Here is a 230,686-nt window from a genome sequence, read left to right as displayed (position 1 = left end):
AGAGCGGCCGTTACATGCAGAGCTATGGCTGGTGGTCCATCGCGACATGCGCACTGCCCCCGGAATACGGGCAATGATGGACTTCATCATCGATTGCTTTGCACAGCAACATCGCTAATGAGGTCTGGCTCTACTGGGAAATTTTTAACAGTCGCTGTTAAAAACAACCTGTTTACAACCTGTAGGATATTGCCCAGTATCGAACCACGTCAGGCAAACGCACTCTCGTTTGAACCATGACTCTGCAAACCGTTATTTTCTTATAATAATAATCCCCCTGCCCGTACGACACTTAACGCTGCCTTTGCTGGTAGATCGTTATACGTACCCGGCTGCGCAAGACATTGTGACTCCTGGTTAACTCTGCTTATTCGAAGTAAAGCGGCACACTTGCGTGCCTTCGAAACATGATAAAGGGACTGTATTCATGAGCCAGATAAAGATTATCGATGTCACGTTGCGAGATGGTGGGTACCGTAATGATTTCAACTTCACCGTTGATTACGCCCAGTCTGCAATTTCTCAAATGATCGAAGCCGGCATCCCTTACTGCGAAATCGGTTATCGCAACGGTTCGTTCGTGCGCAAGCATGAGCACGGGCTGACGAGTGCTGTCGATGCCCGGTACCTGAGCGCGGCCCATGCCGCCGCCGCGGGTCGGATCGACTTATGCGTCATGGTGCACCCGCACAACGTCGACGCCAGTGATTTTCAACTGCTTCAGGAACACGGCGTGTCGATGATCAGGGTGTGCCTGCGTCGCGACCGCCTTGAGGACGGGTTGGCCACCGTGCGGATGGCCAAGGCCTATGGCTTTCAGGTAAGCGCCAATATCACCCATGTCACGACGCTGGGGCCAGGAGAAATCTCCGACATGAGCTTGCGCGCGGAAAACGCCGGAGCGGACGTGCTGGTGTTCGCGGACTCCAATGGCAACATGATTCCGGCCGACGTCGACCGGCTGATCACGCGGATATCCAGCCGCGTCCTGATTCCTCTGGGCTTCCATGCACATAACAATCTGTCCCTGGCACTTTCCAACTCCATTGCCGCCATGGACGCCGGAGCCGAATACATCGATGCGTCCATTTGCGGCATGGGCAAGGGAGCCGGCAACCTGCACCTGGGGGTTTTTGTCGCCTATCTGCACCGCGCGGGCATTCGCAACGACTACGACCTGGTGAGTGCCCTGCACTTATCCCAGCACACCGCTGACACCGTGCCAGCCAGCAGTCTTCCGTTGTCGCTGACGGATGTCTTGATGGGCACTTACAACATGCCGTTCGATGTTCAGAATCGCTTGGATGAAGTGATAAAGGCACACCGCCCAGCTTCAACTTTCCACGCCTTGCAGATATTGCATGAACAAGGGAACCGCAAACCGCAAAAATCCATGCATCCATTACCGACCACGTTGTCGCCCACGCTCGCCAGCGGAGGTGTCCGCTCATGAGCCAGCGCCAAAAAGTTTGTGTATTGGCAGGCGACGGCATCGGCATCGAAGTCACCGAGGCAGTATTACCTTTATTTAAAGCCCTTGACTTACCCATTGATCTGACGTTTGGAGATATCGGTTGGAGCTGTTGGCAGAGGGAAGGAAATTGCATTCCGGAAAACACTTGGAACTTGATCAATGAAAGTAATGCAACGCTGCTGGGAGCGATTACCAGCAAACCGCTTCGTGAGGCAGAAGCTGAACTTCCTTCATCACTCAAGGGTACCGGCCACGTATATGTCTCACCGGTTATCCAACTTCGCCAGCAACTTCGGTTGTTTGCCAATGTGCGGCCTGTTACCGATGTACTGGGCGATAACCGCTATCGTTTTTCGGTGATTCGGGAGAACACCGAAGGCCTGTACGCGGGGCTTGATTTTGCCAGCATTCCGCAGGCATTCGAGCCGATACTGGCCGAGCGCGAGCGCAATGGAGCACCGTGGACCAGAGAGAGCTGCAGCGATGCCACGATGACGGTGCGCCTGCAAACACGCGCAGGGCTTTTACGACTGTTCCGCTTTGCCTTCGAGCACGCACGCCAACAAGGTTACGACCGCGTCACCCTGGCGGACAAACCCAACGTCCTGAGGTACAGCGGCGCGTTTGCCCGAGAGATCCTGGAATCAGTCGCCAAGGATTTCCCCGACATCCATTGCAGCATCGATAACGTCGACGCCGTTGCGTTGTGGATGGTTCGACGCCCGGAACGCTTCGGCGTGATCGTGGCGGAAAACATGTTCGGCGACATTCTTTCCGACCTCGGGGCCGGAGTCATGGGTGGCCTGGGCCTGGCACCCAGCGCAAACATCGGGGCCCAGGGTGCGTACTTCGAACCGGTGCACGGCAGCGCACCCGCCTATGCAGGGCAGCACAGGGCCAACCCGAGCGCGATGTTCCTGTCAGTCGCACTGATGCTCGAGCACCTCGGACACGCACACGCTGCCCAAGCGACGCGTAACGCCGTTGCCCAGGTGGCGCGCAGTGACTGCCGCACTTACGACCTCGGCGGAACGGCGAGCACCTTCGAAGTGGCGGCAGCCATTGTCAAGCACACCCTCGAATGGGCGACGTTGCTTGATGGGCAGACTTCCCCGCCGTTCAGAAACCAGGACAAACACGCCCTGAAAAAAGGAGCCCACGCATGAACGCGATCATCTCTCCCGCTGTACACAGCAACGATGCGCTGCTCAAAGCCTGCGAGGCCCTTGACACCGCCAGCCTGTCGGATGCACTCGACAGCCTGGGGCTGGCCGGGGGGTTGGCGGGTCTGAACCAGCAGGTACCGGGAACCCGCTGCGTGGGCTTCGCCTACACCGTGTTATACGAACCTGTACAGGAACGAGGCGGCTTCAGGACCGCCGCCAACTACATCGACGAGGTGCCGGCCGACGCGGTCATTGTTTCCAGCAACCCTGGGCGCACCGACTGCACAACCTGGGGCGACATCCTGACTCACGTCGCGATAGGCCGAGGTATTCGCGGCACGCTGATCGACGGCGCGGCGCGGGATATCGATACGGTCCAGCGCCTGAACTACCCGCTGTTCAGTCGCGCCCGTTTCATGCAATCAGCGAAAAACCGAGTGCAGCTCAAAGCGACCCAGGTACCCGTGCAGATATCCGGGGTCACGGTCAATCCCGGCGACCTGCTGTTCTGTGACAGCAGTGGTTGCCTGGCAATACCTGCGGACAAGGCCGAACAGGTCATCCAACGCGCCCAGGCCGTCGAGCGAACCGAGAAAGAAATCATCCAGAGCGTCAATGCGGGCTCCACCCTGGAGCAGGCGCGCGCCCTGCACCGCTACGACCAGCCATGGCTGTCATCCAAGGAAAAGCAAGCCGGCGTTTGAGTTGCGAATTATTCCATTCATTTGAACGAGTACTCACGACATGACCACTGCAAACGTGTCCATTCGCAAGCCTAACCCGGTGCGCGACAGCCGAAATAAAATCAAACTCGGCGTGTTCGGTTTCAACATTGAAGGGGGCTGCACGCTGACCATCGCCCCGGAACGCCACAGGGCCGCTGACTGGCAGAGCAATCTGGCAATCGCCACCCTGGCCGATCGCGCAGGCCTTGAGCTCTTGCTACCCGTAGGCCGCTGGCGCGGCTGGGAGGGGGCCAGCAATCCGATGGGCGTTTCCTACGAAACCTACACCTGGGCTGCCGGCCTCGCATCGGTCACCGAACAGATCGCGCTGTTCACCACTTCGCACCTGTCCACGGTCCACCCATTATTCGCTGCCAAGCAGGCGGCGACTATCGATCACATCAGCGGCGGCCGTTTCGGATTGAACATGATCTGCGGTTGGTTCGGCCAGGAAATGGGCATGTTCAATGGTCACCAGCGTGACCACGACAAACGCTACGACCATGCCGATGAATGGGTAGAGATCGCTAAAAAGGCATGGGAGGCCAACGGTTACTTTGACTATGAGGGCGAGTTCTTCAACGTCAAGCAAGGCTATTCCGAACCCAAGCCGATCAACCGTCCGTTCCTGATGAACGCCGGCGGCTCTGCGAGGGGGCGCCAATTCTGTGCCAAACATTGCGACGCTGCTTTCCTGATCCTCAAACACGAAGATGACGACGACACCATCCGTGCTCAGATCAAGGCCTATCGCGACCTGGCACGCCTGGAACATGGCCGGGAACTGCAAATCTGGGTGTACGCCTACGTAGTTCACGAAGACACTCTGGACCAAGCGCACCAGCAACTCGACTATTACGTGACCCAACATGGCGACGACGCCGCACTGGATAACGTGACCCGCGAGATAGGCGTACAAAGCGGCATGTTCAAAGACGCCGCGGATGCCGAGCGTTTCCGCTTCCATTTCAAAGCAGGTTTTGCCGGCGTGCCATTGGTGGGCACTTCGCAGATGATTGTCGACCAGATGCAGCGCTGGTCTGACCTGGGCGTGGACGGCATCAACCTGACCTGGCTGGACTACGAACGCGGGCTTGAGCGCTTCGTCAAGGACGTGCTGCCCTTGATGGAGCAAGCCGGCCAACGGGCGCCGCACAAAGCTGGCAGGATCATGGAGGCCGTGGCATGAGCGGATACTCCCAGGCCCGCAGTGCTTCGGGCAACGTTACGGCCTTGCCGATCGCCAGCGACGTCGAGTCTGTCGAATTGGCGGATCAGTTCAAGAACGCCATGCGCAGGTTGACATCAAGCGTGGCGATCATCGCCAGTCGCGACGGCGATGACCCGGTAGGCATGGTCGCGACGGCAGTGATCTCAGTCAGCACCACTCCCCCTGCACTGCTGATTTGCATCAACCGCGGCGCCAGCCTGCACACCCCGCTCATGCTGTCCGGGCGCTTTAGCGTCAACTTGCTGAGCGCGACCCATAGCGCACTGGTGCCGGTGTTCGCGGGCCAGGTCAAAGGTCCTGAACGTTTCGCCCACGGTCAGTGGGAAGACATTCAAGGCCTTCCCTGCCTGGCGGATGCGCAATCGAGCCTTATCTGCACCCTGGACAAACGCCTCAGCTACGGTACCCACGACGTAATCATCGGCCGCGTTGACGCAGTCCGGTTCGCCGAGCCTATCAATCCACTGCTTTGGGAAAACGGTAGCCCGGCGATATCCGCCCGGCTGACGCAATGACCCGCCCCCATCCCCAGGAGAATGACGCATGACTCAGATCGAACAATTCCAGGCACCAAAATCGGGCGAAGACCAGGCCATTTTTCTGGTGAACGTCGTCCATGTGAATCCGGGCCAGCAAGAGGCCGCCCTCGCCGTACTGCGCGATACCGTCCAGTACGTGGCGCAAACCTACCCGGACTTCCAATGGAGCCGGCTGTACAAGAGCCTCGATGGAAAGACGGTCATCAACCAGGCGCAATGGAGCAGCAAGGAAGCGTTCGACTCGTTGTTTCAGGACGAGTCATTCATGTCGCGTTATTCAGGGCTCAAGGACACCGGGACCTGGGAATTTCATCTTTATCAGGTGAGCGACTTCATTCCCCAGGCGCTGACCGCAGCGCTCATTGCCGAGTGAACCCAAAAGCCGAAAACCGGCAGGCCCGCAACGGCCTGCCCGTACGAGAACAGGAGTATCGATATGGCTGAGCTCAACACGCGCCTCACACATAGTTTCAACATCTCCCACCCTATCGTCCTCGCGCCCATGGGGGGTGCCTCGGGAGCAAAACTGGCCACTGCAGTCTCCAAGGCCGGAGGGTTGGGGCTGGTCGGCGCCAGCTATGGCGACGAGCAGTGGATGCGCGCGGAGCTGGCGCCCATGCGGGAATTGAGGCAACCATGGGGTGTTGGCCTGGTGATGTTTACCGTCGCTCGAAACATGGCGCTTCTGGACCTGGCGCTGGAGTACGGACCGAACGCCGTCGCACTATCATTTGGCGATCCTGCGGCATTCGTGCCGATCATCCATCGGGCTGGCGCGAAAGCCATCGTACAGATCCATGAGCTGGACCAGGCCAGTGCGGCCCTGGACGCTGGGGCTGATGCACTGATTGTCCAAGGCGCCGAGGCCGGCGGGCACAGCTTGCGCCGCGGCCTGATGCCATTGTTGCCCGCGGTGCAGGATCGGGTCGGGGACCACATCCCGCTGATCGCGGCCGGCGGCATCGCAGATGGGCGTGGCGTGGCAGCGGCGCTGATGCTAGGTGCCGACGGGGTCATGCTGGGCACACGCTTCCTCGCTTCAGAAGAGGCCCTGCCCTCGGCCGCGTTCAAGAAGCGCCTGATCGAATCCAGCACGTCGGACACGGTGCGCACTCGAATTTTCGACCTGGTGCGCGGCATCGAATGGCCTGAACACTACAGTGGCCGGGCTATTGCCAACCGCTTTTCGCAAGCGTGGCTGGGCCACGATGAGACGCTGCGAGAGGCGCCGGATTCGATCCGTCAGGACTACGCCAAAGCGGTCCTCGCTGACGATCTTGAACAACGAGCGATCTGGGCAGGTGAGGTTCTGGATCTGGTAAGCGATATCAAGCCGGCTCGCCAGATCGTCCATGACCTGCTGAGCGAAACGACGCGAATCTTGCGCAACAGTCAGCAACTGCTGGCGCTCGATAAAATCGCCTGATCACCCCGGAGAACGACTATGCAAACATCCAATGCAGTCAGCAGCCAATGGGGCGACGGCCATCAACTGGCGGTGGTCATGTCACCGGTCATGCCCCTATGGGATAAAGGCCAGTTTTTCCAACCCATGATCGCCCCATTGGTAGAAGCAGGTTACCGGGTGGTTGTATTCGACACGTTATCGCTGCTGGCCGACGAAAGTGAATCGCTTGAGGATTTTTCGCGACGTTGGATGCATGTCCTGTCGGATCTGGGCCACATCGATCTGCTGGTAGGCTCAGCTCTGGGTGGCGCGGTCGTTCAAGCGCTACTCGGCAGCCGTCTCGCACCGCATGTCAGTAATGTACTGTTGCTGTCCTCGCCCGCCCTGGCGGATGGAATTCTAGACGGTCGGCTGGGGAAGATGGCTGATCTGGCCCTGCTCGGCGATCTCGAACAAGCGCTCCAACTACTCGACCAACTCGTACAACCGGCTACCCGGATACACCCCTGCGGGCCGATCGACATTGACCAAGCCAGTGCAGCACTCCAGGCAAGGCGCCTGCATCTGGGTTTCCGGCTACTCAATCGCCTCGACCTGCGCCAAGCCAGCCACAACTTCCCTGGCGCGTTATTGACGGTCTACGGCGAACAGTCACAGCTGGTACGCAGTATCAATGTGCATATCAACGAACAGGCCCGCCATTACCGGTTACCCATACCCGATGGCGGCATGCGCCCATTGCTTGATGCGCCGGCATTGGTCATTCGCACCGTGCGCGACCACTTGGGCATCAACCTGGAGGTGGCCGCATGAGCCATCCGCGGCGTTTATCCGAGACTGACTTCATCGATGTGCATTATCACGCCGGCCCAGACGCCTATCTGCGGCGTCATGGCGTGATGGCGGCGGGTCGGCGCTACGGCCAGTTGAACGGCTGGGTGGTGTTGAAGAACCATCTGGGCTGCAGCGCTTCACAAGCCTGGGAGGCCCGACAGGAGGGGCTTCCCGTGTCCGGTTCGGTGGTGCTCAACGAAATCGCCGGTGGTATCGATTTCAGGGTGGTACAACGTTCGCTATGCCATCACGGAGAGAGCGAAGCGCGGCTGATCGTTCACCTCCCCACCGTGACAGGCCGCACTCACCAGTCCCGCCTCAAACGCAACAGCGGTCATTGGATCCTGGATAAATACCCCATTCGACCGCTGACCGTCAGCCATGAAGGGAAGTTGAGCGAACAAACCTTGGATGTGCTGCGGATGGCCCGAGACTACCCCATCGTCATTTCTACCGGTCATTCCGACGCTCAGGAAGTTCGTTTGCTGGTAGACGCAGCCGTACGGCTGGATGTCCCCAGATTGATGCTCAACCAACCAGCCAACCCCTTGACCGGGTTGGACGCCAATGCCCTGCTGGAATTGGCTCAGGCCCCCATGGTCTACACCGAACAAACTGCCCTGACCTACCTGCTCGGCTATCAGCCATGGGAAGACGTGAGCAGGGTCCTGTGCGAAGTTCCCAGGGCGCTGTACAGTTCCGACCTCGGCCAGACCTCTCAACCAGATATCGAACAATGGCAGGTAGACAGCTCGCTGTGGTTTGAAAAAATGGGCATCGGCAGTGAGCGAGCGCAGCAGATCAGCCAAGGGAACGCGCGCAAACTGCTGCAACAGGAGCCGTAGTGCGCAAGGAGTTCTTGCGCCCAAGCGCCTTGACCGACGACTTGGCGACGCGCTTGATGTTGAAGACGATTCGTCACGCGGCATCGAGCGCAGAGCTACCGAGAGTCTCGGCTGCCATTGAAAAATCCTTTTAGATCGGCCTTTACCGCTGGTGTGACACCAGCGGTAAAGGCCCACGCGCGTCTTCAGTGGCGCAAGCTAGCCCGCCTCCGTGCCCTGTTCCAGGGCCTGCGCGAATTGACGCATCAGGCGCACCAGGCAGTTGATGTCTTCGGCAGCCCAGTCCTGAAAGATGTCTCGTGCCAGGCGCTCGCGCGCCTGGTCGATCTTATCGGTGACGGCCTTACCCTTGGCAGACACCACCGCCTCGCGCATTCGGCGATCTTCCGAGTTCTCGTGTCGGATCACTAATTCCATGCGCTCAAGCTTGGAAACCTGGCGGCTGATGGTCGTATAGTCCCGGCCCAGGCGACCTGCCAGATCCACGACGCCTATCGGCCCTACCCGCTCAATGACCACCAGCAGACGAAAGAGCGCCTGATCCAGATGGACACCCGCTTGCGCGATCAATCGCTCATCGTTGCGAGGCCGGTTCATTACGCTCACGATCGAGATCAATGACCGGTGGAGATCCTTCATCTGCACCGACATATGTGTATCTTGCACTTTATTTTTCGTAGTCATAAGCTGCTCCCTGTTATGTGCATCTTACACATTCCTAGGAGAAGTGAAATGCGTGAGCCTGTAGACGTCCTGATTTGTGGTGCCGGTGCCGCGGGCCTGACCCTGGCAATCGACTTGGCGCGGCGCGGGGTGAACTTTGCCCTTATCGAAAAGCGTCCCGCTGCCTTTTTAGGCTCGCGCGGCAAGGGCATACAGCCTCGCACCCAGGAGGTCTTCGAAGATCTCGGAATCCTGGACCGGGTGATGGCCGCAGGTGGTAGCTACCCTAATATCCGCAAATACGCGCCCAATGGCAGTCACGTTGACCAGCCGGTATCCATCGCTGCCGAGCCCACACCAGCAGAGCCCTACTGCCTTGCGTTGATGATTCCCCAATTCAAGACCGAGGCGATCTTGCGCGAACGCTTGATCGAACTGGGGCATGCGCCAGCGTTTGGTGTCGAGCTGACGGCAATGGTGGTCGGGACCTACGGTATCAATGCCATACTCGCAACCGCGGATGGCGAGCACCCCCTACAGGCCCGGTACCTGGTGGGCGCCGATGGCGGGCGCAGCTTTGTGCGCAGTACCTTGGGGATTGATTTTGCGGGCAAGACCCTGGGCGTGCGAGCGATCGTGGCCGATGTGGAATTGGATGGACTGTCGCGCGATGTGTGGCACCAGTTTGAGGGCGGGGGCGCAGGCCCATTGGCTATCTGCCCGTTGGCCGGCACCGACCTGTTCCAGATCCAGGCGCCTGTTCCTTTAGAGGGCGAGATTGACCTCTGCGCGGCGGCGCTGACCGAACGCGTTGCCCTGCACACCGGGCGCACGGACATCACCGTTAATTCAGTCGTCTGGTCCTCCACCTACAGCATGAATGCCAGGCTCGCCGAGCGTTACCGGGATGGCCCGGTATTTCTGGTCGGCGATGCGGCGCATGTTCATCCGCCTACCGGCGGACAGGGCCTCAACACGAGCGTCCAGGACGCCTACAACCTGGGCTGGAAGTTGGCCGCAGTATTGGCCGGCGCACCAGAGGCCCTACTCGAAACCTACGAAACTGAGCGTCGGCCGGTGGCCGAAGACGTGCTCGGCCTGTCCACGCGCCTGCTTGCAGGCTTCAAGACTGGCGACAACAGGCGGCCCCGTGAAGCTCAGCAGCTGGATATCGGCTATCGGCACTCACCGTTATCGCTCCCGTCGCAGGCTGCCGACAGCAAGCTCGCGCCAGGCGATCGTGCACCCGATGCCATCGTGCGACGCGCAAGCGGCAGCCCAACGCGTTTATTCAACCTGTTCCAAGGCACCCATTGGACCTTGCTGGTCAATGGCCCCTCGAACTTCGCGCCACGCACGGGCCTGCACATCCACAGCATCGGGCCCGGGTCGGAGATCGAAGATCACCTGGGCCAATTCGCCCGGTGCTACAGCCTCGATGAAGGCTGCGCCGTGCTGGTCAGGCCGGATGGCTATCTGGCAGGTTTCTTCAGCAAAGATCAGCCGGCTGCGTTGGGTGCCTACCTGTCCCGCCATACGCATTCGACGCTGATTGGCGGGTAAAGGGGGGCCCGTTGCCCGCCACTGTGCCTTTTATTGTACGAACAAGCGTTCGGCCGTCAGCGCGACGGCCAGTACAATCATCACGACCCCGGATACCTGGTTGACGCGCCTGGCTGCAACAGGTCGACTGCGCAGTAGCACGCCGGCACCGAATCCGACAGCCAGATAAACGAGACTGCAGCCAGCAATGTGCAGCAGTCCCAGGCAGATGATTTGCACCGGCACCGGCCACGCTGCGCTCAAGCTTGTGAATTGCGGCAAGAGGGCCAGGAAAAACAGAAACAGCTTAGGGTTCAACCCGGCCAAGCAAGCGCCTTTCAATGCCCATTGAAATCGGCTGGTCGACGTTTGCGCTTCAGCCTGAACCAGCACACCGGGATGCCTGAGCATGCCGATACCCATCCAGGCGAGGTAGACCGTGCCGGCCACGGTCAGCAGAGATAGCGCGCCCGGTGTGCTCGTCACCAGACCACCGACGCCAGCCGCCACCGCCAATGTGGCGGCCAAGTGTGCAGACATTATGCCGACGACCGCCGGAATGACCACTCGGCGTCCCCGCATGCCAGCGGCAATGGCATAGGCCCAGTCAGCGCCCGGTGTTAGCACCAGCAGCAAAGAAACGGCCCAGAATGCGGCCATGACGTTAATACTCATCTGCCCTCCCCCTCATTCCACGAACCCGAATCTGGCAATGGCACTCCGAATAATATTCGGCATAAGTTTCGGTTCGCATAATATGGTTCTGTCATCGGCGGAGAAATACCATGCAGGAAGATACGAAGGCCGTTCGGCGCCCGCGCGGCGACCATGCAGAACTCGATGCAATCGACCGAAAGCTGTTAGGTCTTTTGGCACAAAACGCTGAACTCAGTTACAAGGAGCTCAGCGCGCACGTTCATTTATCTGCGCCGGCTATCCATGAGCGGGTCAAACGCTTGAAGCAAAGGGGTGTCATTCGAGCGACAGTTGCGTTACTGGATGGGCCGATGATCGGCAGAGACCTGCTTGCCTTCGTGCATCTGGAAACGAGCAACTGGGAAACCACCCGGCGTGTGCTGGAGATGTCTGCTTTCCCGCAGATTGAAGAGATTCATACCGTTGCGGGTGATACCGCCATGATTCTGAAGGTGCGCACGGAAAACTCGGCGGAACTGGAAAACATGCTAGGCGCGCTACATCGCCTGGAGGGTTTCAAAGCCGTGAAGACGTTTATTGCCTTGGGTACTTATCTTGAGCGCGGCCCGCTGCCGGCGTAGCGCGGCCCCCGTGGCGACGGGCACCTGGGTTGACCACCGAGGGAACATTGCGCTCCCTCGGTGGCTCGTTGTCAGGTAAACAGATCGACGCCCAACTGGAAAGCGACCCACAACGCGAGGCCTGTCGCAAAGAGCAGCGCGATATTTTCAAACAGGTTATTGCGGTATTGCTTGTCCAGCAGCGACTTCTGGTTGGACATGATCAGCAAGCCCAGGGAAATAACCGGCAAGCCAATAATGTTCAACGCGCTGACGCCAATGGTCAGGGTTACGAAATCCGGCATGCCTGGCAGCGACCAGATCAACGGCGTCACCAGGATGAACAGCATGAACCATTTGTGCATCGGGTCATGATGAAACTCCTTGCCGTACTTTTCGCGCCGTTCAGGACGAACGTGTTGGAAGGCATCGGTAATCAGCATCGGGAACGCGGTGGTCTTGCCGGAAATGCTGGCAAACAATGTGGCGAATACGCCGATGAAGAACACATACCAACCTACCGGGCCGAAGAATATTTCCAGCGCCTTGCCCAGATCGCCCAAGGTCTTCACCTCGATGCCGTTGGGCCGCAGGATTTCCGCGCCGACGATCCAGATGGCCAGGTTGATGACGATCCCGACGAACACTGCAAACAGCAAATCGTTGCGTTGAACCCGCTTGTGCTGCGGCCCGACCCAGCCTTTTTGACGCATGACATACGGATGCACGAAGTTGGCGATGGAGCCTGCAACCGCGCCGATAACCGATACCGCCACCAGCAGCGCGCCATGCACGCCTTCATCCGGCGGGATGCTGAAGCCGATGGTGCCTTTGACGATGCCGACGACATCGGGACCGGACATCACGGCCAAGGCAATGAAAGCCAGGGTCATGATCGCCAACAGCACTTTCATCACGCCTTCGATCATCGAATAAATATTACGCCCCACCAGCAGCCACACCGCGAGCACCACCGCCAATGAACACAGCAGTGGCTGGTCGCTTTTAAACAGCATCGCCAGCGACTCACCTGCCCCTTTGATCATGTAGGCGTTCATCAAGTGCCCCATCAACAGGGCGTAAACGAGCATGAACCAGGCGAAAAAGGGATTCAGTTGCGCATAGCCCTGCAGGATGGTCAGGCCCTGGTTATTGCACAACTGGAAGCGAGCGATGATGTTTACGATCAGGTATCTCAAGAGCAGCGAGACCGCCAGCACCCACATCATTGCGTAACCGTAATTGGCACCGGCCACGGAGGACGTGATCAAGTCGCCAGCGCCCAGCCACGACAGTACCGCAATGATTCCGGGGCCCAGCAGTTTAAGTATTCGGACAAATCGATTGTCCGTGGGCGCCGCAACCTGGCCTTCGACGGAACGAATGCTCGTCATAGAGGGTATCTCCGTTTATTTTTTTTGTGAGAACACGGGCAGTCGAACACGATAGATACGACGTCGTACAACAATTCTTAAATGAGTGTATTTAGAAATGTTTCAGCGCCGAAACGCGATGACGTCGGGTGCGTGGAATAGACACTAGCGAGGAAAAAGCCGGCATTAACAGCGCCTGATGCACGGTTTAGAGTGCCGAGCTGAGCAAAACAACGATTGATGTCGCCCGAGCATGGTCATAGGATGACTTACCACAATCATAAAAATAAGGAATCACCCGTGCGGACCCCTCTTCTTTTGGCCGCTGCCGTTGCCTACGGCCTCAGCCTGCAAGCCAACGCCGCAACGTTTGCCTATATCTCGAGCCCGGGAGACGGTCTGATTTCCCAGTATCGTCTTGATCAGGACACCGGCGCGCTGCGTCTGATTGAACAGGTCAACGCCGGTGATCAAGTCAACCCCATGGCCATCACCCCTGACGGTAAAGTGTTGTTTGCCGCCTTGCGGGTCAAGCCGTTTAAGGTACTGGGATACAGCATCGACCCCACAAGCGGGCATCTGACACTGCAATCCAAAGCGCCACTGGCAGAAAGCATGGCTTACCTGTCTACCGACAGAAAAGGCCACTATCTGCTCGGAGCATCCTACGGTGCCGACACCCTCAGCGTTCAGGCCATCGACAAGGCCTATAAGCCTTCTGCCAGCATCCAGAGCTATAAGACAGGCCTGCATGCGCATTCGGTGCGTACCGACCCGAGCAACCGTTTTGCCTACGCGGGCAATCTTGGCGTGGACCGGGTGCTGCAATATCGCCTTGATGCCAACACCGGCGCGCTGACCCCCATAGGCAGCGGCTACATCAAAGTCCAAGACAATACCGGGCCTCGGCACCTGGCCTTTTCCCCGGACGGCAAATACCTGTATGTGGTGGGTGAAATGAGTGGCACGGTCACCGCGTTTTCAATCAATGCGAGCACTGGCGCATTGGCTCAGATTGCCGTCTCCAACGGTATTCCTGAGCGTTTGAAACTGGCTCACGGTGAAGTGCGTGATGCACGTAACAACGACTTGAAGGACGACCCCACACCCCGTATCTGGGCGGCGGACCTGCGGATCTCGCCCAACGGCAAGCTACTGTTGATGACCGAACGTACCAGCAGTTCGGTGTCGGCCTTCGCGGTTGACCCTTCCACCGGCGGCTTGAGTTTTATTGCGAACTACCCCGTGCAAGAGCAGCAGCCACGCAATATCGCGTTTTCACCCAACGGTCGCTGGTTGCTGGTGACGGGTGAGAAAAGCGACAAAGTCGGCACCTACGCCATCAGCCATAACGGCGCCTTGAAACGTGTCGGCGAAGCGGCGTCGGGCAAAGGTGCGTTATGGATCGAGGTACTGCAAACGTTGGGAGACTAATTCACAACCTATGGATATCGGTCACCGCAGGCAATTCTTCGGGGTAGTAGATCATGAGTAGATGTTCTGGAGCGCTTTCCCGCTCAGGATCGATGGCCGCTCGGAAGGATTGGATAAAATATTTGGCAATCGAGGGCGGACGTCCAGAACCCTTGAGGCAGTACCCCATTGCCCTACCTGCATCATTGTAGGGCTGGAAGACGCTGCTCAACCTTGAGCAACTGCATCTGCTGGCGATAGTCATCGGTGACCTGGCGTGACTGGCTGCTGCTGGTGATGACACGCGGGGTAATCAGCACGATGAGTTCGGTGCGCGCCTTGGACTTGCTGGTAGTGCCAAACAACCAGCGCAGGCCGGGGATTTTGCCCAGGTAAGGTACCGAGGTAGCGCTTTCGGCGTTGTCCTGTTTGATCAGACCACCGAGCAATACCGTCTGGCCGCTTTGCACCGCGACTTGGGTCGACACCGAACGCGTCGAAATACGCGGGTTGGTTTGCGTGTCGGTGATCGAGCTGGTGTCCGCGTCACTGACCTGTTGCTTGATGTCCATATACACCAGGCCGCCCGGGTTGATGCGCGGCACTACGTCGAGAATGACCCCGGTCTGCACGTACTCGACGCTGCTCAGGGTGGTGTCAGAGGTGCTGGTGTTGACGGTGGTCTGGTTGATCGGGATGTTGTCGCCGACCTGGATCTGCGCCTGCTGGTTATTCATCACCACCAGCGACGGCGCCGACAGCACTTGGGTGCGGCCATTGGTTTCAAGCGCGCGCAAGGCAACCTGCAAATTATTGCTGACAAACGAGTAGAACAGCGAACTGCTGCCGACCGCTACCCCGCCGCCGCCCAGGGCGCCCTGGCTGCCGGTGGTATTGGCGACCGTGGTGCTGGAAGAATTACCCGCCAGTCGTCCCAGGTACCACTGCACGCCGAGGTCCAGTTCGCCGCTGAGCTTGACCTCAAGAATCCGCGTTTCGATCTGCACTTGCAGCGGTGCATTGTCCAGCCGCTTGATCGCCGATTCGATTTCCTTCCATTGCGCCGGCCGGGTGCGCACCAGCAATTGGTTGCTGCTCTTCTGCGCGGTGATACGCGTGCCGGCGTCGATGCTTTTGGCCGCATCGCCGGTGGTCTCGGCCTGCTCGCCACCGCTGTCGGCTTCGCTGTCGAGGTTCTCGCCGCCCTCCTCCGATTCATCGCTGGCGAGCGGCTGGTTATCGTTCATCCCGCTGCCCATGCTGGCGGTGCTGCTGATGCCGCTGGACGTACCGCCGCTGCTCAACGAGGACAAGCTACGCGTTCGCAGGCCCGGCGCGACCTTGGCCGCGGTGTCGTCCTTGATCGCACCGCCGCCGTAGATCTGGCGCAAATACTTGGCGAGGTCGGTGGCCTTCATGTTGCGCACGTCGTACACGTACATCTGCGGCTCGTTGCCACCGCCTTCGTCGATGGTACGGATCCAGTCGCCGACTTCACTGAGGTACTGCGGCTGCGACGAAATAGCTACCACCGAATTGGTGCGCTCAATCGGCAGAAAACGCACCATGCCCGCCAAAGGCATGCCGCTGTCGGGGCCGAACATCTTTTGCAATTCGGGCATCAGTTCGGCGACTGACGCGCGTTGCAGGCCGAACACGCCGACAGACATACCCTTGAGCCAATTCACGTCAAAGGTGTCGATAGTGTCCTGATAGTTGGCCAGCTCCTCCGGCGTGCCGGCCAGGCTCAGCACGTTGCGCGCCGGGTCGACCAGCAGGAACGCGTTTTCACGGGCGAACGGCTTTAGCAGCTTCTGCATCTCGGTGGCCGAGATATAGCGCAGCACGAACAGCCGCGCGGACAGCCCGGCCGACGGTTGCGCCACGCTCATCTCCGGCACCAGCTTGCCGGCCACCGCCTGGTTGGCCGGCAGAATTACATAGCGATCACCCTGTTTGATCAGCGCATTATCGGTCCACGACAGCAATGTCTCGAGGATCGACAGCGCCTGTTTTTTATTAACGGGCTTGGACGTGGAGAAACTCACCTCACCCTTCACACCCTGGGCGATGCTGTAGTTCTCGTGCAGCAGGTCGCCCATGATGCTGTTGACCACCGCCGCAATTGGCTGGTTGCTGAAATTGAACACAATATCGCCGCTGTCCTGTTCACGCGCAGTCGCCGCAGCGGCCGGTGGGCGGACGAACTGCTGATTGCCGCGAATCAGTTGGCGCCGTGGCGGCGTCGCCTGGGCAGTCGGTGTGTCGACCACCGGCTGCTCGCTGCGCGGGTCGACCGGCGGGCGTTGCGAGCCGGTGCCCTGCAGGGCTTCGCGCATCATGTCGCGGTCTTGCTCGAAGGTTTCGGGCGCGGTGGCACAACCCGCCAGCGCAACCGCGGCGACGAGGCAAAGCATAGGGGTGGCGACGGCGGGCGCGCCTTTGGAACTGGCCATTACGGGGTGGACTCATGTGGAAGGAAAGTCGGCGGTGTGGTCGAAGGCGGTGGCAGGCGCGGCGCATACAGCGCCAGGCGTTGGCTGCGCCCTTGGGATGAGAACTCAGCGTGTGTGGCAGTCAGGCTGTCGAGCTTCCAGCCATTGGGCAGCGACTGCCCCTGATGCAAGTTGAGCGGCGGCCCGTCACTGCGTTTGAGCATGGCAACGCGCAGCTCGCCATTGATCAGCACCCCGGTCAGGGTCAAGCCACTCAGGCTGGCGGCCTGCGCCTGAACCACGGCGTGATCCGGGCTGCGATCGGGGCTGAACAGCGGATTTTTCCAAGTCGCAGCCAGGCTGTCCAACGAGGCACTCGGCGCAGTGACTGGCTTGAACTGATCATGGGACTCGCTGCGGGCAGCCTGCTCGGGCAACCAGTTCGGGTCATCGGCGATACCACTGGTGATCGCGGCAATGGCCAGCCCCAAGGCCAGCGCCAGTCCGACCAGCCCGCGTTCGAGACGGCTCATGGCGCGGCCTGCGCTTGCAGATAACCACGCACCAGCAGGTGCACCGTCAACTGCCCGGCCGCGCCATTGGCGGGGGCATTTGGCCCACGCCGCACGCTCAGCTCATCCACAAACAGAAACGGCCGCTGATACTCCAGCGTCCGCAGAATCGCTTCCAGGGGTTCGATGGCGCAGCTAAGGGTCAGGCTGACTTTGACCTGGCGATAAGGCTCGGCTGCATCTTGCTCGGGGGTGATCGGCATCCGTTGACTCAGCGCGCAGCCGGCGCCACTGCCGGCCTGGCGGCTGATCAGGTCAGCCATGCGCTGCATCAAGTCAGCAGCCACCGCGCTGGGGTCGTCGCCGGGCAGCAAGCTGGTGCTGCTGGCGGGATCGCTGCGTGCCTGTTGCAATTGCGCTTGCAGTGTATCGGCCTGGCGCAGCACTCCGGCATAGCGTTGCTGCTGGGTGCGCAGCGCGTCGGCCTGGGCATTGAGATCGCGCAGCGGCGCGGCGAACCAGCTGTCAATCAATAGCCAATAGGCGGCGCCAAGCAGCAGCGCGAGGAGTATCAACGCGACGCCACGGCGCTCGCGGTCAGTCAGTGGACGGGCCATCAGCGACCTCCTGATGAATGTCGGTACGCAGGGAAAAATGGTCTTTAGCGGTTTGCGCATCCGGCTGGATCACGCCTACAAACCGCGCATTTTCCAGACTGCGGCAACCCTTGATTTGCGTGATGAGGCCGCTGGCCTTGGCGCTTTGCCCGGAAAAGGACAGATCGCCGTCGCGGTTGATTTCCAATTGCTCCACCCATGTGTCAGCCGGCAGGCACGTGGTCAGCTCGTTGAGCAGCGCCGCCACGGTCGGTTGCGCGGCCTTGCGCCGATTCAGGTAATCGGCCGCGCCACGGGTATTGGCCAGTTGCTGGCGCACCTGTTGCAACTGCGCCACCTGGGCTTTTTGCGCCTGCACCGTGGTCTGCATCTGCGCCACCAGCACTTGGCGGCTGTTGAGCCACAGCAGCATCGCCGCGAACAGCAAGGCGCCACACAGCCAAAGCAGCGCGTGGCGCAGACGGTGCGTATTGTGCGGTGACGACGGACGCAGTGCGGCGGGCAACAGGTTGATGCCCAGGCGAGAGTCGGCGCTGTCGCCCACATCCACGCGTTGCGGCTGCAGACCCTGCGCGGCGCAATCGGCGAGCAGGCTGTCGAGGCGTTCGCGCAGGATCGCCACCAGCGTGACCTGCAACCACGCGCCGCTGCGCCGCTCCTGGCGCGCGACAAAATACAACTGCGAGGCGTCGAACGGGGTAAGCCGGTCCAGCTCATAGCCGACCACGGCGTGCAGATTGCGCGCGGCTGCCACTGGCAATTGCAGGCGCTGCATCAGTACCGCCGAAGGTGGCAGCAACAGTACCGGTGTGGCCTGCACCGGCGATTCGGGCAACGGTGTGCGTAATGGCCAGGTATAGACCTGCTGCGGGATCGCCGGGCTGCACAGCCATGACGGCAGGCAGGCGCGCAGCTCGTTGAGCCACAACCGCCAGCCCTGTTGCAGCAAGCTGCCACGCCAGCGCTGGGCAAGCGGCGCGGCCAGTGGTTGAAACCAGGCAGTCAGGTATTCGTTCATTCTTGCCACCCGAGGACTCGATACGGTTGTGCGCTGCCGGGCGCGGGGCTTAATAACAACGTGGTTCGCACACGCGCGTGAGAGCCGGGGCGTTCGACGCGGCTGTCGATCAGCAGCACATCACCCGGGGTGGCGCCCACGGCACTCGGGCTGCCCAAGTGCAGGGCACGGCGCAGCAGCGGGCTGGCGAAGGCCGCGTCAGGCCGGTCGAGGCCACTCCACAAGGTCAAGTCGGGGAGCATCTGGCTGTACAGCGCCTGGCTCATGCCCGGTAGCTGGCGTATTTCTTCGATCACTCGCAGCGGCGCGGCATCGTCCCGTCGGCGTGCTTCCAGGCCCTGCGCCAGGGCCGCCGCTTGTGGCTGGCTGGCGCCACAGGCCTTGGCGAGCCGCGCCAGGTCACTGCCCGGGGCGCTGTTCAAGTCGAGCTTGCCGCGCTCGCTGTAAACGCGGATGTGCACGTGCACACCGTCGAACGGCAACACGGTTTCGCGCCCATCAGCGACCCAGTGCTGTCGTTGCAGCGGGTCGAGCAGCCCTTGCACGGCCAGGTTCAAACCGGCCTCGGCGGCGAATTCGGCGCTGGCGTGCTGGCGATACCACGCGGCCTGGCGACTTTGCAGCTGTACCCAGCCAGCCAGGGCGCCGAGCATCACACTGAGCAACGCCAGTACCCACAACGCCAGCAGCAGCGCAACCCCACGCTGATGCTTCATCGCTCGGGCACTCCGCCGGCCAGGTCCAGACGCAGCGCAACCACTTCGGTCAGCCACTGCACAGGGCCACTGACCTTGGCCCGGATGCGCACTGCACGCGGCAAGCGTTGCGGCCACGGCCACTGGTCGAGCCAATCGGTCAGTTGGCCCTCGGCGCTGAACCCTTGGTAACTGAAGTTCAACTGCTGGACGTCGCGCATCAGCACCTGCGGCTCGCCCCACGGCGAGTCAGAGGCGTCGTGGTTGATGTGGGCAAACGTAACCTGCAAGGTGTCGCCCTGCAGGGCCAGGGTGTACCGATTGATGCCGCCGCCCAACTGCCCCGGCAGGCCTGCGACGAACGCCAGGCGCTGTGCCGAGCCGAAGAACAGGCCCGGGGTATCACGGTCGAGCGGCTCAATAGGCAGCGGTAGCGCCTGGGCGAGTGATGTGCGCAGAAACTGCTGCGCGGCGCGCATTTCATCCAGGCTGACGGTGTAGCGCTGCGCCTTGAGCACCGCGCGATTGGCCCCCAACAGCGCGCCGCCGACCAGGGTCAGCAATACACCGAGCAGGCTCAGCACAATCATGATTTCGAGCAGGGTAAAACCCTGCTGACGGCGCTTCACAAACCGGCCCCTGCCGCACGCAGTTTCAAGGTGCTGAAGCTCGCCTGGCGCGGGCCTTCGCTGACCGTCAGGTCGAGGCGAAACAAATGCGGCAGGCCGATGCGTGTCGGCTGCTGGGCGATGCGCAGCTGCCAGGCAATCCCGTCCAAATCGCCTTGGCGCACGCCATTCGCCAAGGGGCCGGCCGCTTCCTGGTCCATCACGCTGACCGCGGCATGGCTCAGCCGATCGCTGTGGGCGACTTGCAACAGCGAGCGCGCGCTCTGGCCGAAGGCGACCAGCAGCACGGTGCTGCAGATGGCCATGAGCGTGAGCGCGGCGAGCATTTCCAACAGGGTAAAACCGGCTTGCCGCTTCATGGCAGCGCCTTGGACTGCACGCTGCCGGTCAGCCAGCCAATATCGATACGCCAGCGCCGGCTGCCATTGGCCAACAACAGGTTACCGCCGGTGGAACTGCCATCGGGGTAGAACTCCACCGCCGAGCCTGCGTGTTCGGCGGTGTGCAGGGTGACTTGCAGGTCGGCCGGCCAGTGCTTTTTCGGCCGGCCCGGGGCCTGGAAGCTGAGCGTGCGCAGGTCGAAGACGGTGGCTTCAGTGCTGCCGTTGACGATTGCTTTGGCCCGCGTGCTGCGAAGCGCCTCGACCATTTGCCCGACCACTTGACGCTCCTTGGCCGAACGCAAGCCTTGTTGCAGGCCAAAACCCACCAAGCCGGCCGCGATGCTGATCAGGACGATCACCACCAGCATTTCCAGCAAGGTAAAACCACGTTGGGCGTTGGCCATGGTCAGCAGTTATTCCCAGTTGCCCAGGTCGGCGCTGTAGCCTTCGCCGCCGGGTTGGCCGTCCTGGCCGTAGAAGATCAGGTCGAACGCGCCGTGCTCGCCGGGGAAGCGGTAGCCGAAGGCATGGCCGAACGGGTCCTTGAGGTCCGACGGCTTGGCATACGGCCCGGCCCAACCGGCGGTGTTGCCCGGCTTGTCGACCAGTTGCTGCAGGGACTTGGGCGGCGAGCCGACGTCCAGGCCGTAGCTTTCGATTTTCATGCTCAGGCTGGCCAGTTGCGCCTTGCCCGCACCGTACTTGCCTTTGTCGACATTGCCGCCGACCTGGCGCACCACGATGGTCGCGACGATGCCCAGCAGCACGATCACGGCGAGCATTTCCAGCAGGGTAAAACCACCCTGGCGGCGGGCGGGCTTGAAGCGGGTATGGCGCATGGGTAAGGGTCCTCGAGGGTTCATATATTGCTGGTCAGGCTCATCAGCGGCAGCATGATCGCGAGCATGATCACTGCCACCAGCACCGCCATGATCACGGTCAGCGACGGCACCAGCGCGGCGAGCAGGCGGTCGATGCCGCGCTTGGCCTCGACGTCGAACACGTCGGCGACCTTGAGCAGCATGCTGTCGAGTTCGCCGGCCTGTTCGCCGACTTCAATCATTTGCAGGGCCAGGTCCGGCAGCAACGGCTGCGCGCCGAAGGCACTGGCGAGGGTGCCGCCGCCCTTGACGGACTCGGCGGCCTGGGCGACCTGCGCTTGCAACGCGCGGTTGGTGCACACCTGCCGCGCGATCACCAAGGCTTGCAGCAGCGCCACACCGTTACTGAGCAAGGTACCGAGGGTGCGGGTCAACCGCGCCGCTTCGACCCGCTGCAGCAGCGGGCCGATCACCCGAATGCCTAGCACGCGTCGGTCATAACGTTCACGCCGCTGTGGATCACGCAGGCGTGCGGCCAGGGTCCAGATGATCACGATCAACCCGGCAAACACCGCCAGGCCGTATGACCCGAGAAACTGGCCGAGCCCAAGAATCACCTCGGTGATCAGCGGAATGGGCACGCCCAAGTCCTTGAAGATCGGCACGAACTGCGGCACCACATAGGCCAGCAGCAGCGCCAGCGAACCGAGCACGCCGACCACCAGAAACGCCGGGTAGATCAGCGCGTTGATCACTTCGCCCCTGAGTAACTGGCTGCGCTCCAGGTAGTCACTGAGCTGGCGCAGGGTGTTTTCCAGGGCGCCGCCCGCCTCGCCCGCACGCACCATGCTCAGGTACAGCGGCGAAAACTGGCTGCCGTCTTCTTCCAGCGCTTTGGATAACGGCTGGCCGGCTTTGACCTGTTCGCGAATGCGCTCGATCAGCGCGCGGGTCTGCGGCTGGCCGGGTTGCTTGAGCAGGATGCCCAGCGAGCGCTCCAGCGGCTGGCCGGCGCCCAAAAGGGTTGCCAGTTGTTGGGTGAAACTGACCAGCGCTGCGCCGCTCAACTGGCCACGGCCAAAGGCATTGCGCAGCCCTTGGGCACCGGCGACGTCAATCTGCAACACCAGCAACCCGCGCTTGTGCAACAGGGCGACGGCGGCGTCGTGGTCCTTGGCCTCGAACGTGCCGTTTTGCGCAGCGCCCTGGCTGTCGAGCGCGCGGTATTTGAACAGGCTCACGTGCCCTCGCCTCGGGTCACGCGCAGCACTTCTTCCAGCGACGTGACGCCGGCCACGGCCTGGCGCAAGCCCTCTTCATGCAAGGTGCGCAGGCCGCCACGGCGGGCGGCGGCTTCGAGAGTGGCGGCGTCGGCCTGGCGCATCAGCAGGCTGCGCAGTTCTTCATTCATCACCAGCAGTTCGGTGATCGCACTGCGGCCGTGGTAACCGCCGCCCGGCGCGTTGGCGCGCGGGCGATAAAGCATGATCGGGCGCGCATCGGTAAAGCGGTCCAGGCCATGTTCGGCGATCAGTTCGGACGGTGCTTCAAAAGCTTCGCGCGTGGCCGGGTCGAGACGGCGCACCAGGCGCTGGGCCAGGATGCCGTTGACGGTCGAGGCAATCAGGTAGCTTTCGACGCCCATGTCGAGCAGCCGCGTGATACTCGCCGCGGCACTGTTGGTGTGCAGGGTCGACAGCACCAGGTGACCGGTCAGCGACGATTGAATAGCAATGCGGCAGGTTTCCAGGTCACGGATCTCACCGATCATGATCACGTCCGGGTCCTGACGCACGATCGAGCGCAACGCACCGGCAAAGTCCAGGCCGATGGCCGGCTTGACCTGAATCTGGTTGATGCCTTCCAGCTGATATTCCACCGGGTCTTCCACCGTGATGATCTTGCGCTCGGCGGTATTGAGGCGTGACAGCGCGGTGTACAGCGTGGTGGTCTTGCCCGAGCCGGTAGGCCCGGTGACCAGCAGAATCCCGTGGGGCCGTTCCAGCACTTCGAGGAAGGTTTCCAGGCGCTGGCCATCAAAGCCCAGGCTCTGGAAATCGAACTGCACGGTCTGCCGATCGAGCAGACGCATGACCACCGACTCGCCAAAACTGGTGGGCACCGTGGACACGCGCAGGTCGAGTTCCTTGCCCTGGATGCGCAGCATGATCCGGCCGTCCTGGGGCAGGCGCCGCTCGGCAATGTCCAGGCGCGCCATGATCTTCACCCGCGAAATCACCGCCGCCGACGAGCTGGACGGCGGCGCTTCGGCCTCGTGCAGCACGCCATCGATGCGGTAGCGCACCTTGAGCTGGTTTTCGAAAGGTTCGATGTGGATGTCCGAGGCGCGATGTTCCACCGCGCGCTGCAGGATCAGGTTGACCAAGCGAATCACCGGCGCCTCGGAGGCCATGTCCTTGAGGTGTTCGATGTCTTCCAGCGCACCGCCCTGCTCATCGAGGTTCTCGATCAGCGTGCCCATGGCCGAGCGGCCCTGGCCGTAGTAGCGCTCGATCAAGGTTTCGACCTCGTTGCGCGGGCCGACCGCCAGCCACACCGGCACGCCGCAGGCATAGGCCATGGCCTGGAACGGGTAGACCAACGACGGGTTGGCCGCCAGCACGCGCAGGCCGCCCTGGCTCCAGCCCATGGGCACCACCTGGTAGTGGCGCATAAAGCGCTCGGTCAAGGCGGGCAAAGGGTCAAGCAAGGGTGGCGCGGCGTCGGCCAGCAGCAGCGGCGCGCCGAGCAGGTCAGCCCAGGCGCGGGCCAGTTCGACTTCGCAGACCAGCCCCAGGCGGGTCAGCAGGCCGAGTAACTCTGTTTCGCCGTCCTCTTGGGACAGGCGACGGGCACGCTCCAGATCCACGGTTTTCAACCCGGCCTGCTCCATCAGCCACGTGCAGACCTGTTCGGTGTGCGGGATCTGCATTTGGCAAGCATCAATAAGGGCTGACAACATGGGTTACTGCAATCGATAAAAATAAATAGGGACGCCCAACTAATTCGGGCTCAGGCGATATTAATTTTTTTGTGCGCACCCACTATTCACAGGTACAGCACTGTAAGCCCGCGATTTAACGGGCTTATTTAAACCAATATAAGAACAACAACTTAAACGCGGCTATGTCACCAACGGATGAATAATAAAAACCCATAGACCAGCAGGTAACAGAGCTTACCAGAGCGCTAAACCTAACAGCAATTAGGTTTTAAAGAACGCACGTAAATATGGTTTTTTTGGATTTATCAGCTACAAATGACCATTTATATACATTTTTTAACAAAATTTAACCGATATATCAACAAATCATCCATCAACGCCCTCCCAAAATCGCGCAAAAGCCCTGCAAAGGCAAAGAGCCATCATTTAATAAATCCCTGTTTAAGAATATTTTCTCAACCTCTGAACTTTTTACCCGCCCTCTAGGACTTACTGCTCTATCAAGCGACCAGTGTTCGCCCTGTCGCACGACTTTACTTGTTCACCCTCACTCGAGATTCATCGATGACCAGACCGCTGCTTTATGTTTTAAGCGCTGCACTTGTGTGCGCGTCAACCGGTTACGCCCTGGCGGCGGACTCCGCTTCCAGCGCAACGTCGGAACAACAGGTTCGCGCGCACGCAGAAGCGCAACGCGACCAGCTGAGCGGCGCCGCCCAACTCGGCACATCTGCCCAGGCCGGTGCTTGCGCGCTGCTCGATACGCCGGTGGACACCGACGACGCGCCCTCCCAGGCACAACGCCCATGACCCCTATTAGCGCCACCCAAAGGACGCCCGTCTTGTCATCCTTCAAACACACCCTGGGCCTGAGCCTGCTGGCCTTCGGCATCGCCCAGGCCAACCTGGCACTGGCTGCCGTGACACCCGCCACCGGTAACGCGGTTGAGGCGCGCGTCAGTTCGATCCTCGACAACATGAACCAGTCGGAAAAGATCAATTTCACCCGGGTCAACGACGGCCACATGATCCCTTCGTTGCTCAAGTGGGGCATCAAGGGCACCGTTGCCTATGACTCTTCCATGGGTGTGCACGTGAACAACGCCACCTTTGGCGCGCAATACCCGTCTCAGTCCGCATTGGCGGCGACTTGGAGTATCAATCGCGCCAAGGAATTCGGCCTGGCGATTGCCTACGAAACACGCATCTCGGGTGGACAACAGATGCTCTCCCCCGGCGTCAACCTGTACCGCACGCCGTACAACGGCCGTTCTGCGGAATACGTGAGCGGTGAAGACCCGTTCCTTGGCGCGGTGCTGGCTCCGGCTATCGTCAACGGCATCCAGGCCCAGGGCATCCAGGCCAGCGGCAAGCATTACCTGGCCAACGAACAGGAAGCCAACCGCCAAGCGCTAAACGTGGTGGTGGATGAGCGCACCCTGCGCGAGCTGTACCTGCCGGGTTTTGAGTCGATGGTAAAAAACGCCAACGTCGCTTCGATCATGTGCGGTTTCAACAAGATCAATGGCGACTACGCCTGTGAAAACCATCACCTGATCACTGACGTGCTGAAGGGCGAATGGGGCTTCCAGGGCATGGTGATCAGCGACTTCAATGCCATCCACAATGCGTTCAAGGGCGCGTGGGCTGGTACTGACATCGACATGCCGTCGGGCCTGCAATTTACCGAGGCCAACCTGCTGCCCTATGTGTGGAGCGGGCAACTGACCCAGAACGTCATCGACGACAAGGTCAAGCGCAACCTGCGTGGCATCGTCAGCTATGACTTCCAGGAAAACCTCAACACCGCCAAGCCCCTCGAGCATCCTGAATACGGGCAGCGCACGTCGTTGAATGCGGCCCGTGAAGCCATCGTGCTGTTGCGCAACGAAAACACCAGCGCCGGCAAACCGCTGCTGCCGCTGGCGCGAACTGCCAAGGTCGCGGTGATCGGCAATTGGGCACACGAGGCACCGGCCTCGCCGTTCGGTACCGCCAACTCGCCGCCCAACAGCTACGTGACCGAACTGAGCGGCCTGCAGCAACTGGCCTCGAGCAGCGCCAAGGTGACTTACCTGTCCGACCTGAGCCTTAACCCGCAAAGTTCGGTGTGGTACCAGCCCGCCGTGGATAAAAACGCTGTGAGCAACGCCGGGGTCAAGGCTGAATACTTCTCCAATACCAGCTTCTCCGGCGACCCCACCCTGACTCGCGTAGAGCCGGGTGTGAACCTCAATTGGACCACCGGCACCAACGTGACCAATGCCGGCACCACCGCCGTCTCCGGCTTCAGCCCGAATGCCGGTGCGTTCTCGGCCCGCTTCAGTTCGGTGATCAAGCCGACCATTGCTGGCCCGCACGTATTCAAAGTGCGCGCCGACGGCCCTTACAAGCTGTGGGTCAACGATGAACTGGTGCTGCAGAGCGATGGCGTGCCGTACTCCTCGGATGTGGTCAATGCCCTGACCACATCAGGCAAGACCGCGTCGCTCAAGGCTGGCAAGTCGTACACCGTGAAACTCGAATACCAACGTGTACAGGGTAACTTCATCCCGGCGCTGGGCGGTGTGACCGGCGTGCAGATGAGCTGGGCGTCGCTGCGTCCACCAGCGGACCTGGCTGATTATGATGCTGTAGTGGTGGCTGTCGGCACGACCTACGAAAACGAAGGCGAAGGCTCTGACCATGGCTATGAACTGCCCGACCAACAGGCCGAGCTGATCAAGCAAGTGGCCAAGGCCAACCCCAACACCATCGTGGTCATGCACGGCGGCGGTGTCGCGAACATGCAGCCGTGGGCGAAAAAGGTAGGTGCCACGTTGCAAGCCTGGTTCCCGGGCCAGCAAGGCGGCCAGGCCCTGGCCGAGATCCTGTACGGCAAGGTCAACCCATCGGGCAAGCTGCCGGTGACCATCGACCAGCATATCGAAGACAACCCGAGCTACGCCTCCTATCCGGACCCGGCGGCTTATCGTGGCGACAACGCGCTGACTGAAATGACCTACAGCGAGGGCCTGTACCTGGGCTATCGCGGTTATGACAAGAAGCACGCCAAGCCGCTGTATCCGTTCGGTTATGGTCTGTCCTACACCTCATTCGGCTACAGCGACCTGAAGTTGTCGAGCAACGTGATGGCGCCGGGTTCGACCGTGGATGTGACGTTCACGCTGACCAACACGGGCGACAAGGCCGGCTTCGAAGTTGCACAGCTGTACGTGCAGCCGGTTAAACCTGCCGTCGACCGTCCGGAGAAAGAACTCAAGGGCTTCACCAAGGTGTACTTGAAGCCTGGCGAGAGCAAGACCGTGAGCATCCCGATCGACTCACGCTCCCTGGCCTACTACGTCGACAAGACCGACAGCTGGGACGTGGACGCCGGTAAGTTCAAGATCCTGGTTGGCGCGGACTCGCAAAACCTGGCGCTCAATCGTACCTTGACCACCCTGTTTCCCGAACACCTCACCACTCGTGACAGCAACCCGCTGCCATTACCACTGCGCAAGGCAGTGCAGGTCAACGCTTCGCAGACCTACTAAGCTCGAACCTGCCGGCTCAGGGACGAGCCTGCAGGTCCCTCCCCAAGCGACGCACGTAGCCGTCGAACACTGCCATCACGTCCACGTCCTGTGGGCTTCGCAGCCACTGAATCTGCAAGCCATCCATCATCGAGAAAATCTCTTGGGCGATGGCCTTTACGTCCACGTCAGGACGAATCTCGCCGGCCTCGATCAACGCGTTCAGGTGCCCCCGCGCATGCTGATGGGTCAGGTCAAAGCGCTCCTTGTACCAGGACCATGCCGGGTGCGCCTGGGACAGGCTCTCGGTGTTCATCACCAGTGACGCCTGGCACTCGGCCGCATCCTGGATGCTGAAGCTCATGCTCTGGCGCAAGAACTTGAGAAACCCCTCCAGCGTCATTTCGATGGTCAGTTCATGAAACCTCGAGGTAACACGCTGATCCCTGCGTTCCAGCAGCGCCTTGAGCAGTACTTCCTTGTTAGCGAAGTGGTGCAGCAGGCCGACCGTGGTGATACCGGCAAGCGCCGCCACGTCGCGCATGGATGAACTGGTATAACCATCGCGGGCAAAGATAACGGTGGCCGCATCGAGCAAGGCCGCGCGGCGCATCTCGCCCTTGGGGGCTCGACGGCGCTTGGGCTCCAGGCCTTCAAGTGATTCGTTCCCTGATTCGTCAACTGACATAAAAATCCGATTACTGCTGCATTCAACTTATCCCAGCACTGCCTGGCTGGGCCCTTCCCGACAAAAACCTGCGTGCGACCACCGTGGCGGTGACCGTCGACATCACCGCGATCAGCGCGTTGCCCAGAAACATGCCGGGCATTGCTCCGCTGCTGCCAAACGAGTGTGTGCCTACATACACGAACGGCAGCGTGCCGAGGGTTGCGCGCAACCAGGCGAAGACCGCCACCAGCCAGGCACGCTGCATGGTCACAAACACGGCAATCGCGACGAAGTCCAGGCCGATGATCACCCAAAGGCCCGCGCCTACTCGGCAGAACACGAGGAACAGTTCACGCCCCTCGCCTTCCAGACCATAAAAGTCGGCAATCATAGCGCATGACGCCAGCAATACAGCCCAGACACCCAAACCATAGGCAATCACCAGGCGCCGCGTGAACACGATGGCCGCCTGCACGCGCAAAGGCTGCTGGGCACCGATGTTCTGGCCCAACACCGGCGCCAGGGCACTGGGCAGGGCAAAAAAGGCACAGAACGAAAACTGCATGACCCGGTCCAGCACCGCCATCGCCGCGAGGGCCGAAGTGCCGTAGACCGAGACAGTCGACACCAGATAAGCCACGCCGACCGGCGTCGCCATATTGGCAAGCGTTGCCGGTAAGGCCACCCGTGCGATGCGAAGCCCGTACAGCCGCAGCCGCTTGAGACTGACAGCCGTCGCCAGGCCGATGTGCTGCCGTACCCAATAGATGCCCAGCCCGGCCGACACCAGCGCCGACAACGCGTAGGCGATCCCCGCGCCATCCAGCCCCAGGCCGAGCTCGAAGATCAGCAGCGGGTCTGCCGCTGCCAATGTCGCCGCTCCCGAGAGCACCACCCAGAATGCCCTGCGGCTGTCGCCGGCGCTCCTGAGCATCTGCGCTGCCATTTGCATCGCCGCTTGCGCGACCGTGAACGGCAGCGTCAGCCAGATAAAACGGCGCGCCGCCTCGTACACCTCATCCTGTGCGCCCAGCCAGTGGGTGATCGGGGCCACCAGCGCCAACTGCACAGCCGCGCACAGCCCGGAAACCGCCACCACCATGAGCATCAGGCACGCAGTGAGGTGTGGCACCGTCTGCCTCGCCCGGTGGCCGATGCGCTCGGACAGCACCGACGCCGCCGCGATAATCAACCCATTGGCCAGCGCGCCGTTGAAAAAGATCAACACTTTGGCGATGCCGACCGCGGCCAGCAGGACCGGCTGGTGCAGCATGGACACGTACACCAGCGTGAAAATATCCACCAGGAACACCGCGAACAGGCTCACGGCACTGGAACCGGCCATCACCGTCACATGTCGCGGGATGCTGGCGCGGGTAAAACGCGCGTAGCTGCTTGGCATTGCGATCCCTGTAAGCGTCATCGGGTGGGCAGGTAGAGGTGGCACGGCACGTGAAGGCGGCAATTCTAACGAAGTGTACGGCACTAAGGAAAAAATAAACCCGTTTGCTCATGCCCTTGGCAAGAGCCCTGGACGCCATTTGTAGAAAGACCAATTTGCGTGACACCGATCTATTCCCGCCAAATCGCAGAAAAGGCAAACCCTTCTCTCCTTTAACTTACGCGCACACCGAGCTCAGCGTCTGTTAATCCGGTATGAGATGGCGCTGTGATTATCAGTATTGAAAATACTTCTGAACACCTCAAGTTTTGGGGTTACGGACAAAGCGCATCACAACGAAACAGGCGATCAGAATCAGCGGGGCAATGGAGAGCATGCCCATGTAGGTTGAGCCCGACAGATCGTTGATCTTGCCCACCATCACAGGCGCAACCATGCCGCTAAGTTGACCGATGGAGTTGATCGCCGCCGTTCCCGTCGCGACCGCCAATCCCGAAAAGGTCGATTGCGGAATCGTCCAGAAAATCGGGATCGCAATAAAGGTGCCGGCGGTAGCCAGTACGAGCGCTGCCATCATTGCCCAGGATGAGTCCGAGAACAGGCAGGCCAAGAGATAGCCGACTGCTGCTGCAATCAGGCACATGACCAGATAAGTTTTACGCTCGCCGGTTCGATCGGAGCGCCGGGTGAGCCAGATCATGCCGATGCACGCGACGATGTAGGGCAGCGCCGAGAACATCCCGACCCACAACAGGCTTTGGATGCCGGAAGATTTGATCAGGTGTGGCATCCAGAAATTAAGGCCATAGGAAGCGGACTTGATCACGAAGTAAATGAACGCCATGACCGCGACTTCCCACGTCAACAATACGCGCCACAGAGAGCCCAGCACCGGCTTCTGGTTGACTTTGTCATGCTCGAGATTGGCCGCCAGCAGGTCTTTCTCGCTGCGGCTGAGCCACTTGGCCGACTCGATGTCCCGGTCCAGTTTCCACAACACCAGCACGCCCAATACGACACACGGCAATCCGGACATCAGGAACAACCAGTGCCAGCCGGCCAGGCCGAACACGCCGTCCATCGTACCCAACAGGATTCCCGCAGCCGGCCCGCCGACTGCACCTGCCAGGGGCACCGACAGGAACCACAGGCCGTTCATCTTCGCCAAGTGTTTTTTCGGGAACCAGCACGCCAGATAGAACAGGATCGCCGGGCCGAAGCCGGCTTCCATTACGCCAATCAGGAAGCGCAAGAAGTAGAGCGTGTATTGGGTGTAGGCGAACATCATCGCTGCCGTGGCCAGGCCCCAGGAGACCATGATCCGGCAGATCCAGGCCGGCGCGCCGTAGCGTTTGAGGCCCAGGCTGCTGGGTACTTCGAACAGCACATAGCCAATGAAGAACATGCTCGCGGCCAGGCCATACGCCGCGTCGCTCAAGCCCAGTTCATGCTGCATCTGGGTCTTGGCGAAGCTGATGTTGATCCGGTCAAAATAGGAAAACAAAAAGCAGATAATGGCCAGCGGCATAATGCGCCAGGCCACGCGCCGATAGAGCAGCAGTTCGTTAATGGTTTCTTCGCTGCGCGCGAGCGCAATATCGCCAGTCATGGCAACCATGATGTTTCTCCATTGTTGTAATTATTGGAGAGAGGCAACGCCCGCCAGGGACGTTACTCAGCGGTTCTTTAACGGATACGAATCAATTTGTCCCTGTACCCCTGACCCTTGGTGACATAGTCCTCGGCGTTTCGATGCATGCCGGCGATCGCTTCAGGTGTCAGCTCTCGCACGACCTTGGCAGGTGCGCCCAGGATCAGCGAGTTGTCCGGGAACACCTTGCCTTCGGTGACAATCGAGCCGGCGCCCACCAGGCAGTTCTTGCCGATGACGGCACCATTGAGGACAACCGCCTGGATCCCGATCAGCGCACCATCGCCGATGGTGCAGCCATGCAACATGGCTTGGTGGCCGATGGTGACGCTCTCGCCCACTGTCAGCGCAAATCCCGGGTCGGCATGCAGCACCGCGCCTTCCTGCACATTGCTGTGCTGACCGATGCGAATCGGTGCGTTGTCGCCCCTCAGGACCGCCTGGGGCCAGACACTGACGCCCTGCTCCAGCGTGACATTGCCGATCACAGTGGCATCGTCAGCGACGAAGGTTTCGGCGTGGATGGCGGGGATCAGCGTGTCGTATTGATAGATAGCCATGGCAGCTTCTCCTCAGGCCTGCGCATCAGTTTTCAGAACACCCGCAGCACACAGCGCGGCAATGCGTTCATCGCTGTAGCCCAATTCGCGCATAACCGTATAGGTGTGCTCGCCGATGCGCGGAATCGATCGACGTGGTTGCAAACGCTCGCCATCCAGGGACAACGGCAGCAATGGCATGGCAGTGAACGATCCGTCTTCAAGCGCCAGATTCGCCAGCCCCCCGCTTTGCAGCAGGTGAGGATCGTCGAACAACTCTTGCGGGCGACGAATCGGTGCGAAGGGAATACTGTGGGCTTCGAGCTGCAGCGCCAGGGCCTGCGCGTCCATGGTCGCAAAGACTTCAGCCAGGTGCGCCAGCAGCCGTGGGCGTTGCAGCACCCGGTCGTTGTTGGTAGCGAGAGTCTGGTCGTCGAGCAGCGCGGTTTGGCCCAGCAACTGGCACAAGGCGTTCCACTGACCTTCGCCGGTGGCGGCGACGAACATCTGCTCACCGCCAGCGAACTCGAACACGTCATAGATCGCCCAGGCGCTGATGCGGTTCGGCATCGGCGCGGCCGCCTGCCCGGTCACCGCGTATTGCTGCATATGTTGGGCGGCGAGCAATACGCAGTTTTCATAGAGCGCGCTCTGCACCTCGCGTCCGACACCGGTGGCGTTGCGGTCGTTGAGCGCGGCAAGCACCCCGATGGCACCGAACATCCCGCCCATGATGTCGTTCACTGAACTGCCGGCACGCAGCGGTCTGCCGACGGGGCCGGTCATGTAGGCCAGTCCTGCCATCATCTGCACCACTTCGTCCAAGGCCAGGCGATTGTCGTAGGGGCCGTTGAGAAAGCCTTTGTGCGAGGCATAGATGATGCGCGGGTTACGCTCACGAATCGCGGCATAGCCAAAGCCAAGTGCCTGCATGCGGCCGGGTTTGAAGTTCTCAATGAACACGTCAGCGGTGTCGATGAGTTCCAGCACGGCGTCGCGTCCCTGGGGGGTGTTGACGTCGACGGCGATGCACTGTTTGTTGCGGTTGAAGGTGCGAAAGAACCCGGCACCAGCCCCCAACAGGCGGCGCGTGCCATCGCCCCGGGTCGGCTCGATCTTGATCACTTCGGCACCGAGGTCCCCCAGGATCATGCCGCAGGTCGGCCCCATCACCATATGCGAAATTTCGACGACACGAATGCCGTCCAATGGAAGTCTGGACATTAGCGTGTTCCTTGATCGGACAGGCTCAAGCGCGGTGGGCGACAGGCGTGTAGTTGAGTGGCAGTCCGGCCCGGGCAATGCAGCCGTAGAGGGATTCGTCCGGTAAGGCGCGGCGCAGCACATCCCGTGAAGCAATCAGTGCGGCCAGATCGATGCCGGTGTCGTAGCCCATGCTTTGCAGCATGAACACCAGGTCTTCGGTCACGGTATTGCCGGACGCGCCGGGCGCGAACGGGCAACCGCCCAACCCGGCCAGCGAAGCATCAAGCTCAGTGATGCCTAGCTGCACCGCCACCAGGCTGTTGGCCAGTGCCAAACCGCGGGTGTCATGGAAATGCGCGGCCCTGAGTGTGTCACCGGCAATGGTACGAACTGCCTGCAAGGTGGTCGCCACCTGGCCGGGATTGGCATAGCCGGTAGTGTCGCCGAGCGAAACCAGATCGCAGCCGGCTTCAAGCACGTGGCCGGTCAACTCGCACAGGTCGCTCAACGGCACGTCGCCCTGGCGGGTGCAGCCAAACGCAACGGACATTCCGGCAATGAGTTGAACATTGTGCAAACCCATTTCGGTGCGTAATTGGCACATGCGCGCCAACTCCTCCACCATTTCCAGCGGCGTGCGACGCACATTAGCCAGGCTGTGGGCCGCGCTTACGGAAACAGGCGCGATGATGCGGTGGGCACCAGACTCAAGTGCATCGCGACAACCACGCAGGTTCGGCGCCAGCACCGAGACAAGCAGGTCCGGGTAACTCAAGGCGTGGGCCACGACTTCCTTGGCATCGGCCATTTGCGGCAGCAGTTTGGCGGGTACGAACGACGCGACTTCCATATGGCGTACGCCAGCCGCATAAGCGGCATCGATCCATTGGCATTTGGCAGCGGTCGGCATGATGACTTGAAGGCTCTGCAAACCATCACGCATGCCAACTTCGTTGATCGTTATTATTGTCATGAAGCTCTCTCACAGGCTGAAGCACAGGCTCAGACTAAAGAGACACCTCGGCGGCGAAAAGACGTGATTCACGGCCTGATTCATCGTCAACCGCGATGGATAGGTCAGTCGGTCGACTGGCGTGGCAGTGCGCGTAACAGCAGATGGTCGAGCAGGCGACGCGCGGACAGCGACAGTGCGTCACGGTCGCGCACGCAGATCACAAATTCACCGAGCGCCCAATCGTCGGTCAAGGGGATGATGTGCAGGTCGAACAGTTGCCTGTAGCGCGCCACCGCTTCGAGTGGGAACACCGCCAGCCCCAAGCCGAACTGAACCAGCCGGAACGCAGCATCAAACGACGACACATAGGAGCGGAACCGCAGCTCCCGGCCGTGTTTTTCCGCCGTTTCGCGCATGAAGGTATTCAGCGTGGCGAAGGCCGACAACCCTAGCTGGTCAAACTCCAGCGTCTCTTCGAACGCAATACAGGTGCGACCGGCCAAGGGATGACTTGCGCTCACCACGACGGCGAGGTGGTCCTGACGGTAAGGCAGGAACTCCAGGTCGCCCACGGCCATCGAGCGCCGGCAAATCCCCAGGTCCGCATCGCCCTCAACCACCCCACGCACGACGTCGGGGCTGAAACGCTCTTCGATGTCAGCTTGTATCCGCGGGTTGGCCAACATGAAATCGGAGAGTTCTTCAGGCAGGAACTCCATGATCGACGACACGTTCGCCAATACCCGCACATGCCCGCGCGCGCCGTCGGCGTACTCACTGAGTTCGCTGTCGAGCCTTTCCATCGCACGGGTCAATGAGCATGCATGTCGAAGCAAGGCCTGCCCCGCCGGCGTCGGTTCGACTCCACGTTTACTGCGCTTGAGCAGCGGCGTACCGAAGCGCGCCTCGATATCGGAAAGCCGCTTGCTGACCGCCGAGGGTGCGATAAACGCCCGTGCACTGGCGCGGGCGATGGTGCCTTCCTCGCAGACCAGAATGAACAGGCGCAAGGAAAGATGATCCAGATACTGCATGTAAAGCTCCCTAAAGCCGCAGCGTTGCACGCATCACGCGGTGCTTTCGATCCCCTTGGGGGCGACGACGCTGCTCCGGATGTGTGCAGTAAACCCCCGTTTCAGCAAACGACCAATCAGAGGTTATAAAACCGCATGAATGCGCACGCTCCCAAGCCCAGCGCAACCCGGCAAACGGATAGCCAGCACCTGTTCCAACTGAACCTAACCTGAAGGCACTCAGGGTCGGGAATCAAACCATTTGATAAATTTCGTTGGGTATTCAAATCATAGCTTGCCTCATTCACCAGGCCCTGCCGACATTTTTGTGCCCGAACTCAAACACTCAGGAGATGCACTTGAAGCTCAGCACTTGCCTTGTGCGCTGCTTGTCCGCGTCCATACTCTGCGCGGTTCTGATACCCCCCCAGTGTGCACTCGCCGACGCTCATCCTGTGGGCTTTGCCGAGGGCGTCACCGGGGGCGGTAACGCCTTTATTGTGCGCCCCGCAACGCCCGATGAACTTAAAACGGCCCTGTGTGCGACCTACGATACCCGAGGGCAGTGCACAGATGACACGCCGCGCGTCATTGCCCTGGACCACATGTTCGATTTTCGCGGTTCGGTCATTACCGACGGCAGCGCCCAGGTCACAGAGGCCGGTTGCATGGCTAATGCCTGCCCCCACGGCGGTGGGCAATGGGCGATCAACGGCGCCAATCATTTTTGCCAGTCCAGGCCACCAGCCACCGTAACCTATGACAAGGCCGGATTGCAGCGCCTGAAGGTCGGGTCGAACAAGACGCTGATAGGCCTGGGCAGTCACGCCGGTATCCAGGGCATGGGCCTGTTCGTCGGCGGCGGCGCGCACAACGTGATTGTGCGTAACCTGACCCTGTCTGACATCAACCCGCGCGTGGTCTGGGGCGGCGACGCGCTCACGCTGGACGATGCCGATGGTGTCTGGATCGACCATGACACGTTCGTACGTATTGGCCGCCAGATGGTGGTGACCGGTTGGGGCAGCGCGACGCACGTGACGCTGTCCAACAACGAGTTCGATGGCCGCACGCCCTACTCCGCCACCTGTGACGGTCATCATTACTGGGTGTGGTTGTTTCTGGGGCATCACGACACCCTGACATTGGTCGGCAACTACGTGCATGACACCTCGGGACGCGCGCCTCATTCCGGCGGCATGGGCGATGCCGATGTTCGCGCGCAACTGGTCAACAACCTGTTCGCGCACCTGTCCTACCAGGGCGCGATCATGTCGCGCACCGCCACCTCGCACCTGCTGGTGGAGGGCAACGCTTTCGAGGATGTGTCGCATCCTCTGTTCAACGACACTCGGCAACCCGGTACGGCCTTCGCGCCCTTCGCACAAGCGGCTGGGGACGCCTGCCGCGTCGCGATCGGCAGGCCTTGTGTGGCCAATCAACAACACCTGAGCGGCGATGATTACCGGCCCCAGGACGTGCCGGCGCTGGCGGCGTTCAGTGCGTACCGTGAATACCTCATCACGCCACAGCCTGCTGAGATTGCGCTGGCCCAAGTGCCCGCAAACGCAGGAGCAGGCCACCTTAACGCGGGGAACATCTGATGCGACGTGCACTGCTGATTATGTTGTGTGGCATAGCGGTTGTCGCTCAAGCGCACGCCGCCAGTTTCGGGGCTACGCGCACGGGTACCCGGATCGTCGTCGACACCGGTGCCGATTTGATCTTCAGCGTGGACATCCGTAACGGCGACCTGGTGTCCATGCGCTTTCACGGCCACGAGTTGCAGACCACCGAGCCCAAAGCCTCGCAAATCGCTTCCGGCCTGGGCTCCGCACAAGTGGACGCCCGCACGGTGGGCGACGTTATCGTGATCAGCGCACGGGCAGGTGATTTGATCCAGTATTACCTCGCCGATAAAGGGCGCAACGCGATTTACATGGCGACCTATGCTCCGACCTTGCTGCCGGTGGGCGAATTGCGTTTTGTCGCGCGGCTCAACGTCAACACGTTGCCAAAAGCCGCCCGCGGTACCGATTCCAATGTCGGCACCGCGATCGAAGGCAAGGATGTATTCCTGCTGCCGGATGGGCGCACCAGTTCCAAGTTCTACTCGGCACAACCGATGATCGATGACCCCATGCACGGCGTTAAGGGCCCGGACGTCGCGGTGTACATGCTGATGGGCAATCGCGAACACAGTTCCGGCGGGCCGTTTTTCAAGGATATCGCCACCCAAAAGACCGCCGTCACCCATGAGCTGTACAACTACATGTTCTCCAACCACACCCAGACCGAGCCCTACCGAGGCGGCCTGCACGGGGTGTATGGGTTGCTGTTTACCGACGGTGAAGCCCCGTCCGAAGCCTTGACCAACCTGGCTTTCGTCAACAACACCCTGGGGCTCGCGGGCTTTTTGGACAGTGCCGGACGCGGCACGGTAACAGGTCACGTTTACGGGGTTGCCCCTAGCCTGCCCGCCGTGGTGGGCCTGAGCAATACCAGCGCCGAGTACTGGGCGCCTGTCGATGGCAACGGTCGGTTTCAACTGACGACTGTACGTCCAGGGCAATACCGAATGACGCTTTATCAGCGCGAGCTGGAAGTGGCGCAAAGCACTGTGCAGGTGAAGGCAGGCAGCACCGCGCAAACGACCCTGCAGGCACGGCCACCGACAGGCCAGATGAAATGGCAAATCGGCGTACCCGATGGCACCCCCACGGGTTTTCGTAACGCCGGGCTGCTGTCATCGGCCCATCCAAGCGACACACGAATGGCGCCATGGGCTCCTGCCACCTACATCGTCGGCAGCAGTCACCTCGACGCGTTTCCCGCTGCGCAATGGCGCGACATCAACAGCCCTACTCGGATCGAGTTCGTACTGGCCGCCAACGAGCTGCATGACTATCACCTGCGTGTGTTCATCTCGCTGGCTCAAGCCGGCGGCCGCCCACAAGTAAGCGTCAACCAGCACTGGACCGCACCCGTGCCCCCCGCCTCCAACCAACCCAACAGCCGCGGTATCACCCGAGGCACTTATCGGGGCAATAACACCGTGTTTGAGGTGAGCATTCCGGCCAGCGCGTTACGGCCGGGCACGAATACGCTGGAGATCGGCGTTGTATCGGGACAAGCCGGCAGCGGTTTCCTGAGCCCGGGTTTTGTGTTTGATAGTGTGCAGTTGATGTAGACCCTATCTGTATTCGGGCAGCAAGCCATGCAATCACAGCGGAAACTCAGCCCTGACCAGGGTCCCGCCTTGGGGGCAATTGCTTGCGGTAATTGTCCCACCATGGGCCTGACAGATGGCACGGGCGATGGACAGGCCCAAGCCACTGCCACCGGAATACCGGGCCCTGGAACGCTCTGCCCGCCAGAACCGGTCAAACACGCTGTCCAGGTGTTGCGCCTCGATGCCGGGGCCGCGGTCACCGATTTCAATCACGACCCGATCATGAATTTTGTGCGCCATGACGTTCAGTTCGCCACCGCCCCCCGCGTAACGCAGCAGGTTATCGAACAGGATGTTCAGCACCTGCCCCAGGCGATCACGATCGGCATGGATATGAAGCCCATCTGCAATGCTGACGTGCGTTTGAACATGAGCCTCATCCAGTTGCGGCTGGAACCAGGCCAGCCGTTCGGCGAGCAAGCCGGCCAATGAAAAGTCGCTGCGCTCCAGCACCAGCCGCCCCGCCCTGGCCATCGACAACAGGTGCAGGTCGTCCACCAGTTTTCTGAGTTGGTCAAGCTGGCGTTTGACCATGCTTAACTGCACGGTATCGCTTGGGAACACCTCATCAAGCATGCCCTGAACCCGGCCCATGGCCGCATTCAACGGCGTGCGCAGTTCGTGAGCGATGACCGCGCTGGACTCACGCACATCACGCTCGTAGCGCTCCAGTTGCGTGGTCATGCTGTTGAAGTCGCTGACCAACCGTTGCAGCTCGTCGGGTGCTTGCTTGTGAGGTGGCAGGCGGGTGAGGAAATCCCCCCCGGCAACGCGCCGTGCACCCTGAGCAATCGCCGAGAACTGGCTGGACAACGGTCGCGAAAACCACATGCCACAGACAATGATGATCGGGATAGCAGCCATCACCAGGCAGGCCAGAATCAGCCAGTCGCGGTTGGCTATGTCCGGCTGGAAGAACTCCACCGGATAGTATTCGGCAACCAGCTGGCGCAAGCGTGTCTCGTTGAGCTGCGGCTCGGCGCGCAGCTGCAGCAACTCCTCGCGCGCCGCCGGCGGCAAGTGCTGCAAAAAATTCCGGTCTGACAGCCTGAAGTTGATCCACATGCAGAGGGCGATCACCACCACGGCGCCGATCGCCAACAGGCTCATGCGCATGCCGACCCAGCGCCACAACGGTTTGTCGTTGCCTCGTGATGTCTCAAGCATGTTGCTCACCTGAACCGATAGCCAATGGAGCGCACCGTCACCAGCACACCCGCGATGCCCTGGCTTTCAAGCTTGCGCCGAAGATTATGCACATGTGCGTCCACCACGCGGGCCAACGCTTCGCTGTCCGGCAGGCAGATTTCGAGCAGTTCATCGCGGGTGAAGGCTTTCGAGGGTGTCTTGAGCAACGTGACCAGCAGTTTGAATTCCGTGGGTGTCAGGTCCAACAGCTGCGGTTGCCCATCACCGCGTTCAATGGCAGCGGTAAAGGCAATGAGGTCGACCCGCAGGTTTTCATAGCGCAGCAGTTGCTCCACCGGTTGGCTGCCCGCGGTACGCCGCAACACGGCGTGCACCCGCGCCACCACCTCGCGCGGACTGTAGGGCTTGACCACATAGTCGTCGGCGCCATAACGCAAGGCACCCAGTTTTTCCGGCTCGTCGCCCATGGCCGTGACCATGATCACCGGCGTGTCGCTGCTGCGACGTACGGCGGACAACACCTCGATGCCACTCAAGCGCGGCAGCATCACATCCAGCAGTATCAGGTCGGGCCGCCAGCTCTTGTGCAGGTCGAGACCGCGCTGGCCGTCTTCGGCCAACGCCACCTCAAAGCCGTCCCGCTGCAAATAGGCTTCCAGAATATTGGCACTGTCGGCATCGTCTTCGACGATAAGGATACGTTTCCCTGACACAAATACGCCTCTTGATGAAACCTTGATAATTCACGAACGGTTTATTGAAAGTCTGCTGCCAGTATTGCCTTACGCCTGACTTTCGCGAACCGATCCTATGCCGACCACTGCATCGCTGTCCAAGCCTATCAAGCTGCCTGAACGCCTAAGCGCGGTTTTGCTGCTGGTCGGCATGTTGGCTGGTTGCTCACTGGCTCCGGCGTACCAGGCGCCCGCGCTGCCGGTGCCGAACAACCTGCACGGCGGCCCCGAAACGGGCGCGCCATCGGCCATGACCAACGCGGTAGAGGCGCTTACCGAAGAAGAAAAACAGTTACTGATCGGGCTGGATTCATCGGCGCAGCTACCCCGGTTGGTTGATCAGGCCCTGCAATACAATCGGGACCTGCGCCTGGCGTTATTGCGTGTCGAGCAGGCTCGCGCCCAGTACGGCATTTCCCGCGCCGATCGCTGGCCAACCGTGGCACTGGGGCTGCAACGCAACCGCCAGCACTTGCACGACAAGGCTGCCGACGAGCGTTATGGCCAGGACATCGCGGTGGCCTCCGTGGGCGTGTCGGACTTCGAGCTGGATTTTTTCGGCAGGGTTCGCAGCCTGGCCGACGCGGCGCAGCATGACTACCTCGCGACGCACTACGGCGCCCTTGCCGCGCGCAAGGCGCTGATCGTGGAAGTGGCACGTTTGTATTTGCAGGAGCGCTTGCAAGCAGGCGTGCAGGCCGACACGCAGTCCATTTCCGACGACCAAAACCATCTGCTGAGCATGCTCATCGGCCAGCAAAAGGAAGGCCTGGTAGCCCAGGACACGGTCGATACCCAACGCTTGGAGGTTCATCGAGCTACCCAGCAATTGCAGGATGCAAGCGCCGACCATGAGCGCGCATTGCAGGCGCTGTCATGGGTCACCGGTTATCAGGTCGCCCCTACGACGCAGGCCACACAAATCCCCGCCGTCGACCTCGGCACTCCGCCATGGCTGGTCGAACTGCCGTCACAGCGACTGTTGCAGCGGTTCGATGTGCGCCAATCTGAAGAAGCGCTGCGCGCAGCGAATGCCAACATCGGTGCCGCGCGTGCGGCGTTCTTCCCCTCGATCACCTTGAGCACCGGTGCAGGCATAGCCAGCCCACGCTTGAGCAGCTTGTTCTCATCCGGCAGCGGCGCGTGGTTGTTCACACCGCAACTGAACCTGCCGCTGTTCGACGGTGGCCGTAACCAGGCCAACCTTGATTTGGCCACTGCGCGCCAACAGTCAGCTGTCGCCCAATACGAAAAGACCGTGCAGGACGCCTTCCGCGAAATCGCCGACCTGTTGAGCCAACGCCAACAAGCCTTGGCCAACGCCACCACGCAAATCGATCTGGCAGCGTTGACCGCATTAAAGGCCAAGCGTCTCGACCAGCAGATCGCCGCGGGTGCGGCGGCACGTTCGGAGCACCCGACGGCTGCCATTCGCCTGGCTGAATCGGCCACTGAATTACGCAAGGCCACCTACCAATTGCTGTTCAACCGCCTGGCGCTGTATCGCGCGCTGTCCGGCGCACCGTTGTTTTCCTCCGCAGAAAGGGTTTCACCATGAACTTGACCACCCCCCCTACCCGCGCCGTGCTATGGGGCGCCGCCCTGCTTACATGCTGCACGCTCATGACCAACGCACAGGCGGCCGATGCCAGCCCTGCGGCCGACGAGACCACGGCAACCCTGGGACTCGGCATGGGCGTCACGCCGCGCTACATGGGCGCCGACCGTTACCGCGCCCTCGTGCTGCCGATGTTCAGCATCCAGCGCGGCGTGCTGTTTGCCGACACCACCCGAGGCGTCGGCGTGCAGTTTCAATCCGACAGCGGCTTTGCCGCCAGCGCGGCAATCAACTACGACCTGGGCCGCAAGGAAAAGGACAGCACGACACGCCCAGGAGATCGAGAACTGAGCGGCATGGGCGATATCAACGGCGCCACCGTCGCCGACTTCACCCTCAGCCAGCAACTGCTTGACTGGCTGTCGGTCAGCGGCGAAGCCGAACTGCGCATGGCCGGCGAGCATCGCGGCAACCGCTACCGATTCGGCCTGGAAGGCATCCTGTATCACGCAGGCAGCGACACCCTGGTCCTGGACATCGACGCTCACGCCGGTGATGGCCGCTACAACCAGACCTTCTTCGGCGTCACCCAGGCACAGAGCCAACGTTCGCTCTACGGGCGATACGACGCCGACGCCGGGATCTACGCCTACTCTGCCGCCTTGAACTGGCAGCACAGCCTGGACGCGCACTGGTCGACGCTCGCCAGCCTGACGCTGACCCAGTACGCCGACCAGGCCCGCAACAGCCCTCTGGTCAGGCGTGAGAGCGCCGGCCTGGGCATGTTCGCCATCAACTACACCTTCTGATAACGAGGCGTCCGGCATGCAGGGTTTTGCTCAGTTGTTTCGTCCCTGGGGCCATCCCCTGATGCTAGGTGTTGTCTGCCTGATGGTGGCGGCCTGTTCGCGCGAGGAAGCTGTGCCGGAGCCGGCCGTAAGGTCGGTGAAAGTCGCCACCGTGCACGCCACAGGGGCCGACACCGCGCCGTTGACGGGTGTGGTTCGCCAACGCCAACGCGCTGCCCTGGCCTTTGAAGGTGCGGGCCGATTGATGGTGTTGAATGTCGACGTCGGCGATGCGGTGAAACAAGGCCAGGTGCTGGCGAGCCTGGACACGGCCGCCGTCCGGTTACGCTTGAAACAGGCGCAGGCCACTTTATTCGCTGGCGTGGCACAAGCCGGCGAGCGCAAGCGCAACAAGGTTCGCCAGCAACAGCTGTATGCCCAGGGCAGCGTCGCGGCCAGCGCTGTGGAACAAGCCGAAGCAGCCTGGCAGCAGGCCGTTGCGCAGCAGGCCGCCGATGAAGCGGCACTGGACCTGGTGCGGCGCGATCAACGCCAGGGCCAGTTGATTGCGCCATTTGACGGCCGTGTCGTGGCAAGACCCGCGCAGCTGTACAGCGAGTTGTCGGCAGGCCAAGTGGTGATGGAGCTGGAAGCCAGCGGCGCGTTGCAGGTCATCGTGCAAATCCCGGTGGAACAGGCCGCCGGCCTCAAACCTGGCGACCACGCCGTCGCAGCCGACCCGGCCGCGCCTGGTTCCACCCTGCCGCTGGTACTGGAAGGCTTGTCGACGCGTGCGCAGAACGGTCTGTTGCAAAGCGCACGCTTTCACCTGAACGCCCACGACCTCGCGCTCCCCAGCGGCATAAGCCTCAACGTGCGATTGGCGGACCCCGCTCCGCTCGCGCTGACCATTCCGATCCAGGCCCTGCGCATGGGCGGTGATGCCGGTCAGGTGCAGGTATTCGTCTATGACCCAACCCTGGGCAAGGTCGCCCAACGTGATATCACGATCGGCCTGATCGACCAGGGCCGTGTCGCCATCGACAAAGGCCTCAAGGGCGGCGAACAAGTGGTCGTCACGGGCGTCGCGTTTCTCACTGACGGCCAGCCCGTCAACCTGCTCTCGCCCTCCAGCCGTTTGAGCACATCCGAATGATCAACCTGACCCGTCACGCCTTGGGTGCGAGCCGCCTGACGCTGTTCACCGCCCTGCTGATTCTGCTGGCAGGCGTGGCAACGTTCCTGAGCTTCCCGACCCAGGAGGAACCCTCGGTGACCATCCGCGACGCACTGGTGAGTATTCAGTACCCCGGGCTGCCCAGCGAACGTGCCGAAGAACTGCTGGCGCGTCCAACGGAAGAAAAACTGCGCGAGCTGTCGCAGATCAAAAACATCGTGACCACCATCCACCCCGGCAGCGTGGTGATCCAGGTAACGGCTCGCGATGAAATCAAGGACCTCGGGGTGCTGTGGCAACAGGTACGCAATAAAGTCGCCGAAGCGGGTGCCGGCTTTCCGCCGGGCGCCCAAGGCCCGTTTGTCGACGACAATTTCGGGCGCGTCGCTGTCGCCTCCATTGCCGTCACCGCGCCGGGCTACAGCATGAGCGAGATGCGCGGGCCGTTGAAGCGCCTGCGCGATCAATTGGGGGGAATACCCGGCATTGGCCAGGTCACCTTGCACGGTATCCAAGACCAGCAGCTTTCGATTGATTTCAACCCGCAGCGCCTGGCGGGCCTGGGTTTGTCTCCCCAACAACTGTTCCAGCAATTGCAGCAACAGAATGTCCTGGCGCCAGCTGGCGTCGCCAACATTGGCGGACAGATCACCACCCTCACCGTGACCGGCGAACTGCTCAGTGTGGATCAACTGCGCGAGTTGCCCATCCAACTGCCTGATTCGAGTGGCGGCGCGCAAAGCGTACCTCTAGGTGCCATAGCGCAGGTGTCGGTGATGGCCGCCGATCCACCCCAGACCGCCGCGGTTTACCAGGGCCAGGACGCGGTGGTGCTGGCGGTGTCCATGGCTGCCGGGCAGAACATTCATCAGTTCGGCGCAGCCTTGCGCGCCCGTTTGGCGCAGCTGGAACAGCAACTGCCGCTAGGCTTTTCGGCGCATATGGTGACGTTTCAAGCCGATGTGGTCGATCAGCAAATGGCCAAAATGAAGCATGTGATGATTGAGACAGTGGTCATTGTAATGGCCGTGGTCATGCTGTTCCTGGGGTGGCGCACCGGGCTGGTGGTGGGTGCCATCGTACCGCTGACCATTCTGGGTACATTGATCGCCATGCGCATGCTGGGGGTGGAGCTGCAAACCGTGTCGATCGCCGCGATCATCCTCGCACTCGGCTTGCTGGTGGACAACGGTATTGTGATTGCCGAGGACATCGAACGCCGGTTGCAGGCCGGTGAGGAACGGCGCCAGGCCTGCGAAGAAGCCGGACGCACCCTGGCAATACCGTTGTTGACCTCATCGCTGGTGATCGTGCTGGCCTTCTCGCCGTTCTTTCTTGGCCAGACCAGCACCAATGAATACCTGCGCTCATTGGCCATCGTGCTGGCACTTACCCTGCTCGGCTCGTGGTTACTGAGCATCACGGTTACGCCCCTGCTGTGCCTGTATTTCGCCAAGGCTGCGCCCAGCGAAGCGTCAGAGGGCAACTACAACAGCAGTTTTTACCGTGGTTATCGGGCCATCATCTGCCGGGTGCTTCAACACAAGACGCTGTTTCTGATGGCCATGCTGGTGCTACTGGCCGCCGCCCTCTTCGAACTGATGCGTGTGCCCTACGACTTTCTGCCCCAGTCGGACCGGTTGCAGTTTCAGGTGCCCATCGCCCTGGAGCCCGGCAGCGGCTCGCGCAGTACCTTGCAAAGCGTGCGCGAAATCAGCCTGTGGCTGAGCAAGGAACCGCAGGTGGTCGACAGCATCGGCTACGTGGGCGATGGCGGGCCGCGTATCGTGCTGGGCCTCAACCCGCCGTTGCCGGCACCGGAAACCGCTTACTTCACCGTCAGCGTCAAGGCGGGGACGGATATCGAAGCGGTCATGGGCAATATGCGTCGCTATCTGCTCAAACAACACCCTGAGCTGCGCGCCGAGCCCAAACGGTTTTCCCTGGGAACCACCGAGGCCGGTGTCGCCATTTATCGTGTGATTGGCCCGGACGAGAACCTACTGCGCTCGCTGGCCGGCCAGATTGAGAAGGCTCTGCGTAACGTGCCGGGCACGCTGGATGTGCGCGATGACTGGAGCACACGCCTGGCGCGCTATACCGTCGAGGTCGATCAGCACCGAGCGCGCCGTGCCGGGGTGGACACCCAGGCCATTGCCCAGGCCTTGCAACTGCACTTCGGCGGCATCCAGGTATCGTCGCTGCAGGATAACGAAACCCGCGTACCCCTGGTGGTGCGCGAACCCGCTGCGACCAACCACGACTCGCCGGATCTGCGCGGCATTCTGGTCTATCCGGCCGACGGCTCGACGCCTTTGCCGCTGATGGCCATTGCACACATCGTCGCGTCCAGTGAACCCTCCACACTGATCCGCCGCAATCAGGAACGCAGCATCACCGTGGTCGGGCACAACCCTTCGCTGACTGCGACCTCCATTGTCGAGCAACTGGCGCCACAGGTGGCTGCGCTGGCCTTACCGCCGGGCTACCGCATCGAGTTGGGCGGCGAAATCGAAGACTCGGCAGACGCCAACCAGGCGCTGTTGCAGTACCTGCCCCACGCATTGATCGCCATGCTGCTGTTGTTCGTCTGGCAATTCAATTCGTTCCGCAAGCTGCTGATCGTGGTCTCAGCAATCCCCTTTGTATTGATTGGCGTTGCGGTCGCGCTGTTGATCACCGGCTACCCGTTTGGCTTCATGGCCACGTTTGGCCTGTTATCCTTGGCGGGGATCATCGTCAACAACGCCGTGTTGCTGCTGGAACGAATCGAGGCGGAAATCCACGCTGGCCTGCCGGTGTATGAGGCGGTGGTGAACGCGGCCGTGAAACGCCTGCGCCCTATCGTCATGACCAAGTTGACCTGCATCATCGGGCTGATCCCGCTGATGCTGTTTGCCGGGCCACTGTGGGAAGGCATGGCGATCACGCTGATGGGCGGGCTCGCGCTGGGAACATTGGTGACTCTGGGGTTGATCCCTGTGCTTTACGTGTCGCTGTTCAATCCAGGCACCGAGCGCCTGGCGTCAGGTAAATCGGGTAGCGAGCGCACGCCATAATCACGCGAGACAAGGGAAAAAATCGCTCTATTTTCCTATTATTTCTAGGTAATACCTTCAAACACGCAGCGTTATCATGACCCGCTAGTACCTTTGCCCGTTCAACGACAACCACCATCGAAGTGAGGGTGCGCATATGAGTCTCAAGACTTGCTGGGTTATGTGTTTTTTGCGCAAGGCCGGGATCAAGGTCCGTGCAAAAGAAAGACAAGCGGCCGGCCTGAAGGCACAGCAAATGCCGGTCCGGGGCGCGTGCAGCGTAGGCAGCCCTCACGCGCAGCTGTGCACCAGATGATGTGAGCCAACTGACAGGGTATGCTCGGCCAGAGGGGGCTTTGTTGAGATGGCACCAACTTCAGGATGAGGCTGGCCAAAGACCGTTCCCACTGCCTAAAAATGAGAGGTAGAGCATGAAACTGACAGATTTCGAGGTCCTTAGCTTCGACTGCTACGGCACACTGATCGATTGGGAAAGTGGCATATTCAATGCACTGAAGCCGCTGGTACTACGCTCGGGAAAAACCCTTACTCGCGATCAAATTCTTGAGGTGTTCGGTCGGCACGAGTCCCCGCAGCAAAAAGCCACGCCGACGGCACTGTATTCAGATATTTTGCGCAAAGTGTACGACCGTATTGCGAAAGAATGGAAAGTCGAGATCAATGAACAAGAGCGCGAGGCGTTCGGAACGTCCGTCCAGCACTGGCCACCGTTTCCCGATTCGATCAAGGCGCTCAACTACTTCAAGCAGTACCATAAGCTTGCCATCTTATCCAACATTGACCGCGGTGAATTTGAGTTCAGTAAAGAGAAACTGGGCGTTGAATTCGACTGCGTCGTAACAGCTCAAGACGTCGGTTCCTATAAACCGGACCCTAAAAACTTTGCTTACTTGACGGACGCCCTGGGGAAAATGGGGTTTGAAAAAAAATCCATTCTTCACGTCGCCGAAAGCCTGTATCACGACCACGTACCGGCCAACGCGGCTGGACTTGCGAGCTCATGGATCCATCGTCGCCACGGCAAAGAAGGCTTTGGCGCGATTCATGTACCCGCCACTGAAGCCACCTATAATTTTCGTTTTATCAGCTTGGCAAAAATGGTTGAGAGCCATAAAAAACTGATCTCGGAAAAGACAGACAGCGTGATTGTCTGATCCCCTGTCATGCAGCGAGTAAAAGCGTCATGGCCAAGCGTCAAACGTCTCATAGGAAACGAGGCCCAGGGTGAATGACTGCCCTTTCTCGATACCGAACCGATGCGGTTTCTCACTCGTCATGCTCCAAGCGATACATTTCTGCAGCGACTTGAATTTGAAACCGCGACTCCGGATTTTCCAGCGAGATGTCCAACAGTTTCTCAATGCGGGCTAAACGGTATCGCAAGGTACTGATATGCACCTCCAGCACTTTGGCAGTGTTGGCCAGTTGAAAGCCTTCGCTGGATAATGCGCATACCGTCTCCAGAAGCATGGTGCCGTTCTTTCGGTTGGCCAGCGGTTCGATCAAACGCTGAAGCAGCATCCCCCTGGCTTTTTTATCGCCCATCAAGGCCCGGGGAAACAGAACCTCGTTGAAGACATGAAGACGTCCTGGTCGCAATAGGGGCACTAACGCCGCTACATCTTCAGCTCCTTGCGCCATGCCTGAAACGCCTCGATGCACCCGGCTGACAGCCATCGCCCCCCCTTCGTGACGTAACTGCCTCCAGATCGTCTCGGGTGCAAGCGTCGCCGGGATGATGAAGCTGATCTGGTTCAGCGACACTGAAATCAACGGAGAAACACTGCTTGAAATCATTAAGTTGAAAATGCGCGCGGTTTTTTCCTTGCGCCGCTTGAAGCCTTCCAGGCTGAGCGGGATAGGTTCGTCCAACAGCACCAGGCAGATCCTGTAATCGCGGGTTTCACTCCATCCCGATACCAGTGCTCTCTCGATAGCGCTCGGCGTTTCCGGGAATTTGCCCTCCAGCAGTCCCGCAACCAGTGCATGCCCCAGCCGCGTCTCCTGATCCAGCAACTCTCGCTGATGGGAAAGATGAAGCGCCGCAATCACCGCAGAGTGTTCAAGCGCTCGGGAATGCAGTTCTTCGAATTGGTCCTTGGCGCTTTCCAGCCAAACGATGCCAGCAACCTCTCCCTGCAGCCATATCGCGCAGCCAAGCCTGAACCGCGGCCGGGTATCCGACAGGTTGATCGACAACGTCTGCGATTCATCGAAGCGATGTTCCAGGGGACGTTCGGCGATGAATTTTGCAATCAGGTCGCGCTCGAACTGCTCGTTCGTATCGATATCATGCTCGCTCAAAATATCCCCCGACGCCGAGACCACCAGCGCGGACATCTCCAGGGCGCTGGCCAGCGCACTGCCCAGACTATCGAGGTTATCGGCTTCGATGGCGGCCCGGGTCAACTTGCGATGGATCAAATCCGAGCGCTGAATGATCTCGGTTTGCAGGTTGATGATCTTGGCCAGGATCTCTTGGGTGATTTCGCTGAAAGGCACCTCCCACGGCAACTCCAACAGGGGGAAATTGCACTGCTCCGCTTGCGCGATGGTGGCTTCGGAAAAATGTTCGCGAAAATGCGGCACCGCAAGCACTACACCAGCGAGCCCCAAATCATTGAGTGTTCGCACCAGCACCCGGCTCTCCTCATCATCCCGAGGCCAGTTGTAGCCCGTCGTGAGCAGCACGTCCCCGACTTTCAACCATTGGGTGATATCGGGGTGATCGATAATATGAACCCAGGCAATTTGCCGATCCAACCCATTGGCTCCGGCCACTACGGTGGCTTGCCGCAGGATGGTCTGCTCTAGTGCGGTAGATAGTTTCATTACGTGTCCACGAGTGGAGGGTCGACTGAGGTGCGGCAACAGCACGATTACTGGTGTATCGGGCATTTCACTTTAAACCGCCCAAAGCCGCAGTAACACCTACTCAGAATAGGACAGAACCAATAGAACATCCTACTTTTTCCGCCATTCAACCTGCTTCATCACCCCTGCGCGTGCCGATGACCGTTGCCTGACACTGCCTGCCGGCGACCTGAACGGCAGGCCAACAGACACTGAACCTGAAAACCCATCTTCTTCATGCATAAAGCAGGATAAACCTTCACTTACCTGCTGCCTTTTGTAGGTGGATTGGCCATTTGACAGTTCCTATGATTGTGAAACGTAACAAAGGCCAACAGCGGGGAGCCGGTGCGGTATGAAATCCGTGCAGACTCACAATTAACTGTCAGGAGTGATGTATGACGCCATACGAAGCATTTTCCAGTGTCGACATACGAATCGGCCAAGTGATCAGAGTTGAAGTAAACGATAAAGCAAAGAAACCGGCCTATAAGTTCTGGATCGACATGGGTGAATTAGGTGTAAAAACCACCAGTGCGCAATACACCCGACTTTATTCGGCGGCGGAACTCGTGGGTGAATATGTTGTTTGCGTGGTTAATCTGGGGACGCGAAACATCGCAGGCTTTGCCTCGGAAGTACTCATGCTCGGGGCAGAAACAGCGCCCGGCGACGTCGTATTTCTTAAACCGGAACGCGCCGTCACGCCGGGACAAAAAGTATTTTAACGGCACACCGACGCCGAATGGCATCGACCTATAAAACGCTACGTCATACCGATGGCTATATTGAGAGGAAATGCAATGAAACTTACTGATTTCACTACACTGTCGTTCGATTGCTACGGCACCCTGATCGACTGGGAGACCGGCATTGTAAACGGCCTTCAGCCTTTGGCCGATCGCAGCGGCAAAGGGCTCGATCGCGAGCAGATTCTGCAGGTATTTGGCCGTCATGAGTCACCACAGCAGACCCTGACACCTGGCGCTCTGTACCCCGTCATTCTCGCTGCGGTGTATGACCGCATTGCCACGGAGTGGGCGCTTGAGCCCATCGCCGCCGAACGCGAAGCGTTCGCAACGTCAGTCAAGGACTGGCCTACATTCCCTGACTCGGCAGAAGCCCTGCGTTACCTGAAACAGCATTACAAGCTGGTTATTCTTTCCAACATCGACCGCACTGAATTCAAGTTCAGCGAAGCGAAGCTAGGGGTTGAATTCGATCATATCGTGACGGCTCAGGATGTAGGTTCCTACAAACCAAACCCGAACAACTTCACTTACATGATCGACCTGTTAGCCAAGGCCGGCATCGCGAAAAGCGACGTTCTGCACACCGCTGAAAGCCTGTACCACGACCATGTTCCAGGCAAAGCTGCCGGATTGGCGGGGGCGTGGATTCATCGCCGCCATGGCAAGGAAGGTTTCGGTGCGACTCATGTACCGGCCACCGAAGCCAAGTATGACTTCCGCTTTATCAGCATGGCGGACATGGTCGAAGCCCATAAGAAACTGGTGGGCTGATAGTCGAGCGCACTCGGCGGATGCCACGTAAACGTGGCATCAACTAAATCGCCCACTACCGCCTCACTGGCCCCTACGCATTTTATTTATTTTTTCTTTTTTTTAGATCGCCGTACTGCGCGAACTAAAGGAGTGCCGTCGCTTATTACCCAGCGCCGGCTATTTGTATCAACGGCGCCACCTTATAACTAGCGGCAGGCGCTACCTGTGCGAGTTGAACAATTAACGGAGTTTTTGGAATGAGTGATATTAATTCGAGCCCTGTTCTGGCAGCACGAGAAACTAACGTCTCTCGCGGCGTAGCATCTGCCCATCCGATCATTATCAGCCGTGCAGCCGGCAGCTATGTCTGGGATACCGATGGCAAGAAATACCTGGATTTCGTGGGAGGGATTGGCGTTTTGAACGTCGGTCATAATCACCCCGCCGTCGTCGATGCCATCAAGAAGCAAATCGACAGCTTTACCCACGTCTGCTTTCAGGTGGGCGCTTATGAACCATATGTCGAGTTGGCAGGCAAGCTGAACGCATTGATAGGCGCTGGCGAGCCCTATAAGTCCGTGTTCCTGACGACGGGTGCTGAAGCCGTGGAAAACGCCATCAAAATCGCCCGCAGCCACACCCGGCGCTCCGGGGTTATTGCCTTTCGCGGTGGCTTCCACGGCCGTACGCTTCTGGGGATCTCGCTGACCGGGTTCAGCCAACCGTACAAACAGAATTTCGGCCCTTTCGCACCTGACATCCATCACGCGACTTACCCCAATGAGTACCGCGGCGTTACGACCGAACAGGCACTTGCCTCACTTCAGGACATTTTCGACACTCAGATTTTGCCTGAGCGCGTGGCAGCTATCATTATTGAACCGGTGCTCGGCGACGGCGGTTTCGTGGCGGCCCCACCGGCGTTCATGCAAGCGCTGCGGGAACTGACTACACGTCACGGCATTGTGCTCATCTGTGATGAAATTCAAACGGGTTTTGGCCGCACCGGCAAGATGTTCGGGTTTGAGCATTCAGGCATCCAGCCCGACCTGATCACGGTTGCAAAAAGCCTGGCGGGCGGTATTCCTTTGTCCGGGGTCGTGGGTAAAGCAGACATCATGGATGCCCCTGCACCTGGCGGCTTGGGCGGTACCTACGGCGGTAATCCGTTAGGATGTGCGGCTGGCCTTGCGGTCCTGTCCATTTTCGCCAGCGAGAATCTTCTGGAGCGCAGCCAAGGTATTGGCCGGCAGTTGATGACTGGCTTCGAACGTTTAAAGAATCGCCATCCGCAGATTGGCGATGTGCGCACCCTCGGCGCGATGGCCGCGGTTGAGTTTGTCGTTGACGAAGACACCAAAGCGCCCGATAGCGACATCGCACAGAAAGTGATCGAGCAGGCGCGGTCGCGTGGGCTGCTGCTGATCAAATGCGGCGTCCACCGAAACATTGTGCGCTTTCTATGCCCACTCAACACCTCCGAGAGTGATGTCGCGGACGCATTGACTATATTTGAGCTGGCGCTGGAAGCCAGTACTTGATTCATCGCTCTCTTCGAAGCAGTAGTGAATCAGCATAAGTCGCCTCGGTTGGCGACTTTTGCATTGCAGCATCGACACCCCGTCATGCGCCGAGTGTGGCGCTCACCAGAGAGGCGAATGGAGATGCATGACCTGACCAGGCTTGACCGCATAGATATTTGCATTCTTGCCCAGCTGCAAAAGGACAGTTCGCTGACCAACGCGGCCCTTGCGGAAAGAGTCAACCTTTCACCGAGCCCTTGCTACATCAGAGTCAAACGCCTTGAGAAAAGTGGCTACATCTTGAGATATTCCGCAACCTTGAACATCGCCAAGATCGCGGACTCACTGACTATCTATTCCGAGATCGAACTGGACCAGCATCGTAAAGAGAGCTTTCAGCGATTCGAAGCCGCCATTTGCAAGTATCCCGACGTGCAGGAATGTTACATGGTGACAGGGAAAATAGATTATGTGTTGAAGCTCATCTGCAAAAGCGTTGTTGAATATCAAGCCATCATGGATGAGCTATTACAAAGCGAATGCGGCGTTGCGCGATTCCACACGTTCTTTGTGACCAAGACAGTATTTCGAAGAGAGGGCGTCGATTTACAGGCACTTCTGTAACCCGTAAATGCCTTTTCACCCTACCGGGGCATGTGAGCGTCCATCGCCTTCAACGTGCGCTTCCACAGTTCGATGTAGGCCTCTTCGGTCATGTACGCGGCGTGCGGGGTCAACGTTACATTCTGCGCATCACACCACGGGTCATTCGCCTCAATCGGCTCCTGCCAGAACACGTCAAGCGCGGCGTGCCCGACCTGGCCTGACTGCAGCGCCTGGGCAAGATCATCCTGGTCGATCAACCCGGCGCGAGCGGTGTTGATTACCAGCGCTCCAGGGCTAAGCAGGCGCAGTCCCGAAGCATTGAGAAAGCCGGCGGTATCGTCATTAAGCGCCAAGTGCAGTGAAACCACCTCTGCCCCGGCAAGCACCCGCTCTATATCCGCCTCAAAATACGCCGTATCGACCGGCGTACGATTCCACGCTGAAACGCACATGCCCAGTGCTGAGGCCATTTCGGCATAGCAGCGACCGACCTCTCCGAAACCGATCACCGCAACCTTGCGACCTTTAAGTTGCATGCCGCCCCGTGGCAGCCATACGCCGCGAACGATGTCCTTGACCATTGGCCCCAACTTCCGGGCCGCGGCAAACGTCAGCGCCATGGCATGTTCCGCCACCGCCGTACTGCCATAACCGGGCGTGGTACTCACGGCAATATTGTTAGCCTTTGCCCATTCCAGAGGAAGGTATGCACCCGCTCCGGTGCCCATGAAAACGATGGCTTTCAGATGCGGGCATGCGGCCAGGGTCTGTGCCGTAATGGCCGTGTGTTCGACCAACATGACCTGGGCGGTTTGGCACAACGCAATGACATCCACGGCAGTCGGATCGCCGACATGTATATAAGTGTCTTGCGGGATGACCAGGCGGCCAGCCTCAAACAGGACGTTAAGCTCAGGCGTACAGTCAATAAATACAGCGCTCATGAAGTGACCTCCTTTAAAAGTCACTACAGACTAAGCCGGCCACGTCAAAAAAATAACTTTAATGCTGGGTTTAAAAGCGATTTTGCATCGTCGCGAATGATGTTTCGAATAAAAAATAATAAGCAGATGCGCATAATCAAAGGGCATTGAAGTGTGTGGTTTATACCCGGTAATGCGCGCAATAAGCCATGGCCTGTTCGTCACGGCCAAACGATAACGACGTAAACATTCAAAGGGTTTGATTATGAAAGTGTTGGTGCTGGGTGCAGGTCTTGCCGGGATTCCTTCAGCCTACTATTTGGCTCGGGATGGTCATGACGTCACGGTGATTGATCGCCAGTCCGCGCCGGCTATGGAAACAAGCTTTGCAAACGGAAGCCTGCTTTGCCAGGGCCACTCTTACCCGTGGGCAAGTCCTGCAGCGCCACGCATCATGATGAAATCATTTTTTCGAAATGACCAGGCATTGCGCATTGCACCCAAGATAGACCCAAGAATGTGGTCGTGGCTCATCAAGTTTCTCTGCGAATGCCCAAGAGCGCGAGCAGACAAACACGCAGCCACCCGCCTGAGATTGGCGTCCTATTCTCAGGAGGTCATGAAGGAGGTGGTGAACGATACCCAAATCCAGTTCCATCACGTCGACAAAGGCCTTCTTTATGTCTATCGGACGCAACATTCGATGGAAGAAGGTTTGCGCCAGATGCGCGTCCTGGAGCAAGCCGGATTGAACATTGAAGTGGTGTCCGGAGCACGTGTCGCAGAGCTTGAGCCCGCACTCAAACCTGTCGCCGATAAACTGGTGGGAGGCGTTTACGTACCGTCTGACGGAACGGGCGACGCTCGGCTGTTCACCGCCGAACTGGCGCGAGTGTGTGCCGAGCGCGGGGTCAAGTTCATGTTCAACACCCAAGTGCTGGGCCTGGATATCGACAACCGAAAAGTGCGCGCCGTCAGCACATCTAAAGGGTTGATCGCTGCAGACGCTATTGTCGTTGCCATGGGGTCTTACTCATCGATTCTACTGCGCAACCATGGGGTAAAAATCGATGTGTTTCCGGTCAAAGGCTACTCCATGACCGTCCCTATCGAACGGCCTGATGAAGCCCCGACGATGGGCGGGCTGGACGAGGACAATCTGTTGGCATATTCCGTGCTGGGAGATCGCTTGCGCCTGACCGCAACGGCGGAATTCACCGGCTATGACATGAGTATTTCACGCGACGACTTTCGCTACATGACCCAGGCCGCGAAAGACCTGTTCCCCACCATTGGCGATTACTCCAAGGCTGAACTGTGGTGCGGCCTGCGCCCCGCTACACCGGACGGCAACCCGCTATTTGGCGCAACCCAAATCACCAACCTGTTCCTCAATACCGGCCACGGTTCTCAAGGATGGACCATGTCCTGCGGCAGCGGGAAGGTGACGGCCGATCTGATCGCGGGCCGCACGCCAGACCTGGACATCAGCGCGATGCTCTATCAATAAACACCGACCCTACTGCCTGTCATAGGAGAGAACTGCCGGTTTTTCCTATGCCGTATTTGTAGTTCGAATTTACCGCGCTCTCTACTCTACAGATGAGTCGACCTGGAGGTTTACCATGCCATTAGCCTTGATCGAAACCTGTCGCAAACGAACCGATGATGAAATAGAGCAACTGCTGCAGGCGGTCTACGAGGCGCAGTTGAATGCATTCAATGTGCCCGCATCAGATCGGCAGCTGCGATATGTAGAGCACAATCCCAAGTGGTTTTTTACACCACCGGACAGTTCAGAAAACTTCATTCTTATTACGATCCAATTGTTTTCGGGGCGAACAGATGTCGCCAAACAAATGCTTTACCAAGAGATCATCAAACGCCTCGGTGCCTTAGGCATACACGAGATTGATATTTTTATCGGTTTAATTGAATCACCCCGTGAAAACTGGTGCATCCGCAATGGGCGGCCGGCGCCCTAGCGACACGTTCGCGCCCGTTCAAGCACGCGGTACAGCGCGCTTGAACAGTCATTATTATTATGGAGGTAGCATGTCTTTCGTCATTGAAAACACCGAACTATTGCGCCAGATGAACTTCATCGATGGCACATGGTGCGATGCCCGGAGCAAACGTATCCTGCCGGTGCTCAACCCGGCCACTGGCGAGGTCTATGCCACCGTCCCCGACAGTGATGAGGTGGATGCCAAGGCCGCGGTTGACGCTGCGGCGGCGGCTTTCACCCATTGGAAAAAGGTACCGGCAAAACAACGCGCCAACATTCTCAAGCGCTGGAACGACCTGATCCTGGCCAATGCCCAGGACCTGGGAAAAATCATTTCCTCGGAACAGGGCAAACCCCTGGCAGAAGGTGTAGGGGAAGTGGCTTATGCGGCCAGTTACGTTGAGTGGTTCGCTGAGGAAGCGACGCGTGCCAACGGAGAGATCATTCCGTCTCCAGCCACCGGACGGCGTATGGCTGCACATAAAGAAGCCGTGGGTGTCATCGCGGCGATTACCCCCTGGAATTTCCCGGCGGCGATGATTGCCCGTAAAATCGCGCCCGCCCTGGCGGCAGGCTGTACGGTGGTGTGCAAACCGGCGGCAGAAACGCCTCTGACGTCCCTGGCCCTGGTCAAGCTGGCCGAACTGGCCGGCGTTCCTCCCGGCGTCTTGAACATCGTTGTGACCTCCAGATCCAGGAGCGTCGCGGATGTATGGTTGAATGACCCCAGGGTTCGCAAGATTACCTTTACCGGATCCACCCCCGTCGGTAAGCACCTGGCGCGGGCGTCTGCCGATACGCTTAAAAAGCTGTCATTGGAATTGGGCGGTAATGCCCCTTTCATCGTCTTCGACGATGCCGCGATTGATGACGCGATCGAAGGCTTGATGGTCGCGAAGTTCCGAAACGGCGGCCAGACCTGTGTGTGCCCCAATCGCATTTATGTGCAGGACGGCGTTTACGATGAATTCGTAGACAAGCTGACTGCACGTGTTGCAGCGCTGGTTGTTGGCCCTGCGACCAACCCGGCCTCGCAGATTGGCCCGATGATCAATGCCAAGGCCATCGAAAAGATTGAAAGTCACGTGGCTGATGCCGTCAGTCGCGGCGCGCGCGTGGCGACCGGTGGTAAACGCATCCAGTCGAAAGAGTGCGTGAGTGACACCTACTACGCACCTACCGTTTTGGTCGATGTGGATAAGGCCTCAAGGTGCTTCCTGGAAGAAACATTCGGTCCGGTCGCGCCGGTCACGCGGTTCACCACCGAGGCTGAAGTGCTGTTGTGGGCCAACGACTCCCCTTTCGGCCTCGCCTCTTACTTCTACACGACTGACCTGCGCAGGGTCACCCGGGTGGCCGAAGCACTCGAGTGCGGCATCGTAGGGATCAACGAGGGCGCCCTGGCGGCCGAAGCGGCCCCCTTTGGTGGCGTGAAAGATTCAGGTTATGGCCGCGAAGGCTCCACCCACGGTCTGGAAGAGTACATGCATATCAAATACACCTGCCAAGGCGGGCTGGACTGATCCTTCGCCCCTAACGGGCGCATTATCGACCGCCTTGCCACGCGGTCGGTAATGGCAGGCCTCTGTCCGATAAAGCCGTCATTCGCGCCCTCCCCCTCCTTCAGCGGTTTCCTGCCCGTTACGCGGTGCGGGTTCAAGTCCCGCCTGAAACCCCGCGCACAGTTTGTTTGATGCCATCCATCCGTTAAACGACTCGATAGTCATTGGAGTTTATATGCACGACGTAGATCGCCTGCTGCGCCAGGATCGTCACTGGGTTCACCCTGTCACCGCCTTACTGGAACATGAAGCGATGGGGCCCCGTATCTGGAAGTCCGCCGAGGGTATCCATCTCACCGATATTCATGGCAAACGTGTTCAGGATGCCTTCTCCGGTCTGTGGTGTGTGAATGCCGGTTATGGGCAGCAATCCATTGTGCGGGCGGCCCAGCGTCAGTTGGAAACGCTGCCCTATGCCACCGGTTATTTTCACTTCGCCAGCGAGCCGGCGATACAGCTCGCAGCCCGGCTGGCAGCGATAGCGCCTAAAGGTCTGGATCGAGTGGTGTTCGGCCAAGGTGGATCGGATGCAGTCGACACCGCTATTCGCCTGGTTCGCTACTACTTCAACGCCACCGGGCGGCCGCAAAAGAAGCAGTTCATAGGGCTGCAGCGCGGCTACCACGGCACGTCGTCCAATGGCAGCGGATTAACCGCGTTACCCTTGTTTCACCGCTATTTCGATGTGCCCACCCGTGAACAGCACCACATTCCCTCCCCTTACACCTATCGGCATCCAGAGGGCCCTGATGAACACCAGGTGCTGCACAGCACGGTCAAGGCACTGGAAGACAAAGTCGCTGAAATCGGCGCGCAGAACGTTGCTGCATTCATCTGCGAACCCATTCAAGGCTCGGGTGGGGTAATCGTTCCACCGAACGGTTTTTTAAAGGCGATGCGTGACGCGTGTGATCGCTTGGGTATTTTACTGATCGTCGACGAGGTGATCACTGGGTTCGGGCGTACTGGTCCGATGTTCGCCTGTGAATCGGAAGGAGTGAGCCCGGATTTGATGACGCTTGCCAAAGGCCTGACCTCCGGTTACGCCCCTATGGGTGCAACCTTGATTTCCGAGGAAATCTACGCCGCCATCGCCGCAGCCGGCAGTGACGGAACAGCCTTGGGCCATGGGCAAACCTACGCAGGGCACCCGGTCAGTGCTGCGATCGCGAACGCAACACTTGACCTCTATCTGGAAGGTGGCCTCCTGCAGAATGGCCAGGAGGTAGGCGCTTACTTTCAACGCAAGCTCAAGCAACTGGAGTCACTGGCTTGCGTCGGTGAGGTGCGTGGCCGTGGCATGCTGGCCGCCTTGGAATTCGTGACTGACAAACAGACCCGATCAAAGCCGCAAGCCTCCTTGCAGTTCGGACAGCAAGTGCTCAAACATGCGTTTGCCGAGGGATTGGTGTTCAGAGCCTTTTCCGACGACATCCTCGGGTTTGCACCGTCGTTGAACTACACCACGGCCGATATCGATACCCTCATCGAGATCTTGAAACATGCCATCGAGAAGACGGCCGCTCGCGTACTGTAACTGAACAGCGCAGCGCGACAGCCACACACACAAAAAGCCCAGACCGCTCGCCGGCCTGGGCTTTTTCATGCAACCGCGACGTTAGCGACGTGCTTCCTGGACGACCAGGTCAGGCACCCAGGGTTGGGATGGACTGCGTCGTTTGACGACCAGACCGGTAATCACCACCAGGGCTGCCAACCCGGCGGTGGCAAGGACTTCGCCCTGATGCGCCGGCAACGAGAGCATCACACCCAACGCGCCGACGATGAACACGATGACTGCCCAGGTCAGCCCTGGGTACAGCCACATTCTGAAACTGATGCGGTGCCCATGAGCCATCAACTTCTTGCGCATGCGCAACTGGGAGATCGCAATGACCAGGTAAACCAGCAGCGCAACCGCGCCGGAGGTGGCCAGCAGGAATGAGAACAGGCGCTCCGGTGCGAAGTAATTGATGATCGTAGTGACGCAGCCAATGGCGGTGCTTGCCATGACGGCCTGACGCGGCACCTTGGCAAGTGTCGTCGCCTTCAGGAACGCCGGCGCCTCTCCCCGCTTGGCCAAGGAAAACAGCATCCGCGACGCGGTGTAGATAGCGGAGTTCAGACAGCTGGCAACAGCAACCAATACCACGATATCGACAATGAACTTCGCGTTCGGAATGGAGAGATACTCCAGCGCTCGCTGGTACGAGCCCACGACAGCGAGAGCTGGATCATTCCACGGGACAATCGACACAATCATGAAGATCGAGACGATGTAGAACAGACCGATACGCCAGATTACCGAGTTGGTGGCGCGCGCGATCTGCTTGCTGGGGTTATGGGATTCCGCTGCCGCGATGGTGACGATTTCGGTGCCCATGAAGCTGAACATCGTCGTGAGCAACGCTCCCAATACCGGGGCATATCCGTTTGGCGCGAAGCCGCCGTTGTTGTTGATCAGCGTACCGATTCCGCTGACCGTACGATCAGGGAAACCACCCACCAGTGCGATAGCGCAAACCACGATGAACGCGATGATCGCCAGCACTTTCGCCAGGGCGAACCAGAACTCGAACTCACCGTAACGAGCCACACTGTAAAAGTTGGTCAGGGTCAGCCCGCAGGTGATGGATAGCGCAAATACCCACGTATCGATGCCAGGGAACCAGCCGTGCAATATCGCTGCAGCAGCAATGGCTTCAAGGGGAATCACCAGCACCCAGAACCACCAGTAGAGCCAGCCGATGGTAAATCCCGCCCAGGGTCCGATGGCCCGGTTTGCATAAGTGGAAAAAGAACCTGTATCCGGCGATGCAACGGCCATCTCTCCGAGCATTCTCATCACCAGCACGACAAGGGTGCCAGCAGCCAGATAGGAGAGCAGCACCGCAGGCCCTGCAGCCGCAATGGCATGGCCCGACCCGACAAAAAGCCCCGCGCCGATGACGCCCGCGATAGATAACATCGTGACATGCCGCTGTTTCAATCCAGGGGCAAGCGACGAGCCGGCCTGTCCTCCGGTCTCAATGGTTGTTTGTATCTTTGTCATTCGATTCACCGTTTTTTTTTATTAGGCAGGCTGTGAAGTTCTGGATGCACAAAGGCATCGCATTATTGTTTTATAGTTCTCCAATTAATCGAGCCTGGTTTCACTCAGGCAATAATGCGCTCGCTTTCCATGACCGGCTCCTGCTCCTTTTTTGGCGCTTCAATAGTGGCTCGCAGTTTATCGGCGAGACACTCAGCAATGTCCCACTGCCTATCCTCGGACCGACCTGTTACCCATGTCAGCTCGTTATGAATAAGTAGAGGTATAACACCCAGGTCTGTCAGGGTTCTTATCGTGGCGAGTGTTTGCACAAGTTGGCGATCACTGCCTTCACGGCAACGCTCAACCACCAGTTGCGCACTCATGATGTTGTGGTCTTCGAGCATGGCGACCCAATGCGCAATCAGCCGGGTTTGCCCAATCAGTGCAGCGGGAGACGCCACCGTGCGATAGAGCGTCTCGCCCTGTTCAGCCTGTATGACGACTATGGGTTTCAACCCACGCGCCAACATATTCAATAAAGTTGCAATGCCGTGACGAACGTTGGTCAGTTGCAACTTATCGCGATTGACAACTTCACGCAGGTTTAATTTAAGGACTGCGAATTCGCTCACACGTCATTTCCTTTCAATCATCACGCGTTCTAATTCTTTAAACACTGCAGGTGAATAAGCGAAGGCATCGCCCTATCCCGGAAAAGATGCTTCTTCACATTGTGCAAGCCTGCTCTACGCCTCAGCGCAGAATCATCGCCAGGTATTCCGCCAGGTGCATCGGTTGTCGGCCACTGACGTTGCGTATTTGCCCACGGCAGCTGAACCCATCGGCCACGACCCGGGCGTTCTCGGGCAATTTATCCAGGTGCGGCTTGAACTCCTGCTCACCGATGATCTTGGCGATGGGTGCACTTTTTTGATGGTAGCCATAGGCCCCGGCGACCCCGCAACAGCCTGCAGGGATGATCCCGCCCTTATCACCCAACTGCTTGAGTACCGATTGCTCGGCGCCGAGCCCGCCACACGACTTTTGGTGGCAGTGCCCATGGATCCGAACGTCTTCCTCGATTTTCGGCAGTTCAATGCTGTGGTTTTGAATCAGCTCGCTCAGCGTCACCAACGATTTCGTCAGCTGCGTTGCCCTGGCGTCATTCGGAAAAAGCCCAGGCATTTCGTCCCTGAACACCGACAGGCAACTGGGCTCAAGGACGACAACCGGAATACCGGCGCTTAGGGGCTGCTCCAGCTGCGTCAAAATCGCCTCAAGATTGGCTTTGGCCTGGTCCAGCATGCCCACATCGTAGTAGGGCCGCCCACAGCAGATATGCCGCTGCATGAGCTTGACGTGAAAGCCGAGTTTTTCCAGCACCTGGACCCCGGCCTCCAGGATTGCCGGCGTGAACCCGTTGTTGAAACTGTCGACCCAGAGCAGGACATCCGTCGTCGAGACATCGTCCTTATGTTGACGCAAGCGCCTGGCGGTCTTGCTTGCCCTGAAGCTCTGTTTGGCAATCCGCGGAAACTTGACGCCCGGTGCCAGGCCAAACAGCGCCCCTGCGGTCCTGAACAAAGAGTTGCCCATGGCGTAGTTGAGGATGGGTGAAACCTTGGTGGCAACGGGCAGCCACTCGCCTATGCGCCCGATCATGGCGTCCATCAGCGATCGAGTGTTCTGCTGGTAGTGTCGATACAGGAATTCAGTCTTATAACGCGCGATGTCGACATTGGTCGGGCAGTCCGACTTGCAGCCCTTGCAGCTGAGGCACAGGTCAAGGGAGTCCTTAATGTCCTTGTTATTCCAGTCATCCTGGATCACATCGCCTTTGAGCAACTCGAAGAACAAACGCGCACGGCCCCGCGTGGAGTAACGCTCTTCCTTGGTTGCGCGGTAGCTGGGGCACATCGTCCCGCCTTCCGGTGATCGGCACTTGCCCATGCCGATGCAGCGCTCGGTCTCCCTGGCAAACCCTTTGTCACCCAGCCGCGCGTCATAGGTGAACAAACTGCTGACGTCCTTACGCGTGTAGTCCGGCCCCATGCGCAGATTGGCATCCACCGGCATGGCGTGGATCAGTTTGCCGGGGTTCATTTTATTCAGGGGGTCCCAGATCGCCTTGAAATCGGCGAGGGCCTGCATGATGGTTTCACCGTACATGATAGGCAGATATTCGCCTTTGGCCTGGCCATCACCATGCTCACCAGACAGCGATCCGCCATAGCGAACCACCAGATGCGCGGCCTCATCCAGAAAAGCCCGCCAGGTATCGACGCCATTTTGTGACTTCAGGTCGAAGGTAATACGCGAATGGATACAGCCGTCTCCGAAGTGGCCATACAAGTTGGTCTTGTAGCCATAGCCGGCAACCATCCGGGAAAATTCGCGCAGATACTGGCCCAGCAAATGGGGCTCAACGGCGGCGTCTTCCCAACCAACCGTGGGGTCGGGCTCGTTGGGGTCAAGCCCCAGAGAGGTAGCGGATGCGCCGGTTTCCCGAATGGTCCAGATGCGGTTCATCAACGCCGCATCCGTGACCAGTCGCACACTGGGATGACCCGGCAATGATGCAGCGATGTCCCGTGCCCGTGTCGCCGCAGCCAATACATCCGCATCGTTCATGGCACCGAACTCGACCATCAGCCAGGCATTGCCTGTCGGCAGTTCAGCAATATCATCGACCTTCATGCCGCGCTCAAGCAGCCCGCCGATGATGCCATCGTCCAACCCTTCCATGGCAATGGGTGCCAGCGGAAGTAACTGGGGAACGGAGTCGGCCGCCAGGAAAATATCCTCGTAGCCAAAGACCACCAGCAAGCGATGAGTCGGGTTTGTGACCAGCAGCGTCTCAGCCTGCAGTACTGTCACACAGGTGCCTTCCACACCAACCAATGCGCGCGCAATGTTGAAGCCATTTTCCGGCAACAGTTGGTCGACGTTATAACCGGACACCCTGCGCTTGAGTGTCGGGAAAATCCTGCGGATGTCGTCCCCGTACTGATCAGCCAGAGCCTTGAGCCCACGCACGATTTGCGCGCGCCTGCCGCCTGCCGCCAGATGCTCCTGGTACTGCGCCTCGTTTGTCGGGCCTACCCAGAAGCGCTCGCCGTCATAAGTGAGGATTTCCAGGCGCTCCACATTTTCGACCGTTTTGCCGGCCATGACCGAATGCGCACCACAGGAGTTATTGCCGATCATGCCACCTAAGGTGCAACGGCTGTGGGTGGCCGGGTCAGGCCCGAAGGTCAACCCATGTTTGGCCGCGGCCGTCTTGAGCTGGTCACAGATAACGCCTGGCTCTACGCGGGCAATCCGCCGCTGGGCATCAATGTCGATGATGCGGTTCAGGTATTTGGACGTGTCGATGATGACCGCCGCGTTTACCGATTGGCCACACATGGAAGTGCCCGCACCGCGCGGCAGCAGTGGCAGGTTTGCCTCCCGGCATAAGCGCATCGCAGTGACGACATCCTCAATGGATTTGGGTATTACCACGCCGATAGGCAATTGACGGTAGTTGGATGCCTCCGAAGCGTACACCGCGCGAGTGGCCGCATCGAAGCGAATCTGCGCGGTCGTTTGTGCCTCCAGTTGCGAGCGAAGCTTCATCAGCACGTTCAGATCAATGACGGATGCGGCGGTACTGGAGGTCATAAGGTTGCCTATTGTTATATCAGCGGCTACGCACTGGGTGACGACTGGTGTCGCGCCGGCGCCGGACGGCGTCTTCAGCGATGATTCATCCTATGCATTGCCGGGCGGCGGCTCCACGGTTGAAAAGTAGGAACGAAACGATCTTCTCTCCTGCTTCAGGTGTGAGCCCGACCAGTCGCGCAAAGCAACCCGCCCACCAGCGAACAGGCATTATTTGGGTTGGCGATACCCCAGCATGACGCCGAGGAAGCTGAAAGCAGCAGCGAACATTACATAAAAGGCAGGCGCGGTTGCGGTGCCCGTCGCTTGAATCAACCACGTCAAAATCAACGAAGCGAAGCCGCCAAACGTCATTACCGCCAGGTTGTAGGCCACCGACAGTCCCGTTGAAAGCACTTTGGTCGGGAACGTTTCGGACAGTGCCGCCAATATCGGCCCCGTGTAGGTCGCGATCAGCAGCCCGAACACCGCCTGGAAGATGCACAGTGTCTGCAATGACGGCTGCGAAACGATCATGGAAAACAGCGGCCAGGCCAACACCAGCATCACCGCAGACGCCCCGCCCAACAGCCACTTGCGCCCCACTTTGTCTGACAGCCAACCGGTAATCGGCGAACATATAGAGATCACCGCCCCACCGACGATCGCGGCCATGAAGGATGCCGATTGCGGCAGTTGCAACACCCTCACCGAGTAGGTCGGCATATAGAACAGGATCACGTAAATGCACACCGTCCACAGCACCACCATGGCGAAGCTGGCGAAGGCCTGTTTGGGATACTCTCGAATAACGTCCTTGAAGGGCGTCTCGGATTTATCCCCCTCTTCCAGGAACGCGGGCGACTCATCCAGATTACGGCGAATGAAATAACCAATGGGACCAATCAACAAACCGAACAGAAACGGAATACGCCAGCCCCAGCTCTCGACCTGTTCAGGGCTCAGGTTGAGGGTAATGCCCGTGCCGAAACAGGCCCCCACCAGCACGGCAAAACCGATGCTGGTCTGGATCCAGCTGGAGTAGTAGGCCTTTTTACCCGCCGGAGCATGTTCGGTCAGGTACGCCGTGGCGGTGCCCATTTCGCCGCCCGCCGATACCCCCTGCAGCAATCTGGCAAATACGATAATGCACGGTGCCGCCATGCCAATTTGCGAGTAAGTCGGTGCCAGCCCGATAAGGGCTGTGCCTATCCCCATCAGAATGATGGTCAGGGACAACGCCCCTTTTCTTCCGTAACGATCCGAATAGATACCGATGAGTACTCCACCCACGGGCCGCACCAAAAAGCCGACGCCGAAAGTGGCGGCAGAGAGCATCAGCGAAGTGACGTCGTTGCCGGTGGGGAAAAATAGCTTGCCGATGGTGATGGCAAAGAAGCCGTACACCATAAAGTCAAACCACTCAAAACCATTGCCCAATACGGTGGCCACAATGGCCTTGCGACGCATCGAGCCGTGTGCCTGGGAATGGACTGCTAGCGGTGCTGTAGTCATGACGCCTCCGAGCTTTCAGCTATTCGCGCAAATGAAAAAGCCGTGCCCATCTTGTTGTAGGGGTGCATACATTTGGCCCACTTCGGCGACACCTGCGTCACCTGAACCAAGTAGGAAAAAAAACTGCTGCAATAGCATCTGAAATAGGAGAACCCGCCAACGGCGCGAATCTATGCTGACAACACGTTTGATGACGTGCCTCAATAACTATCTGAGCGCGTGCCCCTCCCCATGCGCAGCGTGGGCTAAGGGCGAGGCGCCGGGAGGATTCAGTGAAAGATCGCGTACCCCCCGCCATCGAAGTCGGCGAAGAGATGGTCGCCGGCTTTGCAAAAAAAGGGCTTGGCCAAGTCGTACCTGCCACGACCAATGATCGGGGGCATGGCCCCTTCCAGCGCCTGGTGTTGCGTGGTGCCACCGTGATCGACGGTACAGGCGCCCCGCCCTGGGGGCCTGCCGACATAGTGATTGAAGGTGAGCGCATTGTTGAAATAGCAGCCGTCGGCGTACCCGGACTGCCCATCAACCCCCTGAGGCGACCCGCCCGTGGAGACCATGAGATCGATTGCACCGGCAAGTTCGTCACCCCGGGCTTTGTCGACTGCCATGCGCATGTCGGGACACCTTTCCATGGCGAAAATGGCCAAATGCTGCCTGCGGATTACGCCTACAAGCTGTGGCTGGCCCATGGCGTCACGTCGGTGCGCGAAGCGGGGTGCATGAACGGGCTGGCATGGACCTGTGAGCAAAAGCAGGCCTCTTCGCAAAACCATATTGCAGCACCGCATCTGTATCCCTATGTCTATTTCCCTGCGGTAAATGACTACCTCAAAGTCATCCATACACCCGAGCAAGGCCGAGAATGGCTACGCCGGGTGAAGGACAAAGGGGCTGACGGCGTGAAATTCTTCGGTGCGTCGCCCGCCGTCATGGAAGCGGCCCTCGACGAAGCGCAGAAACTGGGCCTGCGCACCTGCTGCCACCACGCCCAGCTCTCGGTCGGCCGCATGAACGCGTTGCGCACCGCCAAGTGGGGCCTGACCAGTACCGAGCACTCCTATGGGTTGCCGGAAGCGCTATTGGAGGGCCGCACACTTGCCCTGATCGACGACGACTACAACTACAACGACGAATACTTGCGCTTCGCCACCGCCGGGCAGACCTTTCTGCAGGCGGCCAAGCCGGGTAGCCCGAAATGGAACCAGGTGCTGGATGAGTTTCTTGAGGCCGGCCATACGTTCGTTCCGACCCTGAATGTCTACGACGCCAACCGTGACCTGATGCGCGCGCGGCGGGCGGAGTGGCATGACCAGTACACCGACAGCACCACCTGGAACTATTTCCAGCCGCAACGCGGCGGGCACGGCGCCTATTTCTATCGTTGGTCAGTCAGGAACGAGCTTGAGTGGAAGCAAAGCTTCAACATCTGGATGCAGTTTCTGAACGAGTTCAAAAACAAAGGTGGCCGTGTCTGCCCGGGCAGTGACTCCGGGTTTATGTTCCAGATATACGGGTTTGGATTCATCCGAGAGCTGGAGCTGTTCCAGGAGGCCGGCTTTACCCCACAGGAAGTCTTGCGCGCAGCGACTCTGCACGGCGCTGAACTGCTGGGAATCGACGCTGAGACCGGCACGTTGGAGCCTGGCAAGAGAGCGGACCTCTTGATCCTGAATCAAAATCCGATGACTGATTTCAAACTGCTTTATGGCACCGGCGCGTTGCGGCTGAATGACAGCACGCGCTCACTGGAACAGAATCGGGCACTTGAAACCACGGTAAAAGCCGGGGTCCTGTTTGAGGTAACCGATCTGTTGGCCGATGTGCGTGAGATGGTAGCTCGCACCTGGAAGAGAGAACACCGTGATGACCTCTGACGAGCACAGCACACCCTGGGAACTCACGCAGTTCATCATCCTTGCCGGCCCGCTGGGCAGCGGCAAGACAACCCTGCTTGAAGGGTTCATCAATGCCCAGCACATGGCGGCCTCGACGGCGGTGATCATCAATGAGGCGGGCGCGATCAACATTGACGGTGCCATTGTGTCCGACTCCGCCCAAGGCCTGGCGGTGGCAACGCTGAGCAACGGCTGTGTGTGTTGCTCGCTGACCAATGACCTGGTGTTTACGGTAGAAGAGCTGATCGCCAGCCAGGCCAGATCCGGCTTGCCCCCCTTGGCACGTATCATCCTGGAGTGCAGCGGGCTTTCAAAGCCGGGGCCCGTCATGCGCTCATTGGCTGGGCTTGCAGAACTGCGCATGCGCGTCAGTATTGTTTCAACCCTCGATTGCAGCCGGGACATAGGCTCCAGCATCGACGCGCAAGCAGAGTTGGCCCAGTTGGCAGCCGCACAGGTGATCGTACTGACCAAGGGCGATCTGGTTTCAAATACGGTGCGAGCCCATCGCGTTGAGTCCGTCAAGCGGCTGAATCCGTTCGCCGCCGTCATCGACGAAATCGAACCACTTGAAAGGATGAAATGGGCCAGTATTCGTGGGCCAACCGAGCGGTATATTCCATCCTTCATCCCCAGGCAAATACACGCGCAAAAGGTTCAGCATCCGCGCATCCAGGTGGTTCACGCGCTACTGGACAAGCCGGAATGGGAAGATGTTCAGGACTGGCTGGAAAACATTGCCAGCGTGCTGGGCGAGCGGCTTTTGAGGATAAAGGCCCTGGTGAATGACCCACAGGGTCTCCTGGTTTTACTGCAAAGCGTCGGCACTACCTTCTCGGCAGCGCGACGCCTGTCAGCGCCAGCGACGGACCGCACATCCGTCGTGTTCATAGTTTGCGATTGCGAGGCTGCGTTGCTTCGCGCGGTGAGCACTCATCTCGCCATAGAGTGGGCCTGATGAACAGCCAATGGCTCACCCTTGCCTACTCTAGTTATGTTCCTGCGGTCATTTCAGGCGCCAGCCTTCACCTTCCCGGGTTATCAAACCCCGCTGTTCGAGCGACACCAGATAGTTGCGGTGCCCCTTTTCACTCTTGCGCCGAAACAAGGGCAATACGTACGGTAAAACGCCCGGCACGAGCATGACTAAACGCGCAGTCCAGGATTCACTGGGACGCACGAACAGTTCAAGCCGAGGTTTTTCCAGCGCCCTGATGACCGTTTTAGCCACGTCTTCGGGCATTTGAGGCGGGTCCATAAACTGCATCTTGTTGCCGTCTTCAATGGCCTCACGCATCAGCATCGGCGTTTCCGTCGCCGAAGGGTTCACGATGGTGAATTTCACGCCCAAGCGTTTGCTATCCAACCCCAAGCACAGCATGGCGCCACGCAGGCCAAACTTGGTTGCCGAATAAATGCATGTTTCCGGCATGGGAAATAATCCCCCCAAGGAAACAATTGAAATAACCCGTCCGTCCCTGGCCTGCTGCAACAAGGGTAGAAACGCCTGACACAGCTCCAAGGGGACCACCATATTGAGCTGGACTTCACGCGCAATTGAGACGGCGGACCTGGCCTCGAAAGGAATGTTGCTTAGTATCCCGGCATTATTGACCAACAGATCAAGGCGGCCCATCTCAGTTTTCACATAACTCACCAGCCCCCCAAGCGCATCACGATCGGTAAGGTCTGCCTGATAGGTCAATGCCAGCGGCCCGAGAGCGCTAGCCGCCTGGCCCAGGCGCACAGCATCAATATCGACCAGCAGGCATTTGACGCCTCGGGCGATCAGTGCTGCTGCGATAGCACGCCCCAGCCCACCCGCGCCCCCCGTAATCAGCGCTAACCAGCCCGTAAACGACGTATTACTTGCCATGCAGACTCTCCCCCAGCACGTCATGAGTAACAGGCGCAGCGCTCTTTGGAAAAGGCTGATCGAGTTTGATTGCCGCATATACGTCTTCAGTCAATCGCGGCCAATGCATGCGGGTGCGCAGCGCCTCCAGGTAGGCGGTGAAGGTCCGAGCATCCAGATAAACCGCATGCCGATCCGATTGAACGAACTGAATACCTCCACTGAGGTCCGGATCGTCGCGCTGAATCAACTGATCGAATTGGCGTGCCGTGTCCAGCCCATCCAGTTGCGCACGAAAATACGCAGCCAGGGTGAGCGCCTGGGTATCGAACAACTTGAACGCGCTGGAATTCTGATCGAGGTAGCCGATGGCGCAGAGGTTGCGGTGAGTGCGGCTGAACATCGACAGATAAAGTAAAGGCCTGCCGTTCTTCCATTCAAAAAACTGCGCCGCGCATTCCGCTCCCCATTTGAAGCCTGTCGCACAGAGGACCAAATCGATTTTTTCCCGTGCACCCTCTTCAAAAATGACGAAATCCCCCTCCAAACGATCAATATTTTTCCTTACCGCAATATTGCCGTGCTGATGATGATGCAGCAGTTGTGAGTTCACAATCGGGTGAGTCTCGAACAAGCGATGATCAGGCTTCGGTAAGCCCCAGCGAGTCAGGTCTCCCACAAGCAGCTTCAATAGAAACTTGAAGACAGGCCTGGCCAACCACAATGGCAGGTGCGGCCCATTTTCACCGAACACGTCGGCAGGTACGCCAAACACATGCTTGGGAATGAAATAGTAGCCACGCCTCATGCTGATGAAGGCTTGTTTTGCGTGAATGGCGGCTTCGCAGGAAATGTCCGCGCCAGAATTGCCCGCGCCCACCACCAACACGTTTTTACCGTGGAATTCCGACCCGGATTGAAACGAGTTGGAATGGCGTATTTCCCCATTGAACTCACCACGGAACGAAGGCAGGTTAGGCTTCCAGTTTGTCCCGGTGGCCAACACGATCCAGCGATATCGCCGCGTAGAACCGTCACTGAGGCTGACGGACCAGTGCCCGTCAGGATCCTTTTCAATCAGGGTCACCGTGGTACTGAACTGTATGGACTCACGTAACCCGAATGCGGCAGCGAAGCTCCTCAGATAGTGAGCGATTTGACGGTGGGAGGGGTACTCCGGAAAGTCCCTGGGCATGGGAAACCCGACGAAGCCCGATAGGTCCCTGGACGAGATGAAATGCGCCGAATCGTACATCGGCGTGCCGGCATTGGTGATGTCCCAAATCCCCCCTACATCCGAATGTCGCTCGAATTGGTCATAGGCGATTTTCTTTGCTTTGAGGGCACGTGCGGCACTCAATCCACCCGGCCCGGCGCCAATAATGCAGGCGGTATTTCCTCGGTTGATAATCGCTGCGTCTTGTTCTGATTTCATCGCGCTTTCCCTGGATATTCCGTTCAGTGTTGAACCGAAATCTAAAGGGAAGCCGGTGCTTTCGATGAGCCTTTTGCGGCCATTCAGGGGACCATTGCGGACAGATACGCTTCGCGCTCAGAAAACTAATCCGACACGCCAACGAAAGGAGAGAGTGAGGTGCTAAATTACCGACGGAAGGGGTAACCTCTACCCCTTCCGATGCAGAGTGTTCTATCCATGTTAGAGCCCGCAGCCGCTGCCCAGCATTGGACGCAGCATCCCCAGCAAGATGAAGCCGTGGTGGTTCCCAACGTTGCGCGGGCCTTGTTCAGCCTGTTGATGGAGAGCGGGTTGTCGACGGAACGCATTTGTCGCGGTCTCGGCTTCGGCTATAACGAACTGCTTGATCTGGACATGCGCTTGTCCTATCGGCAGACCCGAAGGCTGATTATTCGAACACAGCGTGCAATCAAGGACCCCGCGTTGGGGCTCTCTGCCGGCACACGTCAGACCCCAGTGTCCTGGGGGCTGGCGGGCCTGGCCATGCTGACCTGTAAAACCCTGGGCGAGGCCATCACCTATGGCCTTGAGCATCAAGGGGATACCGGTGCGTTACTGGAGCACCGCGCCAGTGTTCATCCCAACGAGTTCATCATTGAGGTCAAACCCAAAGTGTTCGATCTTGAAATTGAGCCCTTCTTGATCGAAGAAGCCTTTTCGAGCGCCGTGTCCGTGGTAAGGCGGCTGATAGGGCCGGCCTTCAACCCGCTCAGGGTCGAGTTATCGTACGCCCGTCCGGAATATGCGCAGGCCTATCGGCGGGAATTTCGTTGCCCGATAACATTCACGGCCGGGAAAAATCGCTTGGTCTGCGAAGCCCATTGGTTGAATGCGCGCCTACCGGACTATGACGACATGGCGTGTGGCCCTTTGCGGGCCAAGTTGGATCAATTGATAAACCGACGCGGCTCTCGCCATGACCTGATTGAAACCCTGTCCAGTCATATCCGCCTCAACCTCGACGACCCTGAAGCCCTCCAGGCCTTTTCAAAGGAGCTCAACATGAGTGAGCGTACCTTGCGTCGCCGCCTGACGGATCGGGGTGTGACATACAGCGGGCTGCTGGATCGAATCAGGCACGAGCGCGCTTGTGACTTACTGCAAAACACCACTATGTCGATAGCCGACATTGCCCACACCATCGGTTTCAGCGATGCGCGGGGCTTGCGGCGCGCCTTCAAGCGCTGGACCGGGGCATTGCCGACCACACAACGACCGTCCGGCCAGGCAATTATGCCGAGGTGTTCTTGAAAGCGACCGCCGCGCCAGACGTACGGCCGTCACTCGCCAGCACCGGCAACTCCCGACGCAACACCCAGAGCGTGACCGCTTTGGGCAATATCCTCGCCAACCGGATCAACCAGCGCATAGGCCACGGGAACATGTAATCCCAGCGCTGGCTGCGCATGGCAAACAGCATATGCTCGACGGCCGCCGCCTCTGATATTTCCAGCGGCGCGGGCATGCCGTCATTTGCTGTCTGAGCGGTCGCGACAAAGCCTGGGTAAAGGGAAAGAAACCGGATCCCGCGGCCGCCGAACTCAATCCGGCAGGTGTCGATAAGCAAGCGCAGCGCACCTTTCGCGGCGCTGTAAGGGCCTTGAAGCGTCACGCCCAGGAACCCCGCCAGGGAGTTGGTGCACACAACCAGTCCCTGTCCCTGGCGGCTCATCTGCTCCAGGGCCGGGAACAGATAGTTGACCACCACATCGTAGTTCGAGCGCATATACCCGGTGACATCAGCGGCTTTCATCTCACGCATGTCCAGCGCAGGGGCTCCGCCGGCGTTGAGCACGACCACGTCGAGACGTCCGTACAACTCGATGATTTCATCCACGAGGCCGGCCGCTGCGTGTTCATCCAGGGCATCTACCGCCGAAACCAGGCATTTGCCCCCCTGGAGCGTGATTTCCAGTTGCAGGTCATTGAGCAGCTGTTTGCGCCGGGCCGTGGCCACAACCCAGGCGCCTTCCTGCGCCAGACGCACTGCCAGCATGCGCCCCATGCCGGAGGACGCGCCCACCACTAACACCACTTTGCGCGCAAAACTGACGCGCTCACCCGCAGGGCACTGGCGCAGCAAACCAACCAGGGTCAGTGCGATCAGTGAGAACACGGCGCTGACCAGCAACACGTACTCGGCGTTGTCCCCCGCCACCCATTGGGACGCCATCAAGGGCCCGAAGGCGCACCCCAAAAGTTGCATGCCCGGCACCAGTCCGGCTATGCGACCCGAGCGATCAAGCTGCAATGCGATACGCACCTGGAAAGGCGTCAGCATCAGCCACACCAAACCAAACGCACCGCACAACACCAGGAACACCCTGACCCCCATATCGGCCGAAAAATACATCCCCAACGCGATGCCGCCCAACAACAACGCGGCGACCGCCAGCAACGAAAAGTCCGAGACCCGGCGTACCAGAGCGATCCCCAGGCACCCGCCCAACACTTGCATCAGCAACGTACCGGAGATGAGCAATTGTGCTTTTTGTGCGTCAAGTCCCACGTATTTGCTCAATGGCTCAAGGTAAGCCCAAAGCCCACCAATGGCGCTGAGCTGCATAAAGACCAGCCCCAGCAATAACAAGTGGTTAAGGCCCCAGCCGAACCTTGCATCATCCGTTCGCTGTGCTTGCTGGTTTGCCAGCCGAATGGGCTGCCACCGGACTAACAACAAAGAAGCTGCCGTCAGTGCGCCTAGAAATACGAAGCCATAAGACGATGTGCTCTGAATAGGCAGTACCCAATACGCAAGTACCGCCGCCACCAACGCCTGGCCGATGGTTTGCACCACCATAAACGCACCCGCCACGCGATCGGGTGCAGGGCCTTGAACGATCAGGCTCACGGTCCCCCATAACAGCAAGCCCTCGGCCAAGCCGGCCAGGGCCCGCGTCAGTGCCAGTGCGCCATCCCCGGTAGTGTTGGCCGTGACCATGTCCAAACCCGATGCCGCCAGAATGGCCACGACCGTAATCAGGCGCAGGCTGAACACCGAGCGCAGCAAATCGCCCAGGACAACGCCCAACCCCAGTGAGAGAATTTCGCCCATGGCGACCAAACCGACGCCCTCAAGCGAAAGCCGGTTTTGCGCCAGCAACTCTCCCAGCAGCAAGGGTTGCAGCCCTACCATGAGCACAGCGATGGAGCCCAGCGCCAAGGCCGCGCTCAGGTGTTTACGGGAAACAGCGGACGACTTGTGCATGGCGTTACACCTCTTGAAGGGTTTTCAGTAACCACGGTTTTCCGGCGGAATCTCGCCTCGGGCAAAGCATTGAGTCGCGCGTTTTTCATCTTTCATCAGCCGGCCATTGGCAACCAGTACCACCCACCAGGGCAACAGCGTCATCTTGGCGCCAGACGCTTTGGCGAGAGTGAAGGCCTTGGCGCACTTTTCAAACAGCTGCGCGTTAAGCGCCATCCGGGTACCGGTGGTACCCAGGGTGACAGGCACGCCCTTGATCAACGCCGCATTACCACCGCGTTGCAAGGCAGCGGCAATGTCCTGGACAGAAGCAGCCGGTACGCCCATGTGGCCAATATGCCGAGCTTGCTCATCAAATAAAATCGGCATCACCCCGCCAAAGTCCACCAGGCTCCAGGCGAAATCGCCCCCGCCCACCAGTACGGCCCCCACATCGGCCCGCGTGCGATAGATCGCATGATGGGTCTGGCTGTCGCCCATGACATGCACCGGCCAGTCGATACAGGTGGGGGCCACGTCATCCAGCCGTCCCCACCACATGCACTCCTTGCCCGGTATGCGCAAGGAAACGCTGCTACCCGCGCCCACCAGGCCGACCAGTCGTTGCCGAAGCTCCAGCCATTGTTGCCGCAGTACATCGTGCATCGCACTCACCTCACACCAGTTGGAAAACGGCGTCGAATCGCTCGAGCGCATCGTCGATGACTTCGTCTGTATCAGCCAGGCTGGTATAGATCCGACTGCCCGCCAGCGTGATCAACCCGTGCGCCGTATACGCAGCGCCCATTTCTTCCATCATGTGTTTGCGCGACTTGGCTTCATTGCGTGCTCGCAGCAGCTTGAGCGGATTACTGGTGTCCAGCAACAGCACGCCCGACGTTTGCAGATGCACGATCGAGCCCATGTTGTAGGCCACGTAGGGCAAGCCACGGCGGTTGATGATTTCATCGAGCCCCTTGCGCATACGGTCGCCGGCGCGTCCCGCCAGGGCCGGTGCATTCAGTTTGCGCGCCTCGATCAAGGCGTAGTAGCCCGCTACGCAGGACAACGGGTTGGCCGACAGCGTACCGCCGACAAACGCCCGGCGTGCCGAGGTACCGATGCCGCCGGCCAGCAGTTGCATGACATCTCTGCGCCCACCGATCGCACCGGCCATGGGGTAGCCACCGGTCAAGCATTTACCCAGCACGGTAATATCGGGCATCACGTTGAAATAGCCTTGCGCGCCACCCAGGCCGGCACGGAAACCGGTGACCACCTCGTCGAAAATCAGCAGCGTGTCGAACTCGTCGCAGAGCTTGCGCAGTTGACGATTGAAGTCCGGATGCACCGGGCGCGTGCCGCTTTCGGGGCCAAAGGGTTCCACCATGATCGCCGCCGTGCCGCCGCGCAGACGGTTGATCTGCAAGCGTCGGCGCAACGCATCCAGATTATTCGGCGGGCTCTCCTGAGTGTGGGCCGTGGCGCCGCGTGGAATGCCGACAGCCTCCATACGCCCGGTGCCCGGCAAGCGCATGCCATACACCAACTGGTCACTCCAGCCATGATAGGCACCGCCGATCTTGATCACCCATTTCTTGCGGGTATAGGCACGCGCCAGGCGCACTGCTGCCATGACGGCCTCGGTGCCGGAACCCAGCAGGCGTACCATATCCACGCCAGGCATCACTTCGCAGACCAACTGCGCCAGCTTCACCTCATATTCATGCAGCAGGCCGGTAACTGGGCCGCAGTCGTCGAGAATCCGATTGACCTGCTCACGAATGGCCGGATGGTTGGAACCCAGCAAGGTCGGCCCCCCGGCTTGCAGGAAATCGATATAGCGATTGCCGTCCACATCGGTGAGGTACGCTCCCTTGGCCTGGGCGACGGCGAGTGGAAATGGATGGTTGAACGCAAGGTTATGCTGAACGCCCCCCGGTATGAATTTCTTGGCCTCCTCAGCGAGCCGTCTCGAACCCTGACAACGCTCGTCGAAGTAGCCCATGACCTTGCTCAGCGCCTCGCGCTTCAAGGGGCGAATCGGCTGCTTGACCAGCGCATCGAAACGTCGATACAGGGAGTCAACGTCAGGCCAGTGCGAAACCGCTGAATCGGCCGGGGCAGTTAATGTGACGGGATCAAGAGGCTTGTTCATGATGGGGTCTCGGTGGAAGAGTGAGTATCGCCGGCACTGGAGCGCACGAGGGCATCGACCAGGCGTGCCAAGGCGGCAGGTGACTGCGACTGGTTGCGAGACTGCTGGGTGATTTGGCGCAGCAGATAGTCACGGCAAAATGTTTCTAGGTCCTCAATGCGCGCGAGGGTCGTCTCGATATCCGGGCCGCAGCAGAGCACGCCGTGATTGCGCATCAGGTATGCGTTGTAATCCCAGCGAATGGCCCGTCCGAACTTGCCGGCCAGCCAATTGGAGCCGGACGGCGCGTACCCTACCAATGGAATATGTTTGCCCAACGAACCCCACAGCTGCGGGTCCGGTACATCCAGCGACTCACCGAGCAAGGTGCAGGCACTGGCGACGGGTTGATGCGTATGGATGCTGCACTGCACGTCCGGACGTGCACGCAGGACTGTCGCGTGCAGCTCGCTCTCGACCGAAGGCTCACGTTCACCCGAGAGCTGCGCCAGGTCCTTGAGGCGCAGCACACAGACATCCTGCGGGCGCATGCTGAAATAGTCGGTGGCCGACGGTGTGACAGCGATGTGCTGCGCGTCGATGCGCAACGCAAGGTTACCTCCCGTCGCCGCAAAAAAACCGCGCCGACACAGATGCTGCGATAGCTCGACGATTTGTTGTTGAACATGACTCATGAAGCAGTCTCCTGTGTGGGGTTCAGGCGTCGATAAAGCGGCGCGAGGCGCTTGCGCACCTCCTGGAATGTGGCGAATTGATCGTCGTACAAGGCACGACTGGCACGGGAGGGTTCAAACAGGCGATGCGGGCGCTTGAGGCTCGGCAGGTCGTGAAACTGCAGCTTGCCCAAACCCACTGCCGCAATGAACGCAGCCCCGCGGGCGTTAGTCTGGATTGCGTTCTGAGGCTGATGAATAACGCGTCCGCAGACGTCAGCCATGATCTGGCACCACACGTCCGACTGAGCACCGCCGCCGGTGGCTACGATCACGTCGCTGGGCTGGCCGAGAAAGCGCGAGAACGGTTCGAACATCCAGCGAGTGTTGAGCGCAACCCCTTCCATGAAGGCGCGGATGATGTCTTCTCGCGAGTGCTCCAGCTTGAGATTGAACAAACCTGCACGCAGGCTAGGATCGCTGACCGGCGAGCGTTCACCGCATAGCCACGGTGTGTAGATCAACCCTCGCGAACCTGGCGGCACCCGAGCGGCAATGCGGTCGAGCAAGGCGTAGACGTCCGGCTGCTGCTCATCGCTAAGCAGTTCATCCGGGTGGTACAACACCTTGTCGCGCAGGAAGGAAAGGTTTGCGCCCGCCGCCGACTGCGTGGCCATCGCCAGGTAGCGACCATTGACAGCACTGGGCACCGCCGCAATTTGGTGGCGCACGCTGGTTCGCTTGAACGGGACGTGTGCGCCCACCCAGGAGGAGGTACCCAGATAGAGGTGGGGGGCAAAGTCACTGACCGTGGCACCGACGGCCACTGCCGAGGTATCGACGGCACCCGCCACCACTTGCGTGGTATGCGCCAATCCAAGCGCCTCGGCGAGCTCCGGGCGCAACGTGCCGATAACATCGGTGGAGCGAACCAGCTCAGGCAGTTTGCCGGCGTCGATCCCCAGGGCCTTGACCAGGCCGTCATCGTAGCGGATGCGATGTGGGTCGCGGTTATCGGTGATCCAGGCCGTCAACATCGAGTCGCTGGTAGCGCAATAGCGACCTGAAAGGCGCAGGTTCATGTAGTCGAGCACGTTGAGGAACTTGTGGGTCTGCTCATAGCGCTGCGGCTCGTGATCAAGGATATAAGCCATGTGCCCGGCTGAATCCATGCCGGACAACGAAGCTACACCTCCGGTCAGACGCAGTGAACGCCATAGCTTGAGCGGCCCGTACCCTGCCAGGCTGAGCCGCCCTCCCCCCATGCGTTTTTTAACCGCGCCGGCTCCGCGCTTGTCCAACCACAACATTGCCCCTCCTATGGCCGCGCCGTCCCGGTCCACACACACCGTGCCTTCGCCCTGCGTCGAACAACACACGGCGATCACCTGGCGCCGCCGGACGGGATCGGCGCCGAGCAATTCGCTGGCGCCGCGCATAAAGGCATTCCACCAATCGTGCGGATCCTGCTCGACACTCAGGCCGTTCACATGCAGCGCAACACTGTGGAATGCCCAGGCCCGGATTTCGCCCTCCAATGTAACCAGGGCACACTTGCAACCCGAGGTGCCGAGGTCCACCGCGAGGACGAGTTGCTCCAGACCGGTGGCCGCCTGAGGCGTCCGGGATACGAAAAGCGAAGTCATAAAGGTCTACTCAGAAAGTGCGCGAAATCGATGCAACCCAACGGTTGTCGTCTGTGGAGCGCACATGACCGTCGTCCACGGCCATATACAACTCGCGTGCCCGCGTCTTGGCGGTCACCCAATCAAGCCCCCAGTCGAAACCCCATAGATGGTGGATCAAGCCAATGTCGTAGTCGGCCGCGTTCGCTTCTGAAAAGTTAACGATTTGCTGATACCCGGCATGCAGCTTGAGCGTGGTGTTCATCCCGAGCGGGTATTTGTAGTCCAGGTCATAGAGCATGCTGCCACGGGAGTTGCGATCGCCCTTGGCGTAGCATTCCAGACCCTTGGTGGGATCGTCGCGAAACTGCAACTGGGCCCCGCACACGCCGCCGGTGTTGGCGCCACGGTAGGTTTTGGACAAAACCCGGGCAATCCGACCTTCAAGCGCCCCGTAGCCGATTTCCAATACGGCAAACTGGCTGTTGTAGTTGGTCGTACGCTCATCGGTGGGGGTGAAGGTGTCGAAGTCGAATTTGTTCGGTGCCTTGAACTGCGCACTGGGAAACATCTCTGCCGCCAGCCCCACGCCGTAGTGCCAAGCCTCGGGATCGCCAAAGCGATAACCGCCCGCGAGCAAGACGCCAAGACCATCCCCTTCTAGAAATTGCTTCTTGTTGACGGTGGTGAACTCGGCCAGCGCCACCAAGCCTGATTCGTGGGCGACCTGAATGGTGACTCTGGCACCCGGCCGGTTCAACGAATCCGACACGCCCCGGGTCCTGACATCGGACACGGCCTTGGCCGTGATATCAACTGCATAACTGGCCATCTCGTCGGCGAATGCCAAGGATGGGCTGACGATGGGCCACAGCAAAGCGGCCATCAGATAATGGTGTGTCGTTGCACGCATGAGGCTCTCCCACAAGAAAGGTCGGATTTACAAAGTGCAAACCGGTGTAGGAGGCAGTGAGGCAACACGCTCGAATTGCTCTGTCTTGCCGAGGATTTCGGTACCGACAAAAGCCCGGACATTGAGGTAGCCCTCTTTGACCCGAACGACGCCTTTGTATTTTTTATGATCGCGGGGATCAAACACCCAACCATCGCGCCACGCTTCCTGGTCGAAACGATCCAGTTGCATGATCTGTACGCCGCAATCACTGGTGGTGGAGGCCGCGTCCTTGACCCAGACAACCTTTCCACACAGCGCGCCGGGCTTGTCGGCGCAATCGTCGACCTTGAGCACCGCATCCTTTTCCGATGTGAGCCACAGGCCCTTGGCCTCCTGTGGACCCGCCGCCGCATAACCGCTGGAAGAGCACACCAGTGCCAGTGAAAGGAAAAGCCAATGCCGCACGTTCATAGTCATCACCTGTATTTTTTGTTTTAAGAGACCGTCACACTAACGACGCATCGGTTATGATAGTCATCGCTACACGATAGTTATAACTACCATTATCAGGCTCAGCAACATTTTTTTTCATTTTGATAAGCTGACTCTTCCACCTTTTCTTGCTAGGTACCTATGGCCAAGCCCAACACTGCCAGCGCCCGCGCCGCTACCGCCGGGAAAACCCAGGAACACAAGAAACCGCCTGCACAGCAGCGCAGCACCGAGACCTACGAGCGGATACTGGTCGCAACCGCACAAACCCTGTGCGATGTAGGAATCGAGCGTCTGTCGACCAATCTGGTATGCGAATGTGCGGGGCTCACGCCGCCCGCGCTGTACCGCTACTTTCCGAACAAGTACGCGCTACTGACGGTGTTAGGCGAACGCCTGCTGGAAAAACAGAACGCCCTGATCGACCACTGGATCACCCCGCAACTATTGTCCGGCCCGCATGAGGCGTTGGAGTCGGCGCTCGCCGAACTGATCCTGGAAACCTACCGGGTCACCGACGCGACCTTGGGCGGCATGTGGATTCTCAAGGGGCTGCGCGCGGTACCGGCGCTGGAGCACGTGAGGATCGATTCCCACCGGCTGGTGTCCGGCGCACAGGCAGAAATTCTCGCCCAGGTGTTCCCGCAGGCAGATCCACAGCAACTCGCTACCGCCGCCAGGGTGGCGGTGGAGATGATCCACGCCACGATTGAACTGTTGTTCGATGAGTCCCTGGACCCCAAAAGCGTATGTGCCATGGTCGCCTCGATGATTATCAGTCATTTGGATCGGTTGGCCCCGCCTCCAACAGCGTAGAGAGAGGGGAGCGAACATGGCCGGCGCGGACCTGTTGCCCGGCCGGATCGCACCTTCAACGCCAGCCATGTGCCCTTTACCCTCTGGGCAGCGAGACCACGCGTCCCCTCACTTACCGCTGAACTCATTGGGTCCTTCATGCGCCGTGTCGAAAATCCCCCGCCGCCCCTTGTTCGCGATTACGCCTATTACCATCGGGTGCTGGCCGGGGTGCAGCTACCCGCAGCCTTTATCGACCTGGACGCACTGATCGAAAACCTACAGCGCTTGGGCAAGCGCGCCGGGGGCTTGCCCGTACGGCTGGTGACCAAATCCATACGCTCGGTGGAGATGATTCGCACGATCATGGCCGCGGGGCCATTTGTTCAGGGCCTGCTGTGCTACTCCGCCGCCGAGGCCGCCTGGCTGGCCGGCTTGGGGTTTGACGACATCGTCGTGGCTTACCCGACGGTCGATGAGCGCAGCCTGGTAAAAGTCGCCTGCCAATTGCGCCGAGGACGCTCGATTACGTTGATGGTCGACCACCCGGCCCAGGTGCAGGCGATCAACGAGATCGCCGTGACAGAAGGCGTGGTCATGCCGTTGGCGATCGATTTGGATATGTCATCGGTTTTTCCCGGGCTGTACTTTGGCGTGCACCGTTCGCCGATCAATGATGTGGCCAGCGCGCTTGGGCTGGCCGCCGATATTGCCTCCCGTCAGGGTGTGGTGCTACAAGGCCTGATGGGCTACGAAGGGCAAATTGCCGGGTTGATGGACGCCGTGCCAGGCCAAGCCTTCAAGAATGGGATTATCCGGTTTCTCAAGCGCCGCTCCATTGCCGAAGTCAATGAACGCCGTGAGCAGGTCGTACAGTCATTGCGTAAGGCCGGCCATACCCTGCGGTTCGTGAACGGCGGCGGCACGGGCAGTTTTGAAAGCACCCGACTCGACCCTTCGGTTACCGAGTTGGCGGCCGGTTCCGGCCTGTACGCACCGACCTTGTTCGACCACTACCACGCCTTTGAACTGACGCCCGCCGCCGGCTTTGCCTTGCCGGTGACACGCGCCCAAGCCCCCGGCGTGATGGTGTGTGCAGGCGGTGGTTACATCGCCTCCGGGCCGGCGGGCAAGGATCGATTGCCCCAGCCCTGGCTGCCCGGCGGCTGCCGCTTGATCGACAACGAAGCCGCCGGCGAAGTGCAGACCCCCCTGCTGCACACCCTGGAGCGAGCGTTGAACATCGGTGACCCGGTACTGTTTCGTCACGCCAAGGCGGGCGAACTGTGTGAGCGTTTCGATGAACTGCTGGTAATCAGCAAAGGACGCGTGGTGGACCGTGTGCCGACTTACCGCGGCGAGGGCAAAAACTTCTCCTGACGGCCGCGTTCTCACCGCCCCTCTTCCTGCACTATGCCCAAGGATACCTTCATGAATCAGCCTCTCAGTAACCTGCCCTCTTCGCTTGAGCCCGTGCCGTTACTCAATGAACTGTTCACGGCCCAACAAGCCGCCGTGCATGCCCAGGGAGCGCCCACGTACGAGCAGCGTATCGCTTCCCTGGACGCCGTATTACGCCTGGTCAGCGATCACCACGACCAACTACTGGAAGCGGTGTGTGCGGATTTCGGCAATCGTTCGTTTGCCGAGACCCAACTCAGTGAGTTGATGCCCATCGTCAATGGCATCAAGCATATTCGCTCGCACCTCAAAGCCTGGATGCGCCCCAGCAAACGCAAAGTGGGCGTGGCCTTCAAGCCCGCCACGGCAAGGGTGATCTATCAACCCCTTGGCGTAGTCGGCATTCTGGCGCCATGGAATTACCCGCTGACACTGACCCTTGCACCGCTGGTAGAAGCGTTGGCGGCGGGCAATCGAGTCATGATCAAGCCATCGGAACTGACGCCGCGTACCGCCATGTTGCTGCAAGACTTGCTGGCCCGAACCTTTCCCGCCGACCAGGTCTGCGTGGTCATCGGCGACGCGCAGGTCGCCGGCCGCTTCAGCGAACTACCCTTTGATCACTTATTGTTTACCGGCTCTACACAGGTCGGGCGTCTGGTAATGGCAGCTGCGGCGCGCAACCTGACCCCGGTAACCCTGGAACTGGGAGGCAAATCGCCGGTAGTACTCACTGTGGATTTCCCGCTGAAGAAAGCTGCCCGGATGATCGCCATCGGCAAACTATTCAACGCCGGTCAAACCTGCGTCGCTCCCGACTACGTGCTGGTGCCACGCCCTCTGGTCGAGCGCTTTGCCACCGAATGGGTGGCGGCGGCCAGGCAGTTGTATCCCAGCATTGACGGCAATAAAGACTACACCTCGATTATCTCGCGGCGGCACTACGAACGCCTGTTGAATCTGGTCGACCAGGCCATCGTGGCCGGGGCCAAGGTTTGGCAGGACAGGGCGTTCGACCAGAGCGCCGAGCGCAAAATCCCCCCTACCCTGTTGACCGACGTGCCGCTGAACACCGATATCATGCGTGAGGAAATTTTTGGCCCACTGTTACCGATAATCGCCTATGACACACTCGATGAGGCGCTCGCCTTTATCAATGCACGGCCCAAACCGTTGGCGCTGTATTGCTTCTCCAATGATCGAACCAGCGTCGAGCATGTGGTGCGGCAAACCCGTTCAGGTGGTGTGACCATCAATGGTACGATGCTGCATGCCACCCAGGACGATCTTCCCTTCGGCGGCGTCGGTGAAAGCGGCACAGGCGCCTACCACGGCTATGAAGGGTTCGTGCGCCTGTCTCATGCCCGTGGTGTCTTCAAACTAAGCCCCTTCAATATGTCTGACAAAGTGTCGGCACCCTATGGGCGACTGACACGTCTGGTGGTCCGCCTGATGCTCGGCAAGTAGGCGCACGGCATGCCTGGCCCCCTACGGCATACTGCGGATTTACCGGTCAACCTGCTGCGCAGCCTGGCGGAACTCATTGCACAATTGGGCCTCGACCCCAGCCGGCTGTGCATGGGGTTGGGGTTCAACGTCGCAGACCTGGCCAACCCGCAAAGTCGCGTCTCGATTCGTCAAGCGTGCCTGATGATCAAACGCGCCCTGGAGATGACTAACGGCCGCGACCGAGGACTGGGCCTGGACATGAGCGCGACCGAGTCCATCACCTCCATGGGCCTGGTAGGTTACGCCATGCTAACCAGCGCCACCCTCGGCAGTGCGATAGCGCTGGGCATCGACCTGCAGAAGCAGACCGGCGCGCTCTTGAGCTTTGAGCACCTTGAATCCCCCGGGCATATCACGCTCCAAGGCACTTGCCCGTTTCATGAGCCCGAGATTCTGACTTTTCTCGTTGAAGAAGCCTTCGGGATGCTTCTGAATATCGCCCGCGCGCTGGCGGGCCCGACGTTCAGCCCATCGTCGATCGAACTGAATTACCCAAGGCCCGCCTACGCCGATCACTATGGACACCTGTTCAGATGCCCAGTGCATTTCGATCGCAAGGACAATCTATTTGTCTGCGCCAACCACTGGGCGAACACCCCCATCGGCACCCACGATGCGCTGAGCAATCGACAAGTCGTCGAGCTACTGGAGATGAGTGCCGATCGAGGCGGTGAACTTGAGTTCATCGAGTCCGTCGAGCGCATTGTGCGTCGAGATTTGCGCACGCCTCTGAACTTGTCAGCGGTTGCCTCACAATTGTGCATGAGCGAGCGGACCCTGCGCCGCCGCCTTGCCCAGAGCGACATGTCCTATCAGGCCATACTGGATGACCTTCGCAAACACCGAGCCTTGTCGCTGCTGGGCAATGTACGACTGACCCTGGATGAGGTTGCCTACGAGGTGGGTTTCAGCGACGCGCAGAATTTCCGCAAGGCGTTCAAGCGCTGGACAGGACATGGCCCACGACGAACACGCGCTTGACCGTTGCAGTCAGTCACGCGGCTTCTGACTGAAGGCTTCAAGCCGGAGGCCATGCCAAGCGATTGCCAACAGGCGTAAACGGCGCGGCCCATACAACGCCTGGATGAAACGCTCGAACAGTTGGAATTTGCGCGGTGTGTAGGGGTACCAGTTGGCTTCGATCTTGCTCCCGGCCTTGTCGATCAGTATGGCTTTACTGCGAGTGAACCCCAGCAACCCTTCCGGCCCACGTAATTTGCCGAAGCCACTTTTCTTCGCCCCACCGAACGGCAGGCCTGGGTTGCCTTCGCTCATGTTGACGTTGTTGATCGAAACGCCGCCAACCTCAAGTGCGCCGGCCACCCGCAGCGCGCGCTGCGCATCCGCGCTGAACACACTGGCACACAGGCCGTAATGGGTGTCGTTGGCCAGCTCGATGGCGTGGGCTTCGCTGGTAAAGGCCATGATCGGCAATACCGGCCCGAACGTTTCCTCGTTCCAGACCCGCATATCCGGCGTGACACGGTCCAGAATGATGGGCCGTACTGTCAGGGAGTTCGCATCGGGTATGACACCGAATCGCAGGCGGGCACCACGATCCAGGGCGTCTTGAACATGTTCGATGACCTTGTCGCGCTGAAAACCGACGGTCATGCGCCCGACGTCGGCGTCGCCGTTATCGCCACAGCGGACGATGAGCTTATCCGCCGCTTTGACCAGACTGTCGACGAAACGATCCAGCACGCTGTGCTCTACCAATAAACGCTCGACACCACTGCAGGATTGCCCGGCATTGGTGAAACCGCCCCACAACGCGCCCGCCACCGAACGCGCTATTGGCGCGTCGGCAAACACAATCATCGGATCTTTACCGCCCAGCTCCAGCTCAACGGGGATCAACCCACGACTGGCCTGGGCCATGATCTTGCTGCCGGTGGGGCCACTGCCGGTAAAGAAAATCTTCGCCGGCTGTTGCTCGATCAATGCCGAGCCCAGGCTGCCGTTGCCGTACACCACTTGGACCAGAGCCTGGAGTATGGGAGAACATGCCAGCACCTGTTCGATCAGACCTTCGCAGGGCGCGTGCTCGGAGGGTTTATAGACCACCGCATTTCCCGTTGCGATCGCTGCGGCAATGCCGGTGATCGCGTTATGGAAGGGATAATTCCAGGGGCAGATGATCAGTACCACCCCCAGGGGTTCATGCAGCAACAATGACTGCTTGCCCAACAACGTAATCGGCGTTTTGACCTTTTCAGGTTTCAGCAGTTGCTCGGCATTATCTTCCAGCCAGTTAAGCCAATCGAGGGTGCCTAGGATTTCCGCGACCAATGCATCTGTTCGACATTTGCCAACCTCCTGCATGACCCGCGCGATGATCATTGAGCGGTGGGCCAGGATAGTGTGCTTGAGCGTGGACAACTCGGCCAAACGCGCATGGATCGACAGCTGTGAATGAGCACGCAAGGCCGTGCGGGCGTTTTCGAATGCGACGCGGGAAATCTGAGCCTCATATGAAAGCACGTTGTCGTGCGCGCGGGATTCGAACTCTTGTGGGGGTTTCATTCAACACTCCTCGGGATCATCAGCCAGCATCAAGATAACGGGTTGCCGGGCCCTGAGGCAGGGTTGAAACGGACGAAAAAAGGTTCAAAACGGTAATCTGCATTCGAATGACTGAACTTCAGTCGAAGGCGATCTGATCATGCATCGGCCGTCTTCGACTGTTGTCCATGTGATAAGAAAGCTTTGTTATAAGTCCGCTCAAATTGCAGCGGTGTCGCGGTAATGTGGCCAGCAAGAAGCTCGGCCGTTTCAGTGCCTGCTGCATCGTCATGTGTGTGTCTATCTAAGCTCAGCCAGTGATACTGAAAACCACGAGGATCATTTTCTGTACGTACAGATATACCGCTCAAACGCCCAGATCCTTGGCGTGTCAGCTTCAATGGAAGCACGGTGTCCAAGGCGCAGCTGGGAAAGTTGATGTTAAGGCAAACATCCTTGGGCCACTCCAGTTCCATGAGCTGAGCGATGACTTGCGGCGCTTTATTGAGCGCGTTTTCCCAGGGAACAGCACACCTGTCGGTAAACGACTGACTCAACGCGATGGATGGAATCCCAAACAGCAACCCCATCATGGCGGCGCCAACCGTGCCCGAAAAGACTGTTTCGACCCCAAGGTTCGCGCCTCTATTCACGCCTGACAAAATAAGGTCAGGTCTGTCGTGATTGAGCAGGTGTCCTAACGCCATTGCCACACAATCCCCTGGAGTCCCGCTAACTGCAAAGCGTCTGGCACCGTGAAAGCTCAGCCGCAATGGATTGTGCAGGCTAAGCGACTGAGAAGTGCCGCTTTGATCCAGCAACGGTGCGACAACCCAAACCTCTCGTGCCATTTGAGACGCAATGCGCTCCAGAACCTTGAGCCCTGGAGCGTCAATACCGTCGTCATTTGTGAGAAGAATCCTCTCGAATCTAGGATCGTTAGCAGGCATCTTAATCTCCTTCGTGATTTCTCCGGCGAAGCTCAAAGTAAATATCATTACTGGTTCAATATAGCTATACTTTAATAGCTTTATTATCATAGGTATAACCGCATGAATATTTCGTTGTTTCGTGAGCAGGTGACCCGTCTAAGCAAGCGTCTGCGTCAGGAAGCCCAAAATCACCCTGAAACGTGGTCGCATATGTTGGTTTTAAGTGCAATTGACCAATTGGACGGGGCGGCGACGCCTTCGATAATTGCAGAAGCAGAAAACATGCGATCGTCGAACTTGGCCACCTTGCTGCGCGATCTTGAAGCTCGAGAGTTGATTACCCGTACTCAAGACACCAGCGATCTTCGTCGCACATGGATAGGGCTGTCCGAAAAAGGCAGATTGGCATTGCAGGCAAGCCGAGATCTTCGTGATGAATGGCTTGGCAACGCGATGCAAGCCTGCCTTTCGGATAAAGAAAGGAAACAACTAGCAACTGCTGGAGCTCTGATAGAGAAGCTGAGCGGCTATAAAAACTAAGTAATTTGTTAAGCCGCGCCACGATAAGCGACCAGCATCGCTGCTATAGGCTCAAGCGGCGCCATCGACAACAACCAGATCGAGAACTTGATCCGACCGTGGGCGCTTGGCAGGTCGAACTGGCTGTTTGCTAGGTCGCTACGCAGCGCCATAGGCGTCAGAGGGAATGCACTAAGGCCGGTAAACATCGTCATCACTCCTTACAGTGGCCTGTAGACTATTTGGCCCCAGGACCAATCAGTGAGCTTTCGATCTGGACGCCCGGCATCATTTGCTGCAACCCTTCGATCAGTTTGTCCCCTGCCTCCGTCAAGGCTTCAAGCGGCATCGCCGGCAGACTTTCCAGAATGAACCACATGCGCTTCGCGTCAGCACCGAGACGGGTCCGGACACCTTGCCGCCAATTCCAGCGACGGCAGGTCACGCCCTTGTCATCGCGCCACACAACCTCGCCGGCATCCGGATACTCGAACGCAGGAGTCCCCTCTTTCATGGTGTCAAAAGGCTCGGTTCCATCGGCGACTATCAGCCGTGGGGAGCCCACATAGGCTTCAATGTTTTCCCCGCCTACCGGGATGGCGTACTCAATGCTGATTGCGTTGTAGAGATCGACGATGGGATCCAGGCTCGGCAAGCTGCCGTCACGTAAAACCCGTTTACGTAACGCCTCGGCCGAACAAGGCGTGCGCTGCGGCTTGGCGCCAAATTTTCGGAATGTCTCAGCCCATGCGGCCAGATGGGCTTCGCCCCAGCTTGGTCCACCTTCCTGCACGGCCTTGCAAGCACGCTCCAGCGCGGCCTGGGCGACCTCAGGATGGATCAGCGGCGCAGCCTCCACCACGATGCTCAGAGCCCTGAACTCCGGGGCCAACTCGGCAACGGATTGATCGATCAATGGCAGTACGGACAGCATCAAAACCTCCAGCAACCTAAATGTCGTTTCATGCTAGTCATCGACGACTAAAAAGGTCAATATAATGACCACTAACATCTACTATAACCTGTGTACTGATTGACTGGGCGATTGCTAAAGGCCAAGAATCCCACTACATTTTTTCATGACCTTCATCAATGACCACGAATACCAGCCTGTCGATTACCCCTGGCGCTGATGCTCAAGCTGTCAGCCTGGCCGTTGCGCGCACGCTCAAACTGGCGCGCAAAACACAGAAGATAACCCTGGATGAGCTTTCCCGCCGCGCCGGAGTGAGCAAAGGGATGGTCGTCGAAATAGAGAAATGTACCGCGAACCCCAGTATCGGCATCCTTTGCAAAATCGCCGCCGCGCTGGGCCTGTCCGTTGCAGACATCGTCAATGTGACCGAAGCCCCATCCGCTCATATCATCGACAGTCAAGACATCCCCACGCTCTGGACCGGAGATCTGGGAGGATCTGCGCGCCTTCTGGCTGGAACGTCGGGCCCTAATATGATCGAGCTGTGGCGTTGGGAAATGTACCCAGGTGAATCCTTTGCCTCACAGGGGCATCCTCAGGGCACGCTTGAACTGTTTCATGTGGAAAAAGGCACGCTGAAATGTGTGGTAGGAGAAACAGAGTTGGTCATCCCTGCGGGCAGTTCGGCAGTGGCAAAAACAGATGTTCCGCACTCTTACGCCAATGCAGGCAGGTCCAAGCTGATCTTCACAATGTCAGTCACAGAAATACACCAGTAACTGCGCGATGCTGTTAAGCACCCTGTCGAGTGGTGCCAGAAAACGTATGGATTGTCACCACACTTCCTGACTGAGGTCGAACTATTGAACGACCCTCAATATTGCGCCAATGCACAAAGCTCATTCCGTTCAAGTCGTTGCTCGATATGTCCCTGCTTGATCAGCAACGCCCTGTCGCACAGGTGAGCAACTGTATTCATGTCGTGGCTGACCAGGATCATGGTGGTTCCGGTATCCCGACGCAGCGCTTGAAGAAGGTTGAGTATTTCGGCCTGGACTGTCATATCCAAGGCCGAGGTCGGTTCGTCAAGCAATAGCAATCTGGGGCGTAGTTGCAGCGCACGCACAATCGCGATGCGTTGGCGTTGGCCACCGGATAACTGGTGCGGAAAACGCTCCAGCACGCCGCCGGGCAAACCCACTTGGTCGAGTGAGGCGACAAGACTCGCATCATCGAATGGCAACCCATTGACCTGACGCGGCTCACGCAAGCTACGGCGAATCCGATGCAGGGGATGCAAAGACGCGTAAGGGTCCTGGAACACCATTTGCACATCCCGGCGTAGCGTGCCGGTGAAGGCTCGCCGGGCCGTCAGTGGTTGTTCGAACAATTGCACGCTACCCTGCCAATCTTGCTGCAACCCCGCCAACACCCGCAACAAGGTCGACTTGCCAGAGCCAGAGCCGCCGATCAAACCAAAGCACTCACCGGGCTCGACCTTTATCTGCTCAACGTGTAGCGCAGTGATGTGACTCAAACCGCGCTTGAAACCCACGGTCAACGAACCGATATCGACGATGCTCATTGCAGCGCCTCCAGCCGGCTTCGGTCCAGGGTTGGCAACAGCCGCCCATAGCTGAGCGCCGATGGCTGGCAAGTCCACAAGGTACTCGTATACGGATGGCTAGCACTGGCCAACTGATCGGCACGGCACTGGTCGACAATATTGCCGCGGTACATCACCAGGGCTCGGTCGCAATAGCGGGCAACCAGTGGCAAATCATGGCTGATCAACAGTAAGCCCATGCCGCGCGTTTCCACCAATGCCATGATCAACTCAAGCATTTGGTCGCGCAGGCTGCTGTCCAAGGCCGAGGTCGGCTCGTCGGCAATCAATAAGCGCGGATCGTTGATCAGCATCGCCGCTAACATGACACGCTGTCCCATGCCACCGGAGAGTTCGTGAGGGTAACGGTTATAAAAGTCGGTGGGGTTTGGCAAGCCGACCGCGTCGAGCATCTCGAGGACTTTTTCACGGCGCTCATGCCGACTGAGGCGAGTGTGCAATATCAGCACTTCTTCCACCTGAGCGCCCACCTTGAGCACCGGGTTCAGGGAATATTTTGGGTCCTGCAATACCAGCGACAGCGCCGTGCCGCGCAGGGCCTGCCACTGTTTTTGGCCCAGCCCGAGCAAATCCATGCCTCCCAGGCGCAAGTGCCCAGCCGTGACGCGGCCTGGGCGTGGGACCAACCCGAGCAGCGCACGCGCAGTGAGCGATTTGCCTGAGCCGGACTCCCCCACCAGCGCGACCTTTTCAGTCCCGACGGTAAAGTCGATGCCCTTGACGACTTCAATCAGCCCGGCACCAGAATCGGGAAACCCGATACGCAAGTCACGCACATCTAACAGCGTTTCTTCATGCACCATGACGGGGATCCAGAACGTCGCGCAGGCCGTCGCCCAGCAGATTGAAAGACAGACTCGTCAGCAGAATGGCAATACCCGGTGCGGCAGCAACCCACCATTGATCAAAGATCACTCGGCTGCCGTCGGCAACCATCGAACCCCACTCGGCTGTCGGAGGCTCCACGCCCAGCCCGAGAAAACCCAACCCGGCGGCCGCCAGAATGATGCCGCCCAAGTTCAAGGCCACACGCACAATCACTGAGGGCAGGCACAACGGCAACACATGCCCGACCAACAAGCGCACGCCGCGAATACCTTGCAGGTGAGCGGCGGCGAGGTAGTCGCTATCGCGCAGCACACTGGTCTCGGCCCTGGCCTGGCGGGCGAACGACGGCCAGGCCGTGAGGGATAGCGCCAACGCACCATTGAGCAGGCCGGGGCCAAGAATGGCGACATACGCCAAGGCCAGCACCAGTTGCGGAAACGCCATAACCACATCGGTGATGCGCATCAGGATGCGTTCCAGCCAACCCCCGTAGAACCCCGCTGTCACGCCCACCAGAACGCCGATGGGCAGGGTCAGCAGCAACACCAGTGAGACCAGCAATAAGGTGGGACGGGTGCCGTAGAGCAACCGCGTGAAAAGGTCACGGCCAAAGCCGTCGGTGCCCAACCAATGGTGGGCCGAGGGGGGCAGCAGGCGCTCTTGGATATTCTGATGGTTGGGGTCAAAACCGCTCAGTAGCGGTGCGAACAAGGCCACCAGCACCAGCAGCACGATAAGCGATACGCCCAGGGCAAATGCCGGCGAACGTCGCCACCAGCGCGGGGCCAGGACGCTGTCGAAGGCGATGGAAACACTCATAGCAACTCCCGGGTGCGCGGATCGATAAGGCCAGCCAGCACGTCAGCGACACCATTGACGATGACGAAACACAGGCCAATCACCAAGGTACTGCCGAGGATCGCCGGTACATCGCCGGCAAACAACGCGGTGGTCAGGTAACGGCCGATACCTGGCCAAGCGAAGACGGTTTCAGTGAGAATTGAGCCTTCGAGCAAACTGGCGTAAGCCAGTGCAATCACGACCACCAGCGTACTTGCGACATTGGGCAGCACGTGACGCAATAACACCCGACCGCGCCCGGCGCCTTTGGCCAGGGCGGTAATCACATACTCCTTGCCCATTTCACCGAGCAGTGCGGAGCGCGTGAGCCGGCAAATACCGGCCATGGCGTAAAAACCCAGTACCAACACCGGCAATACCAAGTGCGAAAATGCATTTGCCAGCGCCCCTGGTTCACCCGAACGCCAGGTATCCCAGAGCATCCAGCCGCTGGACAACTCGATGCTGTACATGAATCCATCGTCCAGGCGGCCCGGCCCGGCGGCCCATTGCAAGGTGGCGTAAAACAGCAATAGCATCAGCAGGCCTAGCCAGAATACCGGCACCGAATAACCAATCAGCGAAAACAACCGCACCAGGGCGTCGACCCAGCCACCTGGTCGCCATGCGGCCAGCAGGCCCAATGACAAACCCAGGCTGGCACCCAGCACAATCGCCAGGGTAGCCAGTTCCAAGGTCGCGGGCAGTGCACGCTTCAAATCACCCAGCACCGGTTGGCTGGAGGTGGTGGAAACGCCCAAGTCGCCTTGGGCCAGCTGAGAGAGGTAGCTGCCAAAGCGCACCGGCCAAGGCTGATCGAGCCCCAGGTCGGTACGCACCTGGGCCAGCATCGAATCACTGGCGCGATCCCCGGCAAGGCGTAAAGCCGGGTCTACCGGTGACAAGGTGGTCAGCAAGAACGTGAAGAACAACAGGCCAACCAGCGTGACCAGCAAGCTCAACAATCCTGTACCGGCCACGCGTACTCGGCGGGAAGCCACTTCCCTCACTTGGTCTTGCTCACCTGATCAAAATACGGCAGCGAAACCGTGATGTTCTGCAGCACGCCCTCAACCCCTTCATGCACCGCCACCTGGTTGCGGCCTTGCAGCGCCACCACAAACGGCGAGCTGTCTTGTACGGCTTTTTGCAGTTGGTCGTACAAGGCGCTGCGTTTTTGCGGATCGCGCTCAGCGGCGGCGGCACGCGTATCCTGGCTCAACTGCGGAATATCCCATTGAGTGCGCCAAGCCAGGGTTTTCGGGCCGTTGGCGACGTTGTACGTAAAGGTACTGGCGTTGGAGTTGGGGTCGAGGTAATCCATACCCCAGTAAGTGAAGATCAGTTGATAGTCACGGCTGCGCATTTTTGCCCACAACTCGCTTTCCACCAGCGGCCGCACCGCAATGTCGATACCGGCTTTGGCAAAGCTCGATTGCAGCGCCTGGGCAATGTCGGTGTACGGCGGCTGATTGAACACACTCAGCTCAACCTTGGTACCTTCAGCAATACCTGCATTTTTCAGGATGCTCTTGGCTTTGTTTACGTCCAGCTTGAACGGTGTATCACTGAGCGAACCGGCTACGCCTGAAGGCAGAAAGGCCTGGTGCACGCTGTACTGGCTTTTCAACAAATCCCTGGAAATGCTCTGGTAATCCACCAGCCAACGGGCAGCTTCCCAGAACGCGGGGTTCTTCAACACGGGTACTTGAGTGTTACCGCTGTTGATGCCCAGATAGTAGATCATCGACGACGGGAAGCGCTGCACGCTCACGCCCTTCTGCTGCTCCAGCGCGCTGAATTGATCTGCGCCCAAGTCGTACGCGAGATCGGCGTCACCTTGCACAACCAGCAGACGGCGGGTCGCGGGATCGGTGACGTTCTTGATCACCACGGTCTTCAGCTTGGGGGCTACGGCGGCATGCGGATTAGCCTGCAAGACCACCGCCTCATGCGCTGTATATGAGCGCAAGGTATAAGCCCCCGTGCCGGCAGAATGATTTTTCAGCCAGGTATTGCCCAGGTCGGCGCCTTGAGCATGTTTCTCGACTTCTACCCCATCCACGATAAACCCCACCGGGGTCGCTGACAGGATGCTCAAGGCAAAGGCACTACCGACCCCAGCGGGCCAAGCGATTTTCACGTGGTGGTCGTCCACCTTGGTAAGGAGGCCGTCAATATTGTCCGCCGTCCAACCCAGCTCACCCAGGATAAAGGCCGGCGTCTTGTTCAGTTTCACCACACGCTTGAAGGAATAAATCACGTCCTCCGGGCGTACCGCATTGCCCGACGCAAAGGTTGCGTCACCACGTAATTCAAAGATCAGGCTCTTGTCGTCGCTGGCTGCCGTCCAGCTTTTAGCTAACGCAGGGACCAGGACCGAAGGGTCTTGACGATCAGGTTCCAGCAAGCGCTGGTAGAGGTTAGCCAGGGTGTTGGTCGCCGTAATTTCAAAACTTTCAGCAGGGTCAAGGCTGGCGATGTCGTCGATCGAGCGCGCGACGACCAATGTATCCGCCGGGGTCTTCGCCCATGCTGAACCGCTGATCGCGATCGCTATTGCCATAGCCGTGAGACGCCGCATGGTGATTCCCTCAATTATAAAAAACGATCTTGAGAGCTGAAGATATATTTCTTTTAGGAATAAAAAAAAAATCCTTTAGTCATTAACTTAGATCGTTATTTTTGAAGACCGCGTCGGATTGATTCGGCACCCTCCTGCAAATGCAGTACGGATTATCTGCGCCGACAGCTTGGGCAGCGCCACTGCATCAAGATCCGTGGCGGTTTTTGCTCCAGGCCGGGCAGTTTCACCATGGCGAAACGGAACAACTGATTGAACCAGGTACGGCACTTCTCGGCAGTAGTGAGTGCGCCACGCTGCTCGATGCGCGTTATACCTCTAAGATATCAGAGCGGCGAATTTGAGACAGGGTGCTTTGACGCCCTACTTTGAGACTCAAAGAGCGATGCTCGACCCAACTGTCAAATACGCTTTTAACGAAAAAAGACGCCGAAGCGTCTATTCCGTAAATCGCAAGCAAAAAAAAGCCACTCGATTGAGTGGCTTTTTCTTTAATGCTTGGAGCGGGAAACGAGACTCGAACTCGCGACCCCGACCTTGGCAAGGTCGTGCTCTACCAACTGAGCTATTCCCGCTTGGTGATGCGCATTCTATAGAATCCTCAGCACCCGTCAACCCCTTGATTCAAAAAAGTTTTATTTCTTTTCAACGGTGGTGCGAAGGTGAGGCCAGGCGGCGCGCAGATATTGCAGCATGGACCACAGCGTCAGGCCCGCGGCGATGAGCAGCAAGGCGTAGCCGGTGAGCACCCAGAACGAGAAGTCCGACGGGTTGGCCAGCAGGATGACCAGCGCGAGCATCTGCGCGGCGGTTTTCCATTTGCCCATGTTCGACACGGCGACGTGGGCGCGGGCGCCGATTTCGGCCATCCATTCGCGCAGGGCCGAGACGACGATCTCGCGACCGATGATCACGGCGGCCGGCAAAGTCAACCACAGGTTGCCGTGCTCCTGCACCAGCAGCACCAGGGCCACGGCGACCATGAGTTTGTCGGCCACCGGGTCGAGGAACGCGCCGAACGGGGTGCTTTGCTCCAGGCGGCGCGCCAGGTAGCCGTCGAGCCAGTCGGTGGCGGCGGCGAAGGCGAATACCGAACTGGACGCCACGTAGCTCCATTCATACGGCAAATAGAACAGCAGGATAAAAATCGGGATAAGCAGAACGCGTAGAACGGTGATCAGATTAGGGATATTCATCGGCACAACTGGCTACGAGGTGAGAAGGCATTCTATTCGCTGTGCAGATTGGCATAAATCAATTCAGCGAGCTTTTTACTGATACCGGGTGCTTTGGCTATTTCGTCAATGCTGGCACGGGAGAGCTCCTGCAAGCCACCAAAATGTTTAAGCAAGTCGCGACGCCGCGTCGGCCCGACCCCCGCCACCCCTTCCAGGGTTGAGGTTCGGCGGGTCTTGCCGCGTCGTGCACGGTGGCCGGTAATGGCGAAGCGGTGAGCTTCGTCGCGAATCTGCTGGATCAGGTGCAGGGCCGGCGAGTCGCCCTTCAAGGTGAACTCATGGGCGGCATCATTCAAGTACAACGTCTCGAAACCGGCCTTGCGCGTGGCGCCCTTGGCTACGCCCAGCAGGATCAGGTCGGGCACGGCCAGTTCGTTGAGCACGTCGCGGGCCATGGATAACTGGCCCTTGCCGCCGTCCACCAACAGGATATCGGGCAATTTACCCTCCCCGTCCTTCAGCTTGCTGAAGCGCCTTGTGAGAGCCTGATGCATGGCGGCGTAGTCATCGCCAGCGGTGACGCCTTCGATGTTATAACGCCGGTAGTCGGCCTTGATCGGGCCTTCAGGGCCGAACACCACACAGGAGGCCACGGTAGCTTCGCCGCTGGAGTGGCTGATGTCGTAGCATTCCAGGCGCTGGGGCGGCTCGTCCAGGTTGAGGACCTCGGCCAAGGCTTCAAAGCGCGCGGCAACGTGCTGTCGATTGGCCAGGCGCGCGCCCAGGGCCTGTTCGGCGTTGGTCACGGCAAGCTGCTGCCAGCGGGCGCGGGTACCACGAACGCGGTGGCTGATGTCCAGTTCACGGCCGCGCAGTTCGTGGATCGCCTCGATCAAGGTCGGGAAATCTTCGTGGACCACATTGACGATAAGCTCGGACGGCAGGTCGCGCTCAGGGCTGCTCACATAGTATTGGCCGAGAAACGCGGCCATCACCTCGGAAACGTCTTCATCGATACCGGTCTGCGGGAAAAAATTCTTGCTGCCCAGTACCCGCCCGCCACGCACGCTGATCAGGTGCACACAGGCGCCACCGGGGTTGACGAACGCGGCGATCACGTCGACGTCGCCAGTGCCGCCTTCCATGCTTTGCTGGTCCTGGACGCGGCGCAGCAGTGAAATCTGGTCGCGCAGTTCGGCGGCCTTCTCGAAATCCAGAGTACTGGCCGCCTGCTCCATGGCCCCGGACAGTTCATCGGTCAGCGCATTGCTGCGCCCCTCGAGGAACATCACCGAGTGACGCACATCCTCGGCGTACTCTGCCGGCTCCACCAGGCCCACACAGGGTGCCTTGCAGCGCTTGATCTGGTACTGCAGGCACGGCCGCGTACGGTTCTTGTAGAAACTGTCTTCACACTGGCGCACAAAAAACGTTTTCTGCAGCAGGCTCAAGCTCTCGCGAATGGCACCGGCACTGGGGTAAGGCCCGAAATACTTGCCCTTCTGCTTCTTCGCGCCACGGTGAATGCTCAGTCGGGGGAAGTCGCCATCCGACAGAAATACGTAAGGGTAAGACTTATCGTCACGCAGCAGGATGTTATACGGTGGCCGCCATTCCTTGATCAGCGTTTGCTCAAGCAGCAGCGCTTCCGTTTCATTGGCGGTGATGGTGGTTTCGACTTGGGCGATGCGCGCCACCAGGGCAGCGGTTTTCGGCGCGAGACCGGTCTTGCGAAAATAGCTCGCCAGACGGTTTTTCAGGTTCTTGGCCTTGCCCACGTAGAGCAGCCGCGCCTCGCTGTCGAACATACGGTACACGCCGGGGCGGCCGCTGCACGTCGAGAGGAAGGCACTTGGATCGAACGGTGTGGTCATGTCAGGCGCTGGCGTCCACCATGCCGTGGCGTACCGCGAGCAGGGTCAATTCAACATCACTGCTGATGGCGAGTTTCTCGAAGATGCGATAGCGGTAGGTGTTGACGGTTTTGGGTGACAGGCACAGCTTGTCGGAGATCGACTGCACCTTCTGGCACCCGACGATCATCAAGGCAATCTGGATTTCCCGCTCCGACAGCGCATCAAACGGCGATTCGCTGGTGGGCTGGAAGGATTTGATGGCCAACTGCTGGGCAATCTGCGGGCTGATGTAGCGCTGGCCGGCAAATACCAGGCGAATGGCTTGCACCATTTCCGCCAGGCCGGCGCCTTTGGTCAGGTAACCCGCGGCCCCCGCCTGCAGAAGACGCGTTGGAAACGGGTCTTCCTCGCACACCGTCACCACCACAACCTTGATATCGGGATGGCTGCGCAATAATTTGGTCGTAGCGCCAAGGCCGCCGATACCCGGCATCTTGACGTCCATCAACACCACATCGGGTTTCAATTCCCGGGCCTTGATCAGAGACTCCTCCCCCGACTCGGCCTGGCCGACTACTTGCAGGCCGTCGATGTCAGCCAGCATTCGTGTAATGCCTGTACGAACGAGATCATGGTCATCGACTACTAGCACCCTAATCAAGCAGACACCTCGCGATATGGTCTTATAGGTTGCTGAACACCTTAGCAAAAACCTGGGTGCAGACCTAGCCGCAAGCGTCATATATGTGGAGATTGAGCGCCCGGCACGCGTCCATCAGGCCTTGCACGGCCGGATTTGCTGGGTAAAAGGTCAGGAATTCTGCGGCCCAGGCTTGATTTTTCCACCGAGAGAAAGGGAATGCTCGGCCAAGGTCGATGTCAGGCGGCGGATTGCATCCTGGTCTTCCTTGAACATCGCCCGGTAATCAACCAGCACTTTTTCTTCAAGCTGGCTCAGATGTTCCAGTTGAATCGGCGTGGCGGTCCCGGTCAACACGTACAGGATATCCACGCCTCTCTCGGCCACACGCGACAGGTAGTCGGCCTTGGGTGCACGTCCGCCGCTTTCGTATTTGCCTTGGGCGTTAGCCTCTACACCGCCGATTTCACCAAACGCTTTTTGCGACAGGCCAAGTCGCTCTCTCTCTTGCCTTAAACGTGAGCCGATTCCACTCATCTGGATGCGAGATCCCATTTTGCACACCCCAAGAGGTGACACACTCATCTCTTCGTTAAACGAAATTGAACAGTTCTCAACTATGCCCGGAATCCGTGCTACTACACAAGCCAAGGCCTGGCTGGACCATCGAGCAACGGCAGCAAGAACATGGCGTCTGTGTTTTAGCCAGGGCGGCAGACGCGTTCCATCCGCCAAAATCCGTCTTCTTCACCGACAATGCTGAACCCCCTGCGCTGATAAAGCCTCTTGGCCGGATTAGTCTTGAACACGGTCAAACGCAACAGGCCCGGCTGTTGCGCCTTGAGCGCCATCTGCTCCAACACCCAACTGCCTGCGCCGAGCCCGCGGTATACCTCAAGCATATGCAGTTCTCGAATATAGAGTGCGTGACTGTCACGACTCAGGCTGATAAACCCGACTACGCCGTCATCGCTGCAGATCAGCCAGTTTTCCCGACCAGCCCAGGCCATATCGAAACCATCGTTGGACCACAGCAACTGGTTTTGCACGTAATAGCGATCCATCGCCCGATGAGTCAGGGTTCGTGCAAATGGCAAGTCCTGGTCCGATGCAGTGCGCAGGTGGAATACCATTTACACAGCCACCACGTGCCCAACCCAGTGCGCACCATCGCGACGGGCAATCACCAGCGCTTCGCCGACACCAGGCACCACCGCAAGCAAATGGCCATCGTTCGCCCAAATCGCACTGCGGCCAGCACAGGCCCAGCCACCCGACGGCCCACCATGGTTAGCCATCAATACCAGGAGATTATGTTCGACCGCATATCCCTGTAGCAGCGCGCAGTCCGTTGCGTAGCCGCTCTCGCTGATCAACACGCTCGCGGCATATATATTGGCGCGCGCTAGTGCAGCCTGGCGTGGATGATCGGCGTGGGAAAAGTCAGCGCAGACGGCCAGCGCGATACGATCATTTCCCCATTCAAGCACCGCGCCGCCCCGCCCCGCTGCAAACGCCACTTCTTCGCCCGGGTGCAGATACTGCTTGGTGTAGACCGCCAATGAGCCGTCCGCCCCGAGCACCAAGGCACCAATCAGTACATCAGCGTTTGGCGCTAGGCGCACAGGCATACCCACCACCGACGTCAGCTTCAGTTCCCGCGCCATCTCGCGCAATGGCGTCAGCAGTGGCGCTTCAGGCGCAATGGCCAAGTCTGCCGCAAGCGCAGGCTCATAGCCGGTCAGTGACAGCTCTGGAAACACCAGCAATTGCACGCCCTGTGCGGCCGCAGCCTGCATGAACACGAGATGCCGCGCGATATTGGCCGCTACGTCGCCTGCAGTAGAAAGAGTCTGCGCCGCAGCAAGGATCAAGGCAGTCATGGTCGCATCCTGGCAATCATAATTAGGTGGGTGATCAGCATATCGGCACTCACCCCATAGTCGTAAGCCCCCCTAACTAATAGAAATAACTGATTGAACCCACCCGCGCAGCTCTAGTAAGCTCCACCCATCATTTGGAGCGATACCATGTTGCAACTCACCCACACCCAGGTCTGCCCCGCTGCCAGCGCATCGCGCTCGGTGTCGGCTACCCGTGTGAACGGTTCGAGCGCACTGGTCAGCTTTTATTTTGGGTATTGGTTTAGCCACTGGCGCGCCTGATACCTGAAATCGGCGCCCACCACTCAAGGGGTCGCCTACCAGAGAAATCTAACCCCCGGTCGGCTCCCCGATCGGGGGTTTTGTTTTTCCAGGCCCTGATAATTTTTTCGATCAAGCACACTTAAAGGAATCACGTCATGAACTACGCCACCTATTACCGCTACGACACTTGCGCTGCATGGCGATTTAGCCAGCTCCGTTCGGGACAGCCTGCCGCCTCCGATCGGTCGCCTCTTGGTGGCAAGCCAACGCTGGCCGATACGGCCAATTGTCGAACACCCCAGTAGGCCAGGCGCGCGGGAATTGCCCGCCGCTTGCCCAGGAAACCTTGAATATGAACGCCTCTGTCGCCGCTTTGCCCGTCTCTACCCTCAACAGTGCCAATGAAGCCTTGACCCAGCGCCTGCCCAGCGCCATGGAACTCAAGCATCAACTGCCCCTCAGCCCGTTCCTCAACGAACAGGTGCACACCCACCGCCAAGCCGTGCGCGCCATCCTCAATGGTGAGGATTCACGCTTGCTGGTGATTGTCGGCCCATGCTCGATACACGATCCACAATCGGCCATGGAATACGCGCGCAATCTGAAGAAGCTGGCGCTTGAAGTCAGCGACCAGATGCTGCTGGTCATCCGCGCCTACGTCGAAAAACCCCGCACCACCATTGGCTGGAAAGGCCTGGCTTACGATCCGCACCTCGATGGCAGCGATGACATGGCCGCGGGCCTCACCCTGTCCCGTGAACTGATGCGCGAAATGCTGCGCCTGGGCTTGCCGGTCGCCACCGAGCTGTTGCAACCCATGGCCGCCGGCTACTTCGATGACCTGCTCAGTTGGGTCGCCATTGGCGCGCGCACCACCGAGTCGCAGATCCACCGCGAAATGGCCAGCGGCCTGGGCATGCCCGTAGGCTTCAAAAACGGTACCGACGGCGGCGTCGCGATTGCCTGTGACGCGATGCGCTCGGCTTCGCACCCACACCGTCACTTCGGCGTCGACGGCCAGGGGCATCCTGCAATCATCCAGACTCCCGGCAACCCCGACACCCACCTGGTACTGCGCGGCGGTCACCGCGGGCCAAACTACGATGCCCAGAGTGTGTCCCAGGTGAAACACGACCTGGCCAAGTCCAAGGTAGCGGCACGCATCATGGTCGATTGCAGCCACGCCAACAGCGGCAAAGACCCGCTGCGCCAGCCAGCGGTGTTCAGCGAGGTGCTGGAGCAACGCTTGCGGGGCGATACGTCGTTGATCGGCATGATGCTTGAAAGCCACCTGTTCGAGGGTTGCCAGCCTCTGAGCCCGTCAATGAAATACGGCGTGTCGGTGACTGATGGTTGCCTGGGTTGGGCGGGCACCGAGCAGTTGCTGCGCAATGCCGCCGAGCGCCTTCGTGGACACAGCAACATGGCGCCGGCGCTGGACTAGACTCCGGCCAGCGGCTGGCGGGACAACGCCCTCAACCACGGCAGCACCCGCAAGCCGGTCCTGGCCTTGGGTGGATCGATGATGTCCATGAAATGTTCGAGGTTGACGTTGTCTGGCACGCCCGGCAGGCGTACCGCTACCGTCGGCATTGCGCCGGCGGGATTAGCCAGGTCAAGGTTGTCGTATACCAATACATGACGAACCTGAGGATGGGGCCCACTCGTATGGGCCGCCAGCCCGGCATTGATGATCAGTACGTCGAAGGGGTCGGCCGGAATCGCGGTGAGAATCTGCACCTCTTCAAAGGTTTGCACCGGCACAATCCGGTAATACCCCAACTGGTTAAGCATTTTTTCGATGTACAGGCGTTGCAAGTGCAGGTCATCGGCAATCAGGATGGTCAGTGCTTTGTTCGGCATGGCAAACCCCTGGGCAGGCAGCGCTCGTCAGTGAGCGTCGCCCATTTTCCAGACATACCGCGCCGACAAAATCAGGCATGTTCCCCCATCGCGTAGGACTTCTCCCAAAATCTGCGGATGGCCGTCATTGGGATCAAGTCTGATTGCAATGAAGGCTCAGCCCCTCATGCAAAGCGATGATCGCCACCTCCACCTCATCGATCACAGCCCCCAGCGCGTTGCGATCTTGCCTTTCACAGACGGCCTCCAGCGCTTCACAGCGAGCGATCAACGCGTGTGCCTTGACCATTCGCGCTCCGCCCTTGGCGCGATGTGCAAGATCGTGCAGCGTGGCGAAGTCAGCCTTGTGTCGCAGCGCCGGGAGTAGCGCCCGATCCGCCTCCAGGCTGTCGAGCAAAGGTATCAACAGCTCGGTGAGCGCGTGATGATCCTCCCCGGTCAACACGATCAAGGTACTCAAATCAAATGCCGCAGGTTCAGGGCTGAGGGCGTAAGTGGAGCGCGATGCCAGCGCCACGCGCAAATCGTCAAGCCCGGTGGGCTTGAACAGGCATCCATCCATACCGGCTTGCCGACAGCGCTCGGCCTCCTCGGGTTGGGCATTGGCGGTGAACCCCAAGAGCAGGCATGGCGCCAGGCCTCGTTCACGTTCCAATACGCGGATGTCCTGGGCCAACTGGTAGCCATTCTTGAACGGCATATTGCAATCGGTGATCACGCCATCGAACTGCCCGGCACGCCATAGCTCGAGCCCCTCAACTCCGTCCTCGGCCGTGGTGATACGGTGGCCCAGGAAACTCAACTGTCGAGCCAGCAGCAAACGGTTGGCCGGGTAGTCGTCCACCACCAGAATACTCAGGCCCTGGGGCGGCGATACCGAAGCATTCGCCGGCGCCCCCTCCTGCGCCAGTATCGCGGTCATGACCAGAGCCAGCGTCACATCTACACGCGTGCCCTGCCCCAGCACACTGCTCAAGTGCAGCCGGCCCTCCATCATTTCGCACAAGTTGCGGCTGATCACCAACCCCAGGCCGGAGCCGCTACGTGCCGACTGCTCACCGTTGCCGGCCTGGATAAACGGGCTGAACAGGCGCAGCTGGTCTTGGGCACTGATGCCAATGCCGGTGTCCTGCACCCATAATCGCAGCCCCAGGTGCTCGCCTTCGAATGCCGCATGAGCGCCGAGCGTGACCTGGCCCTGGTGGGTGAACTTGATGGCGTTGCTCAGCAGATTCGATACCACCTGCTTGAATCGCAATGGGTCAATCAGAACCACGCGGTCGATCAACGGATCAAGTTCAACCTGCAGTGCCAACCCCTTGGCCCGCGCCAGACCTTCGAACACCCGCGCCACCGAGGTCAGTAATTCGTGCAGATTGGCCGGTTCCAGGGCCAACGACAGATGACCGGACTCGATCCGCGCGATGTCGAGAATATCGCCGATCAACTCCAGCATGCCACGCGAAGCCTCCGACGCCACCTCCAGGGCATCCCGGTCAGCCACGCCCTGCTCGGCATTCTTCAGGGCCAGCTCGATCATGCCGATCACCGCGTTCATCGGCGTGCGAATCTCATGGCTCATGGTCGCCAGAAAGGTGGTCTTGGCCCGGCTGGCGGCGTCGGCGTCGTCCTTGGCTTCCTGCAACTGCCCCAACAACTGTTGGCGTTCGCTGACATCCACCCAGCCGGCAATCATGCCCACCACTTTCTCGTCACCGTCGCGGTAGGGCAGCATCCACTGGTAGATGGTCAGGGCCTCGCCAGTGGGCAGCTTGAGTATACGGTCATGAATCTGCGGCTCGCCGTCTGCCATCAAGCGCAGGTAATCCTGTTGAAACGACTGAGCTTGTGGCAGGTTACCGGCATCGGTTTCCACCACGGTTTTGCCGATTACGTCTTCGAGCTTATAGCCAAATACGTCCAGGTAAGCGTTGTTGCAGGCCATCAATCGCCCCTGCCGGTCGCGCACGTAAATCGGGTGTGGGGTGCCGTCGATCAATACGCTCATAAAGCGCATCTGGTCGCTCAACGCCCGTTCGGCCTGGACGCGCTTGCGAATCAGGCCGCGCAAGTAGATGGCCCAGCTCAGCGTGACGATCAGTAACAGCGCGGCCAGCCCGAACCCCTGGATGATCACGTTGCGGTGGCGCAGCCAATAACTGTCTTCGATGATCAACTCGCTGCGCCATTGGCCGATCATCTCGTCCATTTCCTGCGGGGTAATGCTCAGCAGCGCCTTGTCGAGGATCGAATAAAGCTCCAACTGACTGCGGTTGACCCCGAACGTGATGCGCGCAGGGTCCGAACCCACCGTGCTGGTGATGCGCAACCGGTCGCGGTAATACCGGGCGATCATATAGCGCGCACTGATCAGCGAATTGACGGCGCCTTCCGCTTCGCCTCGCGCCACCATCGCCATCGCCTGTTCCGCGCTTTCTACATCGATAAACAGGATGCCGGGAAAGTCCCGCGTGAGGGTATCGCGCAGTCCGTTGCCGCTGATCATCGCCAGGCGCTTACCGACCATATCTTCCAACGTGACCGGGCTGTGTTCATCACCTCGGGTTACCAGCACCAGAGCGTTGGTCAGGTAGGGCCGGGTAAACCGTACCTTTTCGGCGCGTTCGACACTGGGGGTCACGACCGCCAGCATATCCGCTGCGCCCACGCTGACCTGTTCGATCTGGCTTGGTATCGAGCTGCCTCGCACCACGTCGAACTTCAAGCCGGTACGCAGGCTGACACGTGACAGCACCTCGGCACTCAATCCTTCGAACTGCCCCTGGTCATCGATGACTGACAGCGGCAGGAGTTTGTCGAGCACCGCGACCTTGACCCGTGGATGCTTGAGGAGCCAGCGCTGTTCGCTGGCACTCAGGTGCAACCGACCGGCGCCGACAATGCCCAGGTTGCCGCCGCTCCAGCGGCGCAATATTTCCATCTGTTCACCTGCGGGAATCGCTTCCAGCGCCGCATTGATGATCGGCGGCAGCCGCCTATTCTGCCGGGTGAACGCAAAGGCAAACGGGTTGACTTCGAGGGTGGAAAAATCTGCCATGCGCACGATATTGAGCTGGTTGCGGTTGATCAGGTAATTGGTGCTGATGGCATCGCCCAGATACACATCGGCGCGGCCAAACGCCACCGCGCCAATAGCCTCGAAGGCCGAAGAGAACAGCTCCACCTGGGCTTTGGGGTAGAAAGCCCGTACCACCTCAGGCTGCAGATAGTGATAAAGCATCGCCACGCGCTTGCCCGCCAAGTCATCGCTCAGCGCCTGGCTGTCGTTGGTGCGGGTCACCAGGGTGGGTTGATCATTGGCGTACGAGCGGGACAAGACCAGTTGCGGGTCGGCCGCTTCATAACCATTGGCCGAGCCGAGGAAATCCACGTCGCCACGCTTGAGGGCTTCAATCACTTCATCGCGGGTTTCGTAACACCGCACCTCGATGGTGATATTCAGGGCCTGGCTGACCAGCGCTGCAAAATCGGCGGTAATGCCTTCGAGTTCTTCACGGTTATTGGTCAGGTCAAAGGGGGCGTAATCGGGAGCGGACACCCCCATCAGCAACCTGCGCCGTTCGCGCAACCAGCGCCAGTCAGCCTCTTGCAGCGTGACGATGGGCGGCTCAATACGAGAATGGCCCAACAGTCGCAAGACGTTGGGCTCATCAAAGGCCATCGCGACCATGGGCAACAGGCTCAACCAGAGGATCGTGGCGAACCGCTTGAACGCGACGGCGGTCATTTAAAATGATCAGATCAGATGATTGCGCTGGGCAAATTTGGACAGATGCACCACTGACGACATACGTAACTTCTCCTTGAGGCGTGTCTTGTAGGTGCTGATAGTCTTATGGCTCAGTAGCATGTCTTCGGCAATTTCCTTGTTGCCCAGCCCCAGGGCCAGCTTCTGTAATACGGTCAACTCACGATCCGACAGGCAGTCGATCATCTGCCGCTCTGTCTCTTGCAGATCGTCACGGCGTACCGAACTGGTCGGCAGGCTTGGGAAACAGCTGTAGCCTGACTGGATCGCTCTGATGGCCTTTTGCAGTTCGTCCAGCTCGCCGGTCTTGGCCACGAACCCCATGGCTCCGGCCCGCATGCAACGGGTGGAAAAAAATACGGCCAGGTAAGAGGTCAACACCAGGATCCTGCATGGCAGGCCCAGGGTCTTGATTCGACTGATAACCTCCAACCCTCCCAGCTTGGGCATCGCCAGGTCAAGGATGATCAGTTCGGGACGTTGCTCGCGCGCCAATTGCATTGCATCCGCACCGTCACCCGCCTGATAAATTTCATCGAATCCTTCCAACTTCAGCAAATGCTTGACCGTCGCACGTATAAACGGATGGTCATCCACAATTAATGCTTTGCTCATACATACCCCTAGGCGGTCAACGTACCCTTACATATCAAATGGGACCTCGGCACCTGTGAGAAATGACAGTCCCGACAAACGGCACTGCGCGCTCCCAGGACGATAATCGGCATTTCACCTGGCCCCTTGCATTCCAACATCATCTGACGGCCAGAAGCGAATGAGCGGCCAGCCGTAAGTGCGCAACCTTAGCAATGCAATGACGTTTTGATTGAAGGGATAATCCTGACTACTTGTAGGATTTTTTCCCGGAAAAATCCTGAGAGGTATTGTCTCGAGGGGGTATGCAGTTGAGTCAATCGGTAGTACTTGGGCTCCAGAACGCCTGCACTACCAGGCTGGAGGTGGAGATACGCGCCACCAACGCATCCAGCTCATCACCGTCAACCGACGTCGCAGCCAGGGTGGCCTCGATTTCGACTTCTTCGCTGCCGAACGGCCTTACATCGACATCGCTGGCCGGGTAGTTGCATCGCGCCAGCTCGGCTTCCAGCAGCACCATGACCGCCTGTTGCTGGCTACGCCGCGCGATGACATAGAGGATGTTGGTGACCTCGGCCGATACCACGTCCAAAGGCTGGCGGTTGATGTTGTTGACGATCGGACGCAACAAGGTATTGGCCGCCAGTACGAACAGCGTCCCCAGCAGCGCCTCAAGGATCAGGTCGGCCCCCGCACAGGCTCCCACTGCGGCCGATGCCCAGAGGGTGGCGGCCGTGTTGAGCCCGCGCACATTGCCTTCTTCGCGCATGATCACCCCGGCCCCCAGAAACCCGATGCCCGACACCACATACGCGACCACGCGCACCGCGCCTTCCGCACCGCCCAGGCGATTGGCCATGTCGACAAAAATCGCCGCGCCGACCGCCACCAGCACATTCGTGCGCAAGCCTGCGGTGCGTTGGCGGTACTGGCGCTCGAAGCCGATCAAACCGCCGAGAATAAAAGCCGCGGTGAGACTGACGACGGTATCGACCAGCGAGTCGAGGTTGATGTTGTTGATTGCCTGCATAAAAAAATCTCCATGACTGCTGCGGCAACTGGAAATGCCACGAATCCGTGCGAGCCCATCGCGGGCAAGCCCTAATGTCTTTTTGTAGGAGCGAGCTTGCTCGCGGAGAACTCAGGGCCACCGCGTTTATCCAGAATGAACGCGTTGCCTAAGGGTTTTTCGCGAGCAAGCTCGCTCCTACAGGGGGCCACTTTCGCTTGGCTAACGGTCATTAGGGCAAGCCCGTCCCCCGGCAGAAAAAACGTGTTACTGCCAGCCAAACTTACGGATGTAATAGCCCTTCACCGCCTGGGTAAGTGCCATGTAAGCCAGCAGAATCACTGGCAGGAACACGAAGTACAGCGACGGCAGTGCCTGCAATTTGAAGTAATGCGCCAATGGCCCCATCGGCAGGAAGATGCCGACGGCCATGATCACCCCCGTCATCACCATCAATGGCAGCGCCGCACGGCTTTGCAGGAACGGGATTTTCGGGGTGCGGATCATGTGTACGATCAAGGTCTGGGTGAGCAACCCCACCACGAACCAGCCCGACTGGAACAGGGTCTGGTGGTCCGGGGTGTTGGCATCGAACACATACCACATGAGTGCGAACGTGGTGATGTCGAAGATCGAGCTGATCGGCCCGAAGAACAACATGAACCGCCCCACATCACCCGGCTGCCAGCGTTGCGGCTTGGCAAGCATCTCCTCGTCGACGTTGTCGAACGGAATCGCGATCTGCGAGATGTCATACAGCAGGTTCTGCACCAGCAGGTGCATCGGCAGCATCGGCAAAAACGGGATAAACGCACTCGCCACCAGCACTGAGAACACGTTGCCGAAGTTGGAACTGGCGGTCATCTTGATGTACTTGAGCATGTTGGCGAAGGTGCGTCGGCCTTCCAGCACGCCCTCCTCCAGGATCATCAGGCTTTTTTCCAGCAGGATGATGTCAGCCGCTTCCTTGGCGATGTCCACCGCGCTGTCCACCGAGATACCGATATCGGCCGTACGCAGTGCCGGCGCATCGTTAATGCCGTCGCCCATGAACCCGACCACATGCCCGTTGGCCTTGAGCAGGCGCACGATGCGCTCCTTGTGGCTGGGCGTGAGCTTGGCAAACACGTTGGTGGTTTCCACGGCCAGGGCCAGCTCGGCGTCGGTCATGCCTTCGATGGCGTTGCCCATCAGCAGCCCTTGTTGCTCCAGGCCCACTTCACGGCAGATTTTCGCGGTAACCAGCTCGTTGTCGCCCGTCAGCACTTTGACCGCGACGCCATGGGCCTTCAGCGCCTTGAGCGCCGGCGCGGTGCTTTCCTTGGGTGGGTCAAGGAAGGCCACATAACCGATCAGGGTCAGGTCGTTTTCGTCCGCCAGGCTGTAGGTGTCGCGACCCGACGCCATCGGTTGCGCGGCCACGGCTACTACGCGCAGGCCTTCTTCGTTGAACGCTGCGGTGACCTGGCGAATGCGCGCCAGCAGATCGTCCGTCAACGCCTCGTTGACCTCGCCGTGACGCACGGTGCTGCACACCGACAGAATCTCCTCAACCGCACCCTTGCAGATCAACAAGTGCGGCTGGTTCTGCTCGGCAACCACGACCGACATGCGGCGGCGATTGAAGTCGAAGGGAATCTCATCGATCTTCTGAAACGCGGTACCCACTTTCAATTCACGATGGATTTCGACGTGCTCGAGCACCGCCACGTCCAGCAGGTTTTTCAAACCGGTCTGGTAGTAGCTGTTGAGATAGGCCATTTCCAGCACATCCTCGGATTCCTGCCCCCACACATCCACATGGCGCGCCAGGAAAATCCGATCCTGCGTCAGCGTGCCGGTCTTGTCCGTGCACAACACATCCATGGCGCCGAAGTTCTGGATCGCGTCCAGGCGCTTGACGATGACCTTCTTGCGCGACAGGAACACCGCGCCCTTGGCCAGCGTCGAGGTGACGATCATCGGCAGCATTTCGGGGGTAAGGCCCACGGCGATCGACAGCGCGAACAGCAAGGCTTCGGTCCAGTCGCCCTTGGTGAACCCGTTGATGAACAATACCAGCGGCGCCATCACGAACATGAAGCGGATCAGCAGCCAGCTGACCTTGTTGACCCCATGCTGGAACGAGGTGGTGGCACGGTCGGTCGCCGTGACGCGTTGCGCCAACGCACCGAAATAGGTGCTGTTGCCAGTGGCCAGAATCACCGCAGTGGCGGCGCCGGACACCACATTGGTGCCCATGAACAGGATATTTTCCAGGTCCAGTGGGTTGCGCGCATCGGCATCCTGCTGCTGCACGAACTTCTCCACCGGCATTGATTCGCCAGTCATTGCCGCCTGGCTGACGAACAGGTCCTTGGCACTGAGTACGCGGCAATCGGCGGGAATCATGTCACCGGCCGACAGTACGATCAGATCGCCTGGCACCAGTTGCTTGATCGGCAGTTCAAGGCGCTTGGCCGCGTCCCGGCGCAACACCGTGGCCGTGTTGCTGACCATGGCTTTCAAGGCGTCAGCGGCCTTGTTCGATTTGGCCTCCTGCCAGAAGCGCAGCAAGGTCGACAGCATCACCATGGAAAAAATCACCGTGGCGGCCTTCATGTCCTCGGTCAGCCAGGAGATCACCGCCAGCAGGGTCAGCAGCAGATTGAACGGGTTTTTATAGCAGTGCCACAGGTGCACCCACCACGGCAGCGGTTGCTCATGCTCGACCTCATTGAGCCCGTACTGCCCACGCAACGCGTCGGCCTCCTGGGCGTTCAGGCCCTCGGCGTGGCTGCCCAGCATGCCCAGCAGTTGCACGGCGCTGCCATTGGCCGCCGCCACCAGGGTTTGCGCCAGGCTGGGCGGTACTTCGCGGCTGACACTGGCGTCGGTCACCGTCTCAAGCATCGCCAGGCGCCGAAAATGCCGGGCGATATGCCGGGTCCGCAGGAAGCCGGCGAAGAACTCTTTGAGCAGCGTGAGGTTCATGGTGTTACTCCTGCGCGAGGAAAAACCGTCGTGCAGGTACTGCCTGTCCACGCCGCGCCTTTTAAACAGGCGCAGCCGAACCTGGCCCGCCCGCCGTAAACGGCAGGCGCGTCCGTAGCATCCCGAGGCAACTCAGGTGCTGGTCAGCGTCGATGAGAGGGAATCAGGCAGGCGCCAGGGATGGCCACTGCCGGGATGCCGTTTCTCGCTTTTTCTGGCGAGACAACGGCATCTGGAAAATGCGCGTTACCTTGCCAAGTATGTGCCGGTTACCGAAACCGGCCGACTACTGTCACTCGAACAAGTACCCACTGAGGGTCTCCGCTATTGATGAAAACGCGCGAAGCTTACGCCGCGATTTATGCAGAGTAAACCGTAGGAAAGTTTCCGCAGGGTGAATAAGAAATTTCTTCAGGATGGGTTCAGGAACGTGGTTACCGGAACCGTCCTCAACCGCCATGTTCCACCTCTTCAATCATCCCGCGTCAGCACTTCCAGCAATTCAATCTCGAAGCGCAGATTGCTGTTGGGCTTGATATGCGCGCCCATCGAGCGCTCGCCATAGGCCAGCTGCGCCGGCACGAACAAGGTGCGCACGCCGCCGACCTGCATGCCCATCAAGCCCTGGTCCCAGCCTTTGATCACGCGGCCAGTGCCGATCACGCACTGAAACGGCTTGCCCCGCTCCCAGGACGAATCGAACACCGTGCCATCTTCCAGGGTGCCGGTGTATTGAGTGGTGATCAGCGCGCCCTTGACCACGGCTTTGCCGTCGCCCAGGCGGATGTCGGTGACCTGCAGTTCGTCGTTGCTCATGGGGTTCTCGTTGAAGGCGTAAAGGTTGGGGTTTTCCCAGAACCGGGTAGGTTTGGCAAGCGCCATGACGACGCGATCCAATGTGGGAGGGGGCTTGCCCCCGATGGCGATGGTCCATTCAAGAATGAGCTGACTGCCAACCTGCTATCGGGAGCAAGCCCCCTCCCACACTCTGATTTGCATGCATCCAGCGGTCGGCGATTACAACCAGTGCCAGAACCGGCTCCAGAACCCGCGCCCCAACTCGTCCTTGCACCCGGCATATTGCCGGGCGTACGTCTGCGAACGCGCCTGCACCTTGCTCGCCACCGGCAGCAGCCAGGCTTTGCTGGCATAGGTGCGCTGACGATAGCCGCCCCAGCCTTCGTGGTAGTTCAGGTACTGGCCGTAGGCGTCGTACTTGTAGACGCCGTTGATGGTGTAGGTCTTGTCCATGTACCAACCGATGAAGTCGATGGCGTCGTCGAAATCTTCGCGATCAGCGCCGCTGCGCCCGGTGCTTTTGCGGTAGTCATTCCACACTTCATCCTTGGCCTGGGCATAGCCGGAAGCCGTGGACACGCGCCCCCAGGGGATGATCCACAACAGGTATTTACGCGGTGTCTTGGCGTCGTAGCGAAAGCCCGATTCCTGATACATGATCGCGAACGGCACCTGGATCGGCACGCCCCAGCGTTTTTGCGTGACCTTGGCCGCGTCGTACCAGTCATCTTTTTCGCGGAAGATGGCGCAGAGGTCGTTGGGCGTGCGTGGCGGCGAGGTGCCGCACGCCGCCAACAGAGAAGTGAGTAATAACAGTCCGACGGTTTTGCTTGCGGTCAAAGGGCACCTTTGCGTGAAACGCGTAAAATGCCGGCATTTTACGCGTTCACACCCGCGGCGTCCCTGCCGCAAATGCTATTAAGCCAATGGCACGCGACGGGTTGTCAGCGCGATCCGGCCGACGAAGAAGCTCAACGCGGCACCCAACAGCAACATGGCCAAGGTACCCCAGGCTGCGCGGGACAATTGCTTGGCCGCTACTTCAGCGGCTTCACGGGCTTTCTGTTCAGCCTGCTGTTTCAGTTCTTCGACTTTCTGCATGGCTTGCTGGTACGCCTGGGCATAGTTATCGACGATCTGGGTGGCTTCTTCCTTGCTCTTGCCGGTACGCGCCGCGACGATGTTGACCAGCGCCTCTTTGTCCGCCGCATTCAGTGCCGGCTCGCCGGACGCTTTCACGCGTTCGAACCACTGCTTGAGTTCATCACCGGCCTGGGCAGGATTGGTCGCCGCATCGTTGGCCGATTGCTTGCCATCAGCGGCCACCTGGTCGGTTTTCTGCTCGACGTTGGCTGGGTTCAGTTCAGGCTTGCCGGTTTGCTTGAGCAGCGTATCGAGCTGGCCTTGCAGGCTGTTCCAATCCAGCTGGATGCCCTGCTCGTTCAACTGTTGCTTGATGCTGTTACCTATGCCCGGTGCGGCGGCGGCGATGCCACTACCGGCGGCGGACAGGCCTTTGCCCACTACGTTGCCAGCGGTACCCACCACACTCGATGCCAGCCCTGCCAGCAGCCAGGTGGTGAGCAAGGTGGTCAGTGTCCAAGTCAGCACGCCATGCAGGCCGCCGCGATCCGGTGCGGTGCGCCCGGCCACGAACGCGCCGAGGGCGACGGCGACCAGCGTTGCTACAAACAGCCAGATCCCGGCACCGGTGCCGAAGCCGCTCAAGGGGTTACCCGCTTCCATTGGGTCAACAGCGCTGGCGCCAATGGCCGTACCCAGCACACTCAAAACGAGGTAACTGACCAGTGCAATTGCACTACCGGCCAATACCGAGCTCCAGGACACGCGAAACAGCGATCGATGGGTTTCATAGACAGTCGTCATACAAAGGTCCTTCCAAGGGGGTGGGAGCAAGGCAAAGTGCCTTGATGGTTCGGAGTGTGGCGAAACGACATACGTTCAGTCCCGGCTCATATGCACTACCTGGCCTGGTGCATTCGCACTCCCACCCGAACAATTTCTCTGCACTATCCTGAACCCGGGATGTCGTAAAACCATGCGTCCATACCTTGGAGAACCTATGACACAGGATGTTCTTGCCAAAGAAACCAACCGCCGCCAACTGCAGCAGATCATCTCCGGGTTGTCTGATGGCGTGATCCTCGCCGAGGTCGACCAGACCATTCTCTGGGCCAACGAAGCCGCACTGACCATGCACGGCGTCCATGACGTCATGGGACTGGGGGCCAACGGTCAGGAATACGCCGAGCGCTTCGCCTTGCGGTATCGCAACAACCATCCGCTGCAGTTGGACAGCTACCCCCTGGCCCGCGCTGCGGCGGGTGATGAGTTCAGCGATGTGATTGTGGAAGTCATGCCCACGGCCGATGAAGAAAAGACCTGGGTTCATCGCTTGCGCAGCCTGGTGATCACCGACTCACAAGGCGAGCCGGAACTGCTGGTGCTGATCCTCAGCGACGCCACCGAATGGGCCAGCGCCGAGCAGCGCTTCGAGAAAACCTTCAACGCCAACCCCGCGCCTGCGGTGATCTGTCGCCTCAGCGACCTGCGCTACATCAAGGTCAATCAGGGCTTTCTGGAGATGACCGGCTACAACCGCGACCAGGTCATCGGCAAATCCGTGTATGAACTCGATGTGCTCGAACACGCCGAGCGCAAGGACCTGGCCATCGAGCGGCTGGGACAAGGCTCGACCATTCCGCAGATGCAAGCGGAACTGAGGCTGCCTGAAGGCGGCAGCAAGCTGGTGGTCGTGGCCGGCCAGCCGCTGGACATGAACGAAGAGGACTGCATGCTGTTTTCGTTCATGGACCTGGAGCCTCGACGCAAAGCGGAAATCGCCCTGCGCCAGAGCGAAGAGCGCTTCGCCAAATCCTTCCGCCTGACGCCGGTGCCTACACTTGTGTGCAACGCCGCCAATCGCCAGGTGGTGGACATCAACGAAGCCTTCATGAGCATCACGGGCTATATCAGTGAAGAACTGATCGGCAAATCCATCGAAGACATCGACTTCATCGACAGCCCCCAAGCCGGCGCACAGCTGTTCGCCACCCTGGAGAAAGCCGGGAACCTGGAAGGCCATGACCTCAAAGTGCGCAAAAAAGGCAACGAAGTGATCGACTGCGTGGTGTCCGCCGACACCGTAATCATCCAGGACATCCCGTGCTACCTGCTGGTGTTCATGAACATCACCGAACGCAAACGCTCGGAACTGGAACTGGTCGCGGCCATCGAGGAAGTCATGCAGGACGCTTCCTGGTTCAGCCAGACCCTGATCGAAAAACTGGCCAATGCCAAGAGCGTCAACAGCCCGAACCTGCCGAACGTGTCCTTCACCGACCTCACGGCCCGTGAGCGGGACGTGCTGGGGTTGATCTGCGAAGGCCTGGCCGACAAGGAGATTGCCTCACGCCTGAAACTGGCGCCCAACACCGTGCGCAACCATGTGGCCACCGTGTACTCCAAGCTAGGGGTGCATAGTCGTAGTGCAGCCATCGTCTGGGCCCGTGAACGCGGGCTGTTCGCTGGCGAATTGCGCGTGAAAAACAAGCGTTGAGAGTGCAAATGCACTAGTGCAGTTAGTGCGAATTCGCCTTATGAGACGCCAGGGCAGTCAATAACCTTCTAGGCATCGTATCTGTGCCTTGAAGGAGCCTGCATGTTTACCCTCTCTCAACTGCGAAATTGCATCGAAGAAGGCCTGTCGCCACTGACCTGCGAGTTCACCCTGTGCCGGGATGCGTCCCTGACCCTCAAGGTCTTCGACGCCGAAACCGGACGAGTCGACCTGGTGGTCACCGGGATCAGTACCAACCGGCTGCAGACCCCGCAGGAAGTGGCGAAAATGGTGGACGAGTTACGCTATGAACTGCAAAGCAACAATGTCGGCAAGCTCACGCTGGATGACTTGCCTTCATCTTCGCCCCAATGAAATAGAACACCCCGCCACCGACGATAAACCCCCCGAGCATATAAAACATGTAATGCGCCGGCAGGCTGGCCAGCACCAGCCCGCAAAGCACCGGCCCCAATGCGGCGCCGAGATTGGACAGGTTCTGCGCGCCGTAATACATCCCCCTCAGCGCGTCAGGCGCGATTCGGTCGATAAACATGTACTCGGCCGGGAACACGATGATCTCCCCCACGGTAAACACCGCCATTGCCACCACCCACCACACCACGCTGGTGGACAACGCAAAGCCAATCAGACCCAGCATGAACATGCCCAAACCGGCGATGAGCCACTGGCTCAAGTAACGGTGCGAGATGCGCCGGCCAATCAGATACTGCAAGGCAATCACCAGCACGGCGTTGGTGGTAAGCACGGCGCTGATCACGGTGTAGGTGTATTCGGCGGTGGTGGTCGTCACCAGGTATTGCGACAGGTAGGCCGTGAACTGGCCGAATACCACGGCACTGAGCAAACCACCGACGGTGAAGCACACCAGGCGGTGATCCTTGAGCAGCACACGGCCCACGGCCATGAACGGCAACGGTTTATGCGTGACCTCGACAGTGGTCAGTGTGCGATCGCCCAGGCGCCAGTACAGCAGGAAAAAACCGACGCCCAATAACGCCGACAGAATAAACGGCAGGCTGATATCCGCCTTCGCCACCATCGCGCCAAAAAACGGCCCCACAGCGTAGCCGATATTGGTCAGCGTATATTTGATGGAGAACACCTCGCTGCGTCCCTCCTCCGGCAGCAGGCTGGCGAAACCGGCCTTGATCGCGATATCGATGACCGCATAGGCCAGGTTGATCAGGATCAGACAGCTATAGAACGCCCAGATGTTCTGCGCCAGCACCGTACCGATAAAGCCCAGCACAAATACCAGACTCAAACCTAGCAGCAAACGGTAACTGTTGACGCGGTCGACGAGGAAACCGCCATAAACGCTGAGCAGCGAGCCGACAATCAGCGAACTGCCGATCACCAGGCCAACCTGGCTGATGTCGAGGGCGAAGTGGCTGGTGAGGTAGATGACCAGGTATGGAAACGTGATCGCCTTGGCCAACGTCAGCAGCAACGTGGCGGACAGCAACAGGTTGACCGTGCGGGGGTAGTTTCTTATCGCTGCAAGCATCCTGCTCTCTTTCTTTAAGGTAACGCGACCATTTTACGGCCGGTTACCTTAACGCAAGAAAGGCGCTACGAGCAGGTGGTTGTTCAGGATTATTTCTTGACTGGCGTGATCTCGAGGATGGTGCCGTTGGTGGTCTTGAGCAGCACATACTTGTCGCCAACCCGTGCCCACTGGCTCTCTTCTTCAGGCTGCTTGAGGCCACGTTTTTTCCAGTCGCCCAGCGCCGATTCCTTGCGCATCAGGATATCCGGGGCACGATCGCCTTCTTTCAAATCACGGGCATTGATGTTGGAAGGCTGCACGGTCTCCTGCGGCGTATCGCCGGCCTGCACCACAAAACTGGCGGTAGACAGGCTTGCAGCAACGAGAACACAGGCAACGAGAGATTTTGACTTCATGGGTGCTCCTTCAATTTTGGGTGCGTACCAGGTTCCGACCGCAGCGGCGCAGGATCATTCACATCAACACCCTGCCAATAAACCCCGTGGCGAGTGAGCTATAGCCAGACTGCGTCCCAGAGCGGGTAGTCGCCGATACGCTCGACCAGCCCGGCTCGCAATGGATTGGCGATGATGTAGCGCGCAATCTTTACGAGATCCTCTTCGGCTCGGGCCGCGCGATCATGGTATCCATTCTGCCAAAAAGCGCCCTTCGTACCGCAGGCTTGGTTGATGGTCAGTGTGCTGCGCGACTTCACCTGCTGTATCACTTGCGGCAACGTTGCATCACGCAGCTCGAACATCCAGTGAAGGTGATCAGGCATGGTCACCCAGGCCAAGGAAGTCACCAGATCCGCATCGTGGGCGCGTTTGAGCTCTGCAACCAATAACCGGCCCAGAGACAAGTCAGCAAAAACCGGACGCCGCTGATAAACCACGGCCGTCACCAGGTACACACGACCCGCTTCTGAATAACGACCACGCCGTAGCAAATGCGAGTTGGGTCTTTGAATCAATCCTTTGATGCCCTTGAATGGATGGATGACTCATTCAACCTAGCAGGCCTGCAAATGGTCGCGCTCCAACTCAATTTCCGCATGTTTCCCCGCTCCCTTGTGGTGAGGGAGCTTGCTCCCGCTGGGCTGCGAAGCTGCCCCAACCTGGCCAGCGCATTTGTTCAGGAAACCCTCGACTGGGCTTTTTTGGGGCTGCTGCGCAGCCCAGCGGGAGCAAGCTCCCTCGCCACAATGGGAGTTCAAACTTCGCCGCCCATTGCCCCCATGAAATTAATCCTGTAATTTTTCATGAAATTATTCGAACTGAATTTCATGACACCCCAAGATGAACTCGCCACCCTCGCGGCCCTGATCCACGACTTGCGCAAGCACAAGAAGCTCACCCTCGCGCAATTGGCGCAAAGGATCGAGCGCTCGGTGGGTTTCCTTTCCCAGGTGGAACGTGGCCTGTCGCGCCCGACCGTGGCCGACCTGACCGCCATCAGCCACGCCCTCGACGTGCCGACCACGTACTTCTACAGCCTGCCCAAACCCAAGGCGGTGGACTGGGTCACGCGGCCCAACGAGCGGCGCACGGTGTACTACGCCAATGGCATCACCGACATCCTCGTCTCGCCCAACATGAACGGCGCGTTTTCGATGCTCGACAGCCTGTTGGCACCCGGCGCCAACAGCGGCGAGCAGACCATGAGCGACCGTGCCGAACAGGCCGGTTTTGTGCTGGAGGGCGAGTTGACGCTGTGGGTTGAAGGCGAGGCCGATGCGGTCACTCTCGGCCCTGGCGACAGCTTCCATCTCGCCAGTTTCGCCCACTGTCGCTACGCCAACCTGACCGCCCTGCCCACCCGCGTGCTGTGGGTTTACAACTAGGAGCTAAACCCCGTGAAAAGCCAATCTGCAACATTGCTGGCCGAAGTGCGCGCCTTCCGCCAGAACCATCCCGACGTGCGCTACGTCGACCTGATCGCCCTGGACATTGCGGGGCATTTCTACGGCAAGCGCTACCCGGTGGAGATGCTTGAGAAGGTCGCCGCCGGCAGCCCGTTGAAGCTGCCGCAGAACGCGGTATTGCTGGGCGCCCAGGGTGGCTTGTTCAAGATTGGCGATTACTGCTTCAACGACGGCGATCCGGATGCCAATCGACGCCTGGTGCCGGGTACGCTCAAGCCGGTGAGCTGGGAATCGCAACCGCTGGGGCAGATGCTGATCACCTCCGACGGCACCGAAGCGCCCATCGAATTCGAACCCCGCGAAGTGCTGGCCAGGGTGCTGGAGCGCCTGCATCACAAGGACATTCACCCCGTGGTGGCGTTCGAGCTGGAGTTCTACCTGTTCGATAAAAAGCTCGACAACGGCCTGCCGCAATTCCCCCGCGACCCGCTGAGCGACGATGCCGACGACCAGCCCACCCTGCATATCGAGCGGCTGTCGCGCTTCAGCGAAGTGCTGGATGACATGGCGCAAACCGCCAAGGCCCAGGGCATCGATATCACGGTGATCACTGCGGAAATCGGCCCGGGCCAGTTCGAAATCAATTTTGGCCATTCGCAAGACGCTCTGCGCGCCGCCGACTGGGCCGCCCTGTTCTGCCGCAGCACGCGGGGCGTGGCACTCAAACACGGTTATCGCGCCAGCTTCATGGCCAAGCCTTACCTGCAATTTCCGGGCAGTGGCATGCATGTGCATGTGAGCCTGTATGACGGCGCCGGCAACAACCTGCTGGCGGCGCACCAGCAACAGCCGCTGCGCCACGCCGTGGCCGGTTGCCTGGCGTTGCTACCCCATTGCATGCCGATCTTTTCGCCCAACCACAACGCTTTCCGCCGCCTGGGCGGTACGGTCAATGCCGCCACCCGCGCCAGTTGGGGCTTCGAAGACCGTGATGCGTGCGTGCGCATCCCCGATTCCGACCCACGCAACCTGCGTATCGAGCATCGCCTGGCCAGCGCCGACGCCAATCCGTACCTGGTGCTGGCGGCAATCCTTGCCGGTCTGGAGCACGGCCTTGAAGCCCGTCAGGAGCCTATCGCGCCGTTGAACGAGGACCGCAGCAGCGGCACCGATTTCCCCGTGGAGATGCTTGATGCCGTGCGCGCCATGCAACATCAGCAGGTTGTGCGCGACACGCTGGGCGCGGAATTTGTCGACGTGTACTGCGAGAACAAACGCCAGGACCATCTGGCGTTCCAGCAAGAAATTCACGCGCGGGAATACCGCTGGTTTCTCTAGAAAAAAAGCCACACACGAACTCGGAAAGACCTGACACAAATCAAGGAAAGGCTCTAGAACGGGCCTTTCAGACACAATTATTGTCGAACAATCCTGGCCTTCTCCGTTGAGAGCGATTATCATCCGGCGCCTTCTCCCTACCCGTCGGGTAGTGTTTCAATGTGTCATCCGAGGCGCCCATGTACCGTTTTTTCTTTCATCGCCCTTTGATTGCCATCAGTCTGGGGCTGGTTTCCCATTCCGTCTGTGCAGCCCTGCAACCCATAGCCGAAGCCCCGCTGGCCAGCGACACCGAATTTCACTGCCACTTCAACCGCGACGCCAGCACCGACTGCACCACGACCTACCACTACACCATCCTCAAACCCAACGGCCGCGAGATGCTCTCGCGCATCGACTTCGACTACTCCGAAGGCGACAGCTTTGAAGTGATCAGCGCGCAAACCACCCAGCCTGGCGCCAAACCCGTCGCCCTGGCGGTCACGCAGATCGACACACGCACAGCGCCCAACCCGGACCAGGGTTTCAGTCGCGATCAGCAAACCTCCCTGGCCTTCCCGAACCTGCGGGTCGGCACGCAGATTCGTTACACCGTGCGCCAGCATTTCGCCGCCAAGCCGCTGATGACCCAGTTCCACTACGTACTCAAGTTAGGCCCCAGCGCGGCCCGCCGTGATCGTTTCAAGGCGCGCTTCACCGCTGAACGGCCGATCCACTGGCGCAGTGAGCTGTTCGACGACTTCAAGGTAACGCCTTCGGCCAATGGCAAGACGCTGGACGTCGTGCAAAAAAAGCCGGTCTACCTCAATTACATCAATGAACCGTCCGGCTCGGCGCTGCTGCACATCCCGCGCCTGGAACTGGGCAGCGCCCTGGATAGCCAGGCCTATTTCGGCGATCTCGCCCAGCGCTACAACCAGATTCTCGGCGTCAACCTGCCGGCACACGCCGCTGCCGCCGTTGCCGCTGTCAGCAAGCTGGCCCCGGCGGAGCAAGTCGCCGCGCTGATGCAGCACATCAACGATCACTACCGCTACCTGGGCGACTGGCGCGCCACCGACCGTGGCTATGTACCGTTCAAGCTGGAAGAAATCGAGCAGCATGGCTATGGCGACTGCAAGGACCTGGCGATCCTGCTCACGGCAATGCTCAAGGCCGCCGGCATCAAGGCCGAGACGGCGTGGGTCAGCCGTGGCGATGTGGCCGAGGCCTTGCTGATTCCAGGCACCCTGGCGCCGAATCACGCCATCGTGCGTGCCGAAGTGGACGGCCAGGTGTGGTGGCTCGACCCCACCAACCCGGTCTTCGCACCCGGCCAGACCCTGCCCGACATCCAGGATCGCTGGGTGCTGGTCAACGATGCCCAGAGCCAGGTGCGCGAAGAACATATTCCGCTGGAACGCCCAGAAGTCGCGGGGCGCCTGGACAAGCACGTGCAGTTCGGCAAACAAGGCGATGGCGCGGTCGAGGCCACCGTCACCTTTAGTCGCCTGCCGCTGATGCAATTGAGCGTCGCCGACCGTGAGCAAGGCAGCACCGCGACCGACCAGGACATCTGCGCCAACTTCGGCAACGACATCAGCGACTGCCAGATCAGCCGCCAGGCCACGGGATTTGTGGTGCACGACGGCTACAGCGTCAGCGCACGGCTCACCGATAAACGCGCCCTGGAAAAACTCGGAAATGACTATGTCTACACCGATCCATCCCTGAAAGATCGCTGGGACGGTTACATCAATTACCGTCGTCAGGGGCAACAGGCCGACCTGGACCTGGGCAACCCTGAAACCTATGACTATCACTACACCCTGACCGGCGCGCAGATGGAAAAAGCCATTCCCGGCTGCCAGGTGCGCTCGCCCTGGTTCGACCTGGACCTGGACGGAAAACTGGAGGGCGGCACGCTGCGCTATCACTACCGCCTGAGTCAGAAGAAGCGCTGGTTGACCCATGATGAAGTGGCCAGCGATGCATTCGGCAAGCTGATTGACGAAGCCCGCGCCTGTGCCGAACAGGTGCATCAGGTGGTGAAACTCTAAGCGCTGCCTGACACACCAGGGTCCAAATGTGGGAGGGGCAAGCCCTGATGCCAGTCAGTTAAGAAACAGCAGAAGCGAGAAGCATCTGTGGCGAGGGAGCTTGCTCCCTCGCCACAGGTTTGGTGTTTGCCTTATCAGGGGCAAGCCCCTCCCAGCTTTTCGATTCGGTTGCGTCAGTCAGCTTCACCGAGCAATAGTTTCTGCTCCCGAGCGCACATCTCCACCAGGTAATCCCACAACACGCGCAACCGCACCGACTTATGCAACTCCCTACGCGAGCTGATCCAATAGCTGCGCTGGATGCTTTCCCCCGGCAGTAACGGTACCAAGTCCGCATCGCCCGCCGCCATGAAACAGGGCAATACCGCGATCCCCAAACCCGACCGCGCAGCCTGGTGCTGGGCAATCACGCTGGTGCTGTGGAAGACCACCTTGGGATTGCGACAGAAGCTGCTGAGGAATTTCAGTTCCTGGCTGAACAGCAGATCATCCACATAGTCGATCCATGAATGGGCCGCGAGGTCTTCGCGTTTTTCAATCGGTGGATGACGCTCCAGATAGGCGCGGCTGGCATACAGCGCCAGGCGATAATCCGTGAGTTTGCGGGTGACCAATTGATCGACGCTGGGGCGTTCCAGGTGAATGCTGATTTCCGCTTCACGGTTGAGAATGCTGACAAAGCGCGGCACCGCCACCAATTCCACTTCCAGGCCGGGATAGCGCTCGAACAGCCCACCCATGCGACCGGCAAGAAACATCACCCCCAGGCCCTCCGCCACACCGAGACGAATTTTGCCCAGGGGCGCCGCCGAATGGGTGAGTTCGTCTTCCGCCAGCAGCGCCACGTTTTCCATGGCTTCGGCATGCTTGAGCAGGGCCTCACCGGACGGCGTCAGCTCATAGCCCTGGGCGTGCTGTACGAACAGCGCAGTACCGAGGCTTTTTTCGATGGCTTCGATATGCCGGGCCACAGTGGCATGCGTGGTTTTCAAGCGTTGTGCGGCGGTGAGCAAGCGGCCGCTGCGCTGCAATTCGAGAAAAAACCGCAGGTCATTCCAGTCGAACATACCGCCTCCATAGCCTGCCCGTGGGCCATGCTGTTTAAAAACGCACAGCAGCTGGGCAAAAACTAACATTTTTAAGACGAAAACTAACAACTAGGATGGAGCCAATAAGAAAAACAAGCGAGACCCACAGATGCCCATTGCAACTGCTGAATACGATTATGTGATCGTCGGCGCCGGCCCCGCTGGCTGCTTGCTGGCCAATCGTCTGTCCGCCAACCCGGCCCATCGCGTCTTGCTGCTGGAGGCCGGTGGTCGCGACAACTACCCCTGGATTCATATTCCCGTCGGCTACCTGTTCTGCATCGGCAACCCGCGCACCGACTGGTGCTTCAAGACCGAAGCCCAGGCAGGCCTGCAAGGCCGAGCCCTGAGCTACCCGCGCGGCAAGGTACTGGGTGGTTGCTCCTCCATCAACGGCATGATCTACATGCGCGGCCAGGCCCGCGACTATGACGACTGGGCGGCGCAGGGTAATCCCGGATGGGCCTGGGATGACGTCTTGCCGCTGTTCAAGCACAGCGAAAACCATTTCGCCGGCACATCGCCGTTCCACAGCGACGGCGGCGAATGGCGCGTCGAGCAGCAGCGTCTGTCGTGGCCGATCCTGGACGCGTTTCGCGAGGCAGCCAAGCAAAGCGGCATCGCCAATATCAGCGATTTCAACCAGGGCGATAACGAAGGCTGCGGTTATTTCCAGGTCAACCAGAAGGCCGGGGTGCGCTGGAATGCGGCCAAGGCGTTCCTCAAACCGGTGCGCCAGCGGCCCAACCTGACCGTACTGACCGAGGTAGAGGTCGACCGCGTGGTGCTGGAAAACGGCCGCGCGTCTCAGGTCGTCGGCCGCCAGCACGGCCAGCAACTGAGCTGGAAAGCACGCAAGGAAATCGTGCTGTGCGCCGGTGCCGTCGGCTCGCCGGGCATCCTGCAACGCTCGGGTATCGGCCCCGCCCATGTGCTCAAGCCCCTGGGCATCGATGTGGTCCATGAACTGCCGGGCGTCGGTGGCAACCTGCAGGACCACTTGCAACTGCGCCTGATCTACAAGCTCGAAAACGCCCGCACCCTGAACCAGATCGCCGGCACGGTCTGGGGCAAAATGGGCATGGGCCTGCGCTACCTGTATGACCGCAGCGGGCCGTTGTCGATGGCACCCAGCCAGCTGGGCGCGTTTGCCCGCTCCGGGCCGGAGCAGACTTCGGCCAACCTTGAGTACCACGTACAGCCATTGTCCCTGGAGCGTTTTGGCGAGCCGCTGCATGCATTCCCGGCCTTTACCGCATCGGTCTGCGACCTGCGCCCTCAGAGTCGCGGGCGCATCGATATCCGCTCGGCCAACCCGGCGGATGCGCCGCTGATCCAGCCCAACTACCTCAGCCACCCGCAAGACCTGCGCGTGGCCGCCGATGCCATCCGCCTGACGCGACGGATCGTGGCCGCCCCCGCCCTGAGCCAGTTCAAGCCGGTTGAATATTTACCCGGTGACGCGCTGCAAACCGAAGAACAGCTGCACGAAGCGGCGGCGCGTATCGGCACGACCATCTTCCACCCGGTGGGCACCTGTCGCATGGGCGCAGACAAGGACGCGGTGGTCGACGCACAGCTGCGTGTGCACGGCGTGCCGGGCCTGCGCATTGCCGATGCGTCGATCATGCCAAGCATCACCTCGGGCAACACCTGCTCGCCGACGCTGATGATCGCCGAGAAAGCCGCGCAACTGATCCTTTCACCGAACACAAGGAGCCTCGCCCCGGAGAGAGAAATGGTTCACGCAATCTGAATAGCGGCGCCACACCTGGCGCCGACAGTGGAACAACAATAAATAATCACTGTGAGGGCTACCCGATGTCAGAACATGCTCAACCCCTGGGCTCGGCGATGGATGCGAGCACCAGCAACGACTCGAAGAAAGTCATTTTCGCCTCGTCCCTCGGGACGGTGTTCGAGTGGTATGACTTTTTCCTCTACGGCGCCCTCGCGGCGGTAATCAGCAAGCAGTTCTTTGCCGGGGTCAACGACACCACGGCGTTTATCTTCGCGCTGATGGCGTTCGCCGCAGGCTTCGTGGTACGGCCCTTCGGCGCGTTGGTGTTCGGCCGCCTGGGCGACATGATCGGGCGCAAGTACACCTTCCTTGTCACCATCATCCTGATGGGCGTGGCCACCTTTTGTGTCGGGCTGCTGCCGACCTATGCCAGCATCGGCATCGCGGCGCCGATCATCCTGATCGTGCTGCGCATGCTGCAAGGTCTGGCCCTCGGCGGTGAATACGGCGGCGCCGCCACCTATGTTGCCGAGCATGCCCCCGCTGGCAAACGTGGCTTGCACACCAGCTGGATTCAATCCACCGCCACCCTCGGCCTGTTGCTGTCGTTGCTGGTGGTGCTGGCCTGCCGTTACTTCACCGGCGACCAGTTCGAGGTGTGGGGCTGGCGTATTCCGTTCCTGTTTTCCATTGTGTTGCTGGGCATCTCCACCTGGATTCGCATGAGCCTGCACGAATCGCCGGCATTCCTGAAAATGAAAGAGGAAGGCAAGGCCAGCAAGGCGCCGATCCGCGAGTCGTTTGGTAAATGGGAAAACCTCAAGGTCGTATTGATCGCGCTGTTCAGCATCAACGGCGGGCAGGCGGTGACCTTTTATGCAGCGCAGTTTTACGTGCTGTTCTTCCTCACCCAGTTTCTGAAGATGGACCCGGCCCTGGCCAACATGCTGCTGATTATCAGCGTGGTGATCGGCGCGCCGTTCTTCATTCTGTTTGGTTGGCTGTCGGACAAGGTCGGGCGCAAGCCGGTGCTGATGCTGGGCCTGCTGCTGGCGACCTTCCTGTATTTCCCGATTTTCAAGAGCCTGGCGCACTACACCAACCCGGCGATGGACCAGGCCAGCCAGCAGGCACCGATTACCGTGCAGGCCGATCCGGCCACCTGCACCTTCCAGTTCGACCCGGTGGGCAAGGCGCGCTTTGACAGCCCGTGCGACAAGGTCAAGACCTTCCTGGTCAAACAAGGCCTGCCGTACAGCAGCGTCGCAGCCCCAGCCGGCGCGCCGGTACAGGTCAGCGTCGGTGACGTGCGTATCGATGGCTTTGACGAAGCGGCACTGCGCGGCGCGGTGGCCCTGGCCGGTTACCCAAGCTCGGCGGACATGGCCCAGGTCAACAAGGTGATGGTGGTGGTGCTGATCGTCGCACTGATCCTGATCGCCGCCATGTGCTACGGCCCCTTGGCGGCGCTGATGGTGGAGCTGTTCCCGACCCGTATCCGCTACACCTCGATGTCGCTGCCCTACCACATCGGTAACGGCTGGTTTGGGGGGTTCCTGCCGACCGTGTCGTTTGCCTTGGTGGTGTACACCGGCGATATTTTCTATGGCTTGTGGTACCCGGTGGTGGTGACCGGCGTCAGCCTGGTGGTCGGCTTGTTCTGCCTCAAAGAAACCCGGCATGTGGATATCGATAACAACTGAATAAGCCTCAAGGGCCAAGCTGCAAGCGGCAAGTAAAAGCCAATCGGCTCTTTCTTGTAGCTTGCAGCTTGAAACTTCAAGCTGTACATCCATACAGATAATGGTTGCTCAAATCTCTCTGACTAAGCATCCTGCCAGGCATCAACCCGATTTGATGTGATGACCATGCAGCTGTACCTCTGTGAAAAACCCTCCCAGGCCAAGGACATCGCGGCCGTGCTCGGCGCCAATCGCCGGGGCGACGGATGCTGGCTGGGCAACGGAGTCACAGTCACCTGGTGCATCGGTCACCTGCTGGAAACCGCTCCGCCGGACGCGTACGACGCCAAATACAAACGCTGGGTGCTCGCCGACCTGCCCATCGTCCCGGAAAAATGGAAAATGCAGGTCAAGCCCAAGACCGCCAGCCAGTTCAAGGCGGTCAAGCGCCTGCTGGGGGAAGCCAGCGAACTGGTGATCGCAACCGACGCCGACCGCGAGGGCGAGATGATCGCCCGTGAACTGGTGGAGCATTGCCGTTATCGAGGGCCGATCCAGCGTTTGTGGCTGTCGGCGCTGGACGACGCCTCCATCCGCAAGGCCTTGGCCGCACTCAAGCCCGGCGCGCAAACCTTCAGCCTGTATCACTCGGCCCTCGGCCGCTCCCGCGCCGACTGGCTGATCGGCATGAACATGAGCCGCCTGTTCACCTTGCTCGGGCGCCAATCCGGCTACCAGGGCGTATTGCCGGTGGGCCGCGTGCAAACCCCTACCTTGCGCCTGGTGGTCGACCGTGACCGCAGCATCGCCAATTTCGTACCCGTGGCCTATTGGGCCATCGATGTAGAACTGCTGCACGAACGCATCACCTTCACTGCCCAATGGCGCGCCGCCGAGGACGCCTGCGATGACCAGGGCCGTTGCCTCAACCCACAACTGGCCCGGGACGCCGCCGAGGCCATGGCCCACGCGGCCAGCGCGCGCCTGGTGAAGCTGCGCACCGAGCGCATGCGGGAGGTCGCACCCCTGCCCTTCGACCTCGGCACCCTGCAGGAGATCTGCTCGAAAAAGCTCGGCCTCGGCGCCCAGGAAACCCTGGATATTGCCCAATCCCTCTACGAAACCCATAAGGTCATCACCTACCCGCGCAGCGATTGCGGCTACCTGCCATTGAGCCAGCACAGCGAAGCGCCGAAGATTCTCGCCGCACTCGGCCGCGCGGATACGGCCGTGGGCGAGCTGATGGACTACATGGACCCTGCTCGTCGCTCACGCGCCTGGAACGACGCCAAGGTCAGTGCCCACCACGGCATTATTCCCACCGGGGCCGGCAAGGACGTCGCCCAACTCACCGGCAAGCATCGAGCGGTCTACACACTGATACGCGCGCGCTACCTGGCGCAATTTCTGCCAAACCATGAATACGACCGGACCCAGGCGGATTTCGACTGTGCCGGCCAGGCGCTGCGCGCGGTGGGCAAAGTCGTCATCGAACCGGGCTGGAAACGCGCACTGCCCGAAGCCCTCGCCCCCGCCAAGGGTAGGGAAGCGCCTGCGCCGCAAGCCTTGCCGATGCTGGTGCAGGGCCAGGACTGTGCCGTGGCCAAGGTCAACCTCAAGGACCTGTGGACCCAACCGCCCAAGCCCTTTACCGAAGGCGACCTGATCAAGGCGATGAAAAACGTCGCCAAGCTGGTGGAGGATCCGTTGCTCAAGCAGAAGCTCAAGGACACCACGGGCATAGGCACCGAAGCCACCCGCGCCGGGATTATCCAGGGCCTGCTGGACCGCGGTTACCTGGTGAAGAATGGCAAGGCGCTGTCGGCCACCCCGGCGGCGTTCAGCCTGATTGACGCCGTGCCTCGGGCCATCGCCGATCCCGGTACCACCGCTATCTGGGAGCAGGCGCTGGATATGGTGCAAAGCGGTGACATGAGCCTGGAAGAGTTTGTCGCCAAACAAGCGGCATGGATGAGCAAGCAGGTGGCGCGCTGCAATGGCATGCGCATGACCATCACCGGCCCGGCCAGCCCCGCAGCGAAAAAAGGCGCAGCGCCTTGGAAAAACAAGCGCAAGAGCGCGCCGCGCAAGACGACAGCCAGCCCCAAACGGGCGAAAAAGCCGGCAAGTGTCGGGTAAAAGAGTAAAAAAAACCGGCGAATGACGCTTTTCGACGGGTTTAACGCCGCTTTGGACCTTGCTGCAACGTAGGCCGTCTAGGATTCTGTAGGGGCAATAGCTGACTACCTAACAACAACACCGGAGTGGCCGCCATGAAAACCGTTGCAGAATTACTCAAAGCCAAGGATCAGAAGAACCAGGACGTCCACACCATCCAGTGGGACCACACCGTGTTCGAGGCACTGGTGCGGATGTCCGAGAAGAACGTCGGGGCCTTGCCGGTGGTCAAGGACGGCGCGGTGGTGGGGATCATCAGCGAGCGCGATTACGCCCGTAAACTCATCCTCAAGGGTCTTTCATCGGTGACTACCCGAGTGGATGATGTGATGAGTTCGCCGGTGATCACCGTAGATACCCATAAAACGGTCGAGGCGTGCATGAACATCATGACCGACAGCCACCTGCGCCACCTCCCGGTCGTGGAAAACGGCAAGCTGCTCGGTCTGCTGTCCATTGGCGACCTGGTCAAGGAAGCCATTGCTGAACAAGCCGCCTTGATCCAACAGCTGGAGCAGTACATCCGAGGCGAATAGGAGACACCATGCTCGACACGCTGGATCATCAAGCAGACCACCTCGACACGCTGCACCAGGCGATGGCCGAAAAACGCTTCCTGGTGCTGACCGGTGCCGGAATCAGCACCTCGTCAGGTATCCCCGACTACCGTGACAGCGAAGGGGTACGCCGGGGCAAAGCGCCAATGATGTACCAGGAGTTTCTCGCTACCCCGCAGGCGCGCCGCCGTTACTGGGCGCGGGCCATGCTCGGCTGGCCAAGGGTGCGCGCTGCACAACCGAACAAGGCGCACCTGGCGTTGGCGACGCTGCAGTCGCGCGGGCGTATCAGCGGGTTGATCACCCAAAACGTCGACACCCTGCATGATCAAGCCGGTAGCCATGATGTGATTGAACTGCACGGCAGCCTGCACCGGGTGCTGTGCCTGGATTGCCAGTTGCGCAGCCCGCGCGATGTGATCCAGCGGCAAATGGACATCGACAATCCTTACCTGGCGCAGGTCCACGCGGTGCAGGCACCGGACGGCGACACCTTGCTCAACCCCACCTTCGAAGAACACTTCCAGGTCCCCCACTGCCCACATTGCCATGGCCAGCGTTTAAAGCCGGATGTTGTGTTCTTCGGTGAGAACGTAGCACCGGCCACTGCGGCCAGGGCGATGGCGGCCGTACAACACGCCGAGGGCTTGCTGGTGGTAGGGTCGTCCCTGATGGCCTATTCGGCGTTTCGCCTGTGCAAGGCCATGGTGGAACAAGGCAAGCCGGTGATCGCCATCAACTTGGGCAAGACCCGTGGGGACGAGCTGCTGCAGGTGAAGATCGAAGCGTCCTGCGAACGCTTGTTGCCGCTGCTGGTTGGACAACTCATATAGCAATCGCCCCGAAGACCTGTAGGAGCTGGCTTGCCTGCGATGGCGGTGTGCCAGTGGAGTATGCGTCAACTGACACTCCGCCATCGCAGGCAAGCCAGCTCCTACAGGTTTTAGGTACTGAACAACCCGCGTACCCCAGCGACCCACCGCACAAAAAATGACGCCCAAGTCACGTTTTCGCGCATTCTCCCGGCCCCACAGGATTTTATGTAGTGATCAAAAATAATCACTACATAACCGTTGACGTAACCTTTTTGTCCTTGCATTATCGAGACGTCTCCCGGATCGGGAGTGTTGGTAACACGCGTTTTGAACAGGCTCGTCTGACCGCCGAGCTGTTTTTCCGGATGTGCACTGCCCACAAGGCAGATTGATGAAGCTGACCGGCCCTGAAGGGGACCGGTACAAGGAGCTCAATCGCTGCTTGTCTTCGTTATGAAAGCGTTGCGTAGCAGTTCATCAGCAAGACTACATGCATCAGGTTCAAGACCCTGCCCGTATTCGGCAGACCGTCACTGACGCCCGGTTTTCGTAACCGGAGACAACTAAGCAAGTATTAACGAACCAACTGATAGATCGCCAACTGGTCAAGGGGCTTACACATGAATCTGAACAACCAACCAACTATCGATGAATTGGCTGAGATGTTCGCAGCGCAGAAAGACACACTCGACGACCATATCCTGTGGATTGGCAAATCGGGCGAAGTTCAACTTGACTGCCTGGCGCCCCACACCGAAGAAGCCGAGTTCGACCGCAATCACCGTGAACTGGCGGCGCGCCTGAAGATGTACCGTCGCGGCCAGGGTTATGTCGGCAAGAAAGCGGCAGCCGATCGCAACTTTATCGAGCAGGTATTCGACACACTTAACAATGCCTGGGCGTCGTTCAAAGACAGCTCGCAAGTTAAAGTGATCGACCGTTACTACTAAGTAGTACGCCCTCTATTGTGGGAGCTGGCTTACCCGCTCCCACTTTTGTTTTTTAAGACTTCAGAAAGTTGGGTAACGTCCCTTCCCCGCTTCATCTCGAAAAATATCGAACAACACCTGCGCCGCCGCCGACAGTTCATGCCCGGGCTTGGTCAATAGGCCAATCGGCCGCTCTATCACCGGGCCGGTCAAGGTGATGCAATGGGCACCCGCCTCCTGCATCTGCCGTGCACACAGCGCGGGCACAGCACTGACCCCCAAGCCGCTGGCAACCATCTTGCCCACCGTCGCCAATTGATGACTTTCCAGCGCCACCGGCAGTTTCATCTGCAGGGCGCCCAGATGCTCTTCGAGCATTACCCGTACGGTCGATGGGCGCTGCAGGGTAATGAAGGGTTGTTCCAACAGGCTTTTCCAGTCGATTTCAGCCAGGTGTGCCAACGGCGACTCTCCCGGCACCACTGCAATAAACCGATCCAGGTACAGCGGCGTGAATGCCAATGACGAACCTTCGGAAGGTTCGAACGCTACGCCCAATTCCACCTGGCGGTCGCGCACCATCTCCAATACCTGCTCGTTGATCAGGTCGTGCACCGTCACGTTCACCTGCGGGTAACGGGCGCGGAATATCTTGAGGATCGGCGGCAACAGGTTGCCGGCAAATGACGGCATCGCCGCCACCGTCACGCGGCCGCGCTGCAGGGTGAAGCGTTGACGCAGTTCGTCCTCGGCATTGTCCCAATCGGCAATCAACCGGCGCGCCAGCGGCAACAGCGATTCGCCCTCGGGCGTGAGGGCCACATTGCGCGTATTGCGGCTGAACAGGCGCCCACCCAGCCCTTCTTCAAGGCCCTTGATCGTCAGGCTCAGCGCCGATTGGGAAAGGTGCAGACGCTCACAGGCAGCGGCAAAACTCAGGCTCTGAGCCACGGCCAGAAAGGCACGCATCTGTTTAACGGTCATGATGCTGCTCCGCATGGTTGTCCGACTATGCTGTTTTCTAAATCAATCAACCTAAAAAAACAACTTAACAAATCAATCCGTCAGCGCAACACTCGGCCCATTGGCTGGCCCACTCACAATAAAAGAGGTGCATATGGCAGGTTTCGATAAGCGCGTGGCGTCCTATGAAGAGGCGCTGGCAGGCCTGGAAGATGGCATGACCGTGCTGTCCGGTGGTTTTGGCCTGTGCGGCATCCCGGAAAACCTCATCGCCGAGATCAAGCGCAAAGGCACCCGCGACCTCACCGTAGTCTCCAACAACTGCGGCGTCGACGGTTTCGGCCTGGGCATCCTGCTGGAAGAAAAGCAGATCAGCAAAGTGATCGCCTCCTACGTCGGTGAAAACGCACTGTTCGAGAAGCAACTGCTCAGCGGTGAAATCGAAGTGGTGCTCACCCCCCAGGGCACCCTGGCGGAAAAAATGCGTGCAGGCGGTGCGGGCATTCCGGCCTTCTTCACCGCCACGGGCGTCGGTACCCCTGTCGCCGAAGGCAAGGAAACCCGCGAATTCAAAGGCCGTCCCTACCTGATGGAAGAGTCCATCACCGGTGATTTCGCCATCGTCAAAGGCTGGAAAGCCGACCACTTCGGCAACGTCATCTACCGCCACACCGCCCAGAACTTCAACCCGCTGGCCGCCACCGCCGGCAAGATCACCGTGGTCGAAGTCGAGGAAATCGTCGAACCGGGCGAGCTGGACCCTGCGCAGATCCACACCCCTGGCATCTACGTCGACCGGATCATCTGCGGCACCTTCGAAAAGCGCATCGAACAGCGCACCGTCCGCAAATAATCCGCCCCGGCCCGAACAATAAGGACTCATAAAATGGCTCTTACCCGCGAACAAATGGCTCAACGCGTCGCCCGCGAAATGCAGGACGGTTTCTACGTCAACCTCGGCATCGGCATTCCCACCCTGGTGGCCAACTACATTCCAGAAGGCATGGAAGTGATGCTGCAATCGGAAAACGGCCTGCTTGGCATGGGACCGTTTCCGACCGAAGAAACCATTGATGCCGACATGATCAACGCCGGCAAGCAAACCGTCACCGCCCGCATCGGCGCCTCGATTTTCTCCTCCGCCGAGTCCTTCGCGATGATTCGCGGCGGCCACGTGGACCTCACCGTACTCGGCGCGTTCGAAGTGGACGTACAGGGCAACATCGCCTCGTGGATGATCCCCGGCAAGCTGGTCAAGGGCATGGGCGGCGCGATGGACCTGGTGGCCGGTGCGGAAAACATCATCGTTATCATGACCCATGCGTCCAAGGACGGTGAGTCGAAGTTGCTCAGCCAGTGCAGCCTGCCGCTGACCGGCGCCAACTGCATCAAACGTGTGCTCACGGACTTGGCTTACCTGGAAATCGAAAATGGCGCTTTTGTCCTCAAGGAACGCGCACCTGGCGTCAGCGTAGAAGAGATTGTGAGCAAGACCGCCGGTAAACTGATCGTCCCGGACCATGTTCCAGAAATGCATTTCCAGTGAGGACAGATTCCATGCAAGACGTCGTGATTGTTGCTGCCACCCGCACCGCCGTGGGCAGCTTTCAAGGTTCGCTGGCGGCTATCCCGGCCCCTGAACTGGGCGCTGCGGTGATTCGTCGTCTGCTGGAACAGACCGGCCTGAACCCGGCCGAAGTGGACGAAGTGATCCTCGGCCAGGTGCTCACCGCCGGCAGCGGCCAGAACCCGGCGCGTCAGGCCTCTATTCTCGCCGGCCTGCCCCACGCCGTGCCGAGCCTGACCCTGAACAAGGTCTGCGGTTCGGGCCTCAAGGCCCTGCACCTGGGTGCACAGGCGATCCGTTGCGGCGACGCCGACGTCATCATCGCCGGCGGCATGGAAAACATGAGCCTCGCGCCGTACGTCTTGCCCGCCGCGCGCACCGGTTTGCGCATGGGCCACGCCAAGATGATCGACAGCATGATCACCGATGGCCTGTGGGATGCCTTCAACGACTACCATATGGGCATCACCGCCGAGAACTTGGTGGACAAGTACGGCATCAGCCGCGAGGCGCAGGACGCCTTTGCCGCCGCCTCCCAGCAAAAAGCCGCCGCCGCCATCGAAGCCGGGCGCTTTGCCGATGAAATCACGCCCATCCTGATTCCCCAGCGCAAGGGCGACCCGGTGGCCTTCGCGGTGGACGAACAGCCGCGTGCCGGCACCACCGCCGAGTCCCTGGCCAAACTCAAGCCCGCCTTCAAAAAAGACGGCAGCGTCACCGCCGGCAACGCCTCCAGCCTCAACGACGGCGCCGCCGCAGTGCTGCTGATGAGCGCCGCCAAAGCCAAGGCCCTCGGCCTGCCAGTGCTGGCGCGTATCGCCAGCTATGCCAACGCTGGGGTCGACCCGGCAATCATGGGCATCGGCCCAGTGTCGGCCACCCGCCGCTGCCTGGACAAGGCTGGTTGGCAATTGGCCGACCTGGACCTGATCGAAGCCAACGAAGCCTTCGCCGCGCAATCCCTGGCGGTGGGCAAGGAGCTGGAATGGGACGCTGACAAGGTCAACGTCAACGGTGGCGCTATCGCCATCGGCCACCCGATTGGTGCGTCAGGCTGCCGCGTGTTGGTGACCCTGCTGCATGAAATGATCAAGCGCGACGCCAAGAAAGGTTTGGCAACACTGTGCATCGGTGGCGGCCAGGGCGTGGCGCTGGCCCTCGAACGCAGCTGATTCAAAGAGCAACATGGAAAAGGCCCGGTTCCACGAAAACCGGGCCTTTTCTTTTATCGATCCGAAAGAACTTGATCAAACTGTAGAAGCTGGCTCGCCTGCGATGGCCATAGGTATCTACACAACTTTGCAGCGGCCCGCTCTTGATCTCGCTTTTGATCGTGATCTTGGCCGCCCCGTAAACCACGCTGGCCGTAATTCGACATCGATTTGGAGGGCAAACTGTAGGAGCGAGCTTGCTCGCGAAAATCGTCCAGGCAACGCGTTCATTCTGAGTAAGCGCGGGAATCCTGAGTTTTTCGCGAGCAAGCTCGCTCCTACAAAAAGCCTTAACTGACTGGCATTGGGGCAAGCCCACTCGAGCCAGCCGCCACGCCTGATCAACGCTTCATACAGCGCTGATACCGCTCATCCACGCGTTTGGCAAACCAGGCCGTGGTCAGGTTGCGGGTGATCTTCGGGCTTTTAAGCACAATGCCCGGCAGGACCGCCCGAGGTAGCGGCTTGCCGGCGGCTGTGTCGGCCAGTGCGAATACACGCTTGTAGAGCGTGGTGTCCTCAAAATCCAACTGATCGCCCTGCTCCAGTTGGCTGCGAATGCTGGGGTTACGCATGTCCAGTTTCGCCCCCAATGAACGCACCGCCAGTTCGGTGGTACCCGGCAGCAACGAACCATAGCGAATCAAATCCCCATCCAGCGTCAATTCGGTGCCTGAAACACGGCTGACTGCGGCCTGGAACGCAGCATTGCGGCTGGCGTACCAACCGGCGTTGAAATCGGCGAAACGATACAGCGGCTGGTCATAGCTGACCGGGTAGCCCAGCAAATGCGCGATGCCGAAGTACATGCCACCACGGCGGGTGAATACTTCGCGGCGAATCGTACCGTCCACCGTGTAGGGATAACCCCGCGCCTGTTTCTGCGCAAAGTCGATGCTGACCTGCATCGGGCCGGCGGTGTGCACCGGGTTGAAGCCGCCAAACAGCGTATTGCCCAGAGGCACCACACTGATGAAGTCGTCAAAGATACCGCTCAGGTCCTTCTCCGTGCGTGCCGCATTCAAACGCTCGGCGTAGGTTTTGCCGCTGGGCGAGCGCAGCTGCAAGGCGCTGCGCACGACGAACGCCGGTACATGCACCTTCCCGGCCCGCCGCAGAATTTCATCCTGGGCGATCTTGCCCATGCCTGGCACCGCCGGGTCGACCTGATAGGTGGACTCTTGCTCGGTCACCGCCAGCACGGCGCAGATATTTTCGGTGCTGGGGTAGATCTTCTGGGCGTCGAACGCGGTGTAGATGTCCTGGGCCCAACCGGCGCGGTCCGCGAGCGTGGCCGGTAGCAGGCGCACGATCTGCGCCTTCACCTCGGCCTCGCTGCGCTCGGGTTGTTGCGGACCACGTGCAGTGGAGCAACCCGCCAGCACCAGCAAGGTCGCGAGGCAGAGGATCAGGCGGTTTGAATACATGAGGCTTCCTTGATTGACGGCGGGCCGGGCAGTGGTGATATCGACACGCAAGTCTAACCGGGGTTCGTGGCTATGCCGAACTGAGTATGGCTCTGGCTGAAACTTCCCACGCAACCGCCGGATAAGCTCTACTCCCCTGCCCTGAAAACCGCTGCAAAGTCCCTCGCCTGATCAAACAGTGCGAGGGATTGCAGATGGATTTTCCAGTGAGAGCCCTGATCGTTAAGGCTCACCTATGATCGAAGCAACCAGCCAAGCCATTGGCTTTCTGGTGCTGGCCGCGATGGACGCGAAGACGCGGGATGTCGAGTCCGTGCTCAGCGATTTTCGCGGGTGCCTCAACCACTACGACAACTGGGCGCAGAGCTTTTTCAGCTTTTCGGCATTGGATGTGGAGCAGGTGTTCAAGGCTGGGGATGCGGTGGCGCTGGTTGCGCCGATCAACCGCTCGATCTTTCCTAGCAGCACCGTCGCCACGTGCAAGGCCAACGGCACGTTGACACTGGTGCATAGGTTCCAGAGTTCGCGGTTCGTGCCGATCGGCAATACGCCGGTAATGTTGCAGCGCATCGATCCAGACGGTGGCCCGCTGGGCGAGCCCATCCACAAGACCATCGGCCCAAGCGGCATCCTCGAAGTGACCGAGTGTGATCGCAACCAGCAGTATCGGGTCAGTTTCTATCCCAACGTTTCGTCGGAGCATTTCAAGGCGCTGTACGCCTCTTATCAGTCGGTCATCACGCCACTGGAAGGTTGGCTGCGCGGTGAGTGGACCACTACTTTCGAACCGCTATGGAAGGGCTATTGCGAAGCGAATTTCGCACAGCGCTACCTCTCATTGCACCGCGCTTATGCCCAGGGCTTTGGCAATGTTCTTTATTCGGTTTGGGACAACATCAAGCAGTTACTCCAGTGGCTGTCCGACCCGCTGGCGAACGCTGAAAAGCTGCTGCATTACCTTTCCCAGGACGAGCTGGAAAAGTTACTCGCGCTAAGTGCCGAGACCCTCGCCAAGGGTTTGCTGGTGCTCAGCGATGAGCCTTTGCTGTTCGTTTATCTGGCGGCGCTGGTCAGCTGGATGCGCATGCTGCCGCCGCCGTACATGAACGAAATGCTCGGGGAGATTGGTGCCGAGGTCGTCATTACGCTGTTACTGGGACTGGCGACAGCCGGCATGGGTGTTGTGGTGCGCATCAGCACCAGCGTGCTGGCGGGTATCAAGTCGCGCCGGGTGCGCAGGTGGCTGGAGCAGATAGCTGCGCAGTTTGGGAAAGCTCGCTTGGAGGGGCACGCCGAAGCGCTTAAGCCGGTGTTGCTGAGTAGCGCCCCTATACCGATCAAGGCGGTGCCGGTTGGGCCGTTGAAGGCTGGCGACACATTGGTTTCGAACGCGGTGCCGGCGGTTCGCAGCAAGACGCAGCGCACCGCGTTGGTTCGGCAGGAGGCGGTGGATGATGTGCCTGCTTCCGCTAAAAATCCGGCCGGGGATGCTGCTGCCTCTTCGGACAAGACCGTCACCCATGGCTGCCCGGTGTCGATGGTTACCGGCGAGGAATTGCTGACCCTCACCGATGGCGCGCTGGATGGAATTTTGCCGTTCGAGTGGACGCGCTTGTATCGCACCAGTGCGGTGGAAGTGGACTGTGGGTTGGGGTTTGGCTGGAGTCATGCGCTGGCCCAGCGGCTGGTGGTGTCGGGCGATTCGGTGGTGTGGACCGATCATGAAAACCGCTCGACCACCCTGCCCTTGCCGACGGTGGCTCGGCCAGCGATTACCAACAGCCTGGCGGAAGCGGCGATTTACCTGGGGTCGTTGCCGGATGAACTGGTGCTGGCCCAGGGCTCGCGGTTCTACCACTTTTGCGACGGTGCGCTGACGGCGATCAGCGATGTGTATGACAACCGGTTGCGCATTTTCCGGGATCGGTTGGGGCGGATTGAGCGGCTGGATAACGGTGTCGGCCGCTCTTTGTTTTTGCGCTATGAGCTGGATCGCATTGTGGCGGTGGACTACCAGGTTCATCGCGCCAAGGGCTATGAACCCTTTGTTTGGGTGACCGAGCAGAACGTCGTTTCCTACGTCTATGACGACAGTGGACGGCTGGTATCCGCGACCAACGCCGCCGGTGAACAAGAGGTTTATCGGTACGACGAGCAACACGTCATTCTTGAGCGGCAACTGGCCGGTGGCGCGAGTTTCTTTTGGGAATGGGAACGCACTGGCAAGGCCGCACGCTGTGTCCGGCACTGGGCCAGCTTTTCGCAGATGGACACGCGGTATGCCTGGGGTGACGACGGGCGCGTCACCGTGCACAACGCCGATGGCAGCCAAGAGGTTTATGTTCATGACGATCGAGCGCGACTGGTACAGCGCATCGACCCCGACGGCGCCCGGCACTTCAAATCCTACGATGACAAGGGCCGCCTGACCGTCGAGCAAGACCCGCTCGGCGCGGTGACGGCGTATCAGTACGACGACGCCGGACGCCTGGTGGCGGTGTTTCCGGGGGATGACGAGCCGACGTCCTACGAACATGACAACGGCTTCGTACGCGTGGTGCGTCGCGGTGAGGCGATCTGGAAATACGAGCGTAATGACCAGGGCGACGTCATTTGCCAGATTGACCCGGATGGCCACGCCACCGACTACAGCTACGACAAGCAAGGGCAACTGACTGGGGTCTGGTATCCCGATAACAGCTGCCATCGCTTGGTGTGGAATGAGCGCGGGCAACTCGTTGAAGAACAGCTACCGAATGGTGGGATCAAGCGTTATCGCTATGACGACCTGGGGCGGCAGATTGCCCGTGAGGATGAACAGGGTGCGCTGACCCAGTATCAATGGGACGGTGTGGGTCGGTTAACTCGCTTGGTACTGCCGGACGGTGCCACACGGGAATTCAGCTACAACCCCTACGGCAAAATCATCGCCGAGCGCGACGAACTCGGCCACGTCACCCGCTACGAATACGCCGACGGCCTGCACCTGATCAGCCGCCGCATCAACGCCGATGGCACCCAGGTCAAGTACCGCTACGACAACGCTCGCTTACTGCTAACCGCCATCGAAAACGAGGTCGGCGAAACCTACCAGCTCGACTACCACCCCAACGGCCTGATCCAACAGGAAACCGGCTTCGACGGCCAGCGCACCGCCTACGCCTACGACCTCAACGGCAACCTGCTGGAGAAAACAGAATACGGCGACGACAGCAGTCAGCTCGTTACCCAATACGAACGCGACCATGCCGGCCGCCTCGTAAGAAAAACCCTGCCCGATGGCAATACGGTCGAATACACCTACGATCGCCAAGGCAACCTCCTCAGCGTCGACGACAGCCATTGGTTCCTGGCCTACGAATACGACAAACAAAACCGCCTCACCGCCGAACATCAGGGCTGGGGCACCCTGCGCTATGGCTACGACGCCTGCGGCCAACTTCAGCATTTACGTCTACCGGACAACAACCGCCTCACCTTCAACCACGACAAAGGCGGCCACCTCGCCACCGTCGAGCTGAACGGCGCGCTGCTCACTTCGCACCTGTTCAAAGCCGGCCGCGAACACCAGCGCCAACAAGGCCAACTGCTCAGCCACTACCACTACGACGACCAAAATCGCCTGCACGCCCACGCCGTCACCCAGCAGCAAAACCCCCTCTACCAACGGCACTACGACTACGACAAAACCGGCAACCTCAGCCGCCTGCACGACACCCGCAAAGGCGAACACCTTTACCACTACGACCCGCTCCACCGCCTGACCCGCGCCGATCATTCGCAAGACGCACAGGAGCGTTTCGGCCACAACCCGGCGGGCAATTTGCTCATGCAAAACCGGCCGGGGCCGGACATCGTCGCGGGTAATCGCCTGATGATTCAGGGCGATCATCATTACGACTATGACGCCTTCGGCAACCTGATCCGCGAGCGGCGTGGGAAGGGTCATTCACTCGTTACCGAGTATCGCTATGACTGCCAGCACAGGCTGATTGGAATCACCAAGCCCAACGGCCAAACGGCCAGTTATCGCTATGACCCGTTTGGGCGGCGTATCAGCAAAACCGTGGATGGGAAAACCACGGAGTTCTTCTGGCAAGGCGATAAAATCGTCGCTGAGCATCACGTGGATTGCCATCGCAGCTACGTCTATGAACCCGCCAGCTTCCGCCCGCTGGCAATGCTGGAAGGCTTCGGCCCACAAGAAACCAAGCCCTACCACTACCAACTCGACCATCTCGGCACACCGCAGGAACTCACCACTCCTGAAGGCGACATCGTCTGGTCCGCCCACTACCGCGCCTACGGCGAAATCAGCCGCCTCGACGTAGGCAAAGTCGACAACCCGCTACGTTTCCAAGGCCAATACTTCGACCCGGAAAGTGGCCTGCACTATAACCGCCACCGCTACTACAATCCGGATATTGGTCGTTACCTGACGCCTGACCCGGTGAAGCTGGCGGGCGGAATCAACGCTTACCAATACGTACCCAATCCCACAGGTTGGGTTGATCCGCTTGGACTGAGTAGATGTCCCGGCAAGGAAGAATGTAACCCATCCGTAGACGTTAAAGATCCTTTAGCACTAGTACCAAGTAAAAAAACAGGACCCAACCCTCCATCACCGAGCCATGATGAAGGATATCTTTTCCGTGGAGACAAAGTTTCTCCAAATGAGGTATTCAAAAATGGCTTCAAAAGCAAAGGCAGCAGCGAAGATTTATACTTGCACGCGATTGACAGCGATGACCCTCCAAGCAATTTCATAAGTACATCGCCATCTCGAGCAGTCGGAATCACCTTTGCGACCAGCTATGGAGAAAAAAAAGGCTATTTATACACGCTTAAAAGCATTGAGGGCCATGATATAAATACTGAACTAGGAAAGCAGGCGCCTTACCCTAGAGAGCAAGAGTTTGCTATCCATCACAGAATTTATACGGAAGATATACTAGGCGCCACGCCAGTAAAAGCTGATGGAACATATGTTGGATATTCCATACCAAACCCTAACAGGAAATAAAATGAAAATAAAAAATATAAAAGCAATAATCAATAACGAACACAAACAAGTCACCGTCAAATATGATCCAACGAAACTCACCATGACGTTTTCAGAAGCTGAAAATTTTGGAAAGATTTATGAAGGAAAAGACCTATATGTTTGTTTCGCAAAAATTCGAGCAGATTTCCCGCAGATAACTTTTCTATGCAAGGGAGCAAAAATAAACGTTAAACCTTCAAGAATGGCCTCACAGATGAGTGCTGGACTTGTCGCGTACGAAATGACTTTGGGCCAACAAGCGACCAACGACAACATAGTTCATTTATTCGACTATGAGGAAGACAATCTAACTAACAACCCGCAGGATCAAATTGATTTCTTCAAAAAATGGTTAATATCACTAGGTGCGGAAGATTACGAAAAATTCAATTGAGCACCGTTCAAATTGAATATGAATGATCAGACTCTTACCCCTGTGACAAGCACGCCCGCTCATCACAGGGATAAACAGCGCCCTTAAATCCCCGCCAACGCCAAATCCATCGCAAAGTACGTAAATATCAAATCCGCCCCCGCCCGCTTGATCGAGCCCAAGGTCTCGCGCACGACGCGGTCTTCATCGATCGCCCCCGCCTGGGCACCGAATTTGATCATCGCGTACTCGCCACTTACCTGATACGCCGCCACTGGCAGGCGGGAGGTTTCGCGGATGTCGCGGATGATGTCGAGGTAGGCGCCGGCCGGTTTGACCATCAGCGCGTCGGCGCCTTCCTGCTCGTCGAGCAGCGATTCGCGTACGGCTTCGCGGCGGTTCATCGGGTTCATCTGGTAGCTCTTGCGGTCGCCCTTGAGGGCGCTGCCGCCGGCTTCGCGGAACGGGCCGTAGAGGGCAGAGGCGAATTTGGTGGAGTAGGCCATGATCGGGATGTGGGTGAAGCCGGCGTCGTCGAGGGCGCGGCGGATGGCCTGGACCTGACCGTCCATCGCCGCCGAGGGGGCGATCACGTCGGCGCCGGCTCGGGCGGCGGCGACGGCTTGTTTGCCTAGGTTGACCAGGGTTGCGTCATTGTCGACGTGGGAGCCGTGCATGACGCCGCAATGGCCGTGGTCGGTGTATTCGCAAAAGCAGGTGTCGGACATCACGATCATTTCCGGCACGGCGTCCTTGATGATCGAGGACATGCGCGAGACCAGGCCGCGTTCCTTCCAGGTGTCGCTGCCGCTGGCGTCCAGGTGGTGGGACACGCCAAAGGTCATCACCGACTTGATGCCGGCACGGGCATAACGCTCGATCTCGCCGGCCAGTTTTTTCTCGGGGATACGCAACACGCCCGGCATGCTGGTGATCGGCACGAAGTCGTCGATTTCTTCCTCGACGAAGATCGGCAGTACCAAGTCATTAAGGGTGAATTCGCTTTCCTGGAACAAGCCACGCAGCTCCGGGGAGCGGCGCAGGCGACGTGGGCGGGCTTGGGGGAACTGGCTGGTCATGGCTTTCCTGAAAAATTGACTGAAAACGTTGGGGCGAGAGCTTATGCCCCACGCTGCGGCAGCACAAACGCCGCCGGGCCAACAGTGTATTGCCAGCCGCGTAACAATTGCATTGATCTAGAGCTGCACACGGCCATCGATGCAGACCGCAACGGCGCCACCTACCCAGATTTCCTCGCCCTGGCGCTCGATACGAATACGCCCCGCGCGCCCCATGGCCGTGCCCTGGCGGACCACATAGCGCTCCGGCGCCAGGCCCTCACTGAGCAACCATTGGGCAAGGCCGGCATTCAAACTGCCGGTGGCCGGGTCTTCCTGGGCAGCGTCACCGGCGATAAAGGCGCGCACCTCGAACTGTGCGTCTTGCACCGCGCAGGGAGCAATGATTCCGACCGCCAACCCGAGCAGCTGCGAGTAGTCGGGCTTGACCTCCAGCACGGCCTGACGATCAGCCAGCATCACCGCCAGCCAACCGGCACCGTTATCCACCCACTGGCTACGCACAATCGCGTCGGGCGCCAGGCCCAACCCCAGGCGCACGCGCTCCAATAGCGACGCCTCGACAGCGCCCGAACGCAACAGAGGTGGCGCGATAAACGCCAGCTCGTCGCCTTCGCGTCGGATGCGCACCAAACCGATTTCGCACTCCTGAACAATCTCTTTCCCACGCGGTACGCCACCTGCGTGCAACCACGCATGGCAACTGCCCAGCGTCGGATGCCCGGCAAACGGCAGTTCCTGCAAGGTCGTGAAAATTCTCACACGGTAGTCGGCGCGTGGATCACGGGGCGTGAGCAGAAATGTGGTTTCGCTGAGGTTCGTCCATTGGGCGAAGTCGGCCATCTGCTGGTCCGTCAGGCTGTCGGCGCCGAGCACCACGGCCAGCGGGTTGCCTTTGAGCGGCACGTTGCTGAATACGTCCAGCTGCTTGAAATCGAAAGTCGACATGTTCAGTTCGGAATGTTCAGGCCACGGATCACCGCTGGGCGTGCGACAAAGCCGTCGAGTGCGCGGAGTATGTTAGGAAAATCGGCGATGCCCACCAGATCGCCCGACTCATAGAAGCCGATCAGGTTGCGAATCCAGGGGAAGGTGGCGATATCAGCGATGCTGTAGTCATCGCCCATGATCCAGGTACGGCCCAGCAGGCGTTTTTCCAGCACCTGGAGCAAGCGCCGGGACTCGGCGACGTAGCGGTCACGCGGGCGCTTGTCTTCATACGCCTTGCCGGCGAATTTGTTGAAGAACCCCACCTGGCCAAACATCGGGCCGATGCCGGCCATCTGGAACATCAGCCACTGAAAGGTTTCATAGCGAGTGGCCGGGTCTTCGGAGAGCAGCCGGCTGGTTTTTTCCGCCAGGTAAATCAGGATCGCGCCGGACTCGAACAACGCCAGCGGCTGGCCGCTTGGGCCATTGGGGTCGATGATTGCAGGGATTTTGTTGTTGGGGTTCAGCGACAGGAACTCAGGAGACAACTGGTCCTGGGTGTCAAAGCTGACCTTGTGCGCCTCATAAGGCAGGCCCAGCTCTTCGAGCATGATCGAGACCTTGACGCCGTTGGGCGTGGGCAACGAATACAGCTGCAGGCGCTCCGGGTGCTGGGCGGGCCATTTGCTGTTGATCGGGAAAGCGGCGAGTGCGTTCATCAAAGGGAATTCCTGGGCGGGAAAACCCCCATCATAGACATCTGCTGGCCTCCCTGCATGGGTCATCATTAAGCAACATTGCCTGGCTAGAATCTCCCGTGGGCGAACCAAAACGCCCGAACGCACTCTTAAAAGCGCTCGCAGGGTGAATGGAGGCACCTGGCTATATCGACAAGGAACACCCTCAGGACGCGCACCGCGCCGCTGGGCCCGGGCCTGTCCGCCTTAACCCGACGCATGAAGACTCGAACCCATAATGAAGATCAAGCCTCTGCGCCTTGTGCACCGATTCAAACGCTATTCATACATGATGTTGCCGCTGCTGCTGGTGACGGCCGGGATTGTCACCGCACTGGACGCCCGTGAAAGCCGTGCGCAACCGGTGGACGGCGTGCAAACCCTGGTCTTTTTGCGCCATGGCGAAAAGCCCGCCGGCGGTCTCGGCCAACTTAATTGCCAAGGCTTGAACCGGGCGATGAACCTGGCCAGCGTACTGCCGGAAAAATTCGGCAAGGCCGATTTCGTATTCGCCGCCAACCCGACGCGCAATGTCGAGGAAGGCGAGCTGGACAATTCCTACAGCTACATTCGCCCGCTGATGACCATCAGCCCCAGCGCGATCAAGCTGGGCTTGCCGGTCAACATCAAGTTCTCGGCGAACGACACCAGCGCCCTGGCCGATGAGCTGGTCGAAGACAAGTACCACAACGCGACGATCTACACTGCCTGGTCCCACGGTTACCTGCCCGAGCTGATCAACAAAGTCGCCAGTGAAGCGGTCGGTGAAAAGCACACCATTACCGACGACTGGTCCGGCAACGACTACGACTCGCTGTACGTGCTCACGCTGACCTGGCACAACGGCAAGGCGTCGCTGCTCAGCCGCAACTACAAGCAGGGGCTCAATAACGGTGAGGAAACCTGCCCGAACCCGACCCAGGTCAGCGCAGATACCTGAAGGTTGAGCGCCAGGGGCGTATGATGCCCCGCTATCGACTCATCTGCGGATCATCTCCATGTCCAACCTCTCTTCTGCCCAGCCCAACCGGGGCTGGTCGTTCTGGTGCAAGCCTGCACTGTTTCTGCTGGTGGCCTGCATTGGCCTCTATTATGTGAAATGGTCGCCCTACTACCTCAAGGCATTTGTCGCGGCCGACAACCACAGCATCGGCGCCTCGATTCTCAATGACCAGCAAAGCTCGCCCCTCGCGGCGGCGCTGGCCTATGCCCAGGTGTATTTCCTGGCGATCTGGAAAGCCGCCGTATTGGCGGTGATCCTCGGTTCGCTGCTGCAGGTGTTGATCCCTCGCGACTGGCTGTTGCGCCTGTTTGGCCGCGCCGGCCTGGGCTCTACCCTGCGCGGTGGGCTGTTCGCCTTGCCGGGCATGATGTGCAGCTGCTGCGCGGCGCCCGTTGCGGCAGGTATGCGGCGCCAAAAGGTATCGGTCGGCGCGGCGCTGGCGTTCTGGATCGCCAACCCGGTATTGAACCCGGCCACATTGGTGTTCATGGGTTTCGTGCTGGGCTGGGGCTTTACCGCGCTGCGGTTGGTGGCGGGGATCGTGCTGGTGGTGGGTGTGTCGTTGGTGGCGCAGCGCATTGCACGTCCGGAGCAAGTGCCGGAAGCGGCGCTGGAGGCGGTGGCCGAAGTCAGCGCCGTTGAGTCCACCCCCTTCCTGGCGCGCTGGCTGCGCATCTTGTGGCAGCTGTTCTGGAGCACCATCCCGGTGTACATCCTCGCGGTGCTGATCCTCGGCGCGGCACGGGTGTGGCTGTTCCCACACGTGGACGGCGCGATGGCTGACAGCCTGGTGTGGCTGGTACCGCTGGCGATCGTCGGCACATTGTTTGTGATTCCTACAGCGGCGGAGATTCCGATCGTACAGACCATGATGACCCTGGGCATGGGCACCGGGCCAGCCGTCGCCTTGCTGATGACCCTACCGAGCGTCAGCCTGCCATCGCTGCTGATGCTGCGTAAGGATTTCGATGCGCGGGTGCTGGTGACGGTGGCCGGGTTGACCATGTTGATGGGCGTGGTGTGCGGGTTGATCGGCGCGATGATTCTTTAGGTTCTGCGTGATTGCAGTGTGTCAGGTATCAAGTACTTAGCTGACCCACCGTCATCGGGGGAAAGCCCCCTCCCACATTGGGCCTGCGGCGTAGGGGCTCGATCACCCGGTGCCCGAGAGCTAAACCCGGCATTAACTGAAGAAACCGGCTCAACCTGTGGGAGGGGGCTTGCCCCCGATGGCGGCCTGACAGCCGACCAGGATGTTGTAAAGCGGTGTGATCTCAATGGCATCCAAAAAGTCACCCCACCCGAGCGGCCCGCTCGCGTAAATACTCCACCACCGCGCCCTTCTCTCCGGCGAACTCGATCCGCGCGCCTTTGCTCTCACGCTGGAACGCGTACATCGGGTCGTAATACTCGCGCAACAATCCTTCAATCCACACCCGGTGCAACTCCACCGCGCCACTGCGCGCCTGCTCCGCCAGGGCGTCCTGCAAAATCGCCTGCAGCCGCTGGAAGCGCTCGCCCCCCAGGCGCTTATGGATATTGGCCAAGCTTTGGGTCAGACGTTCGGCAAACAACGCCTGGCCATCTTCACCCCATACCTCAATGAACTCGGCGCACAGGTCGACCACATAATCGCGCAGGATACGTTCGACGCGGCCTTCCACGCTGTCTTCCAGCCACACCATGGGTAACGTCTGCATGCTTTTGTGCAGCGGCAGCGGCAACGCGCAACTGCCGATCATGCGGCTTTCATCCTCGACCACGAACTGCTCGATGCCCGATGCGCGCTTCTTCAGCAGGTCCACCGAAAGGCTGTTTTCGAAGTCGATGGTGGAGGGTTGCGCCGTGGCGCGCTTGCCGAAGCTGGAGCCGCGATGGTTGGCATGGCCTTCCAGGTCCAGGGCGTTGCGCAACTGGCCGAGCACTTCAGTCTTGCCGGTGCCGGTCATGCCGCCGAGCAGGACGAAATCACATTCAGCGGTGGCCTGTTCCAGGGTATCCAGCAAAAAGCTGCGCATGGCCTTGTAGCCACCACCGACGCGGGGGTAGTCGATACCCGCTTCGGTTTTCAGCCATTGCTGCACGATCTGCGAACGCAGCCCGCCGCGAAAGCAGTACAGGTAGCCGTCTGGATGGGCCTGGGCGAATCGTGCCCACTGCTCGATGCGCTCGGCCTTGATCGCCCCCGACACCAACTGGTGGCCCAGCACGATTGCAGCCTGCTGGCCTTGCTGCTTGTAACAGGTGCCGACGCGCTGGCGTTCGTCGTCGGTCATCAGCGGCAGGTTGACCACGCCGGGGAACGCGCCCTTGGTGAATTCGACCGGCGCGCGGGTGTCCATCATCGGCCGGTCGCTGAGGAAAATGTCGCGGTAATCGGTGATGTCAGTCGCCATCAAACCACCTCTACCGCGTTGCTCTGTCGCTCCAGCAGTTCGCCGATCGGCTCAAGCGTCAGGCCCAGTTCACCGGCCACCGCATGGAACTCGGCGTCGCCTTCGGGCGTGACGGCGATCAGCAGGCCACCACTGGTTTGCGGGTCGCACAGCACGCGCTTGTGCAGCTCCTGCACGCGGCCGAGCTTGCTGGCGTAGCTGTCAAAGTTGCGCAAGGTGCCACCGGGGACGCAACCCTGGTCCAGGTAATACTCAACCCCCGGCAGACGTGGGACTTTTGCATATTCGATGCGGGCCGTGAGGCCGCTGCCGTCGGCCATTTCCACCAGGTGCCCGAGCAGGCCGAAACCGGTGACATCGGTCATCGCCGTCACCCCGGCCAATTTGCCAAAACGGCTGCCGGGCTTGTTGAGGGTGCACATCCAGTCACGGGCCAGGCCGATATCCGCCTCGCGCAACTTGCCCTTTTTTTCGGCGGTGGTGAGGATGCCGATGCCCAACGGTTTGGTCAGGTACAGCTTGCAGCCGGCGGTGGCGGTGTCGTTGCGCTTCATGTGGCGCTTTTGCACGATACCGGTCACCGCCAGGCCGAAGATCGGCTCCGGCGCGTCGATGGAATGCCCACCCGCCAGCGGGATGCCGGCGGCGTCGCACACCGAGCGGCCGCCACGGATGACTTCCCGGGCAACTTCCGGCGCCAGCACGTTCACTGGCCAGCCAAGAATGGCGATGGCCATCAACGGGTCGCCGCCCATCGCGTAGATGTCGCTGATGGCGTTGGTGGCGGCAATGCGGCCGAAGTCGAAGGGGTCATCGACAATCGGCATGAAAAAATCGGTGGTGGAGACCACGCCGCGCTCGTCGTCGATGGCGTACACCGCTGCATCGTCGCGCGAGGCGTTGCCTACCCACAGGTTGGGGTCAAGGTTCTGCGCGCCGCTGCCGGCAAGGATCACTTCCAGCACCTGGGGCGAGATCTTGCAGCCGCAACCCGCACCGTGGCTGTACTGGGTAAGGCGAATCGGCTCGTTCATGGTGGACCTCAAGCTATCAAGTGGGCCGATTCTAGCAGACAGCAAAAGGCCGGCTGGGCTCTTGTGAGCACAGCCGGCCTTTTGTTTCAGCGGTTACTGGCGGGCAGCGAGCAAACGCTTGTGGCGGTTACGCCGGGCGATATTCAAGCATTCGATCACCGCCGAGAACGCCATGGCCGCATAGACGTAGCCTTTTGGCACATGGGCGCCGAAGCCTTCGGCGATCAGCGTCATGCCGATCATGATCAAAAAGCCCAGGGCCAGCATCACCACGGTCGGGTTGTCGTTGATGAACTTGGCCAACGGCTCGGCCGCCACCAGCATCACGATCACCGAAGTCACCACGGCAATGATCATGATCGGCAAGTGTTCGGTCATGCCCACTGCCGTGATGATGCTGTCGATGGAGAACACCAGGTCGAGGAGCAGGATCTGCCCGATCGCCGCGGCAAAACCGATGGTCACGGTGTTGCCAAGCGTGGCTTTCTCTTCGGGCTCCGGGTCCATGCTGTGATGGATCTCGGTGGTGGCCTTCCACACCAGGAACAGGCCACCGGCGATCAGGATCATGTCCTTCCAGGAGAAGGCCTGGCCGAACACTTCGAACACCGGTGCCGTCAACTGCACGATAAACGCGATGGTGCTCAACAGGCCCAGGCGCAACACCAACGCCATGCTGATGCCAATGCGCCGCGCCTTGGCCCGGTGCTGCTCTGGCAACTTGTTGGTGAGGATCGAGATGAAGATCAGGTTATCGATGCCCAGCACGATTTCCATGACGATCAAGGTCGCCAGAGCGACCCAGGCGGTGGGGCTGGCGGCCAGTTGTAAAAGATAATCCATAGGTCAGTCCTGACGTTGTGCTGGGAAATTAGGTTTCTTGGGTATGCGATTGGGCGTCTTTTTCTTCCTGCTCATCCTTTTTGCGCGGATTGATCAGGCCCTGGGTCGCTTCACTCAATGCCTGCTCGGCGGCTTTCTGGGTGTCGTCGATCGCTTGCTTGGCCGATTCGGTGGCTTTGCCCAATACCTGCTGCGCGCTTTTCTCGACCTGATCGCACCCGCTGATCACCACCAATGAAAGCGCAAGCAATGCCGCCGCGCCTACAGAATTGAGTTTCATGATGTATTCCTCGTTAGAACCATTGGGTCCAAATACTGGCCCGGCGATAGCGAGGCATTCTATGCAAGCAAACAGTTCAGGAAAATTCGTATTTTCCTCGCATATACTTCGGTTTTTACGAAGTGTAGACGGCCATGCTCAATTATCGACAGTTGCATTATTTCTGGGTGGTGGCGAAGACCGGCAGCATCGTGCGCGCCTGCGAGCAACTGAACCTCACGCCCCAGACCATCAGCGGGCAGATCAGCCTGCTGGAACAAACCTTTGGCATTGCACTGTTTCAGCGGGTGGGGCGCCAACTGGAGCTGACCGAAGCCGGGCGTCGAGCCCTGCCCTACGCCGAGCAGATGTTCCAGACCGGCAACGAATTGGAAGCGTTACTGCGCGCGCAACCCAATGAGCAGCAGATCGTGTTTCGCGTCGGGGTGGCGGATGTGGTGCCCAAGTCCATCGTGTACCGGCTGATCGCCCCGACCATGGAGCTGAGCGAACCGCTGCGCATTACCTGCCGTGAAGACAAACTCGAACGCTTATTGGCCGACCTGGCGATCCAACGCCTGGACCTGGTGATATCCGACAGCCCGATGCCCACGCACTTGGACATCAAGGGCTACAGCCAGAAGCTGGGGGAATGTGGCATCAGTTTTTTCGCCACCCAGTCGTTGGCTGAGCAACATCGCGGCGATTTTCCAGCATGTCTGCACGGCGCACCCTTATTGATTCCCGGCGCGGAGACCGTGGTGCGCAGCCGTTTGCAACGCTGGTTCGCCGATCAGCAGATTCAGCCCAGGATCATCGGCGAGTTCGACGACAGCGCGTTGATGCAGGCATTCGGGCAATCGGGCAGCGGCATCTTTATCGCCCCCAGCGTGATCGCCGACGAGGTGGTGCGCCAGTACGGCGTGGTGCTGATCGGCCAGACCGACGCAGTGAGCGAGTCGTTTTATGCCATCTCGGTGGAGCGCAAGGTCAAGCACCCCGGCATCGTGGCGATTACCGAAGGTGCCCGACGCGAACTATTTACCGCCCTGCCTGCATGAGTCAGGCGCAGGTCGACGCCGGCTTGGCTGTCATCAGCCACAATGCCAGCAAGATCGACACCAGGATAAACCCCGACGCGGCAACGCCCAGGCTGCCCAGGCCCAGCGTATCGATCACTCGCCCGCCGACCATCGCGCCCAAGCCGATACCCAGGTTGGCCCCGGCAATATTCAACGACGCGGCAAACGCCGGTGCATGGGGCGCGGCCTTCATCAGCCGCACATGGCTGACCAGAAACATCGCCGCTTGGGTCACGCCCCACACGGCCATGGCCGCCGCCAAGCCAATGGTCGAGTGAATCGCCGGCACCACCGCCACCATGCCCGCGATCATGAACGCGCAAAACACCATGGAGGCGATCAACGGGTGACGGTCCACCGCCCGCCCGCCCAGAGAGTTGCCGATCAGTCCGACCGCGCCAAAGCCCATCAGGCACCAGCCCACCAGGGTGCCGTCAAACCCGGCCAGGCGTTCAAGAATGTCCGCCAGATAGGTGTAGGCGGTGAACATGCCGCTGAACACCAGGATCGACAACAGGATATGGCCCTGCATCACTGGGCTGCGCAGGATCTTGAATTGCGAGCGCAGGCTGACGTGCTCGTTCTTGGCCTGGGTAACCGGCAGGTAGACAAACAGCAACAACGCCTTGGCCAAGGCAATCACCGCGAGGGCAGCAAAGGCGGTGCGCCAGCCGAACATATCAGAAATCAGCGTGCCCACCGGAATGCCGAACACCGTGGCGCAGACAATGCCAAAACCGATTTTTTCAATCGCGCGCCCATCGAATTCCGGGCCGACGATGTCCACCGCCGTTTCACTGGCCAGCGCCCAGAACACCGGCAAGCCCAGGGCCGGGATCAAGCGCGCCAGGGCCATCACCCAGATATTCGGTGCCAGCGCCGCCACGGTATTGGCCACCGCGAACAGGATCAGGATGCTTATAAACAGGCGCTTGCGTTGGAACCGCGCGAAGTAGGCGGTGAGGAACGGACCGAACGCCGCCAAGGTGAACGCGAACAGCGTCACCAGCAGCCCAGCCTCGGACACGCTGACGTTCAGGTCCCGGGCGATCGAGGGCAGCAGGCCGACAATGACGAATTCTGTGGTCAGCACGGTAAAACCGGCGGCCGACAGTAGCAGGATGGGAAACAGCATGAAAACTCCAGAAACGACGAGATCAACGACAGCCCGAAGGGCCCGCTGACGGAGAGGAAAAATGAGAACGGAAATGTTAACAGAAGATGTCCGGATTTGGCCAAATCCGACGGTGCGGGTGACGCAATGACGCAGCAAACGGGACTCGTCCTACAGCATGCTAGACTTCGCGCCTGCTTCCTACAGTACTTTCTCCCTGCAATGCTGTGCCCTACTAAAAAAACTAGAGACAACTGTTTATGACTGCTGCCCCTTCCCCGCTGCAACGTTTAATGCGCGTCAGCCTGGTCACCCAAATTGTCATCGGCCTGATCGCCGGGATCCTGCTGGCCTTGTTGCTGCCTGAGGCCGCCAAGGCCACCGGATTTATTGGCAAGGTGTTCGTCACGGCGCTGAAGGCCGTCGCGCCGATCCTGGTGTTTGTGCTGGTGATGGCGTCCATCGCCAATCATAAACACGGCCAGGAAACCCACATCCGGCCGATCCTGTTCCTGTATCTGCTGGGCACCTTTGCCGCCGCCGTGGTTGCGGTGGTTGCCAGCACATTGTTCCCATCGTCCCTGGTACTGGCCACCCATGACGCCACCGTGAGCGCTCCCGGCGGTATTGGCGAAGTCCTGCAGAGCCTGCTGCTCAGCGTGGTGGATAACCCGGTCAGCGCCCTGATGAATGCCAACTTCATTGGCATCCTGGCCTGGGCCATCGGCATGGGCATTGCCATTCGCCATGCCGGCGAAACCACCCGCACCGTGCTCGACGACTTGTCCAACGGCGTGACGCTGATCGTACGCGTGGTCATTCGCTTCGCCCCGCTGGGGATCTTCGGCCTGGTCGCTTCGACCCTGGCCACCTCCGGCTTCGGCGCCCTGCTCGGCTATGCGCACCTGCTGGTGGTGCTGATCGGCTGCATGCTGTTCGTGGCGCTGGTGATCAACCCCGCGATCGTATTCTGGAAACTGCGCCGCAACCCTTACCCGCTGGTGTTGCTGTGCCTGCGTGAAAGCGGGATTACCGCGTTCTTCACCCGCAGTTCGGCGGCGAACATTCCGGTGAACCTGGCGCTGAGCAAACGCCTGGGCCTGCATGAAGACACCTACTCGGTTTCGATCCCGCTCGGCGCCACCATCAATATGGCCGGCGCGGCAATCACCATCACCGTGCTGACCCTGGCGGCCGTGCACACGCTGGGCATTGCCGTCGACCTGCCCACCGCCGTGCTGCTGAGTGTGGTTGCAGCTATCTGCGCCTGCGGCGCTTCGGGCGTGGCCGGTGGTTCGCTGCTGTTGATTCCGCTGGCGTGCAGCCTGTTCGGCATCCCGAGCGAAATCGCCATGCAGGTAGTGGCGGTAGGCTTCATCATCGGTGTGCTGCAGGATTCGGCGGAAACCGCACTCAATTCGTCCACCGATGTGTTGTTTACCGCGGCGGCCTGTTTGGGCAAGGATGAACAGCCGGCGTAAACACCGGCCATAAAAAAGCCCGGAAGCGTTCGTTGAACAACGCTCCCGGGCTTTTTTGTGAGTGCTTAGAAAGCGCCCATGTAGTCACGCTTGCCCACTTCAACGCCGTTATGACGCAGCAACGCGTAAGCGGTGGTGACGTGGAAGAAGAACTGCGGCAGGCCGTAGCTCAGCAGGTAGGATTGGCCGCTGAAGCGCTTCTCTTTCGGCGTGCCAGGGCGGGTGACGATCTCGATGCCTTCCTTGCCGTCGATTTGCTCAGGCTTGATGGTGTCGACAAAGGCCAGCACCTTGGCGATCAGCGCTTGCAGGTCGGCAAAGGTGACTTCGCTGTCTTCGTACTTGGGCACTTCGATCTCGGCCAGGCGCGCGGAAACGCCCTTGGCGAAGTCGACGGCGATCTGTACCTGGCGTACCAGCGCAAACATGTCCGGGAACAGGCGCGCTTGCAGCAGCGCGTTCGGCTCGATGTTCTTGGCGGCGGCGTGGGCTTCGGCCTTGTTCAGCACATCGCTGAGGGCGTTGAGCATTTGCTTGAAGACTGGGATAGAAGCGGCATACAGGGAAATAGTCATGTCAGTCTCACGGTAAGGGCAGGGTTGGAACCAGCGGCGATTATAGCCATGCCTGCCGCTTGTCTTTTATTTTTTCCGGCTTAGGCTAGTGGATTCACTGCATAGGGAAAGCGCGATGACCGCCGAGCACGACACCGACACCCCTGAGCCGCGCCTGAACAGCACGGAAATCCGCGTCCTGGGCTGCCTGATCGAGAAACAGGCAACCAACCCCGAAACCTACCCCCTGACCCTCAACGCCTTGGTACTGGCATGCAACCAGAAAACCAGCCGGGAACCGGTGACCAACCTGAGCCAGGGCCAGGTCGGCCAGAGCTTGCGCGTACTCGAAGGCCAGGGTTTTACCCGGCTGGTCATGGGCAGCCGTGCCGACCGTTGGGAACACCGCGTGGACAAGGCGCTGGAACTGGTGCCGGCTCAGGTGATCCTGATCGGGCTGCTGTTTCTGCGCGGCCCGCAGACCGTCAACGAGTTGCTCACGCGCAGCGGGCGCATGCATGACTTTGAGGACGCCGAGCAGGTGGTGCATCAGCTCGAACGCCTGATTGCACGCGGCTTGGCGGTGCTGGTGCCGCGCCAGGCGGGTCAGCGCGAAGATCGTTATACCCATGCGCTGGGGGATCCGGCGGATATCGAAGCGATCATTGCGGCGCGCGGCAACCCGGTGGAGCGCGGCGGTGGAGCTGTCTCGGCCGAGCGTATTGAAGAGTTGGAAGCGCGGATTGCGGCACTGGAAGAACGGCTGGCACAGTTGGAACAGGCGTGACACGCCTCCAACTTGAAACGGGCGGCCCACTGTAGGAGCGAGCTTGCTCGCGAAAAGCGCCCAGGCAACGCGTTTTATTCTGGATAAACGCGGTGCCCTTGAGTTTTCGCGAGCAAGCTCGCTCCTACAACGTTCCGCGTTTAGACCGCCCGGGCGAACGCCACAGCGGCCTGGAATTGCTCTTGTGTGGGACGCACGCCGGTATAGAGCACAAATTGCTCCAACGCCTGGATCGCGATCACTTCAAGCCCGGTAATCACCCGCTTGCCCTGGGCACGTCCACGCACGATCAACGGTGTTTCTGCGGGGATCGCCACCACATCGAACACAGTCTCGGCTTGATCGACAGCATCGGCTTCAAAGGCCAACTGATCCGCCTCTGCCCCGCCGGTCATGCCAATCGGCGTCACATTGACCAGCATCTGCGGGCGCAAACCGCCCAGTTCGGCCTGCCATTCATAGCCCAGGTTGCGTGCCAGCGCCCTGCCCGCCGCCTCATTGCGCGCCACGATCACGCCGTTGGCGTAACCGCCATCACGCAAGGCACTGGCCACGGCCTTGGCCATGCCGCCGCTGCCGCGCAGGGCGAAGCTTGCGTCTGTCGGCACCTGATGCTTTTTCAGCAGTTGCTCGACGGCAATATAGTCGGTGTTGTAGGCCTTGAGACGGCCGCCGGTATTGACGATGGTGTTCAGGGAATCGATGGCTTGAACCGAATCATCCAGTTCGTCCATTAAGGCGATGGCAGCCTCTTTGAACGGCATGGACACGCCGCAACCCCGAATGCCCAGCGCCCGTATGCCGCTGATCGCGCCGGGCAAATCCTGGCTGCTGAAGGCTTTATAGTAGAAATTCAGGCCCAACTGCTCGTACAGATGGTTATGGAAACGCAGGCCAAAATTCCCGGGACGCGCCGACAGTGACATGCACAGTTGGGTGTCCTTGTTGGGGTGCATCTGCATGGTAGCTCCTTGAAGTAAGCAAATCGGTACAGACCTTACACAACCTTTACCTATCGGCTGTGCTGTTTTTCAGAAACACGTTGTCTTAAAAGTATCCCCGCGACAATCCTTGAGTCTATTGATTGCAGACCACAAGCGCAGGGGCTAACCGAGGAATGACCATGATTCGTAAAGTCCCCAAGATTGCCTTGCTTATTGGCGCACTCGCTATGGCAGGCCAAGCCTCTGCCCACGGTGGTGGATGGGGTGGCCCGGCCGTGTTGGGTGCTCTCGTCGGTGCAGCTGTCGTCGGCTCCGTGGTTGCCAGCCAGCCTCGAGAGGTCTATGTACAGCAACCGGTGTACGTGCAGCCGCAGCCGGTATATGCCGCTCCGCCGCCGGTCTACTACGCGCCACCACCACCGGTGTACGTGCAGCAGCAGGTTTACTACCGCCCGGCGCCGGTGTATTACGGCCCGCCACGGGGTTACGGCTACTACGGCCCTCCCCACGGCTACTACCGTCACGGCTGGTAACCCTCAATCGGTGCCACACAGGCCTCGCCCACACGCGGGGCCTTTTTTTGCCCGAAAGTCTGGATTTACCGGGTCGAGGTCGTTATGAGGACAATGCTCAAGCGCCAATCCCACATGATCAGGTCGGGATATCCTCTTGATCGACCGATACGAACGCTGTCATGTTTGTGTCACGAACCTGACTCAGTATCGACTCTGTCCAATCAATAACAATTAAGGACGATTGACCATGCCGACACAAAATCCGCACCGCACCGCTGGCCTCTGCACCTCCAGCAAGGTGTATAGCGCACTGACCGAGCTCAAGCACCTGGAAGGCCACCGCAGCGCGAAGTTCCTGGCACTGCTGGCAGAGAACCTGGTGCGCAAAGGCCTGCTCAGCGAGCAGGAAGTGGTGCACATGCTCGATCAAGTGGTGGATTGACGTGTGGCGTTGATGTCGACTATCGAGCCAGGTGATTTTTCCTGGACGCCGCTGCACCGTAAGGTGGCCTCCATAACGTTTGGAGGTATTTATGCCCACTGTTCAGATCATGTCCGTCATCGGCAGCGCCGTTCCCGCCCCTCTTCGCAAGCTGGGCTTGCTCGCCTGCTGGTACGTGGTGCGCGATGGCGAGCCTATCAGCGGCCCGCTCACCTCGTTATCCGATGCCCAGATGCAACGCCAGCTGGCAGCCGACTGCTGGCTTGAAGCCTAGGGCAACGGCAGCTTGACCCGCGGTTTGGTTTCGACGAACAACGCCCAGCAGGACATGAACAGCGCCGCGACCAGCGGCCCGATCACGAAGCCGTTCAGGCCAAACACGGACAGCCCGCCGAGGGTGGAGATCAGGATCAGGTAGTCCGGCATTTTGGTGTCCTTGCCCACTAGAATCGGGCGCAGCACGTTGTCCACCAGGCCGATCACGAAGACGCCGAACAGCGCCAGAACGACGCCCTGCCAGATCGAACCGCTCAACAGGAAATAGGCGGCCACCGGCCCCCATACAATCCCGGCGCCCACCGCAGGCAGCAGGGACAGAAACGCCATCAGTACCGCCCAGAGCAACGCACTGGGAATATCCAGGAACCAGAAGATCAAGCCTCCCAGCGCACCTTGGGTGACCGCCACCAGCACGTTGCCCTTGACCGTGGCCCGCACCACCCGGTTGAACTTGAGCTGCAGGCGACGCTTTTGCGGCTCGGCCAATGGCACCGCCGTGCGCACCTTGCGTACCAGTTCCGGGCCGTCGCGCAGTAGGAAAAACAGCAGGTACAGCATGATAAAAAAGCTCACCAGGAAATCGAACGTGCCCTGGCCGAAGCTGAATGCCTGGCTGGCGAAGAACTGGCTGCCTTGCATCGCGCCTTTCACCACTTTTTCCCGCAGCCCTTCCAGGTTGCCCATGCCAAAGCGGTCCAGCAGGTGTTGAAAATACGGCGGCAGGAAATGCTTGAACTGCTCGATATAACCGGCCACATCCAACTTGCCGCTTTCGATGTTCTTGTAAAGGGTGGCGCCCTCTTGCACCAGTAAAGCGCTGGTAATGATCACTGGCAAAATCGCGATCACCAGGCACACCGTCAAGGTGGTCAGGGAGGTCAGGTTACGGTTCCAGCCAAAGCGCTGCTGCAGGCGGCGTTGCATGGGCGCGAAGATGATGCCGAGGATCACCGCCCAGAACACCGCGCCGTAGAACGGCAGCAATATCCAGATAAAGGCGACGGTGACCAGCGCCAGCAGTAACAACAGGGTCTTGAATTGCAGGTTGGTTTGATTCATGTCCGATCCATGTCAAAAAGCACAAGGCCTATGTCGGCCCTGTTGCTTAGTCCGCAGCGACACCTGGGAGTGCCCTGGTTTATCGAACAAGCATAGATCGGCTTACCTAGACCTGGATCAATGCGCCAGTCCTTGGCCTGCACTACCCTCGCGCTTTTTTTGCGGCCCACACCTCCATGCTCCCACTGATCGCCCCCGAACTGCTTGCGCCCGCCGGCACGTTGAAGAACATGCGCTACGCCTTTGCCTATGGCGCCGATGCGGTATACGCCGGCCAGCCGCGCTATAGCCTGCGCGTGCGCAACAATGAATTCGACCATGCCAACCTGGCCCTCGGTATCCAGGAAGCCCATGCACAGGGCAAGCGTTTCTACGTGGTGGTGAACATCGCGCCGCACAATGCCAAGCTGAAAACCTTCCTCAAGGACCTGGCCCCCGTGGTCGCCATGGGCCCGGATGCGCTGATCATGTCTGACCCAGGGCTGATCATGCTGGTGCGCCAGCATTTTCCACAGATGCCGGTTCACTTGTCGGTGCAAGCCAACACCGTCAATTGGGCCAGTGTGGCGTTCTGGCAACAACAAGGCATCTGCCGAGTGATCCTGTCACGGGAGTTGTCCCTGGAAGAGATCGACGAGATTCGCCAGCACGTGCCGGCCATGGAGCTGGAGGTGTTCGTCCATGGCGCCCTGTGCATGGCCTATTCCGGGCGTTGCCTGCTGTCGGGCTATATGAACAAGCGCGATGCCAACCAGGGTAGCTGCACCAACGCGTGTCGCTGGAAATACCAGGCCGCCCCGGCGGTGGAAAACGCCACGGGTGACATCGTCCAGGCATTCGAACCGACGCTGGGCATCGGCACGCCGACCGACCAGGTGTTCCTGTTGCAGGAAGCCAACCGTCCCGAAGAGCAAATGCCCGCCTTCGAAGACGAACACGGCACCTACATCATGAACGCCAAGGACCTGCGCGCCGTGCAGCACGTGGAGCGCCTGACCCACATGGGCGTGCACTCGCTGAAAATCGAAGGCCGCACCAAATCGCACTTCTATTGCGCGCGCACCACCCAGGTGTATCGCCGCGCGATCGATGATGCCATGGCCGGTCGCGCCTTTGACCGCCGCTTGATGACCGACCTCGAATCCCTGGCCCAACGCGGCTACACCGAAGGGTTCCTGCGCCGCCATGTGCACGACGAATACCAGAACTACCAGAACGGCAGCTCCGTCTGCGAACGCCAGCAATTTGTCGGTGAATTGACCGGCGAACGCCGAGGCGAGCTGGCCGAGGTCAAGGTGAAGAACCGTTTTGCGCTGGGCAATCATCTGGAATTGATGACGCCAGCGGGCAATTTTCACTTTGACCTGGCCACGTTGCATAACGCCAAGGGCGACGCCATCGAGGTAGCGCCTGGGGATGGGCACACGGTGTATCTGCCCCTTCCGGCAGAGATGGACCTGAGCTTTGGCCTGCTAATGCGCGACGTGTAGACCCTCTGATGGGCATAGTCAGTTAAGCGAAGTGGTCCATTGTAGGAGCGAGCTTGCTCGCGAAAAACTTCCAAGCAACGCGTTCATTCTGGATAAACGCGGTGGCTCTGAGTTCTTCGCGAGCAAGCTCGCTCCTACAAAAAGCCTTAACTGACTGGCATTAGGGCAAGCCCCCTCTCACAGTGGGTTTCATCACCACAATGCGTGAAGCAGTTCAGATCCTGAACTGGCCCACCAACTGCCCCAGGCGCTGGCCCAGGTCCGCGAGGCTGCGGGATGTCTGGGCGCCGAGTTGGGTTTCATCGGCCACGCTGTCCACCGCCACGGCAATCTGATGCACGCTGCGGTTGATCTCTTCAGCCACGGCAGTTTGTTCTTCGGCGGCGCTGGCGATCTGCGCGTTCATCGAGTTGATGGTGCCGATCAACTGGGCCATGGTGTCCAGCGACGCGCCCGCCTGGTTGGCCTGGGCCGACGTACCGTCACCGGCATCGCTGGAGCGGCGCATGGCGTCCACAGCGGCTTCGGTGCCTTTTTGCAGGCGGTCGATCATGCCCTGGATTTCCTGGGTGCTGGTCTGGGTGCGGCTGGCCAGGGCGCGCACTTCGTCGGCGACCACGGCAAACCCACGCCCGGCCTCGCCTGCCCGCGCGGCTTCAATCGCGGCGTTGAGCGCCAGCAGGTTGGTTTGTTCGGCAATCGAGCGGATCACGCCGAGCACGCTGACAATCGACGACACGTCCTGCTGCAAACTGTCGAGGGACACGCCGCTGCTACGGATATCGTTCACCAGCGCATGGATCTGCGCGATGCTCCCGTCCACCACGCGCTTGGCGGCCTGGCCCTCGGCGTCGGTCTGCTGGGCGGCAACGGCGGCACCCTGGGCGCTACGTGCCACTTCGTGCGCAGCGGACGACATCTGATTGATCGCGGTGGCCACCTGGTCGGTTTCGTGACGCTGGCGCTCCATGGCGGTTTCCGAGCGCTGGGCCTGCTCGGAGACCTGGCTCACCAGGCCGGTGAGTTGCCCGGTCATTTCAGTGATCTGGCGTACCAGCCCGTGGATCTTGTCGACAAACCGGTTAAACGCGCCAGCCAGGTCGCCCAGCTCATCCTGGCTGGTAATGGCCAGGCGGCGAGTCAGGTCACCTTCACCGGCGGCGATATCGTCCAGGTTGGCCTTCATCAGGCTCAGTGGGCGCAGGATCGTATTGGCCACCAGCAGGCCGACAGCGGCAATCACCAGCAGTACCACGACGGCCACCCCCAGAATGCTCAACAGCACGCCTTCCATACGTTTTTCTACCTTGGCCTCGACCACCGCGACCTGGGCTTCGATGCCATCGAGGTTGACCGAGGTACCAATGACCATGTCCCACTTGGGCAGGTATTCGGTGTAGCCGAGCTTGGGCACCAGTTCGGTCTGGCCGGGCTGGGTCGAGCTGTATTGCAGGTAGTGGGTGCCGTCCTTGCCGACCTTGACCAGGTCGCGGTTGACGTAGACGCCATTGGGGTCACGGTTGTCCTTGAAGCTCTTGCCCACGCCGTCCGGGCTGTTGCCTTTGAATAGGCGAATGGTTTCAGAGTCATAGCCGAAGAAGTAACCGTCCTTGCCGTAGCTGGTGTTGGACAGCAGCTTGACCACCTGCGCCCGCACCGCCGTGTCACCGGGGGCGGCTGCGTCGTAGAGCGGCTTGATGGTGGTCATGGCCACTTCGACATAACTTTGCAGCGTGGCCTTCGCGTTGTTGAGCAGGCGCTGGCGAGTTTCATCCACTTCGTTGCGCGCCTGATCCTGAAGAATCCACACGGTGGTCAGGCTGATAACCAGGGCAAACAGCAACACCGGCACGACGGCAAGGGTCAGGACTTTGGCCTTGAGGCTCAGACGCATGGCTTTTCTCTCTTGTTAGTGGCGACTTGAGAGGTTAACGGCCAAACGTCAATTTTCTGTAGGAGCGAGCTTGTGGCGAGGGAGCTTGCTCCCGCTCGGGTGCGCAGCGTCCGCCAGCTTTTTTGGGGCCGCTGCGCAGCCCAGCGGGAGCAAGCTCCCTCGCCACAATGGACGCCTCAGAGCGTCATCGCCGCCAACCAGCCAAACGCCAGCAGCGGCAGGTTGTAGTGCAGGAACGTCGGCACCACAGTGTCCCAGATGTGGTGGTGCTGGCCGTCGATATTCAGCCCCGAGGTCGGGCCGAGGGTGGAGTCCGACGCCGGCGAACCCGCGTCGCCCAAGGCACCGGCGGTGCCGACGATGCACACGATCGCCACCGGGCTGAAACCCAGTTGCACGCACAACGGCACAAAGATCGCGGCCAGGATCGGCACCGTGGAAAACGACGAACCAATGCCCATGGTCACCAGCAGCCCCACCAGCAGCATCAACAGCGCCCCCACCCCACGGCTATGGCCGATGAACGCCGCCGACGCTTCCACCAGCGAGCGCACATCGCCGGTGGCCTTGAGCACTTCGGCAAAGCCCGACGAGGCGATCATGATGAAGCCGATCATCGCCATCATCTTCATGCCTTCGGTGAACAGGTCATCGGTGTCGCGCCAGCGCACGATGCCCGACACCGAGAAAATCAGGAAACCGGCCAGCGCACCGATGATCATCGAGTCCAGCCACAGCTGAATAATGAACGCCGAGGCAATCGCCAGGCCGGCCACCAGCAGGGTCAACGGGTTGTACTGCACCGCCACCTGTTCGACACGCTCGATTTTCGCCAGGTCGTACACGCGTTTTTTGCGATAGCTGACAAACACCGCCACCAGCAGGCCAACCACCATGCCCAGCGCGGGCAGGCTCATGGCGTGGGTCACGTTGACCTGGCTGATGTCCACGCCGCTCTTGGCCACGTTGGCCAGCAGGATCTGGTTGAGGAAGATATTGCCGAAGCCCACCGGCAGGAACATGTAAGGCGTGATCAAGCCAAACGTCATGACACACGCGATCAGGCGACGGTCCAGTTGCAGCTTGGTCAACACATATAACAGCGGCGGCACTAACAACGGGATGAACGCAATGTGGATCGGCAGGATGTTCTGCGAAGCAATTGCTACCGCCCACAGCAGGCCGATCAGCAGCCACTTGACGTGGTTGCCGCCGCTGGCTTCCTGGCGATCGACCAGCAACAGCGCTTTGTCCGCCAGGGCATGGGCCAGGCCGGACTTGGCAATCGCCACCGCGAAAGCGCCGAGCAAGGCGTAGGACAGCGCCACCGTCGCACCACCGCCCAAGCCACTGTTGAACGCTTTGAGCGTGGCGTCGATACCCAGGCCACCGGTCAAGCCGCCCACCAGGGCGCCGACGATGATGGCGATGACCACATGCACGCGGGACAGGCTGAGCACCAGCATGGTGCCGACCGCGGCGATAACAGCGTTAATCATGGTTACCTCAGGACAAAAACATAAAAGACAGGCATACCCGCGCCGCAGCGGCCATTGAAGGCGCTGCAGGTGTGGGCTTGAAGAGTCTTATTAGAGGGCGCGCACTTTGCAGCAGCGCAGCGGCCATGTCAAAAAGCGACGCCGTTTTGAGCGTTAAATTGAATGTTTGAATAAAGAAAAACTCAGCGCAGCCGATAGCGATGTTCCATGTGTAGTCAGGTAAGGATGTCCCGATGTCGCTCAGGCAGCTCTCCATTCAATGGAAAATCACCCTGCTCGCGGGCCTGTGCCTGCTGGGTATCGTGACCCTGCTGGTCGGTCTGTCGCTGTATCGGATGGCGCAAAGCTCCGAGCAGGTCAAGGCGTCCAGCATGCAGATGCTGGATGAAGCCGCCCAGGCGCGCATCGAGGCCCAGGGTGAAGTGCAGGCGCTGGGCATTCGCCAGCAGTTCATGGATGCCTACCAGTACGGCCACGGGTTTTCCCGTCAGGTGCTGTTCTTGCGCGAGCAGGCGGAAAAACGCTTCCTGGACGCCTTCGATACCCGCGAAGACCTGACCCGTCAGGTCAAGGCCGCGCTGCAGGCCAACCCCGACCTGCTCGGTTTGTCCCTGGTATTCGAAGCCAATGCGCTGGACGGCAAGGATGAGTTGTTCGCCAATCAGGCCGAACTGGGCAGTAACGACACAGGCCGCTTCGCCCTGTACTGGTCGCAGCCAACGCCGGGGAAAATCACCTCCATGGCGCTGCCCGAAAGCGACATGGCCGACACCTCCGTCGGCCCCAGCGGCGAAAAAGCCAACGCCTGGTTCACCTGCCCACGCACCACCCTCAAGCCCTGCGTGATCGAGCCCTACTTTTATGTGATCGACGGGCAGAATGTGCTGATGACCAGCATCGTCTTCCCGCTGGTGGTCAACGGCAAAGTCATTGCCTCGCTGTCGGTTGACATCAACCTCAACAGCTTGCAGGCCGTGAGCCAACAGGCAAGCCACAAGCTGTACGACGGCCAGACCCAGGTCAGCATCCTCAGCCCCACCGGCTTGCTCGCCGGCTACAGCCCGGACGCCAGCAAGCTCAGCCAACGCCTGGACCAGGTCGACACGGCCAGCGGCGCACAACTGATCAGTGCCCTGGCGGGCAGCACACAGACCCGCAGCCTGCGCAGCGACCAGCAACTCAAAGTGCTGGCGCCTTTTGCACCGATTCCGGGCGGCAAGCCGTGGGGCGTGCTGCTGGACGTACCGAAAAAAGTTTTGGTGGCGCCAGCCGAGGCGCTCAAAGCCCAGCTGGATGCCGACAACACCAGGGGCACCCTGCTGGAACTCGGCCTGGGCCTGCTGGCTGCCGTGGTCGGTTTGATACTGGTGTGGCTGATGGCACGCAGCGTGACCCGGCCTATCCTTGGCGTAGCGCATATGCTTGAAGACATCGCCAGCGGCGAAGGCGACCTGACCCGCCGCCTGGCCTACGCCAAACAGGACGAGCTGGGCCAACTGGCGGGCTGGTTCAACCGCTTTCTCGACAAGCTGCAACCGATCATTGCCGAGGTCAAACGCTCGGTGCAGGACGCCCGTGGCACGGCCGACCAATCCGCCGCGATTGCCAGCGAAACCAGCGCCGGCATGGAGCAACAGTATCGCCAGGTCGACCAAGTGGCCACGGCCTCTCACGAAATGAGCGCCACCGCTCAGGACGTGGCCCGTAGCGCAGCCCAAGCCGCGCAAGCCGCCCGCGATGCCGACCAGTCCACCTGCGATGGCCTGACCGTGATCGGCCAGACCACCAGCAACATCGGCCTGCTGGCGGCGGACATGAGCACCGCCATGGCACAGGTTGAAGGCCTGGCCAGCAACAGCGAGAAGATCGGCTCGGTGCTCGAAGTGATTCGCGGCATCGCCGAGCAGACCAACCTGCTGGCGCTCAATGCCGCCATCGAGGCTGCCCGCGCCGGTGAGGCTGGCCGTGGCTTTGCCGTGGTGGCCGACGAAGTGCGCAACCTGGCACGGCGCACCCAGGAGTCGGTGGAAGAAACGCGCGTGGTGATCGAACACTTGCAAAGCGGCACCGCAGAAGTGGTCGGTGCCATGGGCAACAGCTATCGCCAGGCTCAGGGCAGTGTCGAGCAGGTCGGCCAGGCGGTCACCGCGCTACGCCAGATCGGTGACGCCGTCACCGTGATCAGCGACATGAACCTGCAAATCGCCAGCGCCGCCGAAGAGCAAAGCGCAGTGGCCGAGGAGATCAACAACAACGTGGCGACGATTCGGGATGTGACCGAGTCGCTGTCGGAACAGGCCAATGAATCGGCGCGGGTGAGCCGGGCGTTGAACAGCCTGGCGAATCAGCAGCAGGGGTTGATGGATCAGTTTCGGGTGTAGGAACCGTCTTGCCTTTAGGAGCGGGCTGCCCTAATGCCAGTCAGTCAAGGCTAACACCGTACCTGTGGCGAGGGAGCTTGCTCCCGCTGGACTGCGCAGCAGTCCAATTGTTTGGGGCCGCTTCGCGGCCCAGCGGGAGCAAGCTCCCTCGCCACAGGTTAGTTCTCGGTTCTGGTGTTTCTTGAGTGAACGGCTGTAGGTCAGACGTGCCGGTGTGGCAGCTCGATCAGCGCCTTGAGCCCACCCAGCTCACTTTCCTGCAACTGCAACACCCCGCCCCACACTTCGACAATATCGCGCACGATGCCCAGCCCCAGGCCATGGCCGTCGATCTGTTCATCCAGGCGTGCGCCACGGCTGAATACCTGATCGCGCTGGGCTTCTGGAATACCGGGGCCGTCGTCTTCAACCGCCAGCAGATAACCGTGCGGTGTATCGCTCACACTCAATCGAACTTCGGCATCCGCCCATTTGCAGGCGTTGTCCAGCAAGTTGCCGAGTAACTCCAGCAAATCTTCACGGTCCCACGGCAGTTGCAGGCCGGCGGCGACGTGGTAGCTCAGGTCCAGATGTTCGCCATGGATCATGTTCAAGGTAGCCAACAGCCCCGGCAGTTCTTTTTCACAGTCGAACAGCGCACCCGGCAGGGTTTCGCCCGCCAGGCGCGCGCGATTGAGCTCGCGGTTGAGACGCTGCTGCACCTGCTCAAGCTGATCGCGCAACAACTGGCTCAACTGCGGCTGATCCCTGAGGGCCTCGCTCGACGCTGCACTCAACATCACCGCCAATGGGGTTTTCAGCGCGTGCCCCAGGTTGCCCAGGGCATTGCGCGAGCGTTTGAGGCTGTCTTCGGTGTGCGCCAGCAAATGGTTGATCTGCGCCACCAATGGCTCCAGCTCCAGCGGCACCTGGGTGTCCAGTTGCGAACGCTGGCCCTGTTGCAACTGGGCGATCTGGTTGCGCGCGGTTTCCAGCGGGCGCAAGGCGCGGCGCACGGTGATGCGTTGCAGTACCAACACCACCAGCAATGCCGCCAGCCCCAGTACCAGGCCGATCTGGCGCATCAGGCGAAAGCTTTCCCGCACCGGCGTGTAGTCCTGCGCCACGCTGATGGAAATTGGCTGGCCAAAGCGCTTGTAGTCCGAGCGTAATACCAACAGCTTTTGGCCTTCAGGCCCCAATTGCAGGTTACCCTTGAGCCCGGCCTCGGGGAGCGTTGGCAGTTCCTGGTCCCACAATGAGCGGGAACGCCAGTGCGTGTCGGCAAAATCAATGCGGAAATAGTGCCCCGAGAATGGGCGCTGATAGGCGGGTGACAGGCGATGCTCATCCAACTGTACACCGTTGGGCCCACGCACCAGGGCCGACAACAGGCTTTCGCTGTCGTTGCGCAGGCCGGCCTCCAGATAGCGCTGCAACCCGGCCTCGAACAGCCACAGGCTGGTTTGTGCCAGCACTACGCCGACGACCACCATCACGCTGATCAACCCCAGGCTCAGGCGCCGCTGGATCGACTTCATGCAGGGCTGGCGCCGAATCGATAACCCTGGCCGCGCCGGGTTTCGATCACACTGCGCCCCAGCTTGCGGCGCAGGTGGTTGACGTGGACCTCCAGCACATTGGAGTCGCGCTCGGTCTCGCCGTCATAGAGATGCTCGGCCAGATGGCTTTTCGACAAAATCTGTTCGGGGTGCAGCATGAAATAACGCAACAGGCGGAACTCGGCGGCCGTCAGCTGGATCTCGTCACCGTCGCGCAGCACGCACTGGCGGCCTTCATCCAGGTGCAGACCGGCAGCTTGCAGGGTCGGTTGGTTGGCGTGCCCGTGGGACCGTCGTAACAGCGCCTGAATGCGCAGGTGCAATTCTTCGGGATGGAAAGGCTTGCTCAGGTAGTCATCGGCGCCGGCCTTGAGCCCTTCGATGCGTTCTGCCCAGGAATCCCGCGCCGTGAGCACCAGCACCGGCGTGGCCAGGGCTGCCGCGCGCCATTGCGCGAGTACCTCGAGCCCCGGCAAGCCCGGTAGGCCAAGGTCGAGGATAATCAGGTCATAGGGTTCGCTGCGGCCCTGGTACGCCGCGTCGCGCCCATCGGCCAGCCAATCGACGGCATAGCCTTGGCGCTGCAGGCCCGCCAGCAGCTCATCGGCCAGCGGCACGTTGTCTTCCACCAGAAGCAGGCGCATCAGTCTTCCTTATCTTTGATCAATGTACCGGTGGTTGCGTCGAGCTTGATTTCGCGCACCACGCCTTCGGTGGTCACCAGTTCCACTTCATAGGCGTATTGGCCGTGCTTTTTCTCCAGCTCCGCCTCCAGCAGCCGGGCCCCTGGATAGCGCGACATCGCCGTATGCAACAGGTGCTCCAGCGGCAGGATCACCCCCTGCTGACGCAGTGCCAGGGCTTCATCCTGATTGAGGTCGCGAGCGGCCAGGCTTGTGCAAAAGGCCAGGAGCGCCAGCAGCACCACACTAGCGGCGCGTCGATATACCGTCATTACGTGTCCTGATGATTCTTGAGAACGTGCCCGGTGAGCGCGTCCAATTCAACATCCCACTCGAGGCCATGGGCATCTTCCAGCTCGACCTGGTAGATGTATTTGCCGTACTCCTCGTCCAGGTCGGTGCCCAGCAGGGTCGAACCGGGGTGCAACGCAAGGGCGGTGGCTTCAAGCTGATCGAACGCGAGAATAGTAACAGTGCCAGGCAATTTCAGCGGTTTGTCGGGGTCCATTGCCCAGGCCTGCGTGGCCGAGGACGCAATGATACCGGCGGCGACCAGCGCCGTGAGGCACTTCATGATAAGTCTCCGTTTCAGGATGTTTTTCCTACGACGGGCTACGGTACGCGCGCCAACTTAACTGAAGCTGAATTGCCACCATGGCAATTTCCTGCTTGCACCAACAGGCGCAGTGCTTATAAAGGCTTACGCGCTATCGTTGACGTTTTTCGCGAGCTCGCTATTTCAATCGCTCTGACAGAGACCGGTATGACAGCTATCCACATCAAGTTCCCTGCCCTGACGCTCAAGGCCGGTAAACGCGCCTTTGCACGCATTCGCGAGCAAGGCCTTACCTCTTCTGACGTTGGCATTCTTCCGGGTGCGGCCGGCGGTCCCAAGGCACTGGGTATCCAGGGCCTGGACCTGGCGCTGTTCGGCGACTGGCTGGCGCGTGCGCCTCGGGAGCGGGCACTGATCGGTGCGTCCATTGGTTCCTGGCGGTTTGCCAGCGCTTGCCTGCCCGACCCGGTACAGGGCCTGCTCGACCTCGGTCGCCTGTATAACGAACAGCGTTTCGCCAAAGGCGTGACCATGGCCGAAGTCAGCCGCAGTTGCCAACGCATGCTCGACGACCTGCTGGCCGGCCGCGATGCACAGGTGCTGAGCAACCCCGACTACCGCCTGAACATCATGGTGGTGAAGAGCCATGGCCTGCTCGCCGACGACCACCGAGGCCGGCTGGGCCTGGGCCTGTCCTCGGTGATCGCCGATAACCTGCGCGGCCGCGCACGGCTGTCGCGGCATTTCGAACGCCTGATCGTCCACGATCCCCGCCAGGCGCCCCCGGTGCACCCCTTGCAGGATTTCCCGTCGCGCTTCCTTGAACTGGAACTGGGCAACCTGCGCCAGGCACTGCTGGCGTCCGGCTCGATTCCCATGGTGATGCAAGGCGTGCGCGACCTGCCCGGCGCAGGTGCCGGCACCTACCGCGACGGCGGCCTGTTGGACTACCACCTCGACCTGCCCTACCGCGGCGAGGATATCGTGCTGTACCCGCACTTTACCGACCGGGTCATCCCCGGCTGGTTCGACAAAGGCCTGCCGTGGCGGCGCAGCAACCAACAGGGTTTGCAGGACGTCTTGCTGCTGGCACCGTCAAAGGACTATCTGGCCCGCCTGCCTTACGGCAAATTGCCGGACCGTAGCGACTTCAAGCGTTTCATGGGCGATGACGCCAGTCGCCACAAATACTGGCAGACGGCAATGAGCGAGAGCCGGCGGTTGGGGGACGAGTTTCTGCAGTTGGCGGACAACGGTGGGCTGGGCGAGCGTTTGCAAGCCCTTTGACCCAGCGGTATGCGCGGCGACGGGTCAAGCTGTTAAACTCGCCGCCTGCCAGATACCTGACCGAGCTGAAAATACCGTGGAAATCTTCAAAGAGTTTACGTTCGAATCCGCCCACCGCCTGCCCCACGTCCCGGACGGCCATAAATGCGGGCGTCTGCACGGGCATTCGTTCAAGGTGGCGATCCACTTGAGCGGCGACCTGGACCCCCATACCGGCTGGATTCGCGACTTCTCGGAAATCAAGGCGATTTTCAAGCCGCTCTACGAGCGTCTCGACCACAATTACCTCAATGACATCCCCGGCCTGGAAAACCCTACCAGCGAAGTGCTGGCCAAGTGGATCTGGACCGAATTGAAGCCACTGCTGCCGGAGCTCAGTGCGATTCGCATCCACGAGACGTGCACCAGCGGGTGTATCTATCGCGGCGAGTAGCGATGCGTTGTTGAAAAAACCACCTGCGGGTGGTTTTTTTACGCCTGGCCCAAGCCGATCCAATTTGTGTCACGGTTGCACTGCTTTCGCGCTTGATTGCCCCCCCGGAAACAACCCTGCTGCTATAAAGATCGAGCGCCATGGGTGCTTGCACCACTGCCCCCGGTTTGGCACGTACGGTGCAACAGGCCAGCGTCATTATTCAGGGAGCAAGGCACATGACCCAGCAAGAATCCGGCAACGATTACCCCCTCAGCGAAGTCCCTCTGCATGCGCGCAAGGGCCTGGCCTCCACGGCCATGGTGCTGCTGGGGTTCACGTTTTTTACGGCAACCATGTTTGCCGGCGGCAAGCTGGGGGTGGCCTTCAGTTTTACCGGCATGCTCGGCGTTGTGGCCCTGGGTAACCTGTTGTTGGGTAGCTACGCCGCTGGCCTGGGTTACATCGCCTTCAAGAGCGGTTTGAACTCGGTGTTGATGGGGCGTTTCTGCTTTGGTGAAATCGGCAGCAAGCTCAGTGACCTGATCCTCGGCTTCACCCAGATCGGCTGGTATGCCTGGGGCACCGCCACTGCCGCCGTGGTGCTGGGCAAGTACTTCGAATTGAGCCAGGGCAGCGTGCTGGCCTTGATGGTGGTGTTTGGCCTGGTGTTCTGTGCCACGGCGTACGTGGGGTATCGCGGGCTGGAAATCCTGTCTTACATCGCGGTGCCCGCCATGGGCATTCTGCTGTTGCTGTCGATGTGGGTCGCTACCGTGAAGATTGGCGGGCTGGATGGTCTGATGGCAGTGGTGCCGAGCGCCGAGCTGGATTTGTCCACGGCAATCACCCTGGTGTTCGGCACCTTTGTCAGCGGCGCGACCCAGGCCACCAACTGGACGCGGTTTTCCCGCTCGGCCAGGGTCGCGGTACTGGCCAGTCTGATCGGCTTTTTTATCGGCAACGGCCTGATGGTGTTGATCGGCGCCTATGGCGCCATCGTCTATCAGCAACCGGATGTGGTGGAAGTCTTGCTGCTGCAAGGTTTCGCCATGGCGGCGATGGCCATGTTGCTGCTCAATATCTGGAGCACCCAGGACAACACCATCTACAACTTCGCCGTCGCCGGTTGCAACTTGCTGCGCACCCGGCGGCGCAAAACCGTGACGCTTGCGGGCGCGGTGATCGGCACCCTACTCGCCTTGCTGGGCATGTACGACATGCTCGTGCCGTACCTGATTCTGCTGGGCACGGTGATTCCGCCGATTGGCGGGGTGATCATGGCGGACTTCTTCTACCGTTATCGCGGCCAGTACCCACGTCTGGCGGACGCCCGCCTGCCCGCATTCAACTGGCCCGGGCTGACGGCGTATGCAGTGGGCACGCTGCTGGCGTTCAACTCGCCATGGGTTGCACCGCTGGTGGGGATTGCTGCCGCGTCGCTCACCTACATCCTGCTCAGCGCCTTGCTGCGCGTGCGCCAACCGTTGGCTGACGCCCAGGCATGAGCCTGACCACGGGCGGTGGTAACCTGAAGGCCGCCCGATTGAATTTAGCCAAGAGGAACTTGCCCATGCACATCATCAATGCCCGCCTGCGCAACCGTGAAGGCCTGCATGATCTGCACCTGGAACATGGCCGGATCGCCAGCATCACTGCGCAAACAGCCGTACCACCGTTAGCGGCTGGAGACCTGGATGCCGCCGGCAACCTGGTGATCCCGCCCTTCGTCGAACCGCACATTCACCTGGACGCCACCCTCACCGCCGGCGAACCCCGTTGGAACATGAGCGGCACCCTGTTCGAAGGCATCGAATGCTGGGGGGAACGCAAAGCCACCATCACCCAGGAAGACACCAAGGCCCGCGCCAAGAAGACCATCCAGGCCCTTGCTGCCCACGGTATCCAGCATGTGCGCACCCACGTCGACGTGACCGACCCGGACCTCACCGCACTTAAAGCCATGCTGCAAGTGCGTGAAGAAAGCTCGCACCTGATCGACCTGCAAATCGTTGCCTTTCCCCAGGAGGGCATCGAGTCTTTCCGCAATGGCCGTGAACTGATGGAAGAAGCCATTCGCCTGGGCGCCGACGTGATCGGCGGCATCCCGCACTTCGAGTACACCCGTGACCAAGGGGTAAGCTCGGTGAAATTCCTCATGGATCTGGCCGAACGCACCGGCTGTCTGGTGGACGTGCATTGCGACGAAACTGACGACCCGCACTCACGCTTTCTCGAAGTGCTGGCCGAGGAAGCCCGCAGCCGCGACATGGGCGCCCGTGTCACCGCCAGCCACACCACGGCCATGGGCTCCTACGACAACGCCTACTGCGCCAAACTGTTTCGCCTGCTGGGCCACTCCGGCATCAGCTTTGTCTCCTGCCCCACTGAAAGTATCCACCTGCAAGGCCGCTTTGACAGTTTTCCGAAACGCCGAGGTGTCACACGCGTCAACGAACTGCTAGAAGCCGGCATGAACGTGTGTTTCGGCCAGGACTCCATCGTCGACCCCTGGTACCCCTTGGGCAACGGCAACATCCTGCGGGTACTGGAAGCCGGTTTGCACATCTGCCATATGCTCGGCTACCGCAACCTGCAGAGCGCCCTGGACCTGGTCACCGACAACAGCGCCCAGGCGATGGCGCTCGGCGACCGCTACGGCCTGGTAGCCGGCCGACCGGCCAATCTGCTGGTGCTCTCGGCAGACAGTGACTACGAGGTGATTCGCAGTCAGGGCCTGCCGTTGTATTCGATCCGCAACGGTAAGGTGCTGATGAAGCGCCAGCCGGCACAGGTGGAGTTTGTGTAACGCGCTGAGCTAGACGATCGAGTCGATGTCAAGGACGTGCGCTTTTCCCAGGTCGCTGTGGATGGCTGGCGGGATACTGGCAACCTGGGACATGGCTCGGTTTTCCCGGTGGGTGAACCAGCGCTTGAGGCCCTGCCGCAGGTTGGCGCCGTGAGCGTGGCTACCGTGTCGAGGCGGCGCCAGCGCAGGCTGGCCAAGCGCTCGCGACTGGTATGCAATCGGTCGATCTCGACGTTCAAGGCATCGTTGTGCTCATGGCTACGGTCATTGGCCGGGCGCGAGCGGGCAAGCTGGCGGCGTTTGGCCCTTAACTGCTCGCGCATGTCTTCGAGCGCGCGATCCAGCAGCTCGAACTCCCTCGTGCTCACCAGCGGGCCCTGGCTATCCAGGGTTTGCTGCCAGCGCCGCAATGTCGCCCAGGCAGCGGGAATATAGCTGGTGGTCATGAAGTGCTGCTTGGCCTGGAATAGTTGCCTCAACAGGTTGTCGCGCTCGGGCATATCGCCGTGCAGCTGCAACGCTCGATTACACCCCACCTCCTGGATCGACTCACAGCCGGGTTTCCACAACACCGAAGAACGCGTGCCATCGGCAAGTTCAATGGGCATGAAATGCTGTTGCTCACCATGGTGCTGATAAGCATTCCCACCGACGCGTACCAGGCCAGCGGCGAACAACAAGCCGCCAGCGGCGGGGGCGCTGAATAAGGTGACGGCGCCCGGCACCCACAGTTTGGCAGTGGTGTTCATCCACGGCGCAGGGACACTGGGGACGGGATCATTGTGGTTGACGATTCGATGGTGGACCAGGGCGCAGGCGCCTGCGGTGAATTCGGAATCGGCGGCGCGGGGGGCACCGTAGGTGTAGAGGAGGATGTTGTAGTTGGCGTCCGGGATGCGGCGCAGTGCTTCGGCGAGTAGTAAAGCAATCGCGCCGCCAAGGCTGTGACCGCAGATGACCACGCGTTGATCAATGTAGTATCGCGAAAGGTAATCCAGAACAAAGTGATACATAGCCTGAAACCCTTGGTAAAAACCTCGATGAGCTTTACCGGCACCTTCGACAAAAGGGACTTGATGAGCATCTGCGTCGCGCAAAGCATCTGCGCCACTGGCCGTACCACGGACAGCTATAAGGACAACTTCATCGTGATGACAAATGAAAGCTTGAGTGTCAGTGCCGGATTCAACGTCGTTAAAAAAATGTATACGCTCCGGATGCTCACCAGGCGGTTGATTGCGCTCATACAAAAGAGGATCAAAGGGCAAAATCTCAAAGCGACGGGAGTAGGCGACGTCTTCATACAATGGATAAAACCGCTGAACTTGATCTGAGTCGAACTTCCAAGCCTCCTGGTAACGCGACAACTGCTCTACAAACACGTTTCCTATACTTGGGTTCAGCGGAAAACTGACCGTATCCCCATCTCCCGTTGGAGGATCCTGGCCAAATTCGCAGTAACTCAACGTAGCCATAAGCGCCAGCTGATAGAGGTTAAGCGCACAAAACTGATCATCAGGGGAAATGATTGGCCGTAACGCTCGTAGAGGACGTACCTCCAAAGTCGTAAATTGGTTGGGAAAAAGCATCACCCCTTTGACTAAGTTCTCAGGAGGGCCAAACCCTAGATCCGCCATAATGTTGAGCGCATTTCGCGGAGGCCCAAAAACCTCGGGCGACTTTGGAGGTAAGTGGGCTTTGTACCGAACCAGATCACTGACCTCCACGTGATAAAAACGATCTGCCTTTTGCCGTGCCGGGTTATTTTCGACACGCTGGCCATCGCTGCTCAGAAAATAAGTCTGTTCTGCACGTACCTGAAGCTCCGTAATGGGTAATGCGTAGTCACGCCGACTCATAAGCCTTTTATAAGGCATTTCGTTTCCTGAATAAGGCTCATCCATCAGCAGAATTACCGGCCCTCGATACACATCCGGATGTCTGGCAAAACCGTCTCCATCCAACCGCCCTCTGTATTGCTGCCCCGCACTGTCCTCGAGAGTGTATGGCAGCCCACCGTAGGCCTTACCACTGCCCGTCTCATCGACCAGACGAAAGGACAACCAATCCCCGCGCGATGGGCATGCGGGCATCCTGTCGTTAAAAAACTGTTGCTTCCATGCATCCTGTTTCACGGAGTTTCTCCCTATTAATTACATGACGGGTAAATGCTGCATAAGCGTCCATCCGGCATTTTGAAAGCCTTGAAGTCGGGGACATTCCCCCGGCAAAACGCGTACAGATCCTCCGCGCTTTCGCCCTTACAGCGCTTCCAGCCACCCAGGACCTTTACCCAGTTATCAGCCACAGCCGGCTCTTCCTCCTCGGTAAATCCCAACACCAACCTCAACGTTTTCCCCGGCAATGCATCACGGTGCACATGCCCCCCAGGCCGTGCCGTCTTAAGTTCGCCAGCAGCATCCAGTGATTTGCACCAAAGGAATTTAAGAATGGCATGCTCGGGGCCAGCGGTACGAAATAACCACTGGCATCGTCCAGGGAGTTCCTGGACCCCAGTCTCAGGCATCAAAGGCATTCCAGGCTCCCATCTATCGTGAAAATAGATGAGGGCATAGTCCCTTCCGATATCCGACCAACGCTGCCCCCAACTGGCATTAATTGCGAAAACAAGGCTGCGCAATACCAAAGGGCAGCCATTAACTTGCTCCGTCAATGGCACCTCAAAACTGACCCTGTTGGCGATGGGCTTTCTGATAGCCTTGAATATTTTGAGCTCAGGTCGCCTGCCATTTCTTCTAGGCAGTTTGCAAACTTCGCCTGATGCAGGTGCATACGAAGCGTCCCCTAACACGTCAAACCCCGCCGGCAAATCCACCTCCAGCGTAAAGCTGTCCGACGCCCTCCCCGCACACCCCGAAAGCCACGCCACTCCAGCAGCCAGCAATGCACCTCTCATCCACCTACTCATCCCCGAGCCCCTCCTTGCACCACTGCTCCAGCACACGCTCAAAATGCTGTCCCGGTGCCTCCCCCTCCAACGGCTGCCACCGAATGACACTGCCCCGAGTTGCCTCCTCCAACCGGCGCACCACCAAAAATTCAAGCTGCTCAGGCGAACGCCATTGCCAGTCACGGGCCTGCTCGAGTACTTGGGCCAGCCAGGTCCTGGGGTCGTGAAACTCCACCAGAGCAACCAGGTCTTCACTGTGCTCAGCCAACAGATAGCGCAGGATATTGGCCTGGAGAATGGCCCCGGCCTGAGGGTTGGGCGCCTCCAGCCAGGGCGCGGGGTCAGGGACCGGATATTCACCCGGCGCGGAATTGTCCTGGCTGCACCACCGGTCCTCATGCCAGTAGCACACGCTGGTCAGCGGGCCCAGGTAGACGGGCCATTGCTCTGCCGGCAGATACGCCAGGGCACGGGCCAGGGTGCGGTTGTCGTGGAAACGGTACAGGGCCTTTTTGCCTTCCGGCCCGACCAGCAGTCGCTCACGCCAATGTCGGGTCACAGCGACCAGATCATCGCTGGGCAAACTGCCCAGCCAGCCCCGGTTTGCCTCCGGGTCCTGCAGAAGATTGGCCAGCGCAGGCTCCCCCATCTGGTCCAATAACAGGATCACGGGGCCCCTGCTCGCCAGTTCCGCTACCGCTGTTTCGCCATAGAGCGGGCAATACTGCGAGAGATCGCGAACTGCCATAAGCGCCTGGCATTGCTCGTTGCTGGCTTCGAGTATCAGGCACAAGCGACGCCCTGCCTGTTGCTGTTGCGCCATCCATTGATAAGGCAGCGCTTGCATCATGCGGCCCTCCCGGTGATGTCGCATTGGCCCTCGCGACAACGCTCGCATATGGGGCAATAATCCGCGTCCAGTAGGCGGGCCACATCCATGACGAGGCCCTGTACAGCCGACACCCCAGGCGTCCCCGTAACCGACGCAGCACTGGCCGACCTTGCAGCGGATGGCGCACCGCCAACAGTGATTGGCCGGCTGCTGAAAATCCCGCCGGCCTGAATCTGCAAATGCTCGCCGCCGGCCTTGAAACTCAACTGCGCACCGGCATCGACGACAAGGCTGGCCCCCGCCTTCAGGTGAATCTGCTGGCCGGCTTCGATGACCATGACCTGAGTTACCTGGGTGTGGCTGTCGCCGTGCACGGCCAGGTGATCGCTCGCCTCCAGCAAAACCTTGCGGTCGCCCGTGAGGTGGCGCTGTTCACCGCTCTCGAGGCGAACCGTGCTCAAGCCTCGAATGATTTCACTGCGCTCGCCCAACACTTCCAAACGGCTGTCGTGCCCCACATGCTGCTCCAGGTCACGCTGAGCACGCAGGTAGATCAGCTCTTCGCCACGGCGGTCTTCAAGATGCAACTCGTTGCTGCCCGTGCCGCCCGGAACGCTGCAACTGCGCAGTACGCTGCGGGTCTTGTGCTGCGGCAGGGAATAGGCCGGCAGGTGCAGTGCATTGGGCAAACAACCGTTGATCAATGGCTGGTCCGGGTCGCCCTCCAGGAAGGTCACCAGCACCTCCATGCCCACCCGTGGGATCATCAGGGCGCCAAATCCGGCACCGGCCCAACCGGATGCAACCCTCACCCAACAGCTGCTGTTGTCATCCGTCTTGTCCAGGCGATCCCAATGAAACCGCACCTTCACTCGGCCATAGGCATCGCAGTGCACCTCCTCGCCCGCAGGCCCTGTAACAGTCGCCGTTTGGCTCCCATTGATGGTTGGCTTGGGATGTTTGAGAGCAGGCCGATGCACCGCACGCCAGGGGGTCGCGGTGAAACGGTTGCGATACCCGACGAAGGTGTCCGTAGCGGCTATCGCTTCTTCCAGCACCTGTGGCTGATAGCCTTCGTGCCGCACCGAGGTGATCAACCACAGGTCGTTGCAGAGCGGATCCGGATGGTCTTGCAGTTCAAGAAAATGGCCACTACGCAACAAAGGCTGGTCGCTGTTGCCTGACGCACAATGCCGGTCGCACTGGTGTCGTTCCAGGCTGCGACGCGCCAGTTGCGCCCCCCGTGCATGGCCGGAGAATCCGGCAGGGTAACGGTAATCGTCAAGGGCTGGGCCCGCTGCGCAGCCGGCAGCTTGCTGCAACCGCAGCGACGGGTGTTCGAAGTCATGGTCACGGCGCACCGTTCGCCGGCTGCGAGTTTGCAGGCGAACATCGAAGCGGCTGACCCCCTTCGTTGCGCCCATAGGATCGGCTGTCGAACAATAGCGCTGCATCGGCAGGCGCTGAAACACTGTCTGATCATCACCAAATACCAGCAGATGTGAATCGGCGCTATGACGGAAGTGGTAATGGATTCCCTCTTCCTCGCACAGTCGCTGAACGAAGTGCAGATCGGTTTCTGCGTACTGCACGCAGAAGAGCCGAGGCGGATAAATCACCGGACCCAACTCGAAGGCGTAGGCATCTGCCAGGATGCCGTGTTGTTCAAGAACGCTGGCGATGATCTGCGGCACACTGCGCTGCTGAAAAATCCGCTGGTCGCGACGGTAGGCAAGGCAGGCCAAACGGGGCGCGAGGGTAAGGTGATAACGGGTGAGCCGAGTACCCGGCGTATCACGGCCGATAGCGTAAACCAACCCGTGCAGGCCTTGATTCGTTTCGCCCAAATAGAGGAAGGCAGGCTGATGAAGCAACGCTTCCAGATTAAGGTCAGGGTTTTCGCTGACTAATTGCACTTGAATGAAATACGGTTGATCCAGGCATTCACTGCCTTTGAAAGCAAGTACCTGCAAGTTGGCAGGCACCTGTGGAATCATTAATTTGAAATTTGACGAAACAAAAACGTCAGCCATCCGTTGTTACCCACCGTCGATAACTTGCTGATTAAAAGCTTTCTCCGTTGAGTGCCAAATGCTGGCCGAAAAAAAGCACCTGAACGCTCTGAAGCTTAGCGAATTCAGGGAAAATTCGGCCCTTCGAAAATAAAAGAGAAGATTCTTACGGCGAGGATGGAACTGTCTATTACAAAGTAATAAATTCGTTTAATAAACACATCATCATTAATAAGAAAGTTCCTACTCAATCAATTTCCAAGAGAACTACCTGCCAAGGAAACAGCTGACACCCATTAAATGGCAATGGCTTACTCCAATGAATGCGCAGTCCCGAAAAGACTGACGCTCAATAAGGTCTCGCCCTCAACCCGCAAACGTACTGGCGCTGTGCCAGCCGGCATCACCACAGCCACTTCTCCAGCGCCAACCCACCCTGCCCGCCATGCCGCGCAAGCCACCGCACTGGCGCTGGTGCCCGAGGACGCGGTAGGCCCCTCACCGCGCTCGAACACCCGCGCGATCACCTGATTACCTGACGCACGTGCCGCCCATTGCAAATTCACCCCGCCGACACAGGGGCGACCACTGCCCAGAGGCGGAGCAAACGCAATCGCTTGCAATCGCTCAAACAGTGCGGGTTGATGCATCGTTTGATTGTTCGGCAACGCGTCCAACTGCTCGACGAGCGTCACACAATGGGGGTTGCCCACCCGCACAAACTGGCTGCGGCCCCATTGCGGGTCTATGGCCGACAGCGCGGCCACGTGACTGAACCCATCCTGCTGCGCCAGAACGCGATCTATCCCTTCGGCACCGGCCGCCGAAGGGCCGAAAACCGGTTGCCCCAAGGTCAGCCAAAAGCCGCGGGCCTGCCGGTAAACCGCAGGCTCCACCTGAGTGGCCAGCGGTGAGGCTGCATCCGCTTTATCGTGATGCACCCTCAACTCGCAGCCCTCGGACATAAGGCCCTGGTCGGTCATTGCCTGGGCAAAGATGGTCAACCCGTTGCCACTGCGCTCGGCGAGGCTGCCGTCGGTATTGACGATCAGCAGATCAAAGGGCGGCGCTGCCTGGAACGGTCCCACCAGCAACCCGTCGCATCGATGAGCCTTGGCGTCGGCCGACGGCGGCACTGCCCCCCATCCACATTCGGCGACGATGGCCAATGCGGTCCAGGCCTGGCGCTCACTTGCGGCGAGGTCGGCGCTGCCAGGCAGGTCAACCCCCCGGCGACGCAAATGTGCAGGGCTGACCACCCCATAGATATTGCCGCGGGCATCATAGAACCGAGTCACGCTGCAAGCTGCCAGGGAAATTTCATCGGTCTGCTCGTGGTTGCCTGAGAAATAGAGCAACAGCCTATTACAGAACGCCCACGTCGATACATGCGATAACGTTTAGTTGGGAAACTCCGTCGCGCACCGCCCGCAAATCCCGAGGGAACCTGGCTCGCTCGACGAGGCCTGATGTGCAAGGATGTCGCGCAGGACATCGTTCGTTGAACGCAACACCAAGGATTATTCATGACTGCCATTCCCACTTCTGCCCCCGTGGTTCCCGGGCGGCTGGAGCAAATGTCGACCCGTATCGCTTTCTTCATCGCAGGCTTCGGCATCGCGGCCTGGGCCCCCCTGGTGCCGTACGCCAAGGCGCGAGCGCAACTCAACGAGGGAACACTTGGCCTGTTGCTGTTGTGCCTGGGGGTAGGCTCGATCCTTGCCATGCCTGTGGCAGGGGTGTTGGCGTCGCGCTTTGGCTGCCGGCGCGTATTGAGCGCAGGCACGATCATGATCTGTCTGGCATTGCCGCTGCTGGCCACTGTCAGTTCGATTCCGCTGCTGATGGCCGGGTTGTTCCTGTTTGGCGCGGGGTTGGGGACCGTGGACTCGACGGTCAATCTGCAAGCGGTGATCGTGGAACGGGCCAGCGGCAAAACCATGATGTCGGGCTTTCACGGCCTGTTCAGCCTGGGTGGCATCGTCGGTGCGGCCGGCGTCTCCGGTTTGCTGGCGCTGGGCTTGTCGCCACTGCAGGCAACCCTGGTGGTGATCGTCATCATGGTAGTGGCGCTGCTCAAGGCCGGGCCGCACTTGCTGCCCTATGGCAGCGAAAGTTCAGGACCGGCGTTTGCCATTCCCCACGGCGTGGTGCTGTTTATCGGCTGCTTGTGTTTCATCGTTTTCCTCGCCGAAGGCGCAGTACTGGACTGGAGCGCGGTGTTCCTCAGTGCCGAGCGCGGGCTGGACGAGGCTTATGCAGGCCTCGGCTATGCCGCATTTGCGCTGACCATGACCGCCGGACGTTTGACCGGTGACGTGATTGTGCGGCGCTTGGGCGCTACGCGGGTGATCGTGGCAGGTGGCACATTGGCAGCGGCCGGTGTGTTTCTGGCCACGCTGTCCCCGGCCTGGGAGATGGCGCTGCTCGGGTATGCGCTGGTGGGCGCCGGCTGCTCCAATATCGTCCCGGTGCTCTATACCGCCGTGGGCAAACAGAACGTAATGCCCGAACACATTGCCGTGCCCGCCATTACCACCCTGGGCTATGCAGGCATATTGGCCGGGCCGGCCGTGATCGGGTTCATTGCCCATGGCAGCAGCGTGGCGACCGCGTTCCTGCTGATCGGTGGGTTGCTGGCGGCGGTGGCGATCAGCGGAAGAATCGTGCGGGTATAAACGCACGCCTGTATGAGCGGCCCGATTATTCAGCCCGCTCATGCACCTGCAAAGCCTTCAGTCGCCCTTTTCTTTCTTGTCGTTTTCCAGCCATCGGTCGATGCTGTAGTTCTTCAGCCAGCCATCAATGTTGTGGCTGCCGAAAATGTTGGTGCCGTTAGCCTTATTGCTGTCCAGGGAGTCGAGTAATCCTGGTCGCTCAACAATGTTCTTGGCAACGTATACCTGCTGCTCGCTGTATTTCTTCTTGGGGAACCCAGTCGCCGGATCCCGTACAACATTACCGTTCTTGTCGGTTTCGTCAGGGTCTTTACTCATTTCGATCAGCGTATCTGTCTTGACGTAGCGGTGCTTCTCGAAGAAGAAATTGTAGTCTTCGGATGTGTCGCGCAATTGATCAAACATGCCCCTGAATGCTTGGACGACTTGTGCATTGGTTTTGGAATGGAAAGGGTCGGCACTTTGCGTATTGGGATTGGTATTACCCACGATCAGGTCCGATGCCTTGGCCAGGCTTTCGGGCGTGATTTTACCGCCATCTACCAGAATCGCTTCGTTGAGCCGAGGACGATTGAGTATCTCCCTGGCCAACAGGATGGTGCGCTCGGAGACGTTGCTGGTGTGTACATCCTCGTTGGCAATTTGTTGCAGCCCGCTCTGCGTCAGATGACCATCTTTCTTGAACTTATCCAGCATGGAAAAGTTGTTACTCAGATCAGTCGCCAGCAGGTGATCATCGGAACTGATATACGGATTGCCCACTTTCGACATTCCGCCATACAAACCTTGCCCATCAAAATGCCGACTGGCGCCGTTGACCATCAAGTTTTTGGAGACATAACTGGAGGTTGTTCCGAGCGGCTGCTGAGTGCCAATCGCCTTGTCGACCACGCTGAGCCGCGTGAAACCCCCACTGCCTGTAGCAGGCGCCTGACTCCCACCGGCGGACCAATTGTGCAGGGGAGGTAATCCAGAGCCCGAAGTATTTATGCCGTTAGTCATGTTCGTTTCCACCTTATTTAGGTTGCATTACCTGAACCTCGAGTGACCTATCCTCAAGAGCGCTGTGACGGTCAGCGCGAGACAAGCCTCGGATATGTGGCAACCTAAACATAATGGTTCCGGCAAGCCGTCAGCCTGCTCTTGGTAAACCTTGAACGTTTGTAACCAGCCCAGCGAGGTCCATGGGTTGGCCCTCATTGACGGCGTGACAATTTGCCCCACAGCGCTTCGAGCAATGACAGTGCTGAGCGAGGCGCCGGCCTGTCCTCCATGGCGCGCGAGCCCCTATCGAAGTCTTCAGTCGTAGGCGCCTTGAAACTGAACTTGGGTGACGACGTGAGGTTGAGCCCCTTTGCTTGAGAGGGGCTCGGGCTTTGTAGCGTAGTTGCCGAAGCAGGCAGGGTTGCAACAGCGTACTGGGAGTGAGACTGGCGAGGTTCAAATGATGTCGAATTCATAGGCCATTACCTGTTCCCGTAGACGAAGGCATCCATTGGGTAAGACCGATGGATGCTTTCTTCGTGGTAAATACTTGTAAATGGTTCCAGCATCACCGAGGAGCGGTTTCCTGGCCGAATGTCTACCCACCGATGCAACGCATTGGGCCAGGTCTTAGCGCAGGAGCCGATACAGGTCTTCCCGGGTGATCTTGCCATCGCGCAGAAACCCGAAGACATTATCCATCGAGCCCTTCAACTCCGAGCGCGCCATGATTTCTCGCGATAGCAGGGTAATGCTGTCGGTTGGCCCATGACCATAAAGCGGACGCGACGCATACTTTGCGAAAGTGTTGACGTCGATAGCGTTTCTATCGGCGCTCCACCTCGGCCCTTTCAATGCGCTGAAGTGATTCAAGACATTCTGAGCAAGTTGCCTGTCGTCCTGAAGCTTGAGTGGGTTCGACGAAAGGATGAATTTGCTGATGTCTTCTTTGGACAGGGACTGATCCAAAGCACCCGTCCCGTCATTTCGATCGAGGGCTTGCATCAGCCCCGGGCGTTTGAGCAGTTCCCTGGCCAGCCTGATGTTCGCGTCCCTCTCCGGATACCCGGTCAAGGGTCGACCTGCCATATTATTTATATGTTCGGGCGTGACGGTTGGTGCGTACCAGGGTTTGAACACGTTGTATTTATTCAACAGCCCCTGAGCCAACAGCTCGTTGCTTTGCTTGCCGTAATAAGGATCCGGCAGCGTTGGATTGGGCCGTGGAGGCGGGCCTGAAAGTGTCGGGTTGGGACGTAAGGGCGGGCCTGGATTGAAGCCTGGTTTCGAAGACTGCGCTGCGCTGTCGAAAACCGGGCCGGACTGACTCGCCGACTGCTCGAAACTCGGGCCCGCCGCGCCCGCAGCCTTGACCACCGGGCTGGCTGGTGCGTCTGCGCGGGTCTGCGGCAGGTTGTCAGTTGATGAGGCGAACGCTTGATTGGATGCGGATACCGACATGGGGTGCTCCAGTTCTGATTTAGGGCGATGCCTTGCTGGCGCAGACGCGTCAACAACGGGTGGATCTTCTGCACCAGCAGGCCCTTGCTGTGTGGCAGAGCACAGGCAATAGGTTCCTCGACGTGTTGAAAACACCCGCATACGGGTAGGAACGAAGCCTTGAGGGATGAAGAACAAACCGCGAAATTTTCCCCGCCCACGACACAACGCAAATCGCCACTCACCCAGGACAGGATGAGCGGCGATCGCTTGAATCAACGCACGGTCAGAACCCGACGCTGGCCTGTACGAAGAAGGTATGCGGTTCGCCCAGATACAACCCGGCATTGTTGTCGCTGGAGCGGGTGTAATGCTGTTGGTCGAAAAGGTTTTTCACGCCAACGCCCAGTTTGAGATTCGACAATTGCGCACCGAAGTCATAGCCACTGCGCACGTTGACCGACACATAACCTGGGATATCACCGAACTGGCCATCGGCGGTTCCTTGTGTGAGGTAAGTAGTGCCAGTACCCGGCGCACGCTGGCCGGACTGGGCGTAGACATCCAGGTTATGGGTCCAGCGATTGACGTCGTAGCGCAGGCCCAGGGTCGCCACTTCGCGCGAATACAGGGGCAGGTCGCGGCCCTTGAAGGGCACATCGCCTTCAGAGGTGGCTTTGGTGTAGGTGAAACCGGCGTTGGCGGTGAGGCCGTCCAGGCGTGGGTCGAGGTAGGACAGGTCGTAGTGGGCCGACGCCTCGAGACCCGCGTGTTTGGTGGCGCCGAGGTTAGTCCAGCCCACGTCGTTGCTGACATACTGCAGTTCATCCGAGAAGTCGATGTAGAACAACGTCACTTCGCCGCCCCAGACGCTGTCGTTGTAGCGTGTGCCAATCTCGTAGGTCTTGGCTTTTTCCGGATTCAGGCCGTTGGCGGTCTGGTTGCCGGTGCCGCCCTGCCCCAGCTGGAAATACTGCAGGCTACCGAACGAGGTTTCGTAATTGGCGAACAACTTCCACGCATCGGACAGGTGGTACATCACGCTCAGGGCCGGCAGCGGTTCGTTGTTATGGATCTCGCGGCGTTTTTCCTCGGTGCGCTTGCCATTGAGGCCCACGACCGGGCGATCATGCCATTCGGTGCGGATATCTTCGAAGCGGATGCCCGGGGTGATGGTCCACTTTCCGATATCGATCTTGTTATCGATGTAGAACGCGTTGGCCTCGGTACCACCCGTGCGGTCCTGATAGACGTGACCATCGCTCTGCCCGCCCGGCGTCGGCACGTTATTGACCAAGTTCAGGCTGGTGGCCTGTTCGTGCATGCCTTCCTTCAGATAGCGATAACCCACGCTGACTTCCTGAGTGCTCGGGCCGATGTCGAACACATGGGACACCCGTGGCTCGATGCCGAAGGTGTAATAGGTGCGCGGGTAGGAACTGAGGGTTTTCAGGTCACGATTGGCGATGTTGCTGCCACGGAAACTGTCGGAGTAGTACGTCAGCACTTCGGCCTGGGTACGGTCGTCGATCTGCCGAATGTACTTGAAGGACACGTCCTTGCGGCGGCCGCTGAAATTGTCCCAGTCGCGCACCGACTGGTAGGGGTTGGCGTCGAACTGTTGCTGTGTAAGGCCGCCGGGCATGTCGGCGCTGGCGTCGTAGTAGTGGAAGTTCAGCGAGAAGTCATCTTGATCGGTCGGTGCCCAGTGAGTCTTGAAGATGACGTCGTCAATGTCATTGGAATTGTTGCTGTTGCGATAACCGTTGCCATTGACCCCGGAATACAGCAGCGCGGCGCCGATGCCGTTGTCGGCGGTGCCACCGATAAAGGCGTTCTCGACGTGCTTCCAGCCGCCGTGGGCGGACGTCTGCAGCGTGGTGCCGACGTCACCGGAAAATGTTTGCGGGATTGCACGGGTCACGAAGTTGATCACACCGCCAACGTTTTGCGGCCCATAACGCACCGAACCCGCACCGCGTACGACGTCGATGCTCTCCAGGTTACCGGCGGAAATCGGCGCCATCGACAGTTGTGGCTGGCCGTACGGGGCGAACGCGGCCGGTACGCCATCAATCAGCACGGTGGAGCGTGGTGACAGGCGCGACGTCAGGCCGCGTACACCGACGTTGAGGGAAATATCGCTGCCACCGGTGCCGTTGGCTTCCTGCACCTGCACGCCGGGAACACGGCGCAACACGTCACCCACATTCATCGCGCCCTGCTCGACCATGGCTTCGCGGCGGATCACGGTACGCGCGCCAGGATGGTTCTGCACCACTTCGGCATTGGCATCGCCGAGCCAGTCGCCGACGACCTTGATATCGGTCACCCCCAGTTCGAGGGGCGAGCCAGCCTCCCCGGTGCCGTTGCTCACCGGGCGCAGGGTCACAGAGCCGGCGTCGATCTGATAATCGAGCCCGCTGCCCTGCAGCAATTGGCGCAGGGCTTGCTCGGGCGCGAGGTCGCCGTCCACCGAGGGCGCTTGCTTGCCCGCGACCATATCGGGGCTGAAGAATACCTGCAGGGACGTTTGCTGCCCCAGTTGGCTCAGCGCTGCGCCCAGGGGTTGGGCGCGAATATGAATGCCTTCGCCAGCATAGGCGGCAGGCAGTGCGGTGCTGACCGCAATGACCAGGGCCAGGGGTGCCCAGCGGGAAATTTTATCGTTATCGATGGCGAGTTTTTTCACGTCGAACCGGGTCCTGTGATCGCAAGGGTGTCGGCTGTTAATACAAACCAGTCGCAGTTGCAGAAGAAGACGAAGAACTCGAAAAAAACCTGAATCTCAGCGTGAAATAATTTCTTGGCTGCCATCCGGTAGCGTCTGCACGGCCACCGGCAGGATCTGCGGCAGGGCCTTGAGCAGAGCGTCGGTATCACCGGTCTTGAACACGCTGGTCAGGCGCAGGTTACCCACCGATGCCGTGCTGACCCTCAGCGGCTGTTCGCGGTAGCGCGACACTTCCCGCGCCACGTCACTCAATGTGGCGTTGTTGAATATCAACTTGCCGCTGCGCCAGGCCGTCAGTTCCGCCGGGTTCACCGCGTAAGCCGCCGCCACCTGGCCCTGGCTATCGACATGGGTGCCACGCCCGGCAGTCAGTGTCACCACTTGATCCGACACGCGCCCCTGCACCTTCACCGTACCGGCCTCGACCGCGACGCGGGTCTGCTCGTCGTCCCGGCGTACATCGAAGCGCGTACCGGTAACCGTCACATGCCCTGCACCGGCCATCACCACGAAGGGGCGGCTGGGATCATGCTCGACACTGAACATCGCCTCGCCCTGCTTGAGCTCAACACCGCGCTGGCCATGTTCGTAGTGCACCGTCACCACGCTGCGGCTATTGAGGTCGATCAACGAGCCATCGGGCAAAACCACCTGGCGATGCTCGCCCAGGCGCGTAGCGAACTCAGCGTTGTACGATTTTTCCGGGTTGAGCGTAAGGAACAATCCCAGACCCAGTGCAACGGCGACCACACTGGCAGCCAGCGCATAGCGCAGCACGGCGCGGCGCACAGGGCGCTCGATCGACGCATCGCCGAGGGCCTGCAGCCGAGCCTTGGGCAGCAAGTCCGCGGCGCCCCACAGACCTTGCAGCACATCCAATTCATATTGATGTTCAGGCCGCTGTGCGCACCAGGCTTCAAAACGCTGGCTCTCTTGCGCACTCAGCTCGCCATCCTGCAGGCGCACGAACCATTGCGCGGCCTCATCGCGGGCACGGGTATCCATGGTGGAAGGTCCTGTTTCAAAACGGCTCATGGTGCCAGCGCGTCCAGGCGGTCGCGCAAGTGCCGCAGGGTGCGGATCATATACTTTTCCACCATGTTTTTAGACAGTCCCAGGCGCTCGGCGATTTCCTGCTGGGTAAGGCCCTCGATCTTCTGCCAGACAAAGATCCTGCGGCAGTTGAGCGGCAACTCGGCCAGGGCCCGCTCGATCGAGTCCGCCAACTGGATCGCGTGCATGTAGTGCTCAGGGTCACCGCTGTGGGGCGAACGCTGGTCAACGGCGTGCAGCGTCATGGCCTCACGACGGTCCTCGCGGCGGTAAGCGTCAACCGCGATATTGCGCGCTGTCTGGTGCAAATAGGCTCGCGGCTGTTCAACCTCGCAGGGTTTGGACTCAAGCACCCGCACAAAGGTGTCATGGGCCAGGTCTTCGGCCTGCTGACGGTTTCTCAGGCGGCGCGTCCAGGTTCCGATCAACTCTTCGTAGTGCTCGAAAAAGCCTGTTCTGCGGGGCGGCTGCGGGATCATCGCGGGTGCACTGGGAAGGCGGGGCGTGAATAATAATGCTTCCTATTAAGCAGGGCAATTGCTGGCGGTCGCTGAAATAAGCGATGAACTTGTACGCTGCCCTGCCAGTCAGCTGACTGAACTCACAAATCAAAGGTGGGCAGTTCATGCAGCTCTCGTTGGAACAACAAGTGGCCCTGGTCACCGGTGCCAGCTCCGGCATCGGCGCGGGTGCCGCCAAGGCGCTGGCCGAAGCCGGAGCGGCCGTGGTGCTTAACTATAATTCCCAGGCGGCACCGGCCCAAGCCCTCGCCGCGCAGATCAACGCCAACGGCGGGCGGGCGATTGCCATCGGTGGCGATGTGTCGAAGGAGGCCGACGTTGAACGCCTGTTCGCCCAGAGCCTCGATGCCTTCGGTCACCTGGATATCCTCGTCGCCAATTCCGGCCTGCAAAAAGACGCCAGTCTGGTGGACATGAGCCTCGACGACTGGAACACCGTGATCGGCGTCAACCTCACCGGCCAGTTTCTCTGCGCCCGCGCCGCCGTGCGTATTTTCAACCGTCAAGGCGTGCGCGAGGGCGTGTCCCGCGCTGCCGGCAAGATCATCCACATGAGCTCGGTGCACCAGTTGATTCCCTGGGCCGGGCATGCCAATTACGCAGCGTCCAAGGGCGGTGTGGAGATGCTGATGCGCACCCTCGCCCAGGAAGTCAGCGAGCAGCGCATTCGGATCAACGGGATTGCACCGGGGGCGATCCGTACCGCGATCAACCGCGCGGCCACCGAAGGCGCCGCGGAAAAAGAGCTGCTCAAGTTGATTCCCTATGGCCGGGTCGGCGATGTGCAAGACGTGGCGAACGCCGTGGTATGGCTGGCCAGCGACGCGTCCGACTATGTGGTCGGTAGCACGCTGTTCATCGATGGCGGCATGAGCCTTTATCCGGAGTTTCGTGGCAATGGTTGATCTGAAGAACGAGCCACAAAGCCCCATTCATGCTCACGGCATCATCGGCGACATGCGCAGCGCGGCGCTGGTGAACGACCAGGGCAGCATCGATTTTTTCTGCTGGCCGGAATTCGACAGCCCGTCGATTTTCTGCGCGTTGCTCGATACCCCTGAAGCGGGCACGTTCCAGCTCACGCCAGACCTGCCCAATGCACGCCGCGAGCAGATCTACCTGCCCGACACCAATGTGTTGCAAACCCGCTGGCTCAGCGATACGGCGGTAGTGGAAATCACCGATTTGCTGGCCGTCAGCGAAGAGGTCGACGATCTGCCACTATTGATACGCCGCGTGCGGGTGGTCAGCGGCAGGGCGACCTTCCACCTGCGCTGCGCCGTGCGCCATGACTACGCCCGCGCCAAGACCCACGCCAAAGCCTGCGATGCCGGCGTGTTGTTCAGCGCGGACGGTCAGCCTGGGCTGCGCCTGGTCAGCAGCCACCCGCTCACGCTGGACGAAGATGCGGCACTGGCGCGCTTCACCCTGGCCCAGGACGAAGGCGCCGAATTCGTCCTCGGCGGCCAGGACGACCCACGGGTGACCAATGCCTGTACTGACCTCTACCTGCAACGCACCTTGAAGTTCTGGCGCAGCTGGATCGGCCAATCGAACTACCGCGGGCGCTGGCGCGAAACGGTCAACCGCTCGGCCTTGGCACTGAAGCTGCTGACCTCACGCAAACAGGGCGCAATCATCGCCGCCGCCACCTTCGGCCTGCCGGAAAGCCCTGGCGGCGAACGCAACTGGGACTACCGCTACACCTGGATCCGCGACGCCTCGTTTACCGTCTACGCGTTCATGCGCCTGGGTTTTGTCGAGGAAGCCAATGCCTACATGCGCTGGCTCAAAGGTCGGGTCAGCGAGTGCTGCGGCCAGCCCACCAAGATCAACATCCTGTACGGCATCGACGGCCGCCAGGAACTGCCCGAGACCACACTGGAGCATTTGAGCGGCCATGGTGGCGCCCAGCCGATGCGCGTGGGCAACGAAGCGTTCAGCCAGGTTCAGCTGGATATCTACGGCGAACTGATGGACGCGGTCTACCTCGTCAATAAATACGGCGAAGCCATTTCCCACGAAGGCTGGAAACATACCGTGGAGGTGGTCGACCAGGTCTGCGAAATCTGGGACCACGAAGACGTCGGCATCTGGGAGATGCGCGGTGAGCAGCATCACTTCCTGCACTCGCGCCTGATGTGCTGGGTCGCCCTGGACCGCGCCATCCGCCTGGCCTCCAAGCGTTCGCTACCGGCGCCGTTCGCGCGCTGGGACCAGACCCGCCAGGCCATCTATGCCGACATCTGGAGCAACTTCTGGAACGAAGAACGCGGGCATTTTGTGCAGCACATCGGCAGCACCGCCCTCGACGGCTCAATGCTGCTGATGCCGCTGGTGCGTTTCGTTGCCGCCACTGACCCGCGCTGGCTGTCGACACTGGAGGCCATCGAAAAAAGCCTGGTACGCGACGGCATGGTCTACCGTTACCGCAACGACGACAGCCGCATCGATGGGCTGTCAGGCACCGAAGGCGCGTTTACCGCGTGTTCGTTCTGGTACGTCGAATGCCTGGCCCGCGCCGGCCAAGTGGAGAAGGCCCACCTGGAGTTCGAACAACTGCTGCGCTACGCCAACCCGTTGGGGCTGTATGCCGAAGAGTTCGACAGCCAGGCCCGGCACCTGGGCAACACGCCCCAGGCCCTGAGCCATTTGGCGTTGATCAGTGCGGCGACGTTTCTGGACCGTAAGCTCAGCGGTTCGAAAACGGTGTGGCAGCCTTGATGTCAGCCAATGTCTCAGCAACACTCAGGAGTCGACGATGACCGCCCTCGCCCCCCTGCTCTACGTGCGCACCTCCATGCTCGATATCGCCTACGAAACCCACGGCCCGGTCGAGGGTGCGCCGGTGATCCTGCTGCACGGCTTCCCCTATGACCCCCGCGCGTACGATGAAATCGCGCCGGTCCTGGCCGAGCGCGGCTATCGCGTGCTGGTGCCCTACCTGCGCGGTTATGGCCCGACGCGGTTTATCAACGAGCAGGTCATGCGTTCCGGTCAGCAGGCCGCGCTGGGCAAGGACTTGCTGGACTTCATGGATGCGCTGTCGATCCCCTGCGCCACACTGGCCGGTTATGACTGGGGTGGGCGCGCCGCGTGTATCGTTGCGGCGCTGTGGCCGGAACGGGTGCGCGGGCTGGTGACGGCAGATGGCTACAACATCCAGGACATCGCCCAGTCCCTCAAGCCGCGAGCACCTGCGACCGAACACCGCTTGTGGTACCAGTATTACTTTCACACCCAGCGCGGCGTGGATGGCCTGACCGCCAATCGTCGGGAGCTGTGCGAGCTGTTGTGGTCGCTGTGGTCACCGACCTGGGCGCGCGGGCCGCAGCTGTATGGGCAAACCGCGCCGTCGTTCGATAACCCGGATTTTGTCGAGGTGGTGATCCACTCCTACCGCCATCGCTTCAGGTATGCCTCGGGGGATCCCGCGCTGGAATTTATCGAGCAGGCATTGGCGCTGCAACCACCGATTTGCGTGCCGAGCATTTCGCTGTGCGGGGCCGAAGACGGTGTAGGGCCGCCACCGGAAGAGGACGACGATGTCGAGCGTTTCAGCGCTTTTTATCGGCGGCAGGTGTTGCCTGGCGTAGGCCATAATATTCCTCAGGAAGCGCCGCAGGCCACCCTCGCAGCGCTGCTGGAATTGCTAGGCCGGTGAAAACCGTTCGCGGTAGGCCTGGGGCGTCACCGACAGGGCCCGCAGGAAACTGCGGCGCAAGGTTTCTTCACAACCAAACCCGCAGTGCACGGCGATGCGCTTGATCGGGGCTGTGCTGTCTGCCAATTGCCGGCGTGCGCTTTCGACCCGTATCAGCTCCACGGCCCGCGCCGGGGTCTGGCCGGTTTCGGCACGGTAGTGGCGCACGAAGCTGCGCTCGCTCATCCCTGCCTGGGCGGCCAGGGTGGAAATACTCAGATCCAGCGTGAGGTTCTCGGCGATCCAGGCGTGTAATTCAGCAAAGCGGCTGTCGCTCTTTTGCAGGGACAAGGTCACGCTGAATTGCGACTGCCCGCCGGGACGCTTGAGAAATACCACCAGATGCCGCGCCACTTCCAGGGCGACGGCGCGTCCCAGATCCTCCTCCACCAGGGCCAGGCACAGGTCGATACCAGCGGTCACACCGGCCGAGGTCCACAGCGCGCCTTGCTGGATAAAGATCGGATTGGACTCCACCGTCAATGCCGGAAACTTGCGCGCCAGCTCTTCACAGCGCGTCCAGTGGGTGGCCACGCGGCAACCGTCGAGCAGGCCACTGGCGGCCAGCAGAAAAGCGCCGGTACACACCGAGGCCATGCGCCGGGTGTGCCGCGATTTTTCCCGCACCCAGCGCACCAGCGTCGGGTCTTCGGCGGCGCCGTATACGCCCCAGCCGCCAGCGATCACCAGCGTGTCGCACGGCTGCTCCGCGACGGGCAGCGGGTCGGCCACCAGCGCCAGGCCGGCAGACGTCATTACCGGTCTGGCCTGGTCAGCGATCACATTCACCGCATAGGGCAAGGGCAACCCGCGCTGGCGGGCCAGGTCATTGGCCGAAGCGAACACTTGCAGCGGCCCGGTGACGTCGAGCACTTGGGCATTATCGAAAGCGAGGACATGAATGATTCTGGGCATGGTTGGCGTGATCTGTGGGCTCAATGGCGTATGCGCCAAAGCCTAGGCCCCTACAGTGGAGCCGTCCACCCCTTTTATTGGAGCTTCACTCATGACCTTGCACATCGGTTTCCTGCTATTTCCCGGCATCCAGCAACTGGACCTTACCGGCCCCTATGACGTGCTCGGTTCGCTGCCGGACGTGAAGCTGCACCTGGTGTGGCAAGACCTGGCGCCGGTCACCTCCAGCACCGGCCTGGTATTCACGCCGACCATCACCTATGCCGACTGCCCGAACCTGGATGTGCTGTGCGTGCCCGGCGGTGCCGGTGTCGGCGCGTTGATGGAGGACCCGGCCACGTTGGACTTTCTCAAGGCCCAGGCGCAAACCGTGCGCTACATGACCTCGGTGTGCACCGGTTCGCTGGTGTTGGGCGCGGCGGGTTTGCTGCGCGGTCGCAAGGCCACCACACACTGGGCCTACCACGACCTGCTCGCGCCGTTGGGCGCGATCCCGGTGCAAGCGCGCGTGGTGCGCGACGGCAACCTGTTTACCGGCGGCGGTATCACGGCGGGTATCGACTTTGCGTTGACCCTGGCGGCGGAGTTGTATAGCGAAGCGGCGGCGCAACTGGTGCAGTTGCAAATCGAATATGCACCGGCGCCGCCCTTCGATGCGGGCCGGCCAGAGACAGCGCCGGAGCATGTGGTGGAGGAAGCCAGCAAGCGTACGGCGCAATCGCGCAAGGTGCGTGGAGAGATCACCGCACGGGCGGCTGCGCGATTGGGTTGAATGTAATCCCGTAGATGATCATTCCCACGCTCTGCGTGGGGATGATCTTACGATCTGTGAGTGCGTCCCTGCTTCAAGCATTTAGCCGCTCGGCGTCCCCCCTTCCCACCACCCCTCAAAAGCTTTTCCTGCCAAACAGGAAAAATCTGACATTTGTTCCTACACTCCAAATCACATCCCAGCACCGGGTGACAGAACAAGGAACGTCAACAAAATGGCACACATAACTCAAATTAACGTGTCTATAATGCCAACTTCGTTTCATGGTCAACTTATTGACTAAGCCGCAAAAGGGAACTCCTTTAGCCACTAGCCCCGCAAAACTTCCTTCATTTGGATGGTTTCACTTGGATGAATGGTTGCGTTTTAACCAGATGTAGCGCGCTGCCTGCTCGATGGGTCGGTCGCAAAGCGAACCTGGTGTGCAATGAGGGATGTTTGTATGCGCGAGAAGTCATCAGTTGTCAGTTTGTTTCTGACCCGGGCCGGCTTTGTTGAGTTTTTTGTTGTTTTTGTCAAGTTGGTCCATGGGCTGACCGCCATCTTGCCACCGCTGGTCCTGGCGATTTTCCTCGACCCGATGGCGCCCGAGATGCGCTCGCACTTCCTGGGGCTGCTGCTGTTTTTCGCGGTGCTGACGGTTATTCTGTTCCAGGCCCTGGGCATCTATTCCGAAGAGCTGTTCAGCAACCGCCTGCGCCTGCGCGCCAACATCGTGGCCTGGTCGTCGGCGTTCTGCATCCTGCTGTTCATGTACCAGATCCTGCAGGTGTTCCCGCAATTGAACCCGCGCAATCTGGTGGCGTGGTACTTCGCCAGCCTGGGGCTGTTCTGCCTGGAGCGCCTGGTGATGCTGCGCCTGTACCGCAACCTGATGCGCAAGGGCAAATTCCTGCAACGTACGGTGATCCTGGGCTTCACCGACACCGCCGTGCATGTCGCCGACCACCTGCAACGCAATGGCGATATCCGCTCCGGTCTCATTGGCTTCATCGACGACCGCACCGAACGCATCCCCAAGGAACTGAGCAACCTGCCTCTGCTGGGCAATACCCGCGACCTGGAAAAGCTGATCCGCGCCGAGCAGGTCAACCAAGTGATGATCTGCCTGCCGTGGGCCGCCGAGCAGCGTATCCATGGGTTGGTCAATCGCCTGCGCCAGATGTCGGTGAACGTGATGCTGGTGCCGGACATGGCCGCCCTGCGTTACGGTCACAGCCGCATCACCGATGTGGGCGGCATCCTCATGTTCAACACCTCGCAGTTGCCGCTGCGCGGCTGGTCGCCCTTTATCAAACGCTGCGAAGACCTGCTGCTGGCCAGCCTCACCCTGGTGGTGCTGTCGCCGGTGATGCTGTTGACAGCCATTGCGATCAAGCTCGATTCCAAGGGGCCGGTGCTGTTTCGCCAGAACCGCTATGGCTACAACGATAATGAAATCCGCGTGTTCAAGTTCCGTTCGATGTTCACCGACCAGAGCGACTTCACCGCCGAACGCCAGACCACCCGCGAGGACCCGCGCATTACCCGCGTCGGGCGCATCATCCGCAAAACCAGCATCGACGAACTGCCGCAGTTGTTCAACGTACTGCAGGGCAACATGTCGATGGTCGGCCCACGCCCCCACGCCACGGCAACCAAGGCGGCGGGCGTTCCATTCGAAGTGGCAGTCAGCGAATACAGCTCACGGCACCGGGTCAAGCCCGGCATCACCGGTTGGGCGCAAATCAACGGCTACCGGGGCGAAACCGACACCCTGTACAAAATCCAGAAACGCGTCGAGTACGACCTGGAGTACATCTCCAAATGGTCGGTGTGGTTTGACTTGTACATCGTTTTCATGACGGTCCCGGCCGTCCTTTCCACCAAGGAAGTCTATTGATGAATACCCTCAACGGATTAATTCCCTGCATCATTTCCGGTGGTTCGGGCACGCGCTTGTGGCCGGTATCGCGGCAGAACATGCCCAAGCCGTTCATGCGCATGCGCGACGGCCAGAGCCTGCTGCAGAAAACCTTCCAGCGCGCCGCGCGCCTGCCCGGCGTGGAAAGCGTGCTCACGGTGACCAACCGCGACCTGCTGTTTCGCACCCTGGACGACTACCGCGGGGTCAACAAGGCCCACCTGCCCCTGGACCTGCTGCTCGAACCCTTCGGGCGCAACACTGCGGCGGCGATTGCCGTGGCGGCGCTGCATGTGCAGGAACATTTCGGTGGCGACGCGCAACTGCTGGTGATGCCCGCCGACCATCTGGTGCTCAATGAAAGCGCATTCGCCGACGCCGTCGCCCAGGCCCGCGACCTGGCCGAAGCCGGCTACCTGGTGACCTTCGGCATTCAACCCGACCACCCGGAGACCGGTTTTGGCTATATCGAAAAAGGCGAAGCGCTGCGGCTGGGCAACCGCGTCAAACGCTTTGTCGAAAAGCCCGACCTGGCCACCGCCCAGGCCTACCTCGACGGCGGCAAACACTTGTGGAATGCCGGGATGTTCTGCTTCAAGGCCAGCACCTTGGTGGACGAACTTAACACCCACGCGCCCGACGTGCTGATCGCGGCACGTGCCGCCCTCGAACACAGCCAGCACCTGCAAAACAAAACCTCGCGCCAACGCGAGCTGGACAGTGACGCCTTCGGCAGCGCGCCGGACATTTCCATCGACGTGGCGCTGATGGAAAAGTCCACGCAAGTGGCGGTGGTGCCGTGCGACATCGGCTGGAGCGATATCGGTTCCTGGGAAGCCCTGCGCCAGCTCACCCCCAGCGATGCCCAGGGCAACCAGGTCAATGGCGAAGCGATTTTGCATGACGTGCACAACTGTTACATCGACTCGCCCAAGCGCGTACTCGGTGCGGTCGGCGTGCGTGACCTGATCATCGTCGACACCCCCGACGCCCTGCTGATCGCCGACGCCCACCGCAGCCAGGACGTGCGCTACATCGTGGCCGAACTCAAGCGCCAGAACCATCCGGCCTTCAGCCTGCACCGCACCGTCACCCGGCCGTGGGGCACCTACACCGTGCTGGAGGAAAGCAGCCGCTTCAAGATCAAGCGCATCGTGGTCAAGCCCCAGGCGTCGCTGTCGCTACAGATGCACCATCACCGCAGCGAACACTGGGTGGTGGTCAGCGGCGCAGCGCAGATCACCAATGGCGAGCGCGAATTTTTGATCAACGCCAACGAATCCACTTATATACCGGCCGGGCACAAACACCGCCTGACCAACCCCGGCATCATCGACCTGGTGATGATCGAGGTGCAAAGCGGCGAGTACCTGGGCGAAGACGATATCGTGCGTTTCGATGACATCTATGGGCGTGCGCCCGCCGAAGTGAAGACGTGACATGCGCACCTCACTGATCATTCCGACCCGCAATGCCTCCAGCCACCTGGCGCGGTTGCTGCCAGCGCTGAAGATGCAAACCCTGCAACCGGACGAGATGCTGGTGGTCGACAGCGCGTCCAGCGATGACACCGTGGCGCGCTTTCGCGACTATGGCGCGCGGGTCGAGGTGATCGATGCCCGCACCTTCAACCACGGCGGCACGCGGCGCTGGGCCAGTGAGCAGGTGAGCGGCGATGCCCTGATCGTGATGACCCAGGACGCCATTCCCGCCACCCCCGAAACCTTCGCCAACTTGCTCGCTGAACTGCAGCAGGATCCGCTCAACGGTGTGGCCTATGGGCGCCAGTTGCCGCACCCGGATGCCGGCGTGCTGGGCGCGCAGTCGCGACACTTCAATTACCCGGCCCAGAGCCGTAGCAAGCGCCTGGCCGATGCCCCGGAACTGGGGATCAAGACCTGCTTCAGCTCCGACTCGTTTTCCGCGTACCGGCGCAGCGCCTTGCACGCTGTGGGGGGCTTTCCCGCCGATGTCATCGGCAGCGAAGACGCCTACGTCGCGGCACGCATGCTGATCGAAGGCTACACCGTGCGCTACGCCGCCTCCGCGCAGGTGTACCACTCCCACGATTACCGACTCATGGATGAGTTTCACCGCTACTTCGACATTGGCGTGTTCTACGGTCGCGAACCGTGGATACGCCAGGCCTTTGGCGATGCCGGCGGTGAAGGTAAACGCTATGTACTGGCTGAACTCGCGGCGTTGCGCGCAGCCGGTGCATTGCACCGCGTACCCGAAGTACTGGTGCGCAGCGCGTTCAAGTTGCTCGGCTATCGGCTGGGCCATCAGGAACGTCGGCTACCCCTCGCCCTCAAGCGGCGCATCAGCATGTTCCCCGGTTATTGGAGGTGAGCATCATGACCTACAGGAAGTCCTATTTGATGAAACGAACCCTGCTCGTCCTGGCCATGATGGCCCTGGCCGCCTGCAATACACCCGCACGCATCGTCGCGCCTGACGGCAAGACCGTCGAGGACGGCAAGCGTGCCCTCGACCAACTGGCTCAACTGCCGCCGGCGGTGGAACGCATCCGCATCGGCGACCAGTTGCGCATCGTGCGCGATGCCGGGGAAATGCCGACACTGTCGGCGTTCAACGTCAGCACGATCTATGAGCTGACGCTGTACACGGTGCAAACCGACGGCAAAATCAACTACCCGTTCCTGGGCCCGATCCAGGTGGCCCGACGCACGCCGGGCGAAGTGGCGAACGAGCTGAGCAACAAGCTCGCGCCGGTGTATCGCGAGCCGCGGGTGACGGTGAACATCAACCAGGCGCCGGGCAATTCGATCATCGTCGGCGGCGCGGTGAACAACCCGACCACGGTGCCGATCGCCTCGGCCAACACCCTGGAGCAAGCCATTGTCGGCGCCGGCGGGGTCAACCCGGCAGGCAACGCCAGCATGGTTGCGCTGTTGCGCGAGGATAACCAGGGCACTTATCGCGCCTACTTCCTGGACTTCAGCCAATACCTCAAGACCGGGCCCAACGGGCGCAAACAAGTGCCCCTGCAGCGCGGCGATGTGGTGTTCGTGCCCAAATCCAACGTGGGCGAGCGCATCCAGGGCGTGGATACCTACCTGAACCAACTGATCCCATTCACCAAGTCGATCGGGGTTGGCTACAACTACACCCGAACCAGCGGCGGCAGTAACTAAAGGAGCGACATCCCATGATCGAGATCCGTTCTTTTCGCGATCTTCTGCGCCTGTTCTTCATCTTCCGGCATGAGTTCAAGCTGGCGGCCATCGCGGCGCTGGTGATCATTCTGCTGGGGGCCTTCCTGCTGCCCGCCAAGTACGAATCCACCGCGCGCCTGCTGGTCAAGCCGGGGCGTGATTCAACGCTGCCGATCGAGATCAGCAACCGTCAGGCGCTGGTCATGCCCAGCACCCAGCGCGACCCGATTGTCGATGAGGAACGCCTGCTGACCGGTCGCCCGATCGTGCGAGCGGTGGCTGAGCATTACCTGGAAGTCATCGACAAAATGCCGCCGCCGGAAGGCATCTGGAAACGCACCAAGTACTACGTCAAAAACGGCATCGGCGCAGTGTTCGACGGGGTGCGCGTGGTGCTGGAAACCGTGGGCGTCATTGAACAGACCACGCCGGTGGAGCGCCTGGCCGCAAGCCTTGAGAAGAACTTCGAAGTCAGCCACGCGGCGGGGTCCACGGTGATGGACATCAGCTTCAAGTGGAGCGACCCCGAGATCGCCCAGGCGGTGGTCAAGAGTTGGGTGGAAACCTACATCAACGAACGCACCCAGGCCCTGGGGCGCAAGAGCCTGTACGCCTTCTATGAAGGCCAGGTGTCCAACAGCGCCACCGAAATCAAGAGCTACAAGGAGCAGATCCTTGCCCACTTGAACCAGATCGGCGCGGCGAGCATCACCGATCGCCTGGAAGACTTGTCCGAGCGCATCAACGTGTTGCGCGGCGAGACCTTCAACACCACGCGCTTGATCGCCTCTTCGGACAGCGCCCTTGAGAGCACGCGTACCCAGCTCAAGACCCAGCCCAAGGAAGTGACCACGGTTCGCCAGATTGCGCTGAACCCGCAGCAACAGGATTTGCGTCGTCTGCTTAACCAGAAGCTGCTGGAAAAAGCCGACATGATGCGCACCTACACCGATAACGCGCCGCCGGTCAAAGCGCTGGATGCGTCGATCCGGGCGATGCAGGCCCAGGTCGCCGGTGAAAGCAACACCGTGCAAAGCTCGGAAAACCGTGCGCCGAATACCCTGGAAATCCACTTGCAGCGGGTGCTGCTCGATGAGTCCAGCAACAACCTGGCATTGCGTACCCAGCTGGTGCAACAGCAGAAGCAACTGGTCAACCTCGAAGCGCAACGCAAGGAGGCCCTGGAGATTGAACCGGAGCTGGCGCGCCTGTCCCGTGAACTGAGTGCCACCGAGCGCAACTACGCGCTGTACGTGGACAACCTGGAAAAATCGCGTATCGACCGTGAGCTGGATAACAGCCAGATCAGCAACATCGCAGTGATCGAGGAAGCCACCCTGAACCCAGGGCGTATTTTCCCGAAAACCCTGCTGATGCTGTTACTGGCAATTCCGTTTGCCATCGTCGTTGGGCTGCTGGTGATCTACCTGTGCTACCTGCTCGACCAGCGCATTCATGATGGCGGCCTGGTGGAACGCAAGTTCGGCCTGCCGCTGTGGACCACCCTGCCGGAGCTGGACACCAGCACCGCGCAAGGCACCAATGCGTTCAATGCGAGCATCTACCGGCTGTACGGCCTGCTGCAGCTGGACCGCGTGGCCGAACGCGGCCTGACCCTCGGGCTGACCTCGGCGCGCCACGGTGAAGGGGTGACCTTCGTGGTGGAACAACTGCGCCAATTGCTCCAGGAAAACGGCATCACCGTGCGCGTCGGCGGAGCGGCACCCGCCGAGCCGGGCGAAGTGGTGCTGCTGGATGCCTCGGCGCTGCTGGACAACCGTGATGCGTTCGTCACCCTGCGCCGCGCCGACCTGATCGCGCTGGTGGTAGAAGCCCAGAAGAGCACGGTGCCGGTGGTGGAGCATGCGCTGTCGATCCTCAACACTGCCTTCGGCAAAGTCGATGGCATCATCATCAACCGGCGTAAATTCGAAGTGCCGGCCAAGGTGCTGCAGACCATCGCCAAATACCGGGGGGCGTTCTGATGCGCATCGCCCTGCTCGCGCCTTTGCCACCGGAAAAGAATGGGATCGCCGATTACGCGAACCATTTCAAGACGGCATTGGAGCAGTTGGGCGTGACGGTGGTGACACCGTTGAATGGCGTGGAAGGCTCGAGCGCGGCGATCAAGCAGGCCATCGCCGCATTCGACTGGCGCAGCGTGGACCTGGTCCACGCCGAGCTGGGCGGCGGGCGCCTGGGAGAGTTCCTGGCCTTGCGCGAGTTGCGTAAGGCCTACCCGAAGCTGCCGCTGACGGCCACCGTGCACGACCCCGAGCGCATCGTGTGGCGGCGCGAGCGGTTGCCCTTCCCGCTCAACCTGCTTGAGCGCCTGCCCAGCCCGTTGCCGCAGGCGGCGGTGGTGCTGGCAGACCCATTGACCCTGCGCGAAGAACGCCATGTCGCCGGCGGCCTGACAAGGCTGATCACCCTCACCCGCCTGGGCGCCGACTGCCTCAGCCAGCGCATGCAACTGCCCGCCGGCAAAGTGGCGGTGATCAACCACGCCAACCTGGCCATTGCAGCCGTGGCACTGCCTCCGCTGGACACGCTGCACCTGCTGTACTTCGGTTTTATCTACCGTGGCAAAGGCATTGAAGACCTGTTGCAGGCCCTGGCCGCCGTCTTCAAGCAAGCCCCTCAATTGCGTGACCGTGTGCGCCTGACCCTGGCCGGTGGCACTGCCGCCGAAATGGCGTTTGGCGCAGGCGGCAATTACCTGGAGCAATTGAACCGCCAGATCGCCGACCTCGGCCTGGCGGGCTCCATCGACTGGCGGCTGAATCTGCCGGCCGACGAAATTGCCCAGACGATCCAGGCCCACCATGTGATGGTGCTGCCGTATCGTGAATCGAAAAAACTCGGCCTGCTCGGCCGCCAGCGCGGCACCAGTGGTGCGTTGTCCTGGGCCGCCGCGTGCGGGCGCGGGGCGATTACCTCCGATGCCCGTGCATTTGCCGAAGAAGTCGCCAGCGGTAACGGCGCGATCTTCCCCGAAGGCGATGTGACCGCGCTAGGCGAGCAATTGCTGCGCCTGGCCCGTACACCAGCATTGGCCCAGGACTGGGCCGAACGCGCCGCAGTCATCGGCCGCGAACGCCTTTGGCCGCTCACCGCGCAGCGCTTCAAGCAGCTGTTCGAACAGGCTATCGCGGGAGCCCCGTATGGCGCGTAAACGGACCTACTTCGCCACCCTTGCGCTGATTGCGGCCCTGGGCCTGACTGCCTTTATCTGGGGGCGCCCGGCCGACGCCGAGAACCATGTACTCAAGGGCAACAAGGTGGTGGTGTGGAAGGACTTCCTTGGGGTGAATGCGCAGTTCCTGTGGTTCAGCCCCGAGCGTTACCAACTGCAGATCGACCGCCTCAAGGAACTGGGCCTGGAATGGGTGCGCCTGGACCTGCATTGGGATCGGCTGGAGCCGGCCGCCGACCAATACCAGGTAGCGACCCTGGATGAGTTAGTTACCAAGCTCAAAGACAACCAGCTCAAGTCGGTGTTCTACCTGGTCGGCTCGGCGCCGTTTATCACCACCGCGCCGGCGGGTGCACCCTATCAGGACCAGTACCCGCCGCAGGATCCGAACGTATTTGCAATCCGCATGGCGCTGTTGGCCCAGCGCTACCCCAGCGTCGACGCCTGGCAAGTGTGGAACGAGCCAAACCTGCTGGGCTTCTGGCGCCCGGCGGCTGACCCGGCCGGTTATGCCAGGCTGCTGAGCACCACCGCCGCCGCACTGCGCGCGGTCAACCCGAACAAACCGGTGGTGGCAGCCGGCATGGCGTTTTTCAGCGAAATGCCCAACGGCCAGACCATGCTCGACGGCCTTGATGCCCTGGGTGTGCCAAGCCTGAATACGGTGATGTCCTATCACCCTTACACCCAACTGCCCGAAGGCAACGACCCGGCCAACCTCGACTTCGTCGCCAAGACCAGCTCCTTGAACCAGAAGCTGCGCGCCAGCGGCGTGAAAACCCTGTGGAGCACCGAATGGGGCTGGTCGAACTACACCGGGCCCAAGGAAGCCCAGGACATCATCACCCAACAGGGCCAGGCCGACTACGTGATACGCCGCCTGGCGCTGATGAGCGCATTGGATTTCGACAAGATTTTTCTGTTCACCCTGAGCGACCTCGACCAGCGCGCCAGCGTGCGCGACCGCGCCTACGGCTTGCTCGATATCGACGCCAAGCCCAAGCCGGTCTACACCGCCTTGAAAAATTTCCTCGACGTCAGTGGGCCACAACTGACCCCCGGCGACCCGCCCACCGCCGACCAATTGCCCGACGGCCTGTTCAGTATCGGCTGGACCCGCGCCGATGGCCGCAAGCTGTGGTTTTTCTGGTCGGCGCGTGGCGGCAACGCGCACTTGCCGGGCCTCGCCAGCGCCACGCTGTACGACCCGTTGCGTGGCACGCAAACACCGGTGAGCGGCACCCACGGATTGACTGTACCGGTCAAGTCGAACCTGCAAATTCTGTTATGGGATTGAAGCCCGCCATGCGCATTTTATGGATCCTGCCCTACTCGCCCTGGCCCGCCACCAGCGGCGGCAAGACGCGCCAGTTCCACCTGCTGCGCAGCCTGGCGGCGCGTGGGCACCGGATCACCTTACTGCTGCATGACAAGCACCCGGTGTCGCTGACCGATCGCCAGGTACTGGAAGCGTTTCTGGAGGAGTTGATCATCCTGCCTCGCCGCCCACTGCGCAGTGTGAAAACCCTGGTGGCCGGGCTGTTTGCGCCTTACCCGTTGCTGGCCAGCGTGAATGGTCTGTCGGGGGCGCTGCAGGACACGTTCAATCAATTGCTCAACGAACACTGGGACGTGGTGCAGATCGAGCACACTTACACCTTTGAGCCTTATGAAGATGCCTTGGCGCGCAAATCCCAACCCTTCGTGCTGACCGAGCATAACGTTGAGTCGGCCCTCGGCGCGGCGACCTACGACCGCTTGCCACGTTGGGCGCTGCCGTTCATTCGCTATGATCAATGGCGCTACATGCGCTGGGAGCGGCGCGTGATGCGCCAGGCCACTCAGGTGGTGGCGGTGACCGACAGCGATGCGCAGGTGCTGGAAAAGATTGCCGGCAAACCGGTGCCGGTGGTGGTCAATGGCGTGGACTGCGACCACTTCGCCGGTGCTCGCCCTGACCCTTCGACCCGCCGCGTGCTGTTCCTGGGCAATTATGAATACGCGCCCAATGTGGACGCCATCGAGTGGGCCCTGGATGAAATCCTGCCCAAAGTCTGGGAGCGTTGCCCCGAAGCGCGCATGAGTGTGTGCGGCTTCGGCATGCCCGGCAGTTGGCGCGAACGCTGGCAGGACCCGCGCATCGAGTGGCAAGGCTTTGTGCCGAACCTGTTGAACCTGCAATCGACCTGCTCGGTGTTTCTCGCACCGCTGCGCCATGGCGGCGGATCCAAGCTCAAGGTGCTCGAAGCGCTGGCTGCCGGCCTGCCGCTGGCCAGTACTGAACAGGGCGTGTCGGGCCTGGACCTGGTGGATGGCCAGGACTACCTCGGCGGGCAAACCGCCGTCGGCCTGGCGGACGCCGTGGTGCGCCTGCTGCAATTTCCTGAAACCGCCACACCGATGGGTGAAGCCGGGCGTGCCTATGTGCGCCGCGCTCACGACTGGAGCGTTGCCGCCAGCCAACTGGAGCAGGTGTACGCCAGCCTCTCGCCGCTCAATCAAAAGGAGCCCGCATGCGTGTAGGCCTGGATTACCGCACCGTCGGCACCTCACCGCAGTCCGGCATCAGCCGCCAGGTGTATGCGCTGGAAAGCGCGCTGCGCAGCTTGCCGGACATCGAACTGGAGCGGTTTACCGTGGCGCCCCTGGGCGATGAGACTCGCCTGCGGGCACACTGCCCGGCCTGGGGCTGCGCGAAAACGGCGATGCACCAACCACACAATCGCCTGCGTTTCGAAGCCGGTTTTTTACCCCGCGCCCTGCGTGAACAGCACATCGACCTCTACATCAGCACCTTCAATATGGGCCTGCCACTACCGCCCAAGCCCAAGGGCTTGCGTACCGTGGTGCTGCTGCACGACCTGTTCCAGATCACGCTGGACAACTACCACGCCAGCCGCCTGAAGGCGTTGGTGTACAAGACCACCGATCGCCTGTCGATCGCCTACGCAGTGCGCAGTGCTGACCGGGTGTGGACGCCTTCGCAGTACAGCGCCGACGAAACCGTGCGGTTGTTTCCCCAGGCGGCGGGCAAGGTTCGCGTACTGCCCAATCAGGTGGAGGGCTTCAACGAACCTGCGGCGGACCTGTCCGCGCGCCAATTGCCCACAGGTTTCTGGCTGCTGGTCGGCACCCGTGAACTGCGCAAGAACGTGCCGTTCCTGGTGGATGCCTGGCAACAGGCGCGGCGCCAATCTCCCGGCGTGCCGGAACTGGTCCTGGTGGGCAGCCTTGAGCACTTGCCTGAAGCCCAGCGTACGCTGCCGGGCATTCGCGCGCTGAGTGGCGTTTCCGACGCCGAGCTGCAGGGGCTGTACCGCCAGGCGTCACGTGTGTGGCAACCGTCCTACGCTGAAGGTTTCGGTTTGCCGGTGATTGAAGCGCTGAGCGTCGGCACCCCGGTAGCCGTGGCCAGCGGCACCTCGCTGGACGAAATCACCCCGCCGTCGGCACCGCGCTTTTCGCCCACCGATGGCCCCGCGCTGGTACAGCTGATGCTGAACCTGGCCGAGCGCGCCGATGAAGCCCCGCCCGAACAACACCGCCAATGGGCCGAACGCTTTAACCAACACGCCTATCGCCGACGCCTGGCCGAACTGATCGAGGAACTGAAATGAGACTCTCCCTGGCAAGCCTCGTCGCCATCCTTCTCGGCGTGCTGTTTGGCGTGGTCGCCCTCGCGCTGTCACCGGCCAAGGCCTTTCTTGCCGTGATCGGGCTGGCGGCGGCCGTGACCATCCTGCGCTTTCCCTTCTGGGGCTTGCTGCTGTTCGCCCTGGTTGCGACCTTCATGCCCTACTCCACGCTCAATCTGGGCATTCGCAGTACGGTGAGCGAAGCGATTCTGGCGCTGACCTGGGGCGCGGTGCTGTGGCACAGCTTTCTGTCACGCCTGCCGGATGCACCGCGCCTGGCACGCCGTCCCACCGACCAGATGCTGTTGTGGCTGATGCTGTTCAGCGTGTTCCCGTTTATCGTCGGCCAGGTCAGCATCCACGCCGAAAGCAGCGGTGTGGCCAACTGGCTGCGCTGGCTGCTGAACCTGTCGGGGGTGTTTCTCGCGGCCAAGCTGCTGGTGGACTACAAGCACCGCGAAAGCCTGGTGATCGCCCTGCTGCTTGGGACGTTGGCGATGCTGGTGATGTCGATCGCAGTATTCGTACGCACGCGCTCCGGGGCGGGGATTGCGCCGATCCTGGCGCTGCTCAACTACGGCAATTTCGACACGTTGAAATTCGGCCTGGAAGCCATGTCGTCACGCATGGGCTCGCCGTGGATGCACCCGAATGCCATCGGCGGAATCATGGCGCTGCTGCTGCCTCTGGCCTTCTGCTATGGCATGACCGAGCAGGGCTGGAAGCGCGCACTGGGCCTGGGCGTGGCCTGCCTGGGGGCGGCGGCGTTGCTGCTGGCGAGCAGCCGGGGGGCGATGGTCAGCCTGGCGCTGGTGCTGATCTGGCTGGCGACGCGACGTGTGCCTTACACCGGGCGTTTACTGATGATCGGCGCGGCGTTGACCGTGGCGCTGGTGATGGCTTATCCACCGTTGCAGGAGCGCCTGGCGACCATTTTCTCGTCGAGCAACGCCAGTACCGAAGTGCGTTTCGATGAATACCGCATGTTCCCGCAGGCCGTGGCGGCGTACCCGTTCGGTATCGGTTTCAAAGTCGACCCGCCGGTACCGGGCACGCACTTGCTGGGGATCTCCAACCTGTGGCTGAACTTCATCTACAAGACCGGCGTGGTCGGCATGCTGTTGTTTATCGCGGTCACAGTGCGCTGGTGGCGTGAAGCCCGGCCGGAAAAGGGCCCGATCCGCCTGACCAAGGACAACGCACTGTGGCTGGGCAGCACGGCCGGGATTCTGTCGGCGCTGGTCAGCGGTTTGTTTGACCACTACTTCAGTTTTGCCGTGGTGATGGTGGCGCTGTTCTGGCTGATGGTGGGGATTAACGTACTGGAGGCGCGCCGCTTGTTCCCGGCGCGTCTGCCACAGGTCAAGGCGGTGGTGTTTCGTAAGCCGCTGCTTGATGGCGCGCGCCCCTGATGCTGGGTTCTGCCGTATGGCTGACCGTGGCAACTCTGCTGGGCCTGTGCCTGGGGTTTGCGCGCGAGTGGTTGCTGGTGGCGGCCTGGGGCGCGGGGGAGCGCAGTGATGCCTTCCTCATCGCACTGTTCTTGCCCGAGGCGCTGCGCATGTCGCTGGCCGGCGGCGTATTGAGTGCCGCCGCGCTGCCGTTGTACCTGCAACGCCAGGACGGCGAACGCCTGGACTGGCTGGCGGTGCTATTCCCCGCGTTGATGCTGATCGCGCTGCTCACCAGCCTGCTGCTGATGCTTCTGGCGCCCTGGCTGGTGCAACTGCTTGGCCCTGGGCTGGCGGCGAGCGCCACGGCGCTGGCCGCCAGCAATCTGCAGATTGTGGCGTGGTGTGTGCCGGGCCTGCTGCTGCATGCGCTGTTCAGTGTGCCATTGCAGGCCAGCGAGCGTTTTGTGCTGGCGGGGCTGGGTTCGCTGCTGTTCAACCTGCCGCCAGTGATTTACCTCGCGCTGGCCGGCACCGCCAGCCAGCCGCACATGCTTGCGCTGGCTTGCTTGATCGGCAGTGGCTTGATGCCGCTGGCGCTGCTGCCATCGATCTGGCGCCTGGGCTGGCGGCCATGGCGTGTACAGCTGTCGCTCGCGCCGCTGCGGGAACTGGGCCAGCGCATCGGCCCACTGTTGCTCAGCAATGGCGCCAGCCAGGGCCTGGCGCTGATCGAGCGGCTGGTGGCATCGCTGCTGGGCGAGGGCGCGGTGACCTGGGTCAACCTGGCGCGCAAGCTGATGAATCTGCCCTTGATTGCGCTGATGAGCCTCAACCAAGTGCTGCTGGGCATGATGAGCCGACGCCAGGGCGATGAACGCCTGGCCCTGCTCAAGCGCGGCCTGGAAACCGCCAGCGTGCTGACCTTGCCGGCCGGCGTCGGCCTGGTGGCGGCGGCACCGAGCCTGGTGGCGCTGCTGTTGCCCACCCAGTCGGCGGACTCGCCGCTGCCGCTGTTGCTGGCAGGGTTTGCCGTGCCTTTGGTCTTCGGTGCGTGGAACGCCCTGCTCGCGCGTTATGCCTACGCCGCCGGCGATACGCGCCAGCCACTGCGCTGCGAGCTGCTCGGCAGCCTGGTCAACGTGCTGTTGCTGGGCGTGCTGCCGTTTGCGTTTGGCCTTGCCGGCATTCCATTGGCGGCACTGGCAGGCGTGCTCTGTACCGCGCTGCTGCTGATGCAGCGCCAGGCATTGCTAGGCGCCCTGCCCTGGGCGCGACAATGGCTGCTCAGCGCGGTGCTGATGGGGCTGGCGGCGCTGGTGCTGTTTCGAATCGAAAACGTGTGGCTGCAATTGGGCTTGAGCACCCTGGCAGGCGCCGTGGTGTTGCTGGGTATGGGGCTGTGGCTGAAGCCGTGGCGCAAGGCGTGAATGATCGTTCGGGAAGACTCAGATGAAACATCGTTGGATTCAAATGGATATCGCCAAAGGCATTGGTATCCTGATTATCGTGTATGGCCACAGTTGGTTTGTCGCCACCTCGCTGGACTTGATGTACCCGATCCTGGCGTCATTCGTGCTGCCATTGTTCTTCTTTTTGTCCGGGGTGTTTTTCAAGCCCGAGCAGCCTTTCGTGGAGATGGCGGGGCGCAAGGCCGATGGCCTGCTCAAGCCGTTCTTCTTCACCATGCTGATGTATGTGATCGTGCGCGATGTACTGCGCGGGCAGCCGTTGCTGCCGGATATCGGCGGCGTGCTGTACGCCTCCGTGGACACCATCCCGTGGCAGGCTTTGTGGTTTTTGCCGCACTTCTGGGTGGCGATCCTGTTCAGTTGGTTGATGCTGCGGCTGATCCAGCGTCTGAAGCTGCCGCTGCTGGCCGCTTGCCTGCTGGTCGGCGCGCAACTATTGCTCGGCATCTGGACGCTGCCGTGGTTCTGGCAAGTACCGGCCACCGTCGGCGAGCAAACCTGGACCCTGCCCGGCCTGCCCTTCAGCCTCGACGTGACCCTGATCAGCAGCACCTACTTCATCTACGGCTACCTGCTGCGCGACTGGCTGCGTCGGCATGAAGGCTCGCTGCTGACCCTGTTGATTTCGCTGGTGCTGTTCGCCGCGGTATTTATCTACAGCCACGACACCATGGACCTGGCGCAGCGCCGCTACGACCACTGGCTGTGGACCAGCCTGCTGGCGGTGATCGGCGTGTACATTTGCTGGGCGCTTGCACGGGTGTTGATGGTGTCGAGCGTGCTGACGCGGGCGATGACGTACATCGGCCAGTCGACATTGATCCTGTTGATCTTCCACGGCGAGATCCAGCACAAGACCTTCGACCTGATGGAGCGCCTGGGCCTGCATCCGTTCATGGCAGCGTGCGTGGGCTTTGTGGTGGCGGTGGTGGTGCCGTTGCTGATCGGGGAAGTGATCAAGCGGGTGGCATTCCTGCGGTTCTTCTACTTTCCGTTTCCAGTGCGCAAGGCGCCAAAGCCTGAAGTGCGCGGCTGACTAACGTGGAGTGGCTTGCCCTACTGTAGGAGCGAGCTTGCTCGCGAAGAACTCAGGGGCCCTGTGTTTATCCAGAATAAACCCGGGGCCTGGGCGTTTTTCGCGAGCAAGCTCGCTCCTACAGGGTTATGTAGTTCAATCGTCGAGTGGTTGCGGCGCGGGCTTGTTGCCGGGCTTGGCGGGTTTGGCACCCTTGGCCGGCGCAGGGGGCGCAGGTTCTGGCGCGGCAGCGGCTTCTTTCTCGGCCATCGGCATCTGGTCGATAGCACTGAAGAACTCTTTGAGGTCGAGGCTATCGGGCGGCACGGTCTTCTCGAGTTTTTTCTCGCCGTCCTTGCCGATCAGAATCACCTTGGTGCCGCTGCCAACACCGAGCTTGAGGGCGCGGATCAGGGCATTGGTTTCTGGCGGGGTGAGCTTTTTGCTGTCCTTGGGATCCTTGGCGAACTTCTCGCCTTCGGCGCCGATGCTGCCGAACTTCACGGTGTAGAACACCATGCTGCGCTCTTCGAAGGACTGCTTGGTGGCGGGCTCCTCCAGTTGTTTCCTGAGCGTGGCCAGGGTCGGGTTACCGGCATCGAGTTCCACCACCACCAGAGGGCGGGTTTTGCCCAACTCCAGCTTCAGCGGATTATCATCAGCAGCCAACAACGGCCCCGTAAAAGCCATCAAGGTAGCCAGGGTCAGCGACCGGATGAGCATGCGCACCTCCTTTGAATTCCATGCAGGGTTCTTGAGTTTCATGTCTGCGACAGTCAAATTCAAGGATGATTCCTACGCCACACCCAGAAGCGTAGGTCAGGATGCCCACGCCGCAAGGGATTGGCGGGCGGCGGGGCATTGTTTCTTCTGATTACGAGACTTGCCATTGCGGCCAATGCCGGGCGAACACGGGCGCCACGACCGGGTCGGCATCCACGCGCTCCAAGGTCTGGGCGAAGCCCGGTGCCAGGCTGCGAAGCACCTCGCGCCCCTCGTCCCAGCGCGACACCGCCGCCGCCATGATGCCCAGTGCATTGGGTAGGTTGTCGGGCGTAAACAGCTGGTCGGCAAACTGATCGGCAAACACCACCCAGGCCTGATGCAGATAGCGCCGCGTGCCGGTGGTCAGCTGCGCTTGCAAGCTTTCACCAGCGTCGCCCAGCCAGCGTTGCGGATAGTCGATGATGCCGATGGCCGAATAGCAATTGGCTGCGATGTACAGCAGGCCGCGCAGGATCTGCGCGCGGTTGCCGGCCAACAGGTTGGCATCGGGAAACTCAAGGCCCAGGTGGATCAGAATGGCGGCGCTTTCGGTCAGCACCTGGCCATCGGGGGTGACCAGGGTGGGGATCTGCTTGAGCGGGTTGATGCGCGCCAGGGCTTCGCTTCCCTCGCCGTCGTGCCAGGAGCTGGCGTCCACGCGGTGCCACGGCACAGCGCAACGCTGCAGCGCAATCTCGATCATGCAGGAGCCGGATTCGTCGGTGCCATAGAGTGTGTACATGGGCGTTCCTCCTAAGCTTCAGGTGTAGCGGGGATTATGGCCGATTGCCTAGAACAGGCCCATCTGCCCGCCCACCAGGGTGGCAAAATCATCGTTCACGAATGGCAGGATGGCGTCAGCCACAGGCTGCAATTGGCGCGTCACGTAATGATCGTAGTCGATCGGGGCCTGGCGCACTTCCAGCGGCTGCGGGCCATTGACACTGATCACGTAGCTGATCCAGCCGCCGCGCTGGTACTGGCGTGGGCGCCCGAGGCGGTCGTTGTATTCGTCGGCCAGGCGTGCGGCGCGCACATGGGGCGGCACGTTACGTTCATAGTCATGCAAGGGTCGGCGCAGGCGCTTGCGGTAGACCAGCAACTCGTCGAGTTCGCCGCTCAAGGTGCGGCGCACATAATCGCGCACATAATCCTGATACGGCTGGCGATGAAAGATGCGCTGGTATAGCGCCTGCTGGAATTGCCGCGCCAGGGGCGACCAGTCACTGCGCACGGTTTCCAGCCCTTTGTAGACCATCTCTTCGCTGCCATCTTCGCGCACCACCAGGCCGGCGTAGCGCTTCTTGCTGCCCTCCTCCGCGCCGCGAATGGTCGGCATCAGGAAGCGACTGAAATGGGTTTCGTATTGCAGCTCTAGGGCGCTTTGCAGACCGTACTCCGTATGCAGATGGCTGCGCCACCAGTCGTTGACGTGCTGCACCAGCGCCTTGCCGATGCGGCTGGCGTCTTCCTGAGAGTGGGCGCTGCCGAGCCAGACGAAGGTGGAGTCGGTGTCGCCATAAATCACTTCGTAACCCTGGGCCTCCACCAGCTCGCGGGTCTGACGCATGATCTGGTGCCCGCGCATCGTGATCGAGGATGCCAGCCGGGTGTCGAAGAACCGACAACCGCTGGAGCCGAGCACGCCGTAGAAGGCGTTCATGATGATCTTCAGGGCTTGGGACAACGGCGCATTGTGTTCGCGCTTGGCCACTTCGCGGCCTTCGGAAACCCGCGTGACGATGGACGGCAGGCAATGCCGGGTACGGGAGAACCGCGCACCGCGAAAGCCTTGCACCGAGTCGCTGTCATCGGGATGCTTGAGGCCTTCGATCAAGCCCACCGGGTCGATCAGAAAACTGCGGATGATCGACGGGTACAGGCTTTTGTAATCCAGCACCAGCACCGACTCATAGAGACCGGGACGTGAGTCCATGACGAAACCGCCGGGGCTGGCCTGGGGTGGCTTGTCGCCGAGGTTGGGCGCGACGAAGCCCTGGCGGTGCATCAGCGGCATGTAGAGATGGGTGAACGCGGCGACCGAGCCGCCATTGCGGTCGGCCGGCAGCCCGGTGACGCTGGCGCGTTCCAGCAGGAACTTGAGCAGCTCGGTCTTCTCGAAAATCCGCGTGACCAACTCGCAGTCCTTGAGGTTGTAGCGCGCCAGTGCGGGCTTGTCCTCGGCGAACATGCGGTTGATTTCGTCCATTCGCTGGTACGGCGTGGAGATGTCCTTGCCTTCACCCAGCAGGGTCTGCGCGACGTTCTCCAGGCTGAACGACTCGAAACTCCACGTGGCCGAGCGCAGGGCCTCGATGCCATCGATGATCAGCCGGCCTGCTGCGCCAGCGAAGTAATGGTTGCGGTTGCCGTGTTCGCGCCAGGTCATGGCTTCACCGCCACGCCCCAGCAGAAGCTGCACGTTCAGGCGCTGGGCATGTTCATGCAGCACACGCAGGTCGAACTGCACCACGTTCCAACCGATGATCGCATCCGGATCGTGGGTGGCCAGCCATTGATTGAGGCGTTCGAGCAGTTGGGCACGGGTGTCGCAGTAGTCGAGCTTGAAATCCACCGAGCAGGCCTTGTTGGGCGGACCGAGCATGTACACCTGGCGCTCGCCGCATCCTTCGAGGGCGATGGAATAGAGATCGCCCTGGGCGGTGGTTTCGATATCCAGAGAGACCAGCTTCAAGGCCGGCCGGTAATCAGGCGCGGGCTTCATCTGCGCCTCGAGCAACGTGCCGCTGGCATCCGGCGTACCGCCGAACCAGACAGGGGCGGTGATGAACCGCTCCATCATATAGCGCTCGGGCGGGCGCACATCGCCTTCGTACACATCCACTCCGGCGGCGCGCAGGCGCTTCTCGATGTCCATCACCTGGCGGTGCTGTCGTGCGTAGAGCCCCAGGACCGGTCGGTGATGGAAATCGCACAACTGCAACGCACGCAATTCAATATCGCGCTCGCCCTTGAGCAGCCAATCCAGCGGCTTGCGATAGGCCTCGGGAATAAACACTACCGAGGTTTGTACGGGTAGGCGAATACACCGAGGCCCTTGGTCAGTCGCCAGCCAGAAACTGACCTCTGTGCCCGCCGGGGTGTCGCGCCAATGCCGGGTCAGGACAAACCCCTGCTGTAAATCCACCGTACCGCACCTCAAGAATCGCTTTCAGGGCGTGATTCTACCCGGCATGCGGTAAAACGCGGCACGTTAACGGCGATCTCACCTATTTTGATGCCGTTCGCGTCAAGCTCGCCGGGCCTTGTCCAGATAGCTTTCGATATTGCCCATTTGTTCGTCCCAGCCACGGGAGTTCATCTTGAACGCTTTCTGGCGCCTGGCTTCGGGCACCTTGTCGAAACCCGACTCGACCACCCGCAGCAGAATGCCCGGCGCGCGATCCTCGACGGTGAACTCCACCAGCGTCGGTGCTTCCTTGTCGTAGTCGACGTCGTTCTCTACCGCGAAGGGATGCCACCAGAAAGAAAACAGGGTTTGCGGCAGAATACGTTCGATCCTGGCCTTCCACACCACATGTTCGTAGCCGGGGTAAGTGATCGGCGCTTCGATGGTCTCTCCGGCAACAAAGGTTTTTCCCTTGAGGGCGATACCGAACCAATCGCCAAATTGGTCAGCATTCGTGAGCGCTTCCCAGACCTGTTTACGCGAAGCGTTGAGCAGGACTTTTCGTTCGATGCGATCTAATACGTGCATAAGTCACCTCCTCCATTGAACACTAGGCGACATCGACCAATGCGCAACTTTGGGTTATGCGCGATGATGATGACCCAATCCTTGACCTGGCCTTAGGTTATGACTGAACCGTTGAATGGAAGTTGCTTATGCAAAGCTGTGCGCTACCAGGTGGAGCGCCTGGATATGCCCATCAGCCACTGCCATTGCGACAGCTGCCGCAAGGCGCATGCGGCAGCATTTGTGGCCACTGCCGGGGTGATGCGCGAGCACTTTCGCTGGACGCACGGTGAACAATGGCTGTCCTCGTTTGAATCATCGCCGGGCAAACAGCGCCACTTCTGTTCGCGCTGCGGCTCGCATCTAATCGCCGAACGCGCGCACCAGCCCCACGTCATCGTGCGGGTGGCGACCCTGGACGACGATCCGGGCGCCAGGCCCACCGCGCATATCTGGACAGCCCATGATGTGCCCTGGCTGACCTATGAAGCCGTGGAGCGCTGGGACGAATGGGAAGCGTGACTTAAACGTGCGGATCGCCGGGCGCTTTGGCTGGCGTCGCATACTGCGGCTTCAAGTGACCTTCCTGGTCGAGCAGCCAGGCATCCATGATCTGGCGCACCACGGGGCCTGCCACACGACCACCGGCCTCACCGTTTTCAATCATTACTGAGATCACGATCTTTGGATGTTCGGCTGGCGCAAAGCCGACAAACAAGGCGTTATCGCGATGACGCTCAAGCGTCTTATTGCGGTTGTAGCGCTCACCCTGTTTGATCGCTACCACCTGCGCGGTACCGCTCTTGCCGGCGATACGATACTGGGCGCCTTGAGCGGCCGCCCGGGCGATACCACGCGGGTCGTGCATCACCAACTGCATGCCGTGGTTGACCTGCTCCCAGTCACGCGGGTCCTTGAGGACCACGTTGGGCATCGGGTTCTCATCCACCGGTGGCACGCCATTGATGGTCTTGGCCAGGTGCGGCCGGTTCCATACACCCTTGTTGGCGATCAGCGCAGTGGCTTGGGCCAGTTGCAGCGGCGTGACTTGCATATAACCCTGGCCGATACCCAGGATCACGGTTTCGCCCGGGAACCAGGGCTGACGGCGTGTCGCGCGCTTCCAGGCTTGAGAAGGCATCAGGCCGGCGGACTCTTCGAACATGTCCAGAGACACCTTCTGCCCCAGGCCGAATTCGGCCAGGTAATCATGCAGGCGATCAATGCCGAGCTTGTGGGCCAGGTCGTAGAAGTAGGTGTCGTTGGAGCGCATGATGGCGGCGTCCATATCTACCCAGCCGTCGCCGCTGTGGTTCCAGTTGCGGTATTTGTGATCGAAATCCGGCAGTTGGTAATACCCCGGATCGAACACACGGGTTTGTGGGGTGACAACGCCACTGTCGAGCCCGGCGATGGCCACCTCAGGCTTGATGGTTGAGCCTGGCGCGTACAGCCCGCGTAGCACACGGTTGAACAGCGGTCGATCGATGGAATCATGCAGCGCGGCATATTCCTTGAAGCTGATACCGGTGACGAACAGGTTCGGATCGAAACTCGGCTTGCTGACCATGGCCAGCACTTCACCGGTTTGCGGGTCCAGGGCAACCACCGAACCACGGCGATCACCCAAGGCTTCTTCGGCGGCTTCCTGAAGCTTTACGTCGAGGCTCAGGACGATGTTTTTGCCGGGGATCGGGTCCGTGTGCTTGAGCACACGCAATACCCGGCCCTGGGCGTTGGTTTCGACTTCTTCATAACCCACGTGACCATGCAGCTCAGACTCGTAGAAGCGTTCGATGCCGGTTTTGCCGATAGACTGGGTGCCACGGTATTCCACTGAATCGAGGGCTTTGGATTCTTTCTCGTTGATTCGTCCGACATAGCCGATGGAGTGGGCGAAGTGCGCGCCTAACGGGTAATGGCGGACAAACTGGGGCTCAACGTCCACACCCGGTAGACGGAACTCGTTGACGGCCAACACAGCGATTTGCTCTTCGTTCAGCTCGTAGAACAGCGTAACGGGGACAAACGGATGGCGAGCCTGCTTGAGCGCTTTGTCGAACACGGCGCGATCTTCGGCGGGCAGGTGCAGCAGACTGACGATCGCGTCCAGCTCACCCTTGAGGTCGGTGGTGCGTTCGCGGGTAATGGTCAGGTTGTAGCTGGGTCGGTTATCCGCCAGGACTACACCGTTGCGGTCATAGATCAAGCCACGTGTGGGGGTTATGGGGAGCACGTGGACGCGATTGTTTTCGGAAATCGTGGAGTGATAGTCGTATTGCACCACCTGCAGGAAGTACATCCGCCCTACCAGTGCGCAAGTGATGCCGATCACCAGGAGTGCGCAGGCGAGCAAACGCTTGTTGACCAGACGGTTTTCTTTTTCGTGGTCCTTGATCGGTATTGGTTCAGGCATTTCTACAGCATCTCGTTGAAAGGTCGACGTCGCGTCCTGCGGATACAGATCAATCCTTGTGAAAATGTGCTGCACCATACCAAAAATGCAGAAACACTTTGAATCGATTTCCCTTGGCGGCGGGTTATTTCATCATTCAGAACGCGAGGTCGGGGTGTCGCGCGCAGGTGATGGTAGCCATCGGGAGATGCGGTCGCATTTTCGACCGCCCAAAACAAAACCCCAACTGCTTTCGCAATTGGGGTTTCGGAATTTAATCTTGACGATGACCTACTCTCACATGGGGAAACCCCACACTACCATCGGCGATGCATCGTTTCACTGCTGAGTTCGGGATGGGATCAGGTGGTTCCAATGCTCTATGGTCGTCAAGAAATTCGGGTACTGAGTCGTGACCAGCTGGCCTCGCTTCAGCAAATTGGGTATGTAATAGAAGTCGGTGTTTTGCGAGCGTCGAACTTTCGGTTCATTGCGTCTTCACACACCGCAATCTGGTCTCTCTCGAGTCGCAAATTGCTTGGGTGTTATATGGTCAAGCCTCACGGGCAATTAGTATTGGTTAGCTCAACGCCTCACAGCGCTTACACACCCAACCTATCAACGTCGTAGTCTTCGACGGCCCTTCAGGGAACTCAAGGTTCCAGTGAGATCTCATCTTGAGGCTAGTTTCCCGCTTAGATGCTTTCAGCGGTTATCTATTCCGAACATAGCTACCCGGCAATGCCACTGGCGTGACAACCGGAACACCAGAGGTTCGTCCACTCCGGTCCTCTCGTACTAGGAGCAGCCCCTCTCAAATCTCAAACGTCCACGGCAGATAGGGACCGAACTGTCTCACGACGTTCTAAACCCAGCTCGCGTACCACTTTAAATGGCGAACAGCCATACCCTTGGGACCGGCTTCAGCCCCAGGATGTGATGAGCCGACATCGAGGTGCCAAACACCGCCGTCGATATGAACTCTTGGGCGGTATCAGCCTGTTATCCCCGGAGTACCTTTTATCCGTTGAGCGATGGCCCTTCCATACAGAACCACCGGATCACTAAGACCTACTTTCGTACCTGCTCGACGTGTCTGTCTCGCAGTCAAGCGCGCTTTTGCCTTTATACTCTACGACCGATTTCCGACCGGTCTGAGCGCACCTTCGTACTCCTCCGTTACTCTTTAGGAGGAGACCGCCCCAGTCAAACTACCCACCATACACTGTCCTCGATCCGGATAACGGACCTGAGTTAGAACCTCAAAGTTGCCAGGGTGGTATTTCAAGGTTGGCTCCACGCAGACTGGCGTCCACGCTTCAAAGCCTCCCACCTATCCTACACAAGCAAATTCAAAGTCCAGTGCAAAGCTATAGTAAAGGTTCACGGGGTCTTTCCGTCTAGCCGCGGATACACTGCATCTTCACAGCGATTTCAATTTCACTGAGTCTCGGGTGGAGACAGCGCCGCCATCGTTACGCCATTCGTGCAGGTCGGAACTTACCCGACAAGGAATTTCGCTACCTTAGGACCGTTATAGTTACGGCCGCCGTTTACCGGGGCTTCGATCAAGAGCTTCGCGTTAGCTAACCCCATCAATTAACCTTCCGGCACCGGGCAGGCGTCACACCCTATACGTCCACTTTCGTGTTTGCAGAGTGCTGTGTTTTTAATAAACAGTCGCAGCGGCCTGGTATCTTCGACCGGCATGAGCTTACGGAGCAAGTCCTTCACCCTCACCGGCGCACCTTCTCCCGAAGTTACGGTGCCATTTTGCCTAGTTCCTTCACCCGAGTTCTCTCAAGCGCCTTGGTATTCTCTACCCAACCACCTGTGTCGGTTTGGGGTACGGTTCCTGGTTACCTGAAGCTTAGAAGCTTTTCTTGGAAGCATGGCATCAACCACTTCGTCGTCTAAAAGACGACTCGTCATCAGCTCTCGGCCTTAGAATCCCGGATTTACCTAAGATTCCAGCCTACCACCTTAAACTTGGACAACCAACGCCAAGCTGGCCTAGCCTTCTCCGTCCCTCCATCGCAATAACCAGAAGTACAGGAATATTAACCTGTTTTCCATCGACTACGCTTTTCAGCCTCGCCTTAGGGACCGACTAACCCTGCGTCGATTAACGTTGCGCAGGAAACCTTGGTCTTTCGGCGTGGGTGTTTTTCACACCCATTGTCGTTACTCATGTCAGCATTCGCACTTCTGATACCTCCAGCAAGCTTCTCAACTCACCTTCACAGGCTTACAGAACGCTCCTCTACCGCATCACTTACGTGATACCCGTAGCTTCGGTGTATGGTTTGAGCCCCGTTACATCTTCCGCGCAGGCCGACTCGACTAGTGAGCTATTACGCTTTCTTTAAAGGGTGGCTGCTTCTAAGCCAACCTCCTAGCTGTCTAAGCCTTCCCACATCGTTTCCCACTTAACCATAACTTTGGGACCTTAGCTGACGGTCTGGGTTGTTTCCCTTTTCACGACGGACGTTAGCACCCGCCGTGTGTCTCCCATGCTCGGCACTTGTAGGTATTCGGAGTTTGCATCGGTTTGGTAAGTCGGGATGACCCCCTAGCCGAAACAGTGCTCTACCCCCTACAGTGATACATGAGGCGCTACCTAAATAGCTTTCGAGGAGAACCAGCTATCTCCGAGCTTGATTAGCCTTTCACTCCGATCCACAGGTCATCCGCTAACTTTTCAACGGTAGTCGGTTCGGTCCTCCAGTTAGTGTTACCCAACCTTCAACCTGCCCATGGATAGATCGCCCGGTTTCGGGTCTATTCCCAGCGACTAGACGCCCTATTAAGACTCGCTTTCGCTACGCCTCCCCTATTCGGTTAAGCTCGCCACTGAAAATAAGTCGCTGACCCATTATACAAAAGGTACGCAGTCACCCAACAAAGTGGGCTCCCACTGCTTGTACGCATACGGTTTCAGGATCTATTTCACTCCCCTCTCCGGGGTTCTTTTCGCCTTTCCCTCACGGTACTAGTTCACTATCGGTCAGTCAGTAGTATTTAGCCTTGGAGGATGGTCCCCCCATATTCAGACAAAGTTTCTCGTGCTCCGTCCTACTCGATTTCATGACTAAGAGATTTTCGCGTACAGGGCTATCACCCACTATGGCCGCACTTTCCAGAGCGTTCCGCTAATCTCAAAGCCACTTAAGGGCTAGTCCCCGTTCGCTCGCCACTACTAAGGGAATCTCGGTTGATTTCTTTTCCTCAGGGTACTTAGATGTTTCAGTTCCCCTGGTTCGCTCCATACACCTATGTATTCAGTGTAAGGTAACCATCTTATGATGGCTGGGTTCCCCCATTCAGACATCTCCGGATCAAAGTCTGTTTGCCGACTCCCCGAAGCTTTTCGCAGGCTACCACGTCTTTCATCGCCTCTGACTGCCAAGGCATCCACCGTATGCGCTTCTTCACTTGACCATATAACCCCAAGCAATCTGGTTATACTGTGAAGACAACATTCGCCGAAAATTCGAATTTCTCAGTTAAGAGAACTCACAAATTTTACCTTAGCCTGATCCGTTACCAGTGAAAGTAACGTTCAGTCTATCTTTCTATCACATACCCAAATTTTTAAAGAACGAACTAGTCAAAGACTAGAAATCAACATTCACCATCACAACGATGGAATGCTCATTTCTAAGCTTTATACCGACAGAAGCAGTAGTGGTGGAGCCAAACGGGATCGAACCGTTGACCTCCTGCGTGCAAGGCAGGCGCTCTCCCAGCTGAGCTATGGCCCCGTATTTCTACAGGCGTTTCCCACACAAAATTGGTGGGTCTGGGCAGATTCGAACTGCCGACCTCACCCTTATCAGGGGTGCGCTCTAACCAACTGAGCTACAGACCCAATTTCGGGCTGCTTCTTTCGTCTTCTTCAATGAATCAAGCAATTCGTGTGGGAACTTATGGAGCAGCTGATGTCGTCGATTAAGGAGGTGATCCAGCCGCAGGTTCCCCTACGGCTACCTTGTTACGACTTCACCCCAGTCATGAATCACACCGTGGTAACCGTCCTCCCGAAGGTTAGACTAGCTACTTCTGGTGCAACCCACTCCCATGGTGTGACGGGCGGTGTGTACAAGGCCCGGGAACGTATTCACCGCGACATTCTGATTCGCGATTACTAGCGATTCCGACTTCACGCAGTCGAGTTGCAGACTGCGATCCGGACTACGATCGGTTTTGTGGGATTAGCTCCACCTCGCGGCTTGGCAACCCTCTGTACCGACCATTGTAGCACGTGTGTAGCCCAGGCCGTAAGGGCCATGATGACTTGACGTCATCCCCACCTTCCTCCGGTTTGTCACCGGCAGTCTCCTTAGAGTGCCCACCATGACGTGCTGGTAACTAAGGACAAGGGTTGCGCTCGTTACGGGACTTAACCCAACATCTCACGACACGAGCTGACGACAGCCATGCAGCACCTGTCTCAATGTTCCCGAAGGCACCAATCTATCTCTAGAAAGTTCATTGGATGTCAAGGCCTGGTAAGGTTCTTCGCGTTGCTTCGAATTAAACCACATGCTCCACCGCTTGTGCGGGCCCCCGTCAATTCATTTGAGTTTTAACCTTGCGGCCGTACTCCCCAGGCGGTCAACTTAATGCGTTAGCTGCGCCACTAAGAGCTCAAGGCTCCCAACGGCTAGTTGACATCGTTTACGGCGTGGACTACCAGGGTATCTAATCCTGTTTGCTCCCCACGCTTTCGCACCTCAGTGTCAGTGTTGGTCCAGGTGGTCGCCTTCGCCACTGGTGTTCCTTCCTATATCTACGCATTTCACCGCTACACAGGAAATTCCACCACCCTCTACCACACTCTAGTCAGTCAGTTTTGAATGCAGTTCCCAGGTTGAGCCCGGGGATTTCACATCCAACTTAACAAACCACCTACGCGCGCTTTACGCCCAGTAATTCCGATTAACGCTTGCACCCTCTGTATTACCGCGGCTGCTGGCACAGAGTTAGCCGGTGCTTATTCTGTCGGTAACGTCAAAACAATCACGTATTAGGTAACTGCCCTTCCTCCCAACTTAAAGTGCTTTACAATCCGAAGACCTTCTTCACACACGCGGCATGGCTGGATCAGGCTTTCGCCCATTGTCCAATATTCCCCACTGCTGCCTCCCGTAGGAGTCTGGACCGTGTCTCAGTTCCAGTGTGACTGATCATCCTCTCAGACCAGTTACGGATCGTCGCCTTGGTGAGCCATTACCTCACCAACTAGCTAATCCGACCTAGGCTCATCTGATAGCGCAAGGCCCGAAGGTCCCCTGCTTTCTCCCGTAGGACGTATGCGGTATTAGCGTCCGTTTCCGAACGTTATCCCCCACTACCAGGCAGATTCCTAGGCATTACTCACCCGTCCGCCGCTCTCAAGAGAAGCAAGCTTCTCTCTACCGCTCGACTTGCATGTGTTAGGCCTGCCGCCAGCGTTCAATCTGAGCCATGATCAAACTCTTCAGTTCAAACATCTTTGGGTTTTTAAGAAACCCTAAACTTTGCTCAGCAATCGTTGGTTACATCTTTGATTTCTCGCGGAGTAACTTGTGATGCTGATAATCTTGTTGACTATCAGTCTGACTCCACAAGCACCCACACGAATTGCTTGATTCAGTTGTTAAAGAGCGGTTGGTTAAGATCTTTCGTCTCAACCGAGGCGCGCATTCTACAGCAGCCTCATTTGCTGTCAAGTGGTTATTTTCAGAAGTTTTCGAAGATTTCTTCAACAACTTCAACCACTTGCGCTTGCGATCTCTCGTAAGCGGGAGGCGAATTCTACAGCGTTACACGCTGCTGTCAACACCTCTTTTTCAACTTCCTTTTGGCTTCGATGAACTGAAGCAACCTGCTGCCGAAACCTACTTAACTCATTGTTTACCAAGGAGTTTTCCGTTTCGACTGCGCCGGAAGTGGGGCGAATTATAGACAGATAGAATTCGCCGTCAAGGTTTAATGTGAATTATCTATCAAACAACCTGTAATCTCTCAAACCATCTTCAATTGAGCAATATATTGCTCATTTCCTGACACTTAAGCATCATAGCCCCTGCCCTTCTACTATGACTTTGGACGAACACCTTCAATGACCACCCCACCCCGCAGCCTGGCCTCCCTATTGTTCCCCGTTGGCCTGCTGTTGATCGCGATGGCATCCATCCAGTCCGGCGCCTCGCTGGCCAAGAGCATGTTCCCTATCGTCGGCGCGCAAGGTACCACCACCCTGCGCTTGATTTTCGCCAGCGTCATCATGCTGCTTCTATTACGTCCATGGCGCGCCAAGCTGACGGCCAAATCCCTGCGCACGGTGATTGTCTACGGCATGGCGCTGGGCGGCATGAATTTTCTCTTCTATATGTCATTGCGCACCGTCCCTCTCGGTATTGCCGTAGCCCTGGAATTCACGGGCCCGCTCGCCGTTGCTCTTTATGCATCGCGCCGAGCAGTGGACTTTTTGTGGATCGGACTCGCGGTCATCGGTTTGCTCCTGCTGATACCGACGGGCGAAGCCAGCAGTGGCATCGACGTGGTCGGCGCCGCCTACGCACTCGGCGCCGGTGTTTGCTGGGCGCTTTACATCCTGTTCGGTCAAAAGGCAGGTAACGATAACGGTGTGCAGACCGCCGCGCTCGGCGTAATGATTGCCGCTCTGTTCGTCGCACCAATCGGCATCGTACACGCCGGAACCGCGTTGCTGACCCCCGCCCTGATCCCCGTCGCAATCGGTGTTGCCATTTTGTCCACGGCCCTGCCCTACACGCTGGAAATGGTTGCGCTCACCCGACTGCCGGCTCGCACGTTCGGTACCTTGATGAGTGTCGAGCCAGCGTTCGGCGCCCTCTCCGGCCTGTTCTTCCTGCAAGAACACCTGACGCTCGCGCAATGGCTGGCAATCATCTGCATCATTCTGGCCTCGGTCGGCGCCACACTGACAATGCGCAACGAATCCAAACCGCTAGTGCCTGCGGACTGACCCTCTTTAACGGCAGCTCTGGTATTTACCGCTCATTTAGGCCATGTTTAGGCCGTAACCAAATGTCTTTCATGGAGAAATTCGACACGGACAGCATGAACGCTACGCTCGAGAGCGAGTAAAAGCCGGCTTCGAACCTTTTGCGAAGCGGCTATTTAAGGATCGCAATGAAACGAATTTTAATACTGTTACTGGTCATCGGCATTGCTGGCTGTGCCGCGACCACGAAGACAGAAGTGAAACGGGGCAAGAAAGGGCTGCATATCAACTGTTCGGGCCTGTCCTCATCCTGGGACCAGTGCTACACCAGTGCAGCCAACTCATGTGGCGCCAAGGGTTATCGCGTTATCGCCAAATCCGGCGACAACTCCGAGGAGCCCGGGGATTACCCCTTCGGCCTCAACCCTGCCGGCTATACCAGTCGCAGCATGATCGTCATTTGCAAATAGATACCTGAGCAGTGCTGTCCTGATTGTTCACGATCAATTTCGCTGATAGATCCAGCCATGCATGGCGTTGCGACTAAACTCCTGCTCGATCATCGAGCCAACGGAGTTCCCATGACGCACAACAAGAAAATCGTATTGGTAGTGGGCGCCGGCGACGCGACCGGCGGTGCCATTGCCAAGCGCTTCGCCCGCGAAGGTTACGTAGCCTGTGTCACTCGTCGCAGCGCCGACAAACTCCAGCCTTTGGTGGATAGCATCCAATCGGCCGGCGGTGAAGCCCATGGCTTTGCCTGCGATGCGCGTAAAGAAGATGACGTGATCGCGCTGGTCGACCAGATTGAAACAACCCTCGGGCCCATTGAAGCCTTCGTCTTCAACATCGGCGCCAACGTACCCTGCAGCATCCTGGAAGAAACCGCACGTAAGTACTTCAAGATCTGGGAAATGGCCTGTTTCTCAGGCTTCCTGAATGCCCGCGAAGTGGCCAAGCGTATGGTCACTCGAAAACGCGGCACCATTCTGTTCACCGGCGCCACCGCTGGTTTGCGTGGAAGCGCGGGTTTCGCTGCCTTCGCCGGCGCCAAGCATGGGATACGCGCCTTGGCGCAAAGCATGGCGCGGGAGTTGGGGCCGATGAATATCCACGTCGCCCATGTAGTGGTGGACGGCGCCATCGATACCGACTTCATTCGCGAAAACTTTCCACAGAAATACGCCCTCAAGGATCAGGACGGCATTCTCAACCCCGATCACATCGCCGACAACTACTGGTACTTGCACAGCCAGCCACGGGACGCCTGGACATTCGAGCTGGATCTGCGTCCGTGGAATGAAACTTGGTAAAGACGCCCCTATAAAATCAAGCAGCGAGTACCGGCCATGACCAAAACCCTGGAGTTTTTCTTTGATTTCGGTAGCCCCGCCACGTACCTGGCGCACACCCAGTTACCGAAGCTGTGTGCCGACACCGGCACGGCGTTGGTGTATGAACCTATGTTGCTGGGTGGCGTATTCAAGGCTACCGGCAATGCCTCACCGATTACCGTCCCCGCCAAAGGGCGTTACATGTTTGCTGACCTCGCACGCTACGCCCAGCGTTATGACGTGCCGCTGCGATTCAATCCGAACTTCCCTATCAATACCCTTATGCTGATGCGTGCAGCCACCGGCATTCAGATGCATCAACCTGAGCATTTCCAGACGTTCGTAGATTGCCTGTTCCGTGCGCTCTGGGTGGACGGACGCAATCTGGGGGACCCAGCCGTCGTCGCTGCTGTATTGGCGGAGCAAGGCTTGGACCCAGAGCAAGTTCTGGCTTTGTCCAACGATGAGGCCGTAAAAGCCGCTCTCAAGGACAAAACCGAACTGGCAATCAAACGCGGCGTATTCGGCGCGCCCAGCATGTTTGTAGGCAACACGCTGTTTTTTGGTCAGGACCGTCTGGATTTTGTGCGCGAAGCCCTCAGTCAGCCCGCGATCAAATAGCCGCTGTGCGCACCTGCAACCACGTGAGCGCATCGCCACTGAGCAACGGGCTCAAGCGCTCACGCACTTGGGCATGATAGGCGTTGAACCATTCGCGCTCATCCACCGTGAGCAGCGAAGGTTCCAGGCACCGGGTGTCGATCGGGCACAAGGTCAGGGTTTCGAATTTGAGGAACTCACCAAATTCGGTTTTCCCTGCTTCACGGTTCAACACCAGGTTTTCGATGCGCACGCCCCAACGCCCAGGGCGATAGGTACCCGGTTCAATCGACGTGATCATGCCCGGTTGCATCGCCGTTTGCGGTGCAGCCAGCGCCTGGTAGGCGATCACTTGCGGGCCCTCGTGCACGTTGAGGAAATACCCGACACCGTGACCCGTACCATGGCCGTAATCCACGCCCTCGGCCCAGATCGGTGCGCGTGCGATGGCATCAAGCAAAGGCGACAGGATGCCTTTAGGGAAATGAGCGCGAGACAAAGCAATCACGCCTTTGAGCACCCGCGTGCAATCACGTTTCTGCTCATCGCTCGGCGTACCGATAGGCACCATCCGCGTGATATCCGTCGTACCGCCCAGGTATTGGCCACCGGAGTCGATCAGCAACAGGCCATCGCCTTCGATCACGGCATGTTCTTCTGGCGTGGCGTGGTAGTGCGGCATCGCGCCGTTGGCATTGAAGGCCGCAATGGTGTTGAAACTCAGCGACACATAACCTGGACGACGAGTACGCGCCGCCGTCAGATGCTCGTCGATCGTCAGCTCAGTAATGCGCTCACGCCCCAGGGCCGTCTCCAGCCAGGCGAAAAATTCGCACAAGGCGGCGCCATCCTGCTCCATGGCCTGGCGGATATGCTCGGCATCAGCCAGGCTTTTGCGGGACTTGGCCAGCGTGGTCGGGTTCAAGCCTTCCACCAGTTTCACACCGGCGTCGAGGTGCTCCAGCAAACCGGCCGTCACGCGTGCCGGATCAACTTGCAGGCTCGTCCCTAGTGGTACGGCTCGCAGCGCATCAGCCACGTCGCTGTAGTCGCGCACGCTCACACCATCGTGCTCAAGCGCGGCACGCAGCTCGGCATCGACTTTGCTCAGGGCCACGAACAAGGTGGCCTGCTGTTGACTGATCAAGGCAAACGACACGAACACCGGGTTGAACGACACATCGCCACCGCGCAGGTTGAACAACCAGGCGATGTCATCCAGGGTCGCGATGAAATGCCAGTCAGCGCCTTTGTCTTGCAGGCTGGCACGCAAGGCCGCGAGTTTTTCGCCACGGCTGAGGGTAGCCTGCGGCGGCAGGTGCTGATAGATCGGCTGGTTCGGCAGCGCCGGGCGGTCGTGCCAGACGGCGTTGAGCAGGTCAATGTCCGTACGCAAGCGCGCGCCACGCTCCGCCAGCTTGCCACCCAGCGTACGTGCCGACGCCACGGCCATGACCGCGCCATCGACGGCCACCACACCGCCTTCCGGCGTTTGTTCAGCCAACCATTCCAGCGGGCCGGGTTGGCCCGGTTGCAGTTTCACCAGTTCGATACCGCTGCCCTTGAGCTCCTTGGTCGCCTGCTCCCAATAGCGGCTGTCGGCCCACACACCGGCAAATTCCGCAGTCACGATCAGCGTCCCCACCGAACCATGGAACCCCGACAACCATTGGCGCCCCTGCCAGTATCCAGGCAAGTATTCGGACAAATGCGGATCCGCCGACGGCACCAGCAGGGCATGAACGCCCTCTCGGCTCATCAGCTCACGGGTCTGCGCCAGGCGCTGGGGAACCGTTCCATGGGTCAAAGACTGCGTACTCATTGTGTCTCCTGCTAACCACTAATAATTGTTATGGACTGCGAATGACGTTTCAGACTGCCCAGAACGCCGGTGCGCTGGCCAGTGCCGACTTGATCAGTTGTACCGCTTCGTCGATATCCCGCTCGGTAGTAAACCGGCCCAGGCTCAAGCGAATGGTACGGCTGGCGCTACGAGCATCGTGCCCGAGGGCCAGAAGCACGTGGGACGGCGCGTTGCTGGCTGAATTGCACGCTGAAGTCGCCGAAAAGGCAATCCCGGCACTCAGCGCAGCAGCATTGAATTCGCCTTCGCTGAAGGTAAGGCTAAGGGTGTGGGGGATTCGCTGTGCAGGGCTGCCGTTAAGACGCACACCCGCAATCGAGCCCAACTGATCCAACAGACGCTGACGCAAGGCTACGATTTGCGCCTTCTCTTCGGCAAAAGATGCCGCCGCCAAGGCGAATGCCGTGCCCATGCCTGCAATCTGGTGGGTCGCCAAGGTACCCGAACGCAAGCCGCCCTCATGACCGCCGCCGTGAATCTGCGCCAATACCTTCTGTTGTGCCCGAGGTCCTACGTACAAAGCACCTATGCCCTTCGGACCGTAAAGCTTGTGCGCCGAAAACGACATCAAGTCCACCGGCCACTGCGCCAGGTCAATGGCCACCTTGCCCGCTCCTTGCGCCGCGTCCACGTGAAACAACGCACCCTGCTCACGCACCCGGGTGCCGATGGCCGGGATGTCGTTCAACGTGCCCAGTTCGTTATTGACCAGCATCAGCGACACCAGGAAGGTGTCTTCACGCAGTGCTTCACTGACCGCCTCGACACTGATCAAACCATCGGCATCAGGCACCAGATAGGTCACCGCCACCCCGGCTTCCTGCAATTGCCGCGCGGTGTCGAGTGTGGCCTTGTGCTCGATCTGGCTGGTGATGATATGCCCGCCCGCCACGCCACGCGCCTGGGCCACGCCCTTGATCGCCAGGTTGTTCGATTCGGTGGCGCCGGAGGTCCAGACGATCTGCTCGGGCTGGGCGCCAACCAGTTCGGCTACCTGGTGACGCGCCTGCTCAACCGTTTGCCGGGCCGCTTGGCCGAACGCGTGGGAACTGGACGCCGGGTTACCGAAATTGGCATTGAAGCCCAGACACTCGACCATCACCTGGATGACCCGCTCATCCACCGGCGTGGTGGCGGCGTAGTCGAAATACAACGGACGTTTATTCATGACGTTAAAAACTCACAGAGCGTGTTCCCGCGAGCAATGTCGCGGGGGCATCGAGCAGAACAGAGGTCGTCAGGTTTAACTGATCGAATGCCATTAAAGAAGGACCACTTTATGAAAATGTGCGTAGGAACGCTCCTGAAATTCAGCTTAACAGGCTGAAGTCACGCCATGGCAAACAAAAAACCCGAGATTCCTTATGGGAAAACTCGGGTTCTTCACCGCAACAACACCGCTCAACTGGGGCGATCCTTCAAGGCCACGCTGCGCTCGGCGTTCATTTCGCCCTGATGATCGAAACCATAAGACTTCTGCGGCTGGCCGGTCAGTGCCGCGCGCTGCTGTTGATATTCATCGAATGACAAGCCACGGCGACTCAGCGCTTCCAGGGCCAACTGCCTGGTTTCCTGAGCAGTGTAAGGGCGTAATTCAGGCGAGGGATGAGTCGCACATCCGGCGAGGACAGAGCTGACAAGCAAGAGCGAAATAGCGAGTAGACGGTTCATGGCGGTGGCCCTGCAAAGGAGGTTTCGAGTCAATGAACACAGGCTACTCCCGAGCCTGCCCGGTGAAAAATCACCGCCCTCGATAGTTGCTATCAACCGTTGCGACATGTCCGATAGATAATACTTATATTCTTTTAGGATATATAAATATACAAATCTATTAATTTACGGAATATAAGAATCCCTCTATAAACACCCCAACGCTGCGCGCCAACACTTGAGACCGATGAGGCCCTCTCCACTATTCAATTGCAGTGCCAAACACAATTGAGGTTCTCCCACGTGACCGCCAAACCCCACAGCGTGCCGCGCTCTCCACTGCAAACCGCCCAACTGCTGGCCGCCGAATTCGCGCTCAACGCCGTCGAGCGTGACGAGCGCGGCGGCACCCCCAAAGCTGAACGTGACGCCCTGCGCCAAAGTGGCCTGCTCGCCCTGAGTATTCCCGGCCAGTACGGCGGCCTCGGGGCGCGCTGGAGCGAGACGCTGGGTATCGTGCGCGAGTTCGCCAAGGTCGACAGCTCCATCGCCCATGTCTTTGGCTTCCATCACCTGATGCTCGCCACCGTGCGCCTGTTCTCGCGGCCGGACCAATGGCAACCGTGGTTCGAACAAACTGCGCGCAAAAACTGGTTCTGGGGCAATGCCCTGAATCCGCTGGACACGCGCACGGTGGTCAAGCACTTCGGCGGCTGGCGCGAATTCTCCGGCAAGAAAAGCTTCTGTTCCGGCGCCAACGATTCAGAAATGCTCATCGCCTCGGCAGTCGACGAAAGCGCTGGGGGCAAGCTGCTGATTGCCGCCATTCCCAGCGGGCGCAGCGGGATCACCTTGCACAATGACTGGAACACCATCGGCCAGCGCCAGACCGACAGCGGCAGCGCCAGCTTTGAACGGGTGCGCGTAGAGGAGTCGGAGTTACTGCTCGATCCAGGCCCACTGAGCACGCCCTTCGCCTGTCTGCGGCCATTGATCGCCCAGCTCACCTTCACCCACCTGTTTTTAGGCATTGCCGAGGGCGCCTTCGAAGAGGCGCGCCACTACACCCTGACCGAAACCCGTGCGTGGCATAAATCCATGGCCGAGGACGTACGCCAGGACCCTTACGTGCTGCACCACTACGGCGATTTCTGGGTCGCGCTGCAAGGCGTGCGCCTGCTGGTCGAACGCGCCGCCGAGCTCTTCGACCAGGCATGGGCCAAAGGGCCCAGCCTCAGCGAACAGGAACGCGGCCAACTGGCCATTGCCATCGCTACCGCGAAAGTTGCCGCGACGCGCCAGGGCCTGGATCTGTGCACCCGCCTATTCGAAGTCACCGGCGCGCGCTCCACCCACGCATCACTGCGCCTGGACCGCCACTGGCGCAACCTGCGCACACAAACCCTGCACGACCCGCTGGATTACAAACTCCACGAACTGGGTGACTGGGCGTTGAACCAGGCACTGCCGATTCCTACGTTCTACTCCTGAGAGAGGTGCCCATGCAGTTGTTAACCCTACCACCCTCGCCTGCCCTCGCGACCTCGATCCGCGCCACGGCCCAGGTGTTCGAAGATCCGAAATCCAAGGCCCTGCTCGACCATATCCAGCAAGTGGCGCCCAGCGAAGCCAGCGTGCTGATCATCGGCGAAACCGGCACCGGTAAAGAACTGGTGGCACGGCATATCCATAACCTCAGCGCGCGGCGCAACCGGCCATTCGTGGCGGTCAACTGCGGGGCGTTCTCAGAATCCCTCGTCGAAGCCGAACTGTTCGGCCACGAAAAAGGCGCCTTTACCGGCGCCCTCAGCGCCAAGGCGGGATGGTTCGAAGAGGCGGACGGCGGCACATTGTTCCTCGATGAAATCGGCGATCTGCCGATGGCCATTCAAGTCAAGCTGCTACGGGTGCTGCAGGAACGCGAAGTGGTGCGCCTGGGCTCGCGCAAGAGCATTCCCATCAATGTCCGGGTATTGGCCGCAACCAACGTGCAACTTGAAAAAGCCATCAACGCCGGGCATTTCCGCGAAGACCTGTATTACCGTCTCGACGTGGTCAGCCTGGAGCTCAGCCCGTTGCGCGAGCGCCCCGGCGATATCCTGCCGCTGACCAGACACTTTATCGAAGCCTACAGCCAACGCCTGGGCTATGGTCCGATCACCCTCAGTCGCGAGGCCGAACAAAAACTCAAAAGCTAC

The 230,686-nt window shown here is 59.8% G+C and carries 197 protein-coding genes, 3 tRNA genes, 3 rRNA genes and 5 pseudogenes (2 of these 208 running past the window's edge); 98 read left to right on the top strand and 110 right to left on the bottom strand.

What is annotated here, in order from left to right; genetic code table 11:
* The 10 genes from C4J94_RS10565 to C4J94_RS10520 all read left to right on the top strand — a co-directional run.
* Nucleotides 1-118, top strand: the 3' portion of a protein-coding gene (locus C4J94_RS10565; RefSeq protein WP_124386095.1) for a LysR family transcriptional regulator. The gene continues 803 nt to the left of window position 1, outside the view; 118 of the gene's 921 nt are visible here — the last part of the coding sequence; its start codon lies beyond the left edge, outside the window; the stop codon is at nt 116-118.
* A 309-nt stretch (nt 119-427) separates the two neighbouring features.
* Complete coding sequence (locus C4J94_RS10560; RefSeq protein WP_124386094.1) at nt 428-1,453, top strand: aldolase catalytic domain-containing protein; 1,026 nt, start codon at nt 428-430, stop codon at nt 1,451-1,453.
* Nucleotides 1,450-2,640 carry an isocitrate/isopropylmalate dehydrogenase family protein gene (locus tag C4J94_RS10555; protein ID WP_124386093.1) on the top strand — a complete coding sequence of 397 codons (1,191 nt, stop codon included), beginning with the start codon at nt 1,450-1,452 and terminating at the stop codon, nt 2,638-2,640. The genes C4J94_RS10560 and C4J94_RS10555 overlap by 4 nt, the downstream gene beginning before the upstream one ends.
* Nucleotides 2,637-3,344, top strand: a complete 708-nt coding sequence (locus C4J94_RS10550) for an RraA family protein (protein ID WP_124386092.1) — start codon at nt 2,637-2,639, stop codon at nt 3,342-3,344. Before C4J94_RS10555 ends, C4J94_RS10550 begins: the two co-directional genes overlap by 4 nt.
* A gap of 40 nt (nt 3,345-3,384) precedes the next feature.
* On the top strand, nt 3,385-4,554 hold the full coding sequence (locus tag C4J94_RS10545; RefSeq protein WP_124386091.1) for an LLM class flavin-dependent oxidoreductase: 1,170 nt from the start codon (nt 3,385-3,387) through the stop codon (nt 4,552-4,554).
* Entirely contained in the window at nt 4,551-5,111 is a 561-nt protein-coding gene (locus C4J94_RS10540; RefSeq protein WP_124386090.1) for a flavin reductase family protein, read from the top strand. Before C4J94_RS10545 ends, C4J94_RS10540 begins: the two co-directional genes overlap by 4 nt.
* A 28-nt stretch (nt 5,112-5,139) precedes the next feature.
* Entirely contained in the window at nt 5,140-5,508 is a 369-nt protein-coding gene (locus C4J94_RS10535) for an antibiotic biosynthesis monooxygenase (RefSeq protein WP_124386089.1), read from the top strand.
* A gap of 63 nt (nt 5,509-5,571) precedes the next feature.
* Nucleotides 5,572-6,561 carry a nitronate monooxygenase family protein gene (locus C4J94_RS10530; RefSeq protein WP_124386088.1) on the top strand — a complete coding sequence of 330 codons (990 nt, stop codon included), beginning with the start codon at nt 5,572-5,574 and terminating at the stop codon, nt 6,559-6,561.
* Between the two features lie 18 nt (nt 6,562-6,579).
* Nucleotides 6,580-7,356, top strand: a complete 777-nt coding sequence (locus tag C4J94_RS10525; protein ID WP_124386087.1) for an alpha/beta fold hydrolase — start codon at nt 6,580-6,582, stop codon at nt 7,354-7,356.
* On the top strand, nt 7,353-8,222 hold the full coding sequence (locus tag C4J94_RS10520; protein ID WP_124386086.1) for a DUF6282 family protein: 870 nt from the start codon (nt 7,353-7,355) through the stop codon (nt 8,220-8,222). Before C4J94_RS10525 ends, C4J94_RS10520 begins: the two co-directional genes overlap by 4 nt.
* Before the next feature lie 198 nt (nt 8,223-8,420).
* Here C4J94_RS10520 and C4J94_RS10515 read toward each other — a convergent pair whose 3' ends face one another.
* Entirely contained in the window at nt 8,421-8,906 is a 486-nt protein-coding gene (locus tag C4J94_RS10515; protein WP_124386085.1) for a MarR family winged helix-turn-helix transcriptional regulator, read from the bottom strand.
* Between the two features lie 48 nt (nt 8,907-8,954).
* Between C4J94_RS10515 and C4J94_RS10510 the strand changes: the two genes are divergently transcribed.
* The gene (locus C4J94_RS10510; RefSeq protein WP_124386084.1) at nt 8,955-10,448 is read left to right on the top strand and encodes an FAD-dependent oxidoreductase; all 1,494 of its coding nucleotides are present in this window, start codon (nt 8,955-8,957) and stop codon (nt 10,446-10,448) included.
* Between the two features lie 30 nt (nt 10,449-10,478).
* On the opposite strand, the gene C4J94_RS10505 is transcribed toward C4J94_RS10510, so the two are convergent.
* Nucleotides 10,479-11,102, bottom strand: a complete 624-nt coding sequence (locus tag C4J94_RS10505; RefSeq protein ID WP_124386083.1) for a LysE family translocator — start codon at nt 11,100-11,102, stop codon at nt 10,479-10,481.
* Nucleotides 11,103-11,212: 110 nt separating this feature from the next.
* Here C4J94_RS10505 and C4J94_RS10500 point away from each other — a divergent pair, with 110 nt between their 5' ends.
* The gene (locus tag C4J94_RS10500) at nt 11,213-11,704 is read left to right on the top strand and encodes an Lrp/AsnC family transcriptional regulator (protein WP_124386082.1); all 492 of its coding nucleotides are present in this window, start codon (nt 11,213-11,215) and stop codon (nt 11,702-11,704) included.
* A 71-nt stretch (nt 11,705-11,775) separates the two neighbouring features.
* Here the strand turns inward: C4J94_RS10500 and C4J94_RS10495 are convergent, their stop codons facing one another.
* Entirely contained in the window at nt 11,776-13,077 is a 1,302-nt protein-coding gene (locus tag C4J94_RS10495) for an Nramp family divalent metal transporter (protein ID WP_124386081.1), read from the bottom strand.
* Nucleotides 13,078-13,356: 279 nt separating this feature from the next.
* Here C4J94_RS10495 and C4J94_RS10490 point away from each other — a divergent pair, with 279 nt between their 5' ends.
* On the top strand, nt 13,357-14,490 hold the full coding sequence (locus C4J94_RS10490; protein WP_164485566.1) for a lactonase family protein: 1,134 nt from the start codon (nt 13,357-13,359) through the stop codon (nt 14,488-14,490).
* 182 nt (nt 14,491-14,672) lie between these two features.
* Here the strand turns inward: C4J94_RS10490 and gspD are convergent, their stop codons facing one another.
* Genes gspD through gspE form a run of 11 tightly spaced genes read right to left on the bottom strand, consistent with a single transcriptional unit; the run spans nt 14,673 to nt 24,511 of the window.
* Complete coding sequence (gspD, locus tag C4J94_RS10485; RefSeq protein WP_124386079.1) at nt 14,673-16,925, bottom strand: type II secretion system secretin GspD; 2,253 nt, start codon at nt 16,923-16,925, stop codon at nt 14,673-14,675.
* The gene (locus tag C4J94_RS10480; protein ID WP_124386078.1) at nt 16,925-17,437 is read right to left on the bottom strand and encodes a general secretion pathway protein GspN; all 513 of its coding nucleotides are present in this window, start codon (nt 17,435-17,437) and stop codon (nt 16,925-16,927) included. The genes gspD and C4J94_RS10480 overlap by 1 nt, the downstream gene beginning before the upstream one ends.
* On the bottom strand, nt 17,434-18,033 hold the full coding sequence (gspM, locus tag C4J94_RS10475; protein WP_124386077.1) for a type II secretion system protein GspM: 600 nt from the start codon (nt 18,031-18,033) through the stop codon (nt 17,434-17,436). The genes C4J94_RS10480 and gspM overlap by 4 nt, the downstream gene beginning before the upstream one ends.
* On the bottom strand, nt 18,014-19,051 hold the full coding sequence (locus C4J94_RS10470) for a PilN domain-containing protein (RefSeq protein ID WP_124386076.1): 1,038 nt from the start codon (nt 19,049-19,051) through the stop codon (nt 18,014-18,016). Before C4J94_RS10470 ends, gspM begins: the two co-directional genes overlap by 20 nt.
* Nucleotides 19,048-19,767, bottom strand: coding sequence for a type II secretion system protein GspK (locus C4J94_RS10465; protein ID WP_124386075.1), 720 nt, complete (start codon nt 19,765-19,767; stop codon nt 19,048-19,050). The genes C4J94_RS10470 and C4J94_RS10465 overlap by 4 nt, the downstream gene beginning before the upstream one ends.
* On the bottom strand, nt 19,764-20,375 hold the full coding sequence (locus C4J94_RS10460; protein WP_124386074.1) for a prepilin-type N-terminal cleavage/methylation domain-containing protein: 612 nt from the start codon (nt 20,373-20,375) through the stop codon (nt 19,764-19,766). Before C4J94_RS10460 ends, C4J94_RS10465 begins: the two co-directional genes overlap by 4 nt.
* On the bottom strand, nt 20,372-20,734 hold the full coding sequence (locus C4J94_RS10455) for a type II secretion system protein (RefSeq protein WP_124386073.1): 363 nt from the start codon (nt 20,732-20,734) through the stop codon (nt 20,372-20,374). Before C4J94_RS10455 ends, C4J94_RS10460 begins: the two co-directional genes overlap by 4 nt.
* A complete protein-coding gene (locus tag C4J94_RS10450) occupies nt 20,731-21,162 on the bottom strand; it encodes a prepilin-type N-terminal cleavage/methylation domain-containing protein (protein ID WP_124386072.1) in 432 nt (143 codons plus the stop codon). The genes C4J94_RS10455 and C4J94_RS10450 overlap by 4 nt, the downstream gene beginning before the upstream one ends.
* Before the next feature lie 9 nt (nt 21,163-21,171).
* Nucleotides 21,172-21,597 (bottom strand): type II secretion system major pseudopilin GspG, encoded by a 426-nt coding sequence (gene gspG / locus C4J94_RS10445; protein ID WP_017478966.1) that lies wholly within the window; start codon nt 21,595-21,597, stop codon nt 21,172-21,174.
* 20 nt (nt 21,598-21,617) lie between these two features.
* A complete protein-coding gene (gspF, locus tag C4J94_RS10440) occupies nt 21,618-22,820 on the bottom strand; it encodes a type II secretion system inner membrane protein GspF (RefSeq protein ID WP_124386071.1) in 1,203 nt (400 codons plus the stop codon).
* Nucleotides 22,817-24,511, bottom strand: coding sequence for a type II secretion system ATPase GspE (gene gspE, locus C4J94_RS10435; RefSeq protein WP_372240871.1), 1,695 nt, complete (start codon nt 24,509-24,511; stop codon nt 22,817-22,819). Before gspE ends, gspF begins: the two co-directional genes overlap by 4 nt.
* Before the next feature lie 588 nt (nt 24,512-25,099).
* On the opposite strand from gspE, the gene C4J94_RS10430 reads away from it, so the two are divergent.
* Together C4J94_RS10430 and C4J94_RS10425 are read left to right on the top strand one after the other, a co-directional pair.
* Nucleotides 25,100-25,333, top strand: a complete 234-nt coding sequence (locus C4J94_RS10430) for a hypothetical protein (RefSeq protein WP_124388954.1) — start codon at nt 25,100-25,102, stop codon at nt 25,331-25,333.
* Nucleotides 25,330-28,059, top strand: a complete 2,730-nt coding sequence (locus C4J94_RS10425) for a glycoside hydrolase family 3 protein (RefSeq protein WP_124386069.1) — start codon at nt 25,330-25,332, stop codon at nt 28,057-28,059. The genes C4J94_RS10430 and C4J94_RS10425 overlap by 4 nt, the downstream gene beginning before the upstream one ends.
* Before the next feature lie 16 nt (nt 28,060-28,075).
* Here the strand turns inward: C4J94_RS10425 and C4J94_RS10420 are convergent, their stop codons facing one another.
* The 7 genes from C4J94_RS10420 to C4J94_RS10390 form a co-directional block, all read right to left on the bottom strand.
* Nucleotides 28,076-28,726, bottom strand: coding sequence for a TetR/AcrR family transcriptional regulator (locus tag C4J94_RS10420; RefSeq protein WP_124386068.1), 651 nt, complete (start codon nt 28,724-28,726; stop codon nt 28,076-28,078).
* Between the two features lie 22 nt (nt 28,727-28,748).
* Nucleotides 28,749-30,110 (bottom strand): MATE family efflux transporter, encoded by a 1,362-nt coding sequence (locus C4J94_RS10415; protein WP_124386067.1) that lies wholly within the window; start codon nt 30,108-30,110, stop codon nt 28,749-28,751.
* A gap of 301 nt (nt 30,111-30,411) precedes the next feature.
* On the bottom strand, nt 30,412-31,728 hold the full coding sequence (locus tag C4J94_RS10410; protein WP_124386066.1) for an MFS transporter: 1,317 nt from the start codon (nt 31,726-31,728) through the stop codon (nt 30,412-30,414).
* A gap of 68 nt (nt 31,729-31,796) precedes the next feature.
* A complete protein-coding gene (locus C4J94_RS10405; protein WP_124386065.1) occupies nt 31,797-32,321 on the bottom strand; it encodes a gamma carbonic anhydrase family protein in 525 nt (174 codons plus the stop codon).
* A 12-nt stretch (nt 32,322-32,333) separates the two neighbouring features.
* Entirely contained in the window at nt 32,334-33,524 is a 1,191-nt protein-coding gene (locus tag C4J94_RS10400; RefSeq protein ID WP_124386064.1) for a CaiB/BaiF CoA-transferase family protein, read from the bottom strand.
* 25 nt (nt 33,525-33,549) lie between these two features.
* Entirely contained in the window at nt 33,550-34,479 is a 930-nt protein-coding gene (locus C4J94_RS10395; protein ID WP_124386063.1) for a hydroxymethylglutaryl-CoA lyase, read from the bottom strand.
* A 104-nt stretch (nt 34,480-34,583) separates the two neighbouring features.
* Nucleotides 34,584-35,495: a LysR family transcriptional regulator gene (locus C4J94_RS10390; RefSeq protein WP_124386062.1), complete on the bottom strand. Its 912-nt coding sequence runs from the start codon at nt 35,493-35,495 to the stop codon at nt 34,584-34,586.
* A 332-nt stretch (nt 35,496-35,827) separates the two neighbouring features.
* Between C4J94_RS10390 and C4J94_RS10385 the strand changes: the two genes are divergently transcribed.
* Nucleotides 35,828-37,078 (top strand): pectate lyase, encoded by a 1,251-nt coding sequence (locus C4J94_RS10385; RefSeq protein WP_124386061.1) that lies wholly within the window; start codon nt 35,828-35,830, stop codon nt 37,076-37,078.
* Nucleotides 37,078-38,664, top strand: coding sequence for a rhamnogalacturonan lyase B N-terminal domain-containing protein (locus C4J94_RS10380; protein WP_124386060.1), 1,587 nt, complete (start codon nt 37,078-37,080; stop codon nt 38,662-38,664). The genes C4J94_RS10385 and C4J94_RS10380 overlap by 1 nt, the downstream gene beginning before the upstream one ends.
* Before the next feature lie 33 nt (nt 38,665-38,697).
* Here the strand turns inward: C4J94_RS10380 and C4J94_RS10375 are convergent, their stop codons facing one another.
* Together C4J94_RS10375 and C4J94_RS10370 are read right to left on the bottom strand one after the other, a co-directional pair.
* Nucleotides 38,698-39,873, bottom strand: coding sequence for a cell wall metabolism sensor histidine kinase WalK (locus C4J94_RS10375; RefSeq protein ID WP_124386059.1), 1,176 nt, complete (start codon nt 39,871-39,873; stop codon nt 38,698-38,700).
* 5 nt (nt 39,874-39,878) lie between these two features.
* A complete protein-coding gene (locus C4J94_RS10370) occupies nt 39,879-40,568 on the bottom strand; it encodes a response regulator (protein ID WP_124386058.1) in 690 nt (229 codons plus the stop codon).
* Between the two features lie 97 nt (nt 40,569-40,665).
* On the opposite strand from C4J94_RS10370, the gene C4J94_RS10365 reads away from it, so the two are divergent.
* The 5 genes from C4J94_RS10365 to C4J94_RS10345 all read left to right on the top strand — a co-directional run bounded on the left by C4J94_RS10365 (nt 40,666) and on the right by C4J94_RS10345 (nt 48,325).
* On the top strand, nt 40,666-42,147 hold the full coding sequence (locus tag C4J94_RS10365; protein ID WP_124386057.1) for an efflux transporter outer membrane subunit: 1,482 nt from the start codon (nt 40,666-40,668) through the stop codon (nt 42,145-42,147).
* Nucleotides 42,144-42,956 (top strand): MipA/OmpV family protein, encoded by an 813-nt coding sequence (locus tag C4J94_RS10360; RefSeq protein ID WP_124386056.1) that lies wholly within the window; start codon nt 42,144-42,146, stop codon nt 42,954-42,956. The genes C4J94_RS10365 and C4J94_RS10360 overlap by 4 nt, the downstream gene beginning before the upstream one ends.
* A 16-nt stretch (nt 42,957-42,972) precedes the next feature.
* The gene (locus tag C4J94_RS10355; protein ID WP_124386055.1) at nt 42,973-44,091 is read left to right on the top strand and encodes an efflux RND transporter periplasmic adaptor subunit; all 1,119 of its coding nucleotides are present in this window, start codon (nt 42,973-42,975) and stop codon (nt 44,089-44,091) included.
* Nucleotides 44,088-47,171 carry an efflux RND transporter permease subunit gene (locus tag C4J94_RS10350; protein WP_124386054.1) on the top strand — a complete coding sequence of 1,028 codons (3,084 nt, stop codon included), beginning with the start codon at nt 44,088-44,090 and terminating at the stop codon, nt 47,169-47,171. Before C4J94_RS10355 ends, C4J94_RS10350 begins: the two co-directional genes overlap by 4 nt.
* 410 nt (nt 47,172-47,581) lie before the next feature.
* On the top strand, nt 47,582-48,325 hold the full coding sequence (locus tag C4J94_RS10345) for a haloacid dehalogenase type II (protein ID WP_124386053.1): 744 nt from the start codon (nt 47,582-47,584) through the stop codon (nt 48,323-48,325).
* Nucleotides 48,326-48,437: 112 nt separating this feature from the next.
* Here C4J94_RS10345 and C4J94_RS10340 read toward each other — a convergent pair whose 3' ends face one another.
* On the bottom strand, nt 48,438-50,003 hold the full coding sequence (locus C4J94_RS10340) for a PucR family transcriptional regulator (RefSeq protein ID WP_124386052.1): 1,566 nt from the start codon (nt 50,001-50,003) through the stop codon (nt 48,438-48,440).
* 419 nt (nt 50,004-50,422) lie between these two features.
* Here C4J94_RS10340 and C4J94_RS10335 point away from each other — a divergent pair, with 419 nt between their 5' ends.
* The 4 genes from C4J94_RS10335 (at nt 50,423) to C4J94_RS10320 (ending at nt 53,676) form a co-directional block, all read left to right on the top strand.
* Nucleotides 50,423-50,752 (top strand): tRNA-binding protein, encoded by a 330-nt coding sequence (locus tag C4J94_RS10335; RefSeq protein ID WP_124386051.1) that lies wholly within the window; start codon nt 50,423-50,425, stop codon nt 50,750-50,752.
* A gap of 75 nt (nt 50,753-50,827) precedes the next feature.
* Complete coding sequence (locus C4J94_RS10330; RefSeq protein ID WP_124386050.1) at nt 50,828-51,547, top strand: haloacid dehalogenase type II; 720 nt, start codon at nt 50,828-50,830, stop codon at nt 51,545-51,547.
* 239 nt (nt 51,548-51,786) lie between these two features.
* Complete coding sequence (gene gabT / locus C4J94_RS10325; protein ID WP_124386049.1) at nt 51,787-53,070, top strand: 4-aminobutyrate--2-oxoglutarate transaminase; 1,284 nt, start codon at nt 51,787-51,789, stop codon at nt 53,068-53,070.
* A gap of 123 nt (nt 53,071-53,193) precedes the next feature.
* Nucleotides 53,194-53,676: an Lrp/AsnC family transcriptional regulator gene (locus tag C4J94_RS10320; RefSeq protein WP_124386048.1), complete on the top strand. Its 483-nt coding sequence runs from the start codon at nt 53,194-53,196 to the stop codon at nt 53,674-53,676.
* Between the two features lie 20 nt (nt 53,677-53,696).
* On the opposite strand, the gene C4J94_RS10315 is transcribed toward C4J94_RS10320, so the two are convergent.
* Nucleotides 53,697-54,602 carry a 2-hydroxyacid dehydrogenase gene (locus C4J94_RS10315; protein ID WP_124386047.1) on the bottom strand — a complete coding sequence of 302 codons (906 nt, stop codon included), beginning with the start codon at nt 54,600-54,602 and terminating at the stop codon, nt 53,697-53,699.
* Nucleotides 54,603-54,846: 244 nt separating this feature from the next.
* On the opposite strand from C4J94_RS10315, the gene C4J94_RS10310 reads away from it, so the two are divergent.
* From C4J94_RS10310 to C4J94_RS10295, 4 genes are all read left to right on the top strand, one after another.
* Nucleotides 54,847-56,091, top strand: a complete 1,245-nt coding sequence (locus C4J94_RS10310) for a D-amino acid dehydrogenase (protein WP_124386046.1) — start codon at nt 54,847-54,849, stop codon at nt 56,089-56,091.
* A gap of 115 nt (nt 56,092-56,206) precedes the next feature.
* Nucleotides 56,207-56,566: a tautomerase family protein gene (locus C4J94_RS10305; RefSeq protein ID WP_124386045.1), complete on the top strand. Its 360-nt coding sequence runs from the start codon at nt 56,207-56,209 to the stop codon at nt 56,564-56,566.
* Nucleotides 56,567-56,636: 70 nt separating this feature from the next.
* Entirely contained in the window at nt 56,637-58,112 is a 1,476-nt protein-coding gene (locus C4J94_RS10300; RefSeq protein WP_124386044.1) for an NAD-dependent succinate-semialdehyde dehydrogenase, read from the top strand.
* Nucleotides 58,113-58,326: 214 nt separating this feature from the next.
* Nucleotides 58,327-59,688, top strand: a complete 1,362-nt coding sequence (locus tag C4J94_RS10295) for an aminotransferase class III-fold pyridoxal phosphate-dependent enzyme (protein ID WP_124386043.1) — start codon at nt 58,327-58,329, stop codon at nt 59,686-59,688.
* A gap of 81 nt (nt 59,689-59,769) precedes the next feature.
* Here the strand turns inward: C4J94_RS10295 and gabP are convergent, their stop codons facing one another.
* The 4 genes from gabP to C4J94_RS10275 all read right to left on the bottom strand — a co-directional run bounded on the left by gabP (nt 59,770) and on the right by C4J94_RS10275 (nt 66,342).
* The gene (gene gabP, locus C4J94_RS10290; RefSeq protein WP_124386042.1) at nt 59,770-61,203 is read right to left on the bottom strand and encodes a GABA permease; all 1,434 of its coding nucleotides are present in this window, start codon (nt 61,201-61,203) and stop codon (nt 59,770-59,772) included.
* 104 nt (nt 61,204-61,307) lie between these two features.
* Entirely contained in the window at nt 61,308-61,817 is a 510-nt protein-coding gene (locus tag C4J94_RS10285; RefSeq protein ID WP_124386041.1) for a hypothetical protein, read from the bottom strand.
* A 121-nt stretch (nt 61,818-61,938) separates the two neighbouring features.
* Nucleotides 61,939-64,848 (bottom strand): FAD-binding and (Fe-S)-binding domain-containing protein, encoded by a 2,910-nt coding sequence (locus C4J94_RS10280; protein ID WP_124386040.1) that lies wholly within the window; start codon nt 64,846-64,848, stop codon nt 61,939-61,941.
* A gap of 210 nt (nt 64,849-65,058) precedes the next feature.
* Entirely contained in the window at nt 65,059-66,342 is a 1,284-nt protein-coding gene (locus C4J94_RS10275) for an MFS transporter (RefSeq protein ID WP_218566819.1), read from the bottom strand.
* A 272-nt stretch (nt 66,343-66,614) separates the two neighbouring features.
* On the opposite strand from C4J94_RS10275, the gene C4J94_RS10270 reads away from it, so the two are divergent.
* Together C4J94_RS10270 and C4J94_RS10265 are read left to right on the top strand one after the other, a co-directional pair.
* Complete coding sequence (locus C4J94_RS10270; RefSeq protein WP_124386039.1) at nt 66,615-68,216, top strand: amidohydrolase family protein; 1,602 nt, start codon at nt 66,615-66,617, stop codon at nt 68,214-68,216.
* Complete coding sequence (locus C4J94_RS10265) at nt 68,206-69,195, top strand: GTP-binding protein (RefSeq protein WP_256657720.1); 990 nt, start codon at nt 68,206-68,208, stop codon at nt 69,193-69,195. The genes C4J94_RS10270 and C4J94_RS10265 overlap by 11 nt, the downstream gene beginning before the upstream one ends.
* Before the next feature lie 48 nt (nt 69,196-69,243).
* Here the strand turns inward: C4J94_RS10265 and C4J94_RS10260 are convergent, their stop codons facing one another.
* Entirely contained in the window at nt 69,244-70,113 is an 870-nt protein-coding gene (locus C4J94_RS10260) for an SDR family oxidoreductase (protein ID WP_124386037.1), read from the bottom strand.
* On the bottom strand, nt 70,103-71,527 hold the full coding sequence (locus C4J94_RS10255) for an NAD(P)/FAD-dependent oxidoreductase (protein WP_124386036.1): 1,425 nt from the start codon (nt 71,525-71,527) through the stop codon (nt 70,103-70,105). The genes C4J94_RS10260 and C4J94_RS10255 overlap by 11 nt, the downstream gene beginning before the upstream one ends.
* Nucleotides 71,528-71,746: 219 nt before the next feature.
* Between C4J94_RS10255 and C4J94_RS10250 the strand changes: the two genes are divergently transcribed.
* Nucleotides 71,747-72,820 carry an AraC family transcriptional regulator gene (locus C4J94_RS10250; RefSeq protein ID WP_256657673.1) on the top strand — a complete coding sequence of 358 codons (1,074 nt, stop codon included), beginning with the start codon at nt 71,747-71,749 and terminating at the stop codon, nt 72,818-72,820.
* Here C4J94_RS10250 and C4J94_RS27680 read toward each other — a convergent pair.
* Genes C4J94_RS27680 through C4J94_RS10215 form a run of 7 tightly spaced genes read right to left on the bottom strand, consistent with a single transcriptional unit; the run spans nt 72,801 to nt 80,558 of the window.
* Nucleotides 72,801-74,777: an SDR family NAD(P)-dependent oxidoreductase gene (locus C4J94_RS27680; RefSeq protein ID WP_124386034.1), complete on the bottom strand. Its 1,977-nt coding sequence runs from the start codon at nt 74,775-74,777 to the stop codon at nt 72,801-72,803. The genes C4J94_RS10250 and C4J94_RS27680 overlap by 20 nt on opposite strands.
* 24 nt (nt 74,778-74,801) lie before the next feature.
* Nucleotides 74,802-75,422 carry a hypothetical protein gene (locus C4J94_RS10240; RefSeq protein ID WP_124386033.1) on the bottom strand — a complete coding sequence of 207 codons (621 nt, stop codon included), beginning with the start codon at nt 75,420-75,422 and terminating at the stop codon, nt 74,802-74,804.
* A gap of 10 nt (nt 75,423-75,432) precedes the next feature.
* The gene (locus C4J94_RS10235; RefSeq protein WP_124386032.1) at nt 75,433-76,914 is read right to left on the bottom strand and encodes an aspartate aminotransferase family protein; all 1,482 of its coding nucleotides are present in this window, start codon (nt 76,912-76,914) and stop codon (nt 75,433-75,435) included.
* Entirely contained in the window at nt 76,911-77,588 is a 678-nt protein-coding gene (locus C4J94_RS10230; RefSeq protein WP_124386031.1) for a class II aldolase/adducin family protein, read from the bottom strand. Before C4J94_RS10230 ends, C4J94_RS10235 begins: the two co-directional genes overlap by 4 nt.
* Nucleotides 77,585-79,213 (bottom strand): FGGY-family carbohydrate kinase, encoded by a 1,629-nt coding sequence (locus C4J94_RS10225; RefSeq protein ID WP_124386030.1) that lies wholly within the window; start codon nt 79,211-79,213, stop codon nt 77,585-77,587. The genes C4J94_RS10230 and C4J94_RS10225 overlap by 4 nt, the downstream gene beginning before the upstream one ends.
* A gap of 10 nt (nt 79,214-79,223) precedes the next feature.
* Nucleotides 79,224-80,105, bottom strand: coding sequence for a TorF family putative porin (locus C4J94_RS10220; protein WP_124386029.1), 882 nt, complete (start codon nt 80,103-80,105; stop codon nt 79,224-79,226).
* Between the two features lie 27 nt (nt 80,106-80,132).
* Nucleotides 80,133-80,558 carry a DUF2147 domain-containing protein gene (locus tag C4J94_RS10215; protein WP_124386028.1) on the bottom strand — a complete coding sequence of 142 codons (426 nt, stop codon included), beginning with the start codon at nt 80,556-80,558 and terminating at the stop codon, nt 80,133-80,135.
* A 162-nt stretch (nt 80,559-80,720) separates the two neighbouring features.
* Between C4J94_RS10215 and C4J94_RS10210 the strand changes: the two genes are divergently transcribed.
* From C4J94_RS10210 to C4J94_RS10195, 4 genes are all read left to right on the top strand, one after another.
* The gene (locus tag C4J94_RS10210) at nt 80,721-81,395 is read left to right on the top strand and encodes a TetR/AcrR family transcriptional regulator (RefSeq protein ID WP_124386027.1); all 675 of its coding nucleotides are present in this window, start codon (nt 80,721-80,723) and stop codon (nt 81,393-81,395) included.
* Nucleotides 81,396-81,533: 138 nt separating this feature from the next.
* Nucleotides 81,534-82,754, top strand: coding sequence for an amino acid deaminase/aldolase (locus tag C4J94_RS10205; RefSeq protein ID WP_124386026.1), 1,221 nt, complete (start codon nt 81,534-81,536; stop codon nt 82,752-82,754).
* Nucleotides 82,755-82,805: 51 nt separating this feature from the next.
* Nucleotides 82,806-84,242: a coniferyl aldehyde dehydrogenase gene (locus C4J94_RS10200; RefSeq protein ID WP_124386025.1), complete on the top strand. Its 1,437-nt coding sequence runs from the start codon at nt 82,806-82,808 to the stop codon at nt 84,240-84,242.
* Nucleotides 84,243-84,251: 9 nt separating this feature from the next.
* On the top strand, nt 84,252-85,265 hold the full coding sequence (locus C4J94_RS10195; protein WP_124386024.1) for an AraC family transcriptional regulator: 1,014 nt from the start codon (nt 84,252-84,254) through the stop codon (nt 85,263-85,265).
* A 9-nt stretch (nt 85,266-85,274) separates the two neighbouring features.
* On the opposite strand, the gene C4J94_RS10190 is transcribed toward C4J94_RS10195, so the two are convergent.
* Both C4J94_RS10190 and surE read right to left on the bottom strand, forming a co-directional pair.
* Complete coding sequence (locus C4J94_RS10190) at nt 85,275-86,810, bottom strand: aldehyde dehydrogenase family protein (protein WP_124386023.1); 1,536 nt, start codon at nt 86,808-86,810, stop codon at nt 85,275-85,277.
* Between the two features lie 137 nt (nt 86,811-86,947).
* Complete coding sequence (gene surE / locus C4J94_RS10185) at nt 86,948-87,739, bottom strand: 5'/3'-nucleotidase SurE (protein WP_124386022.1); 792 nt, start codon at nt 87,737-87,739, stop codon at nt 86,948-86,950.
* A 102-nt stretch (nt 87,740-87,841) separates the two neighbouring features.
* Between surE and C4J94_RS10180 the strand changes: the two genes are divergently transcribed.
* Both C4J94_RS10180 and C4J94_RS10175 read left to right on the top strand, forming a co-directional pair.
* On the top strand, nt 87,842-88,261 hold the full coding sequence (locus C4J94_RS10180; RefSeq protein ID WP_124386021.1) for a MarR family winged helix-turn-helix transcriptional regulator: 420 nt from the start codon (nt 87,842-87,844) through the stop codon (nt 88,259-88,261).
* 63 nt (nt 88,262-88,324) lie between these two features.
* Nucleotides 88,325-88,408: pseudogene (locus C4J94_RS10175) on the top strand (transposase); the annotation flags it as partial.
* Between the two features lie 70 nt (nt 88,409-88,478).
* On the opposite strand, the gene C4J94_RS10170 reads toward C4J94_RS10175, so the two are convergent.
* On the bottom strand, nt 88,479-89,174 hold the full coding sequence (locus tag C4J94_RS10170; RefSeq protein WP_124386020.1) for a B3/4 domain-containing protein: 696 nt from the start codon (nt 89,172-89,174) through the stop codon (nt 88,479-88,481).
* A gap of 158 nt (nt 89,175-89,332) precedes the next feature.
* Between C4J94_RS10170 and C4J94_RS10165 the strand changes: the two genes are divergently transcribed.
* Nucleotides 89,333-89,935: an XRE family transcriptional regulator gene (locus C4J94_RS10165; protein WP_124386019.1), complete on the top strand. Its 603-nt coding sequence runs from the start codon at nt 89,333-89,335 to the stop codon at nt 89,933-89,935.
* Nucleotides 89,936-90,030: 95 nt separating this feature from the next.
* On the opposite strand, the gene C4J94_RS10160 is transcribed toward C4J94_RS10165, so the two are convergent.
* The 13 genes and pseudogenes from C4J94_RS10160 to C4J94_RS10100 all read right to left on the bottom strand — a co-directional run bounded on the left by C4J94_RS10160 (nt 90,031) and on the right by C4J94_RS10100 (nt 100,592).
* Complete coding sequence (locus tag C4J94_RS10160) at nt 90,031-90,741, bottom strand: ABC transporter ATP-binding protein (RefSeq protein WP_124386018.1); 711 nt, start codon at nt 90,739-90,741, stop codon at nt 90,031-90,033.
* Nucleotides 90,738-91,586, bottom strand: a complete 849-nt coding sequence (locus C4J94_RS10155; protein ID WP_124386017.1) for an ABC transporter ATP-binding protein — start codon at nt 91,584-91,586, stop codon at nt 90,738-90,740. Before C4J94_RS10155 ends, C4J94_RS10160 begins: the two co-directional genes overlap by 4 nt.
* The gene (locus C4J94_RS10150; RefSeq protein ID WP_124386016.1) at nt 91,576-92,430 is read right to left on the bottom strand and encodes an ABC transporter permease; all 855 of its coding nucleotides are present in this window, start codon (nt 92,428-92,430) and stop codon (nt 91,576-91,578) included. Before C4J94_RS10150 ends, C4J94_RS10155 begins: the two co-directional genes overlap by 11 nt.
* Nucleotides 92,427-93,452 (bottom strand): ABC transporter permease, encoded by a 1,026-nt coding sequence (locus C4J94_RS10145; RefSeq protein ID WP_256657672.1) that lies wholly within the window; start codon nt 93,450-93,452, stop codon nt 92,427-92,429. Before C4J94_RS10145 ends, C4J94_RS10150 begins: the two co-directional genes overlap by 4 nt.
* A 5-nt stretch (nt 93,453-93,457) precedes the next feature.
* The gene (locus C4J94_RS10140; protein ID WP_124386015.1) at nt 93,458-95,035 is read right to left on the bottom strand and encodes an ABC transporter substrate-binding protein; all 1,578 of its coding nucleotides are present in this window, start codon (nt 95,033-95,035) and stop codon (nt 93,458-93,460) included.
* Between the two features lie 171 nt (nt 95,036-95,206).
* A pseudogene (locus tag C4J94_RS27820) lies at nt 95,207-95,450 on the bottom strand (integrase); the annotation flags it as partial.
* Between the two features lie 84 nt (nt 95,451-95,534).
* A tRNA-Gly gene (locus tag C4J94_RS10130) sits at nt 95,535-95,610 on the bottom strand.
* 60 nt (nt 95,611-95,670) lie between these two features.
* Nucleotides 95,671-96,231, bottom strand: coding sequence for a CDP-diacylglycerol--glycerol-3-phosphate 3-phosphatidyltransferase (gene pgsA / locus C4J94_RS10125; protein ID WP_034119069.1), 561 nt, complete (start codon nt 96,229-96,231; stop codon nt 95,671-95,673).
* 32 nt (nt 96,232-96,263) lie between these two features.
* Complete coding sequence (gene uvrC, locus C4J94_RS10120; protein WP_124386014.1) at nt 96,264-98,087, bottom strand: excinuclease ABC subunit UvrC; 1,824 nt, start codon at nt 98,085-98,087, stop codon at nt 96,264-96,266.
* A gap of 1 nt (nt 98,088) precedes the next feature.
* Nucleotides 98,089-98,730 carry a UvrY/SirA/GacA family response regulator transcription factor gene (gene uvrY, locus C4J94_RS10115; RefSeq protein WP_124386013.1) on the bottom strand — a complete coding sequence of 214 codons (642 nt, stop codon included), beginning with the start codon at nt 98,728-98,730 and terminating at the stop codon, nt 98,089-98,091.
* A 150-nt stretch (nt 98,731-98,880) separates the two neighbouring features.
* Complete coding sequence (locus C4J94_RS10110) at nt 98,881-99,246, bottom strand: helix-turn-helix domain-containing protein (RefSeq protein ID WP_124386012.1); 366 nt, start codon at nt 99,244-99,246, stop codon at nt 98,881-98,883.
* A gap of 164 nt (nt 99,247-99,410) precedes the next feature.
* Nucleotides 99,411-99,842, bottom strand: a complete 432-nt coding sequence (locus C4J94_RS10105; RefSeq protein ID WP_124386011.1) for a GNAT family N-acetyltransferase — start codon at nt 99,840-99,842, stop codon at nt 99,411-99,413.
* The gene (locus C4J94_RS10100; RefSeq protein WP_124386010.1) at nt 99,843-100,592 is read right to left on the bottom strand and encodes a carbon-nitrogen hydrolase family protein; all 750 of its coding nucleotides are present in this window, start codon (nt 100,590-100,592) and stop codon (nt 99,843-99,845) included.
* Between the two features lie 147 nt (nt 100,593-100,739).
* On the opposite strand from C4J94_RS10100, the gene C4J94_RS27815 reads away from it, so the two are divergent.
* Nucleotides 100,740-100,874 carry a hypothetical protein gene (locus C4J94_RS27815; RefSeq protein ID WP_256657671.1) on the top strand — a complete coding sequence of 45 codons (135 nt, stop codon included), beginning with the start codon at nt 100,740-100,742 and terminating at the stop codon, nt 100,872-100,874.
* 334 nt (nt 100,875-101,208) lie between these two features.
* On the top strand, nt 101,209-102,300 hold the full coding sequence (locus C4J94_RS10095) for a 3-deoxy-7-phosphoheptulonate synthase (RefSeq protein ID WP_124386009.1): 1,092 nt from the start codon (nt 101,209-101,211) through the stop codon (nt 102,298-102,300).
* Here C4J94_RS10095 and C4J94_RS10090 read toward each other — a convergent pair.
* The 8 genes from C4J94_RS10090 to C4J94_RS10050 all read right to left on the bottom strand — a co-directional run bounded on the left by C4J94_RS10090 (nt 102,297) and on the right by C4J94_RS10050 (nt 113,752).
* Complete coding sequence (locus C4J94_RS10090) at nt 102,297-102,719, bottom strand: chemotaxis protein CheY (protein WP_124386008.1); 423 nt, start codon at nt 102,717-102,719, stop codon at nt 102,297-102,299. The genes C4J94_RS10095 and C4J94_RS10090 overlap by 4 nt on opposite strands.
* Before the next feature lie 133 nt (nt 102,720-102,852).
* Entirely contained in the window at nt 102,853-106,467 is a 3,615-nt protein-coding gene (locus C4J94_RS10085) for a transporter substrate-binding domain-containing protein (protein WP_124386007.1), read from the bottom strand.
* Between the two features lie 9 nt (nt 106,468-106,476).
* Entirely contained in the window at nt 106,477-107,103 is a 627-nt protein-coding gene (locus C4J94_RS10080; protein WP_124386006.1) for a response regulator transcription factor, read from the bottom strand.
* Between the two features lie 295 nt (nt 107,104-107,398).
* A complete protein-coding gene (locus C4J94_RS10075; protein WP_065888250.1) occupies nt 107,399-108,115 on the bottom strand; it encodes an MgtC/SapB family protein in 717 nt (238 codons plus the stop codon).
* Between the two features lie 246 nt (nt 108,116-108,361).
* Nucleotides 108,362-111,067 carry a magnesium-translocating P-type ATPase gene (mgtA, locus tag C4J94_RS10070; RefSeq protein WP_124386005.1) on the bottom strand — a complete coding sequence of 902 codons (2,706 nt, stop codon included), beginning with the start codon at nt 111,065-111,067 and terminating at the stop codon, nt 108,362-108,364.
* Nucleotides 111,068-111,538: 471 nt separating this feature from the next.
* Nucleotides 111,539-111,883, bottom strand: coding sequence for an FKBP-type peptidyl-prolyl cis-trans isomerase (locus C4J94_RS10060; RefSeq protein ID WP_124388951.1), 345 nt, complete (start codon nt 111,881-111,883; stop codon nt 111,539-111,541).
* A 201-nt stretch (nt 111,884-112,084) separates the two neighbouring features.
* Nucleotides 112,085-112,705 carry a hypothetical protein gene (locus C4J94_RS10055; RefSeq protein WP_124386003.1) on the bottom strand — a complete coding sequence of 207 codons (621 nt, stop codon included), beginning with the start codon at nt 112,703-112,705 and terminating at the stop codon, nt 112,085-112,087.
* 78 nt (nt 112,706-112,783) lie between these two features.
* Entirely contained in the window at nt 112,784-113,752 is a 969-nt protein-coding gene (locus C4J94_RS10050) for a hypothetical protein (RefSeq protein ID WP_124386002.1), read from the bottom strand.
* 196 nt (nt 113,753-113,948) lie between these two features.
* Between C4J94_RS10050 and C4J94_RS10045 the strand changes: the two genes are divergently transcribed.
* Together C4J94_RS10045 and C4J94_RS10040 are read left to right on the top strand one after the other, a co-directional pair.
* On the top strand, nt 113,949-115,445 hold the full coding sequence (locus C4J94_RS10045) for a PAS domain S-box protein (RefSeq protein WP_124386001.1): 1,497 nt from the start codon (nt 113,949-113,951) through the stop codon (nt 115,443-115,445).
* Nucleotides 115,446-115,547: 102 nt separating this feature from the next.
* The gene (locus tag C4J94_RS10040) at nt 115,548-115,820 is read left to right on the top strand and encodes a DUF1652 domain-containing protein (RefSeq protein WP_124386000.1); all 273 of its coding nucleotides are present in this window, start codon (nt 115,548-115,550) and stop codon (nt 115,818-115,820) included.
* Here the strand turns inward: C4J94_RS10040 and C4J94_RS10035 are convergent.
* From C4J94_RS10035 to C4J94_RS10025, 3 genes are all read right to left on the bottom strand, one after another.
* Nucleotides 115,783-116,976 carry an MFS transporter gene (locus C4J94_RS10035; protein WP_124385999.1) on the bottom strand — a complete coding sequence of 398 codons (1,194 nt, stop codon included), beginning with the start codon at nt 116,974-116,976 and terminating at the stop codon, nt 115,783-115,785. The two genes, C4J94_RS10040 and C4J94_RS10035, sit on opposite strands and share 38 nt — an antisense overlap.
* An 89-nt stretch (nt 116,977-117,065) precedes the next feature.
* On the bottom strand, nt 117,066-117,374 hold the full coding sequence (locus C4J94_RS10030; protein ID WP_124385998.1) for an RcnB family protein: 309 nt from the start codon (nt 117,372-117,374) through the stop codon (nt 117,066-117,068).
* 98 nt (nt 117,375-117,472) lie between these two features.
* On the bottom strand, nt 117,473-117,931 hold the full coding sequence (locus tag C4J94_RS10025) for a transposase (protein WP_124385997.1): 459 nt from the start codon (nt 117,929-117,931) through the stop codon (nt 117,473-117,475).
* 312 nt (nt 117,932-118,243) lie between these two features.
* Here C4J94_RS10025 and C4J94_RS10015 point away from each other — a divergent pair, with 312 nt between their 5' ends.
* From C4J94_RS10015 to C4J94_RS10005, 3 genes are all read left to right on the top strand, one after another.
* Nucleotides 118,244-118,801, top strand: coding sequence for a helix-turn-helix domain-containing protein (locus tag C4J94_RS10015; protein WP_124388950.1), 558 nt, complete (start codon nt 118,244-118,246; stop codon nt 118,799-118,801).
* Nucleotides 118,802-118,813: 12 nt separating this feature from the next.
* Nucleotides 118,814-120,160 carry a glutamine synthetase family protein gene (locus C4J94_RS10010; RefSeq protein WP_124385996.1) on the top strand — a complete coding sequence of 449 codons (1,347 nt, stop codon included), beginning with the start codon at nt 118,814-118,816 and terminating at the stop codon, nt 120,158-120,160.
* A gap of 179 nt (nt 120,161-120,339) precedes the next feature.
* Entirely contained in the window at nt 120,340-122,199 is a 1,860-nt protein-coding gene (locus C4J94_RS10005; RefSeq protein WP_124385995.1) for a DUF3857 domain-containing transglutaminase family protein, read from the top strand.
* 173 nt (nt 122,200-122,372) lie between these two features.
* On the opposite strand, the gene C4J94_RS10000 is transcribed toward C4J94_RS10005, so the two are convergent.
* Entirely contained in the window at nt 122,373-123,266 is an 894-nt protein-coding gene (locus C4J94_RS10000) for a LysR family transcriptional regulator (RefSeq protein ID WP_124385994.1), read from the bottom strand.
* A gap of 130 nt (nt 123,267-123,396) precedes the next feature.
* Here C4J94_RS10000 and C4J94_RS09995 point away from each other — a divergent pair, with 130 nt between their 5' ends.
* The 6 genes from C4J94_RS09995 (at nt 123,397) to C4J94_RS09970 (ending at nt 131,210) form a co-directional block, all read left to right on the top strand.
* Nucleotides 123,397-125,043, top strand: a complete 1,647-nt coding sequence (locus C4J94_RS09995) for a GMC family oxidoreductase (protein WP_124385993.1) — start codon at nt 123,397-123,399, stop codon at nt 125,041-125,043.
* A 65-nt stretch (nt 125,044-125,108) separates the two neighbouring features.
* The gene (locus C4J94_RS09990; RefSeq protein WP_124385992.1) at nt 125,109-126,731 is read left to right on the top strand and encodes an MFS transporter; all 1,623 of its coding nucleotides are present in this window, start codon (nt 125,109-125,111) and stop codon (nt 126,729-126,731) included.
* Between the two features lie 165 nt (nt 126,732-126,896).
* Complete coding sequence (locus C4J94_RS09985) at nt 126,897-128,849, top strand: DNA topoisomerase III (RefSeq protein ID WP_124385991.1); 1,953 nt, start codon at nt 126,897-126,899, stop codon at nt 128,847-128,849.
* Nucleotides 128,850-128,983: 134 nt separating this feature from the next.
* The gene (locus C4J94_RS09980) at nt 128,984-129,424 is read left to right on the top strand and encodes a CBS domain-containing protein (protein ID WP_124385990.1); all 441 of its coding nucleotides are present in this window, start codon (nt 128,984-128,986) and stop codon (nt 129,422-129,424) included.
* Nucleotides 129,425-129,432: 8 nt separating this feature from the next.
* A complete protein-coding gene (locus tag C4J94_RS09975; protein WP_124385989.1) occupies nt 129,433-130,278 on the top strand; it encodes an NAD-dependent protein deacetylase in 846 nt (281 codons plus the stop codon).
* A gap of 602 nt (nt 130,279-130,880) precedes the next feature.
* On the top strand, nt 130,881-131,210 hold the full coding sequence (locus C4J94_RS09970; protein WP_057725643.1) for a hypothetical protein: 330 nt from the start codon (nt 130,881-130,883) through the stop codon (nt 131,208-131,210).
* Nucleotides 131,211-131,270: 60 nt separating this feature from the next.
* On the opposite strand, the gene C4J94_RS09965 is transcribed toward C4J94_RS09970, so the two are convergent.
* Nucleotides 131,271-132,173, bottom strand: a complete 903-nt coding sequence (locus tag C4J94_RS09965) for a LysR family transcriptional regulator (protein ID WP_124385988.1) — start codon at nt 132,171-132,173, stop codon at nt 131,271-131,273.
* A 133-nt stretch (nt 132,174-132,306) separates the two neighbouring features.
* On the opposite strand from C4J94_RS09965, the gene C4J94_RS09960 reads away from it, so the two are divergent.
* The 4 genes from C4J94_RS09960 to C4J94_RS09945 are packed head-to-tail and all read left to right on the top strand — an operon-like array spanning nt 132,307 to nt 135,228.
* The gene (locus C4J94_RS09960; protein WP_124362130.1) at nt 132,307-133,005 is read left to right on the top strand and encodes a CoA transferase subunit A; all 699 of its coding nucleotides are present in this window, start codon (nt 132,307-132,309) and stop codon (nt 133,003-133,005) included.
* A 33-nt stretch (nt 133,006-133,038) separates the two neighbouring features.
* Entirely contained in the window at nt 133,039-133,698 is a 660-nt protein-coding gene (locus C4J94_RS09955) for a CoA transferase subunit B (protein ID WP_003211625.1), read from the top strand.
* A gap of 11 nt (nt 133,699-133,709) precedes the next feature.
* A complete protein-coding gene (locus C4J94_RS09950) occupies nt 133,710-134,891 on the top strand; it encodes an acetyl-CoA C-acetyltransferase (RefSeq protein WP_124385987.1) in 1,182 nt (393 codons plus the stop codon).
* 13 nt (nt 134,892-134,904) lie between these two features.
* A complete protein-coding gene (locus C4J94_RS09945; RefSeq protein ID WP_124385986.1) occupies nt 134,905-135,228 on the top strand; it encodes a hypothetical protein in 324 nt (107 codons plus the stop codon).
* Nucleotides 135,229-135,271: 43 nt separating this feature from the next.
* Here C4J94_RS09945 and C4J94_RS09940 read toward each other — a convergent pair whose 3' ends face one another.
* Nucleotides 135,272-136,357: a DUF1615 domain-containing protein gene (locus C4J94_RS09940; RefSeq protein ID WP_124385985.1), complete on the bottom strand. Its 1,086-nt coding sequence runs from the start codon at nt 136,355-136,357 to the stop codon at nt 135,272-135,274.
* Nucleotides 136,358-136,592: 235 nt separating this feature from the next.
* Here C4J94_RS09940 and C4J94_RS09935 point away from each other — a divergent pair, with 235 nt between their 5' ends.
* Together C4J94_RS09935 and C4J94_RS09930 are read left to right on the top strand one after the other, a co-directional pair.
* Nucleotides 136,593-141,380, top strand: coding sequence for an RHS repeat-associated core domain-containing protein (locus C4J94_RS09935; RefSeq protein ID WP_124385984.1), 4,788 nt, complete (start codon nt 136,593-136,595; stop codon nt 141,378-141,380).
* Nucleotide 141,381: 1 nt separating this feature from the next.
* Nucleotides 141,382-141,795: a hypothetical protein gene (locus tag C4J94_RS09930; RefSeq protein ID WP_124388949.1), complete on the top strand. Its 414-nt coding sequence runs from the start codon at nt 141,382-141,384 to the stop codon at nt 141,793-141,795.
* Between the two features lie 83 nt (nt 141,796-141,878).
* Here the strand turns inward: C4J94_RS09930 and hemB are convergent, their stop codons facing one another.
* From hemB to C4J94_RS09915, 3 genes are all read right to left on the bottom strand, one after another.
* Nucleotides 141,879-142,853, bottom strand: a complete 975-nt coding sequence (gene hemB, locus C4J94_RS09925) for a porphobilinogen synthase (RefSeq protein WP_124385983.1) — start codon at nt 142,851-142,853, stop codon at nt 141,879-141,881.
* 117 nt (nt 142,854-142,970) lie between these two features.
* On the bottom strand, nt 142,971-143,801 hold the full coding sequence (locus tag C4J94_RS09920; protein ID WP_124385982.1) for a PhzF family phenazine biosynthesis protein: 831 nt from the start codon (nt 143,799-143,801) through the stop codon (nt 142,971-142,973).
* Nucleotides 143,802-143,803: 2 nt separating this feature from the next.
* Entirely contained in the window at nt 143,804-144,502 is a 699-nt protein-coding gene (locus tag C4J94_RS09915; protein ID WP_124385981.1) for a glutathione S-transferase N-terminal domain-containing protein, read from the bottom strand.
* A 256-nt stretch (nt 144,503-144,758) separates the two neighbouring features.
* On the opposite strand from C4J94_RS09915, the gene C4J94_RS09910 reads away from it, so the two are divergent.
* Nucleotides 144,759-145,460: a histidine phosphatase family protein gene (locus tag C4J94_RS09910; protein ID WP_124385980.1), complete on the top strand. Its 702-nt coding sequence runs from the start codon at nt 144,759-144,761 to the stop codon at nt 145,458-145,460.
* A gap of 58 nt (nt 145,461-145,518) precedes the next feature.
* Nucleotides 145,519-146,574, top strand: a complete 1,056-nt coding sequence (locus C4J94_RS09905) for a permease (RefSeq protein WP_124385979.1) — start codon at nt 145,519-145,521, stop codon at nt 146,572-146,574.
* A 241-nt stretch (nt 146,575-146,815) separates the two neighbouring features.
* Here the strand turns inward: C4J94_RS09905 and mnmH are convergent, their stop codons facing one another.
* The 4 genes from mnmH to C4J94_RS09885 all read right to left on the bottom strand — a co-directional run bounded on the left by mnmH (nt 146,816) and on the right by C4J94_RS09885 (nt 150,076).
* Entirely contained in the window at nt 146,816-147,919 is a 1,104-nt protein-coding gene (gene mnmH, locus C4J94_RS09900; RefSeq protein ID WP_124385978.1) for a tRNA 2-selenouridine(34) synthase MnmH, read from the bottom strand.
* Entirely contained in the window at nt 147,919-148,953 is a 1,035-nt protein-coding gene (gene selD / locus C4J94_RS09895) for a selenide, water dikinase SelD (RefSeq protein ID WP_124385977.1), read from the bottom strand. Before selD ends, mnmH begins: the two co-directional genes overlap by 1 nt.
* A gap of 93 nt (nt 148,954-149,046) precedes the next feature.
* Nucleotides 149,047-149,796, bottom strand: a complete 750-nt coding sequence (locus C4J94_RS09890; protein ID WP_124385976.1) for a TerC family protein — start codon at nt 149,794-149,796, stop codon at nt 149,047-149,049.
* 28 nt (nt 149,797-149,824) lie between these two features.
* Nucleotides 149,825-150,076 (bottom strand): hypothetical protein, encoded by a 252-nt coding sequence (locus C4J94_RS09885; RefSeq protein WP_124385975.1) that lies wholly within the window; start codon nt 150,074-150,076, stop codon nt 149,825-149,827.
* Nucleotides 150,077-150,210: 134 nt separating this feature from the next.
* On the opposite strand from C4J94_RS09885, the gene nhaR reads away from it, so the two are divergent.
* A complete protein-coding gene (gene nhaR, locus C4J94_RS09880; RefSeq protein ID WP_124385974.1) occupies nt 150,211-151,116 on the top strand; it encodes a transcriptional activator NhaR in 906 nt (301 codons plus the stop codon).
* A gap of 1 nt (nt 151,117) precedes the next feature.
* Here the strand turns inward: nhaR and C4J94_RS09875 are convergent, their stop codons facing one another.
* Nucleotides 151,118-152,272, bottom strand: coding sequence for an MFS transporter (locus tag C4J94_RS09875; protein WP_124385973.1), 1,155 nt, complete (start codon nt 152,270-152,272; stop codon nt 151,118-151,120).
* Between the two features lie 239 nt (nt 152,273-152,511).
* Here C4J94_RS09875 and sstT point away from each other — a divergent pair, with 239 nt between their 5' ends.
* The gene (sstT, locus tag C4J94_RS09870) at nt 152,512-153,732 is read left to right on the top strand and encodes a serine/threonine transporter SstT (protein ID WP_124385972.1); all 1,221 of its coding nucleotides are present in this window, start codon (nt 152,512-152,514) and stop codon (nt 153,730-153,732) included.
* A 65-nt stretch (nt 153,733-153,797) separates the two neighbouring features.
* On the opposite strand, the gene C4J94_RS09865 is transcribed toward sstT, so the two are convergent.
* Nucleotides 153,798-154,307, bottom strand: a complete 510-nt coding sequence (locus C4J94_RS09865) for a DUF1993 family protein (protein WP_124385971.1) — start codon at nt 154,305-154,307, stop codon at nt 153,798-153,800.
* Nucleotides 154,308-154,422: 115 nt separating this feature from the next.
* On the opposite strand from C4J94_RS09865, the gene C4J94_RS09860 reads away from it, so the two are divergent.
* Nucleotides 154,423-155,073, top strand: a complete 651-nt coding sequence (locus tag C4J94_RS09860) for a YceH family protein (RefSeq protein WP_124385970.1) — start codon at nt 154,423-154,425, stop codon at nt 155,071-155,073.
* Between the two features lie 140 nt (nt 155,074-155,213).
* Here the strand turns inward: C4J94_RS09860 and C4J94_RS09855 are convergent, their stop codons facing one another.
* Nucleotides 155,214-156,035, bottom strand: a complete 822-nt coding sequence (locus tag C4J94_RS09855) for a shikimate 5-dehydrogenase (RefSeq protein WP_124385969.1) — start codon at nt 156,033-156,035, stop codon at nt 155,214-155,216.
* A gap of 155 nt (nt 156,036-156,190) precedes the next feature.
* Here C4J94_RS09855 and C4J94_RS09850 point away from each other — a divergent pair, with 155 nt between their 5' ends.
* The 3 genes from C4J94_RS09850 (at nt 156,191) to C4J94_RS09840 (ending at nt 157,248) form a co-directional block, all read left to right on the top strand.
* Nucleotides 156,191-156,550 (top strand): hypothetical protein, encoded by a 360-nt coding sequence (locus tag C4J94_RS09850; protein ID WP_124385968.1) that lies wholly within the window; start codon nt 156,191-156,193, stop codon nt 156,548-156,550.
* 229 nt (nt 156,551-156,779) lie between these two features.
* A complete protein-coding gene (locus C4J94_RS09845) occupies nt 156,780-156,974 on the top strand; it encodes a hypothetical protein (protein WP_033899765.1) in 195 nt (64 codons plus the stop codon).
* A gap of 91 nt (nt 156,975-157,065) precedes the next feature.
* Nucleotides 157,066-157,248 carry a hypothetical protein gene (locus C4J94_RS09840; RefSeq protein WP_124385967.1) on the top strand — a complete coding sequence of 61 codons (183 nt, stop codon included), beginning with the start codon at nt 157,066-157,068 and terminating at the stop codon, nt 157,246-157,248.
* Here C4J94_RS09840 and C4J94_RS09835 read toward each other — a convergent pair.
* A complete protein-coding gene (locus tag C4J94_RS09835) occupies nt 157,245-158,312 on the bottom strand; it encodes an AI-2E family transporter (protein ID WP_124385966.1) in 1,068 nt (355 codons plus the stop codon). The two genes, C4J94_RS09840 and C4J94_RS09835, sit on opposite strands and share 4 nt — an antisense overlap.
* Nucleotides 158,313-158,488: 176 nt before the next feature.
* Between C4J94_RS09835 and yegQ the strand changes: the two genes are divergently transcribed.
* Entirely contained in the window at nt 158,489-159,802 is a 1,314-nt protein-coding gene (gene yegQ, locus C4J94_RS09830) for a tRNA 5-hydroxyuridine modification protein YegQ (protein ID WP_124385965.1), read from the top strand.
* Between the two features lie 214 nt (nt 159,803-160,016).
* Here yegQ and C4J94_RS28125 read toward each other — a convergent pair whose 3' ends face one another.
* From C4J94_RS28125 to C4J94_RS09820, 3 genes and pseudogenes are all read right to left on the bottom strand, one after another.
* On the bottom strand, nt 160,017-160,772 hold the full coding sequence (locus C4J94_RS28125; protein WP_370004746.1) for a methyl-accepting chemotaxis protein: 756 nt from the start codon (nt 160,770-160,772) through the stop codon (nt 160,017-160,019).
* Nucleotides 160,773-160,874: 102 nt separating this feature from the next.
* Nucleotides 160,875-161,696, bottom strand: a pseudogene (locus C4J94_RS28120) (cache domain-containing protein); the annotation flags it as partial.
* A 176-nt stretch (nt 161,697-161,872) separates the two neighbouring features.
* Complete coding sequence (locus C4J94_RS09820) at nt 161,873-163,192, bottom strand: Na+/H+ antiporter family protein (RefSeq protein ID WP_164485611.1); 1,320 nt, start codon at nt 163,190-163,192, stop codon at nt 161,873-161,875.
* A 236-nt stretch (nt 163,193-163,428) separates the two neighbouring features.
* On the opposite strand from C4J94_RS09820, the pseudogene C4J94_RS28115 reads away from it, so the two are divergent.
* Nucleotides 163,429-164,718, top strand: a pseudogene (locus tag C4J94_RS28115) (HAMP domain-containing protein); the annotation flags it as partial.
* A 102-nt stretch (nt 164,719-164,820) separates the two neighbouring features.
* Entirely contained in the window at nt 164,821-165,576 is a 756-nt protein-coding gene (locus tag C4J94_RS28110; RefSeq protein ID WP_372240895.1) for a methyl-accepting chemotaxis protein, read from the top strand.
* 200 nt (nt 165,577-165,776) lie between these two features.
* Here the strand turns inward: C4J94_RS28110 and C4J94_RS09810 are convergent, their stop codons facing one another.
* The 4 genes from C4J94_RS09810 to C4J94_RS09795 are packed head-to-tail and all read right to left on the bottom strand — an operon-like array spanning nt 165,777 to nt 168,374.
* Nucleotides 165,777-167,096 (bottom strand): sensor histidine kinase, encoded by a 1,320-nt coding sequence (locus C4J94_RS09810; RefSeq protein WP_124385961.1) that lies wholly within the window; start codon nt 167,094-167,096, stop codon nt 165,777-165,779.
* Nucleotides 167,093-167,761, bottom strand: coding sequence for a response regulator transcription factor (locus C4J94_RS09805; protein WP_124370264.1), 669 nt, complete (start codon nt 167,759-167,761; stop codon nt 167,093-167,095). The genes C4J94_RS09810 and C4J94_RS09805 overlap by 4 nt, the downstream gene beginning before the upstream one ends.
* Nucleotides 167,761-168,072 carry a PepSY domain-containing protein gene (locus tag C4J94_RS09800; protein ID WP_124385960.1) on the bottom strand — a complete coding sequence of 104 codons (312 nt, stop codon included), beginning with the start codon at nt 168,070-168,072 and terminating at the stop codon, nt 167,761-167,763. The genes C4J94_RS09805 and C4J94_RS09800 overlap by 1 nt, the downstream gene beginning before the upstream one ends.
* The gene (locus C4J94_RS09795; protein WP_124385959.1) at nt 168,072-168,374 is read right to left on the bottom strand and encodes a PepSY domain-containing protein; all 303 of its coding nucleotides are present in this window, start codon (nt 168,372-168,374) and stop codon (nt 168,072-168,074) included. The genes C4J94_RS09800 and C4J94_RS09795 overlap by 1 nt, the downstream gene beginning before the upstream one ends.
* Nucleotides 168,375-168,563: 189 nt before the next feature.
* Here C4J94_RS09795 and C4J94_RS09790 point away from each other — a divergent pair, with 189 nt between their 5' ends.
* The 4 genes from C4J94_RS09790 (at nt 168,564) to codA (ending at nt 172,864) form a co-directional block, all read left to right on the top strand.
* Nucleotides 168,564-169,643 (top strand): patatin-like phospholipase family protein, encoded by a 1,080-nt coding sequence (locus C4J94_RS09790; RefSeq protein WP_124385958.1) that lies wholly within the window; start codon nt 168,564-168,566, stop codon nt 169,641-169,643.
* A gap of 76 nt (nt 169,644-169,719) precedes the next feature.
* Nucleotides 169,720-170,076 carry a 6-carboxytetrahydropterin synthase QueD gene (queD, locus tag C4J94_RS09785; protein ID WP_017736453.1) on the top strand — a complete coding sequence of 119 codons (357 nt, stop codon included), beginning with the start codon at nt 169,720-169,722 and terminating at the stop codon, nt 170,074-170,076.
* Between the two features lie 218 nt (nt 170,077-170,294).
* Entirely contained in the window at nt 170,295-171,563 is a 1,269-nt protein-coding gene (gene codB / locus C4J94_RS09780) for a cytosine permease (protein WP_124385957.1), read from the top strand.
* A gap of 65 nt (nt 171,564-171,628) precedes the next feature.
* Nucleotides 171,629-172,864, top strand: coding sequence for a cytosine deaminase (gene codA / locus C4J94_RS09775; RefSeq protein WP_124385956.1), 1,236 nt, complete (start codon nt 171,629-171,631; stop codon nt 172,862-172,864).
* A 9-nt stretch (nt 172,865-172,873) separates the two neighbouring features.
* Here the strand turns inward: codA and C4J94_RS09770 are convergent.
* The 5 genes and pseudogenes from C4J94_RS09770 to C4J94_RS09750 all read right to left on the bottom strand — a co-directional run bounded on the left by C4J94_RS09770 (nt 172,874) and on the right by C4J94_RS09750 (nt 179,917).
* A pseudogene (locus tag C4J94_RS09770) lies at nt 172,874-174,999 on the bottom strand (lipase family protein).
* 14 nt (nt 175,000-175,013) lie between these two features.
* The gene (locus tag C4J94_RS27810; protein ID WP_124385955.1) at nt 175,014-175,793 is read right to left on the bottom strand and encodes a hypothetical protein; all 780 of its coding nucleotides are present in this window, start codon (nt 175,791-175,793) and stop codon (nt 175,014-175,016) included.
* Entirely contained in the window at nt 175,786-176,622 is an 837-nt protein-coding gene (locus C4J94_RS09760; RefSeq protein ID WP_124388948.1) for a DUF4123 domain-containing protein, read from the bottom strand. Before C4J94_RS09760 ends, C4J94_RS27810 begins: the two co-directional genes overlap by 8 nt.
* Nucleotides 176,622-178,640 (bottom strand): type VI secretion system tip protein TssI/VgrG, encoded by a 2,019-nt coding sequence (gene tssI / locus C4J94_RS09755; RefSeq protein WP_124385954.1) that lies wholly within the window; start codon nt 178,638-178,640, stop codon nt 176,622-176,624. Before tssI ends, C4J94_RS09760 begins: the two co-directional genes overlap by 1 nt.
* A 290-nt stretch (nt 178,641-178,930) precedes the next feature.
* The gene (locus C4J94_RS09750) at nt 178,931-179,917 is read right to left on the bottom strand and encodes a diaminopimelate epimerase (RefSeq protein ID WP_124385953.1); all 987 of its coding nucleotides are present in this window, start codon (nt 179,915-179,917) and stop codon (nt 178,931-178,933) included.
* Nucleotides 179,918-180,145: 228 nt separating this feature from the next.
* Here C4J94_RS09750 and C4J94_RS09745 point away from each other — a divergent pair, with 228 nt between their 5' ends.
* The gene (locus C4J94_RS09745; protein WP_124385952.1) at nt 180,146-181,297 is read left to right on the top strand and encodes an MFS transporter; all 1,152 of its coding nucleotides are present in this window, start codon (nt 180,146-180,148) and stop codon (nt 181,295-181,297) included.
* Nucleotides 181,298-181,354: 57 nt separating this feature from the next.
* Here the strand turns inward: C4J94_RS09745 and C4J94_RS09740 are convergent, their stop codons facing one another.
* The 5 genes from C4J94_RS09740 to C4J94_RS09715 all read right to left on the bottom strand — a co-directional run bounded on the left by C4J94_RS09740 (nt 181,355) and on the right by C4J94_RS09715 (nt 187,987).
* Entirely contained in the window at nt 181,355-182,299 is a 945-nt protein-coding gene (locus C4J94_RS09740) for a hypothetical protein (protein WP_256657669.1), read from the bottom strand.
* A 612-nt stretch (nt 182,300-182,911) separates the two neighbouring features.
* Nucleotides 182,912-183,742 carry a hypothetical protein gene (locus C4J94_RS09730; RefSeq protein WP_124385950.1) on the bottom strand — a complete coding sequence of 277 codons (831 nt, stop codon included), beginning with the start codon at nt 183,740-183,742 and terminating at the stop codon, nt 182,912-182,914.
* A 265-nt stretch (nt 183,743-184,007) separates the two neighbouring features.
* The gene (locus C4J94_RS09725) at nt 184,008-186,413 is read right to left on the bottom strand and encodes a TonB-dependent receptor (protein ID WP_124385949.1); all 2,406 of its coding nucleotides are present in this window, start codon (nt 186,411-186,413) and stop codon (nt 184,008-184,010) included.
* 96 nt (nt 186,414-186,509) lie between these two features.
* Nucleotides 186,510-187,460, bottom strand: coding sequence for a FecR family protein (locus C4J94_RS09720; protein ID WP_124385948.1), 951 nt, complete (start codon nt 187,458-187,460; stop codon nt 186,510-186,512).
* 26 nt (nt 187,461-187,486) lie between these two features.
* Nucleotides 187,487-187,987: a sigma-70 family RNA polymerase sigma factor gene (locus tag C4J94_RS09715; protein WP_124385947.1), complete on the bottom strand. Its 501-nt coding sequence runs from the start codon at nt 187,985-187,987 to the stop codon at nt 187,487-187,489.
* Nucleotides 187,988-188,133: 146 nt separating this feature from the next.
* On the opposite strand from C4J94_RS09715, the gene C4J94_RS09710 reads away from it, so the two are divergent.
* From C4J94_RS09710 to C4J94_RS09700, 3 genes are read left to right on the top strand one after another with little or no spacing between them, the layout of a single operon-like run.
* Nucleotides 188,134-188,934 (top strand): SDR family oxidoreductase, encoded by an 801-nt coding sequence (locus C4J94_RS09710; RefSeq protein ID WP_124385946.1) that lies wholly within the window; start codon nt 188,134-188,136, stop codon nt 188,932-188,934.
* On the top strand, nt 188,927-190,753 hold the full coding sequence (locus tag C4J94_RS09705) for a glycoside hydrolase family 15 protein (RefSeq protein ID WP_124385945.1): 1,827 nt from the start codon (nt 188,927-188,929) through the stop codon (nt 190,751-190,753). The genes C4J94_RS09710 and C4J94_RS09705 overlap by 8 nt, the downstream gene beginning before the upstream one ends.
* Nucleotides 190,754-190,790: 37 nt before the next feature.
* On the top strand, nt 190,791-191,693 hold the full coding sequence (locus C4J94_RS09700; RefSeq protein WP_124385944.1) for an alpha/beta fold hydrolase: 903 nt from the start codon (nt 190,791-190,793) through the stop codon (nt 191,691-191,693).
* Here C4J94_RS09700 and C4J94_RS09695 read toward each other — a convergent pair.
* A complete protein-coding gene (locus C4J94_RS09695) occupies nt 191,682-192,647 on the bottom strand; it encodes a GlxA family transcriptional regulator (protein WP_124385943.1) in 966 nt (321 codons plus the stop codon). The two genes, C4J94_RS09700 and C4J94_RS09695, sit on opposite strands and share 12 nt — an antisense overlap.
* Before the next feature lie 91 nt (nt 192,648-192,738).
* On the opposite strand from C4J94_RS09695, the gene inhA reads away from it, so the two are divergent.
* The 13 genes from inhA (at nt 192,739) to C4J94_RS09630 (ending at nt 209,231) form a co-directional block, all read left to right on the top strand.
* On the top strand, nt 192,739-193,419 hold the full coding sequence (inhA, locus tag C4J94_RS09690) for an isonitrile hydratase (RefSeq protein WP_124385942.1): 681 nt from the start codon (nt 192,739-192,741) through the stop codon (nt 193,417-193,419).
* Nucleotides 193,420-193,861: 442 nt separating this feature from the next.
* A complete protein-coding gene (locus C4J94_RS09685) occupies nt 193,862-195,301 on the top strand; it encodes an undecaprenyl-phosphate glucose phosphotransferase (protein ID WP_124385941.1) in 1,440 nt (479 codons plus the stop codon).
* Complete coding sequence (locus C4J94_RS09680) at nt 195,301-196,761, top strand: mannose-1-phosphate guanylyltransferase/mannose-6-phosphate isomerase (protein ID WP_124385940.1); 1,461 nt, start codon at nt 195,301-195,303, stop codon at nt 196,759-196,761. The genes C4J94_RS09685 and C4J94_RS09680 overlap by 1 nt, the downstream gene beginning before the upstream one ends.
* A gap of 1 nt (nt 196,762) precedes the next feature.
* Complete coding sequence (locus C4J94_RS09675; RefSeq protein WP_124385939.1) at nt 196,763-197,674, top strand: glycosyltransferase family 2 protein; 912 nt, start codon at nt 196,763-196,765, stop codon at nt 197,672-197,674.
* 29 nt (nt 197,675-197,703) lie between these two features.
* Entirely contained in the window at nt 197,704-198,480 is a 777-nt protein-coding gene (locus C4J94_RS09670; RefSeq protein ID WP_124385938.1) for a polysaccharide biosynthesis/export family protein, read from the top strand.
* Nucleotides 198,481-198,494: 14 nt separating this feature from the next.
* Complete coding sequence (locus C4J94_RS09665) at nt 198,495-200,486, top strand: exopolysaccharide transport family protein (RefSeq protein ID WP_124385937.1); 1,992 nt, start codon at nt 198,495-198,497, stop codon at nt 200,484-200,486.
* Nucleotides 200,486-201,676 carry a glycosyltransferase gene (locus tag C4J94_RS09660; RefSeq protein ID WP_124385936.1) on the top strand — a complete coding sequence of 397 codons (1,191 nt, stop codon included), beginning with the start codon at nt 200,486-200,488 and terminating at the stop codon, nt 201,674-201,676. The genes C4J94_RS09665 and C4J94_RS09660 overlap by 1 nt, the downstream gene beginning before the upstream one ends.
* Nucleotides 201,666-202,994, top strand: a complete 1,329-nt coding sequence (locus C4J94_RS09655) for a cellulase family glycosylhydrolase (protein ID WP_124385935.1) — start codon at nt 201,666-201,668, stop codon at nt 202,992-202,994. The genes C4J94_RS09660 and C4J94_RS09655 overlap by 11 nt, the downstream gene beginning before the upstream one ends.
* An 8-nt stretch (nt 202,995-203,002) precedes the next feature.
* The gene (locus C4J94_RS09650) at nt 203,003-204,220 is read left to right on the top strand and encodes a glycosyltransferase family 4 protein (RefSeq protein WP_124385934.1); all 1,218 of its coding nucleotides are present in this window, start codon (nt 203,003-203,005) and stop codon (nt 204,218-204,220) included.
* Nucleotides 204,211-205,314 carry a glycosyltransferase family 1 protein gene (locus tag C4J94_RS09645; RefSeq protein ID WP_124385933.1) on the top strand — a complete coding sequence of 368 codons (1,104 nt, stop codon included), beginning with the start codon at nt 204,211-204,213 and terminating at the stop codon, nt 205,312-205,314. The genes C4J94_RS09650 and C4J94_RS09645 overlap by 10 nt, the downstream gene beginning before the upstream one ends.
* The gene (locus C4J94_RS09640) at nt 205,311-206,744 is read left to right on the top strand and encodes an O-antigen ligase (protein WP_124385932.1); all 1,434 of its coding nucleotides are present in this window, start codon (nt 205,311-205,313) and stop codon (nt 206,742-206,744) included. The genes C4J94_RS09645 and C4J94_RS09640 overlap by 4 nt, the downstream gene beginning before the upstream one ends.
* Nucleotides 206,744-208,153: a murein biosynthesis integral membrane protein MurJ gene (murJ, locus tag C4J94_RS09635; RefSeq protein ID WP_124385931.1), complete on the top strand. Its 1,410-nt coding sequence runs from the start codon at nt 206,744-206,746 to the stop codon at nt 208,151-208,153. Before C4J94_RS09640 ends, murJ begins: the two co-directional genes overlap by 1 nt.
* Nucleotides 208,154-208,175: 22 nt before the next feature.
* Nucleotides 208,176-209,231, top strand: coding sequence for an acyltransferase family protein (locus C4J94_RS09630; RefSeq protein WP_124385930.1), 1,056 nt, complete (start codon nt 208,176-208,178; stop codon nt 209,229-209,231).
* Between the two features lie 135 nt (nt 209,232-209,366).
* Here C4J94_RS09630 and C4J94_RS09625 read toward each other — a convergent pair whose 3' ends face one another.
* From C4J94_RS09625 to C4J94_RS09610, 4 genes are all read right to left on the bottom strand, one after another.
* Entirely contained in the window at nt 209,367-209,933 is a 567-nt protein-coding gene (locus C4J94_RS09625) for a DUF4174 domain-containing protein (protein WP_124385929.1), read from the bottom strand.
* A gap of 151 nt (nt 209,934-210,084) precedes the next feature.
* Nucleotides 210,085-210,717 carry a glutathione S-transferase N-terminal domain-containing protein gene (locus tag C4J94_RS09620; protein WP_124385928.1) on the bottom strand — a complete coding sequence of 211 codons (633 nt, stop codon included), beginning with the start codon at nt 210,715-210,717 and terminating at the stop codon, nt 210,085-210,087.
* 48 nt (nt 210,718-210,765) lie between these two features.
* A complete protein-coding gene (locus tag C4J94_RS09615) occupies nt 210,766-213,123 on the bottom strand; it encodes a DNA polymerase II (protein WP_124385927.1) in 2,358 nt (785 codons plus the stop codon).
* A gap of 102 nt (nt 213,124-213,225) precedes the next feature.
* The gene (locus C4J94_RS09610) at nt 213,226-213,693 is read right to left on the bottom strand and encodes an SRPBCC family protein (protein ID WP_124385926.1); all 468 of its coding nucleotides are present in this window, start codon (nt 213,691-213,693) and stop codon (nt 213,226-213,228) included.
* A 99-nt stretch (nt 213,694-213,792) separates the two neighbouring features.
* Between C4J94_RS09610 and C4J94_RS09605 the strand changes: the two genes are divergently transcribed.
* Nucleotides 213,793-214,194: a GFA family protein gene (locus tag C4J94_RS09605; RefSeq protein WP_124385925.1), complete on the top strand. Its 402-nt coding sequence runs from the start codon at nt 213,793-213,795 to the stop codon at nt 214,192-214,194.
* Nucleotide 214,195: 1 nt separating this feature from the next.
* Here C4J94_RS09605 and mrdA read toward each other — a convergent pair whose 3' ends face one another.
* The 6 genes from mrdA to C4J94_RS09575 all read right to left on the bottom strand — a co-directional run bounded on the left by mrdA (nt 214,196) and on the right by C4J94_RS09575 (nt 221,556).
* The gene (gene mrdA / locus C4J94_RS09600) at nt 214,196-216,088 is read right to left on the bottom strand and encodes a penicillin-binding protein 2 (RefSeq protein ID WP_124385924.1); all 1,893 of its coding nucleotides are present in this window, start codon (nt 216,086-216,088) and stop codon (nt 214,196-214,198) included.
* A 257-nt stretch (nt 216,089-216,345) separates the two neighbouring features.
* Nucleotides 216,346-216,461: ribosomal RNA gene (gene rrf / locus C4J94_RS09595) — 5S ribosomal RNA — on the bottom strand.
* 155 nt (nt 216,462-216,616) lie between these two features.
* Nucleotides 216,617-219,508 (bottom strand): 23S ribosomal RNA (locus C4J94_RS09590).
* Nucleotides 219,509-219,755: 247 nt separating this feature from the next.
* Nucleotides 219,756-219,831: transfer RNA gene (locus C4J94_RS09585), tRNA-Ala, on the bottom strand.
* A 30-nt stretch (nt 219,832-219,861) separates the two neighbouring features.
* Nucleotides 219,862-219,938: transfer RNA gene (locus tag C4J94_RS09580), tRNA-Ile, on the bottom strand.
* A gap of 81 nt (nt 219,939-220,019) precedes the next feature.
* Nucleotides 220,020-221,556 (bottom strand): 16S ribosomal RNA (locus tag C4J94_RS09575).
* Together the 16S, 23S and 5S rRNA genes with 2 tRNA genes alongside form the textbook arrangement of a ribosomal RNA operon.
* A gap of 617 nt (nt 221,557-222,173) precedes the next feature.
* On the opposite strand from C4J94_RS09575, the gene rhtA reads away from it, so the two are divergent.
* The 4 genes from rhtA to C4J94_RS09555 all read left to right on the top strand — a co-directional run bounded on the left by rhtA (nt 222,174) and on the right by C4J94_RS09555 (nt 224,995).
* Nucleotides 222,174-223,061 carry a threonine/homoserine exporter RhtA gene (rhtA, locus tag C4J94_RS09570; protein WP_124385923.1) on the top strand — a complete coding sequence of 296 codons (888 nt, stop codon included), beginning with the start codon at nt 222,174-222,176 and terminating at the stop codon, nt 223,059-223,061.
* Between the two features lie 167 nt (nt 223,062-223,228).
* Nucleotides 223,229-223,510 (top strand): hypothetical protein, encoded by a 282-nt coding sequence (locus tag C4J94_RS09565; RefSeq protein ID WP_124385922.1) that lies wholly within the window; start codon nt 223,229-223,231, stop codon nt 223,508-223,510.
* A 111-nt stretch (nt 223,511-223,621) separates the two neighbouring features.
* Nucleotides 223,622-224,353, top strand: a complete 732-nt coding sequence (locus tag C4J94_RS09560) for an SDR family oxidoreductase (RefSeq protein ID WP_124385921.1) — start codon at nt 223,622-223,624, stop codon at nt 224,351-224,353.
* Nucleotides 224,354-224,389: 36 nt separating this feature from the next.
* Complete coding sequence (locus C4J94_RS09555) at nt 224,390-224,995, top strand: 2-hydroxychromene-2-carboxylate isomerase (protein WP_124385920.1); 606 nt, start codon at nt 224,390-224,392, stop codon at nt 224,993-224,995.
* On the opposite strand, the gene C4J94_RS09550 is transcribed toward C4J94_RS09555, so the two are convergent.
* The 3 genes from C4J94_RS09550 to C4J94_RS09540 all read right to left on the bottom strand — a co-directional run bounded on the left by C4J94_RS09550 (nt 224,988) and on the right by C4J94_RS09540 (nt 228,509).
* Nucleotides 224,988-226,796, bottom strand: a complete 1,809-nt coding sequence (locus tag C4J94_RS09550) for an aminopeptidase P family protein (protein WP_124385919.1) — start codon at nt 226,794-226,796, stop codon at nt 224,988-224,990. The genes C4J94_RS09555 and C4J94_RS09550 overlap by 8 nt on opposite strands.
* 49 nt (nt 226,797-226,845) lie before the next feature.
* Nucleotides 226,846-228,006: a cysteine desulfurase family protein gene (locus C4J94_RS09545; protein ID WP_124385918.1), complete on the bottom strand. Its 1,161-nt coding sequence runs from the start codon at nt 228,004-228,006 to the stop codon at nt 226,846-226,848.
* Between the two features lie 233 nt (nt 228,007-228,239).
* A complete protein-coding gene (locus C4J94_RS09540; RefSeq protein ID WP_124385917.1) occupies nt 228,240-228,509 on the bottom strand; it encodes a hypothetical protein in 270 nt (89 codons plus the stop codon).
* A gap of 282 nt (nt 228,510-228,791) precedes the next feature.
* On the opposite strand from C4J94_RS09540, the gene C4J94_RS09535 reads away from it, so the two are divergent.
* Both C4J94_RS09535 and C4J94_RS09530 read left to right on the top strand, forming a co-directional pair.
* The gene (locus C4J94_RS09535) at nt 228,792-229,979 is read left to right on the top strand and encodes an acyl-CoA dehydrogenase family protein (RefSeq protein WP_124385916.1); all 1,188 of its coding nucleotides are present in this window, start codon (nt 228,792-228,794) and stop codon (nt 229,977-229,979) included.
* Between the two features lie 11 nt (nt 229,980-229,990).
* On the top strand, nt 229,991-230,686 hold the 5' portion of the coding sequence (locus C4J94_RS09530; RefSeq protein ID WP_124385915.1) for a sigma-54-dependent Fis family transcriptional regulator. The gene runs 408 nt beyond the window's last position; only the first 696 of its 1,104 coding nucleotides appear in the window; it begins with the start codon at nt 229,991-229,993; its stop codon lies beyond the right edge, outside the window.

Origin of the sequence: Pseudomonas sp. R5-89-07, from assembly GCF_003851685.1 — a bacterium.
Lineage (GTDB): Bacteria > Pseudomonadota > Gammaproteobacteria > Pseudomonadales > Pseudomonadaceae > Aquipseudomonas.
Note: the sequence above shows the minus strand (reverse complement) of the source record. Positions and strands in the feature narration are given on the sequence as shown.

Bases quoted from the DNA above. Each gene is read 5' to 3' on its own strand.
- C4J94_RS10560 (WP_124386094.1), top strand. From the start codon at position 428: ATGAGCCAGATAAAGATTATCGATGTCACGTTGCGAGATGGTGGGTAC.
- C4J94_RS10555 (WP_124386093.1), top strand. From the start codon at position 1,450: ATGAGCCAGCGCCAAAAAGTTTGTGTATTGGCAGGCGACGGCATCGGC.
- C4J94_RS10550 (WP_124386092.1), top strand. From the start codon at position 2,637: ATGAACGCGATCATCTCTCCCGCTGTACACAGCAACGATGCGCTGCTC.
- C4J94_RS10545 (WP_124386091.1), top strand. From the start codon at position 3,385: ATGACCACTGCAAACGTGTCCATTCGCAAGCCTAACCCGGTGCGCGAC.
- C4J94_RS10540 (WP_124386090.1), top strand. From the start codon at position 4,551: ATGAGCGGATACTCCCAGGCCCGCAGTGCTTCGGGCAACGTTACGGCC.
- C4J94_RS10535 (WP_124386089.1), top strand. From the start codon at position 5,140: ATGACTCAGATCGAACAATTCCAGGCACCAAAATCGGGCGAAGACCAG.
- C4J94_RS10530 (WP_124386088.1), top strand. From the start codon at position 5,572: ATGGCTGAGCTCAACACGCGCCTCACACATAGTTTCAACATCTCCCAC.
- C4J94_RS10525 (WP_124386087.1), top strand. From the start codon at position 6,580: ATGCAAACATCCAATGCAGTCAGCAGCCAATGGGGCGACGGCCATCAA.
- C4J94_RS10520 (WP_124386086.1), top strand. From the start codon at position 7,353: ATGAGCCATCCGCGGCGTTTATCCGAGACTGACTTCATCGATGTGCAT.
- C4J94_RS10515 (WP_124386085.1), bottom strand. From the start codon at position 8,906: ATGACTACGAAAAATAAAGTGCAAGATACACATATGTCGGTGCAGATG.
- C4J94_RS10510 (WP_124386084.1), top strand. From the start codon at position 8,955: ATGCGTGAGCCTGTAGACGTCCTGATTTGTGGTGCCGGTGCCGCGGGC.
- C4J94_RS10505 (WP_124386083.1), bottom strand. From the start codon at position 11,102: ATGAGTATTAACGTCATGGCCGCATTCTGGGCCGTTTCTTTGCTGCTG.
- C4J94_RS10500 (WP_124386082.1), top strand. From the start codon at position 11,213: ATGCAGGAAGATACGAAGGCCGTTCGGCGCCCGCGCGGCGACCATGCA.
- C4J94_RS10495 (WP_124386081.1), bottom strand. From the start codon at position 13,077: ATGACGAGCATTCGTTCCGTCGAAGGCCAGGTTGCGGCGCCCACGGAC.
- gspD (WP_124386079.1), bottom strand. From the start codon at position 16,925: ATGGCCAGTTCCAAAGGCGCGCCCGCCGTCGCCACCCCTATGCTTTGC.
- C4J94_RS10480 (WP_124386078.1), bottom strand. From the start codon at position 17,437: ATGAGCCGTCTCGAACGCGGGCTGGTCGGACTGGCGCTGGCCTTGGGG.
- gspM (WP_124386077.1), bottom strand. From the start codon at position 18,033: ATGGCCCGTCCACTGACTGACCGCGAGCGCCGTGGCGTCGCGTTGATA.
- C4J94_RS10470 (WP_124386076.1), bottom strand. From the start codon at position 19,051: ATGAACGAATACCTGACTGCCTGGTTTCAACCACTGGCCGCGCCGCTT.
- C4J94_RS10465 (WP_124386075.1), bottom strand. From the start codon at position 19,767: ATGAAGCATCAGCGTGGGGTTGCGCTGCTGCTGGCGTTGTGGGTACTG.
- C4J94_RS10455 (WP_124386073.1), bottom strand. From the start codon at position 20,734: ATGAAGCGGCAAGCCGGTTTTACCCTGTTGGAAATGCTCGCCGCGCTC.
- C4J94_RS10450 (WP_124386072.1), bottom strand. From the start codon at position 21,162: ATGGCCAACGCCCAACGTGGTTTTACCTTGCTGGAAATGCTGGTGGTG.
- gspG (WP_017478966.1), bottom strand. From the start codon at position 21,597: ATGCGCCATACCCGCTTCAAGCCCGCCCGCCGCCAGGGTGGTTTTACC.
- gspE (WP_372240871.1), bottom strand. From the start codon at position 24,511: ATGCAGATCCCGCACACCGAACAGGTCTGCACGTGGCTGATGGAGCAG.
- C4J94_RS10425 (WP_124386069.1), top strand. From the start codon at position 25,330: ATGACCCCTATTAGCGCCACCCAAAGGACGCCCGTCTTGTCATCCTTC.
- C4J94_RS10420 (WP_124386068.1), bottom strand. From the start codon at position 28,726: ATGTCAGTTGACGAATCAGGGAACGAATCACTTGAAGGCCTGGAGCCC.
- C4J94_RS10415 (WP_124386067.1), bottom strand. From the start codon at position 30,110: ATGCCAAGCAGCTACGCGCGTTTTACCCGCGCCAGCATCCCGCGACAT.
- C4J94_RS10410 (WP_124386066.1), bottom strand. From the start codon at position 31,728: ATGGTTGCCATGACTGGCGATATTGCGCTCGCGCGCAGCGAAGAAACC.
- C4J94_RS10405 (WP_124386065.1), bottom strand. From the start codon at position 32,321: ATGGCTATCTATCAATACGACACGCTGATCCCCGCCATCCACGCCGAA.
- C4J94_RS10400 (WP_124386064.1), bottom strand. From the start codon at position 33,524: ATGTCCAGACTTCCATTGGACGGCATTCGTGTCGTCGAAATTTCGCAT.
- C4J94_RS10395 (WP_124386063.1), bottom strand. From the start codon at position 34,479: ATGACAATAATAACGATCAACGAAGTTGGCATGCGTGATGGTTTGCAG.
- C4J94_RS10390 (WP_124386062.1), bottom strand. From the start codon at position 35,495: ATGCAGTATCTGGATCATCTTTCCTTGCGCCTGTTCATTCTGGTCTGC.
- C4J94_RS10385 (WP_124386061.1), top strand. From the start codon at position 35,828: ATGCACTTGAAGCTCAGCACTTGCCTTGTGCGCTGCTTGTCCGCGTCC.
- C4J94_RS10380 (WP_124386060.1), top strand. From the start codon at position 37,078: ATGCGACGTGCACTGCTGATTATGTTGTGTGGCATAGCGGTTGTCGCT.
- C4J94_RS10375 (WP_124386059.1), bottom strand. From the start codon at position 39,873: ATGCTTGAGACATCACGAGGCAACGACAAACCGTTGTGGCGCTGGGTC.
- C4J94_RS10365 (WP_124386057.1), top strand. From the start codon at position 40,666: ATGCCGACCACTGCATCGCTGTCCAAGCCTATCAAGCTGCCTGAACGC.
- C4J94_RS10360 (WP_124386056.1), top strand. From the start codon at position 42,144: ATGAACTTGACCACCCCCCCTACCCGCGCCGTGCTATGGGGCGCCGCC.
- C4J94_RS10355 (WP_124386055.1), top strand. From the start codon at position 42,973: ATGCAGGGTTTTGCTCAGTTGTTTCGTCCCTGGGGCCATCCCCTGATG.
- C4J94_RS10350 (WP_124386054.1), top strand. From the start codon at position 44,088: ATGATCAACCTGACCCGTCACGCCTTGGGTGCGAGCCGCCTGACGCTG.
- C4J94_RS10345 (WP_124386053.1), top strand. From the start codon at position 47,582: ATGAAACTGACAGATTTCGAGGTCCTTAGCTTCGACTGCTACGGCACA.
- C4J94_RS10340 (WP_124386052.1), bottom strand. From the start codon at position 50,003: ATGAAACTATCTACCGCACTAGAGCAGACCATCCTGCGGCAAGCCACC.
- C4J94_RS10335 (WP_124386051.1), top strand. From the start codon at position 50,423: ATGACGCCATACGAAGCATTTTCCAGTGTCGACATACGAATCGGCCAA.
- C4J94_RS10330 (WP_124386050.1), top strand. From the start codon at position 50,828: ATGAAACTTACTGATTTCACTACACTGTCGTTCGATTGCTACGGCACC.
- gabT (WP_124386049.1), top strand. From the start codon at position 51,787: ATGAGTGATATTAATTCGAGCCCTGTTCTGGCAGCACGAGAAACTAAC.
- C4J94_RS10320 (WP_124386048.1), top strand. From the start codon at position 53,194: ATGCATGACCTGACCAGGCTTGACCGCATAGATATTTGCATTCTTGCC.
- C4J94_RS10315 (WP_124386047.1), bottom strand. From the start codon at position 54,602: ATGAGCGCTGTATTTATTGACTGTACGCCTGAGCTTAACGTCCTGTTT.
- C4J94_RS10310 (WP_124386046.1), top strand. From the start codon at position 54,847: ATGAAAGTGTTGGTGCTGGGTGCAGGTCTTGCCGGGATTCCTTCAGCC.
- C4J94_RS10305 (WP_124386045.1), top strand. From the start codon at position 56,207: ATGCCATTAGCCTTGATCGAAACCTGTCGCAAACGAACCGATGATGAA.
- C4J94_RS10300 (WP_124386044.1), top strand. From the start codon at position 56,637: ATGTCTTTCGTCATTGAAAACACCGAACTATTGCGCCAGATGAACTTC.
- C4J94_RS10295 (WP_124386043.1), top strand. From the start codon at position 58,327: ATGCACGACGTAGATCGCCTGCTGCGCCAGGATCGTCACTGGGTTCAC.
- gabP (WP_124386042.1), bottom strand. From the start codon at position 61,203: ATGACAAAGATACAAACAACCATTGAGACCGGAGGACAGGCCGGCTCG.
- C4J94_RS10280 (WP_124386040.1), bottom strand. From the start codon at position 64,848: ATGACCTCCAGTACCGCCGCATCCGTCATTGATCTGAACGTGCTGATG.
- C4J94_RS10275 (WP_218566819.1), bottom strand. From the start codon at position 66,342: ATGACTACAGCACCGCTAGCAGTCCATTCCCAGGCACACGGCTCGATG.
- C4J94_RS10265 (WP_256657720.1), top strand. From the start codon at position 68,206: ATGACCTCTGACGAGCACAGCACACCCTGGGAACTCACGCAGTTCATC.
- C4J94_RS10260 (WP_124386037.1), bottom strand. From the start codon at position 70,113: ATGGCAAGTAATACGTCGTTTACGGGCTGGTTAGCGCTGATTACGGGG.
- C4J94_RS10255 (WP_124386036.1), bottom strand. From the start codon at position 71,527: ATGAAATCAGAACAAGACGCAGCGATTATCAACCGAGGAAATACCGCC.
- C4J94_RS10250 (WP_256657673.1), top strand. From the start codon at position 71,747: ATGTTAGAGCCCGCAGCCGCTGCCCAGCATTGGACGCAGCATCCCCAG.
- C4J94_RS27680 (WP_124386034.1), bottom strand. From the start codon at position 74,777: ATGCACAAGTCGTCCGCTGTTTCCCGTAAACACCTGAGCGCGGCCTTG.
- C4J94_RS10240 (WP_124386033.1), bottom strand. From the start codon at position 75,422: ATGCACGATGTACTGCGGCAACAATGGCTGGAGCTTCGGCAACGACTG.
- C4J94_RS10235 (WP_124386032.1), bottom strand. From the start codon at position 76,914: ATGAACAAGCCTCTTGATCCCGTCACATTAACTGCCCCGGCCGATTCA.
- C4J94_RS10230 (WP_124386031.1), bottom strand. From the start codon at position 77,588: ATGAGTCATGTTCAACAACAAATCGTCGAGCTATCGCAGCATCTGTGT.
- C4J94_RS10225 (WP_124386030.1), bottom strand. From the start codon at position 79,213: ATGACTTCGCTTTTCGTATCCCGGACGCCTCAGGCGGCCACCGGTCTG.
- C4J94_RS10220 (WP_124386029.1), bottom strand. From the start codon at position 80,105: ATGCGTGCAACGACACACCATTATCTGATGGCCGCTTTGCTGTGGCCC.
- C4J94_RS10215 (WP_124386028.1), bottom strand. From the start codon at position 80,558: ATGAACGTGCGGCATTGGCTTTTCCTTTCACTGGCACTGGTGTGCTCT.
- C4J94_RS10210 (WP_124386027.1), top strand. From the start codon at position 80,721: ATGGCCAAGCCCAACACTGCCAGCGCCCGCGCCGCTACCGCCGGGAAA.
- C4J94_RS10205 (WP_124386026.1), top strand. From the start codon at position 81,534: ATGCGCCGTGTCGAAAATCCCCCGCCGCCCCTTGTTCGCGATTACGCC.
- C4J94_RS10200 (WP_124386025.1), top strand. From the start codon at position 82,806: ATGAATCAGCCTCTCAGTAACCTGCCCTCTTCGCTTGAGCCCGTGCCG.
- C4J94_RS10195 (WP_124386024.1), top strand. From the start codon at position 84,252: ATGCCTGGCCCCCTACGGCATACTGCGGATTTACCGGTCAACCTGCTG.
- C4J94_RS10190 (WP_124386023.1), bottom strand. From the start codon at position 86,810: ATGAAACCCCCACAAGAGTTCGAATCCCGCGCGCACGACAACGTGCTT.
- surE (WP_124386022.1), bottom strand. From the start codon at position 87,739: ATGCCTGCTAACGATCCTAGATTCGAGAGGATTCTTCTCACAAATGAC.
- C4J94_RS10180 (WP_124386021.1), top strand. From the start codon at position 87,842: ATGAATATTTCGTTGTTTCGTGAGCAGGTGACCCGTCTAAGCAAGCGT.
- C4J94_RS10170 (WP_124386020.1), bottom strand. From the start codon at position 89,174: ATGCTGTCCGTACTGCCATTGATCGATCAATCCGTTGCCGAGTTGGCC.
- C4J94_RS10165 (WP_124386019.1), top strand. From the start codon at position 89,333: ATGACCACGAATACCAGCCTGTCGATTACCCCTGGCGCTGATGCTCAA.
- C4J94_RS10160 (WP_124386018.1), bottom strand. From the start codon at position 90,741: ATGAGCATCGTCGATATCGGTTCGTTGACCGTGGGTTTCAAGCGCGGT.
- C4J94_RS10155 (WP_124386017.1), bottom strand. From the start codon at position 91,586: ATGGTGCATGAAGAAACGCTGTTAGATGTGCGTGACTTGCGTATCGGG.
- C4J94_RS10150 (WP_124386016.1), bottom strand. From the start codon at position 92,430: ATGAGTGTTTCCATCGCCTTCGACAGCGTCCTGGCCCCGCGCTGGTGG.
- C4J94_RS10140 (WP_124386015.1), bottom strand. From the start codon at position 95,035: ATGCGGCGTCTCACGGCTATGGCAATAGCGATCGCGATCAGCGGTTCA.
- pgsA (WP_034119069.1), bottom strand. From the start codon at position 96,231: ATGAATATCCCTAATCTGATCACCGTTCTACGCGTTCTGCTTATCCCG.
- uvrC (WP_124386014.1), bottom strand. From the start codon at position 98,087: ATGACCACACCGTTCGATCCAAGTGCCTTCCTCTCGACGTGCAGCGGC.
- C4J94_RS10110 (WP_124386012.1), bottom strand. From the start codon at position 99,246: ATGAGTGGAATCGGCTCACGTTTAAGGCAAGAGAGAGAGCGACTTGGC.
- C4J94_RS10105 (WP_124386011.1), bottom strand. From the start codon at position 99,842: ATGGTATTCCACCTGCGCACTGCATCGGACCAGGACTTGCCATTTGCA.
- C4J94_RS10100 (WP_124386010.1), bottom strand. From the start codon at position 100,592: ATGACTGCCTTGATCCTTGCTGCGGCGCAGACTCTTTCTACTGCAGGC.
- C4J94_RS27815 (WP_256657671.1), top strand. From the start codon at position 100,740: ATGTTGCAACTCACCCACACCCAGGTCTGCCCCGCTGCCAGCGCATCG.
- C4J94_RS10095 (WP_124386009.1), top strand. From the start codon at position 101,209: ATGAACGCCTCTGTCGCCGCTTTGCCCGTCTCTACCCTCAACAGTGCC.
- C4J94_RS10090 (WP_124386008.1), bottom strand. From the start codon at position 102,719: ATGCCGAACAAAGCACTGACCATCCTGATTGCCGATGACCTGCACTTG.
- C4J94_RS10085 (WP_124386007.1), bottom strand. From the start codon at position 106,467: ATGACCGCCGTCGCGTTCAAGCGGTTCGCCACGATCCTCTGGTTGAGC.
- C4J94_RS10080 (WP_124386006.1), bottom strand. From the start codon at position 107,103: ATGAGCAAAGCATTAATTGTGGATGACCATCCGTTTATACGTGCGACG.
- C4J94_RS10075 (WP_065888250.1), bottom strand. From the start codon at position 108,115: ATGCAGGCAATCAACAACATCAACCTCGACTCGCTGGTCGATACCGTC.
- mgtA (WP_124386005.1), bottom strand. From the start codon at position 111,067: ATGAACCTCACGCTGCTCAAAGAGTTCTTCGCCGGCTTCCTGCGGACC.
- C4J94_RS10060 (WP_124388951.1), bottom strand. From the start codon at position 111,883: ATGAGCAACGACGAACTGCAGGTCACCGACATCCGCCTGGGCGACGGC.
- C4J94_RS10050 (WP_124386002.1), bottom strand. From the start codon at position 113,752: ATGACGACTGTCTATGAAACCCATCGATCGCTGTTTCGCGTGTCCTGG.
- C4J94_RS10045 (WP_124386001.1), top strand. From the start codon at position 113,949: ATGACACAGGATGTTCTTGCCAAAGAAACCAACCGCCGCCAACTGCAG.
- C4J94_RS10040 (WP_124386000.1), top strand. From the start codon at position 115,548: ATGTTTACCCTCTCTCAACTGCGAAATTGCATCGAAGAAGGCCTGTCG.
- C4J94_RS10035 (WP_124385999.1), bottom strand. From the start codon at position 116,976: ATGCTTGCAGCGATAAGAAACTACCCCCGCACGGTCAACCTGTTGCTG.
- C4J94_RS10030 (WP_124385998.1), bottom strand. From the start codon at position 117,374: ATGAAGTCAAAATCTCTCGTTGCCTGTGTTCTCGTTGCTGCAAGCCTG.
- C4J94_RS10015 (WP_124388950.1), top strand. From the start codon at position 118,244: ATGACACCCCAAGATGAACTCGCCACCCTCGCGGCCCTGATCCACGAC.
- C4J94_RS10005 (WP_124385995.1), top strand. From the start codon at position 120,340: ATGTACCGTTTTTTCTTTCATCGCCCTTTGATTGCCATCAGTCTGGGG.
- C4J94_RS10000 (WP_124385994.1), bottom strand. From the start codon at position 123,266: ATGTTCGACTGGAATGACCTGCGGTTTTTTCTCGAATTGCAGCGCAGC.
- C4J94_RS09995 (WP_124385993.1), top strand. From the start codon at position 123,397: ATGCCCATTGCAACTGCTGAATACGATTATGTGATCGTCGGCGCCGGC.
- C4J94_RS09990 (WP_124385992.1), top strand. From the start codon at position 125,109: ATGTCAGAACATGCTCAACCCCTGGGCTCGGCGATGGATGCGAGCACC.
- C4J94_RS09985 (WP_124385991.1), top strand. From the start codon at position 126,897: ATGCAGCTGTACCTCTGTGAAAAACCCTCCCAGGCCAAGGACATCGCG.
- C4J94_RS09980 (WP_124385990.1), top strand. From the start codon at position 128,984: ATGAAAACCGTTGCAGAATTACTCAAAGCCAAGGATCAGAAGAACCAG.
- C4J94_RS09975 (WP_124385989.1), top strand. From the start codon at position 129,433: ATGCTCGACACGCTGGATCATCAAGCAGACCACCTCGACACGCTGCAC.
- C4J94_RS09970 (WP_057725643.1), top strand. From the start codon at position 130,881: ATGAATCTGAACAACCAACCAACTATCGATGAATTGGCTGAGATGTTC.
- C4J94_RS09965 (WP_124385988.1), bottom strand. From the start codon at position 132,173: ATGACCGTTAAACAGATGCGTGCCTTTCTGGCCGTGGCTCAGAGCCTG.
- C4J94_RS09960 (WP_124362130.1), top strand. From the start codon at position 132,307: ATGGCAGGTTTCGATAAGCGCGTGGCGTCCTATGAAGAGGCGCTGGCA.
- C4J94_RS09955 (WP_003211625.1), top strand. From the start codon at position 133,039: ATGGCTCTTACCCGCGAACAAATGGCTCAACGCGTCGCCCGCGAAATG.
- C4J94_RS09950 (WP_124385987.1), top strand. From the start codon at position 133,710: ATGCAAGACGTCGTGATTGTTGCTGCCACCCGCACCGCCGTGGGCAGC.
- C4J94_RS09945 (WP_124385986.1), top strand. From the start codon at position 134,905: ATGGAAAAGGCCCGGTTCCACGAAAACCGGGCCTTTTCTTTTATCGAT.
- C4J94_RS09940 (WP_124385985.1), bottom strand. From the start codon at position 136,357: ATGTATTCAAACCGCCTGATCCTCTGCCTCGCGACCTTGCTGGTGCTG.
- C4J94_RS09935 (WP_124385984.1), top strand. From the start codon at position 136,593: ATGATCGAAGCAACCAGCCAAGCCATTGGCTTTCTGGTGCTGGCCGCG.
- C4J94_RS09930 (WP_124388949.1), top strand. From the start codon at position 141,382: ATGAAAATAAAAAATATAAAAGCAATAATCAATAACGAACACAAACAA.
- hemB (WP_124385983.1), bottom strand. From the start codon at position 142,853: ATGACCAGCCAGTTCCCCCAAGCCCGCCCACGTCGCCTGCGCCGCTCC.
- C4J94_RS09920 (WP_124385982.1), bottom strand. From the start codon at position 143,801: ATGTCGACTTTCGATTTCAAGCAGCTGGACGTATTCAGCAACGTGCCG.
- C4J94_RS09915 (WP_124385981.1), bottom strand. From the start codon at position 144,502: ATGAACGCACTCGCCGCTTTCCCGATCAACAGCAAATGGCCCGCCCAG.
- C4J94_RS09910 (WP_124385980.1), top strand. From the start codon at position 144,759: ATGAAGATCAAGCCTCTGCGCCTTGTGCACCGATTCAAACGCTATTCA.
- C4J94_RS09905 (WP_124385979.1), top strand. From the start codon at position 145,519: ATGTCCAACCTCTCTTCTGCCCAGCCCAACCGGGGCTGGTCGTTCTGG.
- mnmH (WP_124385978.1), bottom strand. From the start codon at position 147,919: ATGGCGACTGACATCACCGATTACCGCGACATTTTCCTCAGCGACCGG.
- selD (WP_124385977.1), bottom strand. From the start codon at position 148,953: ATGAACGAGCCGATTCGCCTTACCCAGTACAGCCACGGTGCGGGTTGC.
- C4J94_RS09890 (WP_124385976.1), bottom strand. From the start codon at position 149,796: ATGGATTATCTTTTACAACTGGCCGCCAGCCCCACCGCCTGGGTCGCT.
- C4J94_RS09885 (WP_124385975.1), bottom strand. From the start codon at position 150,076: ATGAAACTCAATTCTGTAGGCGCGGCGGCATTGCTTGCGCTTTCATTG.
- nhaR (WP_124385974.1), top strand. From the start codon at position 150,211: ATGCTCAATTATCGACAGTTGCATTATTTCTGGGTGGTGGCGAAGACC.
- C4J94_RS09875 (WP_124385973.1), bottom strand. From the start codon at position 152,272: ATGCTGTTTCCCATCCTGCTACTGTCGGCCGCCGGTTTTACCGTGCTG.
- sstT (WP_124385972.1), top strand. From the start codon at position 152,512: ATGACTGCTGCCCCTTCCCCGCTGCAACGTTTAATGCGCGTCAGCCTG.
- C4J94_RS09865 (WP_124385971.1), bottom strand. From the start codon at position 154,307: ATGACTATTTCCCTGTATGCCGCTTCTATCCCAGTCTTCAAGCAAATG.
- C4J94_RS09860 (WP_124385970.1), top strand. From the start codon at position 154,423: ATGACCGCCGAGCACGACACCGACACCCCTGAGCCGCGCCTGAACAGC.
- C4J94_RS09855 (WP_124385969.1), bottom strand. From the start codon at position 156,035: ATGCAGATGCACCCCAACAAGGACACCCAACTGTGCATGTCACTGTCG.
- C4J94_RS09850 (WP_124385968.1), top strand. From the start codon at position 156,191: ATGACCATGATTCGTAAAGTCCCCAAGATTGCCTTGCTTATTGGCGCA.
- C4J94_RS09845 (WP_033899765.1), top strand. From the start codon at position 156,780: ATGCCGACACAAAATCCGCACCGCACCGCTGGCCTCTGCACCTCCAGC.
- C4J94_RS09840 (WP_124385967.1), top strand. From the start codon at position 157,066: ATGCCCACTGTTCAGATCATGTCCGTCATCGGCAGCGCCGTTCCCGCC.
- C4J94_RS09835 (WP_124385966.1), bottom strand. From the start codon at position 158,312: ATGAATCAAACCAACCTGCAATTCAAGACCCTGTTGTTACTGCTGGCG.
- yegQ (WP_124385965.1), top strand. From the start codon at position 158,489: ATGCTCCCACTGATCGCCCCCGAACTGCTTGCGCCCGCCGGCACGTTG.
- C4J94_RS28125 (WP_370004746.1), bottom strand. From the start codon at position 160,772: ATGGAGCGCCAGCGTCACGAAACCGACCAGGTGGCCACCGCGATCAAT.
- C4J94_RS28110 (WP_372240895.1), top strand. From the start codon at position 164,821: ATGGAGCAACAGTATCGCCAGGTCGACCAAGTGGCCACGGCCTCTCAC.
- C4J94_RS09810 (WP_124385961.1), bottom strand. From the start codon at position 167,096: ATGAAGTCGATCCAGCGGCGCCTGAGCCTGGGGTTGATCAGCGTGATG.
- C4J94_RS09805 (WP_124370264.1), bottom strand. From the start codon at position 167,761: ATGCGCCTGCTTCTGGTGGAAGACAACGTGCCGCTGGCCGATGAGCTG.
- C4J94_RS09800 (WP_124385960.1), bottom strand. From the start codon at position 168,072: ATGACGGTATATCGACGCGCCGCTAGTGTGGTGCTGCTGGCGCTCCTG.
- C4J94_RS09795 (WP_124385959.1), bottom strand. From the start codon at position 168,374: ATGAAGTGCCTCACGGCGCTGGTCGCCGCCGGTATCATTGCGTCCTCG.
- C4J94_RS09790 (WP_124385958.1), top strand. From the start codon at position 168,564: ATGACAGCTATCCACATCAAGTTCCCTGCCCTGACGCTCAAGGCCGGT.
- codB (WP_124385957.1), top strand. From the start codon at position 170,295: ATGACCCAGCAAGAATCCGGCAACGATTACCCCCTCAGCGAAGTCCCT.
- codA (WP_124385956.1), top strand. From the start codon at position 171,629: ATGCACATCATCAATGCCCGCCTGCGCAACCGTGAAGGCCTGCATGAT.
- C4J94_RS27810 (WP_124385955.1), bottom strand. From the start codon at position 175,793: ATGAGTAGGTGGATGAGAGGTGCATTGCTGGCTGCTGGAGTGGCGTGG.
- C4J94_RS09760 (WP_124388948.1), bottom strand. From the start codon at position 176,622: ATGCAAGCGCTGCCTTATCAATGGATGGCGCAACAGCAACAGGCAGGG.
- tssI (WP_124385954.1), bottom strand. From the start codon at position 178,640: ATGGCTGACGTTTTTGTTTCGTCAAATTTCAAATTAATGATTCCACAG.
- C4J94_RS09745 (WP_124385952.1), top strand. From the start codon at position 180,146: ATGACTGCCATTCCCACTTCTGCCCCCGTGGTTCCCGGGCGGCTGGAG.
- C4J94_RS09740 (WP_256657669.1), bottom strand. From the start codon at position 182,299: ATGACTAACGGCATAAATACTTCGGGCTCTGGATTACCTCCCCTGCAC.
- C4J94_RS09730 (WP_124385950.1), bottom strand. From the start codon at position 183,742: ATGTCGGTATCCGCATCCAATCAAGCGTTCGCCTCATCAACTGACAAC.
- C4J94_RS09720 (WP_124385948.1), bottom strand. From the start codon at position 187,460: ATGGATACCCGTGCCCGCGATGAGGCCGCGCAATGGTTCGTGCGCCTG.
- C4J94_RS09715 (WP_124385947.1), bottom strand. From the start codon at position 187,987: ATGATCCCGCAGCCGCCCCGCAGAACAGGCTTTTTCGAGCACTACGAA.
- C4J94_RS09710 (WP_124385946.1), top strand. From the start codon at position 188,134: ATGCAGCTCTCGTTGGAACAACAAGTGGCCCTGGTCACCGGTGCCAGC.
- C4J94_RS09705 (WP_124385945.1), top strand. From the start codon at position 188,927: ATGGTTGATCTGAAGAACGAGCCACAAAGCCCCATTCATGCTCACGGC.
- C4J94_RS09700 (WP_124385944.1), top strand. From the start codon at position 190,791: ATGACCGCCCTCGCCCCCCTGCTCTACGTGCGCACCTCCATGCTCGAT.
- C4J94_RS09695 (WP_124385943.1), bottom strand. From the start codon at position 192,647: ATGCCCAGAATCATTCATGTCCTCGCTTTCGATAATGCCCAAGTGCTC.
- inhA (WP_124385942.1), top strand. From the start codon at position 192,739: ATGACCTTGCACATCGGTTTCCTGCTATTTCCCGGCATCCAGCAACTG.
- C4J94_RS09685 (WP_124385941.1), top strand. From the start codon at position 193,862: ATGCGCGAGAAGTCATCAGTTGTCAGTTTGTTTCTGACCCGGGCCGGC.
- C4J94_RS09680 (WP_124385940.1), top strand. From the start codon at position 195,301: ATGAATACCCTCAACGGATTAATTCCCTGCATCATTTCCGGTGGTTCG.
- C4J94_RS09675 (WP_124385939.1), top strand. From the start codon at position 196,763: ATGCGCACCTCACTGATCATTCCGACCCGCAATGCCTCCAGCCACCTG.
- C4J94_RS09670 (WP_124385938.1), top strand. From the start codon at position 197,704: ATGAAACGAACCCTGCTCGTCCTGGCCATGATGGCCCTGGCCGCCTGC.
- C4J94_RS09665 (WP_124385937.1), top strand. From the start codon at position 198,495: ATGATCGAGATCCGTTCTTTTCGCGATCTTCTGCGCCTGTTCTTCATC.
- C4J94_RS09660 (WP_124385936.1), top strand. From the start codon at position 200,486: ATGCGCATCGCCCTGCTCGCGCCTTTGCCACCGGAAAAGAATGGGATC.
- C4J94_RS09655 (WP_124385935.1), top strand. From the start codon at position 201,666: ATGGCGCGTAAACGGACCTACTTCGCCACCCTTGCGCTGATTGCGGCC.
- C4J94_RS09650 (WP_124385934.1), top strand. From the start codon at position 203,003: ATGCGCATTTTATGGATCCTGCCCTACTCGCCCTGGCCCGCCACCAGC.
- C4J94_RS09645 (WP_124385933.1), top strand. From the start codon at position 204,211: ATGCGTGTAGGCCTGGATTACCGCACCGTCGGCACCTCACCGCAGTCC.
- C4J94_RS09640 (WP_124385932.1), top strand. From the start codon at position 205,311: ATGAGACTCTCCCTGGCAAGCCTCGTCGCCATCCTTCTCGGCGTGCTG.
- murJ (WP_124385931.1), top strand. From the start codon at position 206,744: ATGCTGGGTTCTGCCGTATGGCTGACCGTGGCAACTCTGCTGGGCCTG.
- C4J94_RS09630 (WP_124385930.1), top strand. From the start codon at position 208,176: ATGAAACATCGTTGGATTCAAATGGATATCGCCAAAGGCATTGGTATC.
- C4J94_RS09625 (WP_124385929.1), bottom strand. From the start codon at position 209,933: ATGCTCATCCGGTCGCTGACCCTGGCTACCTTGATGGCTTTTACGGGG.
- C4J94_RS09620 (WP_124385928.1), bottom strand. From the start codon at position 210,717: ATGTACACACTCTATGGCACCGACGAATCCGGCTCCTGCATGATCGAG.
- C4J94_RS09610 (WP_124385926.1), bottom strand. From the start codon at position 213,693: ATGCACGTATTAGATCGCATCGAACGAAAAGTCCTGCTCAACGCTTCG.
- C4J94_RS09605 (WP_124385925.1), top strand. From the start codon at position 213,793: ATGACTGAACCGTTGAATGGAAGTTGCTTATGCAAAGCTGTGCGCTAC.
- mrdA (WP_124385924.1), bottom strand. From the start codon at position 216,088: ATGCCTGAACCAATACCGATCAAGGACCACGAAAAAGAAAACCGTCTG.
- rhtA (WP_124385923.1), top strand. From the start codon at position 222,174: ATGACCACCCCACCCCGCAGCCTGGCCTCCCTATTGTTCCCCGTTGGC.
- C4J94_RS09565 (WP_124385922.1), top strand. From the start codon at position 223,229: ATGAAACGAATTTTAATACTGTTACTGGTCATCGGCATTGCTGGCTGT.
- C4J94_RS09560 (WP_124385921.1), top strand. From the start codon at position 223,622: ATGACGCACAACAAGAAAATCGTATTGGTAGTGGGCGCCGGCGACGCG.
- C4J94_RS09555 (WP_124385920.1), top strand. From the start codon at position 224,390: ATGACCAAAACCCTGGAGTTTTTCTTTGATTTCGGTAGCCCCGCCACG.
- C4J94_RS09550 (WP_124385919.1), bottom strand. From the start codon at position 226,796: ATGAGTACGCAGTCTTTGACCCATGGAACGGTTCCCCAGCGCCTGGCG.
- C4J94_RS09545 (WP_124385918.1), bottom strand. From the start codon at position 228,006: ATGAATAAACGTCCGTTGTATTTCGACTACGCCGCCACCACGCCGGTG.
- C4J94_RS09540 (WP_124385917.1), bottom strand. From the start codon at position 228,509: ATGAACCGTCTACTCGCTATTTCGCTCTTGCTTGTCAGCTCTGTCCTC.